Origin of the sequence: Microbacterium sp. ISL-59 (genome assembly GCF_018613945.1) — a bacterium.
Lineage (GTDB): Bacteria > Actinomycetota > Actinomycetes > Actinomycetales > Microbacteriaceae > Microbacterium > Microbacterium oxydans_B.
Genome location: NZ_JAGGPG010000002.1, coordinates 457072 through 687757 on the forward strand (window position 1 = coordinate 457072; position 230686 = coordinate 687757).

At 69.0% G+C, this 230686-nt stretch carries 205 protein-coding genes and 6 tRNA genes (2 of these 211 running past the window's edge); 81 read left to right on the plus strand and 130 right to left on the minus strand.

Annotated features, from left to right (window positions below):
* Positions 1-1234, minus strand: partial view of a Mu transposase C-terminal domain-containing protein gene (locus J7E45_RS06365; RefSeq protein ID WP_215067953.1) — the 5' portion only. 770 nt of this gene lie to the left of the window's left edge; only the first 1234 of its 2004 coding nucleotides appear in the window; its start codon is at positions 1232-1234; the stop codon falls past the left edge of the window.
* On the minus strand, positions 1234-1971 hold the full coding sequence (locus J7E45_RS06370; RefSeq protein ID WP_215067954.1) for a TnsA-like heteromeric transposase endonuclease subunit: 738 nt from the start codon (positions 1969-1971) through the stop codon (positions 1234-1236). The genes J7E45_RS06365 and J7E45_RS06370 overlap by 1 nt, the downstream gene beginning before the upstream one ends.
* A 444-nt stretch (positions 1972-2415) precedes the next feature.
* Here J7E45_RS06370 and J7E45_RS06375 point away from each other — a divergent pair, with 444 nt between their 5' ends.
* The 3 genes from J7E45_RS06375 to hrpB all read left to right on the plus strand — a co-directional run bounded on the left by J7E45_RS06375 (position 2416) and on the right by hrpB (position 7200).
* Positions 2416-2844: a MarR family winged helix-turn-helix transcriptional regulator gene (locus tag J7E45_RS06375; RefSeq protein WP_029263791.1), complete on the plus strand. Its 429-nt coding sequence runs from the start codon at positions 2416-2418 to the stop codon at positions 2842-2844.
* A gap of 114 nt (positions 2845-2958) precedes the next feature.
* Positions 2959-4560: an SPFH domain-containing protein gene (locus J7E45_RS06380; protein WP_167634128.1), complete on the plus strand. Its 1602-nt coding sequence runs from the start codon at positions 2959-2961 to the stop codon at positions 4558-4560.
* An 84-nt stretch (positions 4561-4644) separates the two neighbouring features.
* On the plus strand, positions 4645-7200 hold the full coding sequence (gene hrpB, locus J7E45_RS06385) for an ATP-dependent helicase HrpB (RefSeq protein WP_215067955.1): 2556 nt from the start codon (positions 4645-4647) through the stop codon (positions 7198-7200).
* Between the two features lie 21 nt (positions 7201-7221).
* Here hrpB and J7E45_RS06390 read toward each other — a convergent pair whose 3' ends face one another.
* From J7E45_RS06390 to J7E45_RS06410, 5 genes are all read right to left on the minus strand, one after another.
* Positions 7222-7956 carry an ABC transporter permease gene (locus tag J7E45_RS06390; protein WP_029263788.1) on the minus strand — a complete coding sequence of 245 codons (735 nt, stop codon included), beginning with the start codon at positions 7954-7956 and terminating at the stop codon, positions 7222-7224.
* On the minus strand, positions 7953-8735 hold the full coding sequence (locus J7E45_RS06395) for an ABC transporter ATP-binding protein (protein WP_215067956.1): 783 nt from the start codon (positions 8733-8735) through the stop codon (positions 7953-7955). The genes J7E45_RS06390 and J7E45_RS06395 overlap by 4 nt, the downstream gene beginning before the upstream one ends.
* 61 nt (positions 8736-8796) lie before the next feature.
* On the minus strand, positions 8797-9393 hold the full coding sequence (locus J7E45_RS06400; RefSeq protein ID WP_215067957.1) for a TetR family transcriptional regulator: 597 nt from the start codon (positions 9391-9393) through the stop codon (positions 8797-8799).
* Between the two features lie 38 nt (positions 9394-9431).
* A complete protein-coding gene (locus J7E45_RS06405) occupies positions 9432-10193 on the minus strand; it encodes an AAA family ATPase (RefSeq protein WP_215067958.1) in 762 nt (253 codons plus the stop codon).
* 69 nt (positions 10194-10262) lie between these two features.
* Positions 10263-11759, minus strand: coding sequence for an L-serine ammonia-lyase, iron-sulfur-dependent, subunit alpha (locus tag J7E45_RS06410; RefSeq protein ID WP_091035590.1), 1497 nt, complete (start codon positions 11757-11759; stop codon positions 10263-10265).
* 125 nt (positions 11760-11884) lie between these two features.
* Between J7E45_RS06410 and J7E45_RS06415 the strand changes: the two genes are divergently transcribed.
* Complete coding sequence (locus J7E45_RS06415) at positions 11885-12166, plus strand: hypothetical protein (protein WP_215067960.1); 282 nt, start codon at positions 11885-11887, stop codon at positions 12164-12166.
* Between the two features lie 93 nt (positions 12167-12259).
* Here the strand turns inward: J7E45_RS06415 and J7E45_RS06420 are convergent, their stop codons facing one another.
* Positions 12260-13990, minus strand: a complete 1731-nt coding sequence (locus tag J7E45_RS06420) for an L-aspartate oxidase (RefSeq protein ID WP_091035596.1) — start codon at positions 13988-13990, stop codon at positions 12260-12262.
* Positions 13991-14061: 71 nt separating this feature from the next.
* Between J7E45_RS06420 and J7E45_RS06425 the strand changes: the two genes are divergently transcribed.
* A complete protein-coding gene (locus J7E45_RS06425) occupies positions 14062-14997 on the plus strand; it encodes a LysR family transcriptional regulator (RefSeq protein WP_091035601.1) in 936 nt (311 codons plus the stop codon).
* Between the two features lie 22 nt (positions 14998-15019).
* The gene (locus tag J7E45_RS06430) at positions 15020-15391 is read left to right on the plus strand and encodes a hypothetical protein (RefSeq protein WP_215067962.1); all 372 of its coding nucleotides are present in this window, start codon (positions 15020-15022) and stop codon (positions 15389-15391) included.
* A 122-nt stretch (positions 15392-15513) separates the two neighbouring features.
* Here the strand turns inward: J7E45_RS06430 and J7E45_RS06435 are convergent.
* Together J7E45_RS06435 and J7E45_RS06440 are read right to left on the minus strand one after the other, a co-directional pair.
* Positions 15514-15586 (minus strand) — tRNA-Arg (locus J7E45_RS06435).
* A gap of 64 nt (positions 15587-15650) precedes the next feature.
* The gene (locus tag J7E45_RS06440) at positions 15651-16235 is read right to left on the minus strand and encodes an asparagine synthase (RefSeq protein ID WP_167634121.1); all 585 of its coding nucleotides are present in this window, start codon (positions 16233-16235) and stop codon (positions 15651-15653) included.
* A gap of 130 nt (positions 16236-16365) precedes the next feature.
* On the opposite strand from J7E45_RS06440, the gene J7E45_RS06445 reads away from it, so the two are divergent.
* Positions 16366-17205 carry an SDR family oxidoreductase gene (locus J7E45_RS06445; protein ID WP_215067964.1) on the plus strand — a complete coding sequence of 280 codons (840 nt, stop codon included), beginning with the start codon at positions 16366-16368 and terminating at the stop codon, positions 17203-17205.
* 19 nt (positions 17206-17224) lie between these two features.
* Here J7E45_RS06445 and J7E45_RS06450 read toward each other — a convergent pair whose 3' ends face one another.
* The 8 genes from J7E45_RS06450 to J7E45_RS06485 form a co-directional block, all read right to left on the minus strand.
* Positions 17225-18085: a hypothetical protein gene (locus J7E45_RS06450; RefSeq protein ID WP_167634117.1), complete on the minus strand. Its 861-nt coding sequence runs from the start codon at positions 18083-18085 to the stop codon at positions 17225-17227.
* Positions 18085-18330: a hypothetical protein gene (locus J7E45_RS06455; protein WP_215067966.1), complete on the minus strand. Its 246-nt coding sequence runs from the start codon at positions 18328-18330 to the stop codon at positions 18085-18087. The genes J7E45_RS06450 and J7E45_RS06455 overlap by 1 nt, the downstream gene beginning before the upstream one ends.
* Before the next feature lie 109 nt (positions 18331-18439).
* The gene (locus tag J7E45_RS06460) at positions 18440-19093 is read right to left on the minus strand and encodes a GntR family transcriptional regulator (RefSeq protein WP_251053490.1); all 654 of its coding nucleotides are present in this window, start codon (positions 19091-19093) and stop codon (positions 18440-18442) included.
* Positions 19094-19229: 136 nt separating this feature from the next.
* Positions 19230-19871 carry an NADPH-dependent F420 reductase gene (locus J7E45_RS06465; RefSeq protein ID WP_215067970.1) on the minus strand — a complete coding sequence of 214 codons (642 nt, stop codon included), beginning with the start codon at positions 19869-19871 and terminating at the stop codon, positions 19230-19232.
* Between the two features lie 68 nt (positions 19872-19939).
* Positions 19940-20881, minus strand: a complete 942-nt coding sequence (locus J7E45_RS06470) for a GNAT family N-acetyltransferase (protein WP_215067972.1) — start codon at positions 20879-20881, stop codon at positions 19940-19942.
* Positions 20882-20897: 16 nt separating this feature from the next.
* Entirely contained in the window at positions 20898-21332 is a 435-nt protein-coding gene (sufU, locus tag J7E45_RS06475; RefSeq protein ID WP_215067974.1) for a Fe-S cluster assembly sulfur transfer protein SufU, read from the minus strand.
* Positions 21329-22636, minus strand: coding sequence for an aminotransferase class V-fold PLP-dependent enzyme (locus J7E45_RS06480; RefSeq protein WP_215067976.1), 1308 nt, complete (start codon positions 22634-22636; stop codon positions 21329-21331). Before J7E45_RS06480 ends, sufU begins: the two co-directional genes overlap by 4 nt.
* Before the next feature lie 42 nt (positions 22637-22678).
* Positions 22679-23059 carry a helix-turn-helix domain-containing protein gene (locus J7E45_RS06485; RefSeq protein ID WP_215067978.1) on the minus strand — a complete coding sequence of 127 codons (381 nt, stop codon included), beginning with the start codon at positions 23057-23059 and terminating at the stop codon, positions 22679-22681.
* A gap of 89 nt (positions 23060-23148) precedes the next feature.
* Here J7E45_RS06485 and J7E45_RS06490 point away from each other — a divergent pair, with 89 nt between their 5' ends.
* Together J7E45_RS06490 and J7E45_RS06495 are read left to right on the plus strand one after the other, a co-directional pair.
* Entirely contained in the window at positions 23149-23541 is a 393-nt protein-coding gene (locus tag J7E45_RS06490) for a nuclear transport factor 2 family protein (RefSeq protein ID WP_215067980.1), read from the plus strand.
* Between the two features lie 62 nt (positions 23542-23603).
* Positions 23604-24251 (plus strand): LysE family translocator, encoded by a 648-nt coding sequence (locus J7E45_RS06495; protein ID WP_215067981.1) that lies wholly within the window; start codon positions 23604-23606, stop codon positions 24249-24251.
* A 19-nt stretch (positions 24252-24270) separates the two neighbouring features.
* Here the strand turns inward: J7E45_RS06495 and J7E45_RS06500 are convergent, their stop codons facing one another.
* On the minus strand, positions 24271-25071 hold the full coding sequence (locus J7E45_RS06500) for a DUF1206 domain-containing protein (RefSeq protein ID WP_215067982.1): 801 nt from the start codon (positions 25069-25071) through the stop codon (positions 24271-24273).
* Positions 25072-25135: 64 nt separating this feature from the next.
* The gene (locus J7E45_RS06505) at positions 25136-25771 is read right to left on the minus strand and encodes a GyrI-like domain-containing protein (protein WP_215067983.1); all 636 of its coding nucleotides are present in this window, start codon (positions 25769-25771) and stop codon (positions 25136-25138) included.
* A 309-nt stretch (positions 25772-26080) separates the two neighbouring features.
* Between J7E45_RS06505 and chvE the strand changes: the two genes are divergently transcribed.
* The 5 genes from chvE (at position 26081) to J7E45_RS06530 (ending at position 32005) form a co-directional block, all read left to right on the plus strand.
* Positions 26081-27232, plus strand: coding sequence for a multiple monosaccharide ABC transporter substrate-binding protein (gene chvE, locus J7E45_RS06510; protein ID WP_091035641.1), 1152 nt, complete (start codon positions 26081-26083; stop codon positions 27230-27232).
* Positions 27233-27296: 64 nt separating this feature from the next.
* A complete protein-coding gene (gene mmsA / locus J7E45_RS06515; RefSeq protein ID WP_029263766.1) occupies positions 27297-28838 on the plus strand; it encodes a multiple monosaccharide ABC transporter ATP-binding protein in 1542 nt (513 codons plus the stop codon).
* The gene (gene mmsB, locus J7E45_RS06520; protein ID WP_029263765.1) at positions 28835-30013 is read left to right on the plus strand and encodes a multiple monosaccharide ABC transporter permease; all 1179 of its coding nucleotides are present in this window, start codon (positions 28835-28837) and stop codon (positions 30011-30013) included. Before mmsA ends, mmsB begins: the two co-directional genes overlap by 4 nt.
* Before the next feature lie 37 nt (positions 30014-30050).
* Complete coding sequence (locus J7E45_RS06525; RefSeq protein WP_167634101.1) at positions 30051-31229, plus strand: ROK family transcriptional regulator; 1179 nt, start codon at positions 30051-30053, stop codon at positions 31227-31229.
* On the plus strand, positions 31226-32005 hold the full coding sequence (locus J7E45_RS06530) for an ATP-binding cassette domain-containing protein (protein WP_215067984.1): 780 nt from the start codon (positions 31226-31228) through the stop codon (positions 32003-32005). The genes J7E45_RS06525 and J7E45_RS06530 overlap by 4 nt, the downstream gene beginning before the upstream one ends.
* A 26-nt stretch (positions 32006-32031) precedes the next feature.
* Here the strand turns inward: J7E45_RS06530 and J7E45_RS06535 are convergent, their stop codons facing one another.
* Together J7E45_RS06535 and J7E45_RS06540 are read right to left on the minus strand one after the other, a co-directional pair.
* Positions 32032-32895 (minus strand): GyrI-like domain-containing protein, encoded by an 864-nt coding sequence (locus J7E45_RS06535; RefSeq protein ID WP_215067985.1) that lies wholly within the window; start codon positions 32893-32895, stop codon positions 32032-32034.
* A 145-nt stretch (positions 32896-33040) separates the two neighbouring features.
* A complete protein-coding gene (locus J7E45_RS06540; RefSeq protein WP_308162068.1) occupies positions 33041-33385 on the minus strand; it encodes a helix-turn-helix domain-containing protein in 345 nt (114 codons plus the stop codon).
* A gap of 117 nt (positions 33386-33502) precedes the next feature.
* Here J7E45_RS06540 and J7E45_RS06545 point away from each other — a divergent pair, with 117 nt between their 5' ends.
* From J7E45_RS06545 to J7E45_RS06555, 3 genes are all read left to right on the plus strand, one after another.
* Positions 33503-34168, plus strand: a complete 666-nt coding sequence (locus tag J7E45_RS06545) for an NADPH-dependent F420 reductase (protein ID WP_215067987.1) — start codon at positions 33503-33505, stop codon at positions 34166-34168.
* A 25-nt stretch (positions 34169-34193) separates the two neighbouring features.
* Positions 34194-35252, plus strand: coding sequence for an LLM class flavin-dependent oxidoreductase (locus J7E45_RS06550; protein ID WP_215067989.1), 1059 nt, complete (start codon positions 34194-34196; stop codon positions 35250-35252).
* A gap of 106 nt (positions 35253-35358) precedes the next feature.
* Positions 35359-35874, plus strand: coding sequence for a hypothetical protein (locus tag J7E45_RS06555; RefSeq protein WP_215067991.1), 516 nt, complete (start codon positions 35359-35361; stop codon positions 35872-35874).
* Positions 35875-35898: 24 nt separating this feature from the next.
* Here J7E45_RS06555 and J7E45_RS06560 read toward each other — a convergent pair whose 3' ends face one another.
* Entirely contained in the window at positions 35899-36573 is a 675-nt protein-coding gene (locus J7E45_RS06560; RefSeq protein ID WP_215067993.1) for a haloacid dehalogenase type II, read from the minus strand.
* A gap of 58 nt (positions 36574-36631) precedes the next feature.
* Positions 36632-36720: transfer RNA gene (locus J7E45_RS06565), tRNA-Ser, on the minus strand.
* Between the two features lie 186 nt (positions 36721-36906).
* On the opposite strand from J7E45_RS06565, the gene J7E45_RS06570 reads away from it, so the two are divergent.
* The 5 genes from J7E45_RS06570 (at position 36907) to J7E45_RS06590 (ending at position 44227) form a co-directional block, all read left to right on the plus strand.
* Positions 36907-37617 (plus strand): potassium channel family protein, encoded by a 711-nt coding sequence (locus tag J7E45_RS06570; RefSeq protein WP_215067995.1) that lies wholly within the window; start codon positions 36907-36909, stop codon positions 37615-37617.
* Positions 37618-37786: 169 nt separating this feature from the next.
* Entirely contained in the window at positions 37787-39256 is a 1470-nt protein-coding gene (locus J7E45_RS06575) for a DUF2252 domain-containing protein (RefSeq protein WP_215067997.1), read from the plus strand.
* On the plus strand, positions 39253-39978 hold the full coding sequence (locus tag J7E45_RS06580; RefSeq protein ID WP_215067999.1) for an ion channel: 726 nt from the start codon (positions 39253-39255) through the stop codon (positions 39976-39978). The genes J7E45_RS06575 and J7E45_RS06580 overlap by 4 nt, the downstream gene beginning before the upstream one ends.
* The gene (locus J7E45_RS06585; RefSeq protein WP_215068001.1) at positions 39975-41588 is read left to right on the plus strand and encodes an MFS transporter; all 1614 of its coding nucleotides are present in this window, start codon (positions 39975-39977) and stop codon (positions 41586-41588) included. The genes J7E45_RS06580 and J7E45_RS06585 overlap by 4 nt, the downstream gene beginning before the upstream one ends.
* 44 nt (positions 41589-41632) lie before the next feature.
* Positions 41633-44227 carry an alpha-L-rhamnosidase gene (locus tag J7E45_RS06590; protein ID WP_215068003.1) on the plus strand — a complete coding sequence of 865 codons (2595 nt, stop codon included), beginning with the start codon at positions 41633-41635 and terminating at the stop codon, positions 44225-44227.
* Positions 44228-44313: 86 nt separating this feature from the next.
* On the opposite strand, the gene J7E45_RS06595 is transcribed toward J7E45_RS06590, so the two are convergent.
* From J7E45_RS06595 to J7E45_RS06605, 3 genes are all read right to left on the minus strand, one after another.
* A complete protein-coding gene (locus J7E45_RS06595) occupies positions 44314-44697 on the minus strand; it encodes a helix-turn-helix domain-containing protein (protein WP_215068005.1) in 384 nt (127 codons plus the stop codon).
* The gene (locus J7E45_RS06600; RefSeq protein WP_215068007.1) at positions 44694-45035 is read right to left on the minus strand and encodes a type II toxin-antitoxin system RelE/ParE family toxin; all 342 of its coding nucleotides are present in this window, start codon (positions 45033-45035) and stop codon (positions 44694-44696) included. The genes J7E45_RS06595 and J7E45_RS06600 overlap by 4 nt, the downstream gene beginning before the upstream one ends.
* A gap of 118 nt (positions 45036-45153) precedes the next feature.
* Entirely contained in the window at positions 45154-46161 is a 1008-nt protein-coding gene (locus J7E45_RS06605) for a LacI family DNA-binding transcriptional regulator (RefSeq protein ID WP_215068009.1), read from the minus strand.
* A 143-nt stretch (positions 46162-46304) separates the two neighbouring features.
* On the opposite strand from J7E45_RS06605, the gene J7E45_RS06610 reads away from it, so the two are divergent.
* From J7E45_RS06610 to J7E45_RS06635, 6 genes are all read left to right on the plus strand, one after another.
* On the plus strand, positions 46305-46703 hold the full coding sequence (locus J7E45_RS06610) for an L-rhamnose mutarotase (RefSeq protein ID WP_215068011.1): 399 nt from the start codon (positions 46305-46307) through the stop codon (positions 46701-46703).
* Positions 46700-47866 (plus strand): L-rhamnose isomerase, encoded by a 1167-nt coding sequence (gene rhaI, locus J7E45_RS06615; RefSeq protein ID WP_215068012.1) that lies wholly within the window; start codon positions 46700-46702, stop codon positions 47864-47866. Before J7E45_RS06610 ends, rhaI begins: the two co-directional genes overlap by 4 nt.
* A gap of 44 nt (positions 47867-47910) precedes the next feature.
* Positions 47911-49320: a hypothetical protein gene (locus J7E45_RS06620; RefSeq protein ID WP_215068013.1), complete on the plus strand. Its 1410-nt coding sequence runs from the start codon at positions 47911-47913 to the stop codon at positions 49318-49320.
* Between the two features lie 34 nt (positions 49321-49354).
* Entirely contained in the window at positions 49355-50116 is a 762-nt protein-coding gene (locus tag J7E45_RS06625; RefSeq protein WP_215068016.1) for a DeoR/GlpR family DNA-binding transcription regulator, read from the plus strand.
* Positions 50117-50210: 94 nt separating this feature from the next.
* Complete coding sequence (locus J7E45_RS06630; RefSeq protein WP_215068018.1) at positions 50211-52247, plus strand: bifunctional aldolase/short-chain dehydrogenase; 2037 nt, start codon at positions 50211-50213, stop codon at positions 52245-52247.
* A 106-nt stretch (positions 52248-52353) separates the two neighbouring features.
* Positions 52354-53751 (plus strand): rhamnulokinase family protein, encoded by a 1398-nt coding sequence (locus J7E45_RS06635; RefSeq protein ID WP_215068020.1) that lies wholly within the window; start codon positions 52354-52356, stop codon positions 53749-53751.
* Between the two features lie 219 nt (positions 53752-53970).
* Here the strand turns inward: J7E45_RS06635 and rhaS are convergent, their stop codons facing one another.
* From rhaS to J7E45_RS06655, 4 genes are read right to left on the minus strand one after another with little or no spacing between them, the layout of a single operon-like run.
* Entirely contained in the window at positions 53971-55014 is a 1044-nt protein-coding gene (rhaS, locus tag J7E45_RS06640; protein WP_215068022.1) for a rhamnose ABC transporter substrate-binding protein, read from the minus strand.
* A 55-nt stretch (positions 55015-55069) separates the two neighbouring features.
* The gene (locus J7E45_RS06645) at positions 55070-56122 is read right to left on the minus strand and encodes an ABC transporter permease (protein WP_215068024.1); all 1053 of its coding nucleotides are present in this window, start codon (positions 56120-56122) and stop codon (positions 55070-55072) included.
* Entirely contained in the window at positions 56119-57147 is a 1029-nt protein-coding gene (locus J7E45_RS06650) for an ABC transporter permease (RefSeq protein ID WP_091035687.1), read from the minus strand. Before J7E45_RS06650 ends, J7E45_RS06645 begins: the two co-directional genes overlap by 4 nt.
* Entirely contained in the window at positions 57144-58673 is a 1530-nt protein-coding gene (locus J7E45_RS06655; RefSeq protein WP_215068026.1) for a sugar ABC transporter ATP-binding protein, read from the minus strand. The genes J7E45_RS06650 and J7E45_RS06655 overlap by 4 nt, the downstream gene beginning before the upstream one ends.
* A gap of 149 nt (positions 58674-58822) precedes the next feature.
* Between J7E45_RS06655 and J7E45_RS06660 the strand changes: the two genes are divergently transcribed.
* The 4 genes from J7E45_RS06660 to J7E45_RS06675 all read left to right on the plus strand — a co-directional run bounded on the left by J7E45_RS06660 (position 58823) and on the right by J7E45_RS06675 (position 61341).
* Positions 58823-59830 carry a LacI family DNA-binding transcriptional regulator gene (locus J7E45_RS06660; RefSeq protein WP_215068028.1) on the plus strand — a complete coding sequence of 336 codons (1008 nt, stop codon included), beginning with the start codon at positions 58823-58825 and terminating at the stop codon, positions 59828-59830.
* 331 nt (positions 59831-60161) lie between these two features.
* Positions 60162-60779 (plus strand): hypothetical protein, encoded by a 618-nt coding sequence (locus tag J7E45_RS06665; protein WP_215068030.1) that lies wholly within the window; start codon positions 60162-60164, stop codon positions 60777-60779.
* Positions 60780-60787: 8 nt separating this feature from the next.
* Positions 60788-61123 (plus strand): DUF2599 domain-containing protein, encoded by a 336-nt coding sequence (locus J7E45_RS06670; RefSeq protein ID WP_215068032.1) that lies wholly within the window; start codon positions 60788-60790, stop codon positions 61121-61123.
* Positions 61124-61131: 8 nt separating this feature from the next.
* Positions 61132-61341 carry a hypothetical protein gene (locus J7E45_RS06675; protein ID WP_215068034.1) on the plus strand — a complete coding sequence of 70 codons (210 nt, stop codon included), beginning with the start codon at positions 61132-61134 and terminating at the stop codon, positions 61339-61341.
* 66 nt (positions 61342-61407) lie between these two features.
* On the opposite strand, the gene J7E45_RS06680 is transcribed toward J7E45_RS06675, so the two are convergent.
* The 9 genes from J7E45_RS06680 to serS form a co-directional block, all read right to left on the minus strand.
* Positions 61408-62355: a carbohydrate ABC transporter permease gene (locus tag J7E45_RS06680; protein ID WP_091035694.1), complete on the minus strand. Its 948-nt coding sequence runs from the start codon at positions 62353-62355 to the stop codon at positions 61408-61410.
* Positions 62352-63317 (minus strand): carbohydrate ABC transporter permease, encoded by a 966-nt coding sequence (locus J7E45_RS06685; RefSeq protein ID WP_215068036.1) that lies wholly within the window; start codon positions 63315-63317, stop codon positions 62352-62354. Before J7E45_RS06685 ends, J7E45_RS06680 begins: the two co-directional genes overlap by 4 nt.
* A gap of 6 nt (positions 63318-63323) precedes the next feature.
* Positions 63324-64691 carry an extracellular solute-binding protein gene (locus J7E45_RS06690; protein WP_215068037.1) on the minus strand — a complete coding sequence of 456 codons (1368 nt, stop codon included), beginning with the start codon at positions 64689-64691 and terminating at the stop codon, positions 63324-63326.
* A gap of 42 nt (positions 64692-64733) precedes the next feature.
* Positions 64734-66374, minus strand: coding sequence for a glycoside hydrolase family 13 protein (locus J7E45_RS06695; protein WP_215069697.1), 1641 nt, complete (start codon positions 66372-66374; stop codon positions 64734-64736).
* Between the two features lie 179 nt (positions 66375-66553).
* Positions 66554-67558, minus strand: coding sequence for a LacI family DNA-binding transcriptional regulator (locus J7E45_RS06700; RefSeq protein ID WP_215068038.1), 1005 nt, complete (start codon positions 67556-67558; stop codon positions 66554-66556).
* 63 nt (positions 67559-67621) lie between these two features.
* Positions 67622-68857 (minus strand): LCP family protein, encoded by a 1236-nt coding sequence (locus tag J7E45_RS06705; RefSeq protein WP_215068039.1) that lies wholly within the window; start codon positions 68855-68857, stop codon positions 67622-67624.
* A 50-nt stretch (positions 68858-68907) separates the two neighbouring features.
* Positions 68908-68992, minus strand: a tRNA-Ser gene (locus J7E45_RS06710).
* Between the two features lie 43 nt (positions 68993-69035).
* Positions 69036-69857, minus strand: coding sequence for an HAD family hydrolase (locus J7E45_RS06715; protein WP_167634067.1), 822 nt, complete (start codon positions 69855-69857; stop codon positions 69036-69038).
* Complete coding sequence (serS, locus tag J7E45_RS06720) at positions 69854-71170, minus strand: serine--tRNA ligase (protein WP_215068040.1); 1317 nt, start codon at positions 71168-71170, stop codon at positions 69854-69856. The genes J7E45_RS06715 and serS overlap by 4 nt, the downstream gene beginning before the upstream one ends.
* A gap of 111 nt (positions 71171-71281) precedes the next feature.
* Between serS and J7E45_RS06725 the strand changes: the two genes are divergently transcribed.
* Positions 71282-71662, plus strand: a complete 381-nt coding sequence (locus J7E45_RS06725) for a nuclear transport factor 2 family protein (protein ID WP_029263734.1) — start codon at positions 71282-71284, stop codon at positions 71660-71662.
* Positions 71663-71695: 33 nt separating this feature from the next.
* Here the strand turns inward: J7E45_RS06725 and J7E45_RS06730 are convergent, their stop codons facing one another.
* Positions 71696-72226 (minus strand): RNA polymerase sigma factor, encoded by a 531-nt coding sequence (locus J7E45_RS06730; protein ID WP_215068041.1) that lies wholly within the window; start codon positions 72224-72226, stop codon positions 71696-71698.
* Between the two features lie 83 nt (positions 72227-72309).
* On the opposite strand from J7E45_RS06730, the gene J7E45_RS06735 reads away from it, so the two are divergent.
* The gene (locus J7E45_RS06735; RefSeq protein WP_091035719.1) at positions 72310-73308 is read left to right on the plus strand and encodes a diacylglycerol kinase family protein; all 999 of its coding nucleotides are present in this window, start codon (positions 72310-72312) and stop codon (positions 73306-73308) included.
* Between the two features lie 108 nt (positions 73309-73416).
* Here J7E45_RS06735 and J7E45_RS06740 read toward each other — a convergent pair whose 3' ends face one another.
* The 3 genes from J7E45_RS06740 to J7E45_RS06750 form a co-directional block, all read right to left on the minus strand.
* Complete coding sequence (locus tag J7E45_RS06740; protein ID WP_215068043.1) at positions 73417-74145, minus strand: hypothetical protein; 729 nt, start codon at positions 74143-74145, stop codon at positions 73417-73419.
* Positions 74146-74201: 56 nt separating this feature from the next.
* Positions 74202-75662 carry a cardiolipin synthase gene (cls, locus tag J7E45_RS06745; RefSeq protein ID WP_167634059.1) on the minus strand — a complete coding sequence of 487 codons (1461 nt, stop codon included), beginning with the start codon at positions 75660-75662 and terminating at the stop codon, positions 74202-74204.
* Positions 75663-75748: 86 nt separating this feature from the next.
* Complete coding sequence (locus tag J7E45_RS06750; RefSeq protein WP_167381640.1) at positions 75749-75922, minus strand: hypothetical protein; 174 nt, start codon at positions 75920-75922, stop codon at positions 75749-75751.
* A 112-nt stretch (positions 75923-76034) separates the two neighbouring features.
* On the opposite strand from J7E45_RS06750, the gene J7E45_RS06755 reads away from it, so the two are divergent.
* A complete protein-coding gene (locus J7E45_RS06755; protein WP_215068045.1) occupies positions 76035-77159 on the plus strand; it encodes a DUF4192 family protein in 1125 nt (374 codons plus the stop codon).
* Between the two features lie 16 nt (positions 77160-77175).
* Here J7E45_RS06755 and lysS read toward each other — a convergent pair whose 3' ends face one another.
* Positions 77176-78708, minus strand: a complete 1533-nt coding sequence (lysS, locus tag J7E45_RS06760) for a lysine--tRNA ligase (RefSeq protein ID WP_215068048.1) — start codon at positions 78706-78708, stop codon at positions 77176-77178.
* Between the two features lie 79 nt (positions 78709-78787).
* Between lysS and J7E45_RS06765 the strand changes: the two genes are divergently transcribed.
* On the plus strand, positions 78788-80665 hold the full coding sequence (locus J7E45_RS06765; RefSeq protein WP_215068050.1) for a DUF2207 domain-containing protein: 1878 nt from the start codon (positions 78788-78790) through the stop codon (positions 80663-80665).
* A 13-nt stretch (positions 80666-80678) separates the two neighbouring features.
* On the opposite strand, the gene J7E45_RS06770 is transcribed toward J7E45_RS06765, so the two are convergent.
* The 15 genes from J7E45_RS06770 to J7E45_RS06840 form a co-directional block, all read right to left on the minus strand.
* The gene (locus tag J7E45_RS06770) at positions 80679-81371 is read right to left on the minus strand and encodes a DUF2520 domain-containing protein (RefSeq protein ID WP_029263726.1); all 693 of its coding nucleotides are present in this window, start codon (positions 81369-81371) and stop codon (positions 80679-80681) included.
* Positions 81372-81373: 2 nt separating this feature from the next.
* Positions 81374-83437, minus strand: a complete 2064-nt coding sequence (locus tag J7E45_RS06775) for a PH domain-containing protein (RefSeq protein WP_215068052.1) — start codon at positions 83435-83437, stop codon at positions 81374-81376.
* Positions 83434-84015 (minus strand): PH domain-containing protein, encoded by a 582-nt coding sequence (locus J7E45_RS06780; RefSeq protein ID WP_215068054.1) that lies wholly within the window; start codon positions 84013-84015, stop codon positions 83434-83436. Before J7E45_RS06780 ends, J7E45_RS06775 begins: the two co-directional genes overlap by 4 nt.
* Positions 83966-84448 (minus strand): DUF3180 domain-containing protein, encoded by a 483-nt coding sequence (locus tag J7E45_RS06785; RefSeq protein WP_029262838.1) that lies wholly within the window; start codon positions 84446-84448, stop codon positions 83966-83968. Before J7E45_RS06785 ends, J7E45_RS06780 begins: the two co-directional genes overlap by 50 nt.
* Positions 84445-84984 carry a 2-amino-4-hydroxy-6-hydroxymethyldihydropteridine diphosphokinase gene (gene folK / locus J7E45_RS06790; RefSeq protein WP_215068056.1) on the minus strand — a complete coding sequence of 180 codons (540 nt, stop codon included), beginning with the start codon at positions 84982-84984 and terminating at the stop codon, positions 84445-84447. Before folK ends, J7E45_RS06785 begins: the two co-directional genes overlap by 4 nt.
* Positions 84981-85376, minus strand: a complete 396-nt coding sequence (gene folB, locus J7E45_RS06795; RefSeq protein ID WP_091035749.1) for a dihydroneopterin aldolase — start codon at positions 85374-85376, stop codon at positions 84981-84983. Before folB ends, folK begins: the two co-directional genes overlap by 4 nt.
* 43 nt (positions 85377-85419) lie before the next feature.
* Positions 85420-86229 (minus strand): dihydropteroate synthase, encoded by an 810-nt coding sequence (gene folP / locus J7E45_RS06800; protein WP_167635440.1) that lies wholly within the window; start codon positions 86227-86229, stop codon positions 85420-85422.
* The gene (folE, locus tag J7E45_RS06805) at positions 86229-86834 is read right to left on the minus strand and encodes a GTP cyclohydrolase I (protein ID WP_167635441.1); all 606 of its coding nucleotides are present in this window, start codon (positions 86832-86834) and stop codon (positions 86229-86231) included. Before folE ends, folP begins: the two co-directional genes overlap by 1 nt.
* A gap of 1 nt (position 86835) precedes the next feature.
* Positions 86836-88836, minus strand: coding sequence for an ATP-dependent zinc metalloprotease FtsH (ftsH, locus tag J7E45_RS06810; RefSeq protein ID WP_215068058.1), 2001 nt, complete (start codon positions 88834-88836; stop codon positions 86836-86838).
* A 71-nt stretch (positions 88837-88907) separates the two neighbouring features.
* On the minus strand, positions 88908-89459 hold the full coding sequence (hpt, locus tag J7E45_RS06815; RefSeq protein WP_029262844.1) for a hypoxanthine phosphoribosyltransferase: 552 nt from the start codon (positions 89457-89459) through the stop codon (positions 88908-88910).
* A gap of 55 nt (positions 89460-89514) precedes the next feature.
* Positions 89515-89967 (minus strand): hypothetical protein, encoded by a 453-nt coding sequence (locus J7E45_RS06820; protein WP_215068060.1) that lies wholly within the window; start codon positions 89965-89967, stop codon positions 89515-89517.
* Positions 89968-90115: 148 nt separating this feature from the next.
* Complete coding sequence (locus J7E45_RS06825) at positions 90116-90619, minus strand: hypothetical protein (RefSeq protein ID WP_251053493.1); 504 nt, start codon at positions 90617-90619, stop codon at positions 90116-90118.
* A gap of 26 nt (positions 90620-90645) precedes the next feature.
* Positions 90646-91089, minus strand: a complete 444-nt coding sequence (locus J7E45_RS06830; RefSeq protein WP_136025628.1) for a hypothetical protein — start codon at positions 91087-91089, stop codon at positions 90646-90648.
* Between the two features lie 62 nt (positions 91090-91151).
* Complete coding sequence (locus J7E45_RS06835; protein WP_308162070.1) at positions 91152-92792, minus strand: alpha/beta hydrolase; 1641 nt, start codon at positions 92790-92792, stop codon at positions 91152-91154.
* Positions 92793-93043: 251 nt separating this feature from the next.
* The gene (locus J7E45_RS06840) at positions 93044-93313 is read right to left on the minus strand and encodes a hypothetical protein (protein ID WP_029262849.1); all 270 of its coding nucleotides are present in this window, start codon (positions 93311-93313) and stop codon (positions 93044-93046) included.
* A gap of 139 nt (positions 93314-93452) precedes the next feature.
* Between J7E45_RS06840 and J7E45_RS06845 the strand changes: the two genes are divergently transcribed.
* Complete coding sequence (locus J7E45_RS06845) at positions 93453-94055, plus strand: DUF937 domain-containing protein (protein ID WP_029262850.1); 603 nt, start codon at positions 93453-93455, stop codon at positions 94053-94055.
* A gap of 51 nt (positions 94056-94106) precedes the next feature.
* Here J7E45_RS06845 and tilS read toward each other — a convergent pair whose 3' ends face one another.
* Positions 94107-95108: a tRNA lysidine(34) synthetase TilS gene (tilS, locus tag J7E45_RS06850; RefSeq protein WP_215068064.1), complete on the minus strand. Its 1002-nt coding sequence runs from the start codon at positions 95106-95108 to the stop codon at positions 94107-94109.
* 64 nt (positions 95109-95172) lie between these two features.
* Here tilS and J7E45_RS06855 point away from each other — a divergent pair, with 64 nt between their 5' ends.
* The gene (locus J7E45_RS06855; RefSeq protein ID WP_215068066.1) at positions 95173-95820 is read left to right on the plus strand and encodes a TMEM175 family protein; all 648 of its coding nucleotides are present in this window, start codon (positions 95173-95175) and stop codon (positions 95818-95820) included.
* Between the two features lie 40 nt (positions 95821-95860).
* Positions 95861-96352, plus strand: a complete 492-nt coding sequence (locus tag J7E45_RS06860) for an inorganic diphosphatase (RefSeq protein WP_046014122.1) — start codon at positions 95861-95863, stop codon at positions 96350-96352.
* A gap of 80 nt (positions 96353-96432) precedes the next feature.
* Here J7E45_RS06860 and J7E45_RS06865 read toward each other — a convergent pair whose 3' ends face one another.
* Positions 96433-97821 (minus strand): M23 family metallopeptidase, encoded by a 1389-nt coding sequence (locus J7E45_RS06865; RefSeq protein WP_215068068.1) that lies wholly within the window; start codon positions 97819-97821, stop codon positions 96433-96435.
* 210 nt (positions 97822-98031) lie between these two features.
* Here J7E45_RS06865 and J7E45_RS06870 point away from each other — a divergent pair.
* The 4 genes from J7E45_RS06870 (at position 98032) to J7E45_RS06885 (ending at position 98768) form a co-directional block, all read left to right on the plus strand.
* Positions 98032-98104, plus strand: a tRNA-Glu gene (locus J7E45_RS06870).
* A 29-nt stretch (positions 98105-98133) separates the two neighbouring features.
* Positions 98134-98207, plus strand: a tRNA-Asp gene (locus tag J7E45_RS06875).
* A 72-nt stretch (positions 98208-98279) separates the two neighbouring features.
* Positions 98280-98352: transfer RNA gene (locus tag J7E45_RS06880), tRNA-Phe, on the plus strand.
* A 125-nt stretch (positions 98353-98477) separates the two neighbouring features.
* Complete coding sequence (locus tag J7E45_RS06885; protein WP_215068070.1) at positions 98478-98768, plus strand: hypothetical protein; 291 nt, start codon at positions 98478-98480, stop codon at positions 98766-98768.
* A gap of 18 nt (positions 98769-98786) precedes the next feature.
* Here J7E45_RS06885 and J7E45_RS06890 read toward each other — a convergent pair whose 3' ends face one another.
* Both J7E45_RS06890 and J7E45_RS06895 read right to left on the minus strand, forming a co-directional pair.
* Positions 98787-99632, minus strand: coding sequence for a transposase (locus J7E45_RS06890; RefSeq protein ID WP_215068072.1), 846 nt, complete (start codon positions 99630-99632; stop codon positions 98787-98789).
* A gap of 49 nt (positions 99633-99681) precedes the next feature.
* Positions 99682-101007, minus strand: a complete 1326-nt coding sequence (locus J7E45_RS06895) for a VCBS repeat domain-containing M23 family metallopeptidase (protein WP_215068073.1) — start codon at positions 101005-101007, stop codon at positions 99682-99684.
* A gap of 137 nt (positions 101008-101144) precedes the next feature.
* Here J7E45_RS06895 and J7E45_RS06900 point away from each other — a divergent pair, with 137 nt between their 5' ends.
* The gene (locus tag J7E45_RS06900) at positions 101145-101447 is read left to right on the plus strand and encodes a hypothetical protein (protein ID WP_091035937.1); all 303 of its coding nucleotides are present in this window, start codon (positions 101145-101147) and stop codon (positions 101445-101447) included.
* Between the two features lie 202 nt (positions 101448-101649).
* Positions 101650-103041 carry a cell division initiation protein gene (locus tag J7E45_RS06905; protein ID WP_215068075.1) on the plus strand — a complete coding sequence of 464 codons (1392 nt, stop codon included), beginning with the start codon at positions 101650-101652 and terminating at the stop codon, positions 103039-103041.
* An 86-nt stretch (positions 103042-103127) separates the two neighbouring features.
* Here J7E45_RS06905 and J7E45_RS06910 read toward each other — a convergent pair whose 3' ends face one another.
* The 4 genes from J7E45_RS06910 to J7E45_RS06925 form a co-directional block, all read right to left on the minus strand.
* Positions 103128-104246: an acyl-CoA desaturase gene (locus J7E45_RS06910; protein WP_244176030.1), complete on the minus strand. Its 1119-nt coding sequence runs from the start codon at positions 104244-104246 to the stop codon at positions 103128-103130.
* 147 nt (positions 104247-104393) lie between these two features.
* Positions 104394-104678: a hypothetical protein gene (locus tag J7E45_RS06915; RefSeq protein ID WP_215068077.1), complete on the minus strand. Its 285-nt coding sequence runs from the start codon at positions 104676-104678 to the stop codon at positions 104394-104396.
* A 202-nt stretch (positions 104679-104880) separates the two neighbouring features.
* Positions 104881-105849 (minus strand): intradiol ring-cleavage dioxygenase, encoded by a 969-nt coding sequence (locus J7E45_RS06920; protein ID WP_215068079.1) that lies wholly within the window; start codon positions 105847-105849, stop codon positions 104881-104883.
* A 79-nt stretch (positions 105850-105928) separates the two neighbouring features.
* Positions 105929-107071 carry a low temperature requirement protein A gene (locus tag J7E45_RS06925; RefSeq protein ID WP_215069701.1) on the minus strand — a complete coding sequence of 381 codons (1143 nt, stop codon included), beginning with the start codon at positions 107069-107071 and terminating at the stop codon, positions 105929-105931.
* Positions 107072-107422: 351 nt separating this feature from the next.
* On the opposite strand from J7E45_RS06925, the gene J7E45_RS06930 reads away from it, so the two are divergent.
* The 3 genes from J7E45_RS06930 to J7E45_RS06940 are packed head-to-tail and all read left to right on the plus strand — an operon-like array spanning position 107423 to position 111283.
* Positions 107423-108949, plus strand: a complete 1527-nt coding sequence (locus J7E45_RS06930; protein WP_091035784.1) for a sugar transferase — start codon at positions 107423-107425, stop codon at positions 108947-108949.
* A gap of 4 nt (positions 108950-108953) precedes the next feature.
* On the plus strand, positions 108954-110150 hold the full coding sequence (locus tag J7E45_RS06935; RefSeq protein ID WP_215068081.1) for a glycosyltransferase: 1197 nt from the start codon (positions 108954-108956) through the stop codon (positions 110148-110150).
* Positions 110147-111283 (plus strand): glycosyltransferase, encoded by a 1137-nt coding sequence (locus J7E45_RS06940; RefSeq protein WP_215068083.1) that lies wholly within the window; start codon positions 110147-110149, stop codon positions 111281-111283. The genes J7E45_RS06935 and J7E45_RS06940 overlap by 4 nt, the downstream gene beginning before the upstream one ends.
* A gap of 35 nt (positions 111284-111318) precedes the next feature.
* On the opposite strand, the gene J7E45_RS06945 is transcribed toward J7E45_RS06940, so the two are convergent.
* From J7E45_RS06945 to J7E45_RS06985, 9 genes are all read right to left on the minus strand, one after another.
* Positions 111319-112653, minus strand: coding sequence for a lipopolysaccharide biosynthesis protein (locus J7E45_RS06945; protein WP_167632951.1), 1335 nt, complete (start codon positions 112651-112653; stop codon positions 111319-111321).
* 10 nt (positions 112654-112663) lie between these two features.
* A complete protein-coding gene (locus J7E45_RS06950; RefSeq protein WP_308162071.1) occupies positions 112664-115189 on the minus strand; it encodes a right-handed parallel beta-helix repeat-containing protein in 2526 nt (841 codons plus the stop codon).
* A gap of 278 nt (positions 115190-115467) precedes the next feature.
* Complete coding sequence (locus J7E45_RS06955; RefSeq protein WP_215068085.1) at positions 115468-116820, minus strand: polysaccharide biosynthesis tyrosine autokinase; 1353 nt, start codon at positions 116818-116820, stop codon at positions 115468-115470.
* Positions 116821-116875: 55 nt separating this feature from the next.
* Positions 116876-118186 carry a hypothetical protein gene (locus J7E45_RS06960; protein WP_215068087.1) on the minus strand — a complete coding sequence of 437 codons (1311 nt, stop codon included), beginning with the start codon at positions 118184-118186 and terminating at the stop codon, positions 116876-116878.
* 204 nt (positions 118187-118390) lie between these two features.
* On the minus strand, positions 118391-123088 hold the full coding sequence (locus J7E45_RS06965; protein WP_251053496.1) for a PKD domain-containing protein: 4698 nt from the start codon (positions 123086-123088) through the stop codon (positions 118391-118393).
* Positions 123089-123173: 85 nt separating this feature from the next.
* Entirely contained in the window at positions 123174-123725 is a 552-nt protein-coding gene (locus J7E45_RS06970) for a DUF4352 domain-containing protein (RefSeq protein ID WP_205828738.1), read from the minus strand.
* 174 nt (positions 123726-123899) lie between these two features.
* Positions 123900-124517 carry a hypothetical protein gene (locus tag J7E45_RS06975; RefSeq protein ID WP_215068089.1) on the minus strand — a complete coding sequence of 206 codons (618 nt, stop codon included), beginning with the start codon at positions 124515-124517 and terminating at the stop codon, positions 123900-123902.
* Positions 124514-125233 carry a CDP-alcohol phosphatidyltransferase family protein gene (locus J7E45_RS06980; RefSeq protein ID WP_167632947.1) on the minus strand — a complete coding sequence of 240 codons (720 nt, stop codon included), beginning with the start codon at positions 125231-125233 and terminating at the stop codon, positions 124514-124516. The genes J7E45_RS06975 and J7E45_RS06980 overlap by 4 nt, the downstream gene beginning before the upstream one ends.
* Positions 125224-126177: a glycosyltransferase family 2 protein gene (locus J7E45_RS06985; RefSeq protein WP_308162072.1), complete on the minus strand. Its 954-nt coding sequence runs from the start codon at positions 126175-126177 to the stop codon at positions 125224-125226. The genes J7E45_RS06980 and J7E45_RS06985 overlap by 10 nt, the downstream gene beginning before the upstream one ends.
* Positions 126178-126374: 197 nt before the next feature.
* Here J7E45_RS06985 and J7E45_RS17915 point away from each other — a divergent pair, with 197 nt between their 5' ends.
* Entirely contained in the window at positions 126375-128366 is a 1992-nt protein-coding gene (locus J7E45_RS17915; protein WP_251053498.1) for a glycosyltransferase, read from the plus strand.
* 39 nt (positions 128367-128405) lie between these two features.
* Here J7E45_RS17915 and J7E45_RS07000 read toward each other — a convergent pair whose 3' ends face one another.
* The gene (locus J7E45_RS07000) at positions 128406-129428 is read right to left on the minus strand and encodes a glycosyltransferase family 4 protein (protein ID WP_215068091.1); all 1023 of its coding nucleotides are present in this window, start codon (positions 129426-129428) and stop codon (positions 128406-128408) included.
* Between the two features lie 216 nt (positions 129429-129644).
* On the opposite strand from J7E45_RS07000, the gene rfbA reads away from it, so the two are divergent.
* From rfbA to J7E45_RS07015, 3 genes are read left to right on the plus strand one after another with little or no spacing between them, the layout of a single operon-like run.
* Positions 129645-130517 carry a glucose-1-phosphate thymidylyltransferase RfbA gene (gene rfbA, locus J7E45_RS07005; protein ID WP_215068093.1) on the plus strand — a complete coding sequence of 291 codons (873 nt, stop codon included), beginning with the start codon at positions 129645-129647 and terminating at the stop codon, positions 130515-130517.
* Positions 130514-131512, plus strand: coding sequence for a dTDP-glucose 4,6-dehydratase (rfbB, locus tag J7E45_RS07010; RefSeq protein WP_215068095.1), 999 nt, complete (start codon positions 130514-130516; stop codon positions 131510-131512). The genes rfbA and rfbB overlap by 4 nt, the downstream gene beginning before the upstream one ends.
* Positions 131512-132915, plus strand: coding sequence for a sugar nucleotide-binding protein (locus tag J7E45_RS07015; RefSeq protein WP_215068097.1), 1404 nt, complete (start codon positions 131512-131514; stop codon positions 132913-132915). Before rfbB ends, J7E45_RS07015 begins: the two co-directional genes overlap by 1 nt.
* On the opposite strand, the gene J7E45_RS07020 is transcribed toward J7E45_RS07015, so the two are convergent.
* The gene (locus tag J7E45_RS07020; protein WP_215068099.1) at positions 132912-134132 is read right to left on the minus strand and encodes a glycosyltransferase family 2 protein; all 1221 of its coding nucleotides are present in this window, start codon (positions 134130-134132) and stop codon (positions 132912-132914) included. The two genes, J7E45_RS07015 and J7E45_RS07020, sit on opposite strands and share 4 nt — an antisense overlap.
* Before the next feature lie 119 nt (positions 134133-134251).
* Here J7E45_RS07020 and J7E45_RS07025 point away from each other — a divergent pair, with 119 nt between their 5' ends.
* The gene (locus tag J7E45_RS07025) at positions 134252-134707 is read left to right on the plus strand and encodes an adenylyltransferase/cytidyltransferase family protein (protein WP_091035818.1); all 456 of its coding nucleotides are present in this window, start codon (positions 134252-134254) and stop codon (positions 134705-134707) included.
* Positions 134708-134732: 25 nt separating this feature from the next.
* Here the strand turns inward: J7E45_RS07025 and J7E45_RS07030 are convergent, their stop codons facing one another.
* Complete coding sequence (locus J7E45_RS07030; RefSeq protein ID WP_091035822.1) at positions 134733-135125, minus strand: SIP domain-containing protein; 393 nt, start codon at positions 135123-135125, stop codon at positions 134733-134735.
* Between the two features lie 141 nt (positions 135126-135266).
* On the opposite strand from J7E45_RS07030, the gene J7E45_RS07035 reads away from it, so the two are divergent.
* Genes J7E45_RS07035 through J7E45_RS07045 form a run of 3 tightly spaced genes read left to right on the plus strand, consistent with a single transcriptional unit; the run spans position 135267 to position 138781 of the window.
* On the plus strand, positions 135267-135530 hold the full coding sequence (locus tag J7E45_RS07035) for a glutaredoxin family protein (RefSeq protein ID WP_215068100.1): 264 nt from the start codon (positions 135267-135269) through the stop codon (positions 135528-135530).
* A gap of 31 nt (positions 135531-135561) precedes the next feature.
* Positions 135562-136956 (plus strand): MFS transporter, encoded by a 1395-nt coding sequence (locus J7E45_RS07040; RefSeq protein ID WP_251053500.1) that lies wholly within the window; start codon positions 135562-135564, stop codon positions 136954-136956.
* A 28-nt stretch (positions 136957-136984) separates the two neighbouring features.
* On the plus strand, positions 136985-138781 hold the full coding sequence (locus tag J7E45_RS07045) for an aldehyde dehydrogenase family protein (RefSeq protein WP_215068102.1): 1797 nt from the start codon (positions 136985-136987) through the stop codon (positions 138779-138781).
* Positions 138782-138784: 3 nt separating this feature from the next.
* Here the strand turns inward: J7E45_RS07045 and pip are convergent, their stop codons facing one another.
* Positions 138785-139792, minus strand: coding sequence for a prolyl aminopeptidase (gene pip, locus J7E45_RS07050; protein ID WP_251053502.1), 1008 nt, complete (start codon positions 139790-139792; stop codon positions 138785-138787).
* 29 nt (positions 139793-139821) lie between these two features.
* Positions 139822-140706, minus strand: a complete 885-nt coding sequence (locus tag J7E45_RS07055) for a neutral zinc metallopeptidase (protein ID WP_215068104.1) — start codon at positions 140704-140706, stop codon at positions 139822-139824.
* Between the two features lie 52 nt (positions 140707-140758).
* On the opposite strand from J7E45_RS07055, the gene J7E45_RS07060 reads away from it, so the two are divergent.
* The 5 genes from J7E45_RS07060 to J7E45_RS07080 all read left to right on the plus strand — a co-directional run bounded on the left by J7E45_RS07060 (position 140759) and on the right by J7E45_RS07080 (position 145569).
* Positions 140759-141748 carry a malate dehydrogenase gene (locus J7E45_RS07060; protein ID WP_215068106.1) on the plus strand — a complete coding sequence of 330 codons (990 nt, stop codon included), beginning with the start codon at positions 140759-140761 and terminating at the stop codon, positions 141746-141748.
* A gap of 112 nt (positions 141749-141860) precedes the next feature.
* Positions 141861-144149 (plus strand): DUF6571 family protein, encoded by a 2289-nt coding sequence (locus J7E45_RS07065; protein ID WP_215068109.1) that lies wholly within the window; start codon positions 141861-141863, stop codon positions 144147-144149.
* A 23-nt stretch (positions 144150-144172) separates the two neighbouring features.
* Positions 144173-144757 carry a hypothetical protein gene (locus tag J7E45_RS07070; RefSeq protein ID WP_215068111.1) on the plus strand — a complete coding sequence of 195 codons (585 nt, stop codon included), beginning with the start codon at positions 144173-144175 and terminating at the stop codon, positions 144755-144757.
* Positions 144757-145038 (plus strand): hypothetical protein, encoded by a 282-nt coding sequence (locus J7E45_RS07075; protein WP_029262893.1) that lies wholly within the window; start codon positions 144757-144759, stop codon positions 145036-145038. The genes J7E45_RS07070 and J7E45_RS07075 overlap by 1 nt, the downstream gene beginning before the upstream one ends.
* A 54-nt stretch (positions 145039-145092) precedes the next feature.
* Complete coding sequence (locus J7E45_RS07080; protein WP_215068114.1) at positions 145093-145569, plus strand: recombinase family protein; 477 nt, start codon at positions 145093-145095, stop codon at positions 145567-145569.
* A 21-nt stretch (positions 145570-145590) separates the two neighbouring features.
* On the opposite strand, the gene J7E45_RS07085 is transcribed toward J7E45_RS07080, so the two are convergent.
* From J7E45_RS07085 to J7E45_RS07165, 17 genes are all read right to left on the minus strand, one after another.
* Positions 145591-146292 carry a hypothetical protein gene (locus J7E45_RS07085; protein ID WP_215068116.1) on the minus strand — a complete coding sequence of 234 codons (702 nt, stop codon included), beginning with the start codon at positions 146290-146292 and terminating at the stop codon, positions 145591-145593.
* Positions 146285-146641 carry a hypothetical protein gene (locus J7E45_RS07090; protein WP_215068118.1) on the minus strand — a complete coding sequence of 119 codons (357 nt, stop codon included), beginning with the start codon at positions 146639-146641 and terminating at the stop codon, positions 146285-146287. The genes J7E45_RS07085 and J7E45_RS07090 overlap by 8 nt, the downstream gene beginning before the upstream one ends.
* A gap of 125 nt (positions 146642-146766) precedes the next feature.
* Entirely contained in the window at positions 146767-148515 is a 1749-nt protein-coding gene (locus J7E45_RS07095) for a hypothetical protein (protein WP_215068120.1), read from the minus strand.
* Positions 148512-149534 (minus strand): hypothetical protein, encoded by a 1023-nt coding sequence (locus tag J7E45_RS07100; RefSeq protein ID WP_215068122.1) that lies wholly within the window; start codon positions 149532-149534, stop codon positions 148512-148514. Before J7E45_RS07100 ends, J7E45_RS07095 begins: the two co-directional genes overlap by 4 nt.
* A gap of 85 nt (positions 149535-149619) precedes the next feature.
* Positions 149620-149916, minus strand: coding sequence for a WXG100 family type VII secretion target (locus tag J7E45_RS07105; protein ID WP_017204355.1), 297 nt, complete (start codon positions 149914-149916; stop codon positions 149620-149622).
* Between the two features lie 114 nt (positions 149917-150030).
* Complete coding sequence (locus tag J7E45_RS07110; protein ID WP_215068124.1) at positions 150031-154506, minus strand: FtsK/SpoIIIE domain-containing protein; 4476 nt, start codon at positions 154504-154506, stop codon at positions 150031-150033.
* Positions 154503-155228, minus strand: a complete 726-nt coding sequence (locus J7E45_RS07115) for a hypothetical protein (protein ID WP_215068126.1) — start codon at positions 155226-155228, stop codon at positions 154503-154505. The genes J7E45_RS07110 and J7E45_RS07115 overlap by 4 nt, the downstream gene beginning before the upstream one ends.
* Positions 155225-156904 carry a serine/threonine-protein kinase gene (locus J7E45_RS07120; protein ID WP_215068129.1) on the minus strand — a complete coding sequence of 560 codons (1680 nt, stop codon included), beginning with the start codon at positions 156902-156904 and terminating at the stop codon, positions 155225-155227. The genes J7E45_RS07115 and J7E45_RS07120 overlap by 4 nt, the downstream gene beginning before the upstream one ends.
* Complete coding sequence (locus tag J7E45_RS07125; protein ID WP_215068131.1) at positions 156901-158250, minus strand: FHA domain-containing protein; 1350 nt, start codon at positions 158248-158250, stop codon at positions 156901-156903. The genes J7E45_RS07120 and J7E45_RS07125 overlap by 4 nt, the downstream gene beginning before the upstream one ends.
* Complete coding sequence (locus J7E45_RS07130; RefSeq protein WP_029261272.1) at positions 158250-159062, minus strand: PP2C family serine/threonine-protein phosphatase; 813 nt, start codon at positions 159060-159062, stop codon at positions 158250-158252. The genes J7E45_RS07125 and J7E45_RS07130 overlap by 1 nt, the downstream gene beginning before the upstream one ends.
* The gene (locus J7E45_RS07135; RefSeq protein ID WP_215068133.1) at positions 159059-160399 is read right to left on the minus strand and encodes an RDD family protein; all 1341 of its coding nucleotides are present in this window, start codon (positions 160397-160399) and stop codon (positions 159059-159061) included. Before J7E45_RS07135 ends, J7E45_RS07130 begins: the two co-directional genes overlap by 4 nt.
* On the minus strand, positions 160396-162792 hold the full coding sequence (locus J7E45_RS07140) for a transglutaminase-like domain-containing protein (RefSeq protein ID WP_215068135.1): 2397 nt from the start codon (positions 162790-162792) through the stop codon (positions 160396-160398). The genes J7E45_RS07135 and J7E45_RS07140 overlap by 4 nt, the downstream gene beginning before the upstream one ends.
* Complete coding sequence (locus J7E45_RS07145) at positions 162789-164051, minus strand: DUF58 domain-containing protein (protein ID WP_215068136.1); 1263 nt, start codon at positions 164049-164051, stop codon at positions 162789-162791. Before J7E45_RS07145 ends, J7E45_RS07140 begins: the two co-directional genes overlap by 4 nt.
* The gene (locus J7E45_RS07150; protein ID WP_091032360.1) at positions 164051-165022 is read right to left on the minus strand and encodes a MoxR family ATPase; all 972 of its coding nucleotides are present in this window, start codon (positions 165020-165022) and stop codon (positions 164051-164053) included. Before J7E45_RS07150 ends, J7E45_RS07145 begins: the two co-directional genes overlap by 1 nt.
* A gap of 50 nt (positions 165023-165072) precedes the next feature.
* Positions 165073-171147, minus strand: coding sequence for an Ig-like domain-containing protein (locus J7E45_RS07155; protein ID WP_215068137.1), 6075 nt, complete (start codon positions 171145-171147; stop codon positions 165073-165075).
* 129 nt (positions 171148-171276) lie between these two features.
* Positions 171277-171846: a DNA-3-methyladenine glycosylase I gene (locus J7E45_RS07160; RefSeq protein WP_215068138.1), complete on the minus strand. Its 570-nt coding sequence runs from the start codon at positions 171844-171846 to the stop codon at positions 171277-171279.
* 28 nt (positions 171847-171874) lie between these two features.
* Positions 171875-172921 (minus strand): NAD(P)-dependent alcohol dehydrogenase, encoded by a 1047-nt coding sequence (locus J7E45_RS07165; RefSeq protein WP_091032369.1) that lies wholly within the window; start codon positions 172919-172921, stop codon positions 171875-171877.
* 116 nt (positions 172922-173037) lie between these two features.
* Here J7E45_RS07165 and J7E45_RS07170 point away from each other — a divergent pair, with 116 nt between their 5' ends.
* Both J7E45_RS07170 and J7E45_RS07175 read left to right on the plus strand, forming a co-directional pair.
* Positions 173038-173955, plus strand: a complete 918-nt coding sequence (locus J7E45_RS07170) for a hypothetical protein (protein WP_215068139.1) — start codon at positions 173038-173040, stop codon at positions 173953-173955.
* Positions 173956-174018: 63 nt separating this feature from the next.
* Positions 174019-174465: a hypothetical protein gene (locus tag J7E45_RS07175; RefSeq protein ID WP_215068140.1), complete on the plus strand. Its 447-nt coding sequence runs from the start codon at positions 174019-174021 to the stop codon at positions 174463-174465.
* 98 nt (positions 174466-174563) lie between these two features.
* Here the strand turns inward: J7E45_RS07175 and J7E45_RS07180 are convergent, their stop codons facing one another.
* The 3 genes from J7E45_RS07180 to recQ form a co-directional block, all read right to left on the minus strand.
* Positions 174564-176630 (minus strand): acyl-CoA dehydrogenase, encoded by a 2067-nt coding sequence (locus J7E45_RS07180; protein ID WP_215068142.1) that lies wholly within the window; start codon positions 176628-176630, stop codon positions 174564-174566.
* A 145-nt stretch (positions 176631-176775) separates the two neighbouring features.
* Complete coding sequence (locus J7E45_RS07185; RefSeq protein ID WP_167632928.1) at positions 176776-177870, minus strand: ATP-binding protein; 1095 nt, start codon at positions 177868-177870, stop codon at positions 176776-176778.
* 99 nt (positions 177871-177969) lie between these two features.
* Positions 177970-180018, minus strand: a complete 2049-nt coding sequence (gene recQ, locus J7E45_RS07190) for a DNA helicase RecQ (protein ID WP_215068144.1) — start codon at positions 180016-180018, stop codon at positions 177970-177972.
* Positions 180019-180124: 106 nt separating this feature from the next.
* Between recQ and J7E45_RS07195 the strand changes: the two genes are divergently transcribed.
* The 3 genes from J7E45_RS07195 to J7E45_RS07205 are packed head-to-tail and all read left to right on the plus strand — an operon-like array spanning position 180125 to position 182527.
* A complete protein-coding gene (locus tag J7E45_RS07195; RefSeq protein WP_215068146.1) occupies positions 180125-180469 on the plus strand; it encodes a GNAT family N-acetyltransferase in 345 nt (114 codons plus the stop codon).
* A complete protein-coding gene (locus J7E45_RS07200) occupies positions 180466-181401 on the plus strand; it encodes a pirin family protein (protein WP_215068148.1) in 936 nt (311 codons plus the stop codon). Before J7E45_RS07195 ends, J7E45_RS07200 begins: the two co-directional genes overlap by 4 nt.
* Positions 181402-181405: 4 nt before the next feature.
* Positions 181406-182527, plus strand: coding sequence for a DUF6226 family protein (locus J7E45_RS07205; RefSeq protein ID WP_215068150.1), 1122 nt, complete (start codon positions 181406-181408; stop codon positions 182525-182527).
* A gap of 36 nt (positions 182528-182563) precedes the next feature.
* On the opposite strand, the gene J7E45_RS07210 is transcribed toward J7E45_RS07205, so the two are convergent.
* The 7 genes from J7E45_RS07210 to J7E45_RS07240 form a co-directional block, all read right to left on the minus strand.
* Entirely contained in the window at positions 182564-184021 is a 1458-nt protein-coding gene (locus J7E45_RS07210; protein ID WP_215068152.1) for a cation acetate symporter, read from the minus strand.
* The gene (locus tag J7E45_RS07215) at positions 184018-184392 is read right to left on the minus strand and encodes a heavy metal transporter (RefSeq protein ID WP_215068154.1); all 375 of its coding nucleotides are present in this window, start codon (positions 184390-184392) and stop codon (positions 184018-184020) included. Before J7E45_RS07215 ends, J7E45_RS07210 begins: the two co-directional genes overlap by 4 nt.
* Positions 184389-185132 carry a LytTR family DNA-binding domain-containing protein gene (locus tag J7E45_RS07220; RefSeq protein WP_215068157.1) on the minus strand — a complete coding sequence of 248 codons (744 nt, stop codon included), beginning with the start codon at positions 185130-185132 and terminating at the stop codon, positions 184389-184391. Before J7E45_RS07220 ends, J7E45_RS07215 begins: the two co-directional genes overlap by 4 nt.
* 5 nt (positions 185133-185137) lie before the next feature.
* Positions 185138-186319: a sensor histidine kinase gene (locus tag J7E45_RS07225; RefSeq protein WP_167632921.1), complete on the minus strand. Its 1182-nt coding sequence runs from the start codon at positions 186317-186319 to the stop codon at positions 185138-185140.
* A 31-nt stretch (positions 186320-186350) separates the two neighbouring features.
* Positions 186351-186596, minus strand: a complete 246-nt coding sequence (locus J7E45_RS07230) for a YbdD/YjiX family protein (protein WP_091032394.1) — start codon at positions 186594-186596, stop codon at positions 186351-186353.
* A gap of 1 nt (position 186597) precedes the next feature.
* The gene (locus J7E45_RS07235; protein ID WP_091032397.1) at positions 186598-188844 is read right to left on the minus strand and encodes a carbon starvation CstA family protein; all 2247 of its coding nucleotides are present in this window, start codon (positions 188842-188844) and stop codon (positions 186598-186600) included.
* A 178-nt stretch (positions 188845-189022) separates the two neighbouring features.
* Positions 189023-192208 carry a S8 family peptidase gene (locus tag J7E45_RS07240; RefSeq protein ID WP_215068159.1) on the minus strand — a complete coding sequence of 1062 codons (3186 nt, stop codon included), beginning with the start codon at positions 192206-192208 and terminating at the stop codon, positions 189023-189025.
* Positions 192209-192396: 188 nt separating this feature from the next.
* Here J7E45_RS07240 and J7E45_RS07245 point away from each other — a divergent pair, with 188 nt between their 5' ends.
* From J7E45_RS07245 to J7E45_RS07265, 5 genes are all read left to right on the plus strand, one after another.
* A complete protein-coding gene (locus J7E45_RS07245) occupies positions 192397-192942 on the plus strand; it encodes an ECF transporter S component (RefSeq protein ID WP_091032400.1) in 546 nt (181 codons plus the stop codon).
* Positions 192943-193049: 107 nt separating this feature from the next.
* Positions 193050-194756: an ABC transporter ATP-binding protein gene (locus tag J7E45_RS07250; RefSeq protein WP_215068161.1), complete on the plus strand. Its 1707-nt coding sequence runs from the start codon at positions 193050-193052 to the stop codon at positions 194754-194756.
* Positions 194757-194830: 74 nt separating this feature from the next.
* A complete protein-coding gene (locus tag J7E45_RS07255) occupies positions 194831-195616 on the plus strand; it encodes an energy-coupling factor transporter transmembrane component T (RefSeq protein ID WP_215069716.1) in 786 nt (261 codons plus the stop codon).
* 10 nt (positions 195617-195626) lie between these two features.
* Positions 195627-196502 (plus strand): siderophore-interacting protein, encoded by an 876-nt coding sequence (locus J7E45_RS07260; RefSeq protein WP_215068163.1) that lies wholly within the window; start codon positions 195627-195629, stop codon positions 196500-196502.
* Positions 196499-197089 (plus strand): ECF transporter S component, encoded by a 591-nt coding sequence (locus tag J7E45_RS07265; protein WP_167632916.1) that lies wholly within the window; start codon positions 196499-196501, stop codon positions 197087-197089. Before J7E45_RS07260 ends, J7E45_RS07265 begins: the two co-directional genes overlap by 4 nt.
* 50 nt (positions 197090-197139) lie before the next feature.
* On the opposite strand, the gene J7E45_RS07270 is transcribed toward J7E45_RS07265, so the two are convergent.
* The 13 genes from J7E45_RS07270 to J7E45_RS07330 form a co-directional block, all read right to left on the minus strand.
* The gene (locus J7E45_RS07270; protein ID WP_251053505.1) at positions 197140-198480 is read right to left on the minus strand and encodes an HNH endonuclease signature motif containing protein; all 1341 of its coding nucleotides are present in this window, start codon (positions 198478-198480) and stop codon (positions 197140-197142) included.
* Positions 198481-198661: 181 nt separating this feature from the next.
* Positions 198662-199600 carry a carbohydrate ABC transporter permease gene (locus tag J7E45_RS07275; RefSeq protein ID WP_091032408.1) on the minus strand — a complete coding sequence of 313 codons (939 nt, stop codon included), beginning with the start codon at positions 199598-199600 and terminating at the stop codon, positions 198662-198664.
* A 2-nt stretch (positions 199601-199602) separates the two neighbouring features.
* Entirely contained in the window at positions 199603-200508 is a 906-nt protein-coding gene (locus J7E45_RS07280) for a carbohydrate ABC transporter permease (RefSeq protein ID WP_091032410.1), read from the minus strand.
* A 29-nt stretch (positions 200509-200537) separates the two neighbouring features.
* Positions 200538-201863: an extracellular solute-binding protein gene (locus J7E45_RS07285; protein WP_215068165.1), complete on the minus strand. Its 1326-nt coding sequence runs from the start codon at positions 201861-201863 to the stop codon at positions 200538-200540.
* A gap of 46 nt (positions 201864-201909) precedes the next feature.
* Entirely contained in the window at positions 201910-202284 is a 375-nt protein-coding gene (locus J7E45_RS07290; protein ID WP_091032415.1) for a cupin domain-containing protein, read from the minus strand.
* On the minus strand, positions 202281-203171 hold the full coding sequence (lsrF, locus tag J7E45_RS07295) for a 3-hydroxy-5-phosphonooxypentane-2,4-dione thiolase (RefSeq protein WP_215068167.1): 891 nt from the start codon (positions 203169-203171) through the stop codon (positions 202281-202283). Before lsrF ends, J7E45_RS07290 begins: the two co-directional genes overlap by 4 nt.
* 21 nt (positions 203172-203192) lie before the next feature.
* Positions 203193-204797: an FGGY family carbohydrate kinase gene (locus J7E45_RS07300; RefSeq protein ID WP_215068169.1), complete on the minus strand. Its 1605-nt coding sequence runs from the start codon at positions 204795-204797 to the stop codon at positions 203193-203195.
* On the minus strand, positions 204785-205804 hold the full coding sequence (locus J7E45_RS07305; protein WP_215068171.1) for an NAD(P)-dependent oxidoreductase: 1020 nt from the start codon (positions 205802-205804) through the stop codon (positions 204785-204787). Before J7E45_RS07305 ends, J7E45_RS07300 begins: the two co-directional genes overlap by 13 nt.
* Positions 205805-205837: 33 nt before the next feature.
* The gene (locus J7E45_RS07310; protein ID WP_215068173.1) at positions 205838-206653 is read right to left on the minus strand and encodes a GntR family transcriptional regulator; all 816 of its coding nucleotides are present in this window, start codon (positions 206651-206653) and stop codon (positions 205838-205840) included.
* Between the two features lie 264 nt (positions 206654-206917).
* Positions 206918-207289 (minus strand): type II toxin-antitoxin system PemK/MazF family toxin, encoded by a 372-nt coding sequence (locus tag J7E45_RS07315; protein WP_215068175.1) that lies wholly within the window; start codon positions 207287-207289, stop codon positions 206918-206920.
* Positions 207286-207507, minus strand: coding sequence for a ribbon-helix-helix domain-containing protein (locus tag J7E45_RS07320; protein ID WP_091032430.1), 222 nt, complete (start codon positions 207505-207507; stop codon positions 207286-207288). The genes J7E45_RS07315 and J7E45_RS07320 overlap by 4 nt, the downstream gene beginning before the upstream one ends.
* Before the next feature lie 131 nt (positions 207508-207638).
* A complete protein-coding gene (locus J7E45_RS07325) occupies positions 207639-208802 on the minus strand; it encodes an acyl-CoA dehydrogenase family protein (protein WP_091032432.1) in 1164 nt (387 codons plus the stop codon).
* A 152-nt stretch (positions 208803-208954) separates the two neighbouring features.
* Entirely contained in the window at positions 208955-209884 is a 930-nt protein-coding gene (locus J7E45_RS07330) for a M15 family metallopeptidase (protein WP_215068177.1), read from the minus strand.
* 66 nt (positions 209885-209950) lie between these two features.
* On the opposite strand from J7E45_RS07330, the gene J7E45_RS07335 reads away from it, so the two are divergent.
* Positions 209951-210742 (plus strand): IclR family transcriptional regulator, encoded by a 792-nt coding sequence (locus J7E45_RS07335; protein WP_215068179.1) that lies wholly within the window; start codon positions 209951-209953, stop codon positions 210740-210742.
* 11 nt (positions 210743-210753) lie between these two features.
* Here J7E45_RS07335 and alr read toward each other — a convergent pair whose 3' ends face one another.
* Positions 210754-212670, minus strand: coding sequence for an alanine racemase (gene alr, locus J7E45_RS18175; RefSeq protein WP_215068181.1), 1917 nt, complete (start codon positions 212668-212670; stop codon positions 210754-210756).
* A complete protein-coding gene (locus J7E45_RS07345) occupies positions 212667-214145 on the minus strand; it encodes an amino acid permease (RefSeq protein ID WP_215068183.1) in 1479 nt (492 codons plus the stop codon). Before J7E45_RS07345 ends, alr begins: the two co-directional genes overlap by 4 nt.
* 290 nt (positions 214146-214435) lie before the next feature.
* Between J7E45_RS07345 and J7E45_RS07350 the strand changes: the two genes are divergently transcribed.
* The gene (locus J7E45_RS07350; protein ID WP_215068185.1) at positions 214436-215491 is read left to right on the plus strand and encodes a homoserine dehydrogenase; all 1056 of its coding nucleotides are present in this window, start codon (positions 214436-214438) and stop codon (positions 215489-215491) included.
* An 11-nt stretch (positions 215492-215502) separates the two neighbouring features.
* Positions 215503-216897 carry an aldehyde dehydrogenase family protein gene (locus J7E45_RS07355; RefSeq protein WP_215068187.1) on the plus strand — a complete coding sequence of 465 codons (1395 nt, stop codon included), beginning with the start codon at positions 215503-215505 and terminating at the stop codon, positions 216895-216897.
* A gap of 54 nt (positions 216898-216951) precedes the next feature.
* Here the strand turns inward: J7E45_RS07355 and J7E45_RS07360 are convergent, their stop codons facing one another.
* Positions 216952-217395 carry an Lrp/AsnC family transcriptional regulator gene (locus tag J7E45_RS07360; protein ID WP_105710827.1) on the minus strand — a complete coding sequence of 148 codons (444 nt, stop codon included), beginning with the start codon at positions 217393-217395 and terminating at the stop codon, positions 216952-216954.
* Positions 217396-217507: 112 nt separating this feature from the next.
* Here J7E45_RS07360 and J7E45_RS07365 point away from each other — a divergent pair, with 112 nt between their 5' ends.
* The 3 genes from J7E45_RS07365 (at position 217508) to J7E45_RS07375 (ending at position 220463) form a co-directional block, all read left to right on the plus strand.
* Positions 217508-218710 carry a PLP-dependent aspartate aminotransferase family protein gene (locus tag J7E45_RS07365; protein ID WP_215068188.1) on the plus strand — a complete coding sequence of 401 codons (1203 nt, stop codon included), beginning with the start codon at positions 217508-217510 and terminating at the stop codon, positions 218708-218710.
* Positions 218711-218779: 69 nt separating this feature from the next.
* Positions 218780-219862, plus strand: a complete 1083-nt coding sequence (locus tag J7E45_RS07370; RefSeq protein WP_215068189.1) for an Rv2578c family radical SAM protein — start codon at positions 218780-218782, stop codon at positions 219860-219862.
* 61 nt (positions 219863-219923) lie between these two features.
* Complete coding sequence (locus J7E45_RS07375) at positions 219924-220463, plus strand: YaeQ family protein (RefSeq protein WP_215068190.1); 540 nt, start codon at positions 219924-219926, stop codon at positions 220461-220463.
* Between the two features lie 27 nt (positions 220464-220490).
* Here the strand turns inward: J7E45_RS07375 and J7E45_RS07380 are convergent, their stop codons facing one another.
* The gene (locus J7E45_RS07380) at positions 220491-221144 is read right to left on the minus strand and encodes a response regulator transcription factor (RefSeq protein WP_215068191.1); all 654 of its coding nucleotides are present in this window, start codon (positions 221142-221144) and stop codon (positions 220491-220493) included.
* Positions 221141-222001, minus strand: coding sequence for a sensor histidine kinase (locus J7E45_RS07385; protein WP_215068192.1), 861 nt, complete (start codon positions 221999-222001; stop codon positions 221141-221143). Before J7E45_RS07385 ends, J7E45_RS07380 begins: the two co-directional genes overlap by 4 nt.
* A 131-nt stretch (positions 222002-222132) precedes the next feature.
* Here J7E45_RS07385 and J7E45_RS07390 point away from each other — a divergent pair, with 131 nt between their 5' ends.
* From J7E45_RS07390 to J7E45_RS07400, 3 genes are read left to right on the plus strand one after another with little or no spacing between them, the layout of a single operon-like run.
* Positions 222133-222864, plus strand: a complete 732-nt coding sequence (locus J7E45_RS07390; protein WP_215068194.1) for an ABC transporter ATP-binding protein — start codon at positions 222133-222135, stop codon at positions 222862-222864.
* Positions 222861-223655: an ABC transporter permease gene (locus J7E45_RS07395; protein WP_215068196.1), complete on the plus strand. Its 795-nt coding sequence runs from the start codon at positions 222861-222863 to the stop codon at positions 223653-223655. Before J7E45_RS07390 ends, J7E45_RS07395 begins: the two co-directional genes overlap by 4 nt.
* Positions 223655-224377, plus strand: coding sequence for a hypothetical protein (locus J7E45_RS07400; RefSeq protein WP_215068198.1), 723 nt, complete (start codon positions 223655-223657; stop codon positions 224375-224377). Before J7E45_RS07395 ends, J7E45_RS07400 begins: the two co-directional genes overlap by 1 nt.
* A gap of 48 nt (positions 224378-224425) precedes the next feature.
* Here J7E45_RS07400 and J7E45_RS07405 read toward each other — a convergent pair whose 3' ends face one another.
* Both J7E45_RS07405 and J7E45_RS07410 read right to left on the minus strand, forming a co-directional pair.
* Positions 224426-225760 (minus strand): hypothetical protein, encoded by a 1335-nt coding sequence (locus tag J7E45_RS07405; RefSeq protein WP_215068200.1) that lies wholly within the window; start codon positions 225758-225760, stop codon positions 224426-224428.
* Between the two features lie 281 nt (positions 225761-226041).
* The gene (locus J7E45_RS07410; RefSeq protein ID WP_215068202.1) at positions 226042-228339 is read right to left on the minus strand and encodes a DEAD/DEAH box helicase; all 2298 of its coding nucleotides are present in this window, start codon (positions 228337-228339) and stop codon (positions 226042-226044) included.
* 282 nt (positions 228340-228621) lie between these two features.
* On the opposite strand from J7E45_RS07410, the gene J7E45_RS07415 reads away from it, so the two are divergent.
* Positions 228622-229518, plus strand: coding sequence for an aldose 1-epimerase family protein (locus tag J7E45_RS07415; protein WP_215068204.1), 897 nt, complete (start codon positions 228622-228624; stop codon positions 229516-229518).
* Positions 229519-229671: 153 nt separating this feature from the next.
* Here J7E45_RS07415 and J7E45_RS07420 read toward each other — a convergent pair whose 3' ends face one another.
* A protein-coding gene (locus J7E45_RS07420; RefSeq protein WP_215068206.1) for an efflux RND transporter permease subunit crosses the window boundary here: on the minus strand, positions 229672-230686 show its end. It continues 2198 nt past the right edge of the window; 1015 of the gene's 3213 nt are visible here — the last part of the coding sequence; its start codon lies off the right edge, out of view; the stop codon is at positions 229672-229674.

Here is a 230686-nt window from a genome sequence, read left to right on the forward strand (position 1 = left end):
GGAGTTCGGCGGAGTTCGAGCCTGCATCACGTCCTCGGTGCTCCACGCTCCGACCCACGTATCCCTTGACGTGCTGCAGCAGCATTGAGTTGATCGCGCCGAAGACTCGTTCGACGTGCGGCTTATCCGTGGGGGTGTGGGGCGCCGAGGTGATCAGGGAAATCCCTAAGCTCTCGCAAGCGGCCCGGAAGTGCTGAGATAGGTAGTTGCGACCGCGGTCTGTCGTAATCGTGTCGGGGAAGACGTACGGCTGGGCCAGACGCAGCCGCTCGAATCGATCCTGGTCGATCAGTTGATCATCAGCCCATGCCGTAGAAATCAGTTGCCGGGTCTCACGGGCGCCCTCCAGACGACGGCCGTACGGCACCAGCGCGCGTGCGAGAACCGCCACCAGATCAACGCTCTTCGTACCCTCCGGGCGCAGTATCGCGGCCAGGACGGAGCGCGTTGCCACGTCAAGGAGAATGGTCAGCTCGGGTCGTCCGACCGTCTCCTCATCGATACGCAGCATGACGTCGATTCGCGTGGAGTCCATTTCGACGAGCTCGCCAGGGCGCAGCGCGGCGCGGGTTCCGAAGGCGCCCTCTGGTTGCAGCGCCAGGGATTCCCGAGTCTTCGCCGACCCGAAAGTGAATTGCCCTCGGTCTTCTGCGTCCAGTAACCGGAAGAACGTCGATCGACTCGGCAGTTTGACCGAATCCCCGTAGAGCCGTTCGACGCGCCGCGTGATCTGCTCGATCGCCGTCGTTTGGCTCACGGTCGACGAGCGGCTCTTCTCAGCCAAGACGATATTCATCACCTCGATGAGGCGCGGATCCCACTGACTCTTCCGCGGTGCACGCTTGCCAGCTGTGGCCGTTCCCTGTTCTCGAAAGACTTTGAGCCGACGCTCAACGGCGCGTGTGGAGACGGACTTGCCCAAGCGAGCTTCCAGCCACTGACGCTCTGTCTCAATGGCCTTCCCAACCCCGACGTCGCTGCGGGAGGCCTCAATGCGGATGCACGCCTGCAGCCAGGGATCCATCCTCGGCTCGATATCCTCCGCCTGCAGAGACAAATGGAGGAGCCCGGACGTGTCCGAAGGCATGGGCGCTGCCTCGCGTGCAAGTTCGTCCACGGCAACCTCGATTTCGGAGCCATCGTCGTCTCGGAGTGTTGCAGAATCCTTCTCGATGAACAGAACCACGTACTTGCGTCGACGCCACATGAGCGCCCCGCCGGCCGCAACGCGCATTACGCGCTCCTTTCCCACACGATTGTCTTACTGCTGAGCGGTTGCTCAAGATCTGCCTCGAGCGCGCCCAACCAAAGGAGCGCGTAACAGTGCGCGTACCCCTTGGATCCGACGTCGAACAGGCTGGCGACCTCGCCTAGCGGCAAGCCACCCTCGGGCAATTTCGGAGAGTCCTCGCTGATCGCGCTATCTCGAAACGGCGCGAGGAATCGCAGGTTCGCCCCTCGGATCGGCGATTCGGCGTCATAGACGACGTACCGCCATCCGCGCTCAGCAGCGAACAGGGCAGTCATGTCGAACTGCGCTCTGACGTCGTCATCGATCTGATGCGCAGGCTTGACGTCCATCAGCACGGCCTGCCGGCCGTCGAGACGAACGAAGTAATCCGGATAGTGCTCACGTAGACCTCCGGCCGTGGTCCACCGAATCCACATCGGCTGGCTTGCGACGCCGACGACGCCGGGCGTGCGGTCCAACTCGATGAGGCAGTCCCTCTCTGTCAGCGACTCAAAGCCGATTGAGACGCCGAGCGCACCCATCCAGTGATATCCGTCGTAGTGCCGCTTCAAGCGCCAACTGGGGAAACTACGGACCGGAGCACCTCTTTCGAAAGCGACGTCATTGCAATCGACTGCGTCGACTTCCAGTTGAACGCCGTCGAGTCGATACTCGACGCGCGTTCGCTTCACAGCCGAGCCGGGAGCGGGGGAGGCAAGCCACTGCTGCGTCAGGTCCATAGGGATCCAATCGACATCGACGGATACGTCCTATTCGGCAGTCAGCCTCTCTCCTGGGGAGCGGTTCTGGCCTATGTCCTGAGCCCTGACAAAGATCGCCCGACTGGGGATCGACTCACGGGCAGAGTACGTCCAGCACCCAACGGGTCTCGTCGACACGCCGTGCGACCGACACCTCTCATGAGATTCCGACGCCTGAGTGAGACGCTCCGACAGCTTTCATGAGACTCCGACACTGTTCGTGAGATCGGACAAATCACATTGATCCAAACTTCCGTGACCAAACCGTTGCATTCGTTATCTCGCCGTTATACAGTGATCACACGGTGAATGTTTGCTGTGGCATACACCGCATGTGATTGCAGGACACTCTTGGTGCAAGGGACAAGGGCCGGTCGGGAGCCTCTCCGACCGGCCCTTTACTGTTCCCACTATTCTGTGAACATGACCGATCGCAAGCTCGCCCTGGAGGCCTGGGAGAGCCTGTTCCGCGCGCAGCACGAGTTGTTCACCGAGATGATGTCGGACTTCGAGCACAGCGACCTGGGTCAGGCCGAGTACGACGTGCTGCTCACCGTCACCCGCTCCCCCGGCATGACCGCGCGGCTACGCGACATCACCGCGAACATGCTGATCAGCCAGCCGAGCGTCTCGCGCCTGGTCGACCGCATGGTCACGCGCGGGCTCGTGGCCAAGTGCGCCGACCCCGACGACGGACGCGGTGCGCTGATCCGCGCGACCGACGAAGGAGCACGGGCGTTCCGCTCCCTCGCCACCGTGCACGGACGCTCGATCGCCGACCGCATGTCACGCCTCGGCGACGACGAGCTGCGCACGCTGCGCGACCTCGCGGAGAAGCTCCGCACCCGCTGACCCGCTGCCGCGCGAGAACGGCCCGCTTCCGTTTCTGGCAGGGTGGGGTGCGTACGCCCGCTGTGTCGCGGGCACGTCAGACCGCCCCCTCGGGGGGAACCAGGGAGGTCATCCATGGAGATCGCCGGAATCGTCGGCATCCTCGTCATCGTCGGTATCGCAGTCGTCGTCGCCGTCGTCCTGCTGCTCATCCTGCTGCTGTTCGCACGCAGCTGGATCAAGGTCGCCCGAGCCGACGAGGCCCTCGTCATCTCGGGCCGCAAGCAGAAGGTGCAGACCGCGGTCATCGGGACCGACGGGTCGAGCCGCTCCGAGATGTCGGAGTCGCCTGTCACCGTCATCGTCAACGGCAAGTCGCTCGTCAACCCGATCACGCAGCGCCACGAGATCATCTCGCTGCGCTCGCGTCAGGTCTCGCTCAACGCCGAGGCGCAGTCGCTCGACAGCGTGACCCTGAACGTCGACGGTGTCGCGATCGTGAAGATCGGCTCCGACCCCATCCTGGTGCGCCGTGCCGCCGAGCGCTTCGCCTCCCAGGACAAGGCCATCGAGCAGTTCACCACCGAGCAGCTCGAAGGTGCCCTCCGTGGAATCGTCGCGACCCTGTCGGTCGTCGAGCTGATGCGCGAGCGGAAGAAGTTCTCCGACCAGATCGCCGCCGACGTCTCGCAGGAGCTCGCCGAGCAGGGCCTCATCCTGGACTCGTTCCAGATCAAGGGCATCACCGACAAGGTCGGCTACATCCAGTCGCTCGGCGCTCCCGAGATCCAGGCGAAGCGTCAGTCCGCCGAGATCTCGCAGACCAACGCCGACCGCGCGATCAACCAGAAGAACATCGCGAACCAGGAAGCCAACCTGATCGAGCAGACCGCGCTCGACACGAACACCGCCAACTCGAACGCCGGCATCGGTCGCGCGCGCGCCGAGGCGGAGCAGGCCGAGAACCTCGCCCGCGAGCAGGCGCAGCAGGCCGTGCTGCAGCAGCAGGCCGAGAACAAGCAGGCTCAGCTCGACGCCGACGTCAAGCGCGTCGCCGACGCGCAGCGTTACGAGGCCGAGACCCGTGCTCAGGCCGAGCTCTACACCCGCGAGCGGGCCGCCGAGGCCGCCGCGATCGAGCAGGTCAAGCAGGCCGAAGCCCGCACCCGCATCGCCGAGCAGCAGGCCGAGGCCGACAAGGCCCGCGCCGCCGGTGAGGCCGCGGCTGCCGTCGCGAGCGCCACCGGTGAGGCCGACGCGCTGCGCTCGAAGGCCGAGGCCGAGGCTCACGCCCGACGCCTGCAGGCTGCTGCCGAAGCCGAGGCGATCCGCGCCGAGGGTGACGCCCGCGCCGCAGCTCTCGAGGCCGAGGCCAAGGCCATCGCCTCGAACCAGGACGCCTTCCTCTCGCAGCGCGTGCTCGAGGTGCTGCCGTCGATCATGGCCGAGTTCTCGAAGGGGTACGCAGCGATCGGCAACGTGTCGATCATCGGCGGCTCGGGCCAGGACGGCGCATCAGACGTCGTCGGTGCCGACAACGCCAAGGCCCTGGCCTCGGTGTTCGAGAGCGTCCACTCGGCCACCGGGCTCGACCTCGCCGGCATCATCCAGGGTCAGGCCGTCGGCCGCGGCTTCGGAGCTGGTGTCGCGGAAGCAACGCCTGCGGCACCCGCACCGCGCGTCTCGACGCCGACCACCCCGCCGCCGCCCGCACCGCCGGCTCCGGCAGCGGACTAGCCACACCTTCACGACAGCGGATGCCGCGACCTCTCCGGTCGCGGCATCCGCTGTTTCGACTCTGCAACCGGGCAGACTGAACGTATGACGACCGCCGCCTTCGACCTCGCCGCCATCGGCGCAGGGCTCTCGTTCGCGGCCGCGCTCGACGAGCTCTCCGGGGCGCTCGATGCGAGCGGATCGGTGGTCGTCACCGCCCCACCCGGCACGGGCAAGACCACCCTCGTGCCCCCGCTCCTCGCTTCGCGGAGCACCGGTCGCGTGATCGTCACCCAGCCGCGCCGCGTCGCCGCCCGCGCCGCCGCCCGACGCCTCGCCCACCTCGACGGGTCGCCCGTGGGTTCGCGCGTGGGCTTCACCGTCCGCGGCGAGCGCTCGGCAGGACCCGAGACGCAGGTCGAGTTCGTCACGGCCGGAGTCCTGCTTCGACGGATGCTCGATGATCCGGGGCTCGACGGTGTGGATGCCGTGATCCTCGACGAGGTGCACGAGCGCGCGCTCGAGACCGACCTCCTGGTGGGGCTGCTCTCCGAGGTGCGCGAGCTACGGGACGACCTGGTGGTGATCGCCATGTCCGCCACCCTCGACGCGGCACGCATCGCCGCCGTCATCGGCACGGACGACTCTCCCGCACCGATCGTCGACCACGATGTGCCCGCCTTCCCGCTCACCGAGCGCTGGGCTCCGAGCCCCGTGCCACGCCTCGACGAGCGCGGCGTCACCTGGGGCTTCCTCGATCACGTCGCGGCCGTCACGGCATCCGCGGCCGTGGACCTGGTGCGCGAAGACCCCGATGCGGACGTGCTGGTCTTCGCGCCAGGGGCCCGTGAGGTGTCGGAGATCGCCCGCCGCGTCCGCGCTGCGAGCGATGCCTTCGATGTACGCGAACTGCACGGCCAGATCCCACCGGGCGAGCAGGATGCCGTGATCCGCGGCCGCACGTCGACGGACCTTCCGCGCATCATCGTCACGACTTCTCTCGCCGAGTCGTCGCTCACCGTGCCGGGCGTGCGCCTGGTCGTCGACAGCTGCCTCTCGCGGCATCCGCAGCGCGACGCCGGCCGCGGGATGACGGGTCTGGTCACCACCGCCGCGTCGCGCTCGTCGTGCGTGCAGCGGGCGGGGCGCGGCACCCGTCAGGGCCCCGGCACCGTCATCCGCTGCGTCGACGAGCGCACCTACGCGGCGGCCCCCGCTCGTCCCGTGCCCGAGATCGCCGTGATCGACCTCGCGGATGCCGCCCTGCTCCTCGCCTGCTGGGGTGCCCCGAGCGGCATCGGACTGCGGATGATCGACCCGCTGCCCGCCGAGAACCTGGCCGATGCGATCACGGTGTTGCAGGGCCTCGGAGCCATCGATGAGGTCGGTCGCGCCACCGCCGAGGGCCGCGTCCTGGCGCGCATCCCGACCGATCCTCGTCTCGCCCGAGCGCTTCGCGACGGCAGCCCGGTCGTCGGAAGCCGACTCGCGGCCGAGGTCGTCGCGCTGGTGAGCGGCGAGCTGCGCGTCTCGGATGCCGACATCGCGCAGGCCCTCATCGCGCTGCGCGGCGGTCGGAGCCCGGAGGCCCGCCGATGGCGCGACGATGCGAACCGCCTCGAACGCATGGTCCGGGACGCGCCGGGTGTCCGGTCGGACCTCGACGGAGTCGGCCTCGTGATCGCGCTGGCGTTCCCCGGCCGGATCGCACATCGCGTCGAGCGCACCGCCGAAGGGGCGACATTCCTGCTGGCCTCCGGAACCCGGGCCGGGGTGCGGGGTCCGCTCGCTGCGGTGGAGTGGCTCGCCGTCGCCGACGTCGCGCGCGCCACCGCGCGCGCCGCGGCCGGGTCCGGCGCGATCATCCGGTCGGCCGCTGTACTCACCGAAGCGCAGATGGAGCAGGCGGCGAGCCACCTGATGACCGACCGCGTCGAGGCGGAGTTCGTCGGAGGCCGCGTCCAGGCTCGACGCGAGCGGCGGATCGGCGCCATTCCGCGGTCCTCGGCCCCCGTGAAGGCGTCGGCACAGGAGGGCCGCGACGCCGTGCGCCGGGCGCTCCGCCGCGACGGGCTCGGTATGTTCACCTGGTCCGACACCGCAGACGCGCTGCGCCGGCGACTCGCACTGTTGCGACGAGAGCTCGGCGATCCGTGGCCCGATGTCTCGGATGCCGGGCTGGTCGACTCCCTCGACGTGTGGCTCGCGCCCGAGCTCGATCGCCTCGCGTCCGGCACCCCCGCAGCACGGCTGGAACTCTCGTCACCGCTCCGGCGCCTGCTGCCGTGGCCCGATGCCGTGCGCCTCGATGAGCTCGCGCCGGAGCGCCTCGAGGTGCCCAGCGGATCCCGCGTCCGCATCTCCTACCCGGAGCCCGACGGCGACCCGCACGCACGGCCGGTCGTCGCCGTGAAGCTGCAGGAGTGCTTCGGGTGGGCCGAGACTCCCAGGCTCGTCGACGGGCGGGTGCCGGTGCTGTTCCACCTGCTGTCCCCCGCCGGGCGTCCGCTCGCGGTCACCGACGACCTCGCCTCGTTCTGGTCCGGTCCCTACAGCCAGGTGCGCGCCGAGATGCGCGGACGCTACCCCCGGCATCCGTGGCCCGAAGACCCGTGGGCCGCCGTGCCGACCAAGCACACGAAGAACCGCGCGGCGCGCTGAGCAGCCACCGGAGCCGGAGCCTCAGCGCGTGCGACGTCGCAGCGTCAGCGACGCGAGCACGAGGGCACCCACCGCGAAGGCCACGACGATCAGCAGCGGGCCGAACACGTCCCATCCCTCGTCGCCCGCGGCCACCGCGTTGATCGTGTCGATCGCGTAGCTGAGCGGGAGCCAATCCGAGATGGCGTACAGCACATCCGGCATCTGGTCACGGGGCATGAACAGACCGCCGAGGATGATCTGCGGGAACACGAGCAACGGCATGAACTGCACCGCTTGGAACTCGGTCTGTGCGAACGCGCTGGCGAGCAGCCCCAGGGCGGTGCCGAGCAGAGCATCGACGACCGCGACCAGGCCGAGCTGCCACAGCGGCCCGTCGACATCGAGGCCGCACACCCCGACCGCGAACGACACCGTGATCACCGCCTGGAGCAGGGCCATCAGCCCGAACGCGAGCGCATAGCCGAGGATGAAGTCGGCTTTCTCGAGGGGTGTGGTCATCAGACGCTCGAGGGTTCCCGAGCGACGCTCGCGCAGGGTCGTGATCGACGTGATGAGGAACATCACGATGAACGGGAACAGCGCCAGGATCGCGCCGCCGAACTGGTCGAACACCCCCGCCTGGTCGCTGAACAGCCAGGCGAAGAGACCGACCAGCAGACTCGGCGCCACCAGCATCAGGGCGATCGACCGCGGATCGTGCCGCAGCTGTGCGAGCACGCGCCCCGCGGTGGCGAGCATCCGGCGGCCGTTCATTCTCCGGCCTCCTCACGGTGCTCCCGCGCTTCACGGCGTGATCGAGGGACGTCGGCATCGCCGCTGCGGTCCCGCTCGATCAGTGCCAGGAACGCGGACTCGGCGTCGGTCGTGCCGGTGTCGGCCAGGAGCGACGACGGCGTGGTGTCGGCGATGATCCACCCCTCCCGCATCAGCAGCAGCCGGTCGCAGCGCACCGCCTCATCCATCACGTGACTCGACACGATGAGGGTCACACCGCGGTCGGCGAGCCCCCGGAACAACGCCCACAGCTCGGCACGCAGCACGGGGTCCAGCCCGACCGTCGGCTCGTCGAGCACGACCAGCTCGGGAGAGCCGATGAGCGCGACCGCGAGCGACACCCGCGTCGCCTGGCCGCCGCTGAGCGCGTCGACGCGCTGCCCCGCCTGGGCACGCAGACCGACCTCGTCGATCACGCGGTCCACGTCGCCCTTCGGCGCCTTGAGCAGCGAAGCGAAGTAGGACAGGTTCTGGCGCACGCTGAGGTCGCCGTACACCGCAGCACCCTGCGTGCCGTAGGCGACGCGGTGGCGGAGCTGCCTGGATCCTCCCGGCTCGCCGAGGACCGTGACATCGCCCCCGGCAATCCGCTGCACGCCGACGATCGAGCGCATCAGGGTGGTCTTGCCGCATCCCGATGGCCCGAGCAGTCCCGTGATCTGCCCGCGCGGGATCGTGAGGTCGATCCCGTCGAAGACCTGCACCGCCCCGCGGTGCACCCGCAGCTGCGCGATCTCGACGGCCGAGTTATTCATCATGTGATGAATTATGCGCCTACACCTCGATCGCGTCAACGGGATCCGGGGGCGGCCCGTGCGCTCAGTCGAAGAGGTAGCGCTGCAGGGTGGGGCCGATCCGGGCGACGAGCTCGTCGACCGACGCCGCGGCGAGCGCCGGTAGTCGCAGCACGTAGCGTGCGATCAGCATCCCGGCGATCTGCGAGGCGACGAGGGATGCCCGAAGGTCGGCATCGTCGGCGTCGAGGCTCCGGGCGACGCGGGACAGCAGCTCACGAGACAGGAAGCCCGCGAGCAGCGGGGTCGTGAGCCGGCTGCCGATCGCCGTGCGCAGCAGCATGACCCCTCGCCGGCGCACCTCGGGCTGTTCGAACGCCTCCAGCACGTAGCGGATCAGCCGCTCGCCGACCTCGTCGCGCGGACCCGCGAGGATCTTCGGCACATCGACGTCGGGGCGCAGCGGGATGCCGACGGCCTCCGCGAAGAGGTCGGCCTTGGTGCCGAAGTAGTGGTGTACGAGTGCCGAGTCGACGCCGGCTCTCGCGGCGATCGAGCGGATCGTCGCCCCGTCGTACCCCTTCTCGGCGAAGTCGTCGACCGCCGATGCGATGATGCGCGCCCGCGAGTCGGAGCCGCCCCGGGGGCGCCCTCGCCGGCGCGGCGCCTTCTGCTCGGTCATGACCGCCAGCCTATGACGCGTGCCGACGGCGCGGGTCTTCACCCTCGGTCGAGCAGGTGGCGGAGGTAGCGTGTCGGATGCTCGAGGAACGAGCGCCAGTGGTTCACGATCTCGAGGTCGCCCCATTCGGCGGGACGGACTCCCCACTCCCCCACTTCGAGGATCTTCGCACCGGGCAGCGCCGCGAGCACCGGCGAGTGCGTGGCGCACAGCACCTGCCCACCGTCGTCGGCGATGCGCCGCAGCACCGCGATGAGCGCCAGCGTGGAGTTGAACGACAGGGCGGCCTCCGGCTCGTCGAGACAGTAGAAGCCCGGCTCGTCGAAGCGGCTCTCCAACAGCGCGAGGAACGACTCGCCGTGGCTCATCTCGTGGAACCGCACATCGGCGCCGCCGGTCGACGGGTTGTCTTCGAGGTACGTGTAGAACGAGTGCATCGTCTCGGCCCGCAGGAAGAAGCCCCAGCGGTTGGCTCCCACACCGCGCTGCAGCCGGATCCACTCCGACAACGGGGACTCGGTCGCTCGCGTGCTGTGCCGCGCCTGTCGCGAACCGCCCTCGGGCGAGAGGCCGTAGGCGAGTGCGACGCCTTCGACCAGGGTCGACTTGCCGCTGCCGTTCTCGCCCACGAGGAACGTCACCCCGGGGTCGAGATCGATCCCCTCCCGCAGCACCTGGGCGACCGCGGGAATACTCGTCGGCCATTCCCCATCCGGCGTCGGGGCGTCGTCGTTCGGGCGCACCGCCACGACCGGCTGCTGCCGCCGTCGGCGAGAGCTCGGCTCCCAGAACGCATCCATCGTGCTCCCTCCGCGTGGTGTCAGGTGGAGGCTACCGGCATCCGCGGACACGGAGTCGGGCGGGCGCGATCAGCACTCGATGACGTTGACCGCGAGGCCGCCCTCGCTGGTCTCCTTGTACTTGGTCGACATGTCGGCACCCGTCTGACGCATCGTCTCGACGACGGCATCCAGTGAGACGTAGTGGCTGCCGTCGCCGCGCAGGGCGAGACGAGCGGCCGTGACCGCGGTCGATGCCGCGATCGCATTGCGCTCGATGCACGGAATCTGCACGAGTCCGCCGATCGGGTCGCAGGTGAGCCCCAGGTGGTGCTCCATCGCGATCTCGGCGGCGTTCTCGATCTGACGGTTCGTGCCACCCATGACCGCGGTGAGTCCGCCGGCCGCCATCGCACACGCGGAGCCGACCTCGGCCTGACACCCGCCCTCGGCTCCGGAGATCGAGGCGTTGGCCTTGAACAGCGACCCGAGGGCCGTTGCGGTCAGCAGGAAGCGACGGATTCCACGGCGACGGTTGGCCTCGGCGGTCTGTTCTTCATCGAGGTCGCTCGCGGCCTCCACCGCCCGGACGTCGGACTCGAAGCCCAGCAACGCGCTGCCGACCAGCTCGCCGTAGGGAGTCACGGCGTTGCCCGCGCCGAGTCCCGAATCGGCGAGGAACCGCCACCAGTACATGGCGACGGCGGGGAGGATGCCGGCGGCGCCGTTCGTCGGCGCGGTCACGACCCGGCCGCCCGCCGCGTTCTCTTCGTTGACGGCCAGGGCGAAGGCGCCGAGCCACTCGCCCGGCAGCTCTCGATGCCCGTCGGCCTCGACCGCTTCGAGCTGGCCGCGGATCACTCCGGCCCGTCGCTTGACCTTGAGGATGCCGGGCAGCGTGCCGTCGGCGTGGAGGCCGGCATCGACGCACCCCGACATCGCATCCCAGATCGCGTCGAGCCCGGCCGCGACCTCTTCCTCGCCGCGCAGCGAGGTCTCGTTGAGCCGCGCGACCTCGGCGATCGACAGTCCGTTCTCGTCGCAGAGGGCGAGCAGCGACGCGGCATCCGCATACGCGTAGGGGAACCCTGCGGTCGTGAGCTTCGCCTCTTCCCCGTCGCGGCGGATGAACCCGCCACCCACCGAGTAATAGGTCTCCTCGGCGACGATCTGCTCCTCGGCATCCCACGCCGTGATCGTCATGGCGTTCGGGTGACCGGGCAGGCGGGTGCGCGGCGCGAAGACGATGTCGTCCTTCGCGAACGGGACGTCATGGATGCCGTCGATCGACAGCGCGCCACCCACGGGGAAGTCCGTCCAGGCCGACCTCACGTCGGCGGGTTCGCACGTCTCCGGCGCGAGTCCGCGCAGACCGGCGACCACGGCATCCGGAGTCCCGTGCCCGATCCCGGTGGCGCCGAGGGAGCCGTACAGCGTGCTGCCGACGCGCGCCACGCGCGGGAGGACGCCCGTCGCGGTGAGCCGTCGCGCGAAGTCGAGGGCGGCCCGCATCGGTCCGACCGTATGGGAGCTCGAAGGCCCCACTCCGATGGAGAAGAGGTCGAAGGCCGAGACGTACGCAGTCACCCCTCCAGGCTACGCCGCATCGGCGCCTTCGGTTCACCCCGGTTAACTCGGCGCCGCGTCAAGCCCCTTCAGCCACGCGTGCTTCCGAGGCATCCTGGTCGGACGACACCAGGAAAGGGGCCACCATGACGAACAGCACTCCCGAGCCGGATCCCGCCGAGGCGCAGACGGCCACTCCCACGCCGGCCTCCGACACGAGCGCGGGCGAGGCGACCACACCCGCCGAGGCCGAATCACCCGAAGACGCCGACCCGAGCGAGGTGCCGAGCACCGAACACCTCGAAGAGCCGAGCACCGAGAAGGACCCGGGCGAGGAACCGAAGGCTCCGAAGCGCGAAGAGCCCGAGCCGGATCACGAGGCCGTGGGGATCGGGGTCGTCGACACGGAAGAGCCGCAGGCCGGCTGAGCAACTCGCTGAGACCCCGGATCACCGCCGAGACCCCACCCTGCAGACAGCAGCAGGGCGGGGTCTCGGTGCGAAGCCGGGGCCTCGGCGGATCTACTCGACGAGCTTTCCCGCGGTGTCGACCTCGCGCATGAGCTCGGCGATCTCGGGCGAGACCTCCGGGATCTCCTCGCGGGTGACGCCCGCGGTCGGAGACCACACCAGGTTCACCTGCAGGGTCGGGTCGGTGTCGGGGAAGTCGCTGCGGTTGTGGCATCCGCGCGTCTCCCGACGCTCCAGCGCAGCCTCGAGCGTGGCACGAGCGGCGAGCGCCGAGGCCTTGAGGTCGAACGCGTGCGCGAGGTCCTGGAAACCGGCGATGTCGGGGTGGATCCCCACATCTTCCATGCGCCCCTCGATCATGTCGAGGTCGGCGAGCCCTGCACGCAGCCCGTCTTCCGAACGGACGACGCCCGCGTACTCGGTCATCAGGTTGCGGATGGCGCGCTGCAGGGCGCGCACGTTCTCACGCCCCTCCGCGGCGAGCAGGTCGTCGATCTCGGCCCGTGCTGCCGCGACCGCCGTCGCCGACCGGCGCTGCGCGTCGAGACCGGCCGCGTGCTCCATGGCGGCCTGCCCGACGATGCGCCCGTAGACCAGCAGCTCGATGAGCGAGTTGCCGCCGAGCCGGTTCGCACCGTGGAGCCCGCTGGAGGCCTCGCCGATCGCGTACAGCCCCTCCACGTCGGTCTGGTGATCCTCGGGACGAACCCAGACCCCACCCATCGAGTAGTGCGCGGTGGGGGCGATCTCGATCGGGTCGGTCGTGATGTCGAGCATCTGCAGCTCCATCATCGTCTGGTAGACGCGCGGCAGCCGAGTCATGATCGTCTCGCGCGGCAGATGCGACACGTCGAGCCAGACGCCCCCGTTCTCGGTGCCGCGTCCTTCCTTGATCTCGGTGTAGGCGGCGAGCGCGACGCGGTCGCGGGTCGACAGCTCCATGCGCTCGGGGTCGTACTTTTCCATGAACCGCTCTCCGAGGGCGTTGCGGAGGATGCCGCCCTCCCCACGTGCGGCCTCGGAGATGAGGGTCCCGGCGGCGTTCTCCGGTTCGATGATGCCGGACGGGTGGAACTGCACGAGCTCCGGGTCGCGCAGGCGCGCTCCGGCGTCGACCGCGAGACGGAAGGAGTCGCCCGTGTTCTCGTCGCGACGCGACGAGGTGCGGCGCCAGATGCGGTTGTGGCCGCCGGCGGCGAGGATCACGGCATCCGCGTGGATCAGGTAGCGGGTGCCGTCGGCCTGATCGAAGCCGTAGGCACCGAACACGACGTTGTCGCGCACGAGCAGACGGGTGATGTAGACGTGATCGAGGATCGGGACCTCGAGCTGCTCGGCCTTGCGCACGAGCGTGCGCTGAATCTCGAGGCCCGTGTAGTCACCGGCGAAGGCGGTGCGGCGGAAGGTGTGTGCGCCGAAGAACCGCTGCGAGATGCGGCCGTCGTCTTCGCGGGCGAAGTCCATGCCCCACCGTTCGAGATCGCGGATGCCGCGCTCGGCGCCCTGGGTGACGATCTCGACCGTGTGCGGGTTGGCGAGCAGGTAGCTCTCCTTGATGGTGTCGGCCGCGTGCTGCTGCCAGCTGTCCTCGGCGTCCATGGTGCCCAGCGCCGCGTTGATGCCGCCGGCCGCGAGGGAGGTGTGCGCGTCCTGACGCGGACGTTTGCCGACGGCGAGGACATCGACGCCGTGTTCGGCGATCTCGATCGCTGCGCGCAGACCGGAGCCGCCGGTGCCGATCACGAGGACGGTGGTGGATATCTGACGTTCGGGGGTAGACATGCTTTCCACGCTAATTAGGGGACCCTAATAACTCCAATGCATAGTTCGAGTGGAAACGATGCCGGTAGGCTATGACCATGAACCTCGAGCAGCTCCGCGGGTTCGTCGAGGTCGCACGCCTCGGACATTTCACCCGCGCCTCCGAGCACCTGCACCTGGCACAGCCGTCGCTGAGCCGACAGATCTCCACCCTCGAACGCGAGCTCGGCGCCGAACTGTTCCACCGCGCACGCGGCCACATCGCACTCACCGCCGCAGGTGAGACCCTCCTCCCCCGGGCCCAGCGCATGCTCGCCGAAGCCGATGCGATCCGCGACGAGATGGGCGAGCTGGCCGGCCTCCGCCGTGGACGTGTGCGGCTGGGCGCGCCACCGACCCTCTGCATCAGCCTCGTCGCCGAGGCGATCAGCGTGTTCCACGCCAGCCATCCGGGCGTCGATCTGCATCTGACCGAGAGCGGCTCGCGCCGGCTCGTCGATCAGCTCGCCGTCGGCGCGGTCGACATCGCCCTCATCACCGAATCCGACGGTCCACCGCCGTCGGGCTTCAGCCTCACGCGCATGCCGCTGCTCGCCGAAGAGCTCGTCGTCATCTCCGCCGCGACAGAGCCACCGGTCTCGACCATGCCCGCGATGAGCCTCTCCCACCTGGCCACGCTCCCGCTGATCGCCCTCGACGAGACGTACGAACTCCGAGCGACCACCGACGCCGCCTTCCGCGCCGAGGGCCTGGTGCCCACCCACGTGCTCGAGGGCGCCGAGATGGATGCCGTGCTGCGCTTCGTCGAGCGCGGTGTCGGTGTGGCGGTGGTCCCGGCGATGGTGCTGCTCGATCGCCCCGCGCTGCGGTCGGTTCGACTGACGCACCCGATGATGACCCGCACCGTGAGCCTCGCCCACCGAGCGGACGTCACCCCTGCGGTCGCGGTCGCGGCGATCCGCGAGGTCATCGTCGCCACGGCCGCAGAGGTCGCCCGCCGCGACCCCGCGATCACCAGCCTCCTCTGAGCTGAGCGGATACGGTGGCGTCATGAACTCGCGCGCCTCCGCACCGACGGGCTTCCTCGTTCTCTTTCTCGTTCTCGGACTGACCGGATGCCAGTTCGGCGAGTACACCATGTACGCGGATTGCGAAGCGCTCTCCGAAGAGGTCGCCGACGTGGTGAGCAGCACTCTGGAGGCCGAGCCGGAGATCGATGAGTTCTGGGCAGGCGAGAGCGAGTACTGGTGTTCGTTCGTCGTGGTCACGGATCTCGATCTGGACAGCACCGACGTGACACGCCAGGACGTCGGCGATCAGATCGAAGGGATCCTCGAAGGGCGGGGGCGAGGCATCGACATCCGCGTGACGTATAACGATCAATCGGACTCTTTCTCGACCGGCCTCGGCGCTGGCTACTGACTCTGCGACGAGGACGGCGACGGCGCGTCACTTCGAGCGTCGCCCATCTTCGCAGGTGCGTGCACAACGCAGAAACGGCCCCCACCGAAGTGGAAGCCGTTTCTCACTGTCTCAACACAGTGTGCGCCCGAAGGGACTCGAACCCCTAACCTTCTGATCCGTAGTCAGATGCTCTATCCATTGAGCTACGGGCGCCCAGCCCGCTCAGCGGGCCGTGGAACAGCCTACAACAGTCCCGACGCGAAAGCGAAACGAGGCCTCAGTCGCTCGCCGCCTCGGCTTTCTGCTGCTTCTTGCGCCGCTTGGCCCGCGCGCGCTGCTCGGAGGAGAGGGCTTGAAGGTCGACGAGACGGAGCGCCTGCATGCGCGCTTCGCGCATGCGGTTGTAGTCGGGATCCTGGTCAGGACGCATGCCCTCGACCCGCAATCGACGGTCGAGATTGTGGCGCACGTCTGCCCAGGCGGCGTCACGCGCCTCTTCGACGATCTGGGCCAGCCGCTCCCGGTCTTCCATCACCTCACGCAGGCGCTGACCGACCCCGGTGGACTGCTTGGCCCGGCGGCGCAGGTTGCGCACATCGCGGTCGCGGTAGTCGTGCGTGCCCACCGGGTCGGAGTGCCGACCCCTGGCCCGCTTGCGCAGCGCGGTGACGTTGGCGGCCGCCTCTTCCGCCTCTTCGGCCATCGCCCGAAGCGCCTCCCGCGCATCGTCGATGTACTTCTCCATGTCGAAGACGCCGTCTTCGGCGATGGTGCCGATGAGGATGTGATTCTTCACGGCGAGGCGCGCGGCAGCCGTCGCGATCGCGACGCCTTCGGCGATGGCATCCGCTGTCCGTCCCACCGGTACCTCCTCTCCACGAGCGTACCGGTATCACTGGGGCCCGGTGTCGGCCAGAATGGTTCCGGATCAGCATGCCCCACCCCTCCGACATCCGCAGCCACGGCCCCGGATCGCGCACCGCAGGAGACTCATGAAACACCTCGATCTCGCCGGCAGCACCACCGCGATCACGGGAGCCGCGAACGGCATGGGCGCCGACATCGCCCGCCTGCTGGCCGCCCGAGGAGCCCACCTCGCCCTGATCGACCACGACAGTGCCGCGCTCGCGACGCTCGCCGCCGAGCTGGGGGATGCACGGGTGACCACGCACGTGGTCGACCTCCGCGACGACGACGCCGTGTTCGCCGCCGCCACCGAGATCACCGCAGCGCATCCGAGGATCAACGCCCTCATCACCTGCGCCGGCTCGTCGATGCTCGGAAACCTCGACCAGCTCACGATGGAGGAGATGCGCTGGCTCACCGACGTGAATCTCTGGGGCACGGTCTCGATCACCAAGGCGCTGCTGCCCGCCCTCCGCGCTGCGCCCGCCGCGCACATCACCCACTTCGCGAGCGTGTACGCACTCGCCGCTCCGGCCGGACGCATCCCCTACGCGCTGAGCAAGTTCGCCGTGCGGGGCTTCTCCGAGGCACTGCGGCACGAGCTGGAGGGCACCACGGTCAGCGTCGGCGCCGTCTATCCGGCCGGCGTCCGCACCGGCATCATCCTGCACGGACACTACGCCGCCGCGATCGATCCGGAAGTCGCCGCCCGTGCCGCCGCGGCGCAGGCCGCGATGTACCACACCGACCCGGCGGATGCCGCAGCCCGCATCATCCGGGCGACCGAGCGACGGGCTGCCCGCACGATGGTCGGACGTGAGGCGCGGCTCATCGACGTGCTCACGCGCATCGCCCCGTCGTCGTACTGGCGCGTGATGCGACGGCCGCTGCGCGCGGCGATCGACACGACCACGCCCGTCACCTGACCCCACCGGCCGGCCCGGGTCAGCGGACCGCGCCCACCCAGATGCCCGAGGCCCAGGCCTGCTGATCGCCGTTGCAGCCGACCGAGCCGGGGTAGCCGCGGACGACCGCCATGCAGTTGGCGAGGAACTCCGGGTCATTGCCGAACATCGAGGCGTACGCGCCGGAAGACGTGAGCGCGCCCCAGACCCGGAACTGATAGATGTGCGCGAGCTCGTGCGCCATGGCCCAGTTCAACCGGCCCGCACTCCAGTTCGCGATGTCGCCGCGGTACTTGATGTAGCCGTTGCTGTTGGCGCAGGCCGGCGCGTTCCCACCCGCGCACGACGACGACTCGTACAGCCCGACGCCGCCTCCGCCGACGAGGTCGAGCGCCGCCCGCACCCGCGCGTACCCGTCGGGCCCGCTCGATGTCCAGGCCGGGCCACCCGGTCCTGCGCTCTGCGCGGCCTGCACCGAGGCGACCTGCGTGCCGACCTTCTCGGCGAGCGCATGCACCGTGGCCGTCGCGGCGGTGACGGTCGCAGGGTCGTCCGACTCGGCCAGCACGGTCTGCTGCGCCGACAGCGCCGCCGCCCGATGAGAGGCCGTGTCGACCATCCCCTGTGCGTTGTCGAAGACGCGGCTCAGAGCCGCGATCTCGGCGACGAATGCCGGCCGGACGGCGAGCACCGACGCGCGGTCGGCGGTGTCCTGCTCGGCCTGCGCGATGGTCGCCTCGAGATACTCGGTGCGCTGCCTGGCCTCGTGGTACTGCTGCGACAGGGTGCCGAATTCCGCCACGGCCGCGACGCGCTCCTGCTCGAGGGCATCCGCCCTGGCGAGCACGCCGGCGGACAGCACGACCGCCGCCGCGAGCGTGACCGCCAGCACCCGGCGCATCACCGGAGGAACCCCGTGGTGTCGCCGATCTCGGCATCCTGTTCAGCGATCTGCGACCGCAGCGCGGTGAGCTTCTGCGCGAGCTCGAGGTTCTCGCCGTGGGACTCGTCCATGGCGCGCTCGACACGGACGATCTCCGCTTTGACGGCGGTGAGGGCTGCCACCCGCTCCTGATCGGCGATCGCGACCAGCGCGACTCCCCCGAGAAGCAGCAGGCACCCGACCGCGACAGCAAGACTCCGCATCTCGCTCCCCAGAACAGCGCAACGTTTCCGGACCGACTCCGATCGGACCAATATACAACTGGAGGCGTCGCCGGTGTTCCCGAATGTGCGCGAGCGGGATGGCGCCGGTTCAGACCAGCAGGTCGCTGCCGTCGTCGAGACGCAGCTCCGCTGCCGACTGGCCGCTGGCGAGGTGTGCCGGCACGATGCGGCGCAGCGCCTCCGTGTCGCGTGCGGCCATCGCCTCGAGGATGATGCGGTGCTCGTCGGCCATGGCGAGCAGATCGTCGTGCTGCCCGAACAGCCACCGCAGCCGCGTGAGGAACACGGCGATGAGCTCCCCGAGCATCTCGTTCCCCGCGAGTTCGACCGCGACCTCGTGGAACTCGGCCGCCGCGATCCGTGCGGCCTCGGAGTCCTCGGCCGTGGCCGCTGCGAGCTCGCGCTCGTAGGCGGCTCTGATCCGGGCGATGCCCGCCTCATCATGGCGTTCGGCGGCGAAGACGAAGATGAGCGTCTCGATGGCCTCGCGGACCTCGGCGAAATCCTGGATGTCGCGGCGGGTGAACTCGCGCACGACCGCCCAGGTGCGGGGGCGTGCGACGACGACCCCTTCGGCTACGAGGGTGCGGATGGCCTCGCGGACCGGGAGGCGGGAGACGCTCAACTCGGCCGCGATGTCGCGCTCCACCAGACGCGAGCCGGGCGCACGTCTGCCCAGCACGATGTCGTCGCGCAGGATGCGCGTGACCCTGACCGATTCGAGTTCGCCGCTTGTCCCCATAGCCCCCGCCATCTGGGCATTCTCGCATCACGGGCCGGGTTACTCAACTTTTGGTATCCCAACACGCCCGGGATGCCTCGGTCCGGGACGAGCGCGCGAGACGCGGAAGGTCTCCGTCGCGCTCGTCCCGCCGGGCTCAGGGGAGGCGGTTGGCGATCGCGATGTTCGCGGTCAGCTCCTGGGCGTTCTGTCGCACGACGTACGCGGGACGATCACGCTCGACCCGCCACGACTCGCTCAGCGGCCCGACGTTGACCGTGTCGAAGCCGGCCTCGTCGTAGAAGCGGGTGACGAACGCGACGGCCTCGGCGTCGTCGCCGGCGGTGGCCAGTGCTCGACGGTCCGGGTCACCGGCCGGCTTGCCGTCGGTCGTGATGTCGGCCGCGAGGATCTGGTTGAACGCCTTCGCGATCTTCGAGTCCGGCAGCGCGCGCTGAACCAGCTCCGACGTCGTCGTCTCGCCCTTGTCCAGGGCCTCGATGTGACCGTCGCGCTCGAAGTAGTAATTGTTCGTGTCGAGCACGATCTTGCCGGCGAGCTGTGCGGCGGGGAGCGCGTCGATCGCCCCGAGAGGAACGGTCACGACCGCGACGTCCGCAGCTGCCGCGGCGTCTTCCGCCGTGGCGGCCTTCGCGCGGGGCCCGAGCTCCTTCACGAGGTCCGCGAGCGTCTCCGGACCGCGGGAGTTGGCGATCACGACGTCGTAGCCGTTCGCCACCGCGACCCGCGCGACCTGGCTGCCGATGTGTCCTGCACCGATGATTCCGAGAGTAGTCATGCTGGGGGCAACGTCGAGCAGAGCGGACTATTCCCTTCGAGTCGGGCTGTGTCGTCCCGTGACCGGCGTCACAGTTCGCGCAGCAGCGTCTGCTCGGTCCGCCGGTAGCCGAGGCTCTCGTACAGCTCGACGGCGGCGGCGTTGAAGCCGAACACGTGCAGCCCTATCGAGTCGGCGCCGAGCCGGCGGGCCTCGCGTTCAGCAGCGTGCATCAGCTCTCGCCCGTACCCCTTGCGGCGCTGATCTGCGGCGACCTCGATGTCGAGCACGAACGCATGCGCATGTCCGTCGCGCTCGCGCATGCCGAGCCAGAGGATGCCGACCTCGACGCCGTCGACCGCGGCCGTGAAGAGCTCCTGCCCCGGGGTGGCGAGGCCGTCCGGCAGCTCCTCGACCAGCTGACGGTGGGACTCCGCGGCGGCTTCCTCGGGCGAGAACCGGCCGGAAGACACGAGGTCCTGAGCGAAACCCGCTTCCGATGCCGTGACGAAGCGGGGGAACCTCTCCGCGGTCATCGGCAGTACCTCCACGTGCGCGGCGACATCGCGTGAGGGCAGCGGCTCGAGCACCATCTGGATCGACGCGACCGTGAAGCCACGACCGTCGACCAGGGCCTGACCCGCCGCCTGCTGCGGGAGCAGCGGCACACTGATCTGCGTGGCGCCCATGTCGCGGGCGACGGTGAGGATCCGCGCAACCAGGGCGTCGTTCTGCGCGCCGGTCAGGTCGGTCTCGACGGCGAGGTCGAGCAGGAACAGCTTCCGACCGCCGAGCACCAGCCACACCGTGCCGAGCTCGCGCTGACGCTCATCGACGATCCGCATGACCCGTGCCGTCGGCGTCGCCGAGCCCTGCGGCAGCAGCTCGTCGAAGTACTCATCGGCGAACGCGACCGCGTCGTCGCCGACACGCCTCCCCGATGCCCGGTTGCCGTCGATGAGGCGCTGCCTGGCCGCGCCCCGCCACTCGTCGAAGCGTTCCGAGGGCAGCGGCTTCAGATGCACGGGCATGCATCCATCCTGCACCTCAGCTGCGGGTGAGTGCGTCTTCCGCGGCGACCCAGGCGAGCATGGCGCACTTGACCCGCGCCACGTACTTCGACACCCCGCCGAGGGCTGCGGCATCGCCGAGCAGTTCTTCGTCGGGCTCGATCTTGCCGCGGGAGCGCATCGCCTCGCGGAACGCCGCGATGCGGATCTCGAGGTCTTCGACGCTGAGTCCTTCGGCGAGCTCCGCCAGCAGGGAGGCGGAGGCCTGGGAGATCGCGCAGCCGTGACCCTCCCACGCGATCGCCTCGACAGCACCGTCGGCGCTGCGGTGCACCTGCAGCGTGATCTCGTCGCCGCAGGTCGGGTTCAGCTGATGCGACTGCGCGGCGATCTCGTCACGCAGGCCGTAGCCGTGCGGGGTGCGCGAGTGGTCCAGGATCAGTTCCTGATACAGGTTCTGCAGGTCGCTCATGCGCCCCTCCGGAAGAAGTCGATCGCTCCGGCAACGCCCTCGATCACGGCATCCACCTCGGCCTCTGTCGTGTACAGGTAGGTGCTCGCCCTGGTGGACGAGGTGACGCCGAGGCGTCGGTGCAGCGGCTGGGCGCAGTGGTGTCCGACGCGCACGGCGATGCCGAGGTCGTCGAGGAACTGCCCGACATCGTGCGAATGGATGCCGGCCACGTCGAAGCTCGCGAGCCCCACGCGCGGCAGGTCGATCCCGGCACCGAGCACGCGGACCCCGTCGATCGCGCTGAGCCCGTCGACGAGCCGACGTCCGAAGGCGGCCTCATGCGCGGCGATGCGCGGCATCCCCACCTCGGTCAGATAGTCCACGGCCGCGGCGAGCGCGATGGCCTGCGATACCCGCTGCGTGCCGGCCTCGAACCGCTGCGGCGGCGGCAGGTACTCGGCTTCGGTCGTGGTGACGGTGGTGATCATCGAGCCGCCGGTGAGGAACGGGGGCATCGCGGCCAAGACCTCGCGGCGACCGTAGAGCACCCCGATGCCGGTGGGACCGAGCATCTTGTGGCCGGACAGCACGGCGAAGTCGACGCCGAGGGCTCGCACGTCGAGCGGCAGGTGCGGTGCCGACTGACAGGCGTCGAGCAGCGTCAGGGCGCCGACCTCGCGGGCGAGAGCGACCAGGCGCTCGACCGGATTGATCACGCCGAGCACGTTGGAGACGTGTGTGAACGCCACGAGCTTCGTCCGCGCGGTGATGAGCTCGGCGGCGGCGTCGAGGCGCAGTGCACCGTCGTCGTCGAGCGGGATCACCTTCAGCGTCGCGCCGGTGCGGGCCGCGAGCTCCTGCCACGGGATGAGGTTCGCGTGGTGCTCCATCTCGGTCGTGACGATCTCGTCGCCCTCACGCAGCCGGAGCCGCTCGGCAGCCGCTCCTCCGCGACCGAGCGACGCGTTCGACAGCGAGTAGGCGACGAGGTTTATCGCCTCGGTCGCGTTCGAGGTCCAGACGACCTCGTCGTCGGCGGCCCCGATGAAACGCGCGAGAGTGCCACGAGCGTCTTCGAACAACTCGGTCGCCTCGGCGGCGAGCGTGTGCGCCCCGCGGTGCACGGCCGAGTTCATGGTGGTCGAGAACTCGCGCTCGGCGTCCAGCACGGCCGACGGACGCTGCGACGTCGCGCCCGAGTCGAGGTACACGAGCGGATGCCCCTGCACCTGCGTGTGCAGGATCGGGAAGTCCTCGCGGATGCGCTGCACCGCGGTCTCGCTCAGAGGGGCGATCACGTCGACACCGGAAGAAACGCTCATCGTTCCAGTTTCCCACCTGTGAGCCCGGGGTGGGCCCGCGGGTCAGCGCCCGTCGAGTGTCTTCGTGTCGGCGACCTCGTCGTAGCGGTCCTGCGCGTCGAGCACATCTTCCACGTGGGACTCCGCCCAGACCTGCAACGCCTGGAGCGGTTCATGCAGGCTTCGCCCGAGCGGAGTGAGCAGGTAGCGCGAATGGCCGTCGTCGCCGACAGCGCGCTCCAGCATCCCGTCGCGTTCGAGGGCACGGAGCGTGTCGACGAGCACCTTCTTCGTGATCCCGTCCATCCGGTGGTGCAGCTCGCCGAAGCGCAGCGGCTGCTCGTGCAGGAGGACGACGATCATCGCGGTCCACTTGTTCGCGATGCGGGCGAGCGATGCCCGAGACGGGCAGCTGGCGGAGAACACCGTCCACGTGCGCGACATGCGCTGCTCCTCCCGGTGACGTTGAAGTAACCGCGCCCTCGGCGAGACGCTGGATGCTCCACAGTACCGACCACTCGAGAAGGAGCATCATGTCGGCGATCGATGTTGTAGGACAGTACGGTGCGGCGCTGGCCGCGGGAGACATGGAGGCGCTGGCGGCCACCTTCCATCCGGATGCCGTGTGGCACCAGCCCGGCGCCAACCAGGCGTCCGGCGACCACATCGGCCCCGACGCGATCCTCGCCCACCTCGGCCGCTTCATGGAACTCAGCGGCGGCACGTTCGTGCTCGAGACCGACTCGGCGACGGAGGCCGGCGACCTCGTCTCCGCCACCGTGCGCTTCCGCGCGCAGCGCGCCGGACACGATGACCTCGACCAGCACGGCGTCGACGTCTTCCGCATCGCGGGCGACCGCATCGCCGAAGTCTGGCTCATCAGCGAGGACCAGGAGGCGGAGGACCGCTTCTGGGGTCAGAGCTGACCGACCGGCGTCGGGCGGTCGCACTCTCGACCGCTCGACGCCCGCGCCCCTAGGCTCGACCCATGATCGCCCCGGACACGCTGCTCGCTTTCGTCGTCGCGGCGTTCGTCATGGTGGTGATCCCCGGTCCGACCGTGCTGTTCACGATCGGCCGGGCCATGGCTCTCGGGCGGATGGGCGGGTTCCTCAGCATTCTCGGCACGGCGATCGGCTCGATCGTGCTGGTCGTCGCGGTCGCGCTCGGTGTCGGCACGATCATCGCCCAGTCGGTCCTGCTGTTCACCATCGTCAAGGTGCTCGGCGCCGGCTACCTGATCTTCCTCGGCATCCAGGCCATCCGGCACCGGAAAGATACGGCACGCGCGATGGTCGCCGCTCCGGCGCGGCGCTCGGGATGGCGGCTGCTCACCGAGGGCTTCGTCGTGGGAGTCACCAATCCGAAGTCCATCGCGTTCTTCCTCGCGATCCTGCCGCAGTTCGTCGATCTGCACGCGGGCTCCGTCCCCGCGCAGCTCTTCCTGCTCGGCGTGATCGTCGTCGTCATCGGCGTGACGTGCGATGCCGTCTGGGTCCTCCTCGCCAGCGCCGCCCGCGATTGGTTCGGCCGCTCGCCTCGCCGCATCGAGGCGATGGGTGCGACCGGCGGCGGGCTCATGATCGCGCTCGGGGCGTTCCTGCTGGTCTGGAGCGAGAAGCCCGCGACCGCGTGAGCGCCCGGCGCGGCCCTGCTCACATGCGGGCGAAGCGGGACCGAGCGATGCAGAAGACCCCGTAGATCGCGAAGCCCGCGCCGACCGCTCCCAGGATGACCCCGCCGAAGGGCAGCTCCAGCAGGCTGTGCAGCGCGGCGTCGAGCCCCGCACCCTTCTCCGGATCCTGCGTCACGGCGGCGACCACGAACAGCACACCGGTCACGCCCACCGCGATGCCCTTGCCGAAGTAGCCGATCACCCCGAGCGTCACGATGCCACCGCGTGCGACTCCCGTCGGCAGATCGAGCAGTTTCTCGAAGCCGCGCGTGAAGCCGCCCACGACGAACCCGATCCCCACGCCCACCACGGACAGTCCGATGACGACGAGCAGGGCGACGCCGCCCGGAGCGGAAAGCACCACGGAGCTGAGGGTCTTCGACGCCGTCTCCGAATCGGCGTTTCCACCCAGCGCGTAGATGAGGGCCATGCCCGCGACCACGAGGTAGGCGAGCGCGATGCCGAAGAGCTTGACGCGCTGCCCCCACTTCTTCGTCTCGGCGGGGTCGGCGGCGAGGAACGCGCTCGCGATCTGCCACACGGCCAGAGCGATCAGCCCCGTGGCGACGAGCACGAGCAGCAATCCGCCGACCGGGTTGTTCCGGATCTGCTCCATCGCGCCGTCCTGGTCGGCGTCTCCCGACGCCCCCGCGGCGATGGTGATGGCGATCGCGCCGATGATGACGTGGATCAGGCCGAGGACGACAAACCCGACACGGGCGATGCGGCGGAAGGCGGTGGACCCCTTGGCGACGCGCGCAGCGTGCTTGACCGTGCTCATCATTGAAGGGTATCGCCGGCAGCGGACGCGGTGGAGGGGCTTGCTTTCCCGGCGCCTCTCGGCATCAGACGCTCGAAGACACGGGCTGCCGGAGGATGGTGCGCAGCTTCGCCGGATCGGTGCGACGCAGGTCGCTCAGGTAGATCTCGTGATGCAGACCGCTCATCGTCAGACCGTGCTCGGGGATGAAGCGGTGATGCAGGTCGTCGAGGACCGGCCCCTCGTCGTCGAACGGACCGACGTGCAGAGTCTGCACGCTCGTCCCCTCGTCGAGGGTCTCGAGCCGCACGGCTCCGAGTGCGGGCACCGGCTCCTTCTTCTTCGCCGCTTTCTGCGCCACGGACTCCACCGCGTCGGCGAACATGGAAGGCGTGATGTGGTCGCCGACCATGATCATGAGCGTCCACTGCCAGGCCGACTTGTCTCGGTGGGTGGTGAACGACTCCATGTCGGATGCGTGCCAGAGTCCCTCGAGGGGCATCACCACCGTGTCGATGCCGAGCTCGTTTCGGCTGGCGAACTTGAGCGTGTAGGCCACAGGGAACAGGGCCGAGACAGCCTCCGAATAGGCCGGAGAGGTGTTCGGGTCTCCGGCGCCGTCGATCATCAGATACTGCATCGGCGGCACCTCGACGATGCGGAACTCACCCCGCTTCGCCCGATACGCGTCGAGGGTCTTCTTGGGGTCGATCGCCGCCATGACGTGCCTCCCTGGTTCCGTGCGCCCAGTGTGACACGAGGTGCAGACACGGGAGTCGGTCTCGCCGGAGTTACCTTCGAGTCTCGAAGGTAACTCCGGCCTTTTTCGTTCTTCGGCCGCAAATCTCCGGTCGTCCGGGAGACTTCTGGGCCATCCAGCCATCTAACGTGGATCATCACAAAACGATCACGTTCGCTTGACTTCGAGTCTCGAACTCAAGAAAGTGATCCGAGGCGGATCCCGAATGGCCGGGACGCTGACCCTCCGGACTTCGGCCGGAGGACGCATTGCACAGCAAAGGAGCTCGGAATGAAGAAGAAGTATGCACTCGCGGCCCTCGGCCTCGCGGGAGTCCTCGCCCTCGCCGGTTGCGGCGGCGGCGGAGCCGGCTCCGCGGGCGGCGACACGAAGGCCTCCGGCGACAAGGGTGACCTGCTGATCGGCGTGTCCATGCCGACGCAGACCTCCGAGCGCTGGATCGCCGACGGCACCGCCGTGCAGGAGGGGCTGGAGAAGGCCGGCTATCAGGTCGAGCTGCAGTACGCCGGCGACGACATCCCGACGCAGGGCCAGCAGATCGACCAGATGATCACCAAGGGCGCAGACCTCCTGGTCATCGCCGCGATCGACGGCACCGCGCTGTCGTCGCAGCTCGACGCCGCTGCGGCAGCGAAGATCCCGGTCATCTCCTACGACCGCCTCATCCGCGACAGCGAGAACGTCGACTTCTACGTGACGTTCGACAACTACAAGGTCGGCGTGCAGCAGGCCACCTCGCTGCTGGTCGGCCTCGGCGTGCTCGACGAGGACGGCAAGGACACCGGAGAGAAGGGCCCGTTCAACATCGAGCTCTTCGCCGGCTCGCTCGACGACAACAACGCGCACTTCTTCTGGCAGGGGGCGATGGACACGCTGCAGCCCTACATCGACGAGGGCGTGCTCTCGGTGCCGTCGGGTCAGACCGACATCGAGCAGGCGGCGATCCTGCGCTGGCAGCAGGAGACCGCGCAGAAGCGCATGGAGGATCTGCTCACCTCGACGTACGGCGGCGGCACCAAGCTCGATGGAGTGCTCTCCCCCTACGACGGGATCTCGCGCGGCATCATCACGGCACTCCAGGGCACCGGCGGTTTCGGCGCGACCATCGCCGACGGTCTCCCGATCGTCACCGGACAGGATGCCGAGATCGGCTCCATCAGCCTGATCGATCAGGGCGTGCAGTTCGCGTCGATCTTCAAGGACACGCGCAAGCTCGCCGAGCAGTCGGTCGTCGTCGCGGAGGACATGCTCGAGGGCGAGGAGCCCGAGGCGAACGACACGGAGACCTACGACAACGGCGTGAAGGTCGTGCCGTCGTACCTCCTGCAGTCGGACATCGTCTACAAGGACAACATCACCCCGCTGCTGGTCGACTCGGGTTACTGGACCCAGGCCGAAGTCGACTCCGGCGTCGCCGAGTAATCATCGCTCCGGGGCGTGACGTCGACACGACGTCACGCCCCTCTCGACGGAAAGGAGCCGGTTCATGACGACACCGGTACTGCAGATGCGGGAGATCGAGAAGAGCTTTCCCGGCGTCAAGGCGCTCCAGGGCGTCGACCTCGATGTCCGCCGCGGCGAGATCCACGCGATCTGCGGCGAGAACGGCGCGGGGAAGTCCACTCTCATGAAGGTGCTGTCGGGTGTCTACCCGCACGGTGCCTACGAGGGCGAGATCGTCTACGAGGGCGAGGAGGCGAAGTTCGGATCCATCAGCGACTCCGAGCACGTCGGCATCGTGATCATCCATCAGGAGCTCGCGCTGATCCCCTACCTCAGCGTCGCGGAGAACATCTTCCTCGGCAACGAGCGTCGGGGGGCGGGCGGGCTCATCGACTGGGACCGAGCGAACTCCGAGGCCTCGCAGCTGCTCGCCCAGGTCGGTCTCGACGAGAACCCCGCCACGCCGGTCGGCCAGCTCGGCGTGGGCAAGCAGCAGCTCGTCGAGATCGCGAAGGCACTGTCGAAGAACGTGCGCCTGCTCATCCTCGACGAGCCGACCGCCGCGCTCAACGACACCGACTCGGCGCACCTGCTCGACCTGCTCCGGCGCCTGCGCGACGGCGGGATGACGTCGATCATCATCTCGCACAAGCTCAACGAGATCGACGCGATCGCCGACCGCACGACGATCCTCCGCGACGGCCGGTCCATCGAAACGCTCGACATGAGCGATCCGGCCTCGACGCAGGACCGGATCATCCGCGGCATGGTCGGGCGCGACCTCGCCCACCGCTTCCCGGAGCGGGTGCCGGAACTCGGCGAGGAGGTGCTGCGGATCGAGAACTGGACCGTGCATCACCCGACCCAGCCGGGACGGATCATGGTCGACGACGCCTCCCTCACCGTGCGCGCGGGAGAGGTCGTCGGCATCGCCGGGCTGATGGGCGCCGGACGCACGGAACTCGCCATGAGCGTCTTCGGCCGCACCTACGGGCGGAACGCGAAGGGACGAGTCCTCGTCCGCGGCAAAGAGGTCGACACGTCGACCACGAGCGCCGCCATCCGCGCCGGGATCGCCTACGCGACCGAGGATCGCAAGAAGTTCGGGCTGAACCTCATCGACGACATCCGCCACAACATCACCCTCGCGTCACTGCGGATGATCAGCCCCGGCGGCTGGATCGACGCGAACCGGGAACTCCGGATCGCGGAGCAGTACCGCGCCGAGATGAACATCAAGACGCCCAGTGTGCTCCAGCTCGTGGGCAACCTCTCCGGCGGCAACCAGCAGAAGGTCGTGCTCAGCAAGTGGATCCAGACGGAGCCCGACGTGCTGATCCTCGATGAGCCCACGCGCGGCATCGACATCGGTGCCAAGTACGAGATCTACACGATCATCAACCGCCTGGTCGCGGCGGGGAAGGGCGTGCTCGTCATCTCGTCCGAGCTGCCCGAGCTGCTGGGCATCTGCGACCGCATCTACACCCTGGCCTTCGGCAGGATCACCGGCGAGCTGCCGGCAGCCGAGGCCACCCAGGAGAACCTCATGCAACTCATGACTGTCGAAAGGACGGCCGAACGATGACCGGCGTCACCAACCTGTTGAGCCTCGCCACGCGCAACCTGCGCCAGAGCGGCATCCTCGTCGCCTTCATCGCGATCGTGGCCTTCTTCGCCATCCTGAACCCGACGTTCCTCTCCCCGGGGAACCTCACGAACATCGTTTTGCAGTACTCCTACATCCTGATCCTCGCGATCGGCATGGTGATCGTCATCATCGCCGGTCACATCGACCTCTCGGTCGGCTCGGTCGTCGCCCTCACGGGTGCCACCGCCGCGGTCCTCGTGATCCGGATGCAGCTGCCCTGGTGGGTCGGCGTCATCGCCGCGCTGGTGGTCGGCCTCCTGGTCGGGGCATGGCAGGGCTTCTGGGTGGCGTTCGTCGGCATCCCGGCGTTCATCGTGACGCTCGCCGGCATGCTGCTCTTCCGCGGCCTGACCTTCATCGTGCTGGGCAACGTCTCGCTGTCGCCCTTCGGCGGCACCTATTACTCGATAGCCAACGGATTCTTCAACGGACTCTTCGGCGGCTACGGGGTCGATGTGTTCACCCTCGTGATCTTCGCCATCGGCGTGGGCGGCTATGCGGTGTGGCAGGTGCGCAGCCGACGCTCGAAGGTCGCGCACCAGCAGTCGGTCGAGGCGCTGGGCTGGTTCATCCTGAAGATCGCCCTGATCGCCGCCGTCGTGATGTGGTTCGGCTACCAGCTGTCCACCAGCCGCGGTCTCCCCTTCGTGCTGATCCTCCTCGCCGTGCTGATCATTGCCTACTCGGTCATCACGCAGAAGAGCGTGTTCGGGCGTCACGTCTACGCGATCGGCGGCAACCTGCACGCCGCCCTGCTGAGCGGCGTGAACGTGCGCCGGGTCAACTTCTGGATCTTCGTGAACATGGGACTGCTCGCCGGTGTCGCCGGAGTCGTCTTCTCCTCACGCACGAACGGCGCACAGCCGGGAGCCGGGAACATGTTCGAGCTCGACGCGATCGCTGCCTGCTTCATCGGCGGCGCCGCCGTCACCGGTGGCGTGGGGCGCGTCGGCGGAGCGATCGTCGGCGGTCTGATCATGGCGGTGATGAGCAACGGCATGCAGCTCATGGGACTCGACCAGGCGACGCAGCAGGTCGTGAAGGGCCTGGTGCTCCTGATCGCCGTCGCGTTCGACGTCTGGAACAAGCGTCGGGCGGGTGCCGCACGCTGACCCCGGCCGTGCCGATCCCACGCGATATGCTCCCGCTATGAGCAGATGGTCGAGCGGTTCCCAATCGGGATTGCGCGAGGCCAACACGGCCAAGATCGTCGACGCGGTCAAGCGCTTCGGCGGGCTCACCCAGGTCGAGCTCGCCGAAGCGACCACCCTGTCGACGGCGACGGTGTCGGCGATCGTGAAGGAGCTCTCGCTCTCGGGCCTGGTGGAGACCCACCCCACCTCGCGGAGTGGCCGTCGCGCACAGCTCGTCACCATCGCCCGGCGTGCCGGGCTGGTGGCCGCCGTGCACATCGGAAGCCGCAGCATGCGGGTGCGTCTCAACGACGTCGGGCAGTCGGTGCTCGCCGACCGGTCGATGCCGCTGCCCGCCGACCACGCCGAGGACACGGTGCTCGATCGCATCACGCTCCTCATCATCGAGATGCTCGACATGATCGCGGCGCAGGCCGATGAGCTGATCGGCCTCTGCATCGCGATTCCGGCGCCCATCGACCCCGACACCGGTCTGGTCGCCTATCCCGGCGTCATGCGGCGGTGGGAATCGCAGCCCATCGCCGCGGTCGTCGAGCAGCGCCTCGGATGCCCGGTGCTGGTGGAGAAGGACGCCAACCTCGCCGCGCTCGCCGAGGCGACGCTCGGCACGGCTCGGGACGTCTCGGACAGTCTGTTCGTCAACGCCTCGTACACGACGAGCGCCGGCGTGATCATCGATTCGAAGCTCTACCGCGGACGCGGCGGCACGGCGGGTGAGATCGGGCACGTGCAGGTCGATCCCACCGGGTCCATCTGCCCCTGTGGTCAGCGCGGCTGCCTCGAGACCGTCGTCGGAGCTGAGGCGGTCACGGCACCGCTGCGGGCCGCCTACGGCCAGGTCACCTTCAAGGACGTCATCGCCCGCGCCGCCGCCGGCGACCCCGGCTGCGCTCGGGTCGTGTCCGACGCGGGTACGACGCTCGGCCGCGTGGTCGCGGGTGTCTGTCAGACGCTCGACCCCGAGATCATCACGATCGGCGGCGAGCTCACCGACGCCGGCCCGGTCTTCCTGCTGCCGTTCGCCGCCGCCCTGCGCGAGCACGCGCCGCAGCGCCGCGCTCCTCGCCGCGAGCCGATCCCCGCGTCGTTCGGCAAGGACACGGTGCTCGTCGGCGCGACCATCCACATCCTCCAGTCGACCGATCCCTCCCAGCTTCTCGAGGGCCGCCCATGACTCTCTCGGCGTCGCAGGCGGAGCCGCTGCTCACCCTGCGCGGCATCACGAAGCGCTTCGGCGCCGTCGAAGCACTCACCGACGTCGACCTCACGGTGAACGCCCGTGAAGTGGTCGGCCTCGTGGGCGACAACGCCGCGGGCAAGTCGACGCTGGCCAAGGTCATCGCGGGTGCTCTCACCCCGACCTCCGGCGAGATCCGCATCAACGGCGAGCGCGTCGACATCTCCTCCCCCGCCGAGGCCAACCGACTCGGCATCGCGACGGTCTTCCAGGACCTCGCCGTCTGCGAGAACCTCGACGTCACGGCGAACGTCTTCCTCGGACGCGAGCTGCGCACCTCCAAGGGCATGCTGCGCGAGGGCGAGATGGAGAATGCGACCCGGCAGGCGCTGACCGATCTGGCGGCCAACATCCCGTCGACCCGCACGCCGCTCAACTCCCTGTCCGGCGGCCAGCGACAGGCCGTGGCGATCGCGCGCACCCTCATCAGCCAGCCCCGGCTGGTCGTGCTCGATGAGCCGACCGCCTCGCTCAGCGTCGCGCAGACCGCCGACGTGCTCACCCACATCGAGCAGTTGCGCGAGCTCGGTCTGGGCGTCGTGTTCATCAGTCACAACATCGCCGACGTGCAGGCGGTGTCCGACCGCGTCGAGGTGCTGCGGCACGGCCGCAACAACGGCAGCTTCTCGAGCCAGGATGCCGCATACTCCGACCTCATCGCCGCGATCATCGGCACCTATCGCCCGCCGAGGAAGGGCGATGCCCCGCGCTGATCGACGTCAACGCGGGGCACCCGGGTTCAGCCCTGTTCGACCGGCAGCCAGAGCTCGCACGACGCGAAGTCGCCGGTGAATTCGAGGTAGCGCACGATCGAGGGGCCGGGCCGCAGCCGCCACGGGTTCGAGGGGAACCACTCGGTCGCCGTGGCCGCCCACAGGTTCTGCAGCGTCGCCGGGAACGGACCCCGCGCGGCGAAGACCGCCCAGGACCCTTCGTCGAGGCGCAGGGAATCGAGACCCTCGGGCACCGCGGTGGTGTCCTGCAGTGCGACGCCGTGCAGATACGTGAGCAGCGTGCCCTCCGGCGCATCCGGCTCGACGTCGGCGGTGATCGCGAGGATCCCGGCCGGTTCGGCGTCGGCGAGTGCCTTGAGGCGCGCGTGCTCCTCAGGCGGGATCGCGGCGAGGTGCGCCTGGATGTGCGGGTTGACGCCCTCGTGGATCAGCGGGACCTCGGCGGCGTGACCGGCGAGGACGAACGCGGGACGGTGGGTGATGGTGACGTCCATCGGGGTGCTCCCTTCGACGCTCAGGCGGAACCGGAGCGTGGGTTGTGTACGGAGAGGACCCCCATCTCGGCGCGCGTCGGCCGGGCTGATGCCGTGCACCGCTCGGAAGGCACGGCCGAAAGCCTCGACCGAGCCGTATCCGTGGCGCACGGCCACATCGAGCAGACTCGAGGCGCCGGCGGCGAGTTCCGCGCCGGCGAGCGTCATGCGACGGCGCCGCACATACTCCGAGAGCGGCATGCCGGCCAGCGCCGAGAACATCCGACGCAGGTGGTATTCGGTCGTGCCGTGCTCGCGTGCGAACCCCGCGACGTCGATCTCGTCGGAGCGAGTGGCTTCGACGCGGTCGACCAGGGCGTTGAGCGTTCCGATCATGAGGTCCTCCTTTCCCCACCATCGTCGCCGCGCCCGAGCCATCGGAACCCGACTTCTCCGGTCGGATGCGATCGGCTCGTTCCGGTGCAGCAGCCCGAGGATATCGGAGGGACGTGACACCGTCGGTGCCGACCGCGGAGTGCGACTATCGAGTGACGGCCGCGCGCGCGTCGTGGGCGCGGCTCCAGTTCACCAGCGGGTGCAGCAGCGAGATCAGGCGATGCCCCGACTCGGTCAGCACGTAGCTGATGGTCACGGGAGTGGTCGGCTGCACGTCGCGGACGACCAGCCCCTCGCGCTCGAGCTCCTTGAGCCTCGCGGAGAGCAGCCGGTCGGAGATGCCGTCGATGAGGGCGTGATACTCCGAGAAGCGTCGGGCGCCACGCGCCCCGGCGAGCAGGATCGCCGCGTTCCACTTGCGCCCCGCGAGCTCCGCCGACGCCTGGAAGCGACGGCATTCCTCCTCGTCGATGTGCACGATCTCTTCCACAGCGCTGCCCCTAACTATTAGTAAGCAGCTTACCGTACACTCGCGGGACGGGGGCGACTCTTCGAAGCTTGATCCAGACGCACGAGCGTCGGGAGATCGGAAGGCGGAGGACGCGCGGTGAACAGGATCGGCATACTCGGAGCAGGACGGGTGGGAACGGCGATCGCCCGCTCCGCGATCGCGGCGGGGTACGACGTCGCTATCGCGGCCTCCGGCCCCGCATCCGACATCGAGCTCCTGGTCGAAGTGGTGGCGCCCGGCGCGCGGGCCGCCTCGGCGGAAGACGCCGCCGCCCACGGCGAGATCGTCATCGTGGCCGTGCCGCTGCACCGGTTCCGGTCCATCCCCTCGGCGCTGCTCGACGGCAAGGTCGTCGTCGACACGATGAACCACTGGGAGCCGACAGACGGGCGCCTCGACGACTTCGATGCCGCGCCGTACGGGACCAGCGTGATCGTGCAGGAGCATTTCGCGGGCGCGCGGGTCGTGAAGACGCTGAACCACATCGGGTACCACTTCCTCGAGGTCGACGGTCGTTCGGGCGGACACCCGGATCGTCGAGCCCTCGGCATCGCCGGCGACGACGACACGGCGGTGCGTGCGGTCGCCGAGTTGATCGATCGCATCGGCTTCGACCCCGTCGTCACCGGCCCCCTGCGCACCGGTGCAGCGCTCCAGCCGGGCACCGCGATCTTCGGCGGACACCACGACGCGGCCGGCCTCGCCGGCGAGGCCGCACGACACCTCGGCACCTCATCCCTCACCGGCGCCACCCGCGCCTGACCACCCCCCTCAGACAGGAGTTCCCATGCAGATCGGCGCCTACAGTTTCGGCGACACCCCCCTGAACGACGACGGCAGCCCGCGCACGACCGCGGAGGCCATCCGCAACCTGCACGAGGCGATCGTGCACGCCGACCGGGTCGGCCTCGACTACTTCGCCGTCGGCGAGCACCACACCGTCAGCATGCCGGCGTCCTCCCCCGGCACGGTCATCGCGGCCGCAGCAGCCGCGACGAAGCGGATCGTCCTCGGCAGCGGCGCGAGCATCATCGGCACCGACGACCCGGTGCGCGTGTTCCAGCAGTTCGCGATCGCGGATGCCGTCTCCGGCGGCGGTCGGGTGGAGATCACCGCAGGGCGCGGGTCCTCGGTCGAGACCTTCCCGCTGTTCGGCTACGACCTGCGGGAGTACGACGACCTCTACGCCCAGAAGCTCGATCTGCTGATGACGATCAACGACAGCGCGAGCGAGGAGGTCACCTGGTCCGGCACCGTGCGCCCGGCGCTCGACGCGCTGGCCGTGGTGCCGCGGCCGGTCCGCGGCCGACTGCCCCTATGGCTCGCGACCGGCGGCAACGCCGCCTCCTCCGTGCGCGCCGGACGCCTGGGCCTACCGATCGCATACGGGATCATCGGCGGCGAACCCCACCGGTTCGCTCCCCTCGCCGACCTCTACCGCCGCTCGGCCGCACAGGCCGGGCATACGGGCGACGAGATCAAGGTGTCGGTCGGCGCCCTCGGCCTGATCGCCCCCACCAAACAGGAGGCGATGGAGCGGTTCTACCCCGGCTGGCACAACCTGAACGTCGAGATGGGGCGACTGCGCGGCTGGGCACCACCCGAGCGGAGAGCCTTCGAGGCCCAGGCGCAGCCGGGTGGCGCGTACTACGTCGGCGATCCGGACGAGATCGCACAGCGCATCGTGCACCTGCAGCAGCACATGGGACACATGCGGCACTTCCTCCAGATGGACATCGGCGGCCTCCCCCAGGAGCACTTCCTCGAATCGCTCACCCTGCTCGCCACCGAGGTCGCGCCGCGCGTCGAGCGACTGCTCGCAGGAAAGATCGCCGACATCGCCTGAGCCCCGGCTCCCTCCCGAGCTCCGTTCACACGCGGCACTCAGAGTTTGTGAACCGCGGTCACATATCGTCGAGTGGTCGGGGGATCTCTGGGGAGAGCGATTAGGCATGAACGTGAACGACCTGCTCATCGGCGTACGCGGCGAGCTTCCGGCGCTCCCGAACGAGGAGAATCCGTTCCTGAGCACGGATGCTCTCGTCGGCGCGCAGATCACCCGCATCCTCGTCGATGTGCTCGGCGGAACCGTCGGTGTGCTCCTGGAGCTGGGACAGTCGACACGTCTGCGCGGCACCACCGCGCTGCTGCGGGTGACCGGCGTGGTGCAGCAGAACTGGCGCAGCACGCCGACGGCGAACGAGTTCACCGCCTGGTCGATCTCCGGGCTGACCGTGCAGCAGCGCGAGAACGAGTTCCACGTCGTGATCGACTGCTTCCCGGTCGGGGCCCTGCTGGTGGTGGGCGCGGCGGCCGACTTCACCCTTCTCCACACAGCGGCGCCCGCTGTCGCACCGCCCGATGACCATTTCGACCCGCGCGCGCTGATCCGCTTCGGCATCGCGGACGAGTCGACGGAGGTCGACCCCATCGGCAGCGCACGCTCGGCGGGCAGCTGCTGCTGCTGAAGAAGCGGATCGATACGCAGCGCTCTAGATGAGCGCGGCGGCGAGCTGGTGCAGTCCGTCGAACCGACCGTCGAACGCGTCTGTCGGAGTCGGCGGGTCCCCCACCGGGCGTCGCACGTATGCGGTGCGCATTCCCACTGCCTGCGCACCCCGCAGATCCCAGGCATGGGCCGCGACCATCAGCGCTCGCGACGGATCACCGCCCGCCGCCTCCACCGCCAGAGTGTAGACCTCGGGGGCAGGCTTGTAGGCGCGGACAGCGTCCGCCGACAGCGCCAGATCCCATTCGAGGCCGGCGTGCGCTCCCAGCCGATGCAGCGTCTTCGTCGTCGCGTTCGACAGCCCGAGCACGCGGAACCTCTGCGCGAGTCGCGCGACACCGTCGGCGGAGTCATCCCAGGGCGGAAGCCGCTCAGCCGCGGCTGCCAGGCGGCCGATGCGAGCCTGGTCGTCGAGCCCCGCCGCTTCAGCTACCTGCAGCGCTGCCTCGCGATCGAGAGTCTCGGTGTCGGCGTAGTCGCGTTCGCCCCGCCCGATGCGCGCCTGTTCGCGTTCGATGTGACCCTGCCAGATGCCGAGCAGCGCCTCGGAGTCGGAGGGTGGACCCGCCGCTTCGACGATGGCGGTGCGAAGGCCGCGGGGTTCGTCGACGAGGGTGCCGAGCACGTCGAAGACGACAGTCGTGATGTCGCGGAACATGCTCTCGAGTCTGCCGTGAACGATAGACGACCGGGGCCGCAAGCGAAGAAAGAAAGTGCGGAGACGAGGGGATTTGAACCCCTGGTCCCCGTGAGGGGACTCCACCTTAGCAGGGTGGTGCACTCGGCCGGACTATGCGACGTCTCCGTGGATCCGACCCGAAGATCGGATGCACTCAGCCATCATAACGGGTTCGGCGGGCAGTCTCGAACCGGGGCCGCGGTTCCCCTTCCGGCCGACGCGCACGTGCCCTGAGAGGGGATGCGCCCCGGCGCTGGGATACTGGCCGCACATCGTGGACGACGGCGTCCACCGCACCGAAGTGGAGTCGCCATGCCCCTGACAGAAGCGGTGGACGAACAGCGCGAACGAGGTCAGGCCGGCCGACGGTGGGATGACCGCGCTCTCGGGTACGGAATCGTCCTCGTCCTGCTCATCGTGTCGTACGGCCTGTGCGCGATACAGCCCAGCACCGACCCGAGCCCGTGGGCCTTCCTCCCCATGCTTGCGACGGTCGCCATGGTCTTTCATGTGACCCGGGCCCGACGCATGGTGCAGCGGGTCTCCTGGGTCGTGCTCTCCGTCGCCGGGGTCACCGCCGTCATCGCCGACCTGTTCGGACTCGAAGGACCATTGCTCGCCATCCCACTCTCGGCCGCGTCGATGATCGCACTGCTCGTCGCCCCGTGGGTCGTCATCGCCCACCAGGTGACCCGGCGCGGCCTCAATCTGGAGGCGCTGCTGGCGGCGATCACCGCCTACATCCTGGTCGGCATGTTCTTCGCCTTCGTGTACAACCTGATGTCGCAGATCTCCGCGGATCCGCTGTTCGGTGAAGAGAGCCTCGACTCGCTCGGCAATCAACTGTTCTTCTCGTTCACGGCGCTCACCACGACCGGTTACGGAAATCTCGTGCCGGTCGGCACCGGCGGCCAGGCGGTGGCCGTCGCTGAGGGCATCACCGGTCAGCTGTTCCTCATCACAGCGGTCGCGCGGATCATGCGGGGCGCGAGCGCGAAGCGCGCCACGACCAGCGACGCCTGAAGGCGAGGCGGTCCGCCCCACGCCCTCGCCCGAAAAGGGTGACGTGCACCACGTCGAGCCTGTCGCGCACTGCCACGATGAGCGATGCGACGCCGCCCGTACCCGACCCCGGGGATCCGCCCCGGTCACCCGGATCCCGCGCCGTCATCAGACGGGTGCGAGGTGCGACATGGCCAGTGACCGAAACGCCGACGGGCGCGACGACTTCGCGGCGCCGGATGCGGTCGCGCCGGAGTTCGTCGTCCGCCGAAACCGCGGCCGCGACGCGCGCACCCGCGCACCCCGCTCACAGCAAGGACCGTGGCTTCCGGGCGCGGATCGTCCCGACCCGGTCGCGCTGCTCGAGGGGCAGGCCACGACCCGCGATCTCGACATCGTGCCCCTGCGATACGAGCGGATGTCCGCCTCGCCGTTCGCCTTCTTCCGGGGCTCCGCACTGCTGATGGCGTCGGACCTCGCCACCGCGGCGCATACCGGCATCACCGTGCAGCTGTGCGGCGACGCCCACCTGTCGAACTTCGGCCTGTTCGGCACGCCGGAGCGTCGGCTGCTCTTCGACATGAACGACTTCGACGAGACGTTCCCCGGGCCGTTCGAGTGGGACCTGAAGCGGCTGGTGACGAGCTTCGCGGTGGCCGGACGCCATCGCGGGTTCACGGCGGCCGAGATCGAGGCGTGCGTCCGCGCCTCGGTCATCGGGTATCGGAAGACCATGCGGCGAGCGGCCGACGCCCCGGTGCTCGACGCCTGGTACGACCGGTTCGACGCCGACAGCGCACGCAGACGCATCCGTGCCGAACGAGACCGGCGACGCGCGGACGACGAGACGGTCGCGCGACTCGATGCCGCCGTGAAGAAGGCGCGCAAGCGCCACCGGATGCGCTCGTTCGCGAAGCTGGTGCATGTCGTGGACGGCCGGCTGAGGATCATCCCGAACCCGCCGCTGGTGACGCCCGTCGAAGATCTCCTCCCCGGAGCCGTTCAGGATCTCGACGAGGTCGGCATCATGCGCGATCTCCTCGCGGCGTATCAGGACACGCTGCCGGGCGACCGGCATCCGATCTCCGAGTACCGCTATCGGCACATGGCCAGGACGGTCGGCGGGATCGGCAGCGTCGGCACGCGCGCCTGGGTCATCCTCCTCAGCGGCAGAGACGACAGGGATCCGCTGCTGCTGCAGGCGAAGACCGCACAACCGTCGGTACTCGCACGATTCCTCGGTCCGGGCACGCACGACAGCGAGGGAGAACGCGTCGTGCGCGGGCAACGGCTCATGCAGGCAGCCAGCGACCTCTTCCTCGGCTGGCAGCGGGTGACCGGCCCCGACGGCGTCACGCGCGACTTCTACGTGCGCCAGCTCCACGACTGGAAGGGCGGGATCGATCCGGAGACGATGACCCCGAGAGGGGCTGCGCTCTACGCGCGCATCTGCGGCGAGACCCTCGCACGCGGGCACGCGAGGAGCGGGGACCGCCTCGAAGTAGCCGGCTACCTCGGCCGCGGCCGGGCGTTCGAAGAGGCGATCTGCGCCTTCGCCGACGCCTACGCCGATCAGAACGAGGAGGATTACGCGACCTTCCTCGCTGCCCGCGCCTCCGGACGGCTGCGGACCATGGGCACCGGGGAGCCGGGACGGTGAGCGCGTCCGCACGGACAGCGAGGTCCCGCGTCGAGCAACGGCGCCCAGATCTGCTCTTCAGCGGGGCATCCGGGTATGCGGTCGTCGCCGCCCTGGTCGTCGTGTCGTACGCGCTGTGCGCCACGCAGCGTGGCCCCAACCCGAGCCCGTGGGCCTTCCTGGTGACCCTCATGACGGTCGCCGTGGTCTTCCGGGTCACCGACGCGCCCCGCATGGTGCAGCACGTGGCGTGGGTGATCCTGTCGGCCGCCGGGGTGGCCACGGTCGTGGCGACGCTCCTCGGCGCGAGCGGCCACATCCTCGACATCGCGTTCTCCGCGGCGACGATGATCGCGCTGCTCGCATCCCCCGTCGCGATCATCGGGGACCAGGTGAAGCGCCGCGGGCTCAATGCCGAGGCACTGCTGGCGGCCGTCACCGCCTATGTGCTGGTCGGTCTCTTCTTCACCTTCGTCTTCAACCTGCTCTCCCTCGTCTCCCCCGAGCCGATGTTCGGCGGCCCCGACGACGACTCCCTCGCCAACCAGCTCTTCTTCTCCTTCACGACGCTCACGACCACCGGCTACGGCAACCTCATTCCCGCGAATGCGGCGTCCCAGGCGGTCGCCGTCGCCGAGGCGATCACCGGTCAGTTATTCCTCATCACGGCCGTCGCGCGCATCATGCGCGGCGCCGGCGCGATCGCCGCCGCCCCCGCTGCACCGTCGAAGGAGTCGTCATGAAGAGATGGGGCGTCATCGCCGTCCTCGGATCCGCCCAGTTCGTGATGGTCCTCGACGGCACCGTGATGAACGTCTCGATCTCGACCGTGGTCACCGACCTCGACACCACCGTCGCCGCGATGCAGGGCGCCATCACCTTCTACACGCTCACGATGGCCGCATTCATGCTGCTGGGGGCGAAGCTCGGCGACGTGTGGGGGCGCCGCAGGGCGTTCGTGATCGGGTCGTGCGTATACGCCGCCGGCTCGCTGATCACGGCACTCAGTCCGAACGTGCAGTTCCTGTTCCTCGGCTGGTCGATCATCGAAGGACTCGGTGCCGTGCTCGTCATCCCGGCGATCGCGGCGCTCGTCGCGGACAACTACGGCGGTCGCGAGCGGATCACGGCGTTCGCGATCATCGGCGCCGTCTCCGGGGCGGCCGTCGCTGCCGGGCCGCTGATCGGCGGGTTCGTGACGACGTATCTCGACTGGCGCTATGTCTTCGTCGCCGAGGTCTTCATCATGATCGGCGTGGTGCTGTGCGCGCGGATCGTCACGGATCCGACGCCGAGGCAGAGTGTGCGCATCGACATCCTCAGCGTCGCGCTCTCCTCGCTCGGACTCGTGGCCGTCGTGTTCGGCATGCTGCAGAGCAAGACGTGGGGATGGGTCCTTCCGCTGAATCCGCCCGTCGTCGGCGGTGTCGTCATCGCGCCGCTGGGTATCTCCCCCGCCGCATGGCTGATCGTGCTCGGGGTCGTCCTGCTCGCGCTGTTCCTCTCCCGGCAGCGGCGCCTCGAACGCAGCGGCCGCGCGCCGCTCGTGCATGTCGGGATGTTCGCGATCCGCTCCCTCCGCAGCGGGCTGTCGGTGCTCGGTGCGCAGTACACGGTCACCGCCGGCCTGTTCTTCATGGTGCCGGTGTACCTGCAGATGACGCTCGGACTCGACGCTCTGGAGACCGGAATCCGGATCTTCCCGCTGTCGATCGCGCTCGTGCTGTTCTCCGTCGTCGGCACCCGGCTCTCGCGCATGCTGTCTCCGCGCACGATCGTGCGGATCGGTCAACTGGTGCTCGTCGTCAGCGCGCTCATCCTGCTCGGCTCCGCCACCAGCGATCTGCGCAGCGGATTCTTCGCCACCGGGATGTTCCTCTCCGGCGCCGCGCTCGGACTGCTCGCCTCGCAGCTCGGCAACGTGAACATGTCGAGTGTGACCGAGAAGGAGACGAGCGAGGTCGGCGGCCTGCAGGGAGTGTTCCAGAACCTCGGCTCGTCGCTGGGAACGGCGCTCATCGGCTCGATCCTCATCGGGGCGCTGTCGACGTCGTTCGCCTCGGGGGTGGCGGCGAGCGACCTGCCCGACGCCACGAAGACGACCGTGGCAGCCGCGACGGAGCACGGCGTGACGATCGTGCCCGCCGCGGACGTCGCCGCCATCGCCGAGAAAGCCGGCCTGAGCGACGCGGATGCCGACACCCTCGCGACGGTCTACCGCGACTCTCAGCTGTCGTCGCTGCGCATCGCCTTCTTCGGGCTGATCCTGATCAGCCTCTTCTCGCTGCTCTTCTCGAAGGGGATACCGAGCGCGAAGGACGTGCATCGACCCCGTCGAGAGACGGCGGCCTGAAGCCAGAGCGGGCGCGAGGAGGGGCATCCGCAAGGATGAACACCATGACGACCGTCTCCGCGCCGCGCATCGAACACCACCGGGAGCCACTCGGCATCGGCGAATCCCGCCCGCGACTGAGCTGGACGCTCAGCGACGCTCCCCGGGCTTGGAGCCAGCAGGCGTACGCGATCACCGTGGTCGGTCCCGCGGGAGAGGAAACCGTCGAGGTCGCCTCCGCCGAGCAGGTGCTGGTGCCCTGGCCGAGCCGCGCGCTCAATTCTCGCGATCGCGTCGCCGTGCGCGTCGCGGTGCAGGGTGCCGATGGCAACTGGTCTGATCCGAGCCCGGAGACGTGGCTGGAGACGGGTCTGCTGCACCCGGAGGACTGGTCCGCGAGGCCGGTCGGGCTGGAGCTCGACGAGAACCCGGAGAGCGATGCCCGTCGGGCGACTCTCGTGCGGCGGGGATTCCTCATCGACGGCGAGATCGCCCGCGCGCGGCTGTACGCCACCGCGCACGGCCTGTACGACGCCGAGATCAACGGCATCCGCGTCGGCTCCGACACCCTCTCACCGGGCTGGACGGTCTATCGCGAACGACTCCGCTACTACACGTACGACGTGACGGACCTGCTGCGCGACGGCGAGAACGCGCTCGGAGCCTGGCTCGGCGACGGCTGGTACCGAGGTCGACTCGGTTGGCGGGGCGGTCGCCGCAACATCTTCGGCGGGGACCTGTCGTTCCTCGGTCAGCTGGAGATCACCTACACCGACGGAACACGTCAGACCCTCGCGACGGACGACACCTGGAAGGGCGCGCCCTCCCCGATCCTCCGTTCCGGCATCTACGACGGGGAGGACCACGACGCGAGGCAGGAGCTGCCGGGCTGGTCTACCGCCGCATTCGACGACAGAGGCTGGATGCCGGTCACCGTGCGCGATCGCGACCCGCACACCCTCGTGGCGCCGACCGGACCACCCGTCCGAGTGACCGAAGACGTCGCGCCCATCGCCATGCTCACGTCACCGAGCGGGGCACGCGTCCTCGACTTCGGTCAGAACCTGGTCGGACGGGTGCGCATACGCGTCACGGGACCGCGGGGCTCGACCGTCACGCTCCGCACGGCCGAGGTGCTGCAGGAAGGCGAGATCTACACGCGTCCCCTGCGCAGCGCCCGCGCCACCGACCACTACACGCTGGCCGGGCGCCCCGACGGCGAGGAGTGGGAGCCGCGGTTCACGTTCCACGGCTTCCGCTACGTCGAGGTCGACGGCTGGCCGGGCGACCTCGATGCGGATGCCGCCGCCGGCGCGCTCACCGCGCGCGTGCTGCACACCGACCTCGAGCGCACCGGCTGGTTCGCCTGCTCGGACCCGCTGGTCGAGCAGCTGCACCGCAACGTCGTCTGGGGCATGCGGGGCAACTTCGTCGACATCCCGACCGACTGTCCGCAGCGCGACGAGCGCGTCGGGTGGACGGGCGATATCCAGGTGTTCGGCCCGACCGCGTCGACACTGTTCGACGTCTCGGGAATGCTCTCCGGCTGGCTGCGCGACGTGGAGGCGGACCAGCTGCCCGACGGGACGGTCCCCTGGTTCGTCCCCGTCATCCCGACCCACAAGGTGTGGGATCCGATCCGGCCCGGCGCCGCGTGGGGTGACGTCGCGACCCTGCTGCCCTGGACTCTCTTCCAGCGCTTCGGCGACGTTGGCGTTCTGGCTGCCCAGTTCGAGAGCGCCCGGCGATGGGTCGACAAGATCGAATCGGTCGCCGGCCCCGACCGGCTGTGGAACGAGGGCTTCCAGTTGGGCGATTGGCTCGACCCCGCAGCTCCTCCGCAGGACCCGGGCAATGGGCGAACCGACCGCTATCTGGTCGCGACCGCCTACTTCGCGCGATCGGCGCGCGCCGTCGCCGACATGGCTCGCGTGCTCGACCGCTCAGCGGATGCGGACCGGTACGCCGCTCTCGCCGCGGAGGTCGCAGCAGCCTTCCGTGCCGCGTATGTGAAGCCCGACGGCACGATGCCCTCGGATGCGCAGACCGCCTACGCTCTCGCCATCGCGTTCGATCTACTCCCTGACCCTGCCCAGCGCGCGAAAGCGGGTGATCGTCTCGCCGAACTCGTCCATGCCGACGGCAACCGCATCGCGACGGGCTTCGTGGGCACTCCCCTCGTGTGCGACGCCCTCACCCTCACCGGCCACGTCGACACCGCATACGACCTGCTGCTCGAGAAGGACTGCCCGTCCTGGCTGTATCAGGTCGTGCACGGCGCGACGACGATCTGGGAGCGGTGGGATGCACTGCTTCCGGACGGTTCGGTCAACCCCGGGACCATGACCTCGTTCAACCACTATGCGCTGGGAGCGGTCGCCGACTGGCTGCACCGCAGTGTCGCCGGGCTCGCCCCCGCCGAGCCCGGCTACCGACGCATCCGGTTCGCGCCCCGACCAGGGGGCGGGCTGACCCATGCGTCGGCGACACAGCTCACCCCGTACGGCAAGGCGTCGATCTCGTGGCGCGTCGAGCAGGACGAACTGCAGGTCGACCTCGTCGTGCCCGTCGGTGCGACCGCCGAGCTCGACCTTCTGGGCTCGGACGTCGAGGAACTCGGGCACGGCTCACACGCGCGCTCGGTGCCGCTGTCGGGCTGACTGCCGGCCGTGAGCCGAGGGTCAGCCTCCGGTCGACTGCCGCACGACCAGCTCGGGGCGGAACCGCACCCGGCGCTCATACCTGCTCAGGCGGTCGAGCTGGCGAGCCGCTTCACGTGATTCTCCGGATTGCGCTTGCGGATCACCGAACCGGCTGAGTCAGCGTTCTTCACGATCGTGCCCTGCCGCTTGACCTGCACTTCGATCACGCCGGCGCGAGCCAACCGCTGGAGGGACTCCAGAGAGGGGGTGACGTCGCCGCGCTCCAGACGGGCGACGTGGGGCTGCTTCCAGCCGAGCCGGCGCGCAAACTCCGTCTGCGACAGGCGGTGCTCCTCACGGTAGCGAACGACAGCGACGCTGACGTCGTCGGCGAGCTTGGTGCGGGCCGCTTCGGCGGCGTACTCCGGATCCGATGCTCGGCGAGCATCGCGGACAGCCTGGTGGTCCTGAAGGTCCGACAAGTTCATGATGATCCCTTCGTCACGGTGATCTGGTTGAGTCTTCTCACGGCGTCCTCGCAGGCCCGCTTGAAGCCTTTGGGGTTGCTCTCGGCTTCCGGTCCGTACGCCCCTATGACGAAGGTGTCGCCGATCTGCCGGTAGAACGCCCGCACAGGGCTTCGTCCAGCGCGGGGCCGGAGTTCTCTGAGTTTCTGAGTGTTCTTGACATCGCTGGTATGCGGATATCCGAGGCTCGCCCCCACGACGCGGAGTTTTTCCACGGCGTTATCGATGGCGACGGCCTCTCGGGCGTTCAAAGCCGAGTACTCCGCGGTCGCCTCTGGGTGATCGACAACTTTCCACACACTCGAAGTATAACACCAGCGTTATAGATTCGATCAGTGTTGACGATGTTCGCGAGGTAGCAGGAGCACGTGCGCGATCCACTCCCCAGTCGGCTGACCGCCGGGGGCTGCCTGAAGGTCAGCCTCCGGTCGACTGCCGCACGACCAGCTCGGGGCGGAACCGCACCCGGCGCTCATACTCGCCGTCGGGATCACTGATCGACCGCAGCAGCAGCTCGACCGCGGTGCGCCCGATCAGCTGGGCGGGCTGGCGCACCGACGTCAGCGGCACGACGGCGGCGGTCGCGAAGTCGATGTCGTCGTAGCCGACCAGCGCGATGTCCTCCGGCACCCGGATCGTGCGCAAGAGGGTCAGCGCCTGCAGCATCCCCACCGCGAGCAGGTCATTCGCAGCGAAGACCGCATCCGGACGCTCTCCCCCGGCACGCGCGGCGATCTCCTCGCCGGCAGCGCGTCCGTGCAGCACCGTGAGCGCCGGCATCCGGATCACCTCGAGCGTCGCATCGGAGACCTCGGCGACCGCTCGGCGAGCGCCTTCGAGGCGCTGGGCGACCTGGGTGATCCCCTCCGGGCCACCCACGAAGGCGAGACGACGCCGTCCGATCTGCAGGAGATGCCGGGCGGCGAGGAATCCGCCCTCGACGTCGTCGACCGACACCGAGCAGAACGCCGACCCCGGCACCTCACGGTCGACCAGGACCACCGGGATGCCCGACGCCTGCACGCGCAGCAGCTTGTCGCTGTCTTCGGATGCGGGGGTTATCAGCACACCGTTCACCCGCTGCTCGCGGAAGAGGTCGAGGTAGCTGTCCTCCCGCGAGGGGTTCTCGTCGCTGTTGCCGAGCAGCACGGCGAGCGCGTCGTCGTCGGCGCGCGCTTCGGCGCCACGGGCGACGTCGGCGAAGAACGGGTTGCCCGCGTCCGGCACGATCAGCCCGATGCTGCGGCTGCGACCGGCGCGCAGCTGGCGGGCTGCATCGTTGCGCACGAAACCGAGCTCGGCGATCACCGCCTGCACCCGCTCGACCGTCGTCGCCGCGACTTTGTCCGGTTGGTTCAGGACGTTCGACACCGTTCCGACAGACACACCTGCCGCCGCTGCGACGTCGCGCACACTCACTGCCACTGCTGCTCCTCGTCGCTTCGGATGCTGTCCGCAGTGTACGGCAATCGATCGTCGAAGCTCCGGCTTGACGGGCAGCCGGAGCCCTGCGTAGCATGAGTATTGAAACGATTCAGATCTTCCCGTCACCACGGCAGAGGAGCCCCATGACGCGCGTCGCCTTCCAGCTGCAGATCCGTGCCGAGCTGCTCGACGAGTACCTCGCTCGGCATTCTCCGGTGTGGCCGGAGATGCTGGCCGAGATCGCCGCCGCCGGGCGCCGCAACTACACACTGTTCCTCGGTGACCACGGCACCCTCATCGGCTACTACGAGACCGATGACGATGCCGCCGCCCAGGCGTACCTCGCCGCCTCTCCGGTCGCCGCGCGGTGGGAGGCCGAGATGAGCCGGTTCTTCCAGGGCCTCGATGGTCGGCCCGACCAGGCCGCCACCGCACTCACCGAGGTGTTCCACCTCGAAGACCAGCTCGCCACCGCCGGCGGGCACGCAGCATCCGACGACGACTCCACCTCCCGCAACGACTCAGAAAGCAGTGCATCGTGAGCATCCTCTCCCCCGACCACCTCGCAACCCTCGAGAAGCAGGGCATCGAACTGCCCAGCTGGGCGTTCGGCAACTCGGGCACCCGGTTCAAAGTGTTCGGCGCCCCCGGCACCCCGCGCGACCCGTTCGAGAAGATCGCCGATGCGGCGCAGGTACAGAAGTACACCGCCCTCGCCCCCTCGGTCGCGCTGCACATCCCGTGGGACCTCGTCGACTCGTACGACGATCTGCGTAAGCACGCCGAAGACCTGGGCGTCACGCTCGGCACCATCAACTCCAACACCTTCCAGGACGACGAGTACAAGTTCGGCGCCCTCACCCACGAAGACTCAGACGTCCGCCAGAAGGCCATCGACCACCACCTCGCCTGCATCGATGTGATGGATGCCACGGGCAGCCGCGACCTCAAGATCTGGCTGGCCGAGGGCTCGAACTACCCGGGCCAGGCTGACCTCCGCGGCCGGCAGGACCGCCTGCAGGAGTCGCTGCAGAAGATCTACGCACGCCTCGGCGACGACCAGCGCCTGGTGCTCGAGTACAAGTTCTTCGAGCCGGCTTTCTACCACACCGATGTTCCCGACTGGGGCACGTCCTACGCGCAGGTCAGCGCCCTCGGCGACAAGGCCATGGTCTGCCTCGACACCGGTCACCACGCGCCCGGGACGAACATCGAGTTCATCGTGATGCAGCTGCTGCGCCTCGGCAAGCTCGGCTCGTTCGACTTCAACTCGCGTTTCTACGCCGACGACGACCTGATCGTCGGCGCAGCCGATCCGTTCCAGCTGTTCCGCATCCTGTTCGAGGTCATCCGCGGTGGCGGCCTCAACAACCCCGATGTGGCATTCATGCTCGACCAGTGCCACAACGTCGAGGACAAGATCCCCGGCCAGATCCGCTCGGTGCTCAACGTGCAGGAGATGACCGCTCGCGCGCTGCTCGTCGACCACGATGCGCTCACCGCCGCGCAGAAGTCGGGCGACGTGCTCGCCGCGAACGCCGTCTTCATGGATGCGTTCTACACCGACGTGCGCCCGGCCCTGGCCGAGTGGCGCGAGTCGCGCGGTCTGGCCGCCGACCCGATGGCCGCCTACGCTGCGTCCGGCTACCAGCAGAAGATCGCCGCCGACCGTGTCGGGGGCGTGCAGGCCGGCTGGGGCGCCTGACCACACCCGTCGACAGCGGAGAAGGCGCGGCGTATCTTCGGAGCATGCCGGCCCTTCGCAGGTCACGCGTCCGCCGGTCGCTCTCTGTCGTGGGAGCGACCGCGGCGCTCGGCGTGATCATCGCGTCGGGCGCCTCGACTGCCACTGCCGCACCGGGGTCGCCGGGAGTCATGGGAGCGCCGACCGTGGTGCTGTACGAGGGCTTCGAGGGCCCCGTGCCTCCGGCGACACCGGAGTTCGTGCAGACGATCGCGGACTACGACGACGGCATCGCCCCGCCGGTGCCGGGATACGTCGGCCGCAACGGGGAGCTGTACCGGGCCGACCCGGCCTGGAACGGCCAATTCTGCAACGGGCTCATCGTCGCCGGTGATGACGTCTCGACCCTTCCCACGGCCTCCCAGGCGGCGGACTGCCAGCAGAGCGGGTGGAACCAGTCGCGCGGTCTCGCCGAGACGCTGGGTGCGTGGGCATCCGATCCGGAGTACCCGTATCCCGCAGTGCCCCGCCCCGAACCCGGAGCGAACCACGCGGTGAGTTCCTACACGCAGGGCGACTCGCCGGCCGGAGTGATGGCCGCGACCGTGGTGCCGGTGACCGTCGGGCACTACTACACGGCGACCATCGATGTGGCCCAGGCGAACTGCTGGACCACGAACCCCGTCAACCTGGCACTGCGCCTGGACGACGGCGCGTCCGCTCCGGTCGACGCCTTTCCCGGCCCGATCGCCGCGTGCGATCTGCCCGTCCATCAGATCAACGGGAACAACGTGGGGACCTTCAGCGGACGCACCTCGTTGCTGGCGCGGTCGACGAGCATGGAGGTGGCGCTGCTCAACACCCTGGGTGGAGGCGGTGGCGATGACAACGCCTTCGACAACCTCGCCCTCATCGACACGACTCCGCAGCTCGATGCGGTGATCGCGGCGCCCCCGAGCGGCGACGCCTACGCCGCCGACCAGCCGGCCCGCCTCCTGCTCACCGTCACCAATACGCATCTCGCAGGATCGCCCATCATGCCCAGCGGGGCGAAACCGGAATGGCGCTTCGGCCTCGCCCTGCCCGCTGGTCTCGTTCCCGCGGACGACCCCGCCATCGAGACGGATTGCCCGAACGGCGCGCTCGACGTGACGTCGGCGAGCATCGTCGGTCGCGGCAGCCTCGGACCGACGGACGTCTCGTGTTCGCTCGCGCTGGACCTCGTCTCGTCCGGGGGCGAGTACGTCCTCGATCCGGTCGCTTACGAACTCACCGGGCTGCTCGCGCCCGCGGCGACATCGGTGGGCTTCGCCGCCGCACCGGCCACGCCCGATCCGTCGCCGACGGGCGGCCCCGTCCTGGCGGACAGCGGGTCGGAGCCGCTCCCGGCACTCCTGGCGGGCGTGCTCATGGCCGCGCTCGGAGTCATCCTCATCCCGCTGTCCGTCGCGGCACGTCGACGTCGCACCCGATAGCGTCGGCCTCGCACGCACCGGATAGATTCCTCCCATGGCTCTTTCCGGCAATCTCGAGGCGCAGCGCCGCCGAGACGAACTCGTCGAACTCGCGAACAGCCCTCAGGGCGTCATGATCGAGGCCGCCGCCGAGCTCTTCTCCGTGTCGTCGATGACGATCCGGCGCGACCTGCTCGAGCTGGAGGCCGAGGGGCGCGTGCGGCGCGTGCGCGGCGGGGCGACCGCGGCTCCGCGAGCTCGCCCGTTCGATGCGCGGCGGGCCATCCGCGCGAGCGCGAAGCGGGCGATCGCCGAGAAAGCGCTCCGGCTCGTTCCCGCTCAGGGCAGCATCGCGCTCGATGCCTCCTCGACGGTGAACATGCTGGCCTCGATCATCGGCCCGAGAACTGGACTCACCGTGTACACGAACTCGTTCGAGTCGTTCCAACTGCTGCAACCACTCGACGGCGTGACAGCGGTGATCTCCGGCGGGACGGCCGAGCCGACCACCGGCAGCCTCGTGGGACCGATCGCGCGCCGGAGCATGCGGTCGGTGTACTTCGACATCTTCTTCTCGTCGGCGGATGCACTCGACAGCGCGGACGGCACCTCGGAGGTGTCGGTCGATGAGGCCGAGCTGAAGCAGGCGATGGCCGCGAACGCCGGCACAACGGTGGTGTGCATCGACTCCAGCAAGCTCGAGCGCCGTTCGGTGGCCCGCGCACTGGAACGCGAGGAGATCTCGGTGCTCATCACGGAACTCGACCCGGGAGACGAGCGGCTCAACGCCTTCCGGCAGACCGCTGACATCCTCTGACCACTTCATCTTGACGTAGTTTCATGTTATCTTTCACAAGAAGTAACAGCATGAGTGCACATGGTCGTGTGCATCGCCCCTGTCTTGGAGAGTCATGACGAACCCCACTGCCGCCGCCCTGATCGCTCGGTCGAACCGCCTCGGCGCCGACCCCAAGAACACGAACTACGCCGGCGGGAACACCTCCGCCAAGGGCACCGAGACCGACCCCGTGACGGGGCAGCCCGTCGAGCTCATGTGGGTGAAGGGCTCGGGTGGCGACCTCGGCACCCTGAAGGAGAGCGGCCTCGCTGTGCTGCGCCTCGACCGCATGCGCGCGCTGGTCGACGTGTACCCCGGCATCGACCGGGAAGACGAGATGGTCGCCGCGTTCGACTACTGCCTGCACGGCAAGGGCGGCGCCGCACCTTCGATCGACACCGCGATGCACGGGCTCGTGGATGCTGCGCACGTCGACCACCTCCACCCCGACTCCGGCATCGCGATCGCGACGGCCGCCGACGGAGAGGCGCTGACCGCGACCATCTTCGGCGACAAGGTCGTGTGGGTTCCGTGGCGTCGCCCCGGCTTCCAGCTCGGACTCGACATCGCCGCGATCAAGAAGCAGAACCCGCAGGCGATCGGCACCATCCTCGGCGGCCACGGCATCACGGCCTGGGGCGACACCTCGGAAGAGGCCGAGGCCAACTCGCTGTGGATCATCGACACCGCGGCCGCATACATCGCCGAGCACGGCAAGGCCCAGCCGTTCGGCGGCGTCCGCTCCGGCTTCGAGACCCTGGCCGCGAACGAGCGCCGCGAGCGCGCAGCCGCCCTCGCCGGGACCGTCCGCGGCATCGCATCGACCGACAAGCCGATGGTCGGACACTTCACCGACGCCGACGTGGTCCTCGACTTCCTGGCATCCGAGAAGGCGCCCGAACTCGCCGCCCTGGGCACGAGCTGCCCCGATCACTTCCTGCGCACCAAGGTCAAGCCGCTGATCCTCGACCTGCCGGCCACGGCCTCCGCAGAGCAGCAGATCGCCCGTCTGCACGAGCTGCACGAGCAGTACCGAGCCGACTACCAGGCCTACTACGACGCTCATGCCACCGCCGAGTCGCCCGCCATCCGCGGCGCCGACCCGCTGATCGTGCTGATCCCCGGCGTGGGCATGTTCTCCTACGGCGCGAACAAGCAGACCGCCCGGGTCGCCGGCGAGTTCTACGTCAACGCGATCAACGTGATGCGCGGCGCCGAGGCGCTGTCAACCTACGCGCCGATCTCGGACGCCGAGAAGTTCCGCATCGAGTACTGGGCACTGGAAGAGGCCAAGCTGCAGCGCCTGCCGAAGCCGAAGACACACCAGGGCCGCATCGCATTCGTCACCGGCGCCGCCTCCGGCATCGGCAAGGCCATCGCCACCCGCCTCGCCGCCGAGGGTGCCTGCGTCGTGATCGCCGACCTCGACCTCGAGAAGGCCCAGGCCGCCGCCGCGGAACTCGGGAACACGGATGTCGCGATCGGCGTCGCCGCGAACGTCGCGGATGCCGATGCCGTGCAGGCCGCGCTGAACGAGGCGGTACTCGCGTTCGGCGGTGTCGACCTCGTCGTGAACAACGCCGGGCTCTCGCTCTCGAAGCCGCTGCTGGAGACCACCGAGAAGGACTGGGATCTGCAGCACGACGTCATGGCCAAGGGCTCGTTCCTCGTGTCGAAGGCCGCAGCACGCGTGCTCATCGATCAGAAGCTCGGCGGCGACATCATCTACATCTCGTCGAAGAACTCGGTCTTCGCCGGTCCGAACAACATCGCCTACTCGGCGACCAAGGCCGACCAGGCCCACCAGGTGCGCCTGCTCGCGGTCGAGCTCGGCGAGTTCGGCATCCGCGTGAACGGCATCAACCCCGACGGCGTCGTGCGCGGCTCCGGCATCTTCGCCTCGGGCTGGGGCGCGAACCGCGCAGCGACCTACGGTGTCGCGGAAGAGGACCTCGGCCAGTATTACGCCAACCGCACGATCCTCAAGCGCGAGGTCGTCCCCGAGAACGTGGCAGACGCGGTCTACGTGCTCACGGGCCCCGAACTCAGCCGCACCACGGGCTTGCACATCCCCGTCGACTCCGGCGTCGCCGCGGCGTTCCTGCGATGACTCCCGTCCGTCGAGTGCACGGCTTCGCGCCGAGTGCACGCCTTGTTCACGTCGACCAGCCGTGCACTCGGGCGGATGCCGTGCACTCGACGAACGGAGAACCCCGATGAGCGTCCGAGCGGTCGCGGCGGTCGACCTCGGCGCGACCAGCGGGCGCGTGATGATCGGGCGGATCGGCGACGGGAAACTCGACCTCGAGCTCGTGTCGCGGTTCCCGAACGGACCGGTCGAGCGCGCAGACGGACTGCACTGGGACTTCGGCGCCCTGTACGACCACGTCGTGGCGGGACTCGCCGAGGCCGTGCGCCGTGAGCCGCGCATCGAGAGCATCGGCATCGACTCGTGGGCCGTCGACTACGGTCTGCTGAAAGACGGCGAGCTGCTCGCAGAGCCGTTCCACTACCGCGATGAGCGCTCTGCGCGTGGCGTCGACGAAGTGCACGCGATCGCGCCGTTCGCCGAGCTGTATCAGCGCAACGGCCTGCAATTCCTGCCGTTCAACACGCTGTACCAGTACCGCGTCGACGAACGACTCGCCAAGGCCGATACTGCGCTCCTGATCCCCGACCTCATCGCCTTCCTGCTCACCGGTGTCGCGGTGGCCGAGCGCACGAACGCCTCGACCACCGGGCTGCTGGGCGTCGAATCCGGCGACTGGGACGACGAGCTGGCCGGTCGCCTCGGCATCCCGTCGCGCATCCTGCCGCCGCTCGTCGATCCCGGCACGACCATCGGCCGCCTTCGGCCCGAGCTCGTGGCGACCATCGGCATCGACCTGCCCGTGATCGCGGTCGGCTCGCACGACACCGCATCGGCCGTCGTCGCCGCTCCCCTGTCGACACCGCACTCCGCGTACATCTCCTGCGGCACGTGGGGCCTGGTCGGCGTGGAGCTCACGGAGCCGGTACTGACGGATGCCGCTCGCACCGCGAACTTCACCCACGAACTCGGCGTGGACGGTCGGTACCGGTTCCTGCACAATGTCACGGGCCTCTGGCTGCTCAGCGAGACCGTGCGCGCCTGGGAGGCCGAAGACGGTTCACGCATCGATCTGCCGGAGCTGCTCGCCGCGGCATCCGCAGTCACCGGCGACGTGCCGGTGTTCGATGCGAACGACTCGTCGTTGAGTGCGCCCGGCGATATGCCAGGGCGGATCGCGGCAGTCCTCGGCGACCATGCCCCGAGCTCACGACCGGCGTTCACCCGTTCGATCGTGGAGTCGATCGCCGTGGCCTTCGCGGACGCCGTGCAGACGGCCGCGGACCTCTCCGGCCGCGAGCTCGACAGCATCCATCTCGTGGGCGGCGGATCGCTCAACCGACTCCTGTGCCAGGCCACGGCCGACCGCACGGGGTTGCCGGTGCTCGCGGGTCCGGTCGAGGCGACGGCTCTCGGCAACGTGCTCGTCCAGGCCCGGGCCCTCGGCGCCGCACCCGCGTCGCTCGAGGAGCTGCGCGCCGTGGTCGCCGCGACGCACGCTCCGACGCGCTTCGACCCGCGCTGACCCGCGCCGACCCGCTCTCGCGCTCCGCGGGGTCCACGCCTCGGGCGGAGTTCTCGCCGTCGGGCGGACGATCGCGGGGCAGACCTCCGCCCATCGCCGAGAAGTCCGCCCGACGCCGAGGCCCACGCGAAGAGACCCCGGGGCGTACGCGAAGAGGACCCGAGCCACACGTGAAGAGGGCGCCGGAGCCGAAGCCCCGACGCCCTCTCGCGAGGCGACTCAGAAGTCGAAGTCGCCGATGTTGTCCGCGTTGAACACGAACGGGTCTCCCAGCAGGACCACGCCGTCGGCGCCGACCTCATACTCGCCGAGGTCGCCCGCCTCGAAGGTGTCGCCCTCCTTGCCGGTGATGTCGCCCTCGACCAGTGCCTTGGCCGCGAAGGCCGAGAGGTAGCCGAGGTCGGCCGGGTTCCACAGCGCGAACGAGGTGACGGTGCCATCCTCCACGTACTCGCGCATCTGGTTCGGCGTGCCGAGCCCGGTCAGCGCGACCTTGCCCTTGTAGTCCGACGTGGAGAGGTAGCGCGCCGCTGCCGCGATACCGACCGTGGTCGGCGAGACGATGCCCTTCAGCTCGGGGTGGCTCTGCAGCAGGGCCGCCGTCTTGTCGAACGACGTCTGGTCTTCGTCGTCGCCGTAGACGGTCTCGATGATCGTGATGTCGGGGTAGTCGCTCGCGACGTACTCCTTCATCAGCTCGATCCAGGCGTTCTGGTTCGTGGCGTTGGCCGATGCCGACAGCACGGCGATCTCGCCCGCTCCGCCGATCTGCTCGGCGATCTGATCGATCTGCACCTTGGCGATTCCCTCGGAGTCGGCCTGGTTGATGAACAGGTCGCGGCACTCGGGGTTGGTGTCGGAGTCGAAGGTGACGACCTTCACTCCGGCGTCCCGTGCCTCGTTGAGCGCGTCACAGATGGCCTTCGGGTCGTTCGCCGAGACGACGAGCGCGCCGACCGCCTGCTGCGTGGCGGTGTTGATGTAGCTCACCTGGGCGTCGGGCGTGGCCTCGGCCGGGCCGACCTCGGCGAACGTGCCACCGAACTCCTCGACGGCCTTCTTGCCACCCTCGCTGGAGGTGTCGAAGTACGGGTTTCCGAGGTTCTTGGGCAGGAACGTGATCGACAGGTTGTCGGATCCGCCGCCCTCTCCGGAGCCTGCGTCGCCCGACCCGCTGCCGGTGTCGGCGCAGCCGGTCAGCACGAGCGCTGCGGCGACGGCCACGGCGGCGAACGCCGAGACCCTCTTGCGTGCAAACGTCATTGTTCTTCCTTTCGTGATGATCACCGCGGGCGGATGCCGACGGCGAGAGGCTGCCTCATGGTGCGGGAGAGGCTGCGACGCGGGGCGGTGGTCCGGCCTTCGCACGGACGCGCTGCGCCCAGGCGAGGACGCTGGCTGCGACGACCGAGAAGATCAGCAGGCCACCGGTGATGATGTTGATGACGTCGGAGGTGACTCCGGCGAGACGGAGCCCGCTGCCGAGCACCCCGATCAGGAGCACCGCCGCGACGACACCGTGCAGATGCCCACGGCCGCCGAACACCGACACGCCGCCGAGGACCACGGCCGCGATGACCTGGAGCTCGAGCCCGGTGGCGTTGTCGCCGCGGGCGCTGCCGAAGCGCAGCGTGTAGAAGATGCCGGCGAACGCCGCGACCACACCCGACAGCATGAAGAGGATGAACTTCGTCCGCTCGACGTGCACACCCGAGAACCGGGCCGCGTCCTTCGAGAGGCCGATCGCGTAGATCCCCCGGCCGAACGGGGTGAAGTGCAGCATCACCACGAAGATCGCGAGCAGGATCAGGAACGGGATCACGATGTAGGGGATCGTGGTGCCGGCGATCTTCGCCTTCGCGAGTGCCGTCCACATCTCCGGGAAGTCCGTCACCGCGGTGGTCCCGAGCAGGCCGACCGCGAGTCCGCGGAACAGCGCCAGCGTGCCGATGGTGACGGCGAGCGATGGCAGCCCGACGACCGTGACGAGGAAGCCGTTGAACGCTCCGCCGATCATGCCGACGGCGAGCGCAGCGAGGGCGGCGACCTCGAACGGCGCGCCCGACTCGGTGAGCACACCTGTGACGACGCTGGCGAGGCCCACCATCGAACCGACCGAGAGGTCGATCTCGCCGGTGATCATGACGAGGGTCATCGGCAGGGCGATCAGCAGGATCGGGGCGACGTCGAGCAGCAGGTAGTTGACGGTGATGGGCTGCGCGAACCCGCGGATCGTCACGACGGACACGAGCACGACCAGCACGAGCAGGCCGATCGTCGCGAACTCGCGGTTGATGAGGATGCGCCGCCACAGGGGCCGGTCGTAGTCCCGGATCACCCGGACCCCGGAGGTGGTGGTCGTCGTGGTCATGATTCGTCCCTTGCCTCGATGAGCTGCCGTTTCTGTCGTACGGCGAGCAGCCGGTCGAGCACGATCGCTCCGATGATGAGCACGCCCACCACGGCGCGCTGCCAGAAATCGGGGATGCCGAGGATGGGCAGGGCCCGGTTGATGGTCATCAGCAGCATCGCGCCGATGGCCGCACCCCACACGGATCCGACGCCGCCGGTGATGGCGATACCGCCGATGACGGCCGCACCCACGGCATCCAGCTCCCAGCCCGACCCGACCTGCGAGCTCACCGATCCGTATCGCGTCACATAGAACACACCCGCGAGTCCCGCCAGAGCCCCGGAGAGCACGAACGCGCTGAGCACCCGGCGGGTGGTCTTGAGGCCGTAGAGTTCGGCGGCTCCCGGGTCGGATCCGATCGCGTAGTACTCGCGGCCGCCGCGGGTGTTGCGCATGTACCAGGCGGCGAGCGCCAGCACGATGATCGCGACGATGGAGAGCACCGGGATCGTGAGGATCTGCTGCGTGCCCAGGCGCAGGAAGTCCTTCGGGAGGTCGGAGGGGTGCACCTGGTCGCTGCCGGTCCAGAGCACGTTGATGCCGCGGTAGGCATACAGCGTGCCCAGCGTGATCACCATCGCCGGCACCTTGGCGAAGGCCACCAGCGCGCCGTTCACCAGCCCCAGGAGAGCGCCGAAGATCACGGCGGCGATGACGACGATCGGGATCGGGATGCCGGGCACGTCGATGAAGAGCCGTCCGGTCAGGAATGCGGTGAGCCCCATGACCGAGCCGACCGAGAGATCGACGTTGCGGGTGATGATGACGATCGCCTGTCCGACGGCCACGAGCACGAGGATCGACGGCGTCAGCAGCAGGTCGCGCCACCCGTCGGCGCTGAACAGGAAGTTCGGGTTCTTCACGGTGGCCGCGACGACCACCAGGACGAGGGCGGCGAAGATGCCGAGTTCGCGCGCGCGTCCGATGCCGCCGGGCTTCTTCGCGAACGCGGGTGCCGGTGCGGCCAGTGCCGTGGTGCTCATGCGTGCTGCTCCGATGCGTGCGTGGCGGCGAACATGACGTTTTCGCTGGTGGCGTCCTCACGGTCGAGCTCGGCGGTGATCCGGCCCTCGCGCATGACGAGCACGCGGTCGGCCATGCCGAGCACCTCGGGGAGTTCGGACGAGATCATCAGGATCCCCATCCCCTCGCCCGCCAGCTGCGAGAGCAGCCGGTGCACCTCGGACTTGGTGCCGACGTCGATACCTCGGGTCGGCTCGTCGATGATGAGCACTCGCGGGTCGGTAGCCAGCCACTTGGCCAGCACGACCTTCTGCTGGTTGCCGCCGGAGAGGGTGGCGGCCACGGTGTCGAGCGCGTGCGTCTTGACCTCGAGGCGAGACGCCCAGATCTTCGCCGCACGGTTCTCCATGCCGGTGGTGATCAGGCCCCACTTGGCGAGATTGCGACGGATGGCGAGGGTGATGTTGCCGCCGACGCTCGCATCGATCACGAGGCCCTGCTTGCGCCGATCCTCCGGCACGAGGGCGAGGCCGTTGCGCATGGCGGCGGTGGGGTTGCGGCGCGGCACACCGGCGCCGAGCATCCGCACTTCGCCCTCGCGGTAGCCGTCTACACCGAACACGGCCCGGGCGACCTCACTGCGGCCGGCGCCGACGAGTCCGGCGAGCGCGACGATCTCGCCCGCGCGCACCGTGAAGGAGATGTCGTGGAAGACGCCGGGGCTGGTGAGCCCGCGCACCTCGAGGAGCGGTTCGCCGATCTCGGCCGCCTGCTTCGGGAAGAGTTCGGTGACGTCGCGTCCGACCATCTGCCGCACGAGGTCGTCGACCGTGGTCTCGGCGATGGGCGTCGTGTCGATGTAGGCACCGTCGCGCATGACGGTGACCGTGTCGCACAGGTCGAACACCTCGTCGAAGCGGTGCGAGATGAACAGGATCGCGCGGCCCTCGTCGCGCAGGCTCCGCGCGACCGCGAACAGCCGATCGACCTCGACGCCGCTGAGCGCAGCGGTCGGCTCGTCCATGATCAGCACACTGGCGTCGAGCGAGATGGCCTTCGCGATCTCGATGATCTGCTGGTCGGCGATCGAGAGGCCCTCGGTGATGCGGTCGGGATCGAGCGCGACGCCGAGGCGACGGAAGATCTGGTCGACCTCGGTGCGCATGGCCTTGCGGTCGATTCGACCGAGAGCACCCGTCGGCTGGCGACCCATGAAGATGTTCTCGGTGACCGAGAGGTCGGGGAAGAGCGTCGGCTCCTGGTAGATCACCGCGATGCCCGCGGCCTTCGACTGGGCGGTGCTCGTGAAGTCGACGTCTTCGCCGTGCAGACGGAAGTCGCCCGAGTCACGGCGGTAGAGCCCGGCCATGATCTTCACGAGCGTCGACTTGCCGGCGCCGTTCTCGCCGATGAGGGCGTGGATGGACCGCGACTGCAGCGTGAGGCTTCCGGAGCGCAGCGCGATGACGGGCCCGAAGGACTTCACGACACGGTGCAGCTCGAGCGCGGTGGGGGGAGCACTGCGGGCGGGTGCTTCGTCGACCACGGGCTTTCCTCTCCGTTGAGGGGGATGATTGTGCGGAATGAATCTACCTGAATCGATTCAGGCGGGTTTCAGGCTAGTGTATGTGATGCGAGCCGCAGGTCAAGCCCCGATGCTCGAACCGTGATCCGCCCGACGACGAGAGGAGAGCCGTGCCGGTCAGCATCCGTGATGTCGCCCTCCGCGCCGGGGTGTCCGTCGGCACCGTCTCGAACGTTCTCAACCGTCCGGAAGAGGTCTCCAGCGATTCGGTGGCGCGCGTGAGTCGGGCCATCGAGGAACTCGGGTACGTGCGCAACGACGCCGCCCGCAAACTGCGCGCCGGCATCAGCACGACCGTCGGCTTCGTGGTCCTCGACGGGCAGAACCCGTTCTACAGCGACGTGGTGCGCGGCGCCGAAGATGAGGCGTCCAGTCACGGGATCGCGATCCTCTACGGCAACACCGACGACGACCCCTCCCGCGAGAAGGTCTACCTCGACCTCTTCCGCGAGCAGCAGGTGCGTGGCCTCCTGATCGCCCCGTACGGCGATGTCATGACGCAGCTGCGCCGCTTCCGGGCCAGCGGGATCGCCACCGTGCTCGTCGACAGGTTCAGCGCCGACAGTGGATTCTCCTCGGTCTCCGTCGACAGCGTCGCGGGCGGACGTCTCGCGGTCGAGCACCTCATCGAGGCGGGACGGCGCCGCATCGCCTTCGTCGGCGGCCCGTTCGACATGCGTCAGGTCACCGACCGACTCGCCGGGGCGCGCGCCGCCGCCGAGAACGCCTCCGTGCACGTCGACCTCGAAGTCGTCCCCACCTCGGCCATGACGGTGGAGGAGGGAGCCGCCGCCGGAGCGAAGCTGCTCACCCGCCCGCGCCGCGAATGGCCGGACGCGCTGTTCGCCGCGAACGACCTGCTGGCGCTCGGTCTGCTGCAGTCGCTCGTCGCCGGCGGCCGGGTGCTCGTCCCGGACGAGATCGCGCTGATCGGTTTCGACGACATCCCCTTCGCCGCGGCCGCCGCGGTGCCGCTCTCATCGATCCGACAGCCCAGTCGGATGATCGGGCGCACGGCCCTGCGCATCGTGCTCGAAGAGGCCTCCGACCCGGAGAGCATCCCCCGGCAGACCGTGTTCCCGCCGGAACTGATCGTGCGGCGCTCGACCACCGGCTGACCCGAGACCCCGCAATCATCTTCGCCGGTTGGTCCTTGAGGGCAGGGCCACGCTTGCAGCGGCGGACCGAGGTGGACGGTCGCTTCTGTACCCCGCTCGGCAAGAAGAGAATGCCGATATGTAGCGCACAGCGGCGGAGCTTCGGGATCGAGCCGCGCGAGGATCCGAAAACACGGGGAATCCGCACGAATTGGGCCCCCGCGGCCGCATGCTCCACATCTGAGGATCGACGCTTGTCCCCCATGCGGCCTACAGACGACGGGGAACCGGCGTGCGAGTGTCCCGGTTCAGGGCGCGAATCTTGCGCGTCGTCGACTGAGAAGAGAAATCCATGTTGAAGCTCAAACCCCTTGCCCGGATGTGTGTCGCCACGGTCGTCACCGCAGCTATGTACATCGGTGCGGCCTCACCGCCAGTAGCGGCTGACCCCGGCGACGAAACAAGCGCCCTCGAGGTAATTGAAGCGGCCACTCCTGGAGCTGATCACGCGGCTGTGCTCACCGCACAAGAAAGCACGAGCACCGAAGAGTACGTCTCACATGTTCCCCTCATGGACACCGTCATCACCATCCCGATGGACGCGTCCGCCGGGGTTCTCCTCGACCAAGGTAGCGACGTCGTGACGATTGGACTTCCCAACGCAGCAGAAGCATCGGCTGGCGTTGCTGACGAGGACGGTCTCGTGCACTACGACAATGCGGACGGGTCCACCACTGTCCCACTGGTGCGTGAGGATGGAGCTGTACAGATCACGACCCTGATAAACGATTCGTCCGCGCCGACGCGCTACGAGTACCCGATTGTCGTTGCCGATGGCGGCCAGCTAATCGATGTGGGAGAGGGCTTCTTCGCCATCCTTGACGCGACCGGCCAGCCGACGGCCATGACCCCCCTGCTTGGGCCACGGACGCGAGCGGTCGTGACGTGCCCACCCGATACGAACAGGTAGGGGATACCTTGGTTCAGGTCGTTGAGCACAGCGCCGATTATGCGTATCCGATCGTTGCTGATCCTGCTGTGAGGGGGAACCTCATCACAGCCGTCGGCTTCAAGCAGAGCAGCTCCGGTATAACGGTAAGCGTCACGCCGCGCTCTGGCTGGGCGATCACGCCGTTCTCTAACTGGTGGGCCGAGTACAAGCTTTGGGTCGCCTCGTGGTACGAGGGCAACAAGTTCTACAACCAGCTGCGATGCCACGTCGACATCGCGCCGTTCAAGTCACCGTGGAACCTCGACGCTTGGCGGCCTGACGTAAGCTACAGCAACGTCTTGGCCGCAGCCTGCAACCCCTAGGAGCGATCATGAAACAGCACACCCGATGGGTGATGATCGGTATCGGGTTCGTCGGGGTCGCAGTCATCGTCCTCGCCTGTGTCCTGGCGATTGCTGAGGGCTATGTCTCGGACGCAACACACGCAACCGGAAACCTCGCCTCGGCTGCTCTCACGTTCCTTCTCGGCGCATGTCTCATGTTCATAGGATTCGGCAGCATTCTCTTCCGTAGGCAGTGAACTGATATCTGCGGTGCCACGTCCGGCTGTGGCACCGCAGATATGCACCACCAACCATTTCGCCGACTACCCCTTCACCGCACCCCCGAGCCCGGCCGAGCGCAGGAACACCGACTGGAAGATCAGGAACATCGCGATCGGGATCAGCGTCGCGATCGCGAGGGCAGCGAGGAACACGTCGAGCTCGGTCTGCGACTGCACGGCGGGCAGCCGCACCGACAGCGGCTGCACCGACGGGTCGGGCAGCACGAGCATGGGCCAGAGGTAGTCCTTCCACGCGGCGATGATCGCGAACACCGAGACCACGCCGAGGATCGGCTTCGACATCGGCAGCACGATCGACCAGAACAGTCGGAAGGGCCCGGCACCGTCGGTGCGCGCGGCCTCGAAGACCTCACGAGGCAGACTGTCGAAGAACCGCTTGACCAGCAGGATGTTGAACGCGTTCGCCCCCATCGGCAGCCACACGGCGAGGTAGTTGTTGAGCAGGCTCACATCCCCCAGCAGCGGCGGATGCACGATCGTCAGGTACAGCGGCACGAGCAGCACGATGCCGGGGATGAACAGCGTCGCCAGCACCAGCGCGTTCAGGATCGGCGCGTACTTCGGCTGCAACACCGAGAGCGCATAGCCCGCGGTCGTCGCGATGAACAGCTGCACGAACCAGGCGCCGAGCGCGATGATCACCGTGTTGAAGAAGTACTGGTCGATGTGGATGTCGTTCCACGCGGTCGACAGGTTCTCCCAGTCCATGCCATTCGGCCACAGCGCGAACGGCTGCTGCAGGGTGTCCTGCGTCGGCGTGATGGCCGACTTCGCGAGCCACAGGATCGGGCCGAGGCCGGCGACGACCAGCCCGACGGTGAGGAACACATGCGTGATCGACATCCCGACGCGGATGCCGGGGCGCCGGCGCTCGGAGTCGGAGATGACCGTGCGATCTCCGACGCGGTCGGCGGCCTTCTCTGCCGCCTTCTCCGCGGCACGGGTCGACAGGCGGGTGGTGAGACTCACGTCGTGCTCCAACGGTCGGTCAGCTTGAAGTACAGCCAGGAGAGCAGGGCGAGGACGATGGCGAGCAGCACCGAGACGGCCGTCGCCTCTCCGTAGTCGCCGCCCAGGCTGTTGCGGAAGGCCTTGTCGTAGATGTACAGCAGCACGGTCTTGGTCGCTCCAGCCGGACCGCCGCCGGTGAAGAGGAACGGTTCGAGGAAGACCTGCGCGGTGGCGATCACCTGCAGGATCAACATGATGAAGAGGATGCCGCGCAACTGCGGCAGCGTGACGTGCCAGATCTTCTTCCCGATGCCGGCGCCGTCGACCTCGGCCGCGTCGTACAGCTCGGGCGGCACGCCCAGGAGCGCGGCCAGGTAGATGATGATCGAACCTCCGGCTCCCGCCCACGTCGCCTCGAGCACGAGCGAGGGCATGGCCTGCACGGCGTCCTGGATCCACGGCTGCGGAGGGATGCCGACGAACCCGAGCACGGTGTTGAACACACCGGACGGGTCGGCGCTGTAGAAGAACTTCCACAGCAGCACCGCCACCACGGGCGGGATCACGACCGGGAGATACGCGAGCGCCGAGTAGATGCCCTTGCCGCGGCGCACCTCGCTCATCAGCACGGCCATGAGCAGCGGCAGCGGGAAGCCGAACAGCAGAGCGAGCACGGCGAACCACAGGGTGTTGATCACGGCGCGGCCGAGTTCGGGGTCGCCGATCACGGCGAGGTAGTTGTCGAATCCGACCCACTCGGACACGATCAGGTTCGTCTTCTGCAGGCTCATGATCACCGACTGCACGATCGGCGACCACGAGAAGAACACGAACACGAACAGCATGGGGAGCACGAACAGGAGGTTCGCGAGCCCGCCGCCGCGGAACCACGTGAGCGGTGAGCGGCGGCGGGAACGGCGCACAGCGGGCGGCGGAGAGTCCTCCACCGCCGCCCGCTGCTCGGAGAGCGTCATCGTCATGGAGCGTTACTCGTCGAGCTTCGCCTGCGCATCGGCCTGCACCTGGGCGAGCAGCGCGTCGATGTCGGCGTTCTGATCGGTCAGGACGGTCTGCACCGCGGTGTCGAGGAGTGCGTAGACCTCCTGCGTCTTCACCTTCGGCTCACCGACCGGCGTCTGGTCCCAGATGCGGTCGCTGAACGGCGCCATCTGGTCGACCGGCACGTTGATGTAGTCGGCGATCCACTCCTGCGACTCGTCGTACAGCTCGCGGCTGAGCACGGGAAGCAGCGGGGTACCCACGGCCTGCCCGGACTCGTTCAGGGTCTTCGCGTCGAGCACTGCGGCATCCTTGTCCATGAGCTTCTGCATGTAGTACCAGTCGATCCAGGTCACCGCTGCGGCCTTCGTCGTGTCGTCGACCGTAGGGCTGATCACGGCGATGTCGCCGCCACCGAGAGTGCCGGGGTCATCGCCCTCCATCGGCACGACCGTCATGCCGTAGATGTCCGAGTCCATGCCGAAGTCCCGCACCAGCGCGGTGTAGATGTCCGAGCCCGAGGTGTACATCCCGATGTTGCCGGCCGCGAACTCCTGGTTGATGGTTCCCCAGTCGAGGTCGACCTTGGAACCGAAGGCGTTGTCCTCCCACTTCACGTCGTGCAGGAACTGCAGCGCGGCCTTGGTGGCGTCGTTGTCGATCGTCGACTCCGCCGTGCCGTCGCCGTTGTCGGTCTGCGTGCGGCCGCCGCGCGCCACCGTCTGCGAGGTGAGCTGCCAGCCGCCGGTGTTGTTGATCGCCATCTGCGCGTAGCCGGCCTTGCCCGTGGCATCCGTGATCTTCTTGGCCGCTTCGCGGATCTCGTCCCACGTCTCCGGCGGGCTGTCGGGGTCGAGCCCGGCCTGCTCGAACAGGTCGCGGTTGTAGTGCAGTGCGGCCGCATACGCCTGGCGCGGGAAGCCGTAGATCTTGCCGTCGTCTCCTGTGACACCGTCGAGGATGATCGGGTTGAACTTGTCGGTGTAGCCGAGCTCCTCGATCGCGTCGGTGACGTCCGTCAGCTGCCCGTTCTCGAGCAGCGTCTTGGAGTCGGTGAACGGCACGGTGAAGACATCGGGCAGGCTTCCGCCGGCGAGCTGCACGGCGAAGGTCGGGCCCTCCCACTCGTACTCGACACCCACGATGTCGATGTCGGGGTGCTCCTTCTCGAACTGCTTCTCCTGTTCGGCGAACGCCTCATAGGCGGCCGCATCGGCTCCCGGGGGGAACGTCGCGACCCGCAGCTCGGTCTTGCCGTCGGCGCTGTCGCTGCCGCTCGACGAGCAGCCGGCGAGGGCTCCGACCGTCGTGAGCACGGCGACGCCGGCGACGAGGGCTTTCATCGGTGACTTCATTGTCTGTGTCCTTCCAGGTGGTGCTGATCGGGTGGTGCAGGGCTAATCGGTCGCTCGCGACGAGACCGCCGACGGGCGGAGCGCGAGCCAGGCGGTGGAATCCGGGGGCAGCGCACCGTCGAGCGGGGCGCTGGCGAGAAGCACCTCGTGGTGCGCGGGGAGGGGCACCGGCACGGCGCCGAGGTTGGTGATGCTGACGGTGCCGTCGCCCCGGCGGAACGCGAGGACGTCCGCTCCGAGCTCCAACCACTCCAGATCGCTGCCGGTGAAGTCGGCGATCTGCGTGCGCAGGGCGATGGCCGCGCGGTACAGGTTCAGAGTCGAGGAGGGGTCGGCATCCTGCGCTTCGACGGTGAGCGTCACCCAGTCGTCCGGCTGCGGAAGCCACGGGGTGCCGCCGAAGCCGTAGGGGGGCGCCGTGCCCGCCCAGGGCAGTGGAACGCGGCATCCGTCGCGTCCCGGATCGACACCCCCGGAACGGAAGTGCATGGGGTCCTCGATCGCGTCGAGCGGCAACTCCACCTCGGGCAGACCGAGCTCGTCCCCCTGGTAGATGTAGAGGCTGCCCGGGAGAGCGGCGACGAGCAGCGAGGCCGCGCGGGCCCGGCGCGCGCCTCGAACCGCGTCCGTCGGGGTGCCGAACCTCTTGCGCTCGAACGCGAACGACGAATCGGCCTGCCCGTACCGCGTGACCGGCCGGGTGATGTCATGGTTCGAGAGCACCCAGGTCGCGGGCGCGCCGACGGGCGCGTGCTCGGCGAGGGTGCGTGTGATGGAGTCACGCATCGCCTGGGCGCTCCACGGCTGCGTCATGAAGCCGAAGTTGAAGGCGGTGTGCATCTCGCCAGGGCGCAGGTAGCGGGCGAAGCGCTCTGCGTCGTCGAGCCAGACCTCTCCCACGAGCACGCGCTCGCCGTCGTACTCGTCGGCGACGGCACGCCAGTCGCGGTAGATGTCGTGCAGTTCGTCGCGGTCGATGTGCGGATGCCCCGAGGTCGGCGCCGTGCCGGCGGGGAGGTCCGGCAGCGCCGGGTCCTTGACCGGGAGGGCGGCCGAGTCGATGCGCACCCCGGCGACACCGCGGTCGAACCAGAAGCGCAGGACGTCTTCGTGCTCGCGCCGGACATCGGGGTGGTTCCAGTTGAGGTCGGGCTGCTGCGGCGTGAACAGGTGCAGGTACCACTCCCCCGCAGTGCCGTCGGGGTTCCGCGTGCGCGTCCACGTCTCACCCTGGAAGCTCGACACCCAGTTCGTCGGCATCTCTTCGCCGTCTGCGCCCCGCCCGGGGTGGAACCAGAAGCGCTCGCGCTCCGGGCCCCCCGGCTGGGCCGCCAGCGCCTGCTGGAACCACGCGTGCCGGTCGGAGATGTGGTTCGGCACGATGTCGACGATGGTGCGGATGCCGTACTCGAGCGCCTCGGCGATCAACTGCTCCGCCTCCTCCAGCGTGCCGAAGCGCGGGTCGATGAGCCGGTAGTCCTGCACGTCGTAGCCGCCGTCGGCGAGCGGGCTCTGGTACCACGGCGTGAACCAGAGGGCGTCGACACCGAGGCTCTTCAGGTAGGGCAGCCGTGAACGCACGCCGGCGAGATCGCCGATCCCATCGCCGTTGCCGTCCGCGAAGCTGCGCACGTACACCTGGTAGATCACCGCCGTGCGCCACCATCCCTCGCCCGAGGGCATGGTCAGAGTGCGTGCGGGTGCGGCCGTGCGCAGAACGTCGGTGTCCACGAAACTCCTCGTCGTCGGTGGCGATGAGTTGAATGTAGCTTTTCTTAACGTTCCACGCAAGAACTAAACAGATTATTGGAATTTTGCAGTCATTTGCGGGCGCACGGAAGACCGCGTCTTCCGGATGCCGGTCAGGCCAGCGGCCCCGTCGAGGCGCGCAGCACCAGCTCGGGCTCGAACAGCAGCTCGTCGCTCGGCTGGGAGGTGCCGGCGATCTGCGCGAGCAGCAGCGCGATGATCGCGCGCCCCATCGACTCGATCGGCTGCCGCACCGTGGTCAGCGGCGGCTCGGTGCAGCTCATCAGCGCCGAGTCGTCGAACCCGACGATGCTGACGTCTCCCGGCACCGACAGCCCCGCGCGACGTGCGGCACGCACCGCCCCGAGTGCCATCGGATCGCTCGCGCACACGATGGCCGTGGCGCCGGCGGCGAAGAGTCGCGCCGCACCGGCCTGCCCCGATTCGAGCGAGTACATGCCGCGCACGACGAGGTCATCCGAGAGCGGCGCTCCGAGCTTCTCGAGCAGGCGGCGCGCGGACTCGAGCTTGCGCTGGGAAGGCACGTGATCCTGCGGCCCCAGCAGCAGCCCGATGCGGCGATGCCCCAGCTGGTGCACGTGCAGGACCGCCTGCTCGGCAGCAGCCGCATCGTCGGTCGAGACGGTCGCGAATTGCAGTTCGGGGACGCGGGCGTTGACGAGCACGGTCGGCAGATTCACCTGTCGCAGCCGCTCGTAATGCTGGTGGGCGGCATCCGCCTGCGTGTAGTTGCCGCCGAGGAAGATCACCCCGGACACCTGCTGCGCGAGGAGCAGGTCGACGTAGTCCGATTCGGTCACCCCGCCGGCGTTCTGCGTGCACAGCAGCGGGGTGTACCCGTTCTGCGTGAGTGCACCTCCGACGATCTCGGCGAACGCGGGGAAGATCGGGTTCTGCAGCTCGGGCAGCACCAGGCCGACCAGGCGCGCGCGCTCGCCGCGCAGCTTCGTCGGGCGCTCATAGCCGAGCACGTCGAGGGCGGTCAGCACCGCCTGCCGGGTGGCATCCGAAACGCCCGGCTTGTCGTTGAGCACACGGCTGACCGTGGCTTCACTCACTCCGACCTTGCGCGCCACCTCGGCGAGTCGCTTCGACATGGGGTCAGTGTACGCAAATTCTTGCAAGAACGCGCAAACGGGTTGCGCGGAGGCAGTCGCGACTCAGCGGACGTTGCCGTTGGAGCAGGTCTCCTGAGCAGCAGAGTTGCCCTTGATCGAGTCCGGCAGCGCCACGACGTTGTCCGGCGTGGCGGAGGGGTCCGGCGTCGCCTCTTCGACCGGCGCCGTCGGCTCCTGCACGACCACACCGTCGTTGCTGTTGTTCTGGTGGGTGATCTGCAGCTGCGCGTTCGCCTCGATCGCATCCCAGAGCGCCGCGGCCGCTTCCTCGTTGGGGACGACCTTGTTCGGGTCGGCGTAGTCGGCACCGGTCGGGTACTGCACGAAGACGATGTCCTCGAACGGCACCGACTTCACGGCGAGCGCGATCTGGACGAGCGTCATCGGGTTGTTCGCCAGCGACGTGCTGGCCTTGAGGTTACTCAGAGCGGTGTTGGCGAGCTTGAGCATGACGGGGACGTTGCCCAGCACCTCGCCGCTGATCATCTTGCGGGCGAGGCTCGACATGTACTGCTGCTGGTTACCGATACGGCCCAGGTCGCTGCCGTCGCCGACACCGTGACGGGTGCGAAGGAACTGCAGCGCCTGCAGGCCCTCGACGGTGTGCGTTCCCGCGGTCATGTCGAGACCCGTGTAGCGGTCCTTGATCGGATTCGCCAGGCACACGTCGACGCCGCCGATGGCGTTGGTGATCTCGATCACACCGCCGAAGGTGACGGCTGCCGCGAACTGGATCTCTTGGCCGGTGAGCTCGGAGATCGTCTGCACCACGCAGTTCAGTCCGCCGTCCGTATAGGCCGTGTTGAGCGGCTGCTTGCTCATCGCCGAGTGCACGTTGCCTTCTTCGTCCGTGCACTCCGGGATGGGCAGCATCAGGTCGCGCGGGAAGCTGACGACGGTGATCCGGCGGGGCTCCTGGGAGACGTGCACCAGCAGGTTGACGTCGTTGAGTGTGCCCTCGGCGTCGCCCCCGGTGCACCGTTCACCGAAGAGGTCCTTGTACTTCTCCTCGCAGGTGTCGACACCGGTGAGGACCAGGTTGAAGCCGCTCTCGTACTCGCCGATGTCCGGCGGGATGACTTCCTGGCCGTCCAGGTCGACGGCGTTCGCCGCGACCGTGCTGGAGAAGTCGTAAGCGATGTACATCGCCACGCCGAACCCGCTGACGAGAACCACTGCCAGACCGATCGCGATGAACTTCAGCAGCTGGCTGAGCGAGCTCGGCGTCGCGAGTTGACCGTGTCGTGCGATGGTGCGGCGGCGGGTGTTCTCGCTCACACGGGCCCTTTCGGATTCAGCACCGGTGCGGGGTCACCGTGCTCAGTATGCGGAGGGTGTGGGATTCGAACCCACGAGACATCTCTGCCCACTGGTTTTCAAGACCAGCTCCATCGGCCGCTCGGACAACCCTCCTCGACAGACGTATCTGTCGACAAGGCGTGAGTCTAGCCGAGTTCTATTCTCCCCCGCTGACCTGGGCGGGCGCTGGAAGCGTGTCGAGCGCCTGCGCCAGACCGCCGTCCTCGACGTCGGCGGTGACCTCGCTCGCGGCTTCCTTCACCACGTCGGGAGCCTGCCCCATCGCCACGGCCCGTCCCTCGAGGGAGCGCGCCCACCCGAACATGCCGATGTCGTTGCGCCCGTCGCCGGCGACCAGGATGCGTCCACTGTCGAGCCCGAGCTCGGTGCGCACCTGCTCCAACGCGGTGCCCTTGTCGACGCCCTGCGGGGCGATGTCCAGCCACGCGGTCCACCCGATCGCGTAGGAGACCTCGTTGAGGCCGGCATCCGCCACCAGGCGGTGGAAGTCGTCTTCGTCGTGACCGGGCGAGACGACCACGATGCGGGAGACCGGCAGCGCGGCGAGTTCGTCGAAGTCGACCTGTCGTCCGCCGTCGAGCGTCCAGTCGTCGAGCTGCTCGGTGAACAGCCGCTGCCCCGACGCGAGTTCGACCATGTACCTGGCGTCCGGAAGACGGTCGCGCAGCAGCCCGAGGACGGGCGTGGGGTCGAAGGTCTCGACGTTCCAGCGCTCCCAGTCGTCTCCGTCGCGGCGCATCGTCACGGCGCCGTTGGAGCACACGACGTAGTCGGCGGTCAGACCGAGCTCCTCGACGTAGCGGCGCGTGGCCATCCAGCTGCGCCCGGTCGCGATGGTCACCACGTGCCCGGCATCGCGCACGCGCGCGATGGCCTCGGGAACACCGGGACTCATGGTCTCGTCCTGCAGCAGGATGGTGCCGTCGACGTCGAGGCCGACCAGCCAGTGCCCCGTCATCGAGCAGCCCGCCCGTCGCCGAGGGGCAGGATCACTTCGAGGCCGCCGAGGTACGGGCGCAGCACCTCGGGCACACGCACCGATCCGTCGGCCTGCTGGTGCGTCTCGAGCAGGGCGACGATCCAGCGCGTGGTGGCGAGCGTCCCGTTCAGGGTGGCGACGTGCTGCGTCTTCGCGGAACCCTGGGCGGCAGCATCCGTCGCATCGACGGGCGGGCGGTGCCGGACGTCGAGTCGGCGCGCCTGGAAGGTCGTGCAGTTCGACGTCGACGTGAGCTCGCGGAACGCTCCCTGCGTCGGCACCCACGCCTCGATGTCGTACTTGCGTGCTGCGCTCGAGCCGAGGTCGCCCGCAGCGACATCGATCACACGGTAGGAGAGCCCGAGGGAGGTGAGCATCTCCTCCTGCAGCGCGACGAGGCGCAGGTGCTCCGCCTCGGCCTCCTCTGCGGTCGTGTAGACGAACATCTCGAGCTTGTTGAACTGATGCACCCGGATGATGCCGCGGGTGTCCTTGCCGTGCGAACCCGCTTCGCGGCGGTAGCAGGTCGACCAGCCCGCATAGCGGAGGGCGCCGTCGGCGAGGTCGACGATCTCATCCTTGTGGTACCCGGCGAGCGCGACCTCGCTGGTGCCGACGAGGTACAGGTCGTCGTCCTTGTCGAGGTGGTAGACCTCGTCGGCGTGCTCGCCGAGGAACCCGGTGCCCTGCATGATCTCGGGGCGCACGAGGGTCGGCGTGATCAGAGGCACGAACCCGTTCTGCAGGGCCTTGTCGAGCGCGAGGTTCATGAGGGCGATCTCGAGGCGGGCCCCGATGCCGCGCAGGAAGTAGAAGCGCGCACCGGAGACCTTCGCTCCGCGCTCCATGTCGATCGCGCCGAGGAGCTCACCGAGCTCGAGGTGGTCGCGCGGCTCGAAGTCGAATGCGGGCACCTCGCCCACCCGACGCAGTTCGACGAAGTCGGCCTCGCCGCCGGCGGGGACGCCGTCGACGACGACGTTCTCGATACGGGCGAGGGCTGCGGATGCCGCCTCCGCCGCCTCGTTCGCCGCATGCTGCGCCTGCTTCACGCGCTCGGCGAGGTCCTTCGCCTGCGCGACGAGGGCGGCCTTCTCGTCTTTGGGAGCCTTCGCGACCTGCTTGCCGAACGCGTTCTGCTCGGCGCGCAGCTCCTCGAAAGCGGAGAGTGCGGCCCGGCGCGATCGATCGGCCTCGAGTGCGACGTCGACGGTGCTCTGGTCGTTTCCACGGGCAGCCTGTGAACGGCGGACGATCTCCGGGTTTTCGCGGAGGAGTGCGAGGTCGATCATCTCCCAAGTCTACGGTGCCGTGCCGACGGCGAATCCGGATGTCACACGCTCGCGGCTGCGTCGTCTTCCTCTGCAGAGGTCGGCAATCGGTCGACCCAGGAAAGGAACCCCATGACCATCCCCGTGACCTCCCTCGACCAGCTGAACCTGGCGTTCGCCGACCGGTTCAACGCCCGCGACCTCGACGGCCTGATGGCCTTGAACACGTCGGACGTCGTCTTCGTCCCGGCGCCGGGAACGGCCGTCACGGGCACGGCCGCCGTGCGCGGCGCGCTCGAGCAGTTCCTCGGGCTGAACCTGCCCATCTCGATGCGCGTCCGTCACGTCTTCGAGAGTGCCGGCACCGGACTCGCGATCGCGGACTGGACCATCACCGGCACCGGCCCCGACGGCTCCGAGATCGCTCTCGCAGGCACCACGGCCGATGTCGCGGTGCACGACGAGGTGCACGGCTGGCGATACGCCGTCGACAACCCCTTCGGCACGGCCTGAACCTCTCGGGGAGGTCCGAAGGTCGGGCCTCCCTCAGCCGTCACCCATGCCCGTCGCGCGGCAGGCCCGCAGTGCCTTGCGCGCCCGGGAGATCCGCTGCCGCGCGGCTGCCGGCTCGATCCCGAGGCGCGTCGCCACCTCGTCGGTGGAGAGCCCGTCGACCACCGTCAGCAGCAGCGGTTCCCGGATGGTCTCCGGCAGCGAATGCAGAGCCTCGAGCGCGCCGTCGAGGAAGACACGGATCTCCACCGCGGCATCCACACCCGCCTGGTCCCCGGCGGTGTCGTCGTCGAGAACCGCCTCCGGTCGGCGCGCACGCTGCCGTGCCAGGTCGATGGCGACGTTCCGCGCGATGGCGTCGAGCCAGGAGCACACGCGGCCGGGCTGCGGCGTCTCCAGATGTGCGACCGAGCGCCAGGCGCGCAGGAGGGATGTCTGCGCAGCGTCTTCGGCGTCCGCGGCCGGTACCCCCAACGAGATGCTGCGCCGACGGAGTCGGTCGGGTTCGGCCGTGATCAGCCGGGAGAGCACCGCGCGGGTCGCGTCGTCGGAGTCATCGTGCAACCGAATGCTCCTCTTCCTGGCGACCGGAATAGCGCGGTCCGTTTGTGAGGCCACTCGGGTGTGTCCCGGTTTAGAGTAGCGCCATGACCTCTAGCGCCCCGGTTCTGCGACAGGCGGCGCTCATCTACAACCCGATCAAGGTCGACGGCAAGCATCTGCGTGCGACGGTGCGCGATCTGTCGCGTGAGGCCGGATGGGATCACCCGGCCTTCTATCCGACGACGATCGAGGATGCCGGGCAGGGCGCGACCGCACAGGCGCTCGCACGCAACGTCGATGTCGTACTGGTCGCCGGCGGCGACGGCACCGTGCGCGCGGTCTCGGAGGCGATCGCCAATTCCGGAGTTCCCCTGGCGATCCTGCCGAGCGGCACGGGGAACCTGCTCGCACGCAATCTCGGCCTGCCGCTCGCCGACCCGGGTGAGATGATCCGAGCGGCGCTCGGCGACTTCCGCCATCCGATCGACATCGGTCGGGCGCGACTGACCCGCGAGAACGGCGACGAGGAGGAGCACGCGTTCGTGGTTCTGGCCGGCATGGGACTGGATGCCGACATGATCGCGAACACCCGCTCTGATCTGAAGAAGTCCGTGGGATGGATCGCCTACGTCGACGGTGCAGCCCGCTCCCTCCCCCGCGCGAAGCCGTTCCGCGCCGTGTACCAGGTCGATGAGGGGCGACTGCATTCGCACCGTGCGTACAGTCTGCTCTTCGCGAACTGCGGCACCCTTCCCGCCGGCATCGCCCTCATCCCGGACGCATCGATCACGGATGCCGCCCTCGACATCGCCGTCATCCAACCCACCGGAGTGCTCGGCTGGTTCGCCGTGTGGCGCAAGATCTGGTGGGACAACTCCGTGCTGCGGCGCTTCCGTGCGGGGCGCCGTGTGCTCGAACGCCGCGGCAAGAACGCGTCGGTGCACTTCTTCCACGGGGCCGCGGCCGAGGCCGCCGCTCCGACCCCGATTCCGATCGAGCTCGACGGAGACGAGTTCGGCGTCGCCGTGCGCATCACGTGCTGGGCCGACCCCGGCGCGCTGCTGCTCGCGCTGCCGCCCGGCCACCCGGTTCACCTGCTCTGACGCGGGTGGCGCCCGTCAGCGCTTACGTCGCTTGTTCACTATCACCACGCTGATCACGGCCAAGAAGATGAGCGTGGCCCAGAAGATCACCACGGTTACCCGCAGGGGTCAGCGGACCTCGACCGTGCCGTCGAGTCCACCGCCGACCAGCGTCAGCGTGAAAGTGCCGTCGTCCTCGACCGTGTCCTCCCCGAACGCGAGCAAGGTCGCGCGGGGTGCCATGTCCATCGTGCAGACCTGATTCTCGTCGGTCACGAAGTACGCGGTTCCGGTGTTTCCCGCGCCCTCGAGAGACTCGATCTGCGGCAGGCAGGTCGAAGATCCCCAGGTGAGCAGCACGAGGCCGTCGTCGTCGAGCCAGGCGGCGGAGGGCTGGAACTCGGTCGTGGTTCCCGGGGTGCCGGTGGCGGCCGGGTCACCGTCGATGTCGACGTCGTCGGTGAGGTCGCCATAGGTCACGTTCAGGGTGATGTCCGACTTCGGGTCGACGCCCTCCGGCAGCGCGCCGAGGCTCGCCCGCGGAGCGAGATCCTTCGTGCACGGCTTCGGCGATTCACCCTCGGGGTCGACGAGCGTCACGGTGACGGTCTGCCCCTCGGCCGTGACCTGATCGACCTGCGGCACGCATGTCGACGAGCCCACCGTGATCACGGCGAACATGCGTCCATCGTCGAGCAGGGCGCCCTCGAAGTCGTTCTGGTCGTCCACGTCTCCCGCGCCGGGGGCCGGCGAACTCGACGGGGCGTCGGAGCCGGGGCCGGCGGTGCATCCCGCGACGAGGAGTGCTGCGGCGACGAGGCCGACGGCAGAGGCGAGGGGACGAAGCGCAGAGGTCATGCTCACAGGGTAGCCCGAGGGCAGATCGCCCGGAAAGCCCGGATGGACCGCGACGACTACTGCAGGGCGGAGGTCAGGCGGGCGAGGTTGTCGAGCACGGTCGAGCGCAGCGGCTGCTGCATCCACTCCTCGAGCGTCAGCTCACGGCTGAGCGAACGGTACTTGTCCTCGACCTCGCGCATCTCTGTGACGAACTCCTCGCCGCGCACCAGCATCGAGACCTCGAGGTTCAGACCGAACGAGCGCATGTCCATGTTGCTGGACCCGATGACGGCGACCTCGTCGTCGATCGTGAGCGTCTTGGTGTGCAGGATGTACGGCTTGCGGTACATCCAGATGCGGACGCCGGCCTTGAGCAGCACCTCGTAGTAACTCCGCTGGGCGTGGTAGACCATCGCCTGGTCGCCCTCTTCCGAGACGAAGAGTTCGACATGGACGCCGCGATCGACGGCCGCGGTCACGGCGAGCAGCAGCGCCTCGTCGGGGACGAAGTAGGGGCTGACGATCATGATCTTCTTCTTGGCGGCGTACAGCAGCCCGAGGAAGAGGCGCAGGTTGTTCTCGACCTCGAACCCGGGGCCGGACGGCACGACCTGACAGTCGAGGTCGCCGGAGCCGATGTTCGCATGGGCGATGTCGATTCCCTCGAGCACCGTGTCGGTCTCGCTGTACCAGTCGGCGACGAAGATCGCATTCACGCTCAGCACCACCGGGCCGTCGAGGCGGACCATGAGATCGACCCAGTGCAGCCCGCGCTTGATGTTCTTCGGCAGGTTGTAGGTCGAATCCGTGATGTTCTGCGATCCGAGGAACGCGATGTTGCCGTCGACGACGAGGAGCTTGCGGTGGTTGCGCAGGTCGGGGCGCTGCATCTTGCCCTTGAGCGGTTGCACCGGCAGCATCAGGTGCCAGTCCGCACCCATCGCGTTGAGTCGGGCGATGGTCTGCCGGTACCGGGGCTTGCCCTGGTTGGCCCAGTGATCGAGAAGCACGCGCACCTCGATGCCGCGGGCGCACACCTCTTCGAGAGCCCGGAAGAAGTTGTCGGTCGCCGTGTCCGATTGGAGGATGTAGAACTCGACATGCACGTAGTCCTGTGCAGTGCGGATGGCCTCGGCCATCTCGTCGAGCGACTCCTGGTAGTCGGAGATCAGGTGCGCACCGTTGTCACCCGAGAGCGGCAGCGCTCCGAGCTTCTGATTCATCTGGACGATCGGCCCGAACCACGCGGGGGCGTTCGGGCGCAGAGTGCCGAAGTGCAGGTGCTCGCTCGTCTCGGCGATGTACTCGTTGATCTGGTCCTGCTTGCGTCGACGCGCGCGCGGCAGGCGCGGGTTTCCGATCAGCAGGAAGAGGAAGACGCCGACGAACGGGATGAAGAACACCGCGAGGAGCCAGGCCATCGCAGCGGTCGGACGCCGATTGCGCGGGATGACGATGATCGCCGTGACACGGATCGCGATGTCGAGCACCAGCAGGAAGGCGGCGATCCACCAGCCCCAGGTCTCCGCGGTCATCGTGCACCTTCCCCACCGCGGTGACGATCACCTCGGGAGCGCGCCGAAGCCGGGGCGCTGGCTTCACAGTAGCGGATGGCTGGGACTCAGACGCGCGGCGGAAGGCCCCGTGCCGCGCGCTCTTCCGCCTCGATCTGCGCGTGGACCTTGCGCTCCGTGCGGTCGAAGCGGAGGATGCCGCGGAGCACGAAGACGAACACGACGCTCACCCCGATGGTCGGCAGAAGCGACCATGCCGCAGCGAGCCAGAAGTTGTCCATCACCCCATGGTACGCGAGCCACTCCTCGTGCACACCGCCGCGCGTTCAGCTTCCGCGTCCACAATCCGGCTTTCCCGCCCCCGAGGGATCTCCGCTCCGAGACACTCTCGGCATGACAACACTGCTTCGCGCCACCGATTCCGCCGCATTCCTCGGCATCGTCCCCACTCTCGCGGGTTTCACTCCTCGCCGGAGCGTCGTGCTGCTGCCCTTCCACGGCACGCGCACCGATGGGGCCATGCGACTCGATCTCCCCTCGGACCGGACCGACCTCGAGACGTACGCCGACGCCGCGGTCGGTCTCGTCTCCCGCGTTCAGGGGACGGATGCCGTCGCCGTCGTCGTGTACACGGACGAATGCTCGCACGCCACCCGCGACGGGCTCGTCCTCCCCCATGCCGTGGCCGTCGACGAACTGCTCGGCTGCGCGGAGGATGCGGGGCTGCGCATCGTCGATGCGCTCTGTGTGACGCCCTCCGGGTGGTCGAGCTATGCGGAGAGCGACCCCGACCTCCACCCGCTGGCAGAGATCCGCCACCCGTCCGAGGGCACCGCTGCACCTGACATCTGCGAAGACCAGGCGGCCGGGGCTCGACTTCCCGCGGTCGATATCGCCGAGAAGGAGCGGGTGGGCAGAGCGGCACTCGAACTCGCGGCGCTGCTCGACGAGGAGGGAGAGGGGAAGGGACGGTTGACCGGGCGGGAGAATCCGCAGCTGATCGCTGCGCTCGTGATGCTCGAAGACGTGCCTGCGTTCTTCGAATCGGTGCTCGCAGCCCCCGATGCTCTTCCGCCCTATGCGACCGCGACGCTGCTGTGGTGTTTGGAGCGTCCGCTGCTCCGAGACGTGGCGATCGCGCAGTGGGCGAGCGACCTCGCGGGAGGCATCCGCGCACTCGACGCGCAGACCGCCTTCGCGAAGTCCGGTGAGATGGTCCCCGACGAGCTCGGGCGGCTGTTCCTGGGCCAGGGCCCCGCCCCGGACCTCGATCGACTCCGCCTCGCACTGTCCGTCGTGCGCGAGGCGGCCGCGCGGGCACCCCGCGATGCGCGACCGGCACCGCTCACGGCGGCGGCATGGCTGTCGTGGGCGTTGGGAAGAGCCACCCACGCCGCCCGCTATCTGGAGCTGGTCCGCGAGATCGACCCGCGGTACTCCCTGGCCGCCCTGTTGGAGACCATGATCGCCGGCGCGATGCTTCCGGAGTGGGCGTTCCGTCGCAGCACGGCGGCATGACCGCCGGCTGCAGGGGCTACTTGACGAGCGGGAAGAGGATCGTCTCGCGGATGCCGAGGCCGGTGATCGCCATCAGCAGACGGTCGATCCCCATGCCCATTCCCCCGGACGGCGGCATGCCGTGCTCGAGCGCCCGCAGGAACTCTTCGTCGACCGGCATCGCCTCCACGTCACCTCGCGCGGCGAGCTTCGCCTGCTCCTCGAACCGCTCACGCTGGATCACGGGGTCGACGAGCTCGGAGTATCCGGTCGCCAGCTCGAAGCCCCGGATGTACAGGTCCCACTTCTCCACGACGCCGGCGATCGAGCGGTGCTCGCGCACGAGGGGCGACGTGTCGACGGGGAAGTCCATGACGAAGGTCGGGCGAACCAGGTCACCCTTCACGAAGTGCTCCCACAGCTCTTCGACGAGCTTGCCGTGGGTGGCCTGCGGAGGAAGATCGACGTCGTTCGCCTCGGCGAAGGCGATGAGGTCCTCGACCGAGTCCTGCGGTGTGACCGTGCGACCGGATGCGGCAGAGAGCGACTCGTACATCGAGATGCGGTCCCACTCCCCGCCGAGGTCGTAGTCGGTGCCGTCGGCCCAGGTCACAGTCGTGGAGCCGGCGACCGCGATCGCCGCCTTCTGCACGAGCTCCTGTGTGAGCGCGGCCATCTGGTTGTAGTCGCCGTACGCCTGGTAGGCCTCGAGCATCGCGAACTCGGGGCTGTGCGTGGAGTCGGCTCCCTCATTGCGGAAGTTCCGGTTGATCTCGTACACGCGCTCGATGCCGCCGACGACCGCACGCTTCAGGTAGAGCTCGGGCGCGATGCGCAGGTACAGCTCGGTGTCGAACGCATTCGAGTGCGTGATGAACGGACGAGCGGAGGCGCCACCGTGCTGCACCTGCAGCATCGGGGTCTCGACCTCGAGGTAGTCGTGGCTCGTGAACGTCGCGCGCAGGCTCGCGTTCACGGCGGCGCGCGCACGCACGGTCGTTCGTGCCTGCTCGCGGACGATGAGGTCGAGGTAGCGGCTGCGCACGCGGCCTTCGTCGCTGAGCTCGGAGTACGCGTTGGGGAGCGGGAGGATCGCCTTGGAGGCGATCGCCCAGCCATCGGCCATGACCGACAGCTCTCCGCGCCGGCTGGAGATGACTTCACCGTGAACGAAGACGTGGTCGCCCAGGTCGACGTATTCCTTCCAGTCCGCGAGCGACTCCTCGCCGACGTTCGCGAGAGAGATCATCGCCTGGATGCGAGAGCCGTCACCGGCCTGCAGGGTGGCGAAGCAGAGCTTTCCCGTGTTGCGGCTGAAGACGACGCGGCCCGCGATGCCGACGATGACACCCGTCTCGGCGCCCGCCTCGAGCTCGCCGTACTCGGCGCGCAGCGCGGGAATCGTGTGCGTGACCGGCACCGCGACGGGGAAAGCCCCCCCACCGGCATCCGCACGCTTCTCGATCAGGCGCTCACGCTTGGCGAGGCGCACGGCCTTCTGCTCGTGGACGTCCTCTTCGGGAGAAGAGTCGGTCGAGGCCGATTCGGGCGCGGCAGACGCGTCAGTCATGTGGGGGCTCCTTGGAAGTCCTTCCCAGTTTACCGAGGCGACGTGCCGGCTCACGGCGCATGCTGGGTAGCCTCGAAGAATGGCCCATCCACGGATCCTCCGCGCGTTCGCCGCCCTCGCCGTCGCCTTCGCTACCATCGCCGTCGCACCGACCGCGGCAGCCGCTGCCGATGTCGGACCCGGACTCGCACCGCAGGTGCGCGCGGACACGGAACCGGGCGGCGTCGACGACTTCTCGTATGCGTCATGGGATGCCGTGTACGAGGTCGGGCTCGACGACGAAGGCAGGGCGCGGACCCATGTGACCGAGACGCTGGTCGCCCGCTTCCCCGAGACCGACCAGAACCACGGCATCGTCCGCGGCCTGCTGACGTCTTACGAGGGGGCGAGCACCGAGACGCAGGTCCTCTCCGTGACCGATGAGGATGGCCAGGAGGTGCCGTACGAAACCGACGAGGAAGACGGGCTGCTGTACGTTCTCACCGGCGACGACGACAACTATGTGCACGGGCTCACCACCTACGTGATCGAGTACGAGATGCGCGACACGGTCATCGCGACGAAGCCGGCCGCGGGGTCGTCGACACCGTCGGTGGACGAGTTCTACTGGAACCTCCTCCCGCTCGACAGCACGCAGTCCATCGAGCGCTTCCGCACCGACATCATCCTCGATCCCGAGCTGACGGCCGCGCTCACGGGATCCACGCGCTGCTACGAGGGGGCGACGGGGGCGACCGACGAGTGCGATCTGCAGGGTCCGACCACCGACGGTGATGCAGCGACGTTCCATGTCGAATCCGGAGAGCGACCAGCCGGCGACGGGGTCACCGTGGCCATCGGTTTCGAGCCGGGCACGGTCGCACAGCCCCTCGCGCGCACACCCGACCCGGTCGGCGACGTCGCTCCGTTCGTCGCGGCCGCGGGAGCTGCAGGCCTGACGGTCGGCAGCTGGTTCGCCGTCTGGGCGTTCCGCCGCCGACGCCGAGTGGCCACCGGCATCGTCGTGGCGCAGTACGACGTGCCGGACTCCCTGCCCCCACTCATCGCGGCGACGGTCATCACCGGCGCGAAGGACGTGATCCCCGCCGAGATCGTGCACCTCGCCGTGCGCGGAAGCCTGCGCATCGAAGAAGGCGTGGAGGCCGAAGAGCCACGCTTGCGCCGCATCCCGGGGGCGGAAGCACCGGACGAGCTGGATGCCGAGGCACTGGACGCACTGTTCCTCGACGCCGACGCCGACGGGGTGGTCGATCTGCCCGCCGCCGATGAGGCATTCGCCGCCCGCATGACCGCGCTGCAGCAGAGTGGGACGACCGCGGCGACATCCCGTGGCTTCACCGAGAGGGTGCGAAGTCGTGGCGCCGTGATCGTGCAGTGGTGCGCGATCGGTGTCGCGCTGATCGGACTGGGCCTGGGAATCTGGGCAGCCACCAGCGGCCGCCTCTCGGCGATCCCCGCCCTCGTCGTCATGTCGTTCGTCGCGTTCCTCGTGTTCCTGTCGAGCGTGTACGCGTTCTCGAAGCACACGGTCCTCACGGCAGAAGGAGCGCGCACCTCCGAGTACCTGCAAGGGGTGAAGGAGTTCATCCGGGTCGCGGACGCCGACCGTCTGCAGATGCTGCAGTCCTACAGAGGCGCCGAGCGCCGTCAAGACGGCACGGCCGATGTCATCCACGTGTACGAGCGGCTTCTCCCTTACGCGATCCTCTTCGGCATGGAGGACGAGTGGGGCGACGTGCTCGAGCGTGCATACGCGCAGGAGCAGCACGGCGCTTCCTGGATCGGCGACCCGACCTCGTTCGCCCTGCGCATGCAGCTGGCGTCGTTCATGGCGTCGTCGCAATCGGCAGCGACGTATTCCGCACCATCAGCCGGCGGCTCGTCGAGTGCCGGCGGGTCGTTCGGCGGCGGGTTCTCCGGTGGTGGCGGAGGCGGAGGGTTCTCGGGCGGACGATGAGCCGCCGGCACCGTCAGATCAGTGGAGGGGCGTCGGATGCTTCGCGCAGCGCACGTTCGACCGTCGACTGCACCAGCGCCGACAGGTAGCCGCCCGGGTTCTCCACGCCGAGCTCGCGCAACCGGGCCGTCGACTGGCCGATGATCGATCGCGAGAACTCGGTGGCCGTCGCGATCGCATCCGCGTAGGCCGGTCGGTCTGCCTCCGCGATCACGACCGGCTCGCATCCGATCTCCACCGCGAGCGCCTGGGCGATCGGCAGCACCGCGGCCGGAGCTGTCACCGCGGCGAACCCCGCCTGCAGTTGACGCAGGTCGATCGAGGTCCCGGTGAAGGTGATGGCGGGGTGCACGGCGAGCGGGATCGCGCCGCGCTCGGCGGCCGGCCGCAGCACGTCGATGCCGTACGCGGGATCGGTGTGCAGCACGAGCTGCCCGATCTGCCAGCCCCCGACCTCGGCTATGCCGGCGACCAATGACGGCAGCTGCTCGGAGGGAACCGCGATGACCACGAGCTCGGCTCGACGCACGACCTCCAGCGCGTCGAGCACGGGCACATCCGGCAGCACGGCAGAGGCGCGCTCGTCATCGGAGCCGCTCGTGATCCCGATCACCGCGTGCCCCGCTCCGCCGAGCGCCGCACCGATCACCGGACCGACACGTCCCGCGCCGATGATGCCGACGCCGAGACGCCCGTCCCGCGCCACCGTCACTCCTCCGGCTGATCCGACGGTGCGGGCGGCGGCGTCCTCCGCCGCCGCAACTGCGGTTCGGCGGGAGGCGCGGCCGGCGCAGCGGGAGGTGCAGGCGGTACCGCAGGTGCGGCCGGCTGCGCAGGCGGTGCAGCCGCAGGAATCGCAGGCGAAGGCGGCGCCGGCGGCGCGGCAGCAGGAACTGCCGGGGCGGGCGGCGCCGCAGCAGGCGGCGCCGCAGCAGGCGGCGTGAATGCCGGCGGCGCGTACGATGCCGGCGGGGCGAACGGTGCCGGTCGCGCCCCCGGCGCCGGGGGCGCGAGGTTCGGCACGAATGGCGGCGGCGGAGTCACGGACGGCGGACCTGCGTACGCGGGCGGCCCCACGGGCTGCGCCTCGGATGCGGCGGCCGCATGCTCGCTCCAGCGGTGGGTCGTGTCGCGCGATGCGGCCTCGGCGGCCGCCCGGCTGACGTCGTCGAGCAGCGCCAGGGCATCCGCGCGCTCGAGGCCGGAGAGGTAGCCGGTGATGGGTCCCGGAACCGAATGCACCTGTGCGCCCGAGACCCGCTGCGACCGGTCGATCGGCCCCTGACTGAGCGAGACGCCCTGCAGGCGCGCGAGCGGGAACACGGCGAGCTTGCGCCAGACGATGCCCCGACGCAGCAGCAGGCCGAACTCCTCGACGAGGTAACCGTGGCGCTTCCACGAGAACGGACGCCGCCACCACGCGCGCCGCGGCATCGTGCGGTACGTGTCGCCTTCGATCGGGCCGACGACACCCTGCTCCCAGAGGGAGTGGATGCTCTCGGCGGGAACATCGGGCAGCACCAGCGCGAGCACGCGCTCGACGTCGGCGCGCTTGCCGACCGGCAGCACCACGTTGAACTGCTGTCCACTGCCGGAGGACTGCTGAGCGGCGCTCTTGCCGCTCATCCGGTTGATCTTGATCGTCCACCAGCCGAACGGGCGCCACAGCAGCGACTGCGTCACCTCGACGGCGAAGATGCGCCCCGGCGGGAGCGTCTCGGTCACGGTCGTGAGGAGCCCGTACGTGATGCGCACGCCGTCGGGGGTGGGGGCGATCGAGTAGCGCAACGACTTCGAGATCTGCGCCCAGGTGATACCGACCACGGCGATCACCAGCGGTACTCCCATGCCGAAGCCCAGGCCGAGCAGCACGACGCCGCCGTCGGTGTCGCCATCGATCAGCAGGCCGATCAGCGCGCTGCCGAACGCGATCGCGAAGATCGCGCCGAAGAACACCACCCACAGCAGGCCCGAGATCAACTGCGATCCGACGAGGCGTCCGGTCGGGATCTTGACGACACTCTCGGGGACGACGTCGGCGAGGTCGACACCCGCGAGGAGGTCGTTGACTCCGGAATTCACCGATCCGACCAGCTGCGCGCGCACGGATCCCGGCGCGGTCGCAGCCGGGGCCGGGGCGGAACCCGGGTTCAGCGCCGCGTTGCGGGCCGCCCTGGCACCCGATGCCAGGCGCAGGATGTCCGACCTCACGGACTCGGCGCGCGATGTCGCGAGATACTCGAGCTCGACGTTCGCATCGTTTCCGGCGCCCACGACCTCCAGCTTCGCGAGTCCGATGATGCGCGCCGGGAAGGGACGGGTCAGGTTGACACCCTGCACGCGATCGAGCGGAGCCCGTCGGTGCGAGCGGAAGATGAACCCCTTGCGCACCTCGACGTGGTCGCCGGTGATCCGGAACTGATGGAAGCGCCAGACGAACCAGAAGATCAGCACGAGAACGATGACGAGCCCGAGCACGCTGAGCAGCGCGACGAGGATCAGGTTGTTGGAGAGCACCCAGTCGACGGGATCGCCGCCGGAGTAGTCGCCGACGTGCGCCTCCTCCGGCGCGAAGAGTGCGACGGCCCACGTGATGAGACGATCGCGCATGTTCGTGATCACGATGCCGGCGACGATGATCAGCACCAGCCCGCCCTTGAAGAGCGGCGTGAGCGGATGCATGCGGTGCCACTCGCCGTTGGCGAGGGTGGTCGACGAGTCGCCGACGGCCGCCGCCGCGCTCGGGGACGGAGGGAGCTGCGGCTCGCTCACAGGCCGGTCCGGCGGGTCTCGGCGACGTGGACGAGGGTGTCGCGCAGCGCCTCCGCAGCCTCCTGAGTGAGACCGGGGATCTGCACGCCGGTCGTCGCGGCGGCCGTCACCATCTTGAGCTGCGCGATGCCGAAGCCGCGGTCGAGCGGGCCCTGGGTGATGTCCACCAGCTGCATGCGGCCGTAGGGCACAGCGATCATGCGCTGCCAGAGGATGCCCTTGCGGAAGACGATGTCGTCGGCGCGCAGCATGTACCCGATCGCCTTCGCCTGGCGCGGAAGGATGATGAGCGCGATCACCGTGATGAGGAGGACGATGCCGGCGGGGATCCACACCCACTGCTGGTGCAGCACGAGGCTGAGCACGAGCGCCGCGGCGGCGACGATCACGAGGAAGATCACGTTCTGCACGATCTGCGAGACCACGTAGCGCGGCGAGATCTGGTGCCACGCGCCGTCGAGCTCCAGGCGGGCCTCGTTCCGAGCCGTCCGCAGCTCGGAGTACGTGCCCTGGTCGAGGGCGGCGAGGTCAGTGCCCTCCGCCGGGTTCAGGGGCGCGGTCTCTGGGTTCTGAGTCATCAGGATCCTTCGGCAGGGTGCAGAACTGTTCGGCGACGAGCGCGGCGATCGTGAGGACGATCGCACTGCCGATGAGGGCCAGCATGGCCACAGTCGACCCTACCTGTGGATCGACCGGCCGTGAGAGGAGGAAGACCAGCAGCCCCGCTCCGAAGCCCGCCATGATGGCGCCGAGCAGGCTGGAGGCACGGGCGAGCGTCGCCGCTCTCAGCGCGCGGAACGGGTCTATGCGCACACCCGAGCGCACGCTGCGACGCACCGGCCAGGCGACGCCCAACGAGGCCGCGGCGATCAGCAGGAGCAGCACCGGGAGCAGCAGCGACGGCGTGAAAGTGACGCGGCCGGACGCCGTGAGCAGATGATCGAGCAGGAACCCGCCGCCGGCCGCGAGCAGCGCGAGGAGGAGCAGGAGCCCCGCAGACGTGCGCCTCATCCTTCACCCCGACCGTGCAGCTCGGCCGCGAGGTCGGCCACGCGTCCTCGTCCGAGAAGCACCGCATCCGGGTCCACGTCGAGCCAGGGGTCGAGCACGAACAGCCGTTCCGCGGCGCGCGGGTGCGGCAGCTGCAGACGCGGCTCGTCCGAGACGACGTCACCGTAGGCGATGAGGTCGAGGTCGAGCGTGCGGTCACCCCACCGCTCGCGGCGCTCCCGACCGTTCTCGTCCTCGATGGCGTGCAGCATCCCGAGCAGGATCTCCGGGGCGAGACGCGTGGTGACCAGCGCGACCGCGTTCACGTACCCCGGTGCCTCGGGATCCGGTCCGTCGAGGCGGAGTGCGACGGTCTCGAACAGGTCGGAGAGCCGCACGTCGCTCACGAGCGGCAGCCGCGCGATCCGCTGGGCCGCCCCACGGATCGTCTCGTGCCGATCTCCGAGATTCGCGCCGAGAGCGACGACCGCCACGGTCTCCGGGCGGGCAGGGCGGGGGTCGGGCCGCTCGGGCGCCCTCGCGAGGTCCCGGCTCATATCGTGATGTCCTCGAGCGCCTGCGGCGGGCGGCTGCGGTTCACGGTGACCGCCACGTCGGCGAAGTTCAGTGCGATCGGAGCGTGCGGCTTGTGCACGGTCACCGTCACGTTCTGCACTCGCTCGTCTTCGAGGGCCACCGAGGCGATGCGCTCCGCGAGCGTCTCGATCAGGTTCACCGGTTCGCCCGCGACGACCGCCGCCACTTTCTCGGCGAGGTCCCCGTAGTGCACGGTGTCGGCCACCTCGTCGGAGGCCGCGGCCTGCTCGAGCGACAACCGCAGGCGTAGGTCGACGGTGAACTCCTGGCCGTCTTCACGCTCGTGCGGGTAGACGCCGTGGTGTCCGAAGACGGTCAGACCGGAGAGAACGATCTCATCGAGGAAATCCATACCTCTAGCGTACGGGGGCCCACCCCCTCGGCCGGGTGGGAGTTCAGCCTGCCCAGGCGTGGGCGATCGCGAGTGCATCGCGGGTGCCGGCCACATCGTGCACGCGCACGGCCCACACCCCGGCGCGGGCAGCCAGAGCACTCGTGACGGCCGTCGCGAGATCGCGGCGGGATTCGGAGACCTCGTCTTCCGCCCCGGCCTCCCGACGCAGCGCCTCCGCCAGGAAGCGTTTGCGCGAGGTGCCGATGAGCACGCGAGGCCCCAGAGCGATGATCTCGTCGAGTCCGCGCAGCACGTCCCAGTTCTGCGCGCCGGCTTTCGCGAACCCGATACCCGGGTCGAGGATCAGCCGAGACGGCGCGATTCCGGATGCCGCGGCCTCGCCCATGCGCTCCTGCAGCTCTCCCGCCACCTCGCGCGCGACGCGACGGTACTCGGCGTTCGCATACATGTCGGAGGAGAATCCACGCCAGTGGCCGATCGCGTAGTCGGCCCCGGATTCCGCGACGGCTGCCCGCATCTCGGGGTCCGCGAGCCCTCCGGAGACGTCGTTCACGATGCGCGCGCCTGCCCGCACTGCCGCCGCCGCGGTGGCCGCATTGAGTGTGTCGATGCTGACGGGCACGCCCGCCGCCGCCAGCTGTTCGATCACCGGGATCACTCGCTGCTGCTCGATGTCGGTGCCGACGCGTTCGGCGCCGGGCCTGGTCGACTCGCCGCCGACGTCGAGCACCGCTGCGCCTTCGGCGCGCAGTCGCAGACCGTGGGCGACCGCCCGATCGACATCGAGGTAGCGACCGCCGTCGCTGAACGAGTCGGGGGTCACGTTGACGATGCCCCAGATCGTCGTCATCAGCGCGCTGCTCCGGAACCCGCCGATGCGCCGATCAGCGTGATCAACTCGGCCCTGGCGACGGCATCCGTGTACTCCCCGCGGGCCGCGATCGTGAGGGTGGACGCCTCGCTCTGCCGTCCGCCGCGCATCGTGACGCAGCCGTGGGAGGCATCGAGCACGACGAGGACTCCCCGGGTGTCGAGGTGCTCCGCGATCGTGTCGGCGATCTGCTCGCCGAGACGCTCCTGCACCTGTGGACGCGCGGCGAGGATCTCGACCACGCGCACGAGCGCCCCGAGGCCGACGACCTGCTCGCCCGGGAGATAGGCGATGTGGGCGTGCCCGGCGAAGGGCAGCAGGTGGTGCTCGCAGACGGAGCGGAAGCGGATGTCGCGCAGCAACACGGCCCCGGACGGCAGGGTGTCCGGTGCGGGTCCGCGCGAGACGCTGATGGTGCGTGCCAGCGGCTCGGCGGCATCCACTCCGACTCCCGCGAAGAACTCGGAGTACAGCTCGGCCATACGTGACGGTGTCTGCTTCAGCCCCGGTCGATCAGGATCTTCGCCGATGGCCTCGAGCAGCTCACGGGTGAGTCGCTCGACACGGTGCCTGTCGACGGTCACGTCACGCCGTCGCGGGTCGCGGGTTCCCGGCTCCCGCCGAACCCTGCTGCGCACGGCGTGCGGTGGTGGGTGCCTCGACGGATGCCGCGAGCGAGACGTCCTTCTTGGGCACCTCGATCGGGGGCCGCTCCGACACCGGACGGTCTTCACTCGACAGCCACAGCGGACGCTCCGGAAGCTTCTTCACCTCGGTGAAGATCTCGGCGATCTGGTTGTGGTCGAGGGTCTCCTCCTCGAGGAGCGCCAAGGCGAGCTTGTCCAGGATGTCGCGGTTCGCGCTGATGACCTCGTAGGCCTCGTTGTGCGCCTGCTCGATGAGCGCGCGCACTTCTGCATCCACCCGCTCGGCGACCCGCTCGGAGTACTCACGACCGCGGCCCATGTCACGACCGGCAAAGGGTTCGCCGCCCTCGCTGCCGAGCTTGACCGGACCCACCTGTGTGGTCATGCCGTACTCGAGCACCATCTTGCGGGCGATCGAGGTCGCCTTCTCGATGTCGTTCGATGCACCGGTGGTGGGGTCGTGGAAGATGATCTCCTCCGCGACGCGACCGCCCATGGCGTAGGTCAGCTGGTCCTGGAGCTCGTTGCGGGTGATCGAGTACTTGTCGTCCAGCGGCAGCACCATCGTGTATCCGAGGGCCTTGCCGCGGGGCAGGATCGTGATCTTGGTGACCGGGTCGGTGTAGTTCATCGCCGCCGCCGCGAGGGCGTGTCCACCCTCGTGGTATGCGGTGATCAGCTTCTCCTTGTCGCGCATCACACGGGTGCGGCGCTGCGGTCCGGCGATCACGCGGTCGATGGCCTCGTCGAGGGCGCGGTTGTCGACCAGCTGCGCGTTCGAGCGGGCGGTGAGCAGCGCGGCTTCATTGAGGACGTTGGCCAGGTCTGCACCGGTGAACCCTGGGGTCTTGCGGGCGACGACTTCGAGGTCGACGTTCTTCGAGAGCGGCTTGCCCTTGCTGTGCACCTCGAGGATCCGCTGGCGACCCTTGAGGTCGGGGGCGTCGACGCCGATCTGGCGGTCGAAGCGGCCGGGGCGCAGCAGTGCCGGGTCGAGGATGTCGGGGCGGTTGGTCGCGGCGATCACGATGACGTTCGCGTTCGGGTCGAAGCCGTCCATCTCGACCAGCATCTGGTTGAGGGTCTGCTCGCGCTCGTCGTTTCCGCCGCCCATGCCGGCACCGCGGTGGCGGCCGACGGCGTCGATCTCGTCGATGAAGATGATGGCGGGGGCGTTCTCCTTCGCCTGGCCGAAGAGGTCGCGCACACGGGAGGCACCGACACCGACGAACATCTCGACGAAGTCCGATCCGGAGATCGAGTAGAACGGGGCGCCTGCCTCGCCGGCGACGGCGCGGGCGAGGAGCGTCTTGCCGGTTCCGGGAGGGCCGTACAGGAGCACGCCCTTCGGGATGCGGGCGCCGATGGCCTGGAACTTCGCGGGATCCTGCAGGAACTCCTTGATCTCGTGGAGCTCTTCGATGGCCTCGTCCGCACCGGCGACGTCGGCGAAGGTGACGGTCGGCGTCTCCTTGTTGACGAGCTTGGCCTTGGACTTGCCGAACTGCATGACCTTGCCGCCGCCGCCCTGCATCGACGACAGCAGCCACCAGAACAGGAGGCCCAGCAGCACGAGCGGGAGGAGGAGCGAGAGGAAGCCGTCGAACCAGGTCGCACGCGGCACAGCGTCGTTGAAGCCGTCCTTCGGAGCGGCTTCGTTGATCGCGGTGACCACCTCGTCGGCGCGGGCGTCGACGTAGTAGAACTGCACGTTCTCGGAGCCCTCGAACGCCTTGGAGAGGGTCATGTCGACGCGCTGGTCGCCGTCGGTGTTGACGACCTCGGTGACCGTGGTGCCGGAGAGGAGCTTGAGCCCCTCCTGCGTCGTGATCTGCTTGGGCGCACCCAGATTCGAGATCAGCAGGAAGCCGCCGAACAGCAGCAGGCCGATCAGCGCGACGTAGATCAGCGGATTCCGGGTGAGCTTCTTCACATCCATGATCGGATCAGCGTATCGCGCGCGCCCTAGGGGGTCGCTGTGCGTTCACCCACGGCGTAGCGTGCCGCGCGTCAGGAGTAGACGTGCGGGGCGAGCACCGCGACGTCGCGCAGGTTGCGGTAGCGCTCGTCGTAGTCGAGGCCGTATCCGACGACGAAGTCGGTGGGGATGTCGAAGCCGACGTACTTGCAGTCGATGTGGACCTTCGCGGCCTCGGGCTTGCGCAGCAGGGCGAGCACCTCGATCGACTCGGCGCCGCGGGATCCGAAGTTCTCGAGCAGCCAGCTGAGGGTCAGACCCGAGTCGATGATGTCTTCGACGATCAGGACGTGCTTGCCGTTGAGGTCGGTGTCGAGGTCTTTGCGGATCTGCACGACACCGCTCGACTTGGTGCTGGCACCGTAGCTCGAGACCGCCATCCAGTCCATCGGGGCGTGGAACGGCAGAGCGCGGGCGAAGTCGGCCATGACCATGACGGCCCCCTTGAGCACGCCGACGAGGACCAGGTCCTTGCCCTCGTAGTCCTGGGCGACCTGCGTCGCCAGCTCATCGAGCTTGGCGAGGATCTCCTCCTCTGTGACGAGGATCTGAGCAAGGTCGTCCTGGATCTCCGCGGCGCGCATGGATCGATTTTAGGTGACGGAACCGGGTGCTCCGGTTCAGGGTTCTCCGTTGCGATCAGGAATGGATCTCGTCGTGATCGCCGCGGGTGGTCTTCGGGCTGAGCACGCCGATCTCGATGGTCTCGTACTTGCCTTCCTCGGAGCGGACCCAGGTCACCTCGACATACCAGTCGTCTTTGCCGTAGGCGTCTGCGGTACGCCGCCCTTCCGAGGTCTCACGTGCATCAGTGTGCTCCCACCCGTCTGCGAGCAGCTGGGTGGCGATCGCCTTGGCAGCGTCATCAGAGGCCCCGTCACGCTGGACCGGCTCGACGTAGGTGTCGACCTGCCACCAGACGGAGTCGTCCGCCGAGGGTTCGACGGAGACCGGGTTCTGGAGCGTCCGTCCTCGGGACTCCACATCGGGCGTCGTCGTCGGCGCGAGGTCCGCTGGGATCATCCCCACGATCTCCTCCGCCAGCGCTTCCGCCTGCACCTGATACTCATCGAGTCGACTCTCGGTCGTCATCGCACACCCTCCTACAATGCATGCCGCAGCAAGCACCGCCAGCGCACCCCAAAGACGTCTCATGCGTCAGGCCGACAGATCGTCGCTGTCGACGCGCACCTTCTCCGGGATCGCCACGAGGACGCGCTGGCTCCCTGCTCTGCCTCGGTCAAGACGAGATGCCCTCATGGTCTCCACGCACAGTCGTGGGGCTGACAACCGAGATGTCGAACCGTTCGACCTTGCCTGGTTCAGACTTCACCCACGCGATCTCCACGTACCAATCGTCCCGTCGGAAGCCGTCCGTGATCGTGCGGCCTTCGCCTGTCTCGCGGACGCGCTCCACCGTCCAACCATCCGACTTCATGGCCTCCGTGACGGCGGCAATCGCCTCAGCCGCTGCATCCTCCCGCTCCACAAGGCTGACGTAGGCCTGAGCCTGCCACCAGGCGGGATCGCCCGGACGTTTCTCGGCGGTGACACCGTTCTGCGGCGCCTGCCCCCGCGACTCCAGCTCAGTATCGAGCGCCAGCTCCAGGTCAACGGGGATGAGCTCGACGACACTCATCGCGAGCGTCTCACTCTCCGCCTTGTACTCGTCGAGTCGACTCTCCGGTGTCGGTGGCACCGCGCATCCTCCCAGAATCAGCACGCAGACGAGCGCGATCATCATTCCCGTCAGTCTTCGCACCATTCGGCTCAGGAATGGATCTCGTCGTGATCGCCACGGATCGTGTCAGGGCTCACCACGAGGACCCTCAAGCTCTCGATCGTTTTCGGAGTAGAGCGTACCCATGCGACACGCACATACCATCCGTCCCGTCGGTACTCATCTGTCTTGTAGACCGGATCCGGGGACCCCGACTCTTCAGCCTTCTTCCATCCATCGTCAACGAGCGCGGTTTCGATCGCGGTGGCCGCGGTCTCGGACGCCGCAGGCTCGTCGAGCATGACCACCGAGGTCTTCACTTCCCACCAGGCGGGCGTTTGAGGGGTGTCTCCCATGCTCTGCGCCAGCCGCCCGGCGGAGGCACTATCCGGGGCTTCATCCGCAATCACTGCTGCGGGAATGGACTCCACGACCTGCTGCGAGATCGCCTCGCCTTCGGCTCGAAACTCATCCAACCGACTGTCAGCCGACACGGCACACCCTCCGATCAAGCCCACCGACGCGAGCAGTGCAACGATTCCCCACCATCTCCGCATCAGTCGATCCTCACATAGTGCGGCTCATAGTCCGAAGCATCGATCCCATCGATCGCAATGCTGGAGTATCCACCCGTGACGTACTCATTCGGAGCCCAACTGATCGCCTCGCCACCGGTGATGACCTCGACGATGTTGTGGAACGCGGTCGACCGCGGATTGAGCACGGAGCCGTGACTCTCAATCCCATTCGGGAAGCCGTAGTCCTCGAGGTCGGCGCTATCGGGATCTGCATGGTCGATCCATCCAGTCTCCAGACGCGTAACGTCGTCGGCCAACAACGGGGACTGGCCGTGGATCGCATACCAATCGTCGTGATCACCCTGAATCATCCCCACCACGGCGTCGTTCCTAGCCATCATCGAGTAGTGCGGAACGCCGGATGTGTACGGGAAATCTTCGACGCCGGCCACCCCAGCCCCCATGCCGGCCGCAGAGACGTAGAGAATACGGTCTGCCTTCAAACCGGCCTGCTCCGCCAACCCCACGGTCGCGCCGCCGTAACTGTGTCCCATAACGGTGAGAGTGGACTCGTCCGGGCGTTCGATGCCCGCGACGAAATCGACCAGCTTCGGAGCGAGATCATGGGAGTACGAAGCATCCGTGGGGCCGGGGACTTCCAGCTGCGGAAAGCTACCGCCAGCCCATTGGAACACTGCGCTCCCCGGGCCGTTCGCATCGATAGCCGCGGAATAGAGACTTGCTCCGGTTCCGTGACCGAATTCACTGATTGTGGTCGTCGTTCCCGGCACGGAGACCGCCACGTTCTGCACCCAGACCGGGATGTCGCCGGTGACGGGGTCGATTGCTCCGTGATAGGTCGCAATGGCATTCGCATCAGCATTGAAGACGACGACCTGAGCTCCACTGTGCTTGTGTTCGCGGCCGGACTCGTCGTACCAGACTGGCTGCTCATCGAGCAGATCCTTCCACGCACCGATCGGCTCCCGCAGCTCGGCGATCTCGTCGCTCAGGCTCTTCCGCCGCTGGGCGCTCCAGTGGTTCCGCGCAGTCATCCCGTCGAGCTTCTCCTGGAGTCGGGCGATCTCCGCTTCCCGCCGCGCGATCTCGGTGCGCATGTTGGTGTGGTTTGCCGTGACGCGGTCGCGGATCGGAATGCCGTTGAGGTTGCCGATGATCATCGGCGACGCGGCGAGTAGAGCAGCCGTCGCCGTCTCATCCATCGAGTTCCACGTCTCACGGATGATGTCCGGATCCCCGAGACCGGCCAGGGACTCGGCCGTGATCGCATTGACGTTCCCCGCCCACGCGAGACTGGCTGCCGCGAACCCCGCACCGCCGACCTTCCCGCCCTGCGTGACGGCGGAGATGAGCGGTACGGCGGCGATCGCGTTCACGGCACGCTGGTCGATCGCAGTGCGCTCCTCCGCCAGCGCGCTGTACGACGCCCGCGCCGTGTAATAGTCGTCGATCGCATCCTGCCAGCGACGCAGGTAGCTCGGGTCGTCGACGTACATCCACGACGGCAGCACCGCGTCCCACGGCAGCGCCCAGCCCGTGACGAACTCGCTCGCCGCGCTCAACGCCTCGGCCCGACGCACGAAGATGTGGTCGTACGCATTCTGCGCGGCCCGCAGCCGACGGGCAGCCTCGCTCTTCAGCCCCTCCAGGTCGGTCACATACGCCGACACCGCGGTCGAGATGCCGTCCAGTCCCTCAGCCGCCTCGCCCATGCGCTGCGACAGGAGCACGACTCGCGCACCGAGTGCATCCGCCGCGGACGCCGTCATCGACGTGATGCTCGCCAGCGCCGCATCCGCATCACCCTTGCGCTCTCGCGACGACGCCGCCCGCGTGGAGAACGTGGTCGCGTACCCGCTCACGGCGCCCGCATCTCCGCGAGCCGGATCGTCGATCAGGCCTGGCAGACTCATTGCGCCGCCTGCTGCGCGAGCGCCTCGTCGTTGGCGGTGAAGGTCGATGCAACGGATGCCGCATCAGTCGCAGAGTTGGTCGCCGTCTGCGCGAGGGCCGACAGGATCTGCGTCACCAGCGACTCGGCCTCGCCCAGCGCACCTTCGACCGAAGACGACCCGGTGCCTCCGAACGACAGGCACGACGTGATGATCGGCGCGGCCCCCGCAGTGAGCCGTGCCTGCGCTGCATCGAGCGCTTCTTTCTGAACATCGAGATCGGTCACCGATGCCCCTTTCCCCCCGGACGCGTCTACCCTACGTCACGCGTCCGACGCTGCCGATGGGCAGATCTCCCCATGCCCACCGCATCCGCACTACTGTGAGCGGTGATGTGGGCGGACGCCCCGGACGGAAGGATTCACCATGGCTCTTGACGACATCCTCAAGCAGGTTCCGATCGACGACATCGCCGAGAAACTGGGTGTCTCGCGAGACGAGGCGAAGGTCGCTGTCGAGCAGGGCGGCGCCGTGCTGCTGGGCGGGCTCGCGAAGAACGCAGAGACCGACGAGGGCTCCGCGGCCATCCAGAACGCGCTGAAGAAGCACGAGGGCACGGCCGGCGCTTCGAAGGTCGACGACATCGATCAGGCCGACGGCGACAAGATCGTCGCGCACATCCTCGGCTCCAAGAAGACGGAGGTCACGAAGGAGCTCACCGAGTCGAAGGCGACTCCCGGCATCGACTTCGGCAAGCTCCTCCCGATCCTCGCCCCCATCGTGATGGGCCTCATCGCGAACGCGACGAAGGACAAGACTGCGAAGGCGGATGCCGGAGCCGAGAGCTCGGGCGGCATCGGCGACGTCATCGGCGGGATCCTCGGCGGTGGCAACAGCGGCGGCTCGGCAGGCGGAGGCGGAATCGGCGACGTGATCGGCGGACTGCTCGGCGGTGGCAAGAGCGGCGGCTCCGGCGGCGGCATCGACCTCGGCGGCATCCTCGGCGGCCTCTTCGGCGGCAAGAAGTAGTCACACCCCGCACTTCCGGTCGCGAGGCGAAGGCGCTTCGGCGGAGGGTCCTCAGCGACCGGATGCAGTGAACACGATGCGGCCGCCCTGGCGCACAGCCGCGCACCCGGGCAGGTCGATCGGCCCCTGACCGCGCCAATCGGTGACGAGCCGCGCGACCTCGATGGTCTGCGTCCTCGTGAGGCTCACCCCGAACTCGCTGTCGACGACGAGGCGGATGATGCGGTTGCGCAGTGCCGCGGGGTTGGCCGCGAGCGCCGCGACGCTCACTGAGATCCCCGCCTCCGCATGCTCGACGATGTCCTCGATCGTCTCGTGGATCATCTCGTCGAAGGCCTCGGCGTCCTCCCGCAGCTGCTCCGCGGTGCGGACGAGGGCCTCGGCGATGCCCGGACCGAGTTCGGCCTCGAGCACCGGCAGCACGCGCTCCCGCACCCGCACCCGCGCGTAACGGTCGTCGAAGTTGTGGGGGTCGTCCCAGACCTCGAGATCGGATGCCACGCAGAACGCCCGCGTCGTCTCCCGCCGCACGCCGAGTAGCGGACGGACCCAGCGGAGCCCGTCGTCGTCTTCCCGCGAGGGCGCCATGCCCTGCAGGCTGGTGGCGCCCGAGCCCCGCGCGAGCCCCAGGAGCACGGTCTCCGCCTGATCGTCGAGAGTGTGGCCGAGCAGCACGGCGGCCGCGCCTTCCGCACGTGCGATTCCGCCGAGTGCCGCGTAGCGGGCATCGCGAGCGGCGGCCTCGACCCCTGAGCCGGACGAGCTGTCGACCTCGACGCGGGTCTGCAGCGCGTCGTCGACTCCGATTCCCTCCGCCGCGACCGCCGCCGTGCTGGCGATGAGGGACGATCCCTCCTGCAGGTCGTGGTCGACGGTCAGGCTGAGCACTTCGATCCCCCGGCTGCGAGCCTCGAAGACGGTCGCGGCAGTGAGCGCGAGCGAGTCGGCGCCGCCCGAGAGCGCGACGATCACGGTCGACCCTTCGGGAAGGTCGACGAGCGCGGTGCGCACGGCCAGGCGGATCTCGGCGATGACGGGAGAGAGTGATGGCACGGTTCCACGGTAGGGCACGGTCACACTCCTGCGGGCGGCACGACCACGGGACTATCCTGACGCCGTGAACGATCACCCCCGCACGCAGCCGTTCCGGTCCGAACGGTTCAAGGCCTTCGCCGATGCCGTGGTGGCGATCGCCATGACGCTGCTCATCCTTCCCCTGATGGAGTCGGTGTCCGAGGCCGCATCCGACCATAAGAGCACGGCCGAGTTCTTCGACGAGCACTCGGGTCAGCTGCTGAGCTTCGGGCTGAGCTTCCTCCTGATCGCGACGTTCTGGATGGGACACCATCGCCAGTACCGGGACGTGGAGTTCGTGACCGGGCCCCTGCTGTGGATCAACGTCGCATGGATGGCGACGATCGTGTGGCTCCCGGTTCCGACCGCGATGATCGGGCAGATGGACACCGACCCGCTGCAGGCCGTGGTGTACATCGGCACGCTGATCATGACGCAGGTGACCACCCTCGCCGGATGGCTCTACCTGGCGCGCCATCGCGACCTCGGAACCGTGTCGACCGAGACCATCCGCCTGGGGGCCATCGGCGATGTCGCCTCGATCGTCCTGTTCACCGCCGCACTCGCGATCGCCGTCGCGGCTTCGCCGAACGGATACACGGGGCTGTTCCTGCTGCTCCTGAGCGACCCGATGAGCCGTCTGCTGAATCGTCTCCTCCGAAAGCGCCGGCGCGAGCCGCAGGTAGGCTAGTCCGCGGCATCCAACCGAACTTTTCCTGAGGAGCACACGCATGGGCGCACACGACGCCGTCATCGAGATCCCGCGCGGCAGCCGCGTGAAGTACGAGGTCGACCACGAGACCGGACGAGTGCACCTCGACCGCGTCCTCTACACGACCTTCGGCTACCCGGCCGACTACGGCTACTTCGACAACACGCTCGGCGAGGACGGCGACCCGCTCGACGTGCTCGTGCTCCTCGACCACGCCATCTACCCGGGCGTCGTCGTCGAGGTCCGTCCCGTCGCCGTGCTGAAGATGAGCGATGAGGCCGGCGGGGACGACAAGCTCGTCGCCGTCCTGTCGAAGGACCCGCGCTGGGCACACATCCAGGACATCGACGACATCGCCGACTACACGAAGAAGGAGATCTCACACTTCTTCGAGCACTACAAGGACCTCGAGCCCAACAAGTGGGTCAAGGTCGACGAGTGGGGGAACGCCGCCGAGGCGCAGCGCATCCTCGACGAGGCGATCGTCCGTTTCGGCGAGCAGGGTCACTGACTCGCTGAGTCGCCAGACACGAAAGACCCCCGGGCCGCAGAAGCGGCCCGGGGGTCTTTTCGGTTTCGGTGGGCCTGCGATCAGGCGGAGACGCCGTGCCGGGCCAGGAACTGCACCGGGTTGATGGCGTTGCCGCGGTCGTAGACCTCGAAGTGCAGGTGGCATCCGAACGAGCGACCCGTGTTGCCGGCGTAGGCGATGACCTGCCCGGAGCGGACCCACTGGCCGGACCTGACGATGATGCCGCCGTTGCGGATGTGTGCATAGCCGGTGCCGATCCCGCCGCCGTGCTGGATGCGGATGTAGTTGCCGTAGCCGCCGTTGTAGCCCGCGTAGTCGACGGTGCCGGACTGCGCGGCGTAGATCGCGGCGCCGCAGCCGTTCGCGAAGTCGGTGCCGTAGTGGAAGCTCGAGGAGCAGCCCTGCGGACCGCACTGCTGCGAGCGCGGACCGTAGCCCGAGCTCTTGCCCCCACCGTGCGGACGGCACCAGCCGCCGCTGCCCTGGGATCCCCCGCCGCCGCCACCGCCGCCGCCACCGCCGCCGCCACCGCCGCCGTTACCGGCGGCAGCCGCTGCTGCCTCGCGGGCCTCGCGTTCCTTGCGCTTCTTCTCCTCGAGGGCGACACCGGCCTTGTAGCCTTCGACGGTCTTCGCCGTCGCGTCCTTGAGGGCTGCGAGCTGCGCCTGCATGGTGGCGAGGTTGGCGGACTGCTCGTCGAGCGCGGCCTGAGCGGCGTCGGCAGCCTGCTGTGCCACCACCATCTTCTCTTCGGCGATCTTCTGCAGCCGATCGCGCTCGTCGCGGGCGACCACGGCCTGGTCGCTCATCGACTGCGCGGAGTTCCGGGCGGCGACCGCATCGTCGTACACCGACTGGTTGTACTCGAAGAGCTTGTCCATCGTGCCGAGCCGCGCGAGCAACTCGTCGGCGTTATCGGCAGAGCCGGTGAAGAGCAGCTCGAGCGAGGTGTCGTCACCGCCGTTGCGGTAGAGCTGCGCGGCAACCTGGCCGGCCTTCTTCGCGGACTCGTCGGCCTTCGCCGACTGCTCGTCGGCCTTGGCCTGCAGGGAATCGGCTTCGGTGGCTGCAGCGAAGTACTTCTGCTGGGCGTCGTAGAACTCGTCTGCTGTGGCCTTCGCGACCGCCTGCGTCTCGGCGACCTTCTGGGTCAGCGACTGGATGAGCCCTTCGATGCGGGTGACCTCGGCGGCTTTGGCCGCTTCGCTGCTCTTCGCACGCTGCACGTCGTCCCAGCTCGGGTACGAGGCGGCATAGGCGGCGGAGACTCCGTTGGAGATGCCGAAGGCGCTGAGCGCCACGACGCTGAGCACGCCGAGACCGAGTGCACCACGGCGGCTGAGGCCGTCTTTACCGAACGCACGGCGTTCGGTCGGGCTGGGCGCGCAGCCGCAATCGTCTGAAGCCGCGGCAACCGCAGCGTCCAGAGTGTTCTGGTCGTCGTTCACACGGCCCCTTCCGCCGGTTTCACAAATGCCACACTAACAACAACCGTCACATCTGCACCAGGCCGAGCATGCGGTCGCCAGCGCACGCCTGACGGGTCCATCGTCCTCCTGAAACACGCCCGGGGGAAGCCGCCGCGCCCTCGATTCGCGATTTGCCCAGAACATCCCTTATGCTTGAGCGTCGGCAAGGAAGTCCCCCGGGACTGACTCGGCCCCATCGTTTAGCGGCCTAGGACGCCGCCCTTTCACGGCGGTAGCACGGGTTCGAATCCCGTTGGGGTCACACCTTCCGATACAATTGAAAACAAGTATGGCCCTGTAGCGCAGTTGGTTAGCGTGCCGCCCTGTCACGGCGGAGGTCGCGGGTTCAAGTCCCGTCAGGGTCGCTCCGTTCGACGGGCTCTTTCTTCGGAGAGAGCCCTTCGTCTAGGACGCGACAGGTTCGCCGGTCGCACCACGGCTCTGTAGCTCAGTTGGTAGAGCGCACGACTGAAAATCGTGAGGTCACGGGATCGACGCCCGTCGGAGCCACAGGGTGATCATTACAATCACCTTAGAAACCCTCGCCTAGCTTCTACATGGCGGGGGTTTTGCCCTTCCCCCTAGGCTTCGATCATCATGGATGACGCCCGCCCCGCACCCGTACGAGGGATCGAATGAACGTCCGTCGGATCGAGCTCACCATGCGACGTCCGCGGTTCGCTCTCTATGCGGGGATCAAGCCGACGCTCATCATCGGTGATCGCGGTCAGCCGACGCAATGGGGTCGAGGCACGTGGCAGGTTCCGTCCGACCGGTCGGTGACCATCGGCGTCTACCTCTTCAACCGCGTATGGCGCTTCGGCCAGGCGGAGGCCACCCTCGATCCGGAGGATGCCGCCGCGTGGGAGTACCGGGCGCCGATGCTGCCTTTCCTGCCGGGGCGCCTCGGCCGTAGCCGCGGCTGACTCCGCCGTCGGGACGCCCTACAGCCGGTCCAGCGACTTCTGGGCTTGCGTGACGGCGCCCGCCGCAGCCTTCGCCTGCTGCCGGGCATCGGCCTGCCGTTCTTTCGCCTGCGGCAGCTCCTCCCCCACGCGCTCCGCCTCCGCACGGGTCTTGGCGAGCTGAGCTTCGAGCTCGGCCACGCTCCGAGCGAGGTCTGTCGCCCTGGTCTGTAGCTCCTGCATGGCCGCGTCGCGCATGGTGAGTTCGCGCTCCGCCGCCTTGTGCTCCTTCTCCACGCTCGCAAGCTGTCGCTCCGCATCCCGGCGGAGGCGTCTCGCCTGCAGCTCGTCCGGCGGTCGCTGCGGCACCGACTCCAACTCCGGAATCTCACCTGCCACGGCATCCCGGATGTCTTCGGTCGATGCCGAGGGCTCGATCGCCCGCACCAGCCGACCGGAGGCGACCGCGCCCGCCGCCGCCGGGGCGAAGAAGGCGGCCGAGATGCTGCCTTCCACCGCCTCCCGCGTCGCGGGTGTGATCTTCTCACCCCGGGAACCGGCCAGCTCGGCCGCCATCTCCGCAAGGTGTCTCGTGAGCGCACGGCGCTCCCTGCCGAGCTTCGCCAGTGCCGGCGCATCCAGGTCGTCCTGTGCCTCACGCAGCTCGGCCGCCAGCTGCAGCGCCTCCCCCAGCTGACCGGCGCGCTCCTGGGCGAACACGTTCACCACCCAGGCGGCGACCGACGGCTTTCGCAGCGCACGGATCCGGGTCGCGAGTTCGCGGTCGTCGACACTCTCTGCACGGGCTTTCCGCGACGACACGAAGGCTTCCGGCGGACCGGCGTACAGGGCGGCGGCGATCTCTTCGAACGTCGGGTCGGCCATGCGCCAACGATACGCCGCGTGCCCTCCTGCGAGGCGGGAGAGGTCGCCGCTACTCGATGGCGAGGTGGTCCGCCCAGTCGGCGCTGATCAGGGTGCGTCCGCCGAACGTGCCGTTTCCGAGGCCGGGGTACAGATAGAGCTGTCCGGAGGCGGTTCGCGCCAGCAGGTCGGCATGACCGTCGCCGTTGTAGTCGACCCCTCCGGTGAGGGCGGTGAACTCACCCCATCCGGACCCGACCAGACGCATCGCGCGGAAGCCCCCGGGGACTCCCGAATAGAACCGGAGAGCGCCGTCCGTATCGATTGCCATGATGTCGCCGCTGCCGTCGTTGTCGAAGTCACCGCCGACGAGGAAGTGGAACCCTTGCCACCCTCCGCCGAGCGAGATGTGCGGGCCGCTGAAGGCACCGGCACCGTTTCCCCGGTAGATCGTCAGGAGGCCTGTCGCGGAGACGCCGATCACGTCCTGCTTGCCGTCTCCCGTGTAGTCCGCGCCCGACGTCACATGAAGCAGGTCGTACCAGACCTTGCCGATGCTGACGGCCGGCGCGAATCCGCCTGCGCCGTTGCCGGCGTAGAACTCCAGGTCACCATCCGATCTGGTCGCGAGGATGTCGGCCCTGCCGTCGTTGTTGAAGTCCGCATGGGTGAGGTGTCTGCGGGATCCGCCCCAACCGCCGAAGAGAGTCTTCGCCGCCGCGAAGCTGCCGGAACCGGTGCCCGCACGCAGCCGGAGATCACCGTTCCCGGCGATCGTCAGCAGATCGGCTTTCTTGTCACCGGAGTAGTCGGCCGAAGCGACGCCCGGCGGCTGACCGGAACCGAGTCCGGGGAAGTTCAACGGGAGAATCCCGCCGCGGGTGACGTTCGACAGGCACGTGAACCCGTTGTTGATCGCCGTGTACACCGCACCGTTCAGCCGCACCTCGAAGTGCAGGTGGTACGCGGGAGAGTTTCCGGTGTTGCCGACGACGCCGATCTGCTGCCCGCGGGTCACTCTGGTGCCGGGCGCGTACTTGCCGGGCGCGGCCATATGCGCATACCGGGTGACATATCCGCCGGCATGCTCGACGTCGGTGTAGTTGCCGTAGCCGCTGTTCGAGGTGCGGGACTTGATCACTCCGCCGTAGGAGGCCACGATCGGCGTGCCGCCCCCGCCGCCGATGTCGATGCCGTCGTGCGCACGGTAGTTTCCCCGACAGCCGTCGCCGACCTTCGATTGGATGTTGCCCGAAGACGGGTACACCATCTGGTCGTTGACGGCGGCGGTGGCGACGGTGCTCGCTGTCAGGGACGGTGCCACTGCTCCGATCACGACCGCGAGCGCGGTGGCGATCCCGATGCGGGCGAGGCGCACGCGGGACGGTCGCTTCATCTCGAAGTTCTCTCTTGCTCGGCGGCCCCAAGGACGTGATGCCCTCCGCCGTCACCGTACCAGGGCTGCGCTCTCCTTCCGCGAACGCCGCCGAGGAACCGGAGTATCCGTGCTCGCCCACGGTGTACCGTGCATTCATGGGCAGACTCAGGTACGACGGGACGTCGGAGCCGATCCTCATCGAGGACGAGACGCTCGCGCACCTGAAGATCGTGATCGCGACCAAGCTCCGCCGCCAGGAGAGCTTCATGATGACGTGGCGCCCGTCGAGCGGAACCGACAAGCGGGCGACCGTATGGATCCATCCCGCGATCCCCCTGCAGTTCGGGTTCGACAACGCCGAACCACCGTCCGTCGATGCGCGGCTGGTCGCCGAGATGATGAAGGCTCTCAACGCCACCGGCGAACTGGTTCTGGACCACCTGATCGCTCCGAGCTGACGAGCTGTCCGCCGCAGAAACCCGGCACACAATATTCGGCCTCCGCAAGTAGGCTGGGAGGCGCGCCCCGCCCTGCCGGACCTCCGCCGGGTCACGGTCGTGGCGTGAGCCCAGACGACCTCCTCCTCCGGTCGCACGATCCCGTCCATCGGGATGGAGCCGCAGCTCCGCCGTGTGGCCACGCCAGAAAGGCATGAACCTCATGAGCGAATCCTCCGGAACCGCCGACCGCGACGGCGAGCGCTCGCCGGACTTCTTCGACCAGCTGATCGAGACCCCGCCGCGCGACCAGCAGGGCGCGTTCACCGTCGGCTTCCGCGGCTACGACAAGGGAGAGGTCGACGCCGCACTCGCGACCCTTCGCAATCAGCTCAAGCAGGCCGCCGCCGATGTCGCCGAGGCGCAGGCCCGCGAAGAGGAAGCCGTCGAAGCGGTGCGGGAAGAGGAGCGCAAGGCCCGCGAAGCCCTTGAGAGCGACCTGACGGCGGCGAACGCCAAGGCATCCGACGCCGAGCAGCAGGTCGCGACGCTCACCTCCGAACTCGTCGACGCTCCGCAGCCCGACGGCGAAGAGGCACCGTCGCGCCAGCAGTTCGAGGCGATCCTGCGGGTCGCCGAGGAGCAGGCGAACGTACTCATCCAGAACGCGGCCGTGCAGGCCGACCGTCTGATGACCTCTGCCCGCGAGGAGGTCACCGCGCAGCGTGCCGAGGCCGACGCCGACGCCGAGCGGATCACCGCCCAGGCGCAGCGCGACGCCGACCAGGTACGCCTGAAGATGGACACCGAGTACACGGCGCACGAGGCCCGCATCGAACGCGAAGCCGCACATGCAACGGAGAAGGTGAACCAGGCTGCTCAGGAGGCCACGGCGATCCGTACCGAGGCCGAGAAGGGCGCAGCAGCCCTGCGCTCCCTCGTCACCCGCGAGACGACCCAGCTGCGTGCCGACGCCGAGCGCGACGTGCGCGACATGAACGCCCGCGTGCTCGAGTTCGAGGAGACCCTCACCCGCCGCCAGGACGACGCGCAGCAGGAGTTCCTCGTGCTGCACAACCAGGCCGTCGCTCACGCCGAGCGCATCACGAACGACGCGAACGAGCAGGTCTCGGCATCGCTCGAGCATGCACAGCGCATCTCGGCTCGCGCCGAGGACTACGAGCGCCTGACCCGCTCGCAGGCGCAGGCCATCGAAGCCGAAGCCCAGGTGCGTGCCCGCGAGACCCTCGAGCGCGCTCGTGCGAAGGCTCAGAAGATCGTCGATTCGGTCACCGGTCACACCACCGCGGTGCTGCACGACGCGGAAGACCGCACCCGTCAGCTGCGGTGGCAGCAGCAGCAGCTGACGAGCTTCATGGCCGAGGTCAAGGAGCTCATCCGTCCCGACGGGATCTTCTCGGACGACTCGCTGCCCACGGAGATCACCGGAGCGGACGTACCCGCTGCCCCGGCCCCTGCGGACGCCGTCGCAGACGATGTGCCAGAGGAGACCTTCCTCGGCGACGAAGTCCTCGAAGACGAACTCGACGACGACCGCCCGCTCGAGAAGATCACGATCGACGTCGTGGAGACCCAGAAGAAGTCCTCCAAGTAGGCGCACGAACGACAGAGGCGCGAGCAGGGATTCCTGCTCGCGCCTCTGTCGTTGCCGGACTGATCAGGCCCGGTGATGTCTGGGGTTTACGGTCGACCGAACTGCGCCACTGCGGGGCAGTCGAAGGGGTCGGCGCCGGCGGAGAGTCCGACGCGGTTCAGGTACTCGATCACGATCATGTACGAGCGGCCGAGGCTGGTCTCCGTGTAAGGCACGTCGTTCGCCGCGCAGTAGTCACGCACGATCTCGCGCGCCTTCGCCAGGTGCGGTCGCGGCATGCTCGGGAAGAGGTGGTGCTCCACCTGGTAGTTGAGGCCGCCCATGAGCCAGGTCGTCCACCATCCACCGCTGATGTTGCGGGAGGTGCGGACCTGCTTGGTGAAGAAGTCGAGACGGGCGCCGGGCTCGATGATCGGCATGCCCTTGTGGTTCGGTGCGAACGCGGCTCCCATGTAGACGCCGAACACCGCGAACTGCACGCCCATGAAGGCGAAAGCCATGCCGAGCGGAAGCATCATGAACACGGGCACGAGGATGAGGGCGAACCGCAGCGCGATGATGCTGAGCTCGATCCAGCGTCCCTTGACGTTCTTCGTCGTGAGGAGGTACTTCAGGCCGAGGAAGTGGAGGTTCAGTCCCTCTAGCGTGAGCAGCGGGAAGAAGAGCCAGCCCTGCTTGCGGGTGATCAGCTTGATCAGGCCCTTCGCCTTCGCCGCGTCCTCTTCGAGGAACGAGATCGTGTCGACCTCGATGTCGGGGTCCTTGCCGACCTGGTTCGGGTTTCCGTGGTGCTTGGTGTGCTTCGAGTCCCACCACGAATAGCTCATGCCGATGCTGGCGATGACGATGCGGGCGAGCTTGAAGTTCGCCGGCCCGGTGGTGAGGATCTGACGGTGCGCGGCCTCATGGCCGAGGAACGCGATCTGCGTCAGGACGATGCCGAGGCCCGCGGCGATGAGCAGCTGGAACCAGCTGTCGCCGAGCAGGATGAAGCCGGTGATGAGTCCACCGAGGGCGACAGCGATACCGGCGGCCACGAAGACGTAGAACCACTGGGTGCGCTGCAGCAGGCCGGTCTCCTTGACCACCTGCGACACCTGCTTGTATGCCTTGGCCATGGGCGGGAAGTCCGCGTTGCCGGAATACGTCTGACGAATCGGACCCAGCGTTGCCGCGGTCGGTTCGATCTGTGTGATGGAGATGATCTTCTCCTGACGATCGGAGCCCTTGAGCTGTGGAAGCCCAAGGCAGCTGCCCAACGCTTACCTCACAGTAGCCCTGCCCGCATGCGCCTTCGGGAATACATCCGCACCCCTTGACGGACCGCGTTCAGTGTGCGTAAAGCCCGGATTTCAGGCGCGAGCGCGGCGCGTCTTGCGCCGCCAGGCCCGCGGAAGAATCGGAGCGAAGGCGGATCCATGCCGTGTGGGCGCATGCGCGTCTTCGAGCGCGCGGAAGGCGTCGTCGAGGGCGGCGAAGGCACCGAGCTCGGTGCCGTGATTGTCGCGCACGAGGTGCGTGGTGCCGTCGAACTCGACGAAGCCGGCGAATTCGCCGGCACGCGTCGCGACGTGCACGTCGGCGTCGGCCTGCTTCCAGGTCAACGGATCGGATGGTGGATAAGTGGTCGTGCTCATGGTGATGCTCATTGCTGTGTGGCGGACACGCGTCGGCGCTCCGCAAGATGTGAGATCGAGGCGGATACCGCACGCATCGATGTGCGCGGTCCTTTACGGCCCTGATCAGTGGCGACGTGGCGGCCGAGAGGGGCGAAGCACACACGTTGCATGATCAGCATAGCAGACCTCCCTCCCGGCCTCGAATCGCGCCGTGTCGCCCTCACCCGGCCGGCGGCTGTCCGCCGCCGCCTGGCCCTCCTGCACCGCCGCCGGGCGCAGCACCGGCGGTAGGTGCCGTCGTCGTGTCGACACCGACCACCAGGGTGGCGGCGTAGCCCCCCGAGACACTCCCGCTGACGGTCGCGACCTGCAGGGCGCCGGAGTCCTCACCGAACACGTTGTCGCTCGCGAGCGTGGTCTGAGAGAGGTTCCGCGCAGAGCCGTCGTACGCCGCCTCGGCGTACACGGCCGCGCAGGCATCCTGCGGAAGGGCCAACTGCGACGTGGCGATCGCCGTCGTCGAGTCGGTGATCGACGCGACACCCGGGTAGATCTCGAAGTGGATGTGCGGCCAGCGACCGGAGTAGCAGCCGGGGAAGATCGAGGTGAACGACACTTTGCCGTCGGCATCCGCCACCTGCACACCGCGCAGATAGGTGACGTCTTCCAGGCCGGAGGAGTACATCGAGTACTCTCCCTGAGCGGTACAGTGCCACGCGTAGACCGCGACCCCGGAGAACGGAACGCCCCCGTTGGCGAGATCGAGGATCTGCAGTTCGAAGGTGAGCGGCACACCGTCGGCGGTCGCTGCTCCGTCGATCGAGGAGCGGATGTCCTGCCGGACGATACCCGAGTCCTCGAGCACGTCGGGGCCGTTCGACCCGTCGCCCGGATAGGGCCCCGCCGTCTCATCGGGGATCTCGGTCACGCTCGCCGAGCCCGCATCGGCGCCGGAGGAAGTGGTCGGAGTGGGCGTGCTCGACGCGCCGCCAGACGCCGCCGGTGCGCAGGCCGCGAGCACGACGGCCCCCAGGCCGACACCGGCGAGCCCCAGGACGCCGCGCCTGCTCATCAGCGTGCGGATGTCGAATGCGGCGCCCTGGTCGACGACCTCCTCATCGACGCGGTCGAGCAGTCGCCCCTCGTACGACGGACCATCGGGGGTTTGGGTGGGTTCGGGAATGCGCATGATCTGGTTCCTCTCGAGCGGACCGGTGATGGTGGGTCACCATGGTCCCCGAGCACCTGATCAGGGCCCTCTGCGGCGCCTATGCCCTGTCTATGTCCGCGCGGGCCGCCGGTGGACGGAGCACGAGCACCACGACGATGCCGACGAGGATCAGCGCGGTGAGCGTCACCGGGATCGGGAGCACGGGGTCGAGCAGCACCAGGAGCGCGCCCAGGGGGACGACCGTGTTCACGACGCGGTCGGCATTCTCGCGAATCGCGATCCACCAGATGCCGATGAGGAAGATCGCGATCGGGATCGTGACCGTGAAGGAAGCCGCGACGTTGGACAGATGGCTCTCCCCCGTGAGCACATCGATCTCCACTTCGATCCCTGCCGAGAAGGCCGCGGCGGCCGCGAACACGAAGTAGTGGGTGTAGCCGTAGCGGAGCGAGCGGCGGAAGGTCGTGATCGTACGGTGATGGGGTGGCCAGAAGTAGATCCACCAAAGAGACGCCGTCACCAGGAGGGTCAGCACCGCGATCGCGATCAGCGGGCCGAGGGATTCGACCTCGTCGAGCGCGTCGATGATGGCGTTGGCCGACGCCAGCAGGCTCTCGCCGAGAACGATCAGCGTGAACAGGCCGTACCTCTCGGTGATGTGATGCGGGTGCCACGGCGTCTGTCGGCGGTGTTCGGCGAACACCGGGACGCCGATCTCGACGAGCGCGAACACCACGAAGGCGGTCAGCTGCAGAGGTCCGGACGGGATGAGGAGGAACAGAATCCACAGCACCTGCACCGCAGCGATGCCGAAGGCGTACCGTCGCGTCGCCGAACGCAGCGGCCCAGCAGAACGCGAGGCACGGAGCCACTGCGCGACCATCGCGACGCGCATCACGACGTAGCCGAGCACCGGGACCGTGAAGTCCCCCTCGACGAACGCGCCGGGGATACCGGCGGCGAGTACCAGGACTCCCCCCATCTGGACGAACGTCGTCACGCGGTAGAGCCAGTCATCGGTGTCGAACGAGGTGGCGAACCACGTGAAGTTCATCCACGCCCACCAGATAGCGAAGAACACCATTGCATAAGAGGTGACGCCGTGCAGGAAGTCGCCGTGGCCGAGTGCGTGATGCAGCTGAGCGGAGGCGATGCTCACCGCCACGACGAACACCAGGTCGAAGAACAGCTCGAGGGTGCTCGCGGTGCGATGCGGCTGCGAGGGATCCCGGGGCGCCATCGTGCGCAGACGGAAGCGCGAGGCGGATGAGTCGGCGTTCACCGCCACAGGATAGCGCTCGCACGACACCCGTTCGGAAACCGGGTTCATCCATTCGTGAGAAATACTTCCGATTCATAGGCAGGTTCCGCTACAGTAAGAAAGTCTGCAGTGCCTGCTGTCAGCGATCACCGTGTGGGACGGTGAAAACGCACTCCGTGATGTGGGAATCACAGAGGGTTTCAGCAGGACCCGAGGGGTCGGGACGCAGACGAATGCCGTGAACGTGGGGTTCATGGTCTGGGGAAATCTGGGGAATCAAATGACGCACTGGGGAATTCTGCGTACATTCACGGCTCAAGGGGCCTCGGCATGACTTCCGTCGAGGATGCTCTGAGCATCGCTCGTACGGGCTTCGTGCCGGTCGCGGCTCCGCGAGCCACCAAGTCGGTGACGCGCACGGTGGTCACACCGCGCACTTCGGCGACTCTGGAGAGGCGCCGACAGTGGGAACGCCGCTACCGGATTCGGCTGCGGTTGACGGATGCAGCCGTCATCCTGTTCGCCGTCGGTCTGGCGGCAGCAGTCCAGCTGTTCATCGGCGTCTCCGCGATCGAGGTGCTGAGCGGCGCCGTTCCGCTCGCTGCTCTGTGGTACCTCATGCTGAGCGGGCTGCACACGCGGGACGCCGCGCTGTTCCGCGCGAGTGCCACCGAGTACCGAGGCGTGGTCCACGCCAGCGGGCTCGCCTTCGGGATCATCGCCATCGTGGCGGTGCTGCTCGCGTGGGAGTCGATGCAACCGATGCTGCTGCTGGGGCTGCCCATCGGAGTGTTGACTCTTCTCGTGACCCGATGGATGTGGCGCCACTGGCTGCAGACGCAGCGTTCGCACGGGCGGTTCGCCTCCCGCACGCTCGTCGTGGGCAACCGGGACGACGTCGAGTATGTGGTGCGCACGCTGCACCCGATCGGCGCGTCCGGTTACCAGGTGGTGGGCGCGACGCTGCTCGACGGCAACGCGCGTGACATCGAGGTCGGCGACACGAAGTTCCCGGTTCTGGGGAACGTGAACTCCGTGTCGTCGGTTGCCGCCGAGGTCGGTGCCGACACGATCATCGTGGCGAGCCGCCCCGAAGGCGAGCCGGAGTTCGTGAAGCAGCTGAGCTGGCAGCTCGAGGGGACCGCTGCCGAGCTCGTGCTGTCGAGCCGACTCACCGATGTGGCCGGTCCGCGCATCTCCTTCGCCCCCGTCGAGGGCCTGCCCCTCATCCAGGTGCAGATCCCGCGGTACGAGGGTGGTCAGCACCTGCTCAAGCGCGCGCTGGACGCCGCAGTGGCGACCTTGGCGCTCATCCCGATCGCTCTGCTCGCCCCGGTGCTGGCGCTGCTCATCAAGCTCGACTCGCCGGGCCCTGTCTTCTTCTTCCAGGAGCGGGTCGGCCGCGACGGGCGGCGCTTCAAGATGGTCAAGTTCCGCTCCATGAAGACCGACGCCGAGCAGCAGCTCGCCGCGCTCAAGGCACAGAACGAGGGCGCCGGACTTCTCTTCAAGATGAAGGACGACCCGCGCGTCACTCGTGTGGGCCGAGTGCTGCGCAAGCTCTCGCTCGACGAGCTGCCGCAGTTCTGGAACGTGCTCGTGGGCGACATGAGCGTCGTCGGGCCCCGCCCGCCGCTGCCCAGCGAGGTCACCGCTTACGACGGCACGGTCTTCCGCCGCCTCTACATCAAGCCCGGGATCACCGGTCTGTGGCAGGTCTCCGGACGCAGCGACCTCTCCTGGGACGAGAGTGTGCGACTCGATCTGCGGTATGTCGAGAACTGGTCCGTGATGAACGATCTGCAGATCATGTGGCGCACCGCCAAGGTCATGGTGCAGCCCAGCGGGGCATACTGATCGGATGAGCAATTCGAACCGCCTCACCATCGCGATGGTGGGGACCCGAGGAGTGCCCGCGGCCTACGGCGGATTCGAGACGGCGGTCGAGGAAGTCGGCCGCCGTCTCGCGGACCGCGGTCACGACGTCGTCGTGTACACCCGCGGGTCGGAGCGACGGGAGAAGGAGTACCTCGGCATGAGGGTCGTACACCTTCCTGCCGTCCCCGTGAAGCAGATCGAGACGCTCAGCCACACCGGGCTCTCGGCGCTGCACCTCTTCTTCCGGCGCCGCCCGGATGCGACCTTCGTCTTCAACGCCGCCAACTCCCCCTTCCTCCCGCTCCTCCGTCTGCGCCGAGCCCCGGTAGCCCTGCACATGGACGGCCTCGAATGGCGCCGCTCGAAGTGGGGCCCGCGTGGCAGGGCTTACTACCGCTGGGCCGAGCAGTTCGGAGTCCGCACCGCCGACGCCCTGATCGCGGATGCCCCGGGCATCGCTGACTACTATCGCCATCAGTTCGACGTTCCGACGGAGATGATCCGCTACGGCGCCCCGATCCTCGAAGAGCTGCCGGAACGCGGCGTCGCGGAGATGGGACTCACCACAGACGGCTACCACCTGGTCGTTGCCAGGTTCGAGCCCGAGAACCATGTGCTCGAGATCGTCGAAGGCTATCGCGACAGCGACGCCACGCTCCCGCTCGTCGTCGTCGGGTCGGCCCCCTACAGCGCCGGGTACACCCAGGAGATCCAGCGCGTGGCGGACGGCGACGATCGGATCAGGCTCGTCGGCGGGGTGTACGACCAGGAGTTGCTCGATGCCCTCTATGCCAACGCGCTGACGTACCTGCACGGTCATTCGGTGGGTGGCACGAACCCTTCGCTCCTGCGCGCCATGGGTGCTGGAACGGCAGTGATCGGCTTCGACGTGCCCTTCAACCGCGAAGTTCTCGACGGCAACGGGTGGTTCTTCACCGACGCTGCCGACGTCGCGGCTCAGGTCGTCGATGCGGAGGCAGACCCGAACCTGACCGCGTCACGCGGCAAGATCGTGCAGGAGATCGCCCGAACCCGGTTCCGTTGGGACGATGTCGCGGACGAGTACGAAGCCCTCGCGCACCGGCTCGCTGAGGGATCGAGCATCCACCCGTCAGCTCGACGTGCGCGGCGACGCGCCACCGACTGGTCCCCCGCTCCTGCTGGTCCGGCAGCGCGATGAGCGGCGACGGAGACCGGCGCACGGTCCTTCTCGTGCACCCCGGTGCGGAGCTGTTCGGCTCGGACCGCATGCTGCTCGAGAGTGCGATCGGCCTCGTAGAAGCGGGTGCACGGGTCGTGGTCGCGCTGCCGAGCTCGGGGCTTCTCGTCCCGGAGCTGCGCGCGGCCGGTGCCGAAGTCGTCATCCTCCCGATGCTCGTCCTGCGCAAGGTCCTGCTGACTCCGCGCGGACTGCCCCGCCTCTTCCGCGACACCTTCCGGGGTCTCGGCGCGGCCTGGCGTCTGATCGGTCGGATTCGCCCCGATGTCGTGTACGTCTCGACGATCATCATCCCGCAGTGGCCGCTGATCGCGCGGTTACGGCGGACCCGCTCGGTGAGCCATGTGCACGAGGCCGAGGCGTCGGGCAACAGGCTCGTGAACGGCATCCTCTACTCCCCCCATCTCGCCTCCGAGCGCACGATCGTGAACAGCCGGTTCAGTCTCGACACGATCCGTGCCGCGCTGCCCGCGCTCGCGCGTCGCGCGCACGTGGTCTACAACGGCGTCGCCTCGCCTCCGCAACCCCTCTCGCCCCGGCCGCGCATCGAGCAGGCGCTCCGCGTCCTCTACATCGGCAGACTGTCTCCGCGTAAGGGTCCCGACCTCGTCATCGAGGCGGCCTCGGTGCTGCACGCCGCGGGTCGCGAGGTCGACGTCACGCTCCTCGGTGCGGTCTTCGAAGGATACGAGTGGTTCGAGCGCGACCTTCGCGAACAGGCCGCAGTGGCGGGCATCTCCGTCGACTTCGCGGGCTTCCACGCCGCGATCTGGCCGTTCCTCGCCGAGGCGGATGTGCTCGTCGTCCCCTCTCGCGTCGACGAGCCGTTCGGGAACACGGCGGTCGAAGGCATCCTCGCTCTGCGGCCCGTGATCGCGAGCGACAGCAGCGGGCTCCGAGAGGCAGCCGGCGGCTACGCGACCGCCCAACTGGTCACCCCGGGCGATGCGGAATCGATCGCCGCCGCACTGACCGACATCCACACGCGATGGGACGAGATCGTGTCCACCGTCGCAGACAGCCGCGCGGAGGCTCTCCGCCGCCACGCCCCTGACGTGTATCGCGCGAGCATCACGGCACACGTCCTGCGCTGACTCTGGCCGCGGGGCGGCCGCGTGCGGACGCCTGGCTACGCGGCGTCGTCGCTCGGCTGCGGCACCGACTCCTGGCTGCCGACGGTGAGCCGGGTCTTGTGTCGCACGATGTAGATCGAGAACGGGATCAGCTGGCACACCAGCAGCGCGAACGCGACGCCGATCAGAGGTCCGGCGATTCCGAGCACGGGGGTGAGGACGAAGGAGAGTCCGATTCCGACAGCCGCCATGCTCAACGTGGGGATCACCTGGAATCGGATGCCGGGCTTGTCCATGATGAACATGCCCAGCGGATACACGGCCGCGGTCATCATGATCATCAGCCCGAAGGCGAAGATGGTGCTCGGCCGCACCGTCAGCTCGCCCTGCGTGATGAAGCCGAAGAGCCAGGGACCGACCAGCCAGACCATGACTGTCGCGACCGCGATGGCGACGGCGAACAGGGCGGAGAGCAGAAAGGGGCCACGCCGGAGATCGCCGTCATGCCGCATTCGCGCGAAATGTGGCCACAGGGCCAGGCCACCGGCCATCACCAGCCCGTTGAGAGCGAAGAAGACCTGTCCGGCCACGCCGTATTCGGCGACATCGGTCGGCCCGCCGAGCTGCGCGATGACGTATCGCTGGGATCCCACGGCGATGGGATAGGTCACCATCTGCGCAAGCATCGGCCAGCCGACGTCCATCACGCGCACGCCGGGGAAACGGCGCGGACGCAGAACCATCCGCACGGCCGACGGGATCAGCGGCGACGTCGTGCGCGCCGTGATCAGGATGCCCAGCACGGAAACCAAGAAGGACGCCGCGAACGAGGCGATCGCGACGAATGAATGGAGGTTCTCCCCGCCGAACGTGAGGATCAGCCACACCCCGGCCATCGTGAGTGGCGAGATCAAGCCCTGCAGCAGGATCACGACGTGGTTGCGGCGCTGTCCGAGCATGATGCGCACCCAGATGCCGAGCGGGATCCCCAGGCAGAAGATGGTCACGCAGTAGAACGCCGCCAGCGACGCACCCGGGCGTCCGCCGGCCTCTCCGAAGACCAGCTCCCAGGCGCCGGTGAGGACGAGGACGGTGTTGATCGCCATCGCGCTGGCCGCGAACATGAGCAGCACGCGTCCGACGGAGGTGAGCTGGTACCTCAGCTTCTCGTCGGTGCGCACGTCGTCGCTCGTCGCGACGGCGTTGACCAGGACCGCCCCGCTGCCGAGGTCGGTGAACGTCAGCAGCGAGGGGATCGTGGTCAGCAATGTGTAAAGGGCGAAGCTGTCGACGCCCGCGCCTCCGATGATCATGCGCGTCGTGAGAACGCCACAGACAAGCGCGATGACCATCGTCAGCGCGCGGGCGCCGACAGCGAGAAGTGAACCCATACCTACATCGTCACCGCTGTCGGGCTCCCAGCGACGCGCCGTTGACGGGGAGTCGCGATACCGAGGCGATATCTGCCGGCACCGGGACCCCTGCGGACGCGCGGGTAGCGAGCAGCATGAACTCGCCGTTGACGACGCTCGCCCCTTCGACGAACTGCGATCGCCGGTCGTGACCGGTCGCCGCGGTGAACGCCGCAAGCGTGTCGGCTACCGTCGGGTCCTTCGACACCGCGCCTCGGGACCATGCCGAGAACCATCTCGGTGTGCCCGGCGCCGTGCGGTGATACAGGTTGCCGTCGATACTCGACACCATCTGCGCGCCGGTGAACCTCAGCGAGTAGTCCTGCACACACACGAGGCAGTTGCCCGCGCTCTCCGCGATGACATTGTTCGATACCACCGTGTTGCGCACGGTCCACGGCGCCAGCGGCGCGTATCTCGTCCGGGGGTCGTGACCCGCGGCGTTCGGATCGGAGGCGCTGCGCGCATCCTGCCCGATGCTGATGTTGCGGTTCGCGTTGCCGACGAAGGTGTTGTTCCAGATCTTCACGTTGCCGGAGTTGAGCACGAAGAGACCGAAGTCACCGTTGCGCGCGATGATGTTGTCGGCGACGATCGCCCGCTCGGACAGCTCGACCATGACACCATGACCGGTGTTGCCGATCACGTCGTTGCCGGTGAAGGCGATGTCGATGACGGACTCGTCGAACCACGGTCCCCGCCCGTTGTTCGCGGTGAAGGCACTGTCGGACACCGTCACCTTCTGCGTTCGCGTGACCTTGAAGGCGCCCGAGACCGGAGAGTGGTTGAAGCCCTCGGAGTTGTTCCCGGTGGAGAGCATCTGCGTCACCTTGAGCCCGTCGGCCTGCGAGGCTCCTCCGCCGAGCAGCCCGTTGCCGATCAGCGACACCCGATTCAGCGTGGTCCGCGGAGACCACGAGTAGAAGCCCGTCGTCGAGTTGTCACGGATCGTCACGTCGGTGAGCGACACGTCGGCGGCAGCCGCGATCACCGTGCCCATCTCGGGAACGGTGGTGGCGTACCGGCGAACGCCGATCCCACGGATCGCCGTACCGGCCGAACGGATCGAGAGCGCCTGTGTGAGCACGCTCGCCTCGACGGGTTTGCCCGTCGGGTTCGTGCCGATCACGAGTCGCTTCGCCGCGTCATCCACGAAGAACGTCCCGGCCTTGACCTGCGCCGCGGTGGCGACCTGGCGCAGCTGCACGCCCGCCACCCAGACCTGGTCCGGGTGGGCGGCCATCGGACGCTCCGGGTTCACGAAGCGCCACTCGGCCTGCGTGTTGTCGGGAGCGCCCTTGGTGTAGGTCGGGCTCGAGTCGAGCTTCGTCGTCCAGCCGTCGACGACCCAGGTGCTCCCTGATGCCTTCCACCCCGTGACGGACTTCGCGCCGTCGAGCCAGACCGCCTCGTTCGACGCCGGCTGGATGGTGACCTTCTTCTGCGGGGGGATCACGATCTGCTCGTGATACGTGCCGCCACGCAGAACGATGGTCCCGCCATTCGGGACCAGACGCAGGGCGGCGCCGATCGTCTTGACCGGCGAGTTCTTGGTGCCGGCAGCGCCGTCCGAGCCCGCGGGAGCAGCGTAGATCGCCGTCGCCGGGGCGTCGTAGGAGAGCGAGCCCGGGACTCGTGCACCCGGCTCACCGCGCACACCTGCCGGAGTCGCGGGAGTGACGGGCCCGGGAGCCGGTGCCGGAGCGGGCGCCGGTGCGGGTGCCGGAGCAGGCGCCGGTGCGGGGGTCGGTGCCGGTGGACGCGTGGGGGCCGGAGCAGGGGCCGGCGCCGGAGCACCAGTGGCGGTGGCGCGGATGTCATCGATGCCGACGGGTACCGCCGACTTCGCCCCGGACGAGGTGTAGAGCGCGAAAGCGTAGCCACCCGGCTTCTGCAGGCGCGCGGAGGATGCATCCGAGTGCGAGACCTGCCACGCCGACGGCTCTGCGGCACCCGAGACCCATGCCTTCGCCGAGAGGGCGACGGGGTTCGTGCCGGTCACTCGGAATGCGACGTCCAGCGAGGTCCCACTCTTCACGGTCAGCGGAAGGCGACGCTCGGCGAGGTTCTGAACCCCGGTGAGGTCGGTGAGTCGGACGACGGACACGTAGGCCGAGCCATCGGGGTGCACGCGCACCCGCACTCCGTACGAGTCCTTCCCCGAGACCCGGACAGCCTGTGCCAGGTAGAGCGGCCCACCGACGGGGAGCTTCGGGATGGAGAGCGAGAACCGGCTGTCGACGTCGGCAGCCGAGACTCCGGCCACGGTCGCCCGGGCGGTGATCCCGGGTTTGCGGCTCGCCAGGAGAGCCACATCTCCGGTGACGCTGGAGGCGCCTTCGGTGACGCGCCACGCGCCGACCGCCGAGGAACCCCATCCGGAGCCGACCGTGCGGTCCATGTCGTCGTCGATGACGGGGGCAGGAGCCGCCGCCGCCGGGCGCGCCGCTCCCTGCGCCAGGTCTGCCGACGCGGATGCCGGAACCGACGTCAGCGCGGCTGTGACTCCCAACACGGCGGCGAGAGCACCCGCGAGCGCTCGTCGGCGGTGTTGTCGGGGCTGGCGGGAGGTCTTTCGGGATGAGGCGAGCTCAAGGAACGGAAAGGACATATGTCACCGTTTTCTGGGGCAGGTTCAACGATCAACCAGCACCTCGCCGCTGTTTACACCCCGGCGGTGAAGTGCGAGTCCCCCTCGCAACTCATGAAGAGTAACCGGCTCAGGAGGCAAAGACAAACGGGCACCGCCTTCCGACCGATATACGCCATGATGGCGTGAACCCCGGTCAGCGGTCAATCGCTGTAGTACTCGCTGCGATGTCTATCGGGTCGGGCCCTGTTCAGCACCGTCCCGAGAATGCGGGCACCACCGGACTCGAGCGACTTGATGCTCTTCGTCAGCGCGGCACGGCGCGTCTTGGTCGCATCGACGACGAGGATGACTCCGTCGGTCTGGGTGGCGAAGAGGTTCGCATCCGCAACGCTCAGCGTGGGGGGAGAGTCGATAACGACGTAGTCGTACTCGGCTGCGGCGAAATCGAGCAGCTGCGCCATGCGCGACGACGTGAGCAGTTCGGCCGGGTTGGGAGGCACCGTGCCGGCGGGCAGGATGTCCAGCGTGCTGTCGGCGACGCTGTGCTTGGCCACCTCGAACTCGACCTCGTCGAGCAGCACGCTCGTGAGACCGATGGACCCATCGATACCGGCGTGCTCGTGCGCGCGGGGGCGGCGCATGTCGGCGTCGATCAGCAGCACGGAGTTGCGGAGGCCCGCGAGTGTCATGGCCAGGTTCACCGACACCGTCGACTTGCCCTCGGCCGGCATGCCCGACGTGACCAGGAGCACCTTCACACGCGACGACACATTCGCGTACGCGAGCGCGGAGCGGATGCGGCGGAATTCCTCCGACGTGTGCCCCAGCGGCTCCTGCGCCACGGCGATGCCGCGAGTCGCCAGAAGCGGGGACTTCGACACGACACCCAGCACGGGGTCGCCCCCTGCTTGCGTGAGCGACTCCTCGTTGCGCACACGGGTGTCGAGCACCCCGATCAGGATGGCGACGGCGAGGCCGAGCACCCCGCCGAGGAAGCCGCCGAGAAGGGCATCGCGAGGCTTGCTCGGGGTGAACTGGAACTCCGGCACGACTGCGTCGTCGATGACCTGCGCCGTGATCGTGGACTCGCCCTGCGGATCCTTGGGAGCCACGTCCTTGACGGCGACGATGAGCTGGTCTGCGACGGCGTTCGCCAGGTCTGCCGAGGCGTCTGCATTGTCGGCGATGCCGGTGATGCGGAGCGTGACCGTGCTCTGCGGGATCGACACCTCGATGTCACGGGCCAAAGCGTGTGGCGTGGTGTCGAGGTCGAGTTCTTCGATGACGGGCTCGAGCACGCGCGAGCTGGTGGCGAGCTGGGCGAACGACAGCATCTGGCTCTGCGTGTACACCGATCCCTGGTTGAGGTCGGAGGCGCTGGTTCCCTGGTTGAGGGCGAAGTACAGCGAGGTCGTCGCCTGGAAGAGCGGCGTCTGCAGGGACGCATATCCGTATGACCCCGCCGCCCCGAGAACGGCGGACAGCACGATCAGCCACCAGAACTTGCGCAACGAGCTCACGATGACGCGCAGACTGACCCGGCTCTCGCCCATGGTTCCCCATTCCCCCTGAGATTTCGATTCTAGATGAGTCAACGTTTCGGCATCCTCACCCTTGTGGATGCGACGCCCTGGCACCTTGCGGCAGCCGCAGCCCCTCCGGCGGGCCGATGTCGACGCCCGCGGCCTCGTCATCGGCCCCTCCGAGCATCGCCGAGTCTCTCGCCCAGGTGATGGCCAGGCCGACGCAGAACCAGAGGAACATGCTGTACTGCGTGATGAGGGCGACCACCACCAGGCTCGGAAGCTGTCCGACGACCGCGAGCGCTGCGGGGCTTCGCGTCGAACGCCTCAGTGCCATCCACGCCGCGCAGACGACGGCAGCCATGATGAGGAAGGTCGGCACGTACCCGTACCGCAGCAGGGTGAGGACGAGTGCGTTGTCGACGGATCTGGCGAAGTAGCCGAGGTAGTAATCGCCCGAGACCAGGGAATGCCAGTCGCCCGGGTTGCCGAAGACCTGCACCTGTTCGAGGAGCACGAGCAGGTCCGTCCGATAGTCCGCGCTACCGCCCGCCTCTTCCCCCGCTGCTCCGAAGACCGTATCGATGATGGGGATGACGATGGCCGTTCCGACCGCACCGGCCACGGCGACGGTCGCCCGGAACCGGGTGGAGACCCCAGCGATCAGGAATGTGGAGAGGATGAGCGTGAGCACGAGCGTCAGGAGTCCCACGCGACTGAAGGTGAGGACCGTCGCCACCGCGATGATCACCACCCCGCTGATCTTCGGGGCGAGCCGCCACCTGGTCGCGACGACGAACGCCGACGACATGGCCAGGGCTGCGCCGAGCGCGATCGAATGCCCGAAAGCGCCCTCCGCCCTCAGCACTCCCCCGCGCTCCTGCAGCGGGCTCCAGGTGTCGTAGATGACCCCCGACCCCGGGATGAGCACGAACGGGTTGAACGAAGTGAAGAACTCCACGACGGCGAGGGTCGCGGCGACCACGGCGACGATCGCGATGGTCGAGGTCACCCATGCGGTGCCGACCCGGGCGAGCACCACGCGGCCCCAGATATAGGGGATCACCCATTCGAGCAGTGCGGCGACGAGGGACGCGAGGTCCACGGAGCCGAAGGCGTACAGGCCGACGGTGACGATGATGAACACCGCCACCCACGCGTCGGCCGCCCGCAGCGGGACGATCGACCAGTTGACGACGATCAGCAGCGCTGTGAGGAGCGTGATCGCGGCCCAATAGAAGCCGATGCTCACCCCCACCCAGAGGGGGACGAAGAAGAGCACGCACGCCCAGACGACGAATGCCGCTCGAGGCATCATCCGGAGCACGAGAACGACGAGGGCCAGTGCGGCGAGACCTCCGACTGCGAGGAGCACGATCGGAACAGCAGTGGCCATGCGTCAGGATCCTACTCGGGGGTGGTGGCGCGGAACGAATCTCATGAGCCTGTCCTCCCCGCCGGTGTCACCGGGTGCTATGCGCTCGGGCCGCAGTCAATATGTAACACGTCAGCACCCACGAACAAGTGAGGCGCGCCCTCGTCCGCCGGCGCGTGAGCACCGACGGACGGGAGCGCACCTCACGTGCGCCGCGTCGCTCCGCTACGGGGCGGTCACCCGGAACGAGTCGAAGGAGACACCGAGTGCCGCCGTCGCGCTCCCCGAGCGGTTGCCGCTCAGGCCGACCGAACCGGCCCCCTGCAACGGCGTCGCATCCGTCGCGTTGAGCTGCCAGTTCGCCGGCTCCGTGCCACCCGACGCCCAGATCTTCGCCGAGATCGCCGTCGGCGACGTGCCGGTGACGGAGACCTTCAACGTGTAGGAAGTGTTCGCCGTGAAGGCGAGCCCTGACACGGGCTGCGTCAGCAGCACGGTGCCGTCGCGGTGAGCCACGAGCCAGATGGTCCCGTCAGGACGGAGCCATGCCCGGACCAGGTACTTGCCTGCGGCCGACTGACGCGCGATGACTCCGATGTACGCGCCGCCCGCTGCCGGGGCCTGATCGACGCGGAACTGCGTCTGAAGGACGGTGTCGGTGATCGAGGTCGTGTTGAGTGTCGCGTGGCGGGTGTCCCCGGCGATCAGAGCCATCTTGCCCTGGCCGTCCGCCACGGTGGCCGCTGCCTGCGAGCCGCCGGCGATCGTCCAGGCACCGCCCACGACCGCGCTGCCCCAGCCGGGGCCGGAGGTCCGCTCGAACTCGTCGCCTGCCAACGGAGCGGGCTCGGGCTCGGGATCCGGGTCGACAGGAGCCGCGGCGACCGTGACCTGCTTGGTCGCGGTGTGCGTCGCCCCCTTGTTGTCTGTCACGGTGAGCGTCACGGTGTAGGTTCCGGCTGCGGCGTAGGTACGGGAGCTGGTCGCACCCGTGCCCGTGGAGCCGTCGCCGAAGTTCCAGGCGTAGGAAGCGATGGTGCCATCCGAATCCGTCGACGCGGTGCCGTCGACGTTGGCCGTCAACGCCGTCGCGGTCGCCGAGAAGGCGGCCACCGGTGCGACGTTGGTGGGCTCGGGCTCCGGCTCGGGATCCGGCACCACGGCGCCGAGGTTCTTCAGCGTGAAGTCGTCGAAGCTCGCGAGGTTGGTGCCGGTCGCCGTGCCGGAACGGTACGAGTACACGGTGGGCGCTCCCGCGACCTGGAGGGCCGGAGTCGCGTCCGTCGTCGACAGCTGCCAGCTGGCGGGCTCTGCGGCTCCGCCCGCCCACAGCTTGGCGCGGATGGTGGTGGTCGTCGAACCGGTCGTCTCCATCGCCAGGTTGAACGTGCTTCCCGCTGTCCACGTGAGACCTGCGACAGCGGTGCTGGCGATCGCCGTGCCGTTGCGCTGGATCACGAGCCAGGAGCTGCCGTCGGCGCGGTGCCATGCGAGTGCGCGGTAGCCGTTGGAGCCGGACCGACGTGCGCCGAGCCCTTCATAGGCGACACCCGTCGACGGCCCGGAGGACAGCGTGTAGCTGATCCGTGCCGAGGTGTCGAGCAGAGACGTGCCCTGCAGGAGCATCTCGCGGGTCTCACCCGGCGTGAGGTTGACCTTGCCCACTCCGTCGCCGACGGAGGTGACAGCGGCGGAACCGCTCATGGGCGCCCACGTGCCACCGGCATCGGCTGCACCCCAGCCGCTCGAGACCACACGGCCGAACGAGTCGGATGCCGCGAAGACCTGAGCCTGCGTCGTCACGGACTTCGTGACGCTCGCCGACCCGCCGAGGCTGTCGGTCACCGTCAGGGTGATGTCATGTGCACCCGCCTGGCTGTACGTGTGACCGGCGGTGGCTCCCGAACCAGCGGGAGTACTGTCGCCCCAGTTCCAGGAGTAGGACAGCGTCGCCCCGTCAGAGGCACTCGACCCGGCCGCCGAGACGTTCACGGTCATGCCCGAAGCCGTCGACGTGAACGTCGCGACCGGATCTGCGTGAGTGGTGACCGCCTGACGCGTGGTCGTCGCGGTGCCGCCCCGGTTGTCCGTGACCGTCAGGGTCACCGTGCGCGTTCCCGCCGTGGCGTACACGTGGCTGGCGACCTGGCCGGTCGACGTCGTTCCGTCACCCCAGTTCCATGCGTACGAGGAGATGGTGCCATCGGAATCGGTGGATGCGGACGCATCCGCGGAGACCGAGAGTCCCGTCCCGGTGACCTCGAAGGACGCTGTCGGCAGCACGTTCGCCGCCTGGACCACGACCGGCTTCTCCGTCGTCGCGGCCAGCCCGTTGCTGTCCGTGACGGTGAGCTTCGCCGTGTAGGTTCCGGAAGCCGCATACGTGTGCGAAGCCGTCGCTCCGGAGCCCGCCGGCGACTCGTCTCCGAAGTCCCACTGGTAGTCGGTGATCGTCGCGGAGCCGGCCGGAGCCGAGGCGGCGGCGTCGAAGGCCACATCGAGATCCGTCGCGGTCGCCGTGAAGGACGCGGTCGGTGCCTGGAAGCCCTTGCCGACGCCGTAGTGCGTCTGCACCTGGGCCGATGTCAGCGCGAACGGGTAGACGGCGACCTCGTCGAGCGCTCCCTTGAAGTACTTGGAGCTCGGTGCCGAAGGCCAGCTGCTGAGGTTGTCCCCGCCGATGCGCCAGTAACCGAGGTAGTTCTCCGCGCTGGTGCCGGAGGCGTCGGAGGCGACGAGCGTGCCGTCGACGTACAGCTTCATCCCCGCAGAGCTCTGCGTCGCCACGGCATGGTGCCAGGCGTTGTTGTTCAGGGCCGTGCTGTTCTGAATCGTCCGAGTGCTCCCGTCATAGGCGCCGAAGACGAGCCGACCGTTGTTGGTCATGTAGAGGTGACGGTCGTAGCTGGTGGAGTCGCCGGAGGCGGCGCTCCCGTAGCCGATCAGCTTTCCACCGGTGGTGGAGTTGGTCTTGAACCACAGCTCGGTCGAGTACTCGGAGGGTGCGGCGACCTTGTTCGTCGTCGCGACGCGTCCCGTGGAGGTACCGGTGAATGTCGATGCTCCCGTCGCGGTGTTCGCGACGCCGGACGTGGATGTCGTGACACCCGAGCCGAAGACGGGCGTGTTCGTACCGGCCCAGTCCTGCGGGGAGTTACCCAGCGGGTAGTAGAGCTGCGGCGCGTCGGCGGTCACGGCATCCACGTACGTGGATGCTGCCCCTGCCGTCACCGTCGCGCTGACGGCCTGGCTGCTCACCGCGTTCCCGTTGCCGTCCTTCGCGACGACGGTGTACTCCTGCTGAGTTCCGGGAGGCGCCGTCTTGTCTTCGAGGCTGATCGTGGGGCGGTTCCACCAGGTCGCGTCGGCCGTCAGAGTGGCGACCGGCGTCGCGGTGCCCGTGCGTCGCAGCTCGTACGTGAGCGTCAGATCGTCACGATCCCAGTTCGAGGGGATCGAGACGCGCACGCGACCGGGGATGAAGGACTGCGCGGTGGCGGTCCAGTTCGCTCCGGAGAGACGCGGACCGTCCTTCGCTCCGCCCGGAGGCGTCGTCGAGAAGCGCACGAGGCCCTCGAAGCGCCCGTTGTTGACCGAGCGGAACTCTCCGCCGATCGAGATCATGTTGCCCGCTCCGGTGATGGAGAGGCCGGCCTGCCCCATGCCCGTCGTCACACCGACAGCCCAGTCGGGCGTCCAGGCGTAACCGGACGGCGCCGGTGTACCGGCCCAGTTCTTGTAGGTGCTGCCGGCCGCGGGCTGGTTCCCCAGCGTGCCGCGGGCGTCGGCCGTGTAAGCCTCGGAGTAGCGGTGCGTGCGCGGGTTCTGCTCGGGGTGCATGCCCATCGTGCCGCAGGCGTGCGTGTGGCTCGTCGTGTACACGACCTTGCCCGTGGAGTAGACGCCGTAGTGGTCGCCGAGGCAGTCGGAGATCCAGCGCACCTGGCCGGTCCCGGCCTCTGCCGCGAACGTCCCTTCCAGGTTTCCGGTGGCGGCGTCGGCATACACCCAGCCGGTGCCGTACACGGCGTTGGCATCGGCGGCCAGGCCGAAGATGCCGGCCTTGCCGGAGTTGGCGCCGGTGATCGAACCGTTCTTGACGGTCTGCGGGAGCGCCCAGGCGGTGTCGACGGCACCCGTCGTCTTGTCGAGCGCGACGGTGCCGCGCATCGCCAGGTTGCCGTTGACCTGCGAGAAGCGACCGGCGGCGATGACGTTCTGCCCTGCCGGGTCCATCACCATCGCGTCGACCTGGAGGTCGCTCTGCGGTGCCCAGCTCAGCAGGGCGCCGTTGGCGGCGTTGAAGCCGGCGAGGTTCTTGCGGGCCGTGCCGTTGCCCTGCGTGAACAGACCACCGACGTAGACACTCGAACCGGATGTGGCCAAGGCATAGACGCCCGTGCCGCCGATCGACGGGTTGAACCCCGGCACCAGCTGGCCGGTCGCCGCATCCAGGGCGGCGAAGTTCCAGCGCGCCTGTCCGTTGACCGAGCTGAACGACCCGCCGATGTAGATGCGACTGCCGTCGGGCGAGGCCGCGACCGCCTTGATCACGCCGTTCACCTGCGGCGCGAACGACAGCAGCTGGCCCGTGTTGATGTCATAGGCGAGGACGTTCGACCGCGCGGTCAGACTCGTGCCCGGGACCGCCAGAGGCGCGCGCGCATTGTCGAACTTGCCGACCGCGTACACGGTCGAGCCGATCGTCGTCTGCGCCCAGACGTAGCCGTTGTCGATCTGGACCGTCGGAATCGGATCCGACGTCACGACGTTGTCGTCCCGCTGCAGCAGCGGCGGCGGAGACACGTCGGCAGCCGAAGCGGCCTGTGCCCCCAGCGTCGTCATCCCCGCGACCAGCAACGCTGCTGTCACGACAGAAGCCAGCGCTCCCAGCGCCCGCTTCGTGATTGTTGTGTTCCCCATTAGTGACTCCCCAGCCGCAGAACGTTCTTGAGTATGAAATTGCGAAAGTGCGATGAAAGATCGGTGCGCGACAGCGCGCTCATTGTCAGGACAGCGTGCCGGCGAAGGTCGCCACCGGCTCGCCCGCGGCGTAGTTGACGCTGATCTTCACGGAGCGCCCCTTCGTCGGATCGAGCATGAAGACGTAGGTCCCGGTGGCCTTCGCGCCGGCGGCCAGATCGCCCGTCAGCGGCTTGTTCGGCCCCGCGGTCGTGCCGACCCCGATATCTCCGTCGTCCGTCGTCAGACTGACGACGGCGGATTCGACGCTCTGCGCCCGCTTCGAGTCGTTGGACACGGAGACGGCGACCACGACGGCCGGACCGGCGTACTCGCCCGGCGTCTCCGGCTTGACGGTCATGGTCGAGATCTTGTCGATCGTGACGACCATGTCGGTCGACAGGGCGATCGGCTCGTCGAGCGCTCCGCTCTCCTCCGTCAGTGACGGCGCCTCAGTGGGCCCTGCGGCCTCATCCTCGGCAGGCGGCGTCCAGTCCGTGGTGCTGGTGCCCTCGGGCGTCGGCGACTCGGAAGCGTCGGGGGCTGCGGTGCAGCCTGCCGTCACGAGTGCGAGCGCCACCAGAGGCGCGATGAACATCGCGCGTCTCGAGCGCGAAGTGCCGTCCCCACGACGGCATGATGAAACATTGAACACTGCAGCTCCCCAGAACCCAGATCCCCATTCCGAAGCCCCCTCGGCCTCGGTCCCCACCGCGCAGAACGCGGCATCGGCTAATGATAGTGCGGGGAGCGGGAAACCACAAGGGTTCGCTCAGGATGCGTGCCGTCGGTGCCCGCCGAGCTGGGCGAGGATCGTCGCCGTCGACGACTGCACCTCGGCGAGGGTCTCGCGGTGGCCCCGGCTGCCGTGCCGGTCGGCGATGCTCGCCGGATCGGCGGATCCTCGGTTTCCGAAGAGACGTCGGATCCTGCTCCCGACTCCGTCACTGCTGGCGAGCGGCACCGCCCGGGACCGCGCTCGATCCAGATACGCGACGTAGTCCGCCACGCGGTCGGGTCCTGTCGAGGAGAATCCCGTTCCGAGATGGGCGGCTTCCTTGAGCGTGAACATCCAGTCGCGCGAGCGCGGCGCGAGCCGCACCAGCTCGCCGCGGATGTCCCGCGATGCAGTGAGGATCAGGGTCGACTGCTCGATGAGGTCGATGGTCACCGGCCGCGCATGGTGGGACTGCGCCTGTTCGCGCCATCCCTCGTCATCGTGGAGCGACGAGACCAGCGTGCAGATCGCATCACCCTCGGTCGCGCGGACGCCCGCACTGCTGACCGATATCGATGAGTCCTCCCCGAGTCCCCGTCGCAAGGCGAGCTCCGCCAACGGCGACCGGCAGACGTTCGCGGCGCACACGACCAGGATCTTCTCACCGGTCATGCGTCGGCACCGAGCCTTCCGATCTCGCGGAACCATTTGACCGCGGCGAGCGCGAGGAACAGGACCGCGGCGGCGCACAGCAGGCCGTAGCCGATGAGGAACGCCGGCGTCCACCCCCACAGCACGAAGACGAGGCAGACCAGACCGAAGTCAGTCGGCAACAGGATGAGCGATCGCACGAGCGTGCCCCCGCCGCGCTCGTGGGTCGACGCCACCGCGTGCTTGCCCTTGAGCAAGTCGTTGAGGAGCATCCCCGAGAAGGTCGTCGAAGCGACGATGCTGAACACGATCGGGATCAACAGCAGCACCGGTGTCTCCGGGAGGACCCGGTAGAGACCGATCAGCACCCCGAGGTGGAGGGATGCGATCTTGAGGGTGTCGATGAAGTGGTCGAGCCATTCGCCCTGCGGACTGCCTCCGCCACGCAGACGCGCGACCTGGCCGTCGGCGGAGTCCCAGGCGTAGCCGAGCACGAGCAGCACCGCGATCAGGAAGCCCATGGGCACGTTCACGGGTCCGAACGCGATGAGTCCGATCGCGACGAAGGAGTGCACCGCACTGATGATCGAGACCTGGTTCGGCGTGAGCCCGATGCGGTAGGCGACGGCGGCGAGGACTCGTCCGATCCGTCGGTTCACGTACACGGAGTACGCGGGGGCGCCACGTGCATGGCCCTTCTGCGCGCGCGCGAGACGTCGGTATGCGTCTACGACCATTTCCTGCCCTTCCGATCGGTCCCCTGGGTGCGTGCGATCCGTCGAGCCTCTCGCACCCCGCGAAGGTAGGCGCGGATCGGAGCGGCCGACTGGATCAGCTGACGGCGTCCGCCGCGGAGGATCACCTCGCGGGCTGTTCGCGGGATCGAGCGGCGCCAGCGCCGCACGCCCGCATCATCGAGGTGACGCACCGCGAAGAGCATCCGGTTCCGGATGTTGTAGTAGTAGTAGGTCTCGGATTTCGCCCGCGAGACCTGGGGATCGGCGCGCTGCGTGCCCCCCTCGTCGTGCACCGCACTCGCGTCTTCGACGAGCGCCAGCGATCCGCCGGCCGACACGACCTTCCGCGAGAAGTCGACATCCTCCCAATAGAGGAAGTAGTCGTCGTCGAATCCTCCGGCGAGCTCCCAGACCTCACGCGTGATCCACAGGCATGCACCGCTCAGCCAGGGTTCGAAAGGCTGCGGATCACCCGTCACGCGCTTGCGTCGTGCGCGCATCGTGCCGTCGTCGAGCAGGAGGTCGATACCGGCGAACCACGTGCGTCCGTCGGAGTCGGAGATCACCGGTGACGCGAGTGTCTTCCGGGAAGCCGCGGTGGCGGATTGCAGTCGGCGCAGCGACTCGCGGTCGATGTGCGCATCCGGGTTGATGACCAGGACGTCGGTCGCCCCGTCGGCGAGCGCGCGCTCCACGCCGATGTTCACACCGCCGCCGAAGCCCGTGTTGGACTCGGGGGCGATCAGCACCCACTCGTTCGCCCGCGCGACGTCTTCCGCGGCTCGACGCTCGTCAGCGGTGGACCAGTTGTCGACCACGATCACCGTCGCGCCCGGGTCGATCGTCCGCGCCTCGCGCGCGACGACCACCAGATTGCGCTGCAGAAGCTTCGCCGAGGCGTAGTTCACGACCACCACGGCGAGCCGACCGTGCTCGGTTGACACGCGATTCTCTCCCCCCGGATCCGCATCGCGGATCACCTCGGGTCGCCGGCCGAATTCCCCAGAGTCGCGACCGACGTCGACTCCCAGGAGAACGACTATACGCGAGAGACGCCTCCGGGCATGGGCTTCAGGGCGATCACGGTACGATGAGGCCCGCGCCGGAGTGAAGGCGCGAGACTGCCATGGGGATGGTGCGGATGACCAGGGGACCGGAATCGAGCGACATGATCGCAGTGACGATCGGCATACCCACCTACCGGAGGCCGGACCTCCTGGAGGCACTGCTTCGCACCCTGCCGTCGCGCATCGCTGAATGCGCCGACCTCGGTCTCGACATCGACGTGCTCGTCGTCGACAACGACCCGGAAGGGTCGGCACGCGAGGTGGCCACCGGCACAGAGCTCCCTGTTCGCTACGTGGTCGAGCCGACGGCGGGGATCGTCGCCGCTCGCAACCGGATCCTCGACGAATGCGGCGATCGCGACCTCCTCGCCTTCATCGACGACGACGAGATCCCGCGAGAAGCCTGGCTCTCCTCTCTCCTCACGGTCTGGCGCGAGCAGGGAGCCGACGCGGTGATGGGACGGGTCATCTCCGTCTTCGACGAGGACGTCGATCCCTGGCTGCTCGCCTCCGGCACGTTCCGGCGACCGCCGAGGAAGACGGGCACGGTTCTGCAGGTCGCGGCCGCGGGGAACCTCCTGCTCGACCTCCGCTCCATCCGCCGGCTCGGCCTGCGCTTCGATCCGTCGCTGGGGCTCGGCGGCGGTGAAGACACCCTGTTCTCCCGGCAGCTGGCTCAGCGCGGCGGCCTGATCGTCTGGTGCAACGAGTCCGAGACCGAAGACCTCGTCGTCGCCGCGCGACTCAGCCGGGCGTGGGCGGCGCAGCGTGCCTTCAGCTCGGCGAACGCCGGCACCCGGATCCAGTTGCAGCTCACCGAGGGGCGGGCGCGACGAGGGGTCCTGCGCGTTCGCGCCCTGGTCGGCGGTGTCGCCAGGATCATCGTCGGCGGTCTGCGACGAGCCTTCGGCGCGCTGACCCGCAACATCACCCACCACGCCAGAGGCACGCGCCTCGTGCACCGAGGTCGCGGCACGATCGCGGCCGCTCTCGGTCGCCGCTACGACGAGTACCGTCGCCCATCGGAGGATGACACCACCATGACCGAGACCGCTTCCACCATCCGCGTGATGCAGTCACTCGGCGCGCCGCGTGCGACGACGAACCCGTACAACAAGATGCTCGACGAGGCTCTGGGGTCCACCGAGGGGCTCGAGCGACTGCGCTTCTCGTGGGGCACGGCGCTCTTCGGGCGCTACGACGCCTTCCACTGGCACTGGCCGGAGGCCAAGCTGCACGGCTCGACCTGGTGGAAGTCCACCGGGAAGTTCCTCCTCACCACCGCGCTCGTCTTCCGGCACCGCCTCTCGCGGCGGATCGCCGTGGTGCGGACGGTGCACAACATCGAGCTCCCCGACGACAACGCGCCACGGTTGTGGCTGCTGCGCTCCATCGATCGCCACACCGACTACCGGATCGTCATCAACGAGACGACGCCGCTCCCGCCGGGGACGCCGCACAGCCTGATCCTGCACGGGCACTACCGCGACTGGTACGCGAAATTCCCGGCGGCCGAGCGGGTGCCCGGTCGACTCGGATCATTCGGCGGGGTGCGCCGCTACAAGGGCCTGGAAGGGTTCATCGACGCCTACGCGGAGGCCGTCACGACCGAGCCGATGCTGAGCCTGAAGATCGGCGGGCGCCCGTCCACCCCCGAGCTCGGCGACGACTTGAGGGCGCGGACCGCGGGCCTTCCCGGCGTCGAGCTGCACCTCGACTTCCTGACCGATGCCGAACTCGTCCAGCTCGCGACCTCGTCCGAGCTCATCGTGCTGGCGTACCGGTTCATGCACAACTCGGGCAGTGTGCTCGCCGCCCTGTCGATGGCGCGCCCGGTACTGGTGCCGCGCAACGAGGCGAACGAGGCGCTGGCGCGCGAAGTGGGCGCCGCGTGGGTGCTCATGTACGACGGGGACCTCGATGCGCCCACGGTCGTCGAGGCCTGGCGCGCCGCATCGACGCTGACCGGGTCACCCGACCTCTCCCGACGCGAGTGGGCCGATGCCGGCCGTGCGCACCGGGACGCGTTCCGCGAAGGCGTCGCCCTCAAGCGTCGGCACCGCTGAGCGGCATCGAGCCACGGCGTCGGAGCGCGTCCACCCCGATCACACCTCGTCCAGCAGTCCCTGCACGAGGGCCGCGACCATGGTCTGCGTCGTGAAGCTGCGCTCCACCTCGGCCCTGCCGTTCCGCCCGAGTTCGGCTGCGCGCTGCGGGTCCTCGAGCAGCCTCAGCATGGCATCCGCGAGCTTCTCCGCATCCCCCGGAGGCACGAGGTGTCCGGTGTGCCCCTCGCTCACGTACTGACTCATGCCGGGCGTGTCCGAGACGACGACCGGGCGGGCGGTCGCGAGCGCTTCCAGCGCAACCGTCATCCCCGAGGCGTGCAGGTTCGGCCTGGTCGGGACGACGATGACACTGGCGGTCGCATAGAGATCTCGAAGCTGCGCGTGCGGCATGTGCCGCACCACCCGAACCCCCTCGGGCGGTGCGAGATCAGAAGAGGTCTGCACCACGACCTCTGTCTCCGGCCGCGCGGCGAGCACGCGTGCGAGCGCCGCGTAGAGCGTCGCCGGATCGCGGTCACGGTCGTTGCCGACACTGACGATCCGCTGCTGCGTCGGGAAGGGCTGCGCGCCGAAGAAGTCGCTGTCGATGCCGAACGGGATCGGGAAGACCCGCGGACCCCGGTTCCCCAGCAGGCGCCGGAGCGGGTCGACCTGCGCTTCGCTGAGCACCCACGCCGACTCGGCCCCGCTCAGCATCGAGAGCAGGCGGGTCGGAGTGGATCCGGCCTGCGCCATGTCGGTGAGCCAGATGACCCCGGTGGCGTAGCGGACGAGGGGATGGAGGATCTGCAGACGATACGCGGTGTTCTCGTCCCACGTCACGGCCAGGCCCTCGACGGGGCGAGGTCCGATGCCCAGCCGCGCTCGCACACGAGCGACACGACCGGGCGGCGGGAGATCGACCACCTCCACGGCCGCATGATCACGCAGCGCATCCAGCCCGTAGGGCCAGACGCTCGGGACCTCTCCCCTGGCATGGCTCCGCTCCCAGGCCGGTACCGACTGTTCGGCACGATGAGCCCAGGTGAGAGACAGCGAGGCACCACCCTCGGATTCCACGAGCCAACTATGGACCTCCGCGCAACTCCTGACAAGGATCGGTTTCGGCAGCGCACGCGCCGAGCTCGGCACCGCGGGTGTCACAGCATCCTCTCGCCCTGCGACGAGGGGACCCGGTAGAGTCGGACGTACGACTGTGGGGGTCGTCGGACGGCAGGGGATGGCCGTCCCTTCTGTGACGCCACCATGGACATCGACGTTTTCACGAGGGGGATCATGAAGGGCATCATTCTGGCGGGCGGTTCGGGCACGCGACTGCATCCGATCACACTGGGGGTCTCGAAGCAGCTCATCCCGGTCTACGACAAGCCGATGGTCTACTACCCGCTGTCGACGCTGATGCTCGCCGGGATCCGCGACATCCTCGTCATCACCACGCCCCACGACGCCGCCCACTTCGAACGGCTCCTCGGAGACGGCTCGCAGTTCGGCATCTCGCTGACGTTCGCCCAGCAGGAGTCGCCCGACGGGCTCGCGCAGGCCTTCACGATCGGTGCGGACTTCATCGGCGACGACAGCGTCGCCCTCGTCCTCGGCGACAACCTGCTCTACGGCCCCGGCCTGGGCACGCAGCTCAAGCGCTTCGCCGACATCGACGGTGGCGCGGTCTTCGCCTACTGGGTCGCCGAGCCCGAGGCGTACGGCGTCGTCGCGTTCGACGACGACGGCCAGGCGATCTCGCTCGAGGAGAAGCCGAAGAACCCGAAGAGCAACTATGCCGTGCCCGGTCTGTACTTCTACGACAACGACGTGATCGAGATCGCCCGCAACCTGGCTCCCAGCGCGCGCGGCGAGTACGAGATCACCGACGTCAACCGCGAATACCTCGAGCGCGGCAAGCTCCAGGTCGAGGTGCTGCCGCGCGGCACCGCCTGGCTCGACACCGGGACGTTCGACCAGATGACGGATGCCGCCGACTACGTGCGCACGATGGAGCGCCGCACCGGCATGAAGATCGGTGTGCCCGAAGAGGTGGCCTGGCGGCAGGGCTTCCTCGACGACGACGAACTTCGCGCGCGTGCCGAGGCGCTCGTGAAGTCGGGCTACGGCTCCTACCTGCTCGAGCTCCTGGAACGAGGAAAGCGATGACCCGGCTGCTCGTGACCGGCGGCGCCGGCTTCATCGGATCGAATTTCGTGCACCATGTCGTGGCGCATACCGACGCGCACGTGACCGTGCTCGACAAGCTGACCTATGCGGGCAACCGCGCGTCGCTCGCCGGCCTCCCCGCCGACCGCGTCGAACTCGTCGAGGGCGACATCGCCGACGCCGAGCTCGTCGACGCGCTGTTCGCGAAGGCCGACGCCGTCGTGCACTATGCGGCGGAGTCGCACAACGACAACTCGCTGCACGACCCGCGACCGTTCCTCGACACGAACATCATCGGCACCTACACGCTGCTCGAGGCCGCGCGCCGGCACGAGCGCCGCTTCCACCACATCTCGACCGACGAGGTGTACGGCGACCTCGAACTCGACGACCCGCAGCGCTTCACCGAGAACACGCCGTACAACCCCTCGTCGCCGTACTCGTCGACGAAGGCCGGCAGCGATCTGCTGGTGCGCGCCTGGGTGCGGTCGTTCGGAGTGCAGGCGACGATCTCGAACTGCTCGAACAACTACGGTCCGTACCAGCACGTCGAGAAGTTCATCCCGCGCCAGATCACCAACGTGCTGCGCGGCATCCGCCCGAAGCTCTACGGCGCGGGCCAGAACGTGCGCGACTGGATCCATGCCGACGACCACTCCTCGGCCGTGCTCACGATCCTCGACAAGGGCGAGATCGGTGAGACGTACCTGATCGGTGCCGACGGCGAGAAGGACAACAAGTCGGTCGTCGAGCTCATCCTCACGCAGATGGGGCAGCCGGCGGACGCCTACGACCACGTGACCGATCGCGCGGGCCACGACCTGCGCTACGCGATCGACTCCACGAAACTCCGCACCGAGCTGGGCTGGGCGCCGCAGTTCTCCGACTTCGAGTCCGGCCTCTCCTCGACCATCGACTGGTACCGGGAGAACGAGGACTGGTGGGCACCGGCCAAGGATGCGACCGAGTCGTTCTACGCGGCGAAGGGCCAGTGATGACGGAGTTCGGCAAGGCGCTCACGGTCACCGAGACGCCGATCCCCGGCCTGCTCGTCGTCGACCTGCCGGTGCACGGGGATTCGCGCGGCTGGTTCAAGGAGAACTGGCAGCGCGAGAAGATGGTCGCCGCCGGCCTCCCCGACTTCGGACCGGTGCAGAACAACATCTCCTTCAACGATGAGGTCGGCACCACGCGCGGCATCCATGCGGAGCCCTGGGACAAGTGGGTCTCGGTCGCCACCGGGAAGATCTTCGGGGCGTGGGTCGATCTTCGCGCGGGCGAGACGTTCGGCACGGTCTTCACGACGGAGATCGATCCGTCGCGCGCGATCCTGGTCCCCCGTGGCGTCGGCAACTCGTACCAGACGCTCGAGGCGGACACGGCCTACACCTACCTCGTCAACGACCACTGGTCGCCCGACGCCGAGTACTCGTTCCTGAACCTCGCGGATGAGACCGCCGCCATCGCGTGGCCGATCCCGCTCGCCGACGTCGAGGTGTCACCCAAGGACCTCGCGCACCCCCGCCTCGCCGACGTGACGCCGATCGGACCGAAGAAGATCCTCGTCCTCGGCGGCGCGGGACAGCTCGGACTCGCCCTGCGCGACGCCGAGCACGTGGAGTACACGACCCGGGACACGCTCGACCTGCGGGCCGACGACCTGGCCACGGCGCGGCGATGGCGCGACTATCGCGCGATCATCAATGCTGCGGCCTACACCGCGGTCGATCTCGCCGAGACCGACGAGGGGCGCGGTGACGCCTGGTCGTCGAACGTCACCGGCGTGACGGCGCTCGCGCGCATCGCCGCCGAGAACGGCATCACGCTCGTGCACGTCTCCAGCGACTACGTGTTCGACGGCACGAAGGCGGGCCCGTACACGGAGTCCGATCCGGTGCGCCCGCTCGGGGTCTACGGCCAGACGAAGGCCGCCGGCGACGCCGTGGTCGCGACGGTGCCGCGGCACTACATCGTCCGCACGTCGTGGGTCATCGGCGAGGGACGGAACTTCGTGCGCACGATGGCCTCGCTCGCCGAGCGGGGCATCTCTCCGCGGGTCGTCGGCGATCAGATCGGGCGCCTGACCTTCACCGAAGACCTCGCCGCGGCGATCCTGCACCTGCTGTCGACCTCCGCGCCCTACGGCGTCTACAACGTGACCGGCGGCGGAGAGTCGCGCTCGTGGGCCGACATCGCGCGCGCGGTCTACCGCCTGACCGGGCATGACCCGTCGGGCGTGACCGACGTGACCACGACGGAGTACTTCGCAGACCAGGCCGGCCCGGTCGCTCCGCGTCCGCTCAACAGCGTGCTGGACCTCGGCCGCATCCAGGCGACGGGATGGACACCGCGGGACGCGGATGCCGCCCTCGAGGCGTACCTCGCCGCGAGCAGCTAGAGCTCGCCCGGCTTCATCGCCTCGGCATCGATCGCGCGGATGACGCGCAGGGCGGCGGTGTCCGTCGGCGGTTCGGCGGCGGCGTCGTCGCCCTTGCGTCGCCGCTGCGGTGCGTACACGACGAGCGAGTGGAACAGGAACCGGGCGAAGAACGCCACGATCAACGAGAGCGCCGTCGCGAGCACGCTCGAGATGTGCCAGGACTCGACCATCAGCGCCATCACCGGGATGCGCAGCGCGGCCTCGACGTTGTTGAACGCGAACGAGCTGGCGAAGCGGATGCCGAGGGCGCGAGCATCCGTGCGCATGTCGGCGAACACGAACCGCTCCTGCAGCAGGAAGTTGCCGATGATCGTGACCTCGGCGCCGATGATCGCGGCCCAGACGTAGGGCACGCCCGTGGCGGTGAGCGCCCACATGATCCCGAGGTTCGCGGCCGCGCCGATCACGCCGATGAGCGCGAACAGCGACATCTTCCCGAAGCGCAGCCGGGCGAGGTGCGCGATGAAGGTCGCCCCCTGGCGCAGGCTCGCCTTCGAGGTGCCGTGCCGGCGCTCCGCGAACTCCATCGGCACCTCGGCGATGCGCAGATCGTTGCGCGCGAGGATCTCGAGAAGGATCTTGAAACCCTGCGGCTGGAGCGCCGTGAGGTCGAGCCGACGGCGGTCGACCAGGAAGAACCCGGTCATCGGGTCGGTGCTGCGTGCGAGACGGAGGGGGAACATCGCCCTGGTCAGCCAGGTCGCCACGCGGGAGACGCCGAAGCGCACCGCCGTGCCGAGCCCGCTGGTGTCGCCGCCGCCGATGTAGCGCGACGCCGCCACCACGTCGGCATCCCCGGCGGCGTGACGCTCCAGCAGCACGGGGAGCAGTTCCGGCGGGTGCTGCAGGTCGCCGTCCATCACGACGCAGACATCGGATGCCGCGGCCTCGAGTCCGACCACCACGGCCCCGCCCAGTCCGTTCGTGTTCTCGGTGCGATGGATGACCCGCACGGGGATCGATGCGTCGACCGCGACCCGTTCGATCTCGGCGGCGGTGTCGTCGGTGCTGTCGTCGACGAACAGGATCTCGGCGTCCCACCCGGCGAGCGCGGCGGCGGTTCGGGCGACGAGCTCGGCGACGTTCTCGCGTTCGTTGAACGTCGGCACGATGACCGTCACCGGTGTCCCCACGTCAGCCCCCTGTTCCGCGCACGCACCACGTGCGGCCTCCATCGTTCCATGGGTTGCTGTGGGGAATGAAACTCGGACCTGCTAGACTGTCGAACCGCGGCTGTGGGAGTCGCGAAGCGGATGGGGATCCGCTTCTGGGGAATTACTGATCTGGGGAGATCATGGGGACGCGTATCGGCTATGCCGTTGGTGCTTTCGACCTGTTTCACGTCGGGCATCTGAATCTACTTCGTCACGCCAAGCAGCACTGCGACATTCTGATCGCAGGCGTCGTCAGCGACGAGATGCTGCGCCAGGTGAAGGGCATCGAGCCCGTCATCCCGACGGCGGAGCGTGCGGAGATCGTGAAGCACATCTCGTTCGTCGACGACGTCTACGTGGAGACCACGCCGTCGAAGATGGACTCGTGGCGCGACGTGCAGTTCACGCACTTCTTCAAGGGCGACGACTGGCGCGGCACCGACAAGGGGCTGCGTCTGGAGAGCGAGTTCGCCGAGGTGGGTGTCGAGGTCGTGTACTTCCCGTACACGGCGCACACGTCGAGCTCGTCGCTGCGCCGCGCCCTCGACGCGATCACCGCGGGCGCGAACGCCCCCGCGATGGCCGCGAGTCGCTGACACCACCGACCGCGCGTCGGCTCGGTCAGTTCGCGACGCCGAGCAGGCTGCGCGCCATCCGCGCGACGTGCGGCGGCGTGTGCGGCCCGAGCCAGACCGTCCACTGCGACGGCGGCTCGGAGCAGGTCCACTCCACGCACCAGGCATGCACGGCGTTGGCCAGCCGCTCGCCACGCGTGTGCGCACGGATGCCGTCACCGCGCACCAACCAGCGCACCGACACCCCCTCGGGCACGTCGATGTGACGGAACTGGATGCGCGCCGCGGCTTCGAGGATGATCACGCCCTGCGCGTCCCACGGCAGTCGCGCGGCGATGCTCGCGATGACGCCGGCATCGGCCGCGTCACCGGCGATGAGCACGACGCCTTCGATGTCGTCCCAGTCGGGATCCTGCAGGTGCTCGCATGCGCTGCTCATGGTCTCGAGTATAGGTAAGGGTACCCTTACTAATCAAGACTCGGCGGCGACCGACACCGCTACAAGCGCACTCCCGACCGAGCGCCGAATGGCCGGAACGCACTCAGCGCCACCCCATCCGCGCGGCCGTAGGCTGGAAGCATGACTTCTCCTGCCTCCGACACCATCACGATGTTCGGCGCCGACTGGTGCCGCGACTGCATCCGCACCAAGAAGCAGCTCGATGCGCTCGGTGTCGAATACACCTACGTCGACCTCGTCGCCGAGCCCACCGCCGCGGACGTCGCGAAGGAGATCTCGGGTCGCACGAACATCCCCGTCGTCGTGTACCCCGACGCCTCGCACCACGTCGAGCCGTCGAACGCCGACGTTGAGTCGAAGCTGCGCGAACTCGCACTGATCTGAGTGGCCCGCATCGCGCCGCTACACTGGCGCGATGAGCACTGAGGCTCGGCCCGAACGAGCATCCGTCCGTCTCTCCCCGCGCACGATCGTGCTGTACGCGATCGGGTCGCTGGGGACCGGCGGCTACGCCACCCTGCCCGGGCTGGTGCTGACGTATTTCCTCACCGACAACCTCGGCGTCGCCGCGCTCGCGGCCGGACTCATCGTCACGGCCGCGAAGATCTGGGACGTCCTGATCGATCCGTTGATCGGCGCCGCGTCGGACCGTCAGCTCGCTCGCACCGGCTCCCGTCGCGGGTTCATGGTGACCGGCGCTCTGGCCCTCCCGCTGTTCTTCGCCCTCACGTTCGCGGTGCCGCCCTCCTGGGGCCCGGTCGCCGGGGCGATCAGCGTGCTGCTCGCGTTCCTCGCCACCGCAACCGCGTTCAGCCTGTTCCAGGTGCCGTACGTCGCGCTCCCTGCGGAGCTGACCGGCGACTACGACGAGCGCACCCGTCTGCTGGGCTGGCGCGTGGTCGTGCTCACCGCGGCGATCCTGCTGTTCGGCGCCGGGGGTCCCGCGCTGCGCAATGCCGGCGACGACCCCGTCCTGGGGTACCTCCTGATGGGCATCGCCTCGGGTGTCGTGATCGGGATCGGCATGCTGATCGCCGCCCGGACGGCGACGATCGCCGCCCGGCGCACCGAGGCAGCCCCGGCCGCCGCGATCGCCGACTCGACGTGGCGCGATCAATACATGTCGGGCTTCCGGGCGCTGAGGCGCAGCCAGCCGTTCCGCGCGCTGCTGGGCACGTTCGTGCTGCAGGCACTGGCCACGGGGACCATGCTCGCCGGCGCGCAGTACGTCGCGACATGGGTGCTGCGCAGCGAGGATGCCGTGACGTTCGTGTTCGTGGCCCTGGTCGGGCCCGCGCTCCTCGCGACTCCGGTGTGGACAGTGATCGCGCGTCGCATCGGCAAGGAACGGGCGTTCGCGATGGCCAGCGTCCTGTTCACCGCCGCCGCAGCGACGCTCGTGTTCGCGGTCTGGGCACCCGGTGCCTGGATCTACGCCTCGGTCGCGGTGGCCGGCATCGCCTACGCCGGACTCCAGTCGCTGCCCATGGCGATGCTGCCCGACGTGATCTCGCACGACGAGCGCACCAGCGGTCCGGGACAGGCCGGCACATTCACCGGCATCTGGACGGCGGGCGAAACCGTCGGCTTCGCACTCGGCGCCACCGCGGTGTCGCTGACCCTCGCCGCGACCGGCTACATCTCCACCGTCGCCGGAGCCACCGTCGAGCAGCCGGAGGCCGCGATCACGGGCATCGTGCTCAGCTTCAGCATCCTTCCCGCCGTGCTGATGGCCGCGAGCCTGCTGACGCTGCGCCACTACGGCCTGCGTCGCGCCGACATCGAAGCCGTCGGAACCTCCGACGCCTAAGCTGGGATCCCGTCCGAAGGAGACGCCGATGACTTCTGCGAGCACAGCCCCCGCCCCCGCATCCGCCTCGAAGAGCACGTCGACAGCGGGGTCCGCGTCGCTGAGTGAGAGCGAACAGGAACGCCTCGACACCGCGATCGACGACCTGCAGGCCGGATCGCGCACCTGGTCCGCTCTCACCGTCGCCCAGCGGGTCACGTTGCTGCGCGCGGTGCGCACGAGCGTCGCCGCCACCGCCGAGGACTGGGCGAACACGGCCGCCGCCTCCAAGGGGCTCGACGGTAAGCACCCGCTGCGCGGCGAGGAGTGGCTGAGCGGCCCCTACAGTGTGCTCGGCGCGCTCGACGCCTACATCGAGACGCTCTCCCGCCTGGCGAAGGGCGTGAACCCGCTCGACGGCCTCACGATCGATCGCGCCCCCGGCGGACGCACCCGCGTGCACGCCTTCCCCCTGACCGGCATCGACAAGTTCCTGCTGTCCGGCTTCACCGGCGAAGTGTGGCTCGAGCCCGGCATCACCCCGAACGCCGCGCGCGCGGGTGCCGGCCTCGCGCAGCGCACCCCCACCGAACCGGGCGGGGTCGGACTCGTGCTCGGCGCGGGCAACGTGACCTCGATCCCGGTACTCGACGTGCTGTACGAACTGCTCGCCCACAACCGCACCGCCCTGCTGAAGGTCAACCCCACGCAGGATGCCCTGGTGCCGGTGTACAAACGAGCACTCGCGCCCCTCATCGAGCCGGGACTGCTGCGCATCGTGCGCGGCGGCCCCGCGGTCGGCGCGTATCTCACCGGCCACCCCGGACTCGTGCACGTGCACATCACCGGCTCCGCCGCGACGTTCGACACGATCGTCTGGGGGCCGTCGAAGGGCGAAGGGGCTGCCGCGACCAAGCGTCGTCGGCGCGAGAACCGCCCGCAGCTGAAGAAGCCGATCACCGCCGAACTCGGCGGGGTCTCCCCCATCATCGTGGTGCCCGGCGCGTGGACCGACGCCGATCTCACCTACCAGGCCGAGCACATCGCGACCATGCGCCTGCAGAACTCCGGCCACAACTGCATCGCCGGCCAGGTCGTCATCATGTCGTCCGACTGGGACCAGGCCGATGCGTTCCGCGCCGCGCTGCGCCGCGCCTATGCCAACGCCCCGGAGCGACCCATCTGGTACCCGGGCTCCCCCTCGCGGATGGACCTCGCGACCGACGCCTACCCCGACGCTCTCGTGCTGGGCGACCGGCTGCTCGTCGAGATCGACGCCGACGACGACGCGACGGCACTCGAGACCACGGAGTACTTCGCGCCGGTGCTGGGCGTCGTCACCATTGCGGGCACGGGTCAGGAGTTCCTCGACGCGGCCGTTGCCCACGCGAACGACAAGCTCCAGGGCACCCTCGGCGCGAACCTGCTGATCGACCCGGCGACCGAGAAGGCACTCGGCGCCGGTTTCGAGCGGGCCATCGCGGCGCTCCACTACGGCTCCATCGCGATCAACAGCTGGACCGCCTTCGCGTTCATCACCCCGACGCTCACGTGGGGTGCGTTCCCCGGCGGCACGATCGACGACGTCGGCAGTGGCATCGGCGTCGTGCACAACGCGCTGCTGCTCGACGGGGTGGAGCGCTCGGTGCTTCGCGGACCGTTCCGCCCGTTCCCGCGGTCGCTGCCGATCGCGAACGGCGGCGGACGCCTCACGATCCTGCCGAAGCCGCCGTGGTTCGTGTCGGCGCGCAAGGGCGCGGCCGTGAGCGAAGGGCTGACCCGGCACCGTGCGGACGGCGGCGTCGTCGGGCTCCTGAAGACGCTGACGAAGGCGCTGCAGGCCTGAGACTCAGCGCGCTGCGCGGGCGAAGCGGTCGGTCGCGGCGCGCAGCGCCTTCTGAGTACCCGGCTCGGTGGCGGCGTGACCGGCGTCGTCGACCACGACGAACTCGGCCTCGGGCCAGGCGCGGTGCAGGTCCCACGCGGTCATCATCGGCGTCGCGACATCGTGCCGCCCCTGCACGATGACGGTCGGGATATGGCGGATGACGTCGACACCGGCGATCAGCTGTCCCTCTTCCCACCAGCCGCGATGGACGAAGAAGTGATTCTCGATGCGGGCGAACGCGGTCGCCTTCTCGGGGTCGGACATCCCGGCGATCTGCGCGGCATCCGGCGTCAACGTCACGGTCGCCGCCTCCCAGGTCGACCAGGCGATCGCGGCCGGCACGTGCACGGCGGGGTCGGGATCGAACAGCCGCCGGTGATACGCCTCGATCATGTGCGAGCGCTCGAGCACGGGGATCGGCGCGAGGAAGCTCTCCCAGAGGTCGGGGAACAGCGCGGCGGCGCCGCCCTCGTAGAACCACTCGAGCTCGACGCGACGCAGCGTGAAGATCCCGCGGAGGACGAGCTCGGTCACCGCATCCGGATGCGCCTGCGCGTAGGCGAGCGCGAGGGCGCTCCCCCACGATCCGCCGAACACCTGCCAGCTGTCGATGCCGAGGTTCCTGCGCAGCAGCTCGATGTCGGCGATCAGGTGCGCGGTGGTGATGTGACGGAAGTCGGCATCCGGTGCACTCGAGTGCGGCGTGCTGCGTCCGCAGCCGCGCTGATCGAACAGCACGATGCGATAGACCTTCGGGTCGAAGAACCGGCGCTGCCACGGCGAGGTGCCGCTGCCGGGACCGCCGTGCAGGAACACCACCGGCTTGCCCTCGGGGTTGCCGCTGACCTCCCAGTAGACGCGGTGCCCGTCGCCGACGAGCAGCTCCCCCGTCTCGTACGGTTCGATCGGTGGATACAGTGCATCCGTCTTCTTCATCTTCGGTCCCCCGGCCGGTCGTGCAGACTTCATCGTCAACGCTAGCGGGTCGCGCGCTGCGGCTAGGGATCCAGCTGATCAGCCGGCAGCGTCAGCACCTGCTCGCAGACACCGAGGCCGTTCTGGTACCCCTCGGCGAACCAGCGCTGTCGCTGTTCGCTGGAGCCGTGCGTCCAGCTCTCCGGGTTCGAGAAGCCGGACTGCTCCTGGATGTGGTCGTCGCCGACCGCGGCAGCGGCGTTCAGGGCGTCCTCGATCTCGGGCTCGGTGGGCTTCTCGAGATAGGGATCGCCGTCCGCATCGGTCTGCTCGGTCATCCGCCCGAGCCACCCGCCCGCGTAGCAGTCGGCCTGCAGCTCGATGCGCACGCCGTTGCTCCCGGGGCCCGTCCCGTTGTTCGGGTAGCGGTCCATGACGCCGGTGATGTTCTGGATGTGATGGCCCCACTCGTGCCCGACGATGTAGAGCTGAGCGAGGTTGCCGGCGGATGCACCGAACTGCTCCTGCATCAGCTGGAAGAACGTGGGGTCGACGTAGACCCCCTCCTCGGGCGGGCAGTAGAACGGGCCCACCGCGTTGGAGGCGGTGCCGCACTGGGTCGACGTGGAGCCGTCGACGACGTTCATCTGCGGCTTGCGGTAGCCCTCGACCTCGTCGGCCCAGAACTCGTCGAGCACGAGCTGCGCTCCCGCCATGCGGCAGTCGACATCGGCGTTCGCCTGCGCACCGGTCTCGCAGTTCTCGATGACCGATCCCCCGGCGGGTTCGCTGCTTCCGCCGGGCGCCCCGCCGCCGAGCAGGCCGGTCAGGTCGATGCCCAGCAGCGGTCCGGCGATGAGCGCGATGATGCCGAGCACACCCACGCCCACGCCACCTGCGATGGCTCCGTTGCGGCCGCGTCGACGCGTGGTGTTGCCCGAGATGTCGGCGTCGGGATTGAAGGTCATGCGTCGAGGGTACTCCGCGCGGACACCGGCCGAACGGTCGTAGGCTCGGAGCATGACGACCACGATCACCATCACCGGCGCGGGCGGACAGATCGGCTACGCACTGCTGTTCCGCATCGCGGCGGGAGACCTGCTCGGACCGGACGAGAAGGTGCGGCTCCGGCTGCTGGAGATCCCGCAGGGACTCGGTGCCGCAGAGGGTGCGGCGCTCGAACTGCAGGACGGCGCTTTCGGCCTGCTCGAGCACGTCGAGGTGACGGATGACGCCGCCGTCGGCTTCGACGGAACCGACCTCGCGCTGCTCGTGGGCGCCCGCCCGCGGGGTCCCGGTATGGAACGCGCCGACCTGCTCGCGGCCAACGCCGGTATCTTCGGCCCGCAGGGTGCGGCGATCGCGGCGAATGCGGCACCGGGCGTGCGCGTCACGGTCGTGGGAAACCCCGCCAACACCAACGCCCTGATCGCGGCCGCTGCAGCCGACGGCGTGCCCGCCGAGAGGTTCGCCGCCCTGACCCGGCTCGACGAGAACCGGGCGCGCGCGCAGCTGGCGCAGACGCTCGGCGTGCCCGTGCACACTGTGCGCCGGGTGCCGATCTGGGGCAACCACTCGGCCACGCAGTTCCCCGACATCTCGCACGCCACCGTCGGTGGGAAGCCCGTCAGCGAAGCTCTCGAGCAGATCGTCGGCGACGTACCCACGTGGCTCGAGCAGACCTTCATCCCGCGCGTCGCCAAGCGCGGCGCCGAGATCATCGAGGTGCGCGGATCGTCGTCGGTGGCATCCGCGGCGAGCGCCACCATCGATCACGCGCGCGACTGGGTGCAGGGCACCGACGACTGGACCTCGGCCGGTATCGTCTCGCACGGTGAGTACGGCGTTCCGGAGGGTCTGATCTCGTCGTTCCCCGTGCGCTCCGTCGACGGCGAGTGGCGGATCGTCGAGGGCCTCGAGTTGAGCGACTGGGCCCGCTCCCGCGTCGACGCCTCGGTGGCCGAGCTGGTCGAGGAACGCGACGCCGTGCGCGCCCTCGGCATGCTGTGATCGCCTGACCGCCGCGCCGCCGATCGCATGGGGAGTTCTGCCCATCGCCGGACTTCGGCACCCCCGCTAGATTTGCTGGGGACGGGAACACCGTCGAGGAGGGGCGCACGACATGACTCAGTGGGACGAACTGCATCCAGGCCGGGGGAACACCGGCGCGGTCAACGATGCTGCGACACGCGTCAGCAACCGGAACACCGGCACCGAGACCGTGCGCACGGCTCTGTCGAACGCGGCCACCGGCACGACCGAGGAGATCTGGGCGGGTGACGCGGGTGCCGCGTTCCGCACATCGCTGGCGAAGCCACAGACCCTGTGCGACGAGCTCAAGACGGAGTTCGCCGCCGTGCAGACGGCCCTCACCTCTTATGCGACCGAGGTCGACCGCATCCGCGTCGCCACCACGGCGGCGCACCAGGCGTACGCGACCGGCTACGCCACGTGGAAGGCCGCAGAGCAGGAGGACAGCCCGTTCCTGCCGTCGACCTTCACCCCCAACGCCCCGAACGCCACCCTGGGGTCGAACCTCTGGGTGCCGAGCGGGAACAAGCCCGGTCTCTACGACATGCGGATGGCCGCGCAGCAGCTGCGCACCCTCGCCGACCAGCGCGAGACCGCCGACAGCACGCTCACCACGGCTCTCCAGCCGCCGGCGTCGGCCCGATGGGACCAGATGCAGTCGGCGCTGAGCGCCGCGGGCATCGACGACATCGACGATCTCACCTTCGAGAACCTCGGAGACGCGTTCGCGAACCTCGCCGACGAGATCGCCGAGGGCGACGTGACCGACGAGAACGTGCAGGCCCTGCAGGACTTCTTCTCGGTCTGGGGCGAAGACACGTTCGTGATGTCGCAGTTCTTCCTCGAGGTCGGCGGCGAGAGCACCGTCTCGATGATCGACAACCTGGGCGACGCGGTCATGACCGAGGGATTCGACCCCGCGGCGGCGCTGGCGCTGGCCACCATGATCCGCGGTGGCCTGTCGACCGGATCCCAGATCTGGATGCCGTCGACCTCCAGCGACTTCGCCGACAGCATGCTCGAGGGCGCCTCGTCGACCGTGGGCGGCGCTGTCGCCGCGATCGGCTTCCTCTTCTCGGACGAGCAGAACAACCCGCTGGGCGTGAACCTCACGGTGGCCATGGCCGACGAGATCGACCGCATCGAGCGCGACCCGATGAGCATGCAGAACGGCGGGTGGTACGACACCTCACCGAACGCGGGCGGCCGCATCCTCGCGCAGCTCGAGGGCGAGACGACCGGGCTCGACGGCAACCGGGTCGACGACCTCGCCGGGCGCGTCTTCTCGACGCTCGGCACCTACCCCGACGCGGCTCTGGACTGGCTCACCGCCACCGGCGACGACCCGTACGGCGACGGCGACCTGGGCCCCGGACGTATCGAGTACTGGTACGGCGACCGCGACTGGAGCGCCGAGGGCAGCGGCGACGGCTTCGAGGGGCCGGGAGCGCTCTGGGCCGGCGCGCAGCAGGCCTCGGGCGGACCCGCCGACGCGACGCACACCTACAACCCGGAGACCTGGGACCGCGTGGCTGAGCTCACGACCCAGGTCGTGCGGGAACTCACCAGCAACGAGAGCTTCCTTCCGGAGAACCTCACGAGCATCGGACAGGTGCGCATCGCGGAGGGCATCTCCGTGGCGATGCCGTACTTCTCGGAGAACCTCAGCGAGAGCGACCCCCGCACCGCGAGCGCGCTGTCGATCCAGGACGCCCTCATCGGGACGAGCGACCCGCGCTCGATCCCCAACGTCACGCAGGAGCAGCTGTCTCAGCTTCTCGGCACCGCGACCTGGAGCGACGGGGACTCGCCGTCGGCCGGTGCGGATGTCATCTCCCAGTCGGTGCGTCAGTACCAGGATGCGCTCATCGCGCTCGCCGACATCGCTCCTCCCGGCAGCGCCTTCGCAGCCGACGCCCTCGAGCGGGTCGTCGAGCTGCAGGGGTGGCTCGACGGATCGACGGAGGGTGCCGCGCTCGGAGAAGCCGGACGTCACGATGCGGCCGTTCAGGAGGCCATCGACGGCGTGAGCACCGTCGTCGGACTGATCCCGATCCCGGCCGTCGGCGACGTGCTCGTCGAGGGCGGCAGCGTCGCGATCGACGTGATTCAGGATGCCGTCATCGGCGGCGTCTCCGACTGGGGCTTCGGCAATGCCGAGGCGGCGTGGGGCAACTCGCACGAAGTACTGTTGGAGGAGCAGCAGAACAGCGCCTCCGGCCGCGAGATCGCGATGATCAACACCATCGAGCAGATGCTCGCCGATCTCGGCATGACGGAGGGGCTCTCCCCGGCGGAGGCGACCGATCTGGCCGAGGAGATGCTGGCGGACTATCAGCGAGGCGTCGAGGCCAGCTCGTCGTGGGCAGAGGGGCATTGAGAATGCAGTACAGGCGTCGACTCATGGGTCTGACAGTGGTCGGGATCGCGACGATCGGTCTCGCGCTGACGGGGTGCACCCCCGCAGCGGTCGAGCCGCCGTCGGTCAGCTGGCAGTCGGGTGAGCCCTCGGGTGAGCTCGAGTCGAGCCCCTGGGTGCAGGCCGTCCGCGCATCGGACACCGCCCTCAGCATCGCGGCGTTCACCCGCGACTACACGTCGGACGAGCTGCAGGACACCACGACGGAAGAAGCCATCGACGCTGCGGCCCAGTGGCAGCGCGACGAGGCGAAGGCCGACCGCTTCTTCACCTACCCCGGCCCGGTGCCGATGATCCCGCTCTCGGTGGACGAGCAGGGTGACGAGGCGCTCGTGACCGTCTGCCAGGCGCAGGACTGGTACCTGGATGCCGACCGCACCACCGCTCCGGAGCCCACCGAGGGACGAGAGGTCGTCTACCGCGTGATCCGCGACGGTGACACCCACCTCGTCGAGACCGACTCCGTCACCACGAAGGACTGTGATGTCGCAGACGCGAGCATCGCCCTCTTCGACCCGCAGCCCGACCCCACCGAGACCTATTCTCCCGACGATGTGAAGGTGCCGTGATGACCGATCTCCAGTTCGACTCCGACGCCGTCGGCGCCACCGGCAGCACGCTCCAGAGCACGGCATGGGGCATGAGCCTCGACGTCGACCTCTCCCTCGCCGGCTGCGGCAGCTCCACGGTCTCGGCCGCCGCCGACACCTGGGCCATGTGGGCCAAGGCCTCTCTCCTGCAGCTGCAGAGCATGACCGCCGGCGCCGGCGTGGTCGCCCGCGACTCGGCCACCGCCTTCGAGACGCAGGAAGCCGAGATCACGGACTCGGCGAACAACGGCACCCCCTGATAACGGTCTGCATCCGCACCCGCGACAGGGCAGAATGGAACGCGGAGGTGCGCGATGAGCGAGACGATCGAACCCACGACGGCGGCATCCGTTGATGCTGCCCTGACGAGCCCGCTGCACCTTCCGCATGACGCGGCCGTGTGCCCGAAGTGCTTCACGGAGCTGCAGGAGAACCGGAACTTCTGGCTCGCCCGCCCCGACGGCTCACGCCTGGTCGGACTGGTGGTCTCCCGCGACGACATGCCGTCGGTCGTGGAGCAGCGCGCCGATCTCACGCGGTTCGGTGTGCCCATCGAGGGCTTCCGTCACCCCGCCCCCGACATCCTGGAGAGCTGGAGCGACCGCCTCTCCCGCCTCATCGGCACCCTGCGTCCCGGTGATGTGCTGGTCGTCGTGTCGATCGTCGCGCTCGGGCGCGACAGCGACGAGGGCGCCAGGACGGTCGCAGAACTCCGCCGCCACGGCATCATCGTCAAGGTGCTCAGCCACAACGCGCGGCACCTCGCCGACGCCGCGGCCGCCACACGCTGACCGCCCGGCGGCACCGACCGCTCAGGCTTCGGCGGACACTCCCGACGGCGCACCCGGAAGCTCGAAGTACGACGCCTCGACGATGCTGTCGAAGAACCCGAGCAACACGTGCGGGATGTCGCCGACGGGCGTCGACAGGTTCACGAGAAGCACCTGCTTCGAGCCGGGAACCGTGTACCAGTAGTCGGCGGACAGCCGACGGATCGAGACCGCCCCCGCCTCGGCGGCCAGCTCTTCCGGAGCCTCACGCAGGTCTTCGGCGTCGGCCAGCTTCTGCTCCTCGACGCTGTGCAGTCGGAGGATCGCGGATCCGGGGATCTGCAGCCGGTGGGCCGTGTCGAGGTGGGGACGCTGCAGCTCGGTGAAGACCTTCTCGAGCGTCGCGACGACGGCCTGCGGCGAGACCCCGATGGCCGGAGACATCCGCAGGTCGGGCTGCTCGAACACCGTGAGCGTCACCGGCAGCGGCGTGCCGGGGCGCAGTTCGGTCATCAGGAACATCGCCTTGGCGTGCAGCGCGCGAGCGCTCCTCACCGCCTCGGTGAGGTCACGGCGGGTCAGTGCCCGCAGCGTCGAATCCTCGTCGCGACGGCCGAAGACCTCGTCGACGAAATCGGCGACCAGCGGACCGCTGTCGAGATCGTTGAGCAGCACCGGATGCCAGGCGCCGAGGAGTCGGAAGCGCAGCTCGGGCTTCGCCGCCTCGACGGCGATCTCACTCACCGGCGAGCTTCTCGATCTCGTAGTCGGGCACATTCACGCCCACGGAGAGGCTCGGGCTCCAGTCGATGCCGAGCTCGTCGGCCGCTCGCTGCGCCTCGATCGCGCCCTCCTTGCCCTCGTACGTCGACCACGGGTTGAACTTCACGAACGCCGGCTTCGGCTCAGAAGCCTTCCAGGCCGACACCAGGACCGCGGTCAGGCCGTCCCCCGTCACCACGTATCCGAGCGGGACTTCGACATCGATCACCCAGCCCGACGTCAGGCCGTCCTGATTCGGCTGCACCTCCACCTGGAGCGCTTCGGGGAGCGCGGCCTTCACCGCGTCGACCACGGGTGCGGGATCGGTCATTTCAGCCTCCTGGGTGGATGCGGGCGGAGTCTTCTCCGGCGCGGGCGCACCGGTCGGAAAGCACCCGGTCAGCAGCAACCCGGCGACGCCGATTCCTGCAACGGTCAGTGTCAGGCGTCGGAACATCACTCACTCCATGCATATTCTTCAGTCACGACCGTCGCACCGTCGTGCGCGTAGAACTGCTCCAGTCTCGCACGCTCGTCGGCGGGCAGATTCGCGAGCTGCTCCTGCCAACTGATGTTGTAGAGACCCGCGTTGTGCGCGCCGGCGTCGATCGCGGCCGGCTGGTGTCCGGGCGCGACGGGCGTGAACGTGCGCCAGTTGTCCTCCTGCCGAGGATTCACCGCGCCGTTGGTGAGCGTGTCGAGCATCGGCACCGGATCGCCCTGATGCTGCATCGAGATGACCTGCGTCATCGGCGGGATGCGCATGGCATCGATGGGAGATCCGCACGCCATCACCGCCTCGAAGTTGTATGCGCTCGACCGGTTCGCCGCGAGGTGCCCCGCCATGATGCCGCCCTGGCTGAACCCGACCAGCATCACGGGGTCGCCGTTCGGGCCCGGACTAATGCCTGCGTCCTGCATCGCCTGCATCACGGCACGCTCGTACTGCGTCTGCAGCTCGGGCGTGAGCATGAGGGCGAGGTTGCTGTCGAGGTCGTTCGTCGCCCCGGTGTCGTTGATCCCCTGGAGGCTCATGACCCAGTCCTGCGTCGACGGCAGCACAACGCGCCACCGGGTGACGCCATCGGCACCGACGACCTGTTCGACCCGGATCACGCCCTGCTCGTCGGCGGCGGACGTGCCGCCGAGGTCATCGACCAGACCGGCCTCCGCGAAGGCGTTGTCGAGAGACGCGCCGCTGACGGTCGACATCTGGTTGCGCCACGCCTCCAACGCCTGCTGGTACTCGGCATCGGTCGCATAGTCGGATCGCGACGGCATCGGGATGCTCCGCTCGTCGACCTCGAAGGGGGTGACCTCGGGGTCGGGTGCGAGCACGTCGGTGAGGATGCGGGTGATCAGCACCCCGCCGATCGTCAGCGCGACAGCACCACCGAGGAGAGCGAGCACGGCGCCGAGCAGCGGTCCACCCAGGAGGAGTCCCGCCAGCCCGAGGACGATCGGGATCAGTGCGAGCAGCAGCACCGTCATGATCTTCGGCAGCAGAGCGTTCCAGATGTCGGAGAGGGTGTCGAGGACGCCCTTGATGACATCCGCCACCCAGCGCCCGATGCCGGCGAGCAGATCGCCCACACCCTCGAAGAACTGGGCGATGTTGTCGAGGACCGAGTCCTTGCCCTGGCTGATGACGCTCTCGATCGTACGGATGGCGGCCTGGGCCGCATCCTCCTTGCTCTGCACTCCGGCGCGGAGACGAGCGACGATCGCGTTGATGTCGGACTGGGCGGCCGTCGCCTGGCGCTCGGCGCGGGAGAGGTCGTCGGCCGTGTCCTGACGGACGTCCTGCGGAGAGTTGCTCAGCCCCTCGAACAGCTGCCGCCGCTGCGCATCGCCGGCCGCGTGCTCGGCCGTGCCCAACCGGCCCTGTGCGGCTTCGAGAGCCGGGATGTCCCTGGCCGCCTGCTCCTTGATGGGAGCGAGCGTCACGGCGTACGTGCGCAGCGCCGACGCGGTCTCGTCGTAGCGCAGATACGCCTGCGACATCGAGGTCTGCAGCTCGGCGGCCGTTGACCGCAGTGCCGTCGTCGACTTGCTCAGCTGACCCGAGACGATGTCCTGCAGCGCTTGCGCGGCGTCGTTGATCGCGGTGGCCTGACGGGACAGGGCACCGGAGCGGGTCTCGAGCGTGCCGGGGTCGCCGTCGAGCAGCTGCGACCAGTCGTTCTGGTTCCAGAGACCGTTCATCGGAGACCCTCGCCTTCGCTGCGCATGTCGATGAGGGAGCCGAGATCGCCGAGCACCGTGTCGATGCGCTCGGCCGGCTCGGAGAACGCGATGAGGTTCTCGGGAGGCAGGACGGCTTCGGCGGGGAGGGTGACGAACTCGGGGGCGGGCGGGGGATCGGCGACCGGGAAGGGCATGGGCAGCGCCTCGATCGTCGGGAGACCGATGCCCGGCGTGGGCGCGATCGGCGCGCCGGGAAGCGAGGGCACATCCACCCGCGGGGGATCCGCGATCAGGTCGGGGAAGTCGGGGCCAGCAATCCCACCCGGCAGCGACGGCAGGTTGACCCGCGGCGGGTCGGCGATGAAGTCGGGAAGCGACGGGAGCACCGGCGCAGGACCGCCACCGATACCGGGCTCGGGAAGAGACGGCAACGGCGCAGGAATCGGATCCGGAAGCGACGGGAGCACCGGCGCAGGACCGCCACCGATACCGGGCTCGGGAAGAGACGGCAACGGCGCAGGAATCGGGTCAGGTGCAGGACCGGGGGCCGGCGCAGGACCGCCACCGATACCGGGCTCGGGAAGAGACGGCAACGGCGCAGGAATCGGGTCGGGTGCAGGACCGGGGGCCGGTGCAGGAGCCGGCGAGGGGCCGGGAGCCGGTCCAGGAGTCGGCCCCATGACGCCGTCCGGACCGCCGCCGACGGTGGGAGGCGTCGCGGTCTGGCCACCCTGCGGCCGCTCGACGTGCTTCATCCCGTCGGTGACGCTCTTCGCCATGTTGCGGTCGAGGTCACCGAAGGTGTCGGCGATCGCCTGCAGGGTGTCGCGGATGCCTTCCAGGCTCTTCTGCAGCTGGCCGCGCTTGCGATCCCAGTTGCCGGCGAAGTCCTGCACCTTGCCGGAGAGGCCGCCGTGGCCGGTGAGCCCGGCGACGTCGTCACCGAACCGGTCGGCGTTCGCGAACGTCTGGATGGCGGCGCTGATCGATGAACGCGACGCGTCCAGCAGACTGCTCTCGAGCGTGAGGTCGCTCATCGTTCCCCCCGGAGATGGATGAAGGTCGTGCAGGCGCACACGAGGGGATGCCGAGGTCGGCATCCCCTCGTGTGGTGTGCGGCGATTACTGGCGGATCTGCGCGGCCAGCTGCTCGTCGGTCGACTGCAGCGACTGGGCTGCGACGTCGAGGAAGCGAGCCATGCCCTCGATGCCGGCGATGGTCGCGGTCGCGCCCTGGTTGAACTGCGCGTACGACGCGTCGAACGCACCAGAGGCGGACGTGGTCACGAAGCCGCCCGAGACGAGCTGCGAGACGTATGCGCGGAGGTTCTTCAGCTGCGTTTCGATGTCCTGCTGGCCCGTGCGGAGACGGCCAGCAGCATCCTTCATGTCGGCGTAGCTGACTTTGAGGTTCGTCATGGTGTTACCTTCCGGTCGCCCCGGCGGGTGCCGGAGAGTTCTTGTGCTTCGAGACTAACGAAGCGGTCCTGGTCTGCAAATGGGGAGAAGTCCCCATCGGTCTCGGATGTGCGCTCAGACGGTCTCGGGGATGACGAGCGGGAACTGCACACGCACCACCTTTCCGCGCTGCGCGAGCACCGCACGACCCACCGGGAACTCGCCCCGACCGATCCGCGGCAGCGGCGCCTTGAGCACGAGTTCACCGTCGATCGTCTCGGGCTGGAGCACCACCCCGCGGCGCGACTGCTTGATCTCGCCGAGCAGACCGAAGTTGCTCGTCCACTCGCTCGTGTCGCCCGTGAACAGCAGCAGCAACTCGCCGCGGCCGGCCCTCTTGACCAGGTCGGACAGCGGCATCTCCAGCAGCGACGAGGCGAACTCCGCCACGCCCTCGACGGCCACGACGGGCTTGAGACCCGCTTCGGCCTTCTCGACGATCTCGGCGACCGCCGCGGTGCCGCTGATGCCGTCGGCCGCCGAAGCCGTCCACGCCACCGCGTTCTTCACCGGCGAGCGCGACGACCCGAGGTACAGCGTCGGTGTGCCCGGCCGCGCCCGCAGCATCTGCTGGGTGATCGCGGCGAGGGCATTGCTCTTCCCACTCGCGGGAGGACCGGCGATCACGAACGTGCCGGTCGGCTCGATCCCGAACGGACCGAGGTCGGCGTCGGAGAGTCCGACGACCAGCTGGTCGCCGAGAAGAGCGGGGACCTCGTCGATGCGGTAGCTCAGCGGGAGCGCCCGCACCGGCGGAGCATCCGGAACGCCGCGGCGCGACATGGATGCCGCCATCCGCTCGATCGCGAGGGACTGCTCCTTCATGCTGCGCGTGCCCCCGACGATCGCGATCTGCGCCTCGTTCTCGCCGACGATCGCGCGTCCGGGTACCGACTCCGGGTTCAGCACGTCCTTGGGGACGTTGAGGATGTTGTACGCGTCGGTGTCGGACATGCGCAGCACCACGCGGCGCTGGATCATCGCGTTCAGCGCGCTGGGGATGCTCTGGAACCGGTCGGCCGACAGCACCACGTGGATGCCGACCGCTCGTCCGTCGGAGAGCACCTCCTGCAGGGCGTTGTAGGTGTCGGAGCGGCCGATCACGGCCTCGTAGTCGTTGCGGAACGCCGCGAAGCCGTCGATGAGCACCACGATGCGCGGCTCGTCGGACTTGCCGGACAGCGCCCGGTACTCGGTCAGCGTCGCCGCGCCCACCGCGGAGTAGGCGTCGCCACGACGGTCGAGCTCGCTGCGCAGGGTCGCGAACAGCCGGGCCACGCGCTCGGCGTCGTCGCCCGAGATGACCGAGCCCACGTGCGGCAGCGGCTCCAGCATCCGCAGCGCGCCGGAGCCGAAGTCGAGCCCGTAGACGTGCACGGGGCCGCCGCGCGGGGTGATGCCGGCCGACACCGCGAGGGTGCGCAGCGCGGCGCTCTTGCCCGCGCCGCTGGTGCCGTAGATCACCATGTGGCCCTCGGTGTCGGGCAGGAAGTGGAACGGCACCTGCTCCTGGCGTTCGGGCTGGTCGACCACGCCGAGCAGCAGGGCAGCGTCCGTACGCTGCGGCAGCTTGAGCTGGTCGAACGTCGGTGCCAGCTCGTCGAGCCACGGCCGACGCGGCTTCTCGACCTGTGCTGCTTGCGCGGCGAGCACCATCGTGCTGACGAGGCGCTGCTGGTCGTTCGGACCGAGGTCCTCATCGACCACGACCGCGTTCTCGTCGATGGGCAGCTCCCACGGTCCCTGGTCGGTGGTGCCGAACGAGGCGATCGCCACATCGACGCCGTCGCTCTCGCCGAGGCTCCAGCCACCGGCGTAGGCGGACTGGAACAGGGTCATGCGGCCCGGGCCGGTCTTCGCGATACCTCGACCCGGTGTGCCCGGATCGAACAGCGAGGCGTCCTTCGTGCCGATGACGTCGTTGCTGTCGGTCTCGTCGGCCATGCGCAGGGCGACACGGAGGTTCGTGTTCGCCCGCAGGTTGTCCTTGATGACGCCGGCCGGACGCTGCGTGGCCATGATGAGGTGGATGCCCAGCGAACGACCGCGCTGCGCGATGTCGATCACGCCGTCGACGAACTCCGGGACCTCCTTGGCGAGGGCGGCGAACTCGTCGATCACGAGTACCAGCGCGGGCGGGGCCTGCGGGTCTCCGGCGCGCTCGAGCTCGAGGATGTCCTTGGCCTTCTTGCGGTTGAACAGGTGCTCGCGGTAGTGCAGTTCGGCCCGGAGGCTCACCAGCACGCGGCGCACGAGGTGCTCGTTCAGGTCGGTCACGATGCCGACGCAGTGCGGCAGGCTCGTGCAGTCGGCGAACGCCGAGCCGCCCTTGTAGTCGACGAACAGGAACGTCAGCCGCTCCGGGCTGTACTCGGTCGCCATGCCGAGCACCCACGCCTGCAGGAACTCGCTCTTGCCGGATCCCGTCGTGCCACCCACGAGGGCGTGCGGTCCCTGCTGACGCAGATCGAGCTGCAGCGCGCCCTCCGCGCCGGCGCCGACCAGGGCGCGCAGTTTCGGCTGGTAGCGCCGCGCCGACCCCGACTTGCGCCGGGAATGGAGCGAGTCGTTCTGGGTCCAGCGGTCGACGACGCTCTCGGGCTGGGTGGCCATGTCGCGCCCCAGCAGGTGCAGCATCGAGATGGTCCGCGGCACGTCGCTGCGGTCGAGGGCCACCTCGCCGGCGTCGGTCAGTCGGGCCAGGGCGCGGGCGAAGACGGCGAACTGCTCGCGCGTGAGCTCATCGACGGAGAGGTTCTCGACCGTCTCGCCGAGTCGCACGAAGTGCGCACTGTCGGTCTGACCGAGCTCCACGAACGTGCGGCAGGATGCAGGGAGGGCGGCTGCGTCTTCGGTGAGCCACACCGGGAAGATCCCGCGCATGGCGGCGCGCTCGGAGAGCTGGATGAGGCGTCCGCGGTCGATGGGCGCATCCGGGGCGATGAGCACGACGATCGCCGGCTTCGGCACCGAGTCGCTGCGGTTGCGCGAGGAGTCCTCGCCGACCTTCGAGCCGCTGTTCGTCGCGGCCTTCTCGGCCTGCAGCGCACCAAGTTCCACGGCTTCGCCGCCACGGCTGGAGCGGTTGTCGATGAGCTCTTCGAGACGAGCGACGATCTGCCCGGCCGACGACGGGCCGTCGCCGATCGGCTGCACGCCGAGAACGGCCTGTGCCGACCAGGCGTGCGGCAGCCACTTCGCGTCGGCGAGCTGCGCACCCCAGCGCGGACCCCACAGACCGACGACGCCGAGATCGCCGGGCGCGTGCAGGCCGGCGATCTGCGCGAGCAGCGCTCTGGCGTAGCCCGTGGAACGGCCGCCGAGGCCGGCGATGCCGAGCGCGCCGACGTCTTTGAGGTCTTCGAGGATCGGCACCTGCGGCACGATCCTGGTGGAATCGATCACCGCGTCGAGCTTCTCCACGTACTCGGGGATCGCACGATCCCGGCCGTTGGAATCCTTCACGGAACTGCGGGAGCCGGTGTCGCCGATGCCGAGCCGCACGTGCAGGAACGACCAGTGCTCGGCACGACGCGTCCAGATGGTGGATCCGGCCGCGAGCGCGGCGTCGCTGACCTCGCGCAGCAGCGGAACCTCGCGGCGACGCACGTCGATCTCGCGTTCGCGCTCGCTCTGCAGTCGGGCGTCCAGGCGCTCCAGCTGCTCCTCGAACCGCTTCTTGTCCTCTTCGAGCTCCTGCTTGTTCTGGTTCCTCGTCGTGACCCAGGTGCCGATCATGAGCAGCGGCGACAGGGCCACGAACATCAGCGACATGGGGCTCTGGGTGAAGGCGAACATCGCACCACCCATGAGCACCGGGGCGACCAGTGCGAGCATCGGGAACGGCTGCTTGCGCGCGGGGACCGGCAGATCCGTGCCGTCGAGCTCTTCACCGAGGTACCGTTCCTCGACGCGCGGCGATCGCACGAACTCGACCTGGCGGATCGAGGCGACGGCCGGCGAGGGCGCTGCGGCATCGGCCTCGACCTTGACCGTGATCGGGGTGTCGCCGATCACGACGGCGAGCTCCCCCTCGGCGGCGACCAGACGCACGACCGAGGCCCCGTCGATCAGGATGCCGTTGGCGGAGTTCAGGTCGATCATCTCGACGCGATCGCCGATCTCGAGCCGCGCATGCCGCTTGGACACCAGCGGATCGTCGATCACGACGTCGCACGAGTCGTCTCGACCGAGCACGATCGTGCCGCGGGTGAGCGCGATCGATCGCGCTCCCGGCCCCGTGCCGACCTCCATGCGACCGATCACCGGGCGCTGCTGGTAGGTGGCGGGGACCACACGGACGGTCGCTCCGTGAGCGAGACCGACGTGCGCGAAGGTCGACTCCGGCGCGAGCAGGTCACCGGAGCCGGCGACCACCGAGCTGTACGCCTCGAGCGTCACCGCGGTCGGATCAGCGGTGGCGAAGGATCCGAGCGGATCCGCCCGGACGATCATCGCGGCGATCTCGCCGATCGTCGCCGTGTTCTCGGCGGTGACCTCGATATCGCTGGATGCCGCGCCCTGACGGAGCAGGGTCAGCCGTACCTTCACTCGTTCTCTCCCTCTGCCTCACTCGGCTGCGGGGCATCCAGCAGCGGGAGGTCGTCTTTGCTCACCAGCCGTGAGGCGATGACGTGCTCGACCAGGCGCGCGCGCCGGTTGGTCGCGAAGCTGCGCTGACCACCGCGCATGCCCGGCACGCCGATGCGGTCGAACTTGTCGCATACGTTGTCGAGTTTGCGGTTGAAGCGGGTGACCGTCCAGCCGAGCCGTTCCGCAGCCTTGGCCGACGACGGGATCTCGCTCATGCCGGTGCCGTCGCGACGCAGCTGCGGCTCGGCCAGTGCGAGGATCAGCAGCTTCTGACTCAGCGTCAGCGGCACATCGCCGATGGTCGAGGCTCCGCCGTCGTCGTGCTCGCGCTTGGTGGCGCGGAACGTCGGCTCGGCGGCATGCAGCACCAGCTCGTACGTGGTGGGACCGGCGCTGAACACGATCGTCGTGGTCTCGAACACCAGGGGCAGCCGTGCACCGGGGGCGAGCCATGCCTGCACGCCGCCCGCCGAATCGGTCACGGTCGCGGTGAGACGCGTGCCGACGTTCGCGAGCCACCAGAGCCCCTCGCCGTCGCTGATCTCGAGGAAGTGGCGATGCAGGAAGAGGTTGTCGTCGAGTTCGAGGTCTCCCTCGCGCCCGACGATGAAGCGGCTCCCCGGTTCGATCGGGAAGTACTCCCCCGCGAACTCGACGGTGACTGCCGCGGGCGCGGTCATCCGACGCACCCCGTGGCGGGTTCGGAGGCGCGTCCGTCGCCGCGACGCAGCATCACCTCGATGCACACCTCGCCCGACGACGCGGGGGTGAACGTGACCGTCTCGTCGGGCGCCTGCCGGACGGCGCCGTCTGCCGCACCACCCGTCTCGGACCAGATGAAGCTGTCGTCCTCGACCGGATCGGGGTTCGTCCACGTGAAGGTCACCTGGTCGCCCTGCCGCGTGCCGGTGAGCTCGGTGACCTTGGGTACGGCGTCGGACACCGGGTCCTGCGGGTCGACCTCCTGTGCAGTGGCCTCGGGCTGGGGCTCGGTGCCGAGGTTCGCGACCAGGGCGTTCAGGCCGAAGATCCCGCCGACGACCACGACGACGGCCGCCACGGCGGCCAGAGTGATCCACAGTCCCCTGCGGCTGCGCTGCGGGTGGTCGGCCGCCTCGGCGACCGGGGCGGGTGCGGCGGCCGGCGCCGGCTCGATCCGGGGCGTCGCGACCGGCGCCTGCGGCTGCACGACCTGCGGCGGCCGCACGATGGTGCGGTCGTCGCGATCGGGCATGACAGGGGCGATCGGCGGCGGAGTCGCACCCGGCGCGGTTCGCTCCGCCTCCCGGCGACGCTGCGTCTGCTCGACGGCCGGCTCGGGACGCGGCGGCATCTCGAAGCGCGGAGCGTCGGGCACCACGACCGACGGACCCTTCGGCTGCGTCATCGCCGACGGGCGCGTCGCGCTCTGCATCCCCGGATCGATGCTGACGATCTCCCGCACGCGGGTGAGACCGTCGCCGTCATCCTCCAGATCCTCCGCCGGCGGGTGATCGTCGACGATGTCGATCGGCGTCACCGAGTGCGAGAGCTCGATCTGCACCTTCTGCAGCGCGCGGGCGAAGGCGACGGCGCTCGGGAAGCGGTCGTCGGGGTTCTTCGCCATCGCGCGGTCGAGCAGACGCTGCAGGCTGTCGGGCGAATCGGGGCGGGCCAGATTCGGCAGGGCGGCGCGTTCGATGCGCTCGATCAGGTCGGCGCTGGAGTTGCGCTCACCCGGCCGCTCGAACGGGGAGCGTCCGGCCAGCAGCGTGTACAGCGTGGCACCGAGCGCCCAGACGTCGGTACGAGGACCGCTCTGCGGCGGCTCGGCGAACGACTCCGGCGGCGACCACGGGATCGACATCCCGGAGGACTCACCGGTCGCACCGGTCGTCGAGGCGATGCCGAAGTCGGTCAGCGCCGGACGGTTGTACTCGGTGACGAGGATGTTCGCCGGCTTGATGTCGCGGTGCAGCACCCCGGCACGGTGGGCGGTCTCGACCGCTCCGGCCACCTGGATGCCGACGCGCAGCGCCTCGGCCACCGAGAACGGCTCCTTGCGGGAGCGGATCTGCAGGTTCGGCCGCGGGCAGTACTCCATCACCAGGTACGGACGGCCGTCGCCGGCGACGCCCGCCTGGTAGATCGTGACGATCGCCGGATGCGTCGACAGCATCGCCATGACGTTCGCCTCGTCGGCGAACTCCTGCGCCGCACCGCTGGAGATGCGGTCGGCGAGCAGCACCTTCACCGCGACGCGACGTCGCGGCATCTCCTGCTCATACAGGAACACGTCGGCGAACCCACCCGTGCCCAGCGGCTCCACATAGGTGAAGCCGGGCAGCGCGGGCGGCGGCGAGGGGCGTCGGTTCACGGCAGGTCCTCGAACGCGACGGTCACCCCGTCGCCGAGGTCCACCACATCCCCGGACAGGACGAGAGTCTGCTCACCGGGGTGCAGGCGCATGGGGTCGGCGCCGGGACGCAGCAGCGTCGAGCCGTTCGTGGTGTGCAGGTCGATGACCACGACCGTGTCACCCTCCGGACGGATCTCGAGGTGACTGCGCGAGATGTCCTGCTGCGGGCTGTCCACCGCGATCAGATGCGGCAGGTTCGCCCCGCTCGCGCGGGTGGAGCGCGGTCGGCGTCCGATGATGACCGTCCGGTCGAGGGCCACGACCTGCCCCGACGACACCCGGATGCGCCCCGTGGATGCCGGGGCCGCAGCGGCCACCGGGATGACCTCCGTCGGAGCCTCGGGCGCCGCGGGGGCGCTCTGCCGCAGACTGCGGAGTTCTTCGGCCGAGATCGTCGCCCCGTCGTGATCGCCGGTCGCGGGGCCGGCGTCGACGGCGGGCGTCTCCGGCTCCTCGCTCGGGCGGACCGCGGCGGCCTCGATCGGCGTGTGCACGGTCGCGCCCCACAGGTGGTCGAACTCGTCGACGGGCGGAGCGAACGTCGACTCCCCCGGCACCAGCGTCGACTCGATCATGTCGGCGTCGGCGACCTCTGCCGCGGCTTCGGAATCGGCATCGGAGTCGGCATCCGGTGTCTCGTCGTCGGCGCTCGGGGGCACGGTGGGCAGATCGGATGCGGCGTCGGGCGCCGGCACCGATACCGCGGGCACGGCCCCGACCCCGGGAGGCGGCGGCAGCGGCACCGAGGTGCCGGCCACCGGAGCCGGAGGTGCAGGGACGACGGAGGGCACGGACGCCGGTGCGGACGCCGGATCGAGCACGGGCGCGGGGCCCGCGGCGACCGAGATCGCCTCGGCGTCGGCCGGCTCGATGTCGGCGCTCACGGCTGCCGCGAGGACGATGCCGCTCTGCACGGGAAGCGCGGATCCGGAGCCGCCCTCGTCGACCGTGATCTCCACCTTCGAGACCCCCGGAACGAAGCGCTCGCTCCACGTGGTGACGTCGGCGCCGGAGAACGTCTGCGCCTCGGCATCCGCGCCGGTGACCCGCACGGCGAGCGAGCCGCGCACGGCCACCCTGGCGTCGGTGCCCTCCAGTACGGCCGCGACGAACGGCGGCATGTCGGCGAACGAACCGCCCGCCTGCGTCGTGAGCACGTCGATGACCGTGGCGAGGCTCCGCTCGCGCGGCAGCCGATCCCACAGCGCGGCGACCGTCTCACCCGTCGCGTCGGGTGGCAGCGCCACCAGGGCGCCCGGAATCACGATCAGGTACCACTGTCCCGGTCGGTAGATCGTCTGCATCAGCGAACCCCTCCTGCTGCGGCTTCTCGTGGACGCGTGTCGGCGTCGACGTCGTCGGCCTGGAGGAGCGCCCCCCGGCGCGCCGCCACCGACACGGCATCGACGATGACCACGGTGATGTTGTCGCGACCGCCCGCCTGCACGGCCTCGTCGACCAGAATGTCGGCCGCCCGCTGCGGGTCGGGCTCGGCGGCCAGGATCTGCGTGATCCGCTCGTCGGACACCTCGGTAGTCAGACCGTCGGAGCAGATGAGCATCCGATCGCCGAGCTCTGCCGGGAAGAGCCAGTAGTCGGCGTCGCCGGTGCTGCTGGCGCCGATCGCCCGCGTGATGATGTTGCGACGACGATCCGTGGCCGCCTCCGCGGCGGTGAGCTCACCCGATTCGATGAGTTCCTGCACGACCGAGTGGTCGACGCTGATCTGCTCGAGCTCGCCGTCGGCGAGGCGGTAGGTGCGCGAGTCGCCGATGTTCACGGTGAGCCAGTAGCCCATCCCCTCGACCGAGGCGACGACGACGCCGCTCAGCGTGGTGCCCGCCCGGCCGCTGCCGTCGGTGGACAGGGCTTCGACGGCCGACCGGGCCCGGGCCAGCGCCTCGAGTAGATCCTCCAGCTCGAGGTCGACCCGGCCGATGTAGCGCGCGAACTCGTCGATGACGGTCGCGCTCGCGCGCTCGCCCGCCTCGTGCCCGCCCATGCCGTCGGCGACGAGGAACAGCGGCGGGCTCGCCATGTACGAGTCCTCGTTGAGCGGGCGGCGCAGGCCCGAATGGGTCGCGGCGCCCGTGGCGACGATGAGCGGACGGGTCATGCGTATCCTCCGACCATGACGACGCGGTCGCCGATCTCGATCACGTCGCCGAGCTTGATCGGCACGCGCTGGCCTGCGGGGCAGGAGATGCGCTGGCCCTCGCGCACGAGGGTCAGCCCGTTTGTGGAGTGACGGTCGAGGATCCAGCCGCCCGAGGTCTCGGCCGCGGCCTCGAAATGCGTCTTCGACAGCGAGAGGGTCTCGTCGCGCACGGGCACGACCACGACGCCCTCTTCCGGAGCGGGGTTGCGCCCGAACACCGTGCGACGCGAGACGGGGATGCGCGTCCCGTCGTCCCACGTGAACACCAGTCGGTGACCCGGGATGCTGATGCGGGTCTCTTCGAGGTCATCGTCGGCCGTCACGGGTGCGGAGGCAGTCGGTGCTGCGGCGGCGGGTGCGGTCGGAAGGACAGGCGGTGCCGGCGGTGCTGCCTGCGTCACCGGCGCGGGCGGCACGGGCGGTGCCGCGGGTGCGGGTGCGGGGGGAATCGGAGGGGCGGCGACGGGCGCCGGCGGTGCGGGCGGAGCCGCGACCGGTGCGGGCGCAGCAGCGACCGGTGCGGGCGGAGCGCTCGCGACGGCAGGAGCTGCCGGAGCGACCGGGGCTGCCGGCGCAGGAGCCTTCGCGGGCGAGGAGGGCTGGGTGACACCGGGGACATAGGCGATCATGCCCGAGTCCTGCACCGGGGCCGTGTAGCTCCGGGCGACCGGCGCCGGAGCAGCGGGCGGGGTCGGCTCCGCGGCCTGCGCGGGTGCCGGTGCGGGATGCACCGCCGGAGCGAATCCCGGCATCGGTGCCGGAGGAAGGCGCTCGAACGACGGTGCCGGCAGGAGCGGCGGTGCCTCGGGCACCGGTGCCTCCTCGACGACGGGTACCGGTGCCGGCACCGTGGCATCGAGCATCAGCGACGACGCGACCTTGTCATGCCATCCCTGGAAGCGGCCCGAGCCGTCGAACAGCGGGCTGAAGTATCCGACGACGATGGCTCCGGCGAGGCCGAAGATGATGTTGCGGAGCAGCGTGCGTCCGAACCCGAGGGGCTCTCCGTCGGCGGCGGAGACCAGGCGCAGCCCCTTCGCCCGCATCCCGATCGAGCCCCTTCCCGCCTGCATGACGGTGTACACGATGAACCAGGCGAGCAGCACCAGGCTCACGACGGGGCCGCCGATGAGCAGCACGGTGATCGAGGCCTCGAGTCCGCCCGAGAGCATCGAGGCGAGCAGCAGGCCACCGCCGAGAAGGAGGCCGAGTCCGCCGGCGATCAGGGCGTCGATGACGTAGGCGACCGCGCGACGGGAGATCGGCGCGATCTGATCGAGCGCTGGCTGCGTCATGGGGTCTCACTCTCGGAGGACGAAGTCGTCGTGCTGTTCTTGATGGTGCCAGGTTCGCGACGAACGCGCGCGGCGGCCGCTTCCTTCAGATTCTGCAGGCCGTTCGAGACCGCGGTGCCGCCGACCAGGGACCGCACGCTCAGTCGCGCCTTGACGCGCTTCCAGAAGCCGGCCTCCTTGCCGAGTCCGCCGACGATCTCATCGACCTCGTGCCAGAACGACTCCACGTCCTGCGGGCTGGGCTCGGCAGGACCGAACACCTCGGCGTCGGCGCGCTCGGCCAGCTCGGTGACCTGCGGGACAGTCAGGGAAGACGCCACGACGGCGGCCTCTTCGATGCGGGTGCCGCCGGGGGCCAGGCGCGCTCCGTAGTCGACGGCGCGGTCGGTCAGCTCGTCCCAGCCGCCGCTGATGCGGTCGGAGGTACGGGCGGCGGCGCGACGGGAACGGCGCTTGGCGGCCTTCCATGCGCCGATCACGATGAACGGCGAGGCGAGCACGGCGATCACCGCGAGCGAGATCCCGCCGATGAGCAGGATCGCGCCGATGATGCCGGCGAGGTTCAGGCTCTCGTCCTCCGACTCGCGGTCGTCGGGCAGCGTCGGCGGCAGGTCGACCGGCTCCTGCGGCGGGGGCGGCGGCTGCAGCACCTGCGGTTTCGGGTCGACGCGGGGCTTGGTGTTCTGGTCGTTGGGGACCTGGTCCTCGGGCGGGGTCGGGTTGAACGTCATCCAGCCGACGCCCTCGAAGTTGACCTCGACCCAGGCGTGCACGTTGTCGCCGGTGGCGGTGAAGACCGCTTCTCCCGCCTGCTCCTCGTCGGGGTAGTACCCCATGACGACGCGGGCGGGGATGTCGAGCTGCCCGGCAAGCAGGGCCATCGCCACGGCGTACTGCTCGTCGTCGCCGATCATCTGGTCGGCGCCGACGAGCGTCGAGATGCGCTCGGCAGTGTGGCCGGCACGCGACAGCACCTCGCCCTCGAGGCCGTGGCTGAAGAAGCCGCCCTCGGAGAGGAAGGTCTCGAGCGCCCGCACCTGCTCGATCGGCGTCTCGGCACCCGCCACGGTCTCGGCGGCCAGCGAGGTCAGCTCTTCCGGCACGTTGCTGGGCTTCGGCATCGACACCTTGCCGAACGCCACCTCTGCCAGCTGCTCGTCGTCGGGCTCGCTCGGCATCACCGCGTCGACCGCGTACTCGTCGCCCCCGGTCAGCTTCGGGGTGGCCACGGCCGTGCCGGTCACCGTGTTGACGAAGGTGCCGCGGCGCAGGTCCTCGGCGCGGTCGCCGTCGAACCGGATCTCCGACAGCTCGCCGGCCGTCGGCATCCACACGCCGCGATACTCGTCGATCTCGAACTTCAGCGTGACGGGCACGCCCTCGGCCTCCGGGGCCATGTTCGACCGCAGCGGAGCGAACGCGCTCGACGACGTCGGACCGCCGTCGGTGACGTTGTAGACCATGCCGTCGAACTGGTCCATCACGGCCGTGCGGATGCGGGCGCCCTTGGGCAGACCCTGCACGGTGAAGAGCGTCTCCTCGGCCTCATCGCGCACGTTCTTGCGGAAGGCCTGCAGCGGGCTCGGGTAGTCGCGGATGTCGAACGGCGGGATGATGACGTCACGGAACACGTGCCTCGGCTGCGCGGGGGTCGCGACCGCGGCCGTGGCGACGCCCGCTCCACCCGCGACGGCCAGCACGGCGACTCCGGCCAGCAGGCGCCGGGTGCGCATGTGCGACGCGCGGGACGGGTCGAGCTCGCTCACCGAGACGGCCATGTTCTGCGGCGCCCAGAGCTGACGCAGTGCCAGCCACGACATGCTCACCACGGCGAACACGAGCCCCTGCACGAGGGGGAAGGCCGGCTCCGGGGTGCCCAGCGCGATCACGAGCATGAGCAGTACGCCGGCCGGCAGCAGCGCCCACGCGACCTGCGACAGACGCAGTGCGAGCGAGGCGGTCAGCGTGGTCACCACGAGCGCCAGCAGGAACGGGACGATCAGGTGCCCGTCGGCCGCCGCCACGGGAGCGACCGTGGTGAGCATCTGCTTCCAGGCGGTGACCGTGCCCAACGCGAGCTTCTGCAGCGTCTCGAGCGTGGGGATGAATCCGAGGATCGCGGTCTGCGGCAGCGCGAACGCCGCGCCGAACACGAAGTACGCGGCGACGGTGAGTCCCGCGATGATCAGGATGCCCCAGCGACGCCACGTGGCGACGGCCGCGATCGCGAGGCCGAGCAGGATGCCGCCGATGACGGCGGGGAGGAACGAGGGCCCCGCGAAGGTCGGCCAGAACCCGACCATCGACGTCGCGACCAGGAGCGCGGTCGCTCCGAGATCGAGGATCCAGCGGCGCGGGGTCAACGTGGCGGACGCGGTGGCGGGCGCGGTCATGCGAGCACCTTCTGCAGAGCGAGGGGGACCTGTTCGAGGGCGCCGACCGTGACGACGTCGGCATCGCCGATGCGCCGCAGCGTCGGTGCGGTCGCGGTCGTGTCGGTCACGATGGCGAGCACCTTGGCGCCGAAGGGCAGGCGCGAGCAGGCGAGGCGGAGGTCGTCGGAGGGCACGCGGGAGCCGCACACGAGCACCACCACGCTGGCGAGCGGCATGGTCGCCGAGACGATGCCGGCGAGGTCGGCGATACCGCCCTCCTTCGCCTTGCTGTTCTCGACGGCGGCGAGGGAGTCGAGCAGCTGCTTGCCGGTGCCGGCGGGCAGCTCGCGGCCCTGCACGCGCACGTCGACGCGCTGCGAGTCGCGGAGGGCGCGAAGGCCGATCGAGCCCGCGGCCGAGATGCCGAGCTCGAAGTCGTCGGCCGTGGCGTAGTCGTTGAGGGAGCGGGACAGACCGATCACGAAGTGCGAGCGACGGGTCTCCTCGTACTGACGGACCATCATCGTGCCCGTCCGGGCGGTGGACTTCCAGTGCACGTGACGCAGGTCGTCGCCGGGCTGGTATTCCAGGAGCGCGTGGAAGGAGACGTCGTCGCGGGAGAGGTCGGCAGCCGGAAGCCCCTCGAGGTCGCGCAGGTAGCCGAGCGACTGGCCGTCGAACAGCACGGTGCGCGGGTGCACGAACAGGTCGACCGGATCGTCACGGCGGTGCGCGCGCTCGAAGAGACCCAGCGGGTCGCCGCGGACGACGCTCACCGGACCGACCTTGACCACGCCGCGTCGCTGGGTGGGGATGGCGAAGAGCTCCTCCGCCTCCTCCCCCGGTGCGAGCCGCTGGATGCCGAACTCACCGCGGCCGGAGCCGACGGGGAGCACGACGCGCGAGGGCAGGATGGCCCTGCTGCCGCGGTTGGTCAGGGTGAGGGCGCCGACTGCGCGCTCCCCCACGACCACGCGGGTGCGGGCGAGGTCGAGCGAGACGTCGTAGGCGGTGCGGCCGATCAGGAACAGCGCGCACACGCCCACGGCGATCGCGATCACGACCGCGGCGATCGTGAACTCCGACCAGCCGGCGATCTGCCCGATCACCCAGAAGCCGACGGCGATGGCCATCAGCACCCAGGCCAGCGGGCGGATCGCCGCGGTGATCTTCCGGAGGCGCGTCAGCACGCGCGCGCCGATGACGGCCGCGATGTCACGCCATCCGGCGTCGCGTTCCGTCTGCGGCGGCGCCGCCTGAAGAGCCTCCGCGGTCATCAGGCCGCTGCTCGGGCCTGGGGTGCCGCAACGCCGTCGAGCACGCGGGCGATGACGGTGTCGCTGCTCGTGCCGGCGAACTCCGCCTCGGCGTCGAGCAGCAGACGGTGCTGCCACACCGGCCGCGCGAGGGCCTTGATGTCGTCGGGCAGCACGAAGTGGCGGCCCTGCGCGGCGGCCCACACCTTGGCGATGCGGATCATCGCGATCGCACCACGCACCGAGACGCCCAGGCGGATCGCGCCGTCTTCACGGGTCGCCTCGGCAAGCTCCGCCACATAGCGCAGCACGGCCGGCTCGACGTGCACGGTCGCAGCGAGGTCGGCCATGTCGGCGACGGCGCTCGTGGTGATGATCGCCGAGAGGCCGGCCGACGGGTTGCGGTCGGATGCTCCGGCGAGGATGCTCTCCGTGACCGCGAGGTCGGGGTACCCGATCGACGTCTTGATCAGGAAGCGGTCGAGCTGGGCCTCGGGGAGCTTGTAGGTTCCCGCCTGCTCGATCGGGTTCTGCGTGGCGATGACGAGGAACGGGCGACCGGCCTCGTGCGTGACGCCGTCGACCGTGACCCGCGACTCCTCCATGACCTCGAGCAGCGCCGACTGCGTCTTCGGCGAGGCACGGTTGATCTCGTCGGCCAGCACGATCGACGCGAAGATCGGTCCCTTGTGGAACTCGAACCGGTGCGACTGCTGGTCGTAGATCGTCACACCCGTGACGTCGGACGGCAGCAGGTCTGGCGTGAACTGGATGCGCGCGCTGGTGCCCTGCACGGTCGCCGCGAGCGCCTTGGCGAGGCTCGTCTTGCCGGTGCCGGGCGCATCCTCGAGGAGCACGTGGCCCTCGGCGAGCATCGACGCCATCACGAGACCGACGATCTCCTTCTTGCCCTGCACCGCCTTGTCGATGTTCTCGACCAGTCGCTGGAAGGTGCCCTGGAACCAGGCGGCCTGCTCGGGGGTCATTGTCATGAGTGTGGGGTTCCTTGTCGTAGGGGAAATCGTGTGACGGGAGCGGTGGCCTATGGCCAGCTGGTGCCCTCGGACGCGCCGAGGCCCTGGATGTCGGCCTGCAGCGTCCTGCCCATGCCGCCGTGCCAGCAGGAGAGCTGGATCGTGCCGTTGGCCGGCACGGTGTACCGGTTGTAGGACGAGACCTGCCCGTTGGCTGAGCGGTACGGCTGACCGTTGTCGAGGCAGCGGATCATGTACGTTCCCGCGGGCACGTTCGCCGTGTTCAGGTTCAGGTAGTAGCACGTGTCGGGACTGCAGTTGCGGGAGTCGACTCCCTGCGAGGCCCACCAACGCGGCTGCGGCTGCGCCTGCGCGGTGTTCCCCGCCGTGCCGCTCTCATCCGACCAGGTGCCCGTGGTGTCCCTCGCACGCGCCTTGATGGTGTGGTACTCGCTGTATGTGCCCACATCGACGTAGCCCGACGCCGCGACGCCCTGCCATCCGCCCCCGTCGATGCTGACCTGCACGGTGTCGATGCTGCGGCCGTTGCCTGAGCCGTTCGCATTCCAGTTCAGGCGCACCTGGCTCGCGAGCGACTCCGCGCTCACGGCCGGCGCGAACGGCTTCCCGTGGGGGTTGCCTCTCGCCGCGTTCGACACGGCACCGGCATAGGTCGAGCCGTCGACGTTCGCGACCGCGCGCACCTCGACGGTGTAGTCGCGACCGTTCGCGAGGCCGCCGATGGTCTTGTTGCCGGGCACCGTGTTCCAGCCGCCGCCGTCCAGCCGGAACTGGTGGGTGATCTCGCCGGACTTCGCGCCGCCGGTCGATCCCGCGCGGTAGTCGATGACCAGTGCGCTGTCGGCTTCCTGGGTAACCTTCAGGCTCGTCGGCGCTCCGGGGGCGATCACGCCGCGGCGGGGTGCCGACGGGGCGCTCATGTCGCCCCAGCCCGCCTTGTTATAGGCCTGGATGCGGTAGGTGTACGCCGTCTCCGAGGTGTCGACGACGACCGCCTGGCTCGTCGCCTCGGGGCCGGGGGTGATGGTGCGCACGACCGCGCCGCCGCGCAGCACTTCGAGCCGGTAGCCGCGGATCGCGTCGCCGTTCTTGTCCGGCGCCGCCCAGTTCACCTGCATCTGCGCCTGGGATCCGACGGGCGAGAGCTCGACCGTCGTCGGGGCTGCCGGGGCCAGCGGGGGCCCGGCCGGAATCTCGGAGGCCGACCAGCCGCTCCAGCTGGAGGGGTCGGGCGCCTTGTTGTGCGCCTGCACCTTCACCTGGTAGTCCGAGCCGTTCTCCAGCCCCTCCCACGTGATCGAGTTGCCCGTGACCTCCTTCTGCGTCACGCCGGAGGGCGGCGCGGGCGAGATCTCGAGCGTGTACCGGTCGACGGGAGAGCCCGGTGTGGTCGGGGTGACCCACGACACCTGGAGCGACTTGTCGCCGAACTTCAGGGTCGGCGGGTTCGGGGTGTCCGGACGTGCGTCGGGGCGTGCCGGTGCCGACAGGGCAGACGGCTCGGACTCGCCGACGCGGTTGGTCGCGGTCACCTGGAACGTGTACTCGACGTTGTTGGTGAGGCCGTCGAGCGTGCAGGTGGTCGACTGGCACTCCTTGGTGTACGAGCTGCCACCGACCGACTTCACGGTGTACTTCGAGATCTCGGCACCGTTGTTCGAGGGCGCCGAGAACGACACCACGACCGTGCGGTCCTGCACGCTCGCGATGACCGGGACGCCTGGCGCATCCGGCACATCCTGCACGGTGACCACGATCTGGCCGTTGACCTCGCGGTCGGCATCCTCGGTCGCATCCTGGATGCGGTAGCGGACGACGAGCGTTCCCACGAACGACTCGTTCGGGGTGACGGTGACCTCGCTGTCGGTGAAGGTGACCTCGCCGGAACCCGACTCCGCGACTGCGGTCACGATCTTCAGCGGCGTCTCGGGGAACGGGTTGTAGTCGTTCGCGAGAGCGGGCACCGTGATGGTCTTGCCCGCATCCGCTTCGGCGACCGTGTCGGTGTTCGCCGCCGGCATCGACCTCGTCGACGCCGTGACCAAGACCGCGACCGTGCCCTCGACCGGTTCGGTCGTGCCGTCGGAGACGCGGATCTTGAGCGTGACCGTGGTGCCCTTCTTGGCATTCGATGCGGCCTCGACGACGAGCTTGTCGTCACCGTCGATGCTGGCGGAGATGCCCTTCTCTTCGCCGCCGACGAGGGAGTAGTCGTGCTTGCCCTCGTCTTCGGGGTCGGGGTCGTCGGTGAGAGCGGCCAGGTCGAGCGAGGTCGCCGGCTCGCCGGGGGCGACGTTGACCTGCCCCTGGATGAAGGTGGGCTGCTGGTTCTCGGGCGGCAGCACGTTGATCGGGATACTGAGCGTGGCCTTGCGCCCCTCGGGGTCGTCCGGCCCATCGCCGTCGGTCACCTCGAAGGTGAGGGAATCCGGTCCGAAGAAGCCCGTGGCCGAGGTGTAGACGAGGGTCTTCGCGTCCTTGAGCAGGTCGGAGCCGTCGGCGTGGTTCGCGCTGATCTTCGCCTTCTCGGTGATCACCACGTCACCACCGCCGGCGACGGTGACGTACTTCGACAGCGGAACCTCTTCGGTCTCGCCGCTGACGACCTCGAGCGGCTTCGTCGAGGTGAGCGTCGGGCGCAGGTCGGCGCGCGAGGGCACGAAGATGAACGCCGATGCCTGCAGGTCGTCGCGGTCGGTGAGCGTGTAGCGGATCAGCTGCAGCTCGTCGGTGACGGTGACGCGCACCTTGCCGTTCTCGAGCTGCGTGCCGCCCTCGCCGATCGCGACGGCGAGGCTGTCGGTGGTGCCGTCGGGGTCCTCGTCGTTGGCGAGGATGTCGAGGTCGGCGCTCAGGCCACCGTCCTTCAGATCCACCGGCTGCAGCCGGTCGTCGCGCGCGACCGGCGCGCGCAGCGGAACGTCTTCGTCGACCGTGATCTGCAGGGTCGCCGTCGCCTCGGCCCCGCGGGCGTCGACGGCGGTGTACTGCAGCGAGGTCTCGGTCGGGCCGTTCGGTGCCTGCACGAGCACCCGGTCGCCGGAGACACGCGCCTCCAAGCCCTCCGGGAGCTCGAGGCCGTCTTTGAGGAGCGAGACCTTGTCGCCCTCGGGGTCGGAGTCGTTCGCGAGGACGGGCACGGCGATCTCGCGGCCCGGTCGCACGACCACCGCATCCTTCACCGCGTACGGGGGCTGGTTGATCTGCTCGGCCGGGGCGATGCCGACGCGGATGGTCGCGATGCCCTCTGCTCCGAGCCGATCGCGCACGCGGTACTTGAACACGTCGACACCGGACGCCCCGTCGGAGGCCTCGTAGGTGAAGTAGTTCGGACCGTTCGTGATGCGTCCCTTGCTGGGGCTCGATTCGATGCCGACCAGCTCGACGGAGTCGCCGTCGGTGTCGATGCCGTCGAGCGGCACCGCGATGTTCACCTCGGTGCCGGCGAGTGCGCGGGCGACGAGGTCCTGCGGACGGGGAGCCGCGTTGTTCTCCTCGTCGATGGGGAGGATCTGGATGGTGACGTAGCCGGCGGCCTTCTGCTGGCGCGAGTCGGCGACCTCGTACGTGAGGTACACCGTCTTGGCCTCGGGGCCTGCCTTGAAGCGCACGGTGTCCTGCGAGACGAAGGCCTCACCGTCTTCGGGGTCGACGAACGGCTCGATGAGCTCGGGCTCGACGTGCATGACGTCGTCGCTGGGGTGGGTGTCGTTGTCGAGCACCGGGATCGTCACGACATCGCCGACGCGCACGGTGGCCGTGTCGGGGTTGGCGATCGGCTGCAGGAGCTCGTCCGGAGCCGGGATCGGGATGACGACGACCTCGCCCTCGGCCGACTTGGAGCCGTTCGAGATGCGGTACTTGACGCGCACCTGCTCCTCGAGCGCGCCCTGATCCGTGATCCGCAGCGTCTCGTGGTTGAGGACCGAGACCGAGATGCCGCTGCTCGGCTCCAGTGACACCGACTGCACGACGAGGATGCCGCCGGCGGGGTCGGTGTCGTTGTTGAGCACGCCCAGCAGCACGTCGCCGCCGGTGGGGAGAAGTGCCACGTCGCGGACGGCGATGGGCGGCAGATCGGTCTCCGACTCGGGCATCACGTCGACGCGGACGATGCCCTCGCCGTTCTTCGGACCGGTCGTCACCTGGTACTGCACGTAGTAGACGCCCGGCTTCTCGGCCATGAAGGAGAAGGTCTTGTTGGGCGTGTTCGGGACGATCGTCGCCCCGGGGGTGTCGAGTACCCGGCTCAGACGCAGCTGCTCGCGGGAGGTGCTGGTGTCGTTCGCGGTCGGGGCGACGGTGACCTGCTCGCCGGCGCGTGTGATCACGTGGTCGGCGTTGGTCTTGGGGTTCGTCGAGCCCTGCGGGCGCACGTCGAGGGCGATGGTCGCGGTGCCGAGCTTTCCGAACGCGTCGGCGACGGTGACCTGCACGTCTTTGCGCCCCTGCAGGCTCGCGGTCGCCTTGTAGGTGATCTGACCGTCCTTGCTGAAGTCGACCTCGTCGCCGGGGGCGGCGAGCACCTCCTTCAGGTAGATGTCGTCGCCGTCGGGATCGATCCAGTCCGGGAGGATGTTGTACGAGATCGTGCCGCCGGTCTCGACCGCGAGCGAGGTCTTCCGCTTCGACGTGGGGCCGGCGTTCTCACTCCAGTCGTGCACCGCGAGGGAGACGACCGCAGTGTCCTTGCCCTTGCGGCCGTCGTCGACCTCGTAGGTGAAGCTGGCGGTGCCGGAGGCCTTCTCGCCGACGGTGATCTGCAGCGAGCCGCCGTTGTTGATCGGCTGCACGGTGCCGATGGACGGCTGCGCCTCGGCGAGCGCCGCGACGAGCACATCGCCATCGGGGTCGTTGTCGTTGTCGAGCACGGGCAGCAGCGTCGTGGCGCCGGGGCGCACGCCGTAGGAGTCGTCTTCGGCGATGGGAGGCGTGTTCTCCTCGCTACGCTCCGGGAGCGTGGTCTCGACCGTCTCCTCGGTGGAGTCCTCCTGGTTCTCCGTCTCGCCCTCGGGCGGCGTCAGGTCGTTCCAGTTGTCGACGCGCTGCAGGCTCTCGTTGGCCATCCAGGCGGCGCCGCCCACCGCGTCGTTGAGGATGATCACGTCGCGGTTGACGCGGAACGTCAGGCTGGCGGATTCCTCGGCGCCGTCGATCGGAGCGTTCACGTCGTTGCTGTCACCCGGGCACTCGCGGATGAAGGTCGCCGACCCCGCCCAGGCCCCGTAGGTGCAGCCGCGGAGCCAGACCGGAGCCGCAGCCGTGCCCTCGCCGCCCGCGGAGGTCTGCTCCGGTTCGCTGCCGTCGAGCGGCACGCGCACGAGCGCGGTCGGGGTGGCGATCGCGACGGCGTCGGTCTCGGCCGACGCCTGCTGCAGCACGGCATCCGTCGCGCCCTCGACCTCGGTGCGGAGGCCTCCCGGCGTCGTGACGACTCCGGCCGCCTCGTCGAACACGACAGGCGTGCGTCCGACGGCGGTGATGGTGGGGCGCACCGACAGGTCGAGCTCGCCGACCGACGAGGTCGACGTCTCGCCCGGAGCACCTTCGTTGTCGACGGGCACAGTGACGACCTCGCCGCGTTCTCCGGAGAGGGCGAAGACGGTGCCGTCTTCGGCCACCGTGACGTCGGAGTTCTCGCCGAGTTCGACGACCGGCTCGGCCGCCTCGATCTCGAAGGAGGCGATGCCCTTGACCGGTACGACCCAGAGGTCGCCGGACTTCTCGTCGAGGATGGCCGCGGTGTTCGCCCCCATCGCGACCTTGGCCGACGAGGGGATGATCGTGGAGTCGCCGAGCGAGACCCGGGCCGGATCGATCGCGGTCACGGTGGACGCGCTCTGGTCGACGACGAGCACGTTGGCCGCGGCCTGGAGGATGTCGTAGTTCTCGCTGGTGGTGCGCAGACCGCCGTCGAGGATCGTGGACTCGTTGTTGAAGTGGCCGACGAGCAGGCTCGACGTCTTGGTGATCCAGACTCCGCCGTCGTTCAGGTCGACCTTGGTGGTCGGGAACCCCTCATAGGTGAAAGCCATGGTCGTGATGGCGATGACGCCGACGGTGACGCCGGCGGCGGACGCCAGCGTCTTGGGTCGCGCGCGCATCCATGACAAGGCCTTCATGCCCGGTTCCCCCCCAGGGTCACACTCTCCGATTACTCATGCGCAGGCCCGACTGGTCGCTGAGCACTCGTACATCCTAACCGCGTCGCGGAATATCACTCGATGGGCAGATATCCCCATCACCCTCCGTTACGCGCGCCAGCATCCTGCCATGTGATCGTCGACCATCCCGGCCGACTGCATGAGGGCATACATGGTGGTCGGCCCGACGAAACGGAACCCGCGTCGACGCAGCTCTTTACTCATCGCCGTCGACTCCGGCGTGACCGCCGGAACGTCGGCGAACGACGCCGGACGGATGCCGGATGCCGCCGGTGCGAACGACCACATCAGCTCGTCGAGCTCGCCCTCCGCCATCGCGCGCACGAGGCGGGCATTGCCGATGGTCGCCAGGATCTTGGCGCGGTTGCGGATGATGCCGGCATCCACCATCAGTCTCTCGACATCGGCCTCGTCGAACTCCGACACCGCCTCGGGCTCGAACCCGGCGAACACCTCGCGGAACCGCGGACGCTTGCGCAGGATCGTGATCCACGAGAGTCCGGCCTGGAAGCCCTCGAGCGCCATCTTCTCGAACAGAGCGCGGTCGCCGTGCAGAGGCACACCCCACTCCTCGTCGTGGTAGCGGCGGTACTCGACGTCGTCGCCCACCCAGGCGCAGCGGTCGCGGGCATCGGGGCCCGTGAGAAGAGAGGTCATCGTGTCAACGTATCGTCCCCCACCGACGTCAGTCGGCGAAGGTGGCCGCGTCGATCACGAACCGGTACCGCACGTCAGACGCGAGCACGCGCTCGTAGGCGGCGTTGATCTCGGAGGCCGGGATCACCTCGATCTCCGCGGCGAGGCCGTGCTCGGCGCAGAAGTCGAGCATCTCCTGCGTCTCGCGGATGCCGCCGATGTTGCTGCCGGCGAGCGAGCGTCGGCCGCCGATCAGCGACATCACTCCGACCGACAGCGGCTCGGCGGGAGCGCCGACGCACACCAGCGCGCCCCCGACGTCGAGCAGGCTCAGGTACGAGCGCACATCGATCACGGCGCTCACGGTGTTGAGGATCACATCGAACGAGGAGCGCAGCTCGCGGAAGGTGTCTCGGTCGCTCGTGGCGCGATAGTGGTCGGCGCCGAGCCGCAGACCGTCGTCCTTCTTGTTCAGGGTCTGCGAGAGCACAGTCACCTCGGCGCCCAGTGCGTGCGCGATCTGCACACCCATGTGCCCGAGGCCGCCGAGACCGACGACCGCGACGCGGGTGCCGGGACCGACGTTCCAGTGCCGCAGCGGCGAGTAGGTCGTGATGCCGGCGCACAGCAGGGGCGCGGCGACATCCAGCGGCAGGGCATCCGGGATGCGCAGGACGAACTTCTCGGTCACCACGACCTGCTCGGAGTAGCCTCCCTGCGTGACGGTGCCGTCGCGGTCCGTGCTGCCGTAGGTCTGCACCGCACCCTCGGTGCAGTACTGCTCCTCGCCGCGCAGGCAGTTGCGGCACTCGCCGCACGAGTTCACCAGGCATCCGACGCCGACGCGATCGCCGACCGCGTGCCGGGTCACGGCATCACCCACCGCGGCGACCGTCCCGGTGATCTCGTGCCCCGGAGCGAGCGGGTACCTCTGCGGACCCCAGTCGCCGCGCACGGTGTGGATGTCGGAGTGGCAGATGCCGGCGAACGCGATGTCGATCAGCACGTCGAGCGGGCCGAGCTCGCGCCGTTCGATGACGGTCTTCTCCAGCGGGGCGGCTTCGCGGGGTGCGGCGTAGGCGTTGACGCGGGTCACGGGGACTCCTTCTTCTGGTGGCGCGATCCACCCTACGCACCGGCTGGGGGGATCCCTCCACCCGTGAAAGGCGCGCCGGTAGTGTGAGGCGCACGACTCCGGAGGGGGAGGTCACGATGCATCGATCGGGTACGTCCGCACGACTGATCACCGTCATCATCGCCGTCGTCGTCGCGCCGTTCGGCGCGGGACTGATCGCGACAGGCGGCAGCAGTTGGGTGTTCGCCTACGGTCAGTATGCGCTGGAAGACGTCGACCTCGGCAGGTTCGCGATGTCGTTCCTGCTCCAGGCCGTCGGCATCCTGCTCCTCTTGCTGGTCGCGATGACCGGCATCTGGAGTTCCGCAGGCCTGATAGCGGTCGGGGTGCTCGCTCTCGTCCCGCTCGTCATCTCCCTGTTCCCGGCGCTCCTGCTGGAGGCGTACCGCCTCGGTGCGGGGATCCTTCCCGTCGAGTGGCTCGATGGACTGGCATACGGACTCCCCCTGATCCTGCTCCCGGTACTCGGCACCATGGGTCTCGTCCTCGCGATGGTGCGACGCCGCCCCGAGGCCACCGGTGCGGGTCTCGCCATCGGTGGACTGATCGTCGCCCCCGTGCTGCTCCTGGCCGGGGTGCTGCTGCTGTCGTGGGGTCTCGGCCGAACCAGCATCGTCGCGCTCCAGCAGTATCGATTCGATTTCGTCCCCGAAGCCGCCGCCGCCGTCCTGATCGGAACGTTGGCGATCATCGCCGGCGTATTCGTCACCCGGTGGTCCCGCTTCGCTCTGGTGCTGCCTGCGCTCGCTCTCCTCGTCGTGAGCGCACTCGTGTTCGCGCCCCGCGTGCTCCTTCCGGCGCTCTCGCTTCTGCCGATGGAAGGGAGCCGCCCGTTGTCCCGGCTCATCCTCGTCGGGGGCGGTACTGCCGCGGCGATCCTCTACCTCGGCTTCACGGCCGTGCTCACACGAGTGCGCGCACAGGCAGCGACGACTCCCTCCGTAGTCACGCCCGACCCCGCATCCGCGCCATATCCGCCGACGCCCGAGGCGTGAGGCGGCCTCCCGTCCGTCGTCAAGCCCCCTCGCATTCGGTGCACCAGTCCCTACGCTTCACCCATGACCACTTCTGACGACAGGGTCTCCGAGTACCTCACGCGCTATTCGGACAGCCTGACCGCGTTCGATGCCGAGACCGCCGCCGGCCTCTGGGCGACGCCGGGGACCATCGTGAACGACCGCTCCTCGGGCGTGCTCGAATCCCGCGACGCCATGATCGACGGCCTGCGGCAGTCGTACCCGATCTACCAGCGGCTCGGTCTGGCCTCTGTCGGGTTCGAGCTCCTCGAACGGCGCGATCTCTCCGACCGACTCGTCCTGATCCGGGTGAGATGGCTGTTCTTCGATGCCGGCGGAGCGCAACTCACCGACACGGACAGCTACTACCTCTTGCGCGACGAGGACGGAACGGGGTTGCAGGCGTGCGTGTGCGTCGAGACCGACGCCGCGGAGAAGCTGGAGGCACTGGCTGCCGAACGCGGCGTGGATCTCACCGCACTGGCCTGACCGCGTCCTTTACTCAGGAAGATCTGACCCCGAACGCAGGAATCCCGCCCCCGAAAGCGAAATCGGGGCGGGATTCCTGAATTGGGAACCGCGAACGGTCAGCGCTGCTTTTTCTTGAGCGCCTTCTCCTGGATCGGGGCCTTGCCGGTGGCGGCGAGGTCGGCGTAGTAGGCACGGGCCTCGTCCTGACGCTGCTTCTCGATGCCGCTCGCGATCGGCGCCCGCACGTGCTCGGGCTCGTAGCCGAACGCGTTCACCAGGTCGAGGGCATGGGGGCGCAGCCGCGCGCACAGCCGGTCGATGTAGCTCGACACGGCTGCGGCGCGCTGGGTCGACAGGCGTCCGTTGATCAGGTGCCAGGCGAGGTGCTTCTCGATGAGCTGCAGACCGAACAGGTCGCGCAGCCAGGTGAGCACCTTCTTGGTGTCGGCGTCGTCGATCTGGTGCACGGCGTCGGTGAACGCCTCCCACTGCAGCAGCTCTCCGTGCGCACGAGCGGCTTCGATCAGCTCGGCCTGGTTCTCGTTGAACAAGCGGGCACCGAGGGCCTTGTCCTTCGCGCCGGGGCGCAGGCGGGAGGCGATGTCGGCCACCATCTGCTGCACGCGTCCGGCGAGGAGATCGTGCTGCTGCTCCTCGCGGAGACCCCGCTCGACCGAGCGGCTCACCTGGCCGAAGTCGGAGACGGCCTGGCCCAGCTGACGGAGTCCGGCGCCGTGGAACAGCTTGCCCGCGGTCATCCCGACCGCGAACTTGGCGAGCGCCGCGGCATCCTTGCCCTGGAACTGCTTGGCGTAGTCGGTCAGCAGACGCTTGCCCACCAGCTGCAGCAGGACGTTGTTGTCGCCCTCGAACGTCACGTAGATGTCGAGGTCGGCGCGCAGGCCCACCAGGCGGTTCTCGAACATGAAGCCGGCACCGCCGGTGGCCTCGCGGGCCTCCTGCAGCGTATCGAGGGCATGCCAGGTCGACAGCGGCTTGAGAGCTGCGGCCAGCGTCTCGAGGTCTTCGCGGTCGGCCGGGGTGTCGGTGCGACCCGAGAACACGCCATCGAACTTCTGCAGGAACTCGTCGTGCGCGAAGATCTGCGCGTACGTAGTCGCCAGGCGCGGCAACAGACGGCGCTGATGCTTGCCGTAGTCCATGAGCACGACCTCCTGCCCATCCGCGCCGTCGAACTGGCGACGCTGGGTGGCGTAGGTGATCGCGATGTGCAGGCCGAGTGCGGAGGCCCAGGATGCCGCACCGTCGAGCGACACGCGGCCCTGCACGAGCGTGCCGAGCATCGTGAAGAAGCGACGGCCGGGGCTGTCGATCGCGCTGGAGTACGTGCCGTCCGCGGCGACGTCGCCGTACCGGTTGAGCAGGTTCGTGCGCGGGATGCGCACGTGGTCGAACGAGAGTCGTCCGTTGTCGATGCCGTTGAGGCCGCCCTTGAGACCGTCGTCCTCGCGGCCGATGCCGGGGAGGTCGACACCGTCCTCTCCACGCAGCGGCACGTAGAAGCAGTGCACGCCGTGGTTCACGCCGTTGGTGATCAGCTGCGCGAAGACGGTCGCCGCGACACCGTGCAGCGCGGCGTTGCCGAGGTACTCCTTGGTGGCCGCCCGGAACGGGGTGTTGATGACGAACTCCTCGGTCGCCGCGTCGTAGGTCGCGGTCGTCCCGACGGCGGCGACATCCGAGCCGTGGCCGATCTCGGTCATCGCGAAGGCGCCGGGGATCGAGAGGTCCATGATTCCGGGGAGCCACTTCTCGTGGTGCTCCGCGGTGCCGAGCTGCAGCACGGCCGAACCGAAGAGCCCCCACTGCACGCCCGACTTGATCTGCAGGCTGGGGTCGGCGACCACGAGCTCTTCGAAGCCGGCGATGTTGGCGCCGTTGTTCTCCTCGCCGCCGAGCGACTTGGGGAACGCACGGTGCACGGCCTTGTTCTCGACCAGCAGGTGCAGCTGGCTGAGCACACGCTCGCGGTGCTCGTCCTTGCCGAGCTCGTCCTTGCGCCAGAACGCCGAGTCCTTGATCATCTCGCGCGCCTGACGGCGCACGTCGCCCCAGGTGCCCATCAGGGCGTCGTTGACTCGGGCGACGTCGAGCTGCGGGGCGAGCGCGGTCGCGGGCGATTCATCGGGTGTCGTCGAAGGACGGACGGCAGCGTCGACCATGGCATTCCTCCAGGGAAGTAGGGGTGTCCCCATGGTAGGTCTGCGACAAACCGGAGCGAACTCCGCTGTGAGCATCCTCCAACCGCGTGCGGGCATATGCCGGCGTTCCGTTGTCGCCTCGCGACAGGGCGACCGCGACAAAGGCTCAACGAGTGCGGAGATGTTCCCGCAGTCCGGGGATCGCGAAGTCGACGCGACCGTGGCCCGCTGGTTGGATCAGGCCCGCAGCGATGAGCCGCGCGCGGTAGTTGCCGACCGTGTTCTTCTTATCACCGAGGCGACGGCCGATGTCTGCCGCGGTCGCAGGGATATCGTCTTCGGCCATCGCTCTGAGGAAGTCGAGGTCCTTCGGGGAGACAGGGGACAGTGCAGCCTCGATGACCACACGGGCATTTCTGCGGTGTGCGGCAGACAGCGCCAGGTCGACGTCCTCGGCGCCGAGCGGTCGATCCGTCGATTCGGCCACCTGCCACAGGTGATAACCGATCAGCTGGATCAGAAACGGATAGCCGCCCGTCGACTCCGCCGCAGCCCTGATCAGCACAGGATCGAGTGGCGTGTCCCAGACGGCGAAGATGTCTGCGAATGAGTTCTCGACTTCGTCGATGGCTGCAGCGTGCAGATCGATCCGATCCGCCCGCCGCAGGAAGGTCGCGACCCCCTCGTTGAGGAGATCGGACACCGCCGCGGGGAGGCCCGCGAAGAGGAGCGCGATCGGGAGACCATCGCGGATGTAATGCTGGACCGAGGCTGCGAGCTGAGCGAGTTCATCCCGGTCTGCCCCGTGGATCTCATCCAGGGTGATGACCAGCCCGGTTCCGTTCTCGTCGAGCTGTCGGAGAAGTTTCTCGCCGACCTGTCGCCATCCTGCTTGCTGTTCGGGAGGGAGCTGCGTCGTGATGGAGAAGCCTGCGGCGCCGATACCGGTGATCCGCCTTCCGGCCGGACCCTGCCCCTGTTCTTCTGCGGCGGCGCGCATCGCCTCGCCGATGCGACCCAGGAAGCCACGGGTCGCGGTCTCCGAGACGACCATCCAGCCGTGAGTGAGCGCCGCGTCCTCGGCTTCACCGAGCATGACGGTCTTGCCGATGCCTCGCGCGCCGGTGAAGATGGTCAGCAGCCCCGGCGCCCCGGAGCGGATGCGGAGCCCGTAGCGGAACTCATCGAGGATCCCGGCACGACCGATCAACTGCGGAGGCTCGGCTCCGGCTGTCGGGCGGAAGGGATTCACGCCGATCATCGCTGCCCTTCTGTGAACTCTTGTGTACCCAGTGTACTTAGGTGTTCTTGCCGCTCTCCCGACCGCACGCTATGGGTCTATGCCATTGGGCCGCGTCGGTCAGGCGGCGGCGATGACCGCCAGCACGCCCTCGCCGTAGGCCTCGCGCTTCTTGGCGCCGATGCCCGTGATGCCGTCGAGATCCTTGAGAGATGCCGGCCGATGCTCGGCGAGCGCACGCAGCGTTGCGTCGCCGAACACGATGTACGCGGGCACACCCTGCTCGCGAGCGGTCTCGGCCCGCCAGGCGCGCAGCGCCTCGAACAGCCCGCGGTCACCGGCATCCAGCGCGTCAGCGGCACTCGCCTTGCGCGCCCGCGACGAAGAGGTCGGACGCCCGATCGTGTCTTTGCGCAGCGGCACGGCGGTCTCGCCGCGCAGCACGCCCGCCGCCTGCTCACCGGGGGCGAGGGTGCCGTAGTCGCCCTGGGCTACCAGGATGCCGCGGGCCAGCAGCTGCCGCACGACGCTGCGCCAGTCCTGGTCGGAGAGGTCGTTGCCGATGCCGTAGGTTGCGAGCTTGTCGTGCCCCTGCTGTCGGATGCGCTCGGTCGAGGCGCCGCGGAGGATGTCGATGAGGTGCCCGGCGCCGAACGACTGGTTGCGCTCGCGCTTGAGCCGAACGATCGTCGAGAGCAGCTTCTGTGCCGGCACGAGGCCGTCGAACGTCTCGGTGTCGTCGAGGCAGGTGTCGCAGTTGCCGCAGGGCTGCGACTCCTGGCCGAAGTACCCGAGCAGGTTCTGTCGTCGGCACTCGACCGTCTCGCACAGCGCGAGCATGGCGTCGAGGTGCTGCCCCATCCGCATCTTGAAGGTGCGGTCGCCGGGGCTCTGGTCGATGAGGCGGCGCTGTTGCACGACGTCGCCGAGCCCATATGCCATCCACGCCACCGCGGGCTCGCCGTCTCGACCCGCACGACCGGTCTCCTGGTAGTACCCCTCGACGGATTTCGGCAGGTCGATGTGCGCGACGAAGCGCACGTCGGGCTTGTCGATGCCCATGCCGAACGCGATGGTCGCGACCATGACCACGCCGTCTTCCCGGAGGAAGCGCGCCTGGTTGGCCGCCCGCACCTCGGCGGGAAGACCCGCGTGATACGGCAGCGCGTCGAGACCCTGCGCGGCGAGATAGGTCGCCGTCTGCTCGACCGACTTGCGGCTGAGCGCGTAGACGATGCCCGCGGGCTGCGCGCCGTCGTCGCTCGCCGGGGTCTGCGCCTTGATGAAGGCGACCAGCTGCTTGCGCGGGTCGACCTTGGGCACGATCCGGTACTGGATGTTCGGGCGGTCGAAGCTCGCGACGAAGTGCTTCGCGGTGTCGAGGCGCAGCCGCTCGGTGATCTCCTTGTGCGTCGCGGCGGTCGCGGTGGCTGTGAGCGCCATGCGCGGCACCCCGGGGAACCGCTCGCCCAGGTCGCCGAGGGTGAGGTAGTCGGGGCGGAAGTCGTGGCCCCACTGCGACACGCAGTGCGCCTCGTCGATCGCGATCACGCTGAGCGTTCCGCGCTGGAGGAGCGCCGTGGTCTGCGCGTTCGACAGACGCTCGGGGGCGACGTAGATGAGGTCGAGCTCGCCGGCGACGTAGGCCCGCTCGACCTCGCGACGCTCGTCGATCGCCTGCGTGGAGTTGAGGTAGGCCGCGTTGACGCCGTTGGCCCGCAGCGCGTCGACCTGGTCGTGCATGAGCGCGATCAGCGGGCTGATGACGAGCCCCGTGCCCTCGCGCACGAGTGCGGGCACCTGATAGGTGATGCTCTTTCCACCGCCGGTGGGCATCAGGACGACGGCGTCGCCGCCCGAGATGACCTGCTCGACGATGTCGGCCTGGTCGCCGCGGAACTCGTCGTACCCGAAGACCGTGTGCAGCGCCTCGCGCGCGGTCGGATAGCGGCTCGGGGTGGCGTGGCGCACGGCGGTTGCACGGCCGGCGGCGGAAGCCGGGGCCACCGGAGTGACCGGCCCCTGTCCCCAATCGAGCGGCGGTTCATAGCCCGAGCCCTGCGGCTCCCAGTCCATGGGCTCCGGAGGAGCGGACGACTCCCACCCGTCGTCGTAGGGCTCGTCGGCGTACGGCAGATCCGCGTACGGGTCACGGGGAGTCTGCGGCATCCCTCCAGCGTAACGACCCCCGCCGACGCGGGCGGCGCCTCATCCACAGGAGCCCACCCCGCGCGGCGGGCGTAGGTTGGAGGCACCCCGTTCGAAGGAGCATCCGATGACCGACATCACCGTGACTCGCAACGACAAAGAGTCGCGCTACGAGATCCGCTCCGACGACGTGCTCGCGGGCTTCGCGGCTTTCGACCTGCGCCCCGGGAGCATCCGCTTCATCCACACCGAGGTCGACCCCGCATTCCAGGGCCAGGGGCTGGCGGGCACGCTCGCGGCCGCCGCGCTGGCGGATGCCGCGGAGCGCGGTGAGGCGATCGTCCCGCTCTGCCCCTACATCGCGAAGTACCTCGAGACGCACGAGGTGCCGGGCGCCGAGATCCGCTGGCCGCAGACCCCCGCGGGACCTGCCGGATCCGCGGGTGAGGACCCGACGGGCCGAGCGGAATGATCGGGCAGCGCCGCCTCATCCTCGAGCCGCGCGAGGTGCCGCTCGGCGGGGTACGCGGCATGAACGTGCTGCGGGCACTGCCGCACCGCAACCTGCCGACGATCGGCGCCTGGTGCTTCCTCGACCGGTTCGGGCCCGCCGACACGAAGATGCGGGTCGAGCCGCATCCGCACATCGGGCTGCAGACGGTGACCTGGCCGCTGGTCGGCGAGATCCGCCACCGCGACTCGCTCGGCAGCGACGCCGACCTGCGCCGCGGTCAGCTCAACCTGATGACGGCCGGGAACGGCATCTCCCACTCCGAGTACTCGATCGGCGAGGGTCCGGTGCCCCTCGACGCCCTGCAGTTCTGGGTCGTGCTGCCGGATTCCGCCCGCCACGGCGCGGCCGGGTTCGAGCGCCACACCGAGCTGCCCTCCGTCGCCCTCCCGGCTGACGATGGAGCGGATGCCGAGGCCACGGTCGTGCTCGGCGAGTTCGCGGGCGTGCGCTCGCCCGCCACGGTGCACACTCCGATCGTCGGCGCAGAGATCGTGCTCGCCCCCGGCTCCCGCGTGCGACTGCCGCTGCGCTCCGACTGGGAGCACGCCCTCATGCTCGTCGAGGGCGATGCCGTGGTGGCGGAGCATCCACTCGACCGGAATGGTCTGCTCTATCTGGGCGACTCCCGCGACGAGGTCGAGGTGGCCAGCCGCGATGGTGCACTGCTGTTCATGCTCGGCGGCGAGCCCTTCGAGGACGACATCGTGATGTGGTGGAACTTCGCCGGCCGCTCGCATGACGAGATCGTCGCCGCGCGCGAGGAGTGGGAGGCGGAGTCCGCGACGGGAGCGACATCGCCCCGCTTCGGCGCGGTCGAGGGTCACGACGTGCGCATCCCGGCCCCGCCGCTCCCCGACGTACGGCTCATGCCGCGCAGCCGGAAGCTCTAGCCCGATGTCGACGTCGAACACCTTTCCCGGCGCGCTCGCGCCGATGCCGGACGCCATGTCCGCCATGCTGATCTGGCCGAGCCCCGAGCCGGTCGCGCCCCCGCGATTCGTCGAAGGCTTCGAGCTCTTCGAGACCTTCGCGCGGGATGCCGGCGCGGACCCCGCCGCCCTCGCCGCCGACTTCAGCGCACTGTGGGACTTCGTGGCCGCACATCCCGAACTCCTCGATGTTCCCGAGACGGCGGAGGCGGCGGAACGGTTCCTGGGCAACGCGATCGCCGTGGCGCATCCGGCGGCGAGGTGGCGCTTCACGAGCGAACCGGAGGTGGGTACCTCGACGATGTCGGTCCCGGTCGCCGGCCTGCTGAGGGGGATCATCGAGCACCCGGAACAGCGCGAGCCGTTCCGGGAGATGCTCGCTTCCTGGCCGCAGGCCGACCGCGACGCCGAGGAGCTCGACGCCCTGCGGCGCGAAGAGGTGGACATCGACTTCGTCGTCGCCCCGGTGCCGTTCACGCGCCCGGTGCTCGCGATCCCGGAGTTCGTCGACGAGTCCGGCCGTGTCATCCACTACGGATCCCGCTGGGCCGGTGGCTCGCCTCCGGAAGACGCCTACTCACGGGTGACCCATCCGGAACGGTTCGCCCCCGTGATGTCGGTCGTCGACGCACTCGTCCACCACCTCGAGACCTGGTACGACGTCGATGTCGACCGACGGTCCGACGAGTCGGGGGCACGCGTCTTTCATCTGCGCCCCACCACAGGGGCGCAGATCACCCTCACCGGGACGGCCGAATCCGTCTTCATACAGTCCGGAGCCCTGACCCGGGAATACGCGCCCAGTTGCACCTGCGATGCCTGCGACGAGACCGCCGAGAGTGTCGCCGACCAGCTCGAGGAGACCCTGCTCGCGATCGCCGCCGGAGGGCTGAGGGAGGTCTTCCCCGTCGGGCAGCGACGCTGGCTGCATACCGAGCTGCGCACCCCTGACGGGGGCGGACGGTCGGGCGGCGGCGAACCCGACCCGTCGTTCCCGGCCGAGGAGCTGGACGATGCCGAAGACCTCCTCGCGCGTCTCCCTGACGGCTGGTGGCCGGCCTGGACGCTGCGCACTCCCCGGCCCTGACTCAGCCCGCTGACTCAGGCGCGTTCCCGCCCTGACTCAGCCGCGCTCCGGGGTGTGCACCCGCGCGAGGAAGCGTTCCGTGCGTGGCGACGGCCCCCGCGGGTCGAGGAGCGACACCACGACCGTCACGATCGTGGCGAGCGGGATCGTCCAGGCGGCCGGCTGCGCGAGGTAGGGCGCGGCGACGCCGACTCCCCCGACCGCCGCGTGCACGAGCAGCGCGAGACCTGCGGCCAATCCGCCCGACACCATCCCGGCCACGGCCCCTCGAGCGGTGAGCCCACGCCACCACACGCCGAGCAGCACCACCGGCGACAGCGTCGACGCCGCCACCACGAACACCACGCCGACGCTCGATCCGAGCCCCGCCGGCGCCGTGAGCAGCGCGATCACGAGCGGCACCAGGGCGCAGAGCACCGCCGACAGGCGGAACGAGCGCACCGAGCCCGAGAACACGTCCTGGCTGATCACCCCCGCGAGCGACACGACGAGTCCGGCCGAGGTCGCCAGGAACGCTGCGAACGCTCCGGCGACGATCAGCGCGGTCAGCAGCTCCCCGACCACCCCGGGGAAGACCCGCGAGGGCAGCAGCAGCACCACCGTGTCCGCCACACCCGGCACGGCGAGGTCGGGAGCGGCGATGCGGGCCAGCAGCCCCATCGTGCTCGACACCGCATAGAACGCGCTCACCATGCCGATCACGATCACGGTCGTGCGGCGGGCAGACACCCCGGTCGGGCTCGTGTAGAACCGCACCAGCACGTGCGGCAGACCCATCGTGCCCAGCAGCAGCGCGAGCAGGAGCGAGGCCGTCTCGTACACGTCGAAGCCGGAGGGACCGGCCTCGACGGGGAAGACGAGCGCCGGATCGAAGTCGTGCGGTCCCCCGCTGAGCGCGAAGGCGATGAACACCACGGGCACGAGGAGAGCGGTGAGCTTGAGCCAGTACTGGAACGCCTGCACGTAGGTGATCGCCCGCATACCGCCCGCCGCGACCGCGGCCGCCACGAGCACCGCGACGGTCACCGCGCCCACCCATTCGGGAAGGCCGGCCACGACGAGCAGCGTGAGCCCGGCGCCGTGCAGCTGCGGCACGATGTACAGCCAGCCGATGACGAGCACCGCGATGCTGGTCACCCGCCGCGCCGAAGTCGATTCCAGCCGAGCCTCGATGAAGTCGGGGATCGTGTACGCGCCGCTGCGCCGGAGCGGGGCGGCGACGAATGCGAGCACCAGCAGATAGCCCGCGGCATAGCCGATCGGGAACCAGAACCCGCGGGCGCCGTCAAGCAGCACGAGGCCCGACAGCCCGAGAAACGTGCCGGCCGACAGATACTCGCCGCTGATCGCCGACGCGTTCCACACCGGTCGCACCGTGCGCGAGGCGACGAAGAAGTCGCCCGTCGTGCGCGAGATGCGCAGTCCGTAGACGCCGATCAGCAGCGTCGCGACGATGACCAGCGCGACCCCGATGAGGTCGAGCACCGCGTTCATTCGCGGTCTCGCAGCGCCCGGTACCGGCGCTCGTTACGGGCGGCCGTGCGCACGTAGAGCACGGCGAAGACGACGATGATCGGGTAGAACGCGTATGCCTGGAGCAGCCACGACAGCGGCAGTCCCCACACCAGGATCCGCCCGATCTCGGGGATGAGCGCGATCGCCAGGGTCAGTGCGACGACCACGACCACGAACCCGGCGACCGTCCCCAGCGCGAGGCGGAGCTGGCTGCGCATCAGGGCCCGCGCGTAGACGGCATCCGCCTCATCCACGGGGGCACCGGGCAGTGCGATGCCGCGGGTGAGGGTCGCCGGGCGCCGGTCGGGGAGGTCGGCGGTGACGCGGACCCGCTTCGGTTTCTCGGTCATCCCGCGCCCTCGCCGCGCACCAACGCCTCGCGCACGGCCGGCACCATCCTCCGACTCACCGGAAGTGAGAGCCCACCGATCGAGACGGCGGCATCCGCGCCGGAGAGCCGAGCCTCGGTCACGGCGGAGATGCGCACGAGCGACGAGCGGTGGATGCGCACGAACCCGGCATCCGTCCACCGCGTCTCGAGCTCGGAGATGGGAATGCGCACCAGATGACCCGCGCCGTCGCCGGTGTGCAGCCGCGAGTAGTCGCCCTGCGCCTGCACCCAGGTCACGTCGCTGCGCCGCACGAACCGCACCGCGGAGCCGACCGTGACCGGCAGCACCTCGTCGTCGCCGGATGCCGCGGTGTCGCCGCCGACCTCGACCACACGGTCGACCGCCTGACGCAGCCGCGCGGCCCGCACGGGCTTGAGCAGGTAGTCGGCGGCTCGCAGCTCGAACGCCTCCACCGCCTTGGCGTCGTCGGCCGTGACGAACACGACCGCCGGCGGCACGGCGAGAGTCAGCAGTGCCCGCGCGAGCTCGGTGCCGCTGAGCCCCGGCATGTGGATGTCGAGGAAGGCGATCCGCACCGCGCGCTCCGACATCAGCCGCAGCGCCTCGGCACCCGACGACGCCGTGAGGATCTCGCCGATGCGCGGATCGGTGCGCAACAGATGCACGAGCTCGTCCAGCGCGGGGCTCTCGTCGTCGGCGACGAGGACGTCGATCGGGGGTGCGCTGTTCGTGGGCATCGTCATCAGTCGGTGTCCGGATCATGCTGCGGTTGAGATTTCGGGACCCGCATGCGCACCAGGGTACCCGCGCCGCTGTTGGTCTCGACCACCAGACCGCCGTCCGCGCCGTAGAGCTGGCGCAGCCGGGTGTCGACGTTGCGGAGGCCGACGTGCACGCCGTCGTCGCTCGCGGTGAGTGTGGCGCGCAGGGCTTCGGGGTCCATGCCCACGCCGTCGTCCTCGACGGTGATCTCGGTGTGCGTGCCGTCGTCGCGCGAGACGATGCGGATCTCGCCGCCGCCCTCGCCCGGCTCGAGCCCGTGGCGCACCGCGTTCTCGACGAGCGGCTGCACAGACAGGAAGGGGATGACGGTCGCAAGGGTCTCCGGCGCGATCTGCAGGGTCACCCGCAGCCGATCCCCGAAGCGGGCGCGTTCCAGTTCGAGGTACGAGTGGATGCTGCCCAGTTCCTCGGCGAGCGTGGTGAACTCCCCCTGTCGCCGGAACGAGTAGCGCGTGAAATCGGCGAACTCGAGCACCAGCTCGCGGGCACGCTCGGGGTCGGTGAGGATGAACGACGCGATCGCCGTGAGGGCGTTGTAGATGAAGTGCGGGGAGATCTGCGCCCGCAGCGACCGCAGCTCGGCCTCGGCGAGCTGGGTCCGCGATGAGTCGAGCACCCCGAGCTCGACCTGCGCGGCGCACCAGTCGGCGACCTCTTCGGCGGCCCGCACGAGCGCCGCCCCGACGGGGGCCGCGAACGCGACGACGACGCCGCCCACGCGGCCGTCGACGCGGATCGGAGCCCCGACGGCCTCGAGGTCGTCGTCGCGCCCCGACGCGGGGAACACCTGTCGACGCCCGGAGGCCCTGACCTGCGCGGCGATGCGGATCGCCGCCGACTCCAGCCCATCGGACGAGCCGTCGAACGAGACGGTGTCGTCGGCGCTGACGATCGCCACCGCGGCACTGCCGAGCAGCACCCGCAGGTGGCGTGCGGCTTTGACGACATCGGGGGCGGCGAGACCGGCGCGCAGGTGCGGAGCGGCCAGGCTCGCCTGGTGCAGCGCGGTGAGGGCCGCCTGCTCCGCATCGCTGCCGAGGTCGGCCGCCCCGCGCGCGAGACGCCGCGCGAACAGCAGCAGCAGCGTCAGGACGACGCCGCCGAGCACGCCGAGCACTGCGGCGAGAACGACGTCGGTCATGAGATCAGCCTACGGAGCCGTGCACGGCGCGTCAGCAGCAGCGGGCACCGGGGTTGCGGTCCTGGTCGTCCATCCGCTCCCGCCAGAACTGCCGCTCGGTCATCGGCTCCTCGTCCGGGTGCACGCGGCGCTGATGGGCGACATAGGTCGCGTAGGCGCTGTCGCCCATCAGGTTCGTCATGTACCAGCGGATGCCGCGGCCCACCCGGCCCACGGCGCCCAGTAGAGCGCGCAGGAGGGTGGTCGCGGCATCCGTCCGACTCATGGTGTCGGCCATCTCAGTGGGACGACGCCTTGCGCTCGTCGGCGAGGATCGGCTCCCACTGCTTCTCGAGCTCGCGCTCCGCGGTGCTCGGCAGGAAGCCGGCCGGAGCGAAGCGGCGCGAGGCGACCGGCTCGTCTTCGGTGTTCTCGCCGCCGCCGTTGCGGATCGCCTTGACCGTGACGATCACGGCCATGACCATCACGATGATCGCGAGGGTGACGAAGATGATCGACAGGGTGCCCTGCACGGCCGTGTTGCGGATGACCGCGTCGAGCACCTCGGGCCCACCGAGCGCGGTGTCGCCGGAATCGCGCGCCGCCACGTACTTGAAGTGGTTCGCCCAGTAGCCGATCGCGGGGACCGGGGAGAGGATCTTGTAGAACGACGCCGTGATGGTGACGACCGCGGTGAACGCCAGGGGCAGCGCGATGATCCACAGCCACTTGAAGTAACTGCGGCCGCGCTTGGCGACGATGGCCAGCACCACGGCGAGCGCGATCGCGGCAAGCAGCTGGTTCGCGATGCCGAACAGCGGGAAGAAGGTGTTGATGCCGCCGAGCGGGTCGGTCACACCGAGGATGAGGATCGCTCCCCAGCCGGCCACCATGATCGCGGTGCAGATCCAGACGCCGGGGCGCCACGAGACGTCGCGGAACTTGGGGAACCAGGCGCCGATCGAGTCCTGCAGCATGAAGCGGGCGACACGGGTGCCGGCATCCACCGCGGTGAGGATGAACAGCGCCTCGAACATGATCGCGAAGTGGTACCAGAACGCCATGAGCGCCTGACCGCCGAGGGCCTGCTGCATGATGTGCGCGAGTCCGAGCGCCAGGGTCGGGGCGCCACCGGTGCGGGACACGATCGACTCCTCGCCGACCGCCTCTGCCGTGCCGGTGAGCATCTCGGGCGTGAGGTTCACCCCCGACAAGCCCAACGAGTTCACGAAGGCGACGGCCCCTTCGACCGTGCCACCCGTCGCCGAGGCCGGTGCGTTCATCGCGAAGTAGATGCCCTGGTCGATCGAGATCGCGGCGACGAGGGCCATGATCGCGACGAACGACTCCATGAGCATGCCGCCGTATCCGATGAAGCGCGTCTGGCGCTCCTTCTCGATGAGCTTCGGTGTGGTTCCGGACGCGATCAGCGCATGGAAGCCCGAGAGCGCACCGCAGGCGATCGTGACGAACAGGAATGGGAAGAGGGGGCCGGCGAACACCGGACCCATGCCGTTCTCGCCGAAGATGCTGACCGCGGGAACCGTGATCTCCGGACGCACCAGCACGATGGCGCCGGCGAGCATGACGATCACGCCGATCTTCATGAAGGTCGACAGGTAGTCGCGCGGAGCGAGCAGCAGCCAGACCGGGAGCACGGCGGCGATGAAGCCGTAGATGATGATGCCCCACGCGATGGTGGTGCGGTCGAGGTGGAAGATCGCCTGCCCCCACTCGGTGCCCGCGACCCAGCCGCCGCCGATGATCGCGGCCATCAGCAGTGCGAAGCCGATGATCGAGACCTCGGTGACCTTGCCGGGGCGCAGGTAGCGCAGGTAGACGCCCATGAAGAGCGCGATCGGGATGGTCATGGCGACTGAGAAGACACCCCAGGGGCTCTCGCCGAGCGCGTTGACCACGACGAGGGCGAGGATCGCGACGATGATCAGCATGATCAGCAGCGAGGCGATGATCGCGGCGGTGCCACCGATCTTGCCGAGTTCCTGACGCGCCATCTGGCCGATCGTGCGGCCGCCGCGGCGCATCGAGAAGAAGAGGACCGTGTAGTCCTGCACAGCGCCGGCGAGCACGACGCCGACGATGATCCAGATCGTGCCGGGGAGGAAGCCCATCTGCGCCGCGAGCACGGGGCCGACGAGCGGTCCGGCGCCGGCGATGGCGGCGAAGTGGTGGCCGTAGAGCACGCGCCGGTCGGTGGGGACGTAGTCCTTGCCGTCCTGGCGGACCTCGGCGGGGGTGGCCCGGCGGTCGTCGGGGCGGGTGATGTACTTCTCGATCACCTTCGAGTAGAAGCGGTAGCCGATCAGATACGTGCAGACCGCGGCGAACACGAACCAGATCGCGTTGACGGTCTCGCCGCGGACGATCGCGAGCATGGTCCACGCGACGGCACCCAGCAGGGCGATCGCCGCCCAGAGGATGATCTTCGGCAGAGTCCAGCGGTTCGCCTTCTCGTGATGCTCCTCGCTGAGGGCGACGGGAGGGAGTTTCGGGTCGGTGACGGGTTCGATGCCCGGTGCGGTCATGGGAGTCTCCTCGGGATACGCGACGTTGCGTTCCCCCACGTTAGGAAAGCGCGTGGGCCGGATGCGGAGGAGGAAGCGGATGCTGCGACGAGCGGCGCCGATCACGCGATGAACGGATGCCCGTGCGCGCACACAGCGCCCCGCGGAAGGGAGACCGCGGGGCGCTGTGCTGTGGGGGCTACTCCGGTTTCGGGGTCTCCGGTGCCTTCGTCTCCGGTGCCGGGGTCTCCGGTGCCGGGGTCGGTGCCGGAGTCGGTGCGGGAGTCTCCGGGGCCTTCGTCTCGGGTGCCGGAGTCTCCGGAGCATCCGCCGGCGGCGCCTGCTTCGCCGGGGCGTCCGGCGTCGTCACCGTCACGACGGTGCGCACGTCCGAGTCGCCGTACTGGACGAGTCCGAGATAGCGGGCGCCGGCGGTCAGGCCGGTCCAGCTGAGGTCGTAACTCGTCTTCGCACCGCGGACCGCGGCGATCGGATTCGGCGTCGCGGTGAACGCGCCTTCGCCGCCCGGCTGCACGTTGGCGTAGGACATGTCCCACGTCATCGGCCCCGTCGTCGAGTACACGTTCGCCACCACCAGGTAGGTGCCGGCGGTCGGTGCCGGAACCGTGACCTGCTCGTCCGCCGAGCCGGTCGCCGACTGCCAGTTCTCGTAGTACCGCAGGTCGTCCGGGCTCACCACGCGGTACACGGTGAGGTCGAGGTCGCTGCCGTCGTCGTCCGACGAGTCGAGGTCGAACCGGGAGAGCGTGGTGCCCTCCGGGACGTCCACGAGCCAGGCGACGTCCTTGTTCGCATCACCCGAGTTCTCGTCGCCCGAGTGGCCCTCGACGGGGTTGTCCGGGTCGGCGAGCAGCTCATACGCGGTGAGGCCCGAGAGGTTCAGCGCCAGGTCGCCGTCGAGTCCGGGGATGATCTGCACGGACGCGCTGCCGTCGATGCCGGTGCCGGTGACCTCGGCCGGAGCATCCGCCGTGACCGGGAACACCGCGATCGGCGAACGCACCGAGTTCTTCGCGCTCTTCCAGGTGAGCGAACCGGTCGCCCACTCCTCGACCGGCGCGCTCTTGTTGTCGAACGTGACTGTGAAGGTCTTGGTCTGACCCGGCCTGTCGAACTTCAGCTGCTGCGGGGTGACCTTGACGTTCACGCCCGGGACGGAGGCCTTCGCGGTGAAGGTGCCCTTCTCGGTCGAGGTGACCGTGCGGGTGACGGTCTGCGCGCTGGCCAGCGAGCCGATCGAGATCGAGGCCTGGTTCAGGTCGCTGCCGTCGATGGGCTCGATCCCCGGGAAGTCCGACAGGCCCTTCCCGTCGAGGAACGCTGCCCAGTCCTTGACCCCGTTGAGGTACAGCAGACCGGGGTTCAGGTACCGCTTCGGGTCGACCTGACCGGCACCCTGCTCGAACGGGTCGGTGTTCTTCGAACCGTCGGGCAGCACGGTGTCGTAGGCGGTGGTCATCATCGCCGACCGGATCTCCGCCGGCGTCGCCTTCGGGTGCTCACCGAGGTACAGCGCTCCGAGACCCGCCACGTGGGGTGAGGCCATCGACGTGCCGGAGAGGATGCCGAAGGTCGGCTCCTCGTCGGGTCCGTTGTTCGTCGCCGCGAGGATCGCGACGCCGGGGGCCGCGACATCCGGCTTCAGCACATCGCTGCCGTCGGCCAGCATCGGTCCGCGGCTCGAGAAGCCCGCGATCTGCGGGGTGGGGGTGGTCACGCCCGTGGTGTTCTCGCCGACGAGGGTGATCGGACGGTCGACGCCGCCCTGCACGTAGGCGAGGACGGCGGCGCGGTGCACGGCGTTCAGGTGCACCGTCGGCACAGCGTGGAAGTCGTTGTCGAGCGAGTCGGCACCACCGGGCACGTTCACGAGGACCATGCCGATGCCCCCGGCATCCTTCACGACCTGCGACTTCTCGGCGCGCGCGTTGCCGCCGCGGTCGCAGACCACGATGTGTCCGGCGACCTTCGCGGGGTCGAGCGTGCCGGCCAGGCAGAGCTGCGGGTCGACGGCTCCTGCCGCGGCGGCATCCACCGCAGCGATCGACGGGCCCGTGACGCTCTCGCCGAACGGCACGCTCACCGATGCTCCGGCCTGCTCGAACCCGTCGAACTGCACGGTGCCCTCCCAGGTCGGGATGGTCGATGCGGCGACGGTCGTGTACCAGGGCGAAGCATGGTCGGCCGTGACCGGGTCGGGGCCGTCGTTGCCGGCACTCGTCGCGACGAAGACGCCCGCGGCCGCGGCGTTGAAGAACGCGAGGTCCTCCGGCGACAGCACGGTGCTCGCGGCCCCTCCGCCGATGGAGTAGTTGATCACGTCGACGCCGTCGGCGACCGCCTGATCGATCGCGGCGACGAGGTCGCTCAGCGCGCAGATGTCGTCGGTGGTGACGGTCGTGTCCGGGCCGACGTAGCAGGCCTTGTAGGCCGCGACCTTCGCACCGGGTGCGACGCCCGAGATCGTCCCGAAGTCGACGTCCTCGATGGCGGCATCGACCTTGAAGTTGCCGGCCGCGGTGCTTGCGGTGTGCGAGCCGTGGCCGTCGCCGTCACGCGGCGAGAGGTAGTCGTACTGGAAGTCGAAGCCGGCGGCCTCGGCCCCGGCATAGAAGTACTGTCCGCCGATGAGCTTCGAGGAGTAGTCCCTCGTGTCCCAGTCCTGGCCTTCGACCATGGCCGCCTGGAACTGCCCGCCGTCGGACTTGTCGAAGTACACGTTGGTGCCGTCGGTGTAGGGCTGGTTGCCCTTGTGCCGGCTCTGCTGCTTCTTCTGCTTCTTGATCTTCTTGCCCTCGAAGGAGGGGTGCTCGGGAGCGATACCGGTGTCGATCACGCCGACCACGACGCCCTCACCGGCCTTCTCGACGCCGTCGGTCTGCTGCCACACTCCGCCGCGGCCCTTGCGGTCGTCGCCGAGGCCGAGGAAGTCGGTGGACGTCTGCGCGTCGGGGTGCCGAACCTCGTCCGGGTACACGCCGAGGACATCCTTCGACGCACGCAGCGCGTCGACCTGCTCACCGGAGAGGTCGGCGCTGAAACCGTTGAGCGCGACCTGATAGGTGTTGTCGGGCGTGACGCCCACGTCGCCGATCAGGTCGGTCTGCTGCGTCTGCAGGTGCTCGACGTATCGCTGCGAGTCGTTCGACTGCGTCTCGAGCTGCTCGCCTTCGGCGGGCTTCGTGGCCTTCAGGCCCTTGACGTCGCCCTCATAGCTGGCGAGCGGGTCTGCCTTCATGACCACGATGTAATGCCCGGGCGTGCCGGCGACGGGGACGGGGTGCGTCCCCGTGGGCGTCGCCGCGTAACCGGTGGTTGCTGTCGATGCGATGAACAGAGTCGCCAGGGTGGTGGCTGCTGCCATCCGGAGGGGTGTTCGACCCATGTGGTGCTCCCGATGATCACGGTGCAACCTCGTTGCTGCACCGCGGCCAACATAGTCCCGCTGTTCGCCGCCGAAGAGAGAACTGGTCGATCGACCACCCGGCCTTCGCCGATCGGCCAGGGTTATCCACGGCCTCCCTCCCGATAGGTCGACAGTAAGCTGGAGAGGTGGCCCGCACCCCCGTCCTGTCGACTCGAGTACTGCTCGTCTGCGCAGCGATCGGAGTGGCCACGGGCATCCTCGCCGGCATCGCCGGATGGGTGACTCCCGTGCTGCTGGCGAGCCCCCTCCTCTTCCTCTACGGGCTCGTGCTCGGCTCGCACGTGCTGCCGGGGATCATCGCCCAGGAGGTGCTGCGGCTCCCCCTCGTCGCCCTGATCACGCACGTGTTCGCGGCACTGATCGCGAGTGCCTTCAACCCGGCGTGGGCGCTGCGGTTCATCGGCACGGCCCTGCTGTTCGGCCTCATCCAGGAGGGCGTCGCCGCCCTCACCCGCTATCGCGCCTGGGGGCCGTGGCGCTTCTTCATCTCGGCCGCCGTGATCGGCGTCGTCGTCGCGGTGGTGGTGTTCTTCGCCGCGCATCTGTCGGTCATGCCGCCGTGGGCGCAGATCCTGTACCTGGCGATCTCGGTGCTCGGCCCGATCGCATGGACCGCGGTGGGGCTCGCGATCGGCTCGGCACTGCGCAGGGCCGGGGTCGCTCGGCGCTGACTGCATCGGCGCCGGTCGCCTCGGTGCCGGTCGGTTCCGCTCGATGGCGGATCAGGTAAGGCTCAGCTAAGTTAGACGGGTACGATCCGTCGACCCGGGACTCCGCCGTGCGCCCATCCGCGCCCCTGCTGAGCGTGCGTGAGCTCTCTCTCACCCACGCCGATGCCGCGCACCCCTCACCGCGCGACGTGACGTTCGACATCCACCCCGGAGAGGTCGTCCTGCTGCTCGGACCCTCCGGATCCGGCAAGTCGACCCTCACGCTCGCCCTCAACGGCCTGATCCCGCACGCGCTGCCGGCGACCATGCTCGGCACCGTCGAGGCCGGCGGAGTCGACACCGCCGCCGCGCAGCCCGCCACTCTGAGCACGCACGTCGCGATGGTCTTCCAGGACCCGGATTCGCAGATCGTCACGGGCACCGTCTACGACGAGGTCGCGTTCGGGCCGGAGAATCTCCTGCTCGCACTCGACGTCGTACGGGGCCGCGTCGAAGCAGCACTGCGCCGGGTGGGACTGTGGGATCGGCGTGAGGAGAACCCGGATCACCTGTCCGGCGGCGGACGGCAGCGACTCGCGATCGCCTGCGCCCTCGCGATGGGTTCGCCCCTGATCGTGCTCGACGAGCCGACTGCCAACCTCGACCCGCAGGGCATCGACGACGTCTATGCCGCACTGGCCGATGTGGTCGCCGCCGGAGACCGCGCGATCCTCCTCGTCGAGCACAACCTCGATGCGGCGATGGATTTCGTGACGCGCACGATCGTGCTCGACCGCGACGGCAGGGTCGTGTTCGACGGGCCGGCGGGCGAGATCATCCGCGCGCATGCCGACGAGCTCGTCGCGATGGGTGTCTGGCTGCCGGCAGCGACGCTGGCCGCGCTCCGGCTGCGGGGTCAGGGCCTCTCGTTCGATCCGCTGCCGCTGACTCCGGATGAGCTCGCAAACGCGCTCGAGCGGGAGGGCGTTTCGTCTCGATCCGGTCGCTCGACGACCGGCGATCACGAGAAGGCGTTGAGCGAGGAGCGCAGCGACGAGACGAAACGCGTCGACACCGCGATTATCCACGCCCGGGGGCTGACCGTGCGCCGCCGACGGACCGAGATCCTGCACGGGATCGACCTCGACCTCGAGCCGGGAAGCCTCACCGCCATCGTCGGCGCGAACGGTGCCGGCAAGACGACGCTGATCCAGGCTCTCGCGGGTGTCGTGCCGCCCCCGCGGGGTCAGGTGTCGGTCGACGGCATCGATCCCGGTACTGCTTCCCCCCGCGACCTCGCCGCGCGCATCGGTTTCGTGTTCCAGAACCCCGAGCACCAGTTCATCGCGCACACCGTCTTCGACGAGCTGGCGCACGGGCTGCGGCTGCGGCATGTGCCGGATGCGGAAATCACCGCCCGCGTCGCGGAGATGCTCGCGCGGTTCGGACTCGAGCACAAGGCCGACGTGCACCCGTTCCTCCTGTCGGGTGGCGAGAAGCGACGCCTCTCGGTGGGAACGGCTCTGATCACACGACCGCGCGTCCTCGCGCTGGACGAGCCGACGTTCGGGCAGGACCGCGCGCGGGCCGCCGAGCTTCTCGATATCCTGCAGAATCTCCGCGCCGAAGGCACGACGATCGTGATCGTCACACACGACCTGCAGCTCGTCGCGGAGCACAGCACGCACGTCGTGATCCTCGCCGACGGGCGGGTGCGGGCGGCGGGTGCCACCGCAGCGCTGTTCCGTGAGCCGCAGCTGTTCGCCGACGCCGGGCTCCGCATGCCCGCGCTGCAGCGTGTGCTGGCATCCGCGGGACTCGAGGTGACCCGGTGAGCGCCGACGTCACGGGCAGCGCCACCCGCAGCACTCCCACCGCAGGAGATCGCGCTTTCGACCCGTACGCCCGGATGACGGCGACCTCGCCCCGGCAGTTCCTGTATGCCCTGAATCCGCTCGCCAAGGTCGCGGGGTTCGCCCCGGCGATGGTGCTACTCGTGTTCGTCCGGGATCTCGCCACCCCGGCCGCGTTCCTGGTGCTCGCGTACGCGCTGATCCTGGTCGGCGCCCGCCTCACCCGACGTCTGCTCGCTCTGCTGTTGCTCGGACTCCCGGCCGGCATGCTCCTGGTCGCGGTCGGGTTCTCGCTGTGGGTGGATGCCGGACTCGTCGACGGCAGCACACCACTGGTGCAGGTCGGCGACTGGACGCTGTACAGCGGTGCTCTGGTGATCGGCGCGGCGACGGCGCTCCGACTCGGCTCCATCATGGCGCTCGCCCTCGTCGGCGGGCTCACCACCAGCGGCCCCGACCTCGTGCGGGCGAGCGTGCAGCAACTGCGGGTGCCCTACCGCGTCGGCTACACGGCGCTCGCGGCATTCCGGTTCGTGCCGAGGTTCGGGCATGAGCTGGCCGTGATCCGCGCCGCGCACCGGGTGCGCGGGTACCACGGTGGGCGCGGACCGTTCGCCCGCATCGCTCGCGGCTGGGGCTACATCGTGCCGCTCCTCGCCGGCGCCATCCGCCATGCCGAGCGCGTCGCCCTCGCGATGGACTCCCGGGCCTTCGGCGCACATTCCACCCGCACCGAGCGGCATCTCGTGCCGTTCCGCACGCGGGACACCGTCTTCACCCTCACGACATTGCTGGCGTCCGCCGCCATCTTCGTCGCCTTCTTCCCCTGGCAGCTTCCCTGAAAGGCGCCTCATGGCATACAGCAAGATGGTCAAACCCGAGACGACCGAGCTCATCCATCTGACGGTGCTGCGCTCGGAGCGTCTCTCGGCGCACTGGATCCGCGTGACGCTCGGCGGCGGCGAGATCGAGAAGTTCCGCCCGATGGGCTTCGACCAGTGGTTCCGACTGTTCCTGCCGATCGGCGGCGACGCCGGCCTCGAGCGGGTGCCCGCCAAGGCGAACAAGATGTTCGGGTATCTGAAATTCCTGCGCATCCCCGACGGCGAACGGCCCGTGATGCGCAACTACACCGTGCGCGCCTATCGTGCGGCGACGGCGTCGGCCGGTGCCGAGATCGACGTGGACTTCGTGCTGCACGGCTCGGCGGCCGACGGCACGGCCGGTCCGGCGTCGCGCTGGGCGGAGACCTGCCAGCCGGGCGAGCACGTGCTGATCATCGACGAGGGGCTCACCTTCAACCCGCAGCGCGGCACGGACCGCGTGGTGCTGGTCGGCGACGAGACCGCGCTGCCGGCGATCGCCTCGATCAGTGCATCGCTGCCCGCGGATGCCACCGGCACCGCGATCATCGAGGTGCCGAGCGAGGAGGATGCGCTGGAGTTCCCGCACCCGTCCGGGGTCGAGGTCGTCTGGATCGTGCGGCCTCACGATGTCGCCCCCGGTGCGCTGGCGCTGCAGGCGCTGGGGCGCACCGCGCTGCCGGATGCCCCGTTCCACGCGTATGCGGCGGGTGAGCAGGCGCTCGCCTCCGGCGCTCGCAAGCACCTGGTGGGCGAGCGCGGTGTCGACAAGAACGCGGTCAGCTTCTGCGGGTACTGGAAGATCGGCGCGGCCTCACCCGCGTCGAAGGCCGCTCGCGAGGCGGCAGCGGAGCCGCTGGCATGAGCGGGGTGGATGCTGCTGCTCGTCGGTCGGGCCCCGGTCGGCGGTTCCGGTTTCCCACCGCGATCCTGCTGACGTGTGCGGCGCTCGGTGTCGCCGGAGCGGTGCTGCTCGCGCCGATGAACTGGCTCTCGACGCTGCTGACCGGCCCGCTGCCCTTCGTCGGCATGGCGCTCGCCGGGCTATGGCTGCTGCCGTCGGTGATCGCGCTTCGGCTGCTGCGGCGTCCGCTCGTCGGACTGCTCGTGGCTCTGATCGCCGGTCTCGTGCTCGTGCCCTTCTCGGGTTACGGGTTCGGCAGCGTGCTGACCAACCTCTGGTGGGCGGCGTTCACCGAGCTGCCGTTCCTGTTCGTGCTGTGGCGCTACTGGGGCACCTGGATGCACTACGTCGGCGCCGTCGCGGTGGGGATCGTCTACCCGATCTCGGCATGGGCGTGGTTCGATCTCGGCTCGATGACCCTCTTCGCGCAGGTCGCGTTCTTCGCGGTGACGATGGCGAGCTGCGTGGGCGGAACAGCCCTCGGTATCGTCATCGCCGACCGGCTCCGGAAGGCCGGCGTCGGCGGGCGCCGTTCGCAGCGCTCCTGAGGTGATGCCGGCCGCGACCGCTGCCGGCGCTCCATCCGCGAGGCGCACCGTCATGCGGCGATGTCGAAGCGGGCGCGTCCGCCGAGTCGTGGGGTGCGGGTGGGGTCGACGTGCGGGGGTGGGAGAAACCACACTCGTCCCCCGGTCTTGGGGTGGTCGATGCGGATGTCCCATCCGTTGTCGTGGATGCGGTGGTGGCAGGTCTCACACAGCAACACCCCGTTGGACAGGTCGGTGGGCCCGTGGTCGCGTTTCCACCAGCGGATGTGGTGTGCTTTGGTCATCTCCGGGGGGAGCCCGCACATCGCGCACCCGCCATCACGTTCCACGAGGGCGAGGCGTTGTGCCCAGGTGAACAGGCGTTTCTCCCGCCCCCAGTCCAACACTTCGCTGTCCGTTCCGAGGACGCAAGGGATGATGCCACCGCCGGCGGCCATCCGCCGTGCCGCTCCGATACTGACCGGTTGGTCCAGACCATCCACGGTCGCCGACCCGGTGCCGGATTCGAGGTCTTCGACACGCATCCGGACGATCACGGTTGCCCCGGCGACCGGGACCCGCTTCTCACAGCCGAGGACGTGCGCGCAGAACACCGCGAGCGCATCGGCCTGGATCATCGGGACCGTGCGCCGGTCCGCATCCGGAGCATCAGTGTCGGGAGCACCCTGCCGGGCGGCGAACGCGGCCGTCACGAACCCGCGGATCGCGGCGACGATCGGGGCTGCGGTCTCGGTATCCAGGCGCGCGTTCAGGTGCAGCATCCCGCCGCGCTCGAACATCGTCAACGCCCTCTTCCCCCGCCGCTCTTCTTCTTTCGGCTCGACACCGTCAGGGTCCAACCACGCCTCCACCCGCACCACGAGCCGGCGGACATGGTCCAGCGCCAACCCGACCGCGGCCTCGGTCAGCAGGCGTTCCGCCTCCGCGACCCGCTCCACCCCGGCCGCGACCCGGCACCGGTCCAGCATTCCGATGATCATCGCCGCCGCCTGCGCACCCAGCACGCCCGCGCGCAGCGCTTCCCGCACCAGCGGATACCTCGCCGGCAACCGCGCCCCCAACAAGTCCGCACGCGGCGCCGTCGCCTCGCCGACCTTCACCAGCCGGGCCGCATCGCCCGTGGAAACCCCGGTGGTCGCGGCGCTCAACGCCGCCGCCGTGCGGAACCCCTGCTGCTTCGCCAGGCTCTCCGACCCCAACTCGGGCCGCGACTCGTAGGCGAGGCGCGCGGCGACCTCGACATGCATCGCGTCCACCCGCCGCTGCAGCGCACCCATCGCGTCACTGACCGCGATCAACTGCGCCCGGGACAGATCCCCCGCCTCGCCCGCACCCGCCCACGCCTCGCCGAGGGTACTCATCGCCTCGCGCAACCCGGCCAAAGTGGACATGCTTCATTCTAACCGACTAACACGCTACATTCGAAGATCTCTACGCATTACATGCCAGAATTCCGCAGAATCCCGCTACGCGACACCCGCGACCCCTCCTCCACAGGATACGTCAACATCGAATCTATCCACGAACGCTGCAATAGGCCACCAGGTCATCACAGAACCCCCGATAACCTCGCTACTTCACGCTCCCCTGCGTCAGCCCACCGACGAGCCACTTCTGCAGGAAGAGCGCCAGCAGATAGATGGGGATCAACCCCGACAGACTCGCGGCCGCCATCTGACCGAACATCACCTCGCGGCCACCCTGCATCAGGGCTATGCCGACCGGGAGCGTCTGCGAATCGACGCTCTGCGTGAGCAGCAGCGGGATCAGGAAGTCGTTGTACGCGAGGATGAACACGATGATCGAGACCGCGACGATGCCCGGCGCGGTGAGCGGCAGGATCACCGACCAGAGCGTGCGGAGCGGTCCGCATCCGTCGATCTGCGCGGCCTCGTCGATCTCGAACGGGATCGCACGGAAGAAACCGTCCAGCAGCCAGACGGCGACCGGCGTGAGCAGCAGCCCCTCGACGATCCCGAGCCCGAGAACCGAGTCCATCAACCCCGCCGTGCGCACCAGCACGAAGAGCGGGATGATCGCGACGACCGGCGGGGCGACGTAGGCGGAGACGATCAGTCCGAGCGTCTGCTTTCCGCCGGCGCGCAGCCGGGCCATCGCATAGTTCGCGGGGATCGACACGAGGAGCGACACCAGCACGGCGATGATCGCCGCACCGAACGAATTGCGCAGGTATGTGAGGATCGGCCAGTTCTCGAACGCCGCGGTCCAGTTCTCGAAGGCGAGACGCGAGGGGAGGATGCGCGTCGACAGGATGTCGTCCGGACTCTTGAACGACATGCCGACCATGTACAGCACGGGGAGCAGCGCGAGCGTGATCGCGACGGCGATCACGACCCACTTCACCGCCGTGACCAGTGCAGACGGACGCCCGGGGCGCGACGTGCTCGACGTGCGCACCTTCGAGCGCCCTCGGCGGCGGGCGGAGGGAACGATGAGCGTCTCGGTCGCGCTCTCCTCGAGGCGATCGGATGCGCGGAGCATGAGCGACATGATCAACTCTCCTTGTGCAGGCGCTGCCGCACGGCGTTGAGCGGCAGGATGACGATGGTGACCAGGACGAGGAAGGCGATGGTCTGCGCGGCCGCCGCCCCCACATCGAAGGTCTGCAGACCGGTGCGGTAGATCTCATAGCTGCTGACGGTGGTGTCGAACCCCGGCCCGCCGCTGGTCATGATGAACACGAGGTCGAAGACCTTGAACGAGACGACGAGCTTCAGCAGGAGCACCGTGATGAGGCTCGGCAACACCAGCGGGAGGGTGATGCGCCAGAAGGTCTGCCACACGCCGGCGCCGTCGACCTGAGAGGCCTCGTACACCTCGGTGGGCAGCGTCTGCAGTGCGGCGAACACCAGCAGGACGCAGAACGGCGTCCACTGCCAGGCGTCGACCGTGATCACCGAGATCATCGCGGCGGGGCTCGACCCGAGGAACAGGAAAGGCTCGGAGCCCGGATCGAGCGATTGCCCGATGTTGTTGAGCAGCCCGCCCGTGGGGGCGAGCATGAGCTTCCAGATGACGCCGGCCATGACCGGCGGCGTCATCAGCGGGAGCAGGAGAAGCACCCGGATGATGCGCCCGCCCTTGACGGCCGCATCGAGCGAGAGCGCGACGGCCAGCCCGGCGATCAGCGCGATGAGCGCCGATGGGATGGCGAACAGGAGCGACCTGCCGAGGGACGGGAGGGTGATCCCGTCCCCCAGCAGCGCCGCGAAGTTGTCGAACCCGACCCATTCCGAGAACGGTCGTCCCAGCGACGACTCCGAGAAGGAGGCGGCGATGATGTAGCCGAGCGGGTAGATCGCGATGATGACGATCGCGATGACGGCGGGGGCGAGCAGGGCGCGCCCCGTCCACGACGCACGTCGGGAGACGCGTCGGTGGGTGACGGGCTGCGACATGAGCGGTCCTTTCGGGTTCGACGAGGAGATCAGTCGGCCAGGGACTGCCAGGAGTCCCAGGTCTGCTGCATCGCCTGTTCGGCGGTCAGGCTCCCCTGGAGCATGAGCGCGAGGTTGTCGCTCAGCGACTGGATCATCTCCGGTGCCTCCGGCGACGTAGGCCAGGACTGCGCGTTCGGCAGCACCTGCGCGGCGACCGCCGACACCTCGGGAGCGAACTCGACGTATTCCGGGCTCTCCAGCGTCGAGGTCCGGGTGGGATCGACTCCGGAGCCGGTGGTCGTGATCAGCTTCTCGTTCGTCTCCTTCGACGAGGCGAAGGCCACGAAGTCCTTGGCCAGGTCTTCGTCGCTCGCGGTGGGGCTGATCCCCATCGCCCACCCGGCGTTCAGCGCCCCGGAGATCTTGCCTTCCGGCCCGATCGGCAGCGGCGCGACACCCCAGCCGTCGACGATCTTGGACTGCTCGGGGTCCTGCGCGAAGACGCCGAGGTCGGTCCAGAACTCGATCATGCCGACGGACCCCGAGAGGAACTGCGGCAGCGCCTGCTCGAACCCGATCTCCAGCGGGCTGGGCAGGGCCGAGGGGGCGGCGTCGAGCATCGACTGGGCGGCCGCGACCGCGTATTCGGTGTCGAGCTGCGGCATCTGCGGGTCGATCGGATCGGGTGACATCGTGGCGAGCCGGTTGAAGAAGGTCGATCCGATGTTGAACGCGCTCTTCGAGCCGAGCAGGGCGTTGCCGTACACGCCGTCCGCCTTCTCGGCATCGGTGATCTTCTTCGAGACCGCGACGTACTCGTCCCAGGTCGTGGGCACCTCGACGCCGTTCCGCTCGAAGATCGCCTTGTTGTAGAAGAGCACGTGCGTGTCGCCGTCGATCGGCAGACCGTAGGTGCCTCCCTCGTACTGCGAGTACGGACCGAAGATCGCCTCGATGAAGTCGGACGAGTCGATGCCTTCGTCGGACTCGACCCAGTCGGTGATGTCGGCGAGCGCGCCGGCGTCGGCGAGCGCGCCGACCGACGTGTACCAGTACTGGATGACGTCGTAGTTGTTCGTTCCGGACTGCGCGTCGAGGACCGCCTTGGTCTGGATCTGGTCGTAGGGCACGACCTCGACTTCGACCTCGACACCGGTCTCGGCTTCGAAGTCGGCCTCGAGGATCTTTCCGGCCCCCTCCTGCGGGGCGGCGATGAGGACCTTGAGGGTCTTGTCACCGCCGTCGCCGGAGGATCCGCCCGCGTCGCCGGAGCAGCCCGCGAGCACGAGGCCTGCGACGGAAGCCAGGGCGATGACGGGCAGGGAGCGACGCGCATAGCGCGCGAGGGATGAGGAGCGTCGTTGCACACTCATGGTGCTGTCCTTTCGATGTTCTTCTTCGGGTGAGGGGGTGAAGCGGTCAGGATGCGGATTCGGGGTCCGGCGTCCAGGGGCGATCGACCTTGTCGCCATCGACCCAGGGGGTCTTCACGAAGACGGCTCGGAACGTCTCGTCGAACGGGTTGCGCACGAAATGCTCCTCGTGCGGTTCGGCGCGGAGCACGTCACCGACCGAGACGACCTTGCAGGTGTCTCGATCGAGCCAGATCTCGGCGCGTCCTTCCAGCACCACGAACGACTCGGTGTGGTGCTCGTGCAGGTGATTGCCGAACTCGTCGCCCGGCCGCAGCACGACCACGCCGAACGCGGCGTCGTCGCTCTGGGCGAGGTAACCCGGCCCCCAGTCGCCGAACCGGAGCGCGGCGTCGGCGGCCCGGAGCACGTCGGCACTCATGCGAGCACCCGCGTCTCGGTGGCCTCGCGGAACAGCTCGTACGCGTCGGCGGGAGCGGCGTCGTCGTGGACGACCGCCCGCACCGCACGCATCATCGCCGCAGGATCCGCGCTCTGGAAGATGTTCCGCCCCATGTCGACGCCGGCGGCGCCCGCGCGGACCGCGTTCGACGCCATCGTGAGGGCATCCAGCTCGGGGAGCTTCTTCCCCCCGGCCATGATCACCGGCACGGGGCAGCCCGCGACCACGTCTTCGAAACCCTCGTCGCAGTAATAGGTCTTGACGAGCTGGGCGCCGAGCTCCGCGATGATGCGGGTGGCGAGGCCCAGGTAGCGGGAGTCGCGGACGAGCTCCTTGCCGACCGCCGTCACACCGAGCACCGGGATGCCGGCGGCGTAGCCCTCGTCGACGAGCGTCGTGAGGTTGCGGATGCTGCGGCTCTCGTGCTCGCCGCCGACGAAGACCTGCACCGCCACGGCGTCGGCGTTGATGCGCACGGCATCCGCCATCGCCATCGCGGTGTATTCGTCGGAGAGGTCTTTGAGGATCGACGGTCCGCCCGAGGCGCGCAGCACGAGACCGGCGCGGGTGGCCGGCGGCACGGAGGTGCGCAGCGCGCCGCGGGTGCACATCACGGCGTCCGCGTATTCGGCGAGCGGGGCGATGTTCAGGTCGATGCGCTCGAGGCCGGACGTCGGTCCCTGGAAGTATCCGTGGTCGAACGCCAGCATGACGGTGCGGCCGGTGTCGGGGTCGAGGATGCGGGAGAGGCGGTTCTGCATGCCCCAGTCGAGGTTCGCGGCCCCGCGGATGTTCTGCGAGAAGCGCACGGCCGGTGTCTCGGAGTGGAACTTCTTCGCTGCGGCGTTGCCTTCGAGGTCTGCCATGGTGTCTCCTTCTGGTGGTCGTCAGCCGGCGTGGCCGACGGGCGAGAGTCGGGTGGGGGAAAGGTCGTGGGCGCCGCGGGCGGCACCCGGTGGGGTGAAGAGCGGGAGCAGGTCGGGGCCCGAGATCGAGAGCATGTCGCGATACACGCGGTGCCAGCGCTCGGTCACCGCGCGGTACTGCTCGTGCTCGTCGGGATCGACGCGCTCGATGCGGTCGGGGTCGCCCATCGGCGGCAGGGCGGCGCCCACACCGCGCGCGGCCAGGCGGGCGGCGCCGTACGAGGTGGCTTCCGGCGCAGGGGTCACGCGGGTGTCTAGTCCGGTCACTCCGGCGATCACCCGCGGCCAGAGAGCGCCCGCGCTCGAGCCGCCGGTGAAGGTGACCGATCCTTCGGCGACCGCTCGGCCGCCGGTGAGGGAGGCGAGGATCTCGAGGTGCGCGCCGGCCACGATCGCGGCCGATTCCTCGATCGCGCGGACGAATGCTCCCCGCGACGATCGCGCCGCGTCGTTGATGTCGAAGCCCACGAACGCGGGGGCCGCGTGATGCCAGGCGTCCGCCTGCATCACATTCGCCATGGTCGCGACGACACCGTTGGCGCCTGCCGGAACCGCCGCGGCCCATTCCTCCATGACGGTGAACGCGGACGTTCCGGCTGCGCGTCCGAGCTCGGCGGCATCCGGGCACATCGCATCGCGGAACCAGCGCATCGCGAGACCGGAGAGGAAGCCGATCCCCTCGACCATCCAGGTACCCGGATCGACGTGGCAGAGCGTGCGTAGACGCCGCTCGGGGTCGATCAGAGGTTCCGATGTGACGGCCGTGGTCTGCCAGAACGTGCCGGCGACGATCGTCGGCACGCCTTCGCGGGCCGCGATGCCATGGAGCGCGAGCTGGGTGTCGGCACCGCCGGTCACGACGGGTGTGCCCACAGGGAGTCCGGTGGCGGCAGCCGCGGCGGGCGTGACAGCACCCACGACCTCGCCGCATTCGATCACGGGAGGGAGGATGCTGCGGTCCACGCCCACGAGTCCCGCGAGCTCGTCCGACCAGTTCCTCGACCGCAGGTCGAACAGGGCCGAACTCGAGCCGCTGGTCGGCTCGGTGACGAACTCCCCCGTGAGGCGCGTCGTGACCCAGTCGCTCAGCATCCCGAAATGGCGCGCCTGTGCGAAGAGGTCGGGCTGGTGGCGGGCGATCCACCGCAGCCGGGCCGGCGCCGTGATCGACACCCAGTCCCCCGCCGTGCGGTAGACCTCGTCGGCGACGCCTTCCGCGACGAGTTCGTCGGCTTCGGCGCGCGCCCGGCCGTCGGTGTTCGGGCAGGCCCAGAGTTCGCGGCCCGCGGCGTCGTACAGGACGAAGCCCTCCCGCATGCTCGACGCTGCCACGGCCGCGATGCGCCTCCCGTCCAGATGTGCCACGACCTCCGAGACGGCGGCGGCGATGGCCTTCCATCCGCTCTCGGTGTCGAAGACCGTGCCGCCGGGGTGGCCCGGTACGGCGGTGTGCGTCCACTCGCGCGCTGCCCGGGTGACCAGTCGGCCCTCGATGTCGAAGGCGAGCGCTCGCGCCGATCCGGTGCCGGCGTCGATGGCGAGGAAGACGTCCGTCAGCGTTCCCATCGCAAGCTCCCATCCGAGAGGAAGCTCTCGACTTCGGCAGCGAGCATGTCGGCACCGCGCACGAGGGTCTCGTTCGTCGCCCCGGCGAGATGGGGCGTGAGGATGAGGTTCGGTTCCGCGACGAGCTCCCGCCACGGCCCATCGGGTTCGTTCACGTCGAGCGCGACTCCGGCGAGGTGGCCGCTGCGCAGCGCTTCGAGGAGCGCATGCTCGTCGACGAGCGATTCCCGCGCGGTGTTGATGAGGAACGACCCCTCCGGCATGCGGGCGATCTGTGCGGCGCCGATCATGTGGCGGTTCTCATCGGTGGCCCGCGCATGCACGCTGACGACATCGCTGGCGGAGAGCAGCGCGTCGAGGTCGGAGACGATCGTGGCATCCGCCACCGAGGTCGGATCGACGAAGGGGTCGTACGCGGTGATGGTCGCGCCGAGCGCCCGTGCCCGAGCCGCGACCAGACGGGCGACGTTGCCGTACCCGATGAGACCGAGTCGCAGTCCCTTCACCTCGCGGCCGAACCAGCGGGCCCCCTCGAAGGTCGATTCGGCGAGCGGACGGCCGTCGGCGACCCGCTCGTCCACGTCGCGCAGCGACGCCGGCACGTTGCGCACCAGGGAGATCAGGAATCCGATCGTGAGGTCGGCGACGGCATCCGCGTTCTTCCCCGGCGTCGTGGTCACTCGCACCCCGCGCTCGCGCGCCGCGTCGAGATCGACGTTGACGGGTCCGCCGCGTGCGCATCCGACGAGGCGCAGGTCGGGGAGCGCGGCCAGGACGTCGGCGGTCACGGGCGCCGCGTGGAAGGCGATGACGTCGTAGCCGCGGCCGAGGCTCGCGACCTCCGCCGGGTCGCCCTCATACTCCCGGATGGAGGAGGTGTCCCACGTCGGCGTCGTGATCGTCATCGTCGTCGCGTCGACGGCGAGGCCCCGCTGCGCGAACGCGCGGGTGAAGATCTCGGCGGTCATGTAGCTGTCACCGATGACGAGGATGCGGTGGTCGGTCATGTGCAGGGCTCCCGATGTTCGTGAGTGGATGGGTCAGCGCAGGGCGGACGGGTAGCGGCCGGAGGCGGTCTCGGTCGAGATGCCTCCCGCGTCGAAGCCGGTGTCGACGCTGACTCGGAGGCGATCGGTGCGCACGGAGGCGCGGGAGAAGTCGATGGGCTGGCCGCTCTGGTCATAGGCGACGGCCTCGACGACGACGATCGGATGCCCCGGCTCGACCTCGAGCAGACCCGCGAGCGCCCGATCGGCGGCGACGGCTTCGATCGTCCGGTGCATGCGGGCGATGCGGACGCCGGCGACGTTCCTGATCGCGGCGTAGAGACTCGCGCGAGGGTCTCGGAGGTCGGGCAGCACCCCGGCGAAGCGCGAGGGCAGATAGTTGATCACGTGTACGGCAGTGCGCGAGCCCACGGCGCGCACGCGCTCCAGCACGAAGCCCGTGCCGTCGGGAGAGTCGCGTCCGACCACCGCGGCGGCCCACGAGGGAAGCGGCTCGATGCCGGCACGGAGGATCTCCGAGCTCAGGGCGCTGCGGCCGTCCTCGCTGTACTCGCCGAGAAGGCTCGGGGCCGAGGGGAGCGTCCAGGCCGACGGGCCCTGGGCTCGTTCCACGAAGGCGCCCTTGCCCTGCTGCCGGGAGATGATGCCGGCGCTCTCCAGCCGGGACAGCGCGTCGCGGATCGAGGTGCGCGAGGCCGAGAAATGCTCCCGCAGCTCGTTCTCGCTGGGCAGGCGATCACCCGGTCCCCAGGTGCCCTGGGCGATCTCGGCTTCGATGGCGCGCATGATCTGGAACCAGATCGGAGCCGTCGACGTGCGGTCGAGCAGCGGCAGGCTGAGAGTGGACATTCCGGCCTCTTCGGTGAGCGGGTGCGGGAACATCTGCGTTCCCGAGCCGGACTCTCCTGTCCGGACATGTATCGATCATGGACCGATACTTGTATCCCCTGAAGAGACAAGTCGGGAAATTCTCCGACGCCTGCCCTCAGCGCTTGTTTAACGTGCCTGGTCAGGGGTTTTGACACATTCGGTGTTCGCCCGGAGTGCACGCCGACTCCGGTGCAGCCCGGTCAGCGCGGCGCAGCCCGGTACAAGTTCGCCCTGATCCAAGCCTCAGAGCGCCAGGTGCACCCGCAGCGCCTCATCGATCTCCCCCATCTGCTCGGCCGGCACCCAGCCGAGCGGACGGACGATGCGTGCGGTGGAGATGGTCCGCACCTGCTCCGCCTGAGCCTTCGAATCGCGATCCAGCCCGGTGGCGGCGGCGGGCAGCAGCACCTGGAACGGCAGCACCCGCGTGACGTTCGACGTCACCGGCACGACGGTGACTGTGGCCTGCGGGCGTCGCACGGCGACCGCGTTCGCCGTGTTGTTGCTCACGAGGACGGCCGGTCTCGTCTGACGCGCCTCGGACCCGACCGTGGGGTCGAACGAGACGAGGACGATCTGACCGCGACGGAGCGGGGAGAGCGCGCTGTCGCTCACGCGGTGGCCAGGCCATCGGAGGCAGCGGCATCCCACTCGTCGTCGTATCCCTCGGCGTAGGCCTCGGCGTACGCGTCGGCGAGACGGCTCTCACGAAGAAGGCGAACCGCCGCGTGCACCACGGCCGAGCGCGAGGGGTACCCGCCTTCGAGGGCCTGCGCATCGAGGAACGCCAAGTCACTCTCACTCAGACTGAGGCTGACCTTTGCAGTGGACATGCGGCAATACTACTTCGGTAGCACCGTCGGTACCACCCGCGTCTCTCGAGCATTCGAGCGCTGCAGCGTCCCCGGCTGCACGCGAAGAGGCCCCGGATGCCAGAGCATCCGGGGCCTCTTCGAGACGTGCGTCAGCGCTTGCCGGCGATCTGACGGCCGACGAGATCGCGCATGATCTCGTTCGTGCCGCCGTAGATGCGGTGCACCCGAGCATCGGTGAAGGCGCGGGCGATCGGGTACTCCATGATGTAGCCGTAGCCACCGTGCAGCTGCACGCCCGTGTCGAGCACCTCCCACTCGCGCTCGGTAGCCCAGAACTTGACCTTCGCCGCGTCCTCGGCGGTGAGCGTGCTGTTCTTGTAGGCGAGCAGCGCGCGGTCGATATACGCCCACATCGCATCGGTGGTCGCCGCCATGTCGGCGAGCCGGAAGCGGGTGTTCTGGAAGTCGGCGATGCGCTCGCCGAACGCCTCGCGGTCTTTCGTGTAGGCGACGGTCCAGTCGAAAGCGGCCTGCGCGGCTGCGGCTGCGGCGACACCGATCGAGAGACGTTCGAGCGGCAGGTTCAGCATCAGCTGGATGAAGCCCTGGCCCTCCTTGCCGCTGATGAGGTTCTCGTCGGGGACGAACACGTCGGTGAAGCTGAGCTCGGCCGTATCCCAGCCATGGAAGCCCATCTTGCTGAGCTTCTTGCCCTGGTCGAAGCCCTCCATGCCCTTCTCGACGAGCAGCAGACTGAAGGCGTCAGGACGGTTGCCCTCACCGGTCTTGACGAAGGTCACGACGACGTCGGCTGTCGTGCCCGAGGAGATGAAAGTCTTCGCGCCGTTGAGGATGTAGCCGCCGTCGACCTTCTTGGCGTTGGTCTTGATGCCGCGGAGATCCGAACCCGCTCCCGGGTCGGTCATGGCGAGTGCGCCGAGCACTTCCCCCGTGGCCATCCGGGGCAGCCACTTCTCCTTCTGCTCCTGCGTTCCCATGTGCACGAGGTACGGCACGGCCAGGTCGTCCTGGATGCCGAAGGCGCCTGCGAGTGAGCCGGCGCCCGCGGCGATGACCTCCTCCATGACGACCGTGCGGAAGCGGTAGTCCTGCAGCATCCCGGCGCCGCCGAACTCCTCGGGGACCGACAGTCCGATCAGTCCTGCCTCGCCGGCAGCCAGCATGGTCGCCCGGTCGATCTCACCCGCGGCGTCCCACTTCTCGATGGCCTCGTTCGTCACGTGGCGCTTGACGAAGTCCTTGACCAGGTCCCGGAATGCCTCGTGATCCTCGTCGTAGATGTCGCGTTCCATGCCGTCCTCCTGAACGTATCGTGCATCGTTGCTCCGGCGATTCTACGTGTCGGCCACCGCCGCGGACAGGACGTTGTGAGAATGCATCCCATAAGACGTGACACTGGGTACCGCGGTTGTCGGATGCCGCAACCGGGGCCTCCTCCGATGTCTCAGTGCGCGTAGTCAGGGGCCGCCGGGAGCCCGAAGAACTCCTCCAGCGTGTGGAATCCGCCGTCGTGATAGGCCGCGGCGAGGTCGACCCCGACGTAGCGGAGATGCCATGGCTCCGGCGCGTAGCCGGTCACCGGCGTACCCACCTGCTCGTACCGCACGATGAACCCGTACTCCCAGGCGTGGGCCGCGACCCAGTCGCTCTGCGCGGTGCCGCCGAAGCCGTCGAGTCCGCCGCAACCGCTGCCGCACGCGACGACATCGAGGGCGAGTCCGGTCTGGTGCTCACTGTGACCGGGGCGCGCCGACCCGGCATCCGCCTGCCCCTGACCCTGCGACTGCACGTGGGAGTCGTAGGTCGTGACCTGCAGCCCGTACGACCGGTAACCGTTGTTCGCGCCGATGCGGCCTACTCCGGCAGCCTCCGCCGCATCAGCCATCTGCCCGACGGCGACCGCGACGTCGGTCCGCACCCGGCCCGAGGGCGTCGTCATCTGCAGCGGCACGGAGTCGAGCGCCCCGGGCTCGTAGTCCGCGGGCTTCAGCGGAAGGCTCTTGTTCACCACGACCCAGACCCGCGCCGGATCGCGGAGCGAGACGCAGGGGGCGTTGCCCGCCACCACGGCCTCACGGAAGGCCGCTCCACCACCGAAACCGGCCACTGCGGCCGCGTCGTCACCGGCCTGGACGGCCTGTTGCACGGCGGGGTCCGAGCACGGGTCGGCTGCGGTCGTCGCCCCCACCTGCACGGTCGGCACCTGCATCACGGCGACCGGCTCCGGCATCGCGGCAGCATCCGGCGTCGTCGCAGGAACGGAGGCGATCGAGAGCATCATCCCGAGCGCGGTCACGGCGACGCCGATCGGCAGTGCGGGTCCGCGGATCGGGGACCGCGGAGCCGCATGCTGAGCGTGCGGCGAGAGAGGCATTGGTCCATTCTCTCCCGCGCTGCGTGGATGGCACCACCGCGACGGCCACAACGGTACCCTCGACCCATGCCGTCCGCCCCGCTCGCCCCCGCACCATCGAGCAGCATGGGGCGAGGACTCGACGTGCTCACGGCTCTGAGTGCGCTCATCGAGAAGGGCAGCGGCACCACCGTCGGCGAGATCGCCCAGGCCCTCGACCGCGAGCGCTCCCAGGTGTCCCGCACCCTCGCCACCCTCGCCCGTTCCGGTCTGGTCGAGCGTCGGCCCGACCGTTCGTACGCGCTCACCTGGTCCTGGTACGCCGCCGCGCAGGAACTCACCGCGCACCGGATGCACACGCACGGGCTCGCGGTGCTGGACTCCCTCGCGGCGCAGCTCGGCGAGGCCACCTTCCTCAGTGAGCTGCAGGGCGATGCGACCCTCACGACGCTCGAGAGCCTGCCCGCGGACTCCCGCATGATCGGCTCCTGGATCGGACGCTCCTACCCGGCGTACTGCAGCGATGCCGGGCGCGCCACGCTGTGGGATGCCTCGGACGACGAGGTGCGCGCGGTCTTCGGCTCGACCGACTTCACCGCCCAGGGGCCGAACACCCCGGTGTCGGTCGACGACGTGCTCGCGCGGCTCGACGCGGATCGCGAGCGCGGCTTCACCATCGTCGACCAGGAGGCGGAACCGGGCCTCTACTCGGTCGCGGCACCCGTGTGGGACTTCCGCGGAGAGGTCATCGCCGCGGTGCAGGTCGTGGGCACCCGCGACGCGATGCACGAGCGAGTCGCGGAGTGCGGTGCGGCATGCGCGCGTGCGGCCGCCGATCTCTCCCGCCGGCTCGGCGCACCCGCATCCGTCGAGCGCTGACCCGCGGGGCGTCAGACCGAGGCGTCGGCCGCTGCGGTGAGCTCGCCCGCGAACCGGGCGAGCAGGGCACGGGTCTCGCGCGTGGCGCCCTGCGCACGATGGCGCCCTCGGACCGCGAGCGAGGCGATGACCTCGCCACCCCGACGGATCGGGAGGGCGAACTCGTCGATCCTCTCGTCGTACTCTTCGGCGGCCGAGATGAGCCCTTCGGCACGGTCGCGTTCCTGCACGACGCCCACCTCGTCCACGGAACGCGGCGCGGTCGGACCGCCCACGCCGATGAACTGCACCCCGTCGAGCACCACTGCCAGTTGCTCGGGCGTGTGATCCCACAGCAGCGCGCGGCCCGCTCCCGTGCACCAGATCGGCGTGACCAGCCCCGCGCGGATGGAGCGGTCGCCCCCGTCGGCAGATCGCTCGTATCGGAGCAGCACGCCGCGCGCGCCGTCGGCGACGGTGATCAGCGCGTTGACTCCGAGCTGCGCGGCGAGCGTGCGCAGGGCGACCCTGGATTCGCGGAGCCAGGCCGCGTTCAGCACCGCGGCCGTGCGGAAATACTCGGTCCCGGCCCAGAACAGCGAATCATCGTCCCGGCGGAGGAACTGTCGTGACTGCAGCTCGCGCGTGAGTCGCGAGACACGGCTCCGCTCGATGTCGGTGGTGTCGGCGAGCCGCGAGGCGTTGAGACCCGGTCGCGCACGGCGCTCTTGCTCGACGGCCGCATCGAGCAGACTCAGGCCCTGCACGAGTGAGGAGGAAGCCACGACGACCCCTCCTCTCCTGTCGGCCCAGACCTCGGCCATCCTAGCCGGAGGCCCCCACCCCCGACGCGGGAGGAGCCTCCCCCAGGCGACGTAGAGGTCGGCGGCGATGTTGCCGTGGGCCCGCTCGACGTCGGCCGAGGTGATCGCCTCGTCGCCCTGCGCGCCGAACAGCACGACCTCGTCGCCGGGCGTCGCCGGGTCGAGGTGCGAGACGTCGACCAGGAAGCTGTTCATCGCGATCCGGTCGACGATGCGCGCACGGCGACCGCGGATGAGCACCTCGCCGGTACCACTCAGACTGCGATGCACGCCGTCGGCGTACCCCAGCGGGATCAGCGCGAGACGCGCATCCGCCTCGAGCCGGTGCCAGCGGTCGTAGCCGACCGTGCTCCCCCGCGGATACGAGTTGATCGCCGCGATCCGCGACACCACCCGCATCGCCGCTCGGAGCGATCCTCCCAGCGCGTCGGTGTCTCCGTAGAGCCCGGCGCCGATACGGACGAGGTCGAACCGGGACTGCGGCAGGCGCAGCGCCGCGAACGTGGTCGCGCAGTGCCGGGCCACCGCGCCGTCGGAGACGTCGGCGACCGCGCGGGACTGCTCGTCGAAGCGTGCGGCGCCCGCCATCACGTCGGCCTCGTCTTCGCAGGGGAAGTGGGAGCAGACGCCGACGACATCCAGGCGCGGATCCGCCAGGACGCCCCGAGCCGCATGCACTCCCCGGGGCTCACCGACCTCCAGCCCGTCCCGCCCGAGCTCGGTGGAGTTGAGCGAGACGTGCGCGCGGATGCGCACACCCCGAGCGGCGGCGACCCCGGCCACGGTCCCGGCATGCTCGGCCCCGCCGATCCACTCCTCGATGCCGAAGCGGATGCCGTCGTCGACCTCGTCCCGCCCCGCGGGCCGCACGCGCAGGAGACGGCCGGTGAAGCCGCTCGCGCGCACGGCCGCCGCCTCCTCGTTCGACGCCAGCCCGATGAGGCCGATCCGCTGTTCGTCGAGCAACGGCGCCACGATGTCGATGCCGTGACCGTAGGCGTCGGCCTTCACGACCGCGCAGAACCCGACCTCGGGGCCGAGTTCTGCGCGGATCGTGCGGACGTTGTGGCTGATCGCGTTCCGGTCGATCTCGACCCATCCGCCCGTCGGCGTGGAAGCTGTCACGCGTCGACGGGCTCCGCCTCGTGATCCTGCACGACGTCACGCTTCCCCTTGCGCCCGTGCCGCCACCAGAAGAACAGGTAGCACGCGGCGACGAACGGGATGCCGAAGTACAGCGCCGCCACCTGGTTCGGGTCGAACGCGATCGCGATGATCGACAGGAGCAGCAGCGAGAACGCCACGATCGGCAACGCCGGGTACAGCGGCGTCCGGTAGGCGAGAGCGGACACGTCTCCGCCCTCGCGCACGAACTTGCGGCGGTGGAAGAACTGCGAGGCGACGATCGACATCCACACCGCGACGACCGCGAATCCGGCGATCGACACGAGCACCAGGTAGACGGTGCCGGCGGCGATCACGCTCGTGAGCAGCGAGACGAGGCCGATCAGGATGCTGACGCTGAGCGCGATGAGGGGGACGCCGCGCTTCGTGAGTCGCGTGAATGCCTTCGGCGCGTGGCCCTCCTCGGCGAGCGAGAAGAGCATGCGGGCACAGGAGAAGAGCCCGCTGTTGCCCGCGGAGAGGAGCGCCGTGATGATGACGAAGTTCATGATGTCGGGCGCGTACGGCACCCCCACGTACTGGAAGACGTCGACGAACGGGCTGCTGGTGACGCTGGCATCTTCGTAGGGCAGGATCGCGGCGATCACGGCGATCGCGCCGACGAACAGCACCACCAGTCGCAGCACCGTGGAACGCAGTGCCTTCGGAATGTTCTTCGCCGGGTCCTTGGTCTCGCCCGCCGCGACGCCGATGAGCTCGGAGCCGCTGAACGCGTAGAACACGGCGAGCGCGGTGACGATCACCCCGCTGAACCCGTTCGGGAAGAGTCCTCCAGGGGTCTCGAAGTTGCTGAACAGGATCGCCGGAGGGTGCTCCGCCGACAGCGGCGTGAACCCGAAGATCGCCGCACCGCCGAGGACGATCAGCGCGACGATCGCGACGACCTTGACCAGCGAGAACCAGAACTCCGCCTCGCCGAACACCCGGGCCGAGATCGCGTTGAGCAGGAACAGCACGGCGGCGAAGATCAGGCACCACAGCCACACCGGCACCCCGGGGAACCAGCGCTGCATGAGGATGCCGGATGCTGTGAACTCCGATCCCAGTGCCACCACCCAGCAGAGCCAGTACAGCCACGCCGTCGTGAATCCGGTCGCCGGTCCGATCGATCGTGAGGCATAGATGTGGAAGGCACCCGAGACGGGGTACGCGATGGCGAGTTCACCGAGGCAGGCCATGACCAGGTAGACCACGAACGCGCCGATCAGGTACGCGATGATCGCGCCGAGAGGGCCCGCCTGCGAGATGGTGTAGCCGGAGCTGAGGAACAGGCCCGATCCGATCACGCCACCCAGCGCGATCATGATCAGATGCCGGGCGTCCATGGTCCGTTGGAGGCGACGGAGCGGCACCTGTGTCGCCGTCGTGTTCGGCAGGACGTTGGGGAGGGACTTCTCCCCGGGAAGAGGCGTCATCGGAACTCTCAATCGGGTTTGATATGTGCATCATATTCACATCTATGTGCCAATGACGCATTTTATTGGTCGGATGCGGGGACACTATCCGCTCGGCGAGCCGGCCCACAAGACCCCGCGGCGGAATTCTTCGCCCCCGTGACCACTGCCGACCATCCGGCGGAGGAGCTGCCATTCCGGCAGTACCCGCGGCCGATCCGACAGGCGCGCACGGACGTCGCCCTCGCCGACGATGGATCCGTGTCCGCACGGCGTCGCCGGCGACAGCTCATGGAAAGAAGGAGACAACGGTGACTCACCACGACCTCGCCCTCATCGGCTTCGGAGGCGTCAACCGCGCCCTGGCCGAGATCATCCGCGACCGCGGTGCGGCGCTCGTCGACGACCTCGGCTTCGGCCTGCGCGTCGTCGCGATCACCGATCTCCGCCTCGGCTCGCTCATGCAGAGCGACGGCATCGACCTCGACGCGGTGCTCGCGATGACCGGCGCCGACACGTTCGCGGGAATGCCGGGCGGCCACGCCGAGCCCCGCAACGACGACGTGATCCGCAACACCACGGCCGATGTCATCGCCGAAGCGACCTTCACGAACCCGGTCGACGGAGAGCCGGCGATCTCGCACGTGCGCGCAGCCCTCGAGAGTGGCAAGAGCGTGACGACCACCAACAAGGGCCCGGTCGCGCTCGCGGGCGCCGCGCTCAACCGCCTCGCCGCAGAGAACGGAGCCCGCTTCGAATACGAGGGCTCCGTGATGAGCGGGACTCCGGTGCTCCGGTTCGCCGGTGAGACCCTCAAGGGCCTGCGCATCACCCGCATCCAGGGCATCCTCAACGGCACGAGCAACTTCGTGCTGGGGCGCATGGAAGAGGGCAAGTCGCTCGCAGACGCCGTCGCCGAGACTCAGGCCCTCGGGTACGCCGAGGCCGACCCGACCGCCGACATCGAGGGGTCCGACGTGCAGCTGAAGGTCGTGATCCTCGCGAACGAGGTGCTCGGCGCGCAGCTGACGACCGCCGATGTGCCGCGCACCGGGATCAGCGGCATCACCGCGGGCGACGTGATCGCCGCAGCGGCGGCCGGCGAACACTGGAAGCTCATCGGCACGGTCTCCCGCGACGAGTCGGGGGTCATCTCGGCATCCGTCCAGCCGCTCGCACTCGGGGCCGATCACCCGCTCGCCGCCGTCTCGGGTGCCACCAACGCCGTCGCCTTCACGACCGACCTGCTCGGCACGGTCACGGTGTCCGGTCCCGGCGCGGGGCGCATCGAGACGGCGTACGCGCTCCTCTCCGACATCATCGCGATCGATGCCCACCAGAAGTCGTACGCCGGAGCGGTCCGGTGAGCGTGGCGATCATGGATGCCCCGACGACCGGCACCGCCGCACTCCGGGTGCTCGACCCCTACAGCGGCGAGACCATCGCCGAGCTGGCACAGCACACGGTGGAAGACGTCGAGCCGATCATGGAGCGCGCGCGGCTCGGCGCGTCGCTCTCGCGGGAGCTGACCCGGTTCGCTCGACACACGATCCTCGACCGCGCGGCGCGCATCCTCGAGGAACGTGCTGACGAGGCCGCCGCCCTCATCGTGCGCGAAGCGGGCAAGACCATCACCCAGGCCCGCAAGGAGGTGCGTCGCGCGGTCACCACGATCTCGCTCTCGGCGGAGACCGCCCGGGCGTTCGACGGCGAGGTCATCCCCTTCGATGCCTACGAGGGCGGGGGCAACCGCCGTGGCTGGTACACGCGGGAACCGCTCGGGGTGATCCTCGCGATCACGCCCTACAACGACGCGCTCAACCTCGTCGCCCACAAGCTCGGCCCTGCGATCGCGGGAGGGAACGCCGTCGTCCTCAAGCCGTCGCAGCTCACCCCGTTGACCGCACGCTTCCTCGTCGACGTGCTGCTCGAGGCCGGACTCCCCGACGAGATCATCACGGTCGTGCACGGAGACCGCCATGTCGCGCAGGCGCTGGTCGCGGTGCGCGACATCCGCATGGTCTCGTTCACGGGCGGCTTCTCGACGGGTGAGGCGATCGCTCGCACCGCGGGGCTCAAGAAGCTCGCCATGGAACTCGGCGGGAACGCGCCCGTCGTGGTCTTCGCCGATGCCGACATCGCGGAGGCCGTCGAGGCCTGCGTGTCCGGCGCCTTCTGGGCCGCAGGGCAGAACTGCGTGGGGTCCCAGCGCATCCTCATCGAACGCTCCGTGTATGCCGAGTTCCGCGACCGGTTCGCGGCGCGCACCTCGACGCTGCGTGCCGGCGACCCCTCGGATCCGGCCACGGACGTCGGGCCGATGATCTCGGAGGCGGCGGCCGTGCGCGCCGAGCGGATGGTCGACGATGCGGTGCGCGCGGGTGCCCTCGTGCTCGCCGGACACCGCAGGGACGGCTCGGTGTACTGGCCGACCGCGGTCGAGAACGTGGCGCTCTCGTGCGAGCTCTGGAACGAAGAGGCGTTCGCCCCGGTCGTCGCACTGGCACCGTTCGATTCCGAGAAGGAGGCCGTCGCCGAGGCCAACAGTGTCGACTACGCGCTGCACGCCGCGGTCTTCACGACGGACATCGGTCGCGCGCTGCGGGTCGCCGAGGCGCTGGATGCCGGAGGCGTGATGATCAACGACTCCTCCGACTACCGCATCGACAGCATGCCGTTCGGCGGATCCAAGTACGGGAGCATGGGGCGCGAGGGCGTGCGCTTCGCGTACGAGGAGATGACCCAGCCCAAGGTGACCTGCATCACCACCTGAGAACTCCTCGGGGAGGGCGGGGGTCCAGGGGGATACCCCTGGACCTCCCGAGGTTCAGGCGCGGTCGATCACGCGGGTCAGCGACACGGCCGTCACCGTGTTCGCGACGCCGGGCACGGCGGCGAGCATCTCCCAGATCTCGCCGATGCGGTCCATCGAGTCGGCCTCCAGCATGACGAGCAGATCGAAGTCGCCGGACAGCACGTCGCACCGCCGCACTTCGGGAATCTGCGAGATCTCGGCGATGACCGCGCCGCCGCGCATCCGGTCGGTGCGGTAGACGAGCACGATCGCCGAGACCGGGGAGCCGCCGGCGTGCCCCGGCGTGACGGTGTACCCGCCGATCACGCCCTGCCGCTCCATGCGCTCCATCCGCTGCTTCACGGCGTTGCGCGAGAGATGTACCTGGGATGCGAGTGCGACCAGGGGCACGCGGGCGTCTTCGGTGAGCGCGGCGAGGATGCTGCGATCGATCTGATCGAGGTGAAGCCGCTCCATCGAGACCTCCTGAGTGTGTGCTGCAATGTGCATCATTCACAATTGCATGTGTCTATTATGCACCTTAGAGTGGAATCGCACCCACGAGCGGTGCAGGAACGAAGGAGTCACCATGGGCACTCGCCCCGACCGCAAGGATCCCCTCACCCTGTCGGACCTCAGCCTGGCCGTGCATGCGGGCAACCAGCTCGACTCGACGATGGCGCTTCGCACCCCGCTCGTGATGGCCAACTCGTATCAGCTCCCCGACGATCCGAGCGAGATCAGCTGGTCGGCCACCGCCCCCGGGCTGTACACGCGCAACACCGGCGTGAACCAGTCGGCACTGGAGCAGAAGCTCGCCGCGCTCGACGGCGCCGAGGAGGCCGTCGCCCTCGCCTCGGGCGTCGCGGCACTGCACGCCGTCTTCTTCACCCACATGCGCGTCGGCGACCACGTGATCGTGAGCGACGTGGTGTACGAGGCGACCTGGCGCCTGTGGACCGAGCTGCTGCCCCAGCGCTACGGGCTCGAGGCCACCTTCGTCGACATCGGGGATCTCGATGCCGTCCGTGCGGCCATGCGCCCGGAAACGCGCCTGGTGTGCATCGAGGCGATCGCGAACCCCACCACCAAGGTCGCCGACGTGGCGGCGATCGCCGAGATCGCGCACTCCGCCGGCGCGATCCTGATGGTCGACTCGACCTTCTCGCCGCCGCCGTTCTACCGCCCCATCCAGGACGGCGCCGATCTGGTCGTGCACTCCCTCACGAAGTACCTCAACGGACACGGCGACGCGATGGGGGGATCGGTCGCGGGCAGCCATGAGCTCATCCAGCCCATCAAGGCCGACGCGATGGTCGATGTCGGCGGCATCATCTCGCCCTTCAACGCCTGGCAGATCCAGCGCGGCACGGTCACTCTCCCCCTACGGCTGCGGCAGCACTTCGACTCCGCCGCCCGCATCGCCGAGATGCTCGCCGCCGACGACCGGGTGGAGTACATCGCCTACCCCGGTCTCGAGTCCCACCCCGACCACGCGCTCGCCGCCCGCCAGTTCGATGGACGCGGCTTCGGCGGCATGATGGCGTTCGCCGTGAAGGGATCGCCCGACGTGCAGAACGCGTTCGTGGCGAACCTGCGGCTGATCACCTCGGGCTTCTCGCTCGGCCACGACGACTCGTTGATCGTGCACACCGGAACCGAGGGCGGCCGCGTCGCCACCTATCCCGAGCCCTTCCGGAAGTTCGGCCACCTGCGCCTCTCGGTCGGCCTCGAAGACGCGGACGACCTGCTGGCGGACCTGAGCGCTGCGCTCGACGCGACGTTCCCCTGAGGGTTGATCCGTCGAAGATAGTTACCATTCCGGGTTGACATCGAGTCGATGTTTTGTTCGAATGTTCAGATGCGGTGGCAGGGACAGAAGCTCGGCGAGACGGATGCAGCGGCGCTGCCCGGGCTCGAAGACCGGTCGAGCGTTCTGCGGTCGGTGACCACCCCCGAGTTCGCCGGGATGACGTTCCATGAGGTGCTGTCGAAGTCGGCTCTGAACCATGTGCCCGGCGCTTCACGCATGCCGTTCGCCTGGACGATCAACCCGTACCGCGGATGTTCGCATGCATGCGTTTACTGTTTCGCCCGCGGCACGCACGAGTACCTCGACCTCGACGGCGGATCGGACTTCGACTCGCAGATCGTGGTCAAGGTGAACGTGGTCGAGGTGCTCGAGAAGGAGCTGCGGCGCGGCAGCTGGCAGCACGATACCGTGGCGCTGGGCACGAACACCGACCCGTATCAGCGGGCCGAGGGGCGCTACAAGCTCATGCCCGGCATCATCGAGACGCTCGCCGCATCCGGCACACCGATGTCGATCCTCACCAAGGGCACGCTGATCCGCCGCGACATCCCGCTGCTCGTGAAGGCCGCACAGCGCGTGCCCGTCGACGTGCAGATGTCGATCGCGATGTACGACGACGAGCTGCAGAAGGCCATCGAGCCCGGAGCCCCGACCACGCAGGCGCGGCTCGATACGGTGCGTGCACTGGCGGATGCAGGGTTCCCGGTGACCGTGTTCCTCATGCCGATCATGCCGCACATGACCGACTCGCTCGAGGCGATCGACAGTGCCCTTGTGCGCATCAAGGAGGCGGGAGCGCGCACCGTCATCTATGGAGCGCTGCACCTGCGACCGGGCGTGAAGCCGTGGTTCTTCGAGTGGCTCGGCGCCCACCGGCCCGACCTCGTGTCGTCGTACCGCGGGCTCTATCCCGGCGCCTCGGCCGAGGCTCCCAAGGGATACCGGCAGTGGCTCGCGAAACGCGCTCGCCCCCTCATCCGGATGCACGGACTCGACGGCCGCCATGAAGACGACTACTCCCGCCGCGGGTTCCGACCAGGGCAGGGCCACGTGCAGTCGGGAGCGGCGACCGCGGCAGCGGTGCGCTTCACACCCAGCGCCGCCGCAGCTGCGCAGCCGATGCTGTTCTGAACCGGAGCGCTTCTCTCGCCCGGTCGGTCGCCTCTCCCGCACCCGCGTAGGCTCGGGGATCATGGCGATCGGTTCGACAGTCCACACATTCGAGGTGCAGCTCGCTGACACCGACCGCGGAATCTACGAGGACTACTCGCTGCGCGTGGCGCGGCATCCGTCCGAGACCGACGCATACATGCTCACCCGCGTGCTCGCCTACGGACTCGAGTTCGCCGAGGGAATCACGTTCGGCGGCAGCATCTCCTCGACCGAGGAGCCGGCCGTGCTCGTGCGCGACATGACCGGGCTCATCACCGCCTGGGTCGAGATCGGGGCGCCCGACGCCGAGCGTCTGCACTACGGCAGCCGCCTCGCCGAACGCACTGTCGTCTACACGCACCGCGATCCCGCGAAGGTGATGGCGCAGTGGGCGGACAAGCGCATCCATCGCCGCGAGGACATCCGCGTGTACAGCTTCGATTCCGGATTCATCGACGCGGCGTCCGCGCTGATCGAGCGCCGCAACACCATGACCCTCACGGTGACCGAGAGCGTGATCTACCTCGATCTCAACGGCACGAGCCTGACCTCGACCGTGCACGTGCACGAACTCGCCTGACCGGAGCGAGCCTCAGCCCCCGCGAGCTCAACCGCCCACGAGTCCCTGCTCGTATGCGGCGATCACGAGCTGCGCGCGGTCCCGCGCCGCGAGCTTCGACAGCAGGCTGCCGATGTGCGTCTTCACCGTGGCCATCGAGATGGTGAGCGCCGCGGCGATCTCCGCGTTCGCGAGTCCGCGGCCGACGAGCGTGAGCACCTCGGTCTCGCGCGCCGTGAGGGTCGCGAGCGGGCGCCCCGCCGGTCGGTTCGTGCTGTCGAGGAAGTGCTCGACGAGGCGGACGAGGATGCTCGGCGCGAACAGCGACTCCCCCTCGTGCGTGCGGCGGATGGCCTCGATCAGCTGCTCGGGGCGCACATCCTTGAGCAGGAACCCGCTGGCTCCCGCGCGAAGAGCGCCGTCGACGTACTCGTCGAGCTCCAGCATGCTGAGCACGAGGACACGGGTTCCCGGCAGGGCCGTCGTGATGGCGCGAGTCGCGCTGATGCCGTCGAGCCCCGGCATCCGGATGTCCATCAACACGACATCCGGCACGATGGCGCGCGCCAGCTCGACGGCTCCCGCACCGTCGGCGGCCTCGCCCACCACCGTCAACCCCTCGGCACCGGCGATGATCAGGGCGAGGCTGTGCCGCAGCAGGGCCTGATCGTCGGCGATCAGGACGCGGATCTCGTCGCTCACGCCTCCGCCTCGAACGGCAGGCGCGCCTCGACGCGGAATCCCGCCTCCACGGGCTCGGCGAGCAGCGTTCCCCCGAGCGCACCCACCCGCTCGCGCATGCCCCGCAGACCGTGTCCGGCGCCGGGTTGCGACTGCCAGCCCCGCGCAGGGCCGTCGTCGGCGACGACGACACGGATGGCGCTCCCGTCCCGCTCGACCGCCACGCTCGCCGGCACCGGACCGGCATGGCGTCCGACGTTCGCGAGCGACTCCCGGATCGTGGCGCAGGCGGCGGCCTGCACGGCGAGCGGCACCTCGCCCAGATCTTCCATCCGCAGGCTCGCGCGCACACCGAACGCCTCCGCGGCGGTGACGATCCCCGGCACGTCCGAGAGTCGTGCCGGCGGATGCAGCGGCACCTCGTCTCCCGGCTCGCGCAGCACGGTCAGCATCCTCCGCAGCTCCGACATCGCAGAGCGCCCCGCCTCCTCGATGTCGACGAGGGCGCTTCGCCGCTCGGCGTCGCCGGCGGTCCCCTCGAGCGGGGCGACGGCGGCGGCCCGCATCGTGATCAGACCGAGTCCGTGCGATGCCAGGTCGTGCAGCTCACGGGCGATCCGCAGTCGTTCCTGCTGCGCTGCCCGGTCCGCCGCCCATTCCGTGAGGCTGCGCTCGTACTCCCGGCGCTGCCGCTGCGACCGCACCGTCGCCCAGACGAGCACGCCCACCACGAGGAGTCCGGCGGCCGTCACCACGACCGCCACGCTCTGCGGGCCGTCGAGTCCGAGAAAACTCAGGAGAGCGACCAGCAGCGCGATCATGCCCCCGGCGGCGATCCACGTGCGCGAACGCCAGGTCGGGCGGGGCGAAGCATCCATCCGCCCGAGTCTAGGCACCCTCGACGCGACACACATCAGACCAGGGGTGGAGGGACCGGGGTCGGAGCATCGGCCGGGCTTCCCGCCTGCGGGCCGATGCCCCGGACGACGCGGACCGCTGGGATCGAGGGATGCTGACGATCGAATCACTCACGAAACGACACGGTTCCCGCACGGTGCTCGACGGCGTCGCCTTCGAGGCACGACCGGGCCGCGTGACGGCCTTCCTCGGAGCGAACGGAGCCGGCAAGTCATCGACCCTGCGCATCCTCCTCGGGCTCGACCGGCCGACCGCAGGACGCGCGCTCATCGACGGCCACGCCTACCGCGACCTCCGTGATCCGCTGCGGACGGCGGGGGCGATGCTCGACGGCTCCGGCGCACACCGCTCGCGGACCGCGCGGGGCCACCTCTCCTGGATCGCCACGGCGGGCGGCATCCGCCGTGGCCGCGTCGACGAGGTGCTCGAGCAGGTCGGTCTGGCCCACGCCGCGCGCACCAAGGTCGGTCGGCTGTCGCTCGGCATGGGGCAGCGGCTGGGGCTCGGGGCGGCGCTGTTGGGCGAGCCGCCGATGCTGATCCTCGATGAACCCGTGAACGGGCTCGACCCGGAGGGCATCCGCTGGATGCGCGAGCTGCTGCGCGGCCAGGCGGATGCCGGCGGGACCGTGCTGCTGTCCAGCCACCTGATGGGCGAGGTCGCCGGAGTGGCCGACGACCTGGTCGTGATCGCCCATGGTCGGATCGTGGCGACGGGCACCGTGGACGAGATCACCCGCGGGCACGCAGACCTCGAAGCGGCCTTCTTCGCCTTGACCGGCGGGGATACCTCGACCGACCCGAACGGCGGTACCTCGCGATGAGACTCCTGCGCACCATCGCCGCCGAGACGACCAAGATCCTCACGCTCCCGGGCGTATGGGCCGGCGTGCTCGCGAGCATCCTCGGCACCGTCGCGATCACGACGCTGAACGCGACGCAGGCGGTCGCCGCCCTCGACGCGGGTGAAGCCGACCTGTTCGGTCCGATCTCGGTCTTCGAGACTGCTTTCGCCGCGGCTCCGCTCGGCACGATCGGCGCGATCGTCGTCGGCGTGCTGGCGGTCAGCAGCGAATACACGCCGAACAGTCCGGATGCCGGCGGATCCCGGCAGATCACGAGCACGCTCGTCACGAGCCCCGGTCGAGTGAGGCTCGTCCTGGCCAAGCTGACGGCGGTCGTGGCGATCACGGTCCTGACCGCGGCCGTGGCCTTGTCGTCCTGCCTCGGGGTCGCTCAGCTGTTCCTCGGCGACGTCGCCCCCGAGGCCATTCCCGTCGAACAGGCGATGTGGCGGATCGTCGGCACGACGGTCTACTGGACCCTCACCGCCCTCCTGGCGTTCGGCATCACGCTGATCACGCGCAGCGGCACGCTCCCGCTGATCATCCTCATCCTGAACAGCTCGGTGGTCTCGATCTCCCTGCTGCTCACGAACCTGACCCCGCTCGCCCACTGGCTCCCCGACATGGCGGGACGCAACCTGTTCGGCTTCGACGCGGAACTCGTGCTCCCCGGAGGCCTCGACGCCGTCCCGGGTGGTCTCGTCATGGCCGCGTGGGCCGTGGCAGCCGTGGGTGCCGGAACGATCGTCTTCACGCGGAGAGACGCCTGATGCGGCGGGCGCTGGGGGCGGAGCTCTCCAAACTGCGGACGCTTCCGCTCACGACATATGCCGCCGCGGGCATGATCCTCGTCAGCGCACTCATCGCCGCGGCGCTCGCGGGATTGCACACCGAGCGAGGGGGTGCCGCGTCGGCGGTCGACGCGGTGCTCGGGGCCATGCCGTATGCGCAGGCCGGTGCGATCCTGCTCGGGGTCGTGCCGGTGGCGCACGAGTACGCCGGGCGTCAGTTCAGCACCACGCTCATCGCGGTGCCCCGTCGGATGCGGGTGATCGTGGCGAAGACGTGCGCGGCGATGGTCGTGCTGTTCCTCGTCGGGACGCTGTCGGTCGCCACGGCGTGGTTGTCCGCCGAGCTGACGCACCGGGCCTCGGATGCCGGCGGTGTGGCCGCGACGGCGGAGGACCTCGCCCGCCTCGGCGGCGCGATCGTCTATCTGGTGCTGATCGGGCTTCTCGCCCACGCGGTGACGCTCGTCCTGCGCCATCTGGTGCCGGCGCTGGTGTCCATGCTCGTCGTCGTCTACATCCTGCCGTTCGCGCTGACCGCGCTCGGGGAACACACTCGGTGGCTGCCCACCCGTGCCGGGTCGCAGCTGTTCGCTCCCGACGACGCCGTGCTCACGGCGCTCACCGGGGCCCTGGTACTGCTCGCCTGGTCGATCGCGCTCGGCGTCGCCGGCGCCGCCCGCTTCACCCTCTCCGACGCGTGACCGGGGCTCCCCTCGCCCCTCCCCCTTCGCCGATCCCGGCGATCGCGCTCAGAGATCGGGGGCGGCGTTCCACGCGTCGATGAACTCCTGCGTCTCGTCGCCGCCACCCTTCACGAGGTTCGGGTGGAGCTTGCCGGTGACTGTGAACGCGTACGCGGGACGATCGGTCTCCGGCGCCCAACTCGTCGACCCGAAGATCTCGGCTTCCTGATCCCGCAGCGCGGCATGTTTGATCGCCGGGGCCAGCGCGGCGACGTCGGCGTCGTGGTCGAGCACGACATCGAGCTCCCGCGGCCCCAGCGCGACGGAGCGCACCCCCTCGGCATCGGCGAGTCCGAGCGCACGATCGAAGTTCGCGACATATCCGTCCTCGCTCATGGTCTTCGCCGTGACGCGCGAGCCCGGCTCGTCTTCCTTCAACACGAACAGTTGGAGGGAGTTGAACTCCTGGAGGTCCGGCGTGGCGAGAAGGGCCTGCTGCACGGTCGCGGCCGTCTCGGCATCGGTCGTGGTCACCGAAAGATGCAGAGCACGCGGTCCATGAGTGCCGATCGAGGCCCCCACGACACCGGCGATCGGCGTGAGGATCGCATTGAGCCGGGCGCCGAGCTCCTGCTGCAGCGCCGGAGCGGTCATGATCCCGCTGGAGAGGCTGACACGGAGCCGAGCCTCGCCCGACGTCAAGGCGTCGACAGCGGGCGTCACCGCCGCGGCACCCTCGACCGTGCGCATCCGCAGCGCGAGCGAGTCGTCGTCGAGCGTGTACTTCTGGATCGGAGCGACGGCGGCCACCGCCGCGACCGTCTCGACTGCGGTCTTCAGCGCCGCCGGATCCTGCGTCTCGATCGACGAACGCTCGTGCACATCCGAGACCTTGAGCGACACCCCGTCCGTGAGCGGACCGGCCGCCGCCGCATCCGCCAGCGGCTCGATCGTCGCGGTCGGGTCGACCCCTGCTTCGGCGACCGCCTCGACGCCCAGCGAATCGTCGGACGACCAGACGCGACCCTGCAGGATGCCGTCGACTCCGGTCAGCTCGCCCACCGCCTCGGCGAGTTCGGCGACCTCGTCGTCATCCCCGGCGACCGTCCACTGCCAGGCACCGGTACGCACCTTGAGCACCACGTCATCATCGGTCACGGACTCGGCGAGGTCGTTCAATCGCGCAGCGGCCTCGGGGAGATCCGCGGGTGCGACCGAGTCTTCGAGCGTGATCAGGTAGGCCCCGTCCTCCGCCTTCTCGATCGAGGAGACGGCCGGATCCTTCGCGACCTGCTCCTCGAGGTCTTCGCTCTTTCGCGTGCACCCGGCGAGCGCGGTCACGGCGACCAGCCCACCCAGCAGTAGAGCGACACCACGAACGATCCCCCGGTTTCGACGCATTACTCCATCGTATGCACAATCGCGTGAGCCGCCGATGGGCACAACTCCCCATTCGGTCTCGTGCATGCACTCGCGCCGAGTGCTCGTGCTCGCGCTCGCCGTGCGCGTCGAGGGCACGGCTTCGCGCCGAACGCGCGGCTTCTTCACGCGGGTACGCCGTGCACTCGGCAGCATCCCGTGCACTCGACGCGCACAACGCGGGGCGCGGACACAACGCGGGGCGCGGACACGACAGAGGCCCCGGACCGCGGAAGCGGGACGGGGCCTCTGGTGAGCGAGACTCAGGCGGTGAGGTCAGCCGCGGTCGGCACGCGACCGGCGATCTCCTCGATCACGTCGTCGTCGAGGCGCGCGTTCTCGAACGGCGCGTCGATCTCGGCGCGGTCGAGCAGCTCGGTCATGCGACGCTGACGCTGACGCGTGATCAGCGTGACGACACGACCCGAACGACCGGCGCGGCCGGTACGACCCGAGCGGTGCAGGTACGTCTTGTACTCGTCGGGGGCGTCGGCCTGGACGACCAGGTCGATGTCGTCGACGTGGATGCCGCGGGCGGCGACATCCGTGGCGACGAGCACGTTCACGCGGCCCGAGGTCAGACGCTCGAGGTTGCGCGTGCGCTTGGCCTGGTTCAGGTCGCCGTGCAGCGAGACGGCCGGGATGCCGGCATCGTCGAACTGCTCGGCGAGCATGTCGGCGTAGGCACGCGTGCGGGCGAAGACCAGCGTCTTGCCGGCACGGTCCACGAGCGACGTGAGGATGTCGGCCTTGTCGCGGTGCTCGATCACGAGCACGCGGTGCTCGATCGTGCTGGAGTCCTGATCCTCACCGGCGACCTCGTACACGGCCGGGTCGACGAGGAACTCGTCGACGAGAGCCGCGACCTCGCGGTCGAGCGTGGCCGAGAACAGCAGCTTCTGGCTGCCGTCGGCGGTGTGACGCAGGATGCGCTGCACGGGCTCGACGAATCCGAGCTCGCACATGTGGTCGGCCTCGTCGAGCACCGCGATGCGGCAGTCCGAGAGGTCGAGCTTGCCCTGGTTGATGAGGTCTTCGACGCGACCGGGGGTACCGATCACGATGTCGACGCCCTTCTTCAGCGCACCGACCTGGCGACCCTGCGGGACACCACCGTAGATCTGCGTGGTGAACAGGCCGACGCTGCGGGCGATCGGCTGGATGGTGCGGTCGATCTGCAGCGCGAGCTCGCGCGTCGGAGCGAGGATGATCGCACGCGGCGAGCGTCCGAACTCACGGCGCTTGCCGGCCTGCGACTGCAGCACGCGCTCGACGAGCGGCGCACCGAAGGCGATGGTCTTGCCAGAGCCGGTGCGGCCACGGGCGAGCACGTCCCGCCCGGCGAGGACGGCCGGGATGCTGGCGGCCTGGATCGCGAACGGCGAAGCCGCGCCCATGCCGACGAGAGTGTCGACGATGTTCGAGCCGAGGCCGAGGTCGCCGAAGGTCACACCGTCGACCTCGACGGCCGCGACGGACTTCGCCTCGAGGCGCTCGTGCACGACGTCGTCGCCCGGGGTGAACTTCGCTCCGGTCGACTCGGGTCGGCTGGTGGCGTTCCAGTCGTTGCGGCTCGGGCGCTCGTTGCGCGCCGGACGCCCACGGGTGTCGGAGGTCAGCGGGCGCGGACGCTCGGTGCGGTACGCACCGCCGGTCGACGGACGCGAGCGCTCGTCACGGCCACCCTCGTACGAACGCTGCGTGCGGTCGCGGTCGAAGGCACGACGGGCGCGGTCGGCGTCGAACGAACGCTCGCCGCCACGGTCGGCGCCACGGTCGTTGCTCCGGGCACGGTCGCCGCCGCGGTCGTCACGACGCGGACGCTCGTCGCGGTCGAACCGGGGGCGCTCGGCACCACGATCACTGTTGAACCGGGGGCGCTCGGCACCACGGTCGCTGTTGAACCGGGGACGCTCGCCGCCACCGCGGCGGTCGTCGCGAACCGGACGTGCGCCGTCGCGGTGGTCGTTGTCGCGGAAGCCCTGGCGCTGGGTGCCGGCACCGCGGTCGTCACGACGCGAGCGGTCGTCGCGGTCGAAGCGGGGGCGGTCGCCGCCGCGCTCGTCGCGGTAGGTTCCGGGACCGGTCGGGCGCTGTCCGCTCGGACGCTGTCCGCCACGGTCATCCCGACGCGGACGGTCGTCGAAACGGCCGCCGGCGCTGGGCCGGTCGTTGTAGCGAGGACGCTCGGAGCGCTCGTCGTTGCGGTGGTGCGGCGCCTCGCGGCGTCCGGACTCGGCGCGGTTGCGGATGCCACGCGCCTCGTCGCGGCCGGCACGCTCGGAGGCGTTCCAGCGCTGCTTGGGCGCACCCGACTCGGCCTCGGCCGGGCGGTAGCCGCGGTGACCGGCGCTGCGGCTGCCGGGACGACGGTCGTAGCCGCCGGCGGCGGGGGCAGAGCGGCGGTCGCCGGCATCCGCGCGGGCACCGCGCTCGTCGCGCGCACCGTCACGGGCGGGGCCGCCGTTGTGGCGGTCGTGGAAGGAGGTCTTCTTGGCGCCGTAGCGCGGCTCGAAGTTGGCGGCGGGACGTCCGCCGCGCGGCTTCTTGTTCTTGGGCATTGCGTTGTCTTCCTGTGTTCTCGCACGAGAACAGCGCCGCGCACACGCGCGAGCACCCTGCGCGTGGTCGGATGCGACCAGCGGGGTTCCGGACTGTCAGCGGCCGGGGCCATTCATGTGATGGTTGATTAGCGTCGAGCGACGCTCACCATCGGCCCCTGGACTCACACTTCACACACATAAAACGTCCGCGCCAACGCGCGGGTGTCCGAAGCCGACCGCACAAGTGTAGCCGACGCGCCTGAGAGAGTGCCGACGCGGGGGTGGCCGTACGATGTCGAAGTGACTTCCGCATCCCCCACCGGCGCCCAGATCACCCTCCGACTCGGCGATGCGACCGCCCAGATCGCGCAGGTCGGCGCGTCTCTGCGGTCGCTGTGCATCGGCGGCGTCGACCTCGTCCCTCCATACCCGCTCGATCAACCCACGCCCGCCTGTTCCGGCGTGGTCCTCACCCCGTGGCCGAACCGCGTGCGCGACGGTCGCTGGGATGACGACGGCACCTCGCGGCTGCTCGCGATCACCGAGCCGAAGCTGAACAATGCGAGTCACGGACTGCTGCGCTTCACGGCGTACGAGGTGTCGCACACCGACGCCGAGGCGGTGCTACGGGCGACGATCGTGCCCCAGACCGGCTACCCGTACCTGATCGAGACGGCCGTGACCTACACGCTCACCGCCGACGGCATCGAGGTCACGCACACGCTCACCAACCGCTCGGCGATGCCCGCACCGGTCGCCCTCGGCACGCACCCCTTCGTGACGATCGGCGACGTCGACCCGCATGACCTGGTGCTGCGTGTTCCCGCCGAGACGGCGTTCACGACCGACGAGCGGATGCTCCCGACGGGCACGCGTCCCGCCGAGGCCGCCCTGCGCGACGGGGTGCGGCTGGGCGATGTCACCCTCGACACCGGCTTCACCGGCCTCGCCCGCGACGCCGACGGCCGCGTGCGGCACTCGCTCACGGCACCCGACGGCCGCCGCGTGACACTGTGGCAGGGCGAGGGCTTCGACTACGTGCAGGTGTACACGACCGCGCTCTATCCCGACCAGAGCCTCGCGGTCGCGATCGAGCCGATGACCGCGCCCGCCGATGCGTTGAACAGCGGCCTCGGCATCCGTCGTCTCGCGCCCGGCGAGACCTGGACCCTGCACTGGGGCATCGCCCTCGGCTAATCTGTTCCGACTCGTCGCAGGGTCGGGCCCGTTCATAACCCCTCAAGAACCGAGCCGAAAGGCCCCGGATCGCGCATGTGGATGCGGATCCGGGGCCTTTCTGAGGAGTTGTGAACAGCCGGCGGGCGAGATCACACGCCCGCCGAGCGGGAGCTACTCCCCGCGGTCGCGCAGCTCGCGCCGCGTGAGCTGGGGCGCGTGCGGCAGGCCGGACGCGTCGATCAGCACCGATCCGGCCGGAGCCACCGCGGCACCCGACGTGTCGGGGGCGACGGGAACATCCGGCTTCGAGGCGCCCCCGGCATCCGACCCACCGGCCTTGCGCGCGGCCCGCCGCTCCCTGGCACCCTCGACGAGGTTGTAGAGGGTGGGCAGCACGATCAGCGTCAGCACGGTCGAGGAGAGCAGGCCGCCGATCACGACGATCGCCAGCGGCTGCGAGATGAACCCACCGTGACCGGTGATCCCGAGAGCCATCGGCGTCAGCGCGAGGATCGTGGCGAGTGCGGTCATGAGGATCGGCCGCAGACGCTTCTCGCCACCGGCCTTCACCGCCTCGATGGTCGACAGACCCTTCTCCCGATACTGGTTCACGAGGTCGACGAGCACGATCGCGTTCGTCACCACGATGCCGATGAGCATCAGCACACCGATCAGCGAGGCGACGCCCAGCGGCACTCCCGTGACGATCTGCAGCAGGATCGCGCCGGTCGCCGCGAACGGCACCGAGACGAGCAGCAGCAGCGGCTGGCGCAGCGACTTGAACACAGCGACCATCACCACGTAGACGATCAGGATCGCGGCGAGCATCGCGAGTCCCAGCTGCGAGAACGAGTCGGCCTGCTGCGAGGCGACACCGCCGACCTCCGCCGAGGCACCGTCGGGCAGGTCGGCCGCGGCGAGCGCCTCGGTCACCGACTGCGTGGCGGTGGCGAGGTTGTCGGATGCCGGCGGCACGGTGACCGTCGATGTCCGGCGACCCTGCTCGGTCGTGATCGAGGTGGGGCCGTTGCGCTGCTCGACCGTCGCGATGTCCTGCAGCTGCACGACGCCGAGCGGTGTCGGGATCGCGAGCTCCTTGAGCGCCTGGACCGTGGTCGGCGGCTCCGGCGTGACGATGTAGATGGTCAGCGCGGTGTCGTCGATCTCGACCGATCCGGCCTGCTGC

Bases quoted from the DNA above. Each gene is read 5' to 3' on its own strand.
- J7E45_RS07195 (WP_215068146.1), top strand. From the start codon at position 180,125: ATGACCGACATCACCGTGACTCGCAACGACAAAGAGTCGCGCTACGAG.
- folB (WP_091035749.1), bottom strand. From the start codon at position 85,376: ATGGATTTCCTCGATGAGATCGTTCTCTCCGGTCTGACCGTCTTCGGA.
- J7E45_RS07170 (WP_215068139.1), top strand. From the start codon at position 173,038: ATGCATCGATCGGGTACGTCCGCACGACTGATCACCGTCATCATCGCC.
- J7E45_RS07405 (WP_215068200.1), bottom strand. From the start codon at position 225,760: ATGCGTCGAAACCGGGGGATCGTTCGTGGTGTCGCTCTACTGCTGGGT.
- J7E45_RS06535 (WP_215067985.1), bottom strand. From the start codon at position 32,895: ATGATCGGAACGCTCAACGCCCTGGTCGACCGCGTCGAAGCCACTCGC.
- J7E45_RS07385 (WP_215068192.1), bottom strand. From the start codon at position 222,001: ATGGATGCTTCGCCCCGCCCGACCTGGCGTTCGCGCACGTGGATCGCC.
- J7E45_RS07125 (WP_215068131.1), bottom strand. From the start codon at position 158,250: ATGCAGACGATCTACCGACCGGGACAGTGGTACCTGATCGTGATTCCG.
- J7E45_RS07095 (WP_215068120.1), bottom strand. From the start codon at position 148,515: ATGAACGGTCTCTGGAACCAGAACGACTGGTCGCAGCTGCTCGACGGC.
- J7E45_RS06675 (WP_215068034.1), top strand. From the start codon at position 61,132: ATGAAACAGCACACCCGATGGGTGATGATCGGTATCGGGTTCGTCGGG.
- J7E45_RS06980 (WP_167632947.1), bottom strand. From the start codon at position 125,233: ATGGTCGTAGACGCATACCGACGTCTCGCGCGCGCGCAGAAGGGCCAT.
- J7E45_RS06765 (WP_215068050.1), top strand. From the start codon at position 78,788: ATGGCCCATCCACGGATCCTCCGCGCGTTCGCCGCCCTCGCCGTCGCC.
- J7E45_RS07345 (WP_215068183.1), bottom strand. From the start codon at position 214,145: ATGACGCCTCTTCCCGGGGAGAAGTCCCTCCCCAACGTCCTGCCGAAC.
- J7E45_RS07025 (WP_091035818.1), top strand. From the start codon at position 134,252: ATGGGGACGCGTATCGGCTATGCCGTTGGTGCTTTCGACCTGTTTCAC.
- J7E45_RS06920 (WP_215068079.1), bottom strand. From the start codon at position 105,849: ATGCGCATTCCCGAACCCACCCAAACCCCCGATGGTCCGTCGTACGAG.
- ftsH (WP_215068058.1), bottom strand. From the start codon at position 88,836: ATGGATGTGAAGAAGCTCACCCGGAATCCGCTGATCTACGTCGCGCTG.
- J7E45_RS06560 (WP_215067993.1), bottom strand. From the start codon at position 36,573: ATGTTCCGCGACATCACGACTGTCGTCTTCGACGTGCTCGGCACCCTC.
- recQ (WP_215068144.1), bottom strand. From the start codon at position 180,018: ATGCCGCAGACTCCCCGTGACCCGTACGCGGATCTGCCGTACGCCGAC.
- J7E45_RS07090 (WP_215068118.1), bottom strand. From the start codon at position 146,641: ATGACCGATCCCGCACCCGTGGTCGACGCGGTGAAGGCCGCGCTCCCC.
- J7E45_RS06420 (WP_091035596.1), bottom strand. From the start codon at position 13,990: ATGTCTACCCCCGAACGTCAGATATCCACCACCGTCCTCGTGATCGGC.
- J7E45_RS07390 (WP_215068194.1), top strand. From the start codon at position 222,133: ATGCTGACGATCGAATCACTCACGAAACGACACGGTTCCCGCACGGTG.
- J7E45_RS06960 (WP_215068087.1), bottom strand. From the start codon at position 118,186: ATGGCCACTGCTGTTCCGATCGTGCTCCTCGCAGTCGGAGGTCTCGCC.
- rhaS (WP_215068022.1), bottom strand. From the start codon at position 55,014: ATGACGTTTGCACGCAAGAGGGTCTCGGCGTTCGCCGCCGTGGCCGTC.
- J7E45_RS06395 (WP_215067956.1), bottom strand. From the start codon at position 8,735: ATGATGAATAACTCGGCCGTCGAGATCGCGCAGCTGCGGGTGCACCGC.
- J7E45_RS07230 (WP_091032394.1), bottom strand. From the start codon at position 186,596: ATGGCCGACACCATGAGTCGGACGGATGCCGCGACCACCCTCCTGCGC.
- J7E45_RS07045 (WP_215068102.1), top strand. From the start codon at position 136,985: ATGACTTCTGCGAGCACAGCCCCCGCCCCCGCATCCGCCTCGAAGAGC.
- sufU (WP_215067974.1), bottom strand. From the start codon at position 21,332: ATGAGCGACCTGCAGAACCTGTATCAGGAACTGATCCTGGACCACTCG.
- J7E45_RS06905 (WP_215068075.1), top strand. From the start codon at position 101,650: ATGAGCGAATCCTCCGGAACCGCCGACCGCGACGGCGAGCGCTCGCCG.
- J7E45_RS06400 (WP_215067957.1), bottom strand. From the start codon at position 9,393: ATGACCGAGCAGAAGGCGCCGCGCCGGCGAGGGCGCCCCCGGGGCGGC.
- J7E45_RS06430 (WP_215067962.1), top strand. From the start codon at position 15,020: ATGAACTCGCGCGCCTCCGCACCGACGGGCTTCCTCGTTCTCTTTCTC.
- folP (WP_167635440.1), bottom strand. From the start codon at position 86,229: ATGACGACGATCTGGGGCATCGTCAACGTGACCCCCGACTCGTTCAGC.
- J7E45_RS06740 (WP_215068043.1), bottom strand. From the start codon at position 74,145: ATGACCTCTGCGCTTCGTCCCCTCGCCTCTGCCGTCGGCCTCGTCGCC.
- J7E45_RS07400 (WP_215068198.1), top strand. From the start codon at position 223,655: ATGCGGCGGGCGCTGGGGGCGGAGCTCTCCAAACTGCGGACGCTTCCG.
- J7E45_RS06915 (WP_215068077.1), bottom strand. From the start codon at position 104,678: ATGAGCACGACCACTTATCCACCATCCGATCCGTTGACCTGGAAGCAG.
- J7E45_RS06780 (WP_215068054.1), bottom strand. From the start codon at position 84,015: ATGACTCAGAACCCAGAGACCGCGCCCCTGAACCCGGCGGAGGGCACT.
- J7E45_RS06715 (WP_167634067.1), bottom strand. From the start codon at position 69,857: ATGACGGGGCACTGGCTGGTCGGCCTCGACGTCGACGGCACCATCCTG.
- J7E45_RS07055 (WP_215068104.1), bottom strand. From the start codon at position 140,706: ATGACCTTCAATCCCGACGCCGACATCTCGGGCAACACCACGCGTCGA.
- J7E45_RS07310 (WP_215068173.1), bottom strand. From the start codon at position 206,653: ATGTCCACTCTCAGCCTGCCGCTGCTCGACCGCACGTCGACGGCTCCG.
- J7E45_RS06645 (WP_215068024.1), bottom strand. From the start codon at position 56,122: ATGACCACGACGACCACCACCTCCGGGGTCCGGGTGATCCGGGACTAC.
- J7E45_RS06700 (WP_215068038.1), bottom strand. From the start codon at position 67,558: ATGTCGAAGCGACTCGCCGAGGTGGCGCGCAAGGTCGGAGTGAGTGAA.
- J7E45_RS07305 (WP_215068171.1), bottom strand. From the start codon at position 205,804: ATGACCGACCACCGCATCCTCGTCATCGGTGACAGCTACATGACCGCC.
- J7E45_RS07180 (WP_215068142.1), bottom strand. From the start codon at position 176,630: ATGGTCGACGCTGCCGTCCGTCCTTCGACGACACCCGATGAATCGCCC.
- J7E45_RS06575 (WP_215067997.1), top strand. From the start codon at position 37,787: ATGGCCAGTGACCGAAACGCCGACGGGCGCGACGACTTCGCGGCGCCG.
- J7E45_RS06955 (WP_215068085.1), bottom strand. From the start codon at position 116,820: ATGGGCGAGAGCCGGGTCAGTCTGCGCGTCATCGTGAGCTCGTTGCGC.
- J7E45_RS07140 (WP_215068135.1), bottom strand. From the start codon at position 162,792: ATGACCGCGCCCGCCACCGCGTCCGCCACGTTGACCCCGCGCCGCTGG.
- rfbA (WP_215068093.1), top strand. From the start codon at position 129,645: ATGAAGGGCATCATTCTGGCGGGCGGTTCGGGCACGCGACTGCATCCG.
- J7E45_RS06405 (WP_215067958.1), bottom strand. From the start codon at position 10,193: ATGGATGCGTTCTGGGAGCCGAGCTCTCGCCGACGGCGGCAGCAGCCG.
- J7E45_RS07365 (WP_215068188.1), top strand. From the start codon at position 217,508: ATGGGCACTCGCCCCGACCGCAAGGATCCCCTCACCCTGTCGGACCTC.
- J7E45_RS06485 (WP_215067978.1), bottom strand. From the start codon at position 23,059: ATGTCGCGCACGTGGACGGTGTTCTCCGCCAGCTGCCCGTCTCGGGCA.
- J7E45_RS07135 (WP_215068133.1), bottom strand. From the start codon at position 160,399: ATGACGCAGCCAGCGCTCGATCAGATCGCGCCGATCTCCCGTCGCGCG.
- J7E45_RS07330 (WP_215068177.1), bottom strand. From the start codon at position 209,884: ATGCCTCTCTCGCCGCACGCTCAGCATGCGGCTCCGCGGTCCCCGATC.
- pip (WP_251053502.1), bottom strand. From the start codon at position 139,792: ATGAAGTCTGCACGACCGGCCGGGGGACCGAAGATGAAGAAGACGGAT.
- J7E45_RS06755 (WP_215068045.1), top strand. From the start codon at position 76,035: ATGACAACACTGCTTCGCGCCACCGATTCCGCCGCATTCCTCGGCATC.
- J7E45_RS07070 (WP_215068111.1), top strand. From the start codon at position 144,173: ATGGGTCTGACAGTGGTCGGGATCGCGACGATCGGTCTCGCGCTGACG.
- J7E45_RS06460 (WP_251053490.1), bottom strand. From the start codon at position 19,093: ATGGGGACAAGCGGCGAACTCGAATCGGTCAGGGTCACGCGCATCCTG.
- J7E45_RS07065 (WP_215068109.1), top strand. From the start codon at position 141,861: ATGACTCAGTGGGACGAACTGCATCCAGGCCGGGGGAACACCGGCGCG.
- J7E45_RS06415 (WP_215067960.1), top strand. From the start codon at position 11,885: ATGACGAACAGCACTCCCGAGCCGGATCCCGCCGAGGCGCAGACGGCC.
- J7E45_RS06625 (WP_215068016.1), top strand. From the start codon at position 49,355: ATGGCTCTTTCCGGCAATCTCGAGGCGCAGCGCCGCCGAGACGAACTC.
- J7E45_RS06970 (WP_205828738.1), bottom strand. From the start codon at position 123,725: ATGTTCATCGCGCCTCTGGTGGCGCTCGCACTCGTGACGGCAGGCTGC.
- lysS (WP_215068048.1), bottom strand. From the start codon at position 78,708: ATGACTGACGCGTCTGCCGCGCCCGAATCGGCCTCGACCGACTCTTCT.
- J7E45_RS07035 (WP_215068100.1), top strand. From the start codon at position 135,267: ATGACTTCTCCTGCCTCCGACACCATCACGATGTTCGGCGCCGACTGG.
- J7E45_RS07280 (WP_091032410.1), bottom strand. From the start codon at position 200,508: ATGTCGCAGCCCGTCACCCACCGACGCGTCTCCCGACGTGCGTCGTGG.
- J7E45_RS07290 (WP_091032415.1), bottom strand. From the start codon at position 202,284: ATGAGTGCCGACGTGCTCCGGGCCGCCGACGCCGCGCTCCGGTTCGGC.
- J7E45_RS06380 (WP_167634128.1), top strand. From the start codon at position 2,959: ATGGAGATCGCCGGAATCGTCGGCATCCTCGTCATCGTCGGTATCGCA.
- J7E45_RS06370 (WP_215067954.1), bottom strand. From the start codon at position 1,971: ATGGACCTGACGCAGCAGTGGCTTGCCTCCCCCGCTCCCGGCTCGGCT.
- J7E45_RS06425 (WP_091035601.1), top strand. From the start codon at position 14,062: ATGACCATGAACCTCGAGCAGCTCCGCGGGTTCGTCGAGGTCGCACGC.
- J7E45_RS06375 (WP_029263791.1), top strand. From the start codon at position 2,416: ATGACCGATCGCAAGCTCGCCCTGGAGGCCTGGGAGAGCCTGTTCCGC.
- J7E45_RS07210 (WP_215068152.1), bottom strand. From the start codon at position 184,021: ATGAACGCGGTGCTCGACCTCATCGGGGTCGCGCTGGTCATCGTCGCG.
- J7E45_RS07260 (WP_215068163.1), top strand. From the start codon at position 195,627: ATGGCATACAGCAAGATGGTCAAACCCGAGACGACCGAGCTCATCCAT.
- J7E45_RS06620 (WP_215068013.1), top strand. From the start codon at position 47,911: ATGCCGGCCCTTCGCAGGTCACGCGTCCGCCGGTCGCTCTCTGTCGTG.
- J7E45_RS07270 (WP_251053505.1), bottom strand. From the start codon at position 198,480: ATGTCCACTTTGGCCGGGTTGCGCGAGGCGATGAGTACCCTCGGCGAG.
- J7E45_RS07060 (WP_215068106.1), top strand. From the start codon at position 140,759: ATGACGACCACGATCACCATCACCGGCGCGGGCGGACAGATCGGCTAC.
- J7E45_RS06935 (WP_215068081.1), top strand. From the start codon at position 108,954: ATGAGCAATTCGAACCGCCTCACCATCGCGATGGTGGGGACCCGAGGA.
- J7E45_RS06665 (WP_215068030.1), top strand. From the start codon at position 60,162: ATGTTGAAGCTCAAACCCCTTGCCCGGATGTGTGTCGCCACGGTCGTC.
- J7E45_RS06500 (WP_215067982.1), bottom strand. From the start codon at position 25,071: ATGAGCACGGTCAAGCACGCTGCGCGCGTCGCCAAGGGGTCCACCGCC.
- J7E45_RS07265 (WP_167632916.1), top strand. From the start codon at position 196,499: ATGAGCGGGGTGGATGCTGCTGCTCGTCGGTCGGGCCCCGGTCGGCGG.
- J7E45_RS06695 (WP_215069697.1), bottom strand. From the start codon at position 66,374: ATGCCCTCGGGCGAGGGATGGTGGCGCACGGCGGTGATCTACCAGGTG.
- J7E45_RS06465 (WP_215067970.1), bottom strand. From the start codon at position 19,871: ATGACTACTCTCGGAATCATCGGTGCAGGACACATCGGCAGCCAGGTC.
- J7E45_RS06685 (WP_215068036.1), bottom strand. From the start codon at position 63,317: ATGACGATGACGCTCTCCGAGCAGCGGGCGGCGGTGGAGGACTCTCCG.
- J7E45_RS06495 (WP_215067981.1), top strand. From the start codon at position 23,604: ATGATCGCCCCGGACACGCTGCTCGCTTTCGTCGTCGCGGCGTTCGTC.
- J7E45_RS06940 (WP_215068083.1), top strand. From the start codon at position 110,147: ATGAGCGGCGACGGAGACCGGCGCACGGTCCTTCTCGTGCACCCCGGT.
- J7E45_RS07015 (WP_215068097.1), top strand. From the start codon at position 131,512: ATGACGGAGTTCGGCAAGGCGCTCACGGTCACCGAGACGCCGATCCCC.
- J7E45_RS06570 (WP_215067995.1), top strand. From the start codon at position 36,907: ATGCCCCTGACAGAAGCGGTGGACGAACAGCGCGAACGAGGTCAGGCC.
- J7E45_RS06550 (WP_215067989.1), top strand. From the start codon at position 34,194: ATGCAGATCGGCGCCTACAGTTTCGGCGACACCCCCCTGAACGACGAC.
- J7E45_RS06690 (WP_215068037.1), bottom strand. From the start codon at position 64,691: ATGAAGTCACCGATGAAAGCCCTCGTCGCCGGCGTCGCCGTGCTCACG.
- J7E45_RS06825 (WP_251053493.1), bottom strand. From the start codon at position 90,619: ATGATGATCGCGCTCGTCTGCGTGCTGATTCTGGGAGGATGCGCGGTG.
- J7E45_RS06785 (WP_029262838.1), bottom strand. From the start codon at position 84,448: ATGAGGCGCACGTCTGCGGGGCTCCTGCTCCTCCTCGCGCTGCTCGCG.
- J7E45_RS07325 (WP_091032432.1), bottom strand. From the start codon at position 208,802: ATGGAACGCGACATCTACGACGAGGATCACGAGGCATTCCGGGACCTG.
- J7E45_RS06595 (WP_215068005.1), bottom strand. From the start codon at position 44,697: ATGAACTTGTCGGACCTTCAGGACCACCAGGCTGTCCGCGATGCTCGC.
- J7E45_RS06445 (WP_215067964.1), top strand. From the start codon at position 16,366: ATGAAACACCTCGATCTCGCCGGCAGCACCACCGCGATCACGGGAGCC.
- J7E45_RS06555 (WP_215067991.1), top strand. From the start codon at position 35,359: ATGAACGTGAACGACCTGCTCATCGGCGTACGCGGCGAGCTTCCGGCG.
- folK (WP_215068056.1), bottom strand. From the start codon at position 84,984: ATGAGCCGGGACCTCGCGAGGGCGCCCGAGCGGCCCGACCCCCGCCCT.
- J7E45_RS07160 (WP_215068138.1), bottom strand. From the start codon at position 171,846: ATGACCTCTCTTCTCACGGGCCCCGATGCCCGCGACCGCTGCGCCTGG.
- J7E45_RS06860 (WP_046014122.1), top strand. From the start codon at position 95,861: ATGGGCGCACACGACGCCGTCATCGAGATCCCGCGCGGCAGCCGCGTG.
- rfbB (WP_215068095.1), top strand. From the start codon at position 130,514: ATGACCCGGCTGCTCGTGACCGGCGGCGCCGGCTTCATCGGATCGAAT.
- J7E45_RS06890 (WP_215068072.1), bottom strand. From the start codon at position 99,632: ATGGCCGACCCGACGTTCGAAGAGATCGCCGCCGCCCTGTACGCCGGT.
- J7E45_RS06480 (WP_215067976.1), bottom strand. From the start codon at position 22,636: ATGAGCGTTTCTTCCGGTGTCGACGTGATCGCCCCTCTGAGCGAGACC.
- J7E45_RS07275 (WP_091032408.1), bottom strand. From the start codon at position 199,600: ATGTCGCTCATGCTCCGCGCATCCGATCGCCTCGAGGAGAGCGCGACC.
- J7E45_RS06845 (WP_029262850.1), top strand. From the start codon at position 93,453: ATGGCTCTTGACGACATCCTCAAGCAGGTTCCGATCGACGACATCGCC.
- J7E45_RS06965 (WP_251053496.1), bottom strand. From the start codon at position 123,088: ATGGGGAACACAACAATCACGAAGCGGGCGCTGGGAGCGCTGGCTTCT.
- J7E45_RS07075 (WP_029262893.1), top strand. From the start codon at position 144,757: ATGACCGATCTCCAGTTCGACTCCGACGCCGTCGGCGCCACCGGCAGC.
- J7E45_RS07320 (WP_091032430.1), bottom strand. From the start codon at position 207,507: ATGTCCACTGCAAAGGTCAGCCTCAGTCTGAGTGAGAGTGACTTGGCG.
- J7E45_RS06530 (WP_215067984.1), top strand. From the start codon at position 31,226: ATGACTCTCTCGGCGTCGCAGGCGGAGCCGCTGCTCACCCTGCGCGGC.
- J7E45_RS07205 (WP_215068150.1), top strand. From the start codon at position 181,406: ATGTCGACGTCGAACACCTTTCCCGGCGCGCTCGCGCCGATGCCGGAC.
- chvE (WP_091035641.1), top strand. From the start codon at position 26,081: ATGAAGAAGAAGTATGCACTCGCGGCCCTCGGCCTCGCGGGAGTCCTC.
- J7E45_RS07030 (WP_091035822.1), bottom strand. From the start codon at position 135,125: ATGAGCAGCGCATGCGAGCACCTGCAGGATCCCGACTGGGACGACATC.
- J7E45_RS07215 (WP_215068154.1), bottom strand. From the start codon at position 184,392: ATGACCGAGAAACCGAAGCGGGTCCGCGTCACCGCCGACCTCCCCGAC.
- J7E45_RS06590 (WP_215068003.1), top strand. From the start codon at position 41,633: ATGACGACCGTCTCCGCGCCGCGCATCGAACACCACCGGGAGCCACTC.
- J7E45_RS06925 (WP_215069701.1), bottom strand. From the start codon at position 107,071: ATGGCGCCCCGGGATCCCTCGCAGCCGCATCGCACCGCGAGCACCCTC.
- J7E45_RS07080 (WP_215068114.1), top strand. From the start codon at position 145,093: ATGAGCGAGACGATCGAACCCACGACGGCGGCATCCGTTGATGCTGCC.
- J7E45_RS06975 (WP_215068089.1), bottom strand. From the start codon at position 124,517: ATGACCGGTGAGAAGATCCTGGTCGTGTGCGCCGCGAACGTCTGCCGG.
- J7E45_RS06525 (WP_167634101.1), top strand. From the start codon at position 30,051: ATGAGCAGATGGTCGAGCGGTTCCCAATCGGGATTGCGCGAGGCCAAC.
- J7E45_RS07255 (WP_215069716.1), top strand. From the start codon at position 194,831: ATGACGGCGACCTCGCCCCGGCAGTTCCTGTATGCCCTGAATCCGCTC.
- J7E45_RS06610 (WP_215068011.1), top strand. From the start codon at position 46,305: ATGACGCGCGTCGCCTTCCAGCTGCAGATCCGTGCCGAGCTGCTCGAC.
- J7E45_RS06390 (WP_029263788.1), bottom strand. From the start codon at position 7,956: ATGAACGGCCGCCGGATGCTCGCCACCGCGGGGCGCGTGCTCGCACAG.
- J7E45_RS07235 (WP_091032397.1), bottom strand. From the start codon at position 188,844: ATGACCGCACCGGGCATCGAACCCGTCACCGACCCGAAACTCCCTCCC.
- J7E45_RS07145 (WP_215068136.1), bottom strand. From the start codon at position 164,051: ATGACCGCGGAGGCTCTTCAGGCGGCGCCGCCGCAGACGGAACGCGAC.
- J7E45_RS07395 (WP_215068196.1), top strand. From the start codon at position 222,861: ATGAGACTCCTGCGCACCATCGCCGCCGAGACGACCAAGATCCTCACG.
- lsrF (WP_215068167.1), bottom strand. From the start codon at position 203,171: ATGGCAGACCTCGAAGGCAACGCCGCAGCGAAGAAGTTCCACTCCGAG.
- J7E45_RS06650 (WP_091035687.1), bottom strand. From the start codon at position 57,147: ATGAGCACCACGGCACTGGCCGCACCGGCACCCGCGTTCGCGAAGAAG.
- J7E45_RS06900 (WP_091035937.1), top strand. From the start codon at position 101,145: ATGGGCAGACTCAGGTACGACGGGACGTCGGAGCCGATCCTCATCGAG.
- J7E45_RS06490 (WP_215067980.1), top strand. From the start codon at position 23,149: ATGTCGGCGATCGATGTTGTAGGACAGTACGGTGCGGCGCTGGCCGCG.
- J7E45_RS07360 (WP_105710827.1), bottom strand. From the start codon at position 217,395: ATGGAGCGGCTTCACCTCGATCAGATCGATCGCAGCATCCTCGCCGCG.
- cls (WP_167634059.1), bottom strand. From the start codon at position 75,662: ATGACCGCGGAGACCTGGGGCTGGTGGATCGCCGCCTTCCTGCTGGTG.
- J7E45_RS06750 (WP_167381640.1), bottom strand. From the start codon at position 75,922: ATGGACAACTTCTGGCTCGCTGCGGCATGGTCGCTTCTGCCGACCATC.
- J7E45_RS06820 (WP_215068060.1), bottom strand. From the start codon at position 89,967: ATGACGACCGAGAGTCGACTCGATGAGTATCAGGTGCAGGCGGAAGCG.
- J7E45_RS06630 (WP_215068018.1), top strand. From the start codon at position 50,211: ATGACGAACCCCACTGCCGCCGCCCTGATCGCTCGGTCGAACCGCCTC.
- J7E45_RS06885 (WP_215068070.1), top strand. From the start codon at position 98,478: ATGAACGTCCGTCGGATCGAGCTCACCATGCGACGTCCGCGGTTCGCT.
- serS (WP_215068040.1), bottom strand. From the start codon at position 71,170: ATGATCGACCTCGCACTCCTCCGCGAAAACCCGGAGATCGTCCGCCGT.
- J7E45_RS07335 (WP_215068179.1), top strand. From the start codon at position 209,951: ATGCCGTCCGCCCCGCTCGCCCCCGCACCATCGAGCAGCATGGGGCGA.
- J7E45_RS06735 (WP_091035719.1), top strand. From the start codon at position 72,310: ATGACCTCTAGCGCCCCGGTTCTGCGACAGGCGGCGCTCATCTACAAC.
- J7E45_RS07185 (WP_167632928.1), bottom strand. From the start codon at position 177,870: ATGATCGGCGTGAATCCCTTCCGCCCGACAGCCGGAGCCGAGCCTCCG.
- J7E45_RS06505 (WP_215067983.1), bottom strand. From the start codon at position 25,771: ATGGCGGCGATCGACCCCAAGAAGACCCTCGACGCGTATCGGGCGAAG.
- J7E45_RS07285 (WP_215068165.1), bottom strand. From the start codon at position 201,863: ATGAGTGTGCAACGACGCTCCTCATCCCTCGCGCGCTATGCGCGTCGC.
- J7E45_RS07115 (WP_215068126.1), bottom strand. From the start codon at position 155,228: ATGACCGCGCCCGCGGCAGTCACCGTCGAGTTCGCGGGGGAGTACTTC.
- J7E45_RS07220 (WP_215068157.1), bottom strand. From the start codon at position 185,132: ATGCCCACGAACAGCGCACCCCCGATCGACGTCCTCGTCGCCGACGAC.
- J7E45_RS06585 (WP_215068001.1), top strand. From the start codon at position 39,975: ATGAAGAGATGGGGCGTCATCGCCGTCCTCGGATCCGCCCAGTTCGTG.
- J7E45_RS07155 (WP_215068137.1), bottom strand. From the start codon at position 171,147: ATGAAGGCCTTGTCATGGATGCGCGCGCGACCCAAGACGCTGGCGTCC.
- J7E45_RS06455 (WP_215067966.1), bottom strand. From the start codon at position 18,330: ATGCGGAGTCTTGCTGTCGCGGTCGGGTGCCTGCTGCTTCTCGGGGGA.
- J7E45_RS07130 (WP_029261272.1), bottom strand. From the start codon at position 159,062: ATGACCCGTCCGCTCATCGTCGCCACGGGCGCCGCGACCCATTCGGGC.
- J7E45_RS07100 (WP_215068122.1), bottom strand. From the start codon at position 149,534: ATGAGCGACCTCACGCTCGAGAGCAGTCTGCTGGACGCGTCGCGTTCA.
- J7E45_RS07240 (WP_215068159.1), bottom strand. From the start codon at position 192,208: ATGGCAGCAGCCACCACCCTGGCGACTCTGTTCATCGCATCGACAGCA.
- J7E45_RS07200 (WP_215068148.1), top strand. From the start codon at position 180,466: ATGATCGGGCAGCGCCGCCTCATCCTCGAGCCGCGCGAGGTGCCGCTC.
- hrpB (WP_215067955.1), top strand. From the start codon at position 4,645: ATGACGACCGCCGCCTTCGACCTCGCCGCCATCGGCGCAGGGCTCTCG.
- J7E45_RS06450 (WP_167634117.1), bottom strand. From the start codon at position 18,085: ATGCGCCGGGTGCTGGCGGTCACGCTCGCGGCGGCGGTCGTGCTGTCC.
- J7E45_RS07370 (WP_215068189.1), top strand. From the start codon at position 218,780: ATGCGGTGGCAGGGACAGAAGCTCGGCGAGACGGATGCAGCGGCGCTG.
- J7E45_RS07375 (WP_215068190.1), top strand. From the start codon at position 219,924: ATGGCGATCGGTTCGACAGTCCACACATTCGAGGTGCAGCTCGCTGAC.
- J7E45_RS06945 (WP_167632951.1), bottom strand. From the start codon at position 112,653: ATGGGTTCACTTCTCGCTGTCGGCGCCCGCGCGCTGACGATGGTCATC.
- mmsA (WP_029263766.1), top strand. From the start codon at position 27,297: ATGACGACACCGGTACTGCAGATGCGGGAGATCGAGAAGAGCTTTCCC.
- J7E45_RS07175 (WP_215068140.1), top strand. From the start codon at position 174,019: ATGACCACTTCTGACGACAGGGTCTCCGAGTACCTCACGCGCTATTCG.
- J7E45_RS17915 (WP_251053498.1), top strand. From the start codon at position 126,375: ATGACCAGGGGACCGGAATCGAGCGACATGATCGCAGTGACGATCGGC.
- J7E45_RS07225 (WP_167632921.1), bottom strand. From the start codon at position 186,319: ATGACCGACGTCGTTCTCGCCGCAGTGCTCGGCGTGCTCGGCGGCGTC.
- J7E45_RS07410 (WP_215068202.1), bottom strand. From the start codon at position 228,339: ATGCCCAAGAACAAGAAGCCGCGCGGCGGACGTCCCGCCGCCAACTTC.
- J7E45_RS06725 (WP_029263734.1), top strand. From the start codon at position 71,282: ATGACCATCCCCGTGACCTCCCTCGACCAGCTGAACCTGGCGTTCGCC.
- J7E45_RS06635 (WP_215068020.1), top strand. From the start codon at position 52,354: ATGAGCGTCCGAGCGGTCGCGGCGGTCGACCTCGGCGCGACCAGCGGG.
- J7E45_RS06470 (WP_215067972.1), bottom strand. From the start codon at position 20,881: ATGCCCGTGCATCTGAAGCCGCTGCCCTCGGAACGCTTCGACGAGTGG.
- J7E45_RS07150 (WP_091032360.1), bottom strand. From the start codon at position 165,022: ATGACAATGACCCCCGAGCAGGCCGCCTGGTTCCAGGGCACCTTCCAG.
- J7E45_RS07355 (WP_215068187.1), top strand. From the start codon at position 215,503: ATGGATGCCCCGACGACCGGCACCGCCGCACTCCGGGTGCTCGACCCC.
- J7E45_RS07105 (WP_017204355.1), bottom strand. From the start codon at position 149,916: ATGACGAACCTCAAAGTCAGCTACGCCGACATGAAGGATGCTGCTGGC.
- J7E45_RS07300 (WP_215068169.1), bottom strand. From the start codon at position 204,797: ATGGGAACGCTGACGGACGTCTTCCTCGCCATCGACGCCGGCACCGGA.
- J7E45_RS06930 (WP_091035784.1), top strand. From the start codon at position 107,423: ATGACTTCCGTCGAGGATGCTCTGAGCATCGCTCGTACGGGCTTCGTG.
- mmsB (WP_029263765.1), top strand. From the start codon at position 28,835: ATGACCGGCGTCACCAACCTGTTGAGCCTCGCCACGCGCAACCTGCGC.
- J7E45_RS07040 (WP_251053500.1), top strand. From the start codon at position 135,562: ATGAGCACTGAGGCTCGGCCCGAACGAGCATCCGTCCGTCTCTCCCCG.
- J7E45_RS07020 (WP_215068099.1), bottom strand. From the start codon at position 134,132: ATGGAGGCCGCACGTGGTGCGTGCGCGGAACAGGGGGCTGACGTGGGG.
- hpt (WP_029262844.1), bottom strand. From the start codon at position 89,459: ATGCGCGCCGCGGAGATCCAGGACGACCTTGCTCAGATCCTCGTCACA.
- J7E45_RS06895 (WP_215068073.1), bottom strand. From the start codon at position 101,007: ATGAAGCGACCGTCCCGCGTGCGCCTCGCCCGCATCGGGATCGCCACC.